This window comes from Streptacidiphilus albus JL83 (genome assembly GCF_000744705.1).
Lineage (GTDB): Bacteria > Actinomycetota > Actinomycetes > Streptomycetales > Streptomycetaceae > Streptacidiphilus > Streptacidiphilus albus.
The window spans coordinates 7,377,301-7,607,986 of sequence record NZ_JQML01000001.1; the positions used below are offsets into that span (position 1 = coordinate 7,377,301).

153 protein-coding genes, 3 tRNA genes and 6 pseudogenes (2 of these 162 running past the window's edge) are annotated in these 230,686 nt (G+C 70.3%); 78 read left to right on the top strand and 84 right to left on the bottom strand.

The genetic code is table 11. From position 1 onward, the window contains the following. The 5 genes from BS75_RS32290 to BS75_RS32310 all read left to right on the top strand — a co-directional run. Positions 1 to 1,749, top strand: partial view of an alpha-L-rhamnosidase gene (locus tag BS75_RS32290; protein ID WP_081982798.1) — the 3' portion only. It extends 552 nt beyond the left edge of the window; the window shows 1,749 of its 2,301 coding nt (coding positions 553-2,301); the start codon falls outside the window, past its left edge; it ends in the stop codon at positions 1,747 to 1,749. 49 nt (positions 1,750 to 1,798) lie between these two features. Further along, positions 1,799 to 3,121: an ABC transporter substrate-binding protein gene (locus BS75_RS32295; protein WP_160312335.1), complete on the top strand. Its 1,323-nt coding sequence runs from the start codon at positions 1,799 to 1,801 to the stop codon at positions 3,119 to 3,121. Between the two features lie 104 nt (positions 3,122 to 3,225). Next, positions 3,226 to 4,152, top strand: a complete 927-nt coding sequence (locus BS75_RS32300; RefSeq protein WP_081982801.1) for a carbohydrate ABC transporter permease — start codon at positions 3,226 to 3,228, stop codon at positions 4,150 to 4,152. Continuing rightward, a complete protein-coding gene (locus BS75_RS32305) occupies positions 4,149 to 4,970 on the top strand; it encodes a carbohydrate ABC transporter permease (RefSeq protein WP_034090771.1) in 822 nt (273 codons plus the stop codon). Before BS75_RS32300 ends, BS75_RS32305 begins: the two co-directional genes overlap by 4 nt. 105 nt (positions 4,971 to 5,075) lie before the next feature. Further along, positions 5,076 to 7,418, top strand: a complete 2,343-nt coding sequence (locus BS75_RS32310) for a GH39 family glycosyl hydrolase (RefSeq protein ID WP_034090772.1) — start codon at positions 5,076 to 5,078, stop codon at positions 7,416 to 7,418. A gap of 412 nt (positions 7,419 to 7,830) precedes the next feature. Here the strand turns inward: BS75_RS32310 and BS75_RS32315 are convergent, their stop codons facing one another. Next, positions 7,831 to 9,585 (bottom strand): IS1182 family transposase, encoded by a 1,755-nt coding sequence (locus BS75_RS32315; protein ID WP_034087946.1) that lies wholly within the window; start codon positions 9,583 to 9,585, stop codon positions 7,831 to 7,833. Positions 9,586 to 9,887: 302 nt separating this feature from the next. On the opposite strand from BS75_RS32315, the gene BS75_RS32320 reads away from it, so the two are divergent. Then, the gene (locus BS75_RS32320; RefSeq protein ID WP_052069915.1) at positions 9,888 to 12,071 is read left to right on the top strand and encodes an autotransporter-associated beta strand repeat-containing protein; all 2,184 of its coding nucleotides are present in this window, start codon (positions 9,888 to 9,890) and stop codon (positions 12,069 to 12,071) included. Positions 12,072 to 12,304: 233 nt separating this feature from the next. Here BS75_RS32320 and BS75_RS32325 read toward each other — a convergent pair whose 3' ends face one another. The 3 genes from BS75_RS32325 to BS75_RS32335 form a co-directional block, all read right to left on the bottom strand. Further along, complete coding sequence (locus tag BS75_RS32325; RefSeq protein ID WP_042439973.1) at positions 12,305 to 14,116, bottom strand: cellulose binding domain-containing protein; 1,812 nt, start codon at positions 14,114 to 14,116, stop codon at positions 12,305 to 12,307. 138 nt (positions 14,117 to 14,254) lie between these two features. Beyond that, on the bottom strand, positions 14,255 to 15,166 hold the full coding sequence (locus BS75_RS32330) for a hypothetical protein (protein WP_034090773.1): 912 nt from the start codon (positions 15,164 to 15,166) through the stop codon (positions 14,255 to 14,257). Next, on the bottom strand, positions 15,159 to 15,707 hold the full coding sequence (locus BS75_RS32335; RefSeq protein ID WP_042439982.1) for a SigE family RNA polymerase sigma factor: 549 nt from the start codon (positions 15,705 to 15,707) through the stop codon (positions 15,159 to 15,161). Before BS75_RS32335 ends, BS75_RS32330 begins: the two co-directional genes overlap by 8 nt. A 493-nt stretch (positions 15,708 to 16,200) precedes the next feature. On the opposite strand from BS75_RS32335, the gene BS75_RS32340 reads away from it, so the two are divergent. The 7 genes from BS75_RS32340 to BS75_RS32370 all read left to right on the top strand — a co-directional run bounded on the left by BS75_RS32340 (position 16,201) and on the right by BS75_RS32370 (position 25,090). After that, positions 16,201 to 17,232 carry a LacI family DNA-binding transcriptional regulator gene (locus BS75_RS32340; RefSeq protein WP_034090774.1) on the top strand — a complete coding sequence of 344 codons (1,032 nt, stop codon included), beginning with the start codon at positions 16,201 to 16,203 and terminating at the stop codon, positions 17,230 to 17,232. A 170-nt stretch (positions 17,233 to 17,402) separates the two neighbouring features. Next, positions 17,403 to 18,638 carry a sugar ABC transporter substrate-binding protein gene (locus BS75_RS32345; protein ID WP_042439974.1) on the top strand — a complete coding sequence of 412 codons (1,236 nt, stop codon included), beginning with the start codon at positions 17,403 to 17,405 and terminating at the stop codon, positions 18,636 to 18,638. A gap of 56 nt (positions 18,639 to 18,694) precedes the next feature. Continuing rightward, entirely contained in the window at positions 18,695 to 19,660 is a 966-nt protein-coding gene (locus tag BS75_RS32350; RefSeq protein ID WP_034090775.1) for a carbohydrate ABC transporter permease, read from the top strand. A gap of 9 nt (positions 19,661 to 19,669) precedes the next feature. Next, positions 19,670 to 20,485 carry a carbohydrate ABC transporter permease gene (locus BS75_RS32355; protein ID WP_034090776.1) on the top strand — a complete coding sequence of 272 codons (816 nt, stop codon included), beginning with the start codon at positions 19,670 to 19,672 and terminating at the stop codon, positions 20,483 to 20,485. Further along, positions 20,482 to 20,838: an L-rhamnose mutarotase gene (locus tag BS75_RS32360; protein WP_034090777.1), complete on the top strand. Its 357-nt coding sequence runs from the start codon at positions 20,482 to 20,484 to the stop codon at positions 20,836 to 20,838. Before BS75_RS32355 ends, BS75_RS32360 begins: the two co-directional genes overlap by 4 nt. Next, on the top strand, positions 20,835 to 23,573 hold the full coding sequence (locus BS75_RS49585; RefSeq protein ID WP_034090778.1) for a polysaccharide lyase domain-containing protein: 2,739 nt from the start codon (positions 20,835 to 20,837) through the stop codon (positions 23,571 to 23,573). Before BS75_RS32360 ends, BS75_RS49585 begins: the two co-directional genes overlap by 4 nt. Positions 23,574 to 23,812: 239 nt before the next feature. Further along, the gene (locus tag BS75_RS32370) at positions 23,813 to 25,090 is read left to right on the top strand and encodes an MGH1-like glycoside hydrolase domain-containing protein (RefSeq protein ID WP_042439975.1); all 1,278 of its coding nucleotides are present in this window, start codon (positions 23,813 to 23,815) and stop codon (positions 25,088 to 25,090) included. 31 nt (positions 25,091 to 25,121) lie between these two features. On the opposite strand, the gene BS75_RS32375 is transcribed toward BS75_RS32370, so the two are convergent. After that, positions 25,122 to 26,183, bottom strand: coding sequence for a LacI family DNA-binding transcriptional regulator (locus BS75_RS32375; protein ID WP_042439976.1), 1,062 nt, complete (start codon positions 26,181 to 26,183; stop codon positions 25,122 to 25,124). A gap of 297 nt (positions 26,184 to 26,480) precedes the next feature. On the opposite strand from BS75_RS32375, the gene rhaI reads away from it, so the two are divergent. The 6 genes from rhaI to BS75_RS32405 all read left to right on the top strand — a co-directional run bounded on the left by rhaI (position 26,481) and on the right by BS75_RS32405 (position 34,290). Beyond that, a complete protein-coding gene (rhaI, locus tag BS75_RS32380; RefSeq protein WP_034090779.1) occupies positions 26,481 to 27,647 on the top strand; it encodes an L-rhamnose isomerase in 1,167 nt (388 codons plus the stop codon). A gap of 89 nt (positions 27,648 to 27,736) precedes the next feature. Then, positions 27,737 to 29,800 carry a bifunctional rhamnulose-1-phosphate aldolase/short-chain dehydrogenase gene (locus tag BS75_RS32385; RefSeq protein WP_034090780.1) on the top strand — a complete coding sequence of 688 codons (2,064 nt, stop codon included), beginning with the start codon at positions 27,737 to 27,739 and terminating at the stop codon, positions 29,798 to 29,800. A gap of 108 nt (positions 29,801 to 29,908) precedes the next feature. Next, positions 29,909 to 31,393 carry a rhamnulokinase gene (locus BS75_RS32390; protein WP_034090781.1) on the top strand — a complete coding sequence of 495 codons (1,485 nt, stop codon included), beginning with the start codon at positions 29,909 to 29,911 and terminating at the stop codon, positions 31,391 to 31,393. 40 nt (positions 31,394 to 31,433) lie between these two features. Continuing rightward, positions 31,434 to 32,189 carry a (Fe-S)-binding protein gene (locus BS75_RS32395; RefSeq protein ID WP_034090782.1) on the top strand — a complete coding sequence of 252 codons (756 nt, stop codon included), beginning with the start codon at positions 31,434 to 31,436 and terminating at the stop codon, positions 32,187 to 32,189. Further along, on the top strand, positions 32,186 to 33,625 hold the full coding sequence (locus tag BS75_RS32400; RefSeq protein WP_034090783.1) for a lactate utilization protein B: 1,440 nt from the start codon (positions 32,186 to 32,188) through the stop codon (positions 33,623 to 33,625). Before BS75_RS32395 ends, BS75_RS32400 begins: the two co-directional genes overlap by 4 nt. Then, the gene (locus BS75_RS32405) at positions 33,622 to 34,290 is read left to right on the top strand and encodes a LutC/YkgG family protein (RefSeq protein WP_042439977.1); all 669 of its coding nucleotides are present in this window, start codon (positions 33,622 to 33,624) and stop codon (positions 34,288 to 34,290) included. Before BS75_RS32400 ends, BS75_RS32405 begins: the two co-directional genes overlap by 4 nt. A gap of 282 nt (positions 34,291 to 34,572) precedes the next feature. On the opposite strand, the gene BS75_RS32410 is transcribed toward BS75_RS32405, so the two are convergent. The 3 genes from BS75_RS32410 to BS75_RS32420 all read right to left on the bottom strand — a co-directional run bounded on the left by BS75_RS32410 (position 34,573) and on the right by BS75_RS32420 (position 37,311). Beyond that, positions 34,573 to 35,670 (bottom strand): three-Cys-motif partner protein TcmP, encoded by a 1,098-nt coding sequence (locus tag BS75_RS32410; protein ID WP_034090784.1) that lies wholly within the window; start codon positions 35,668 to 35,670, stop codon positions 34,573 to 34,575. Between the two features lie 85 nt (positions 35,671 to 35,755). Beyond that, positions 35,756 to 36,511: a DUF5131 family protein gene (locus tag BS75_RS32415; RefSeq protein ID WP_034090785.1), complete on the bottom strand. Its 756-nt coding sequence runs from the start codon at positions 36,509 to 36,511 to the stop codon at positions 35,756 to 35,758. 233 nt (positions 36,512 to 36,744) lie between these two features. Then, positions 36,745 to 37,311, bottom strand: a complete 567-nt coding sequence (locus BS75_RS32420) for a site-specific integrase (RefSeq protein WP_052069919.1) — start codon at positions 37,309 to 37,311, stop codon at positions 36,745 to 36,747. A 388-nt stretch (positions 37,312 to 37,699) separates the two neighbouring features. On the opposite strand from BS75_RS32420, the gene BS75_RS32425 reads away from it, so the two are divergent. Continuing rightward, positions 37,700 to 37,775, top strand: a tRNA-Pro gene (locus BS75_RS32425). Between the two features lie 452 nt (positions 37,776 to 38,227). On the opposite strand, the gene BS75_RS32430 is transcribed toward BS75_RS32425, so the two are convergent. The 5 genes from BS75_RS32430 to BS75_RS32450 form a co-directional block, all read right to left on the bottom strand. Further along, positions 38,228 to 38,299 (bottom strand) — tRNA-Pro (locus BS75_RS32430). 21 nt (positions 38,300 to 38,320) lie between these two features. Then, positions 38,321 to 38,393: transfer RNA gene (locus BS75_RS32435), tRNA-Lys, on the bottom strand. A 35-nt stretch (positions 38,394 to 38,428) separates the two neighbouring features. Next, positions 38,429 to 39,817, bottom strand: a complete 1,389-nt coding sequence (locus tag BS75_RS32440) for a hypothetical protein (protein ID WP_052069921.1) — start codon at positions 39,815 to 39,817, stop codon at positions 38,429 to 38,431. 32 nt (positions 39,818 to 39,849) lie between these two features. Then, positions 39,850 to 40,716, bottom strand: a complete 867-nt coding sequence (locus tag BS75_RS51690; protein ID WP_081982811.1) for a S1 RNA-binding domain-containing protein — start codon at positions 40,714 to 40,716, stop codon at positions 39,850 to 39,852. A 42-nt stretch (positions 40,717 to 40,758) separates the two neighbouring features. Then, positions 40,759 to 41,598: an alpha/beta hydrolase gene (locus BS75_RS32450; protein ID WP_034090787.1), complete on the bottom strand. Its 840-nt coding sequence runs from the start codon at positions 41,596 to 41,598 to the stop codon at positions 40,759 to 40,761. Positions 41,599 to 41,779: 181 nt separating this feature from the next. On the opposite strand from BS75_RS32450, the gene BS75_RS32455 reads away from it, so the two are divergent. Beyond that, positions 41,780 to 43,003 carry a PucR family transcriptional regulator gene (locus BS75_RS32455; protein WP_081982813.1) on the top strand — a complete coding sequence of 408 codons (1,224 nt, stop codon included), beginning with the start codon at positions 41,780 to 41,782 and terminating at the stop codon, positions 43,001 to 43,003. 19 nt (positions 43,004 to 43,022) lie between these two features. Here the strand turns inward: BS75_RS32455 and BS75_RS52335 are convergent. Then, a pseudogene (locus BS75_RS52335) lies at positions 43,023 to 43,769 on the bottom strand (IS110 family transposase); the annotation flags it as partial. Positions 43,770 to 44,173: 404 nt separating this feature from the next. Here BS75_RS52335 and BS75_RS47145 point away from each other — a divergent pair. The 3 genes from BS75_RS47145 (at position 44,174) to BS75_RS49590 (ending at position 46,038) form a co-directional block, all read left to right on the top strand. Then, complete coding sequence (locus tag BS75_RS47145) at positions 44,174 to 44,491, top strand: transposase (protein WP_231607954.1); 318 nt, start codon at positions 44,174 to 44,176, stop codon at positions 44,489 to 44,491. Between the two features lie 972 nt (positions 44,492 to 45,463). Beyond that, complete coding sequence (locus tag BS75_RS32465) at positions 45,464 to 45,748, top strand: type II toxin-antitoxin system Phd/YefM family antitoxin (RefSeq protein WP_034090788.1); 285 nt, start codon at positions 45,464 to 45,466, stop codon at positions 45,746 to 45,748. Positions 45,749 to 45,852: 104 nt separating this feature from the next. Continuing rightward, positions 45,853 to 46,038 (top strand): type II toxin-antitoxin system RelE family toxin, encoded by a 186-nt coding sequence (locus tag BS75_RS49590; protein ID WP_197091977.1) that lies wholly within the window; start codon positions 45,853 to 45,855, stop codon positions 46,036 to 46,038. A gap of 37 nt (positions 46,039 to 46,075) precedes the next feature. Here BS75_RS49590 and BS75_RS43595 read toward each other — a convergent pair. From BS75_RS43595 to BS75_RS32495, 5 genes and pseudogenes are all read right to left on the bottom strand, one after another. Continuing rightward, positions 46,076 to 47,040, bottom strand: a pseudogene (locus BS75_RS43595) (integrase core domain-containing protein). A gap of 16 nt (positions 47,041 to 47,056) precedes the next feature. Beyond that, positions 47,057 to 47,878, bottom strand: a pseudogene (locus BS75_RS50870) (integrase). Beyond that, positions 47,793 to 48,611 (bottom strand): hypothetical protein, encoded by an 819-nt coding sequence (locus BS75_RS32485; RefSeq protein WP_081982817.1) that lies wholly within the window; start codon positions 48,609 to 48,611, stop codon positions 47,793 to 47,795. Before BS75_RS32485 ends, BS75_RS50870 begins: the two are co-directional and overlap by 86 nt. Positions 48,612 to 48,751: 140 nt before the next feature. Beyond that, entirely contained in the window at positions 48,752 to 49,957 is a 1,206-nt protein-coding gene (locus tag BS75_RS32490) for a beta-ketoacyl-[acyl-carrier-protein] synthase family protein (RefSeq protein ID WP_034090791.1), read from the bottom strand. Beyond that, positions 49,954 to 50,199, bottom strand: coding sequence for an acyl carrier protein (locus BS75_RS32495; protein WP_034090792.1), 246 nt, complete (start codon positions 50,197 to 50,199; stop codon positions 49,954 to 49,956). The genes BS75_RS32490 and BS75_RS32495 overlap by 4 nt, the downstream gene beginning before the upstream one ends. Before the next feature lie 160 nt (positions 50,200 to 50,359). Between BS75_RS32495 and BS75_RS32500 the strand changes: the two genes are divergently transcribed. Next, positions 50,360 to 51,076 carry a 1-acyl-sn-glycerol-3-phosphate acyltransferase gene (locus tag BS75_RS32500; RefSeq protein WP_160312299.1) on the top strand — a complete coding sequence of 239 codons (717 nt, stop codon included), beginning with the start codon at positions 50,360 to 50,362 and terminating at the stop codon, positions 51,074 to 51,076. Positions 51,077 to 51,116: 40 nt separating this feature from the next. Here the strand turns inward: BS75_RS32500 and BS75_RS32505 are convergent, their stop codons facing one another. Beyond that, positions 51,117 to 52,571: a cytochrome P450 family protein gene (locus BS75_RS32505; protein ID WP_034090793.1), complete on the bottom strand. Its 1,455-nt coding sequence runs from the start codon at positions 52,569 to 52,571 to the stop codon at positions 51,117 to 51,119. 34 nt (positions 52,572 to 52,605) lie between these two features. Next, positions 52,606 to 54,066 carry a lipase family protein gene (locus BS75_RS32510; RefSeq protein ID WP_052069938.1) on the bottom strand — a complete coding sequence of 487 codons (1,461 nt, stop codon included), beginning with the start codon at positions 54,064 to 54,066 and terminating at the stop codon, positions 52,606 to 52,608. A gap of 638 nt (positions 54,067 to 54,704) precedes the next feature. Between BS75_RS32510 and BS75_RS32515 the strand changes: the two genes are divergently transcribed. After that, entirely contained in the window at positions 54,705 to 55,025 is a 321-nt protein-coding gene (locus BS75_RS32515) for a hypothetical protein (protein ID WP_034090794.1), read from the top strand. A gap of 94 nt (positions 55,026 to 55,119) precedes the next feature. Here the strand turns inward: BS75_RS32515 and BS75_RS32520 are convergent, their stop codons facing one another. Genes BS75_RS32520 through BS75_RS32530 form a run of 3 tightly spaced genes read right to left on the bottom strand, consistent with a single transcriptional unit; the run spans position 55,120 to position 58,632 of the window. Continuing rightward, the gene (locus BS75_RS32520) at positions 55,120 to 55,719 is read right to left on the bottom strand and encodes an HAD family hydrolase (RefSeq protein WP_034090795.1); all 600 of its coding nucleotides are present in this window, start codon (positions 55,717 to 55,719) and stop codon (positions 55,120 to 55,122) included. 46 nt (positions 55,720 to 55,765) lie between these two features. Beyond that, positions 55,766 to 57,040 (bottom strand): cytochrome P450, encoded by a 1,275-nt coding sequence (locus BS75_RS32525; RefSeq protein ID WP_152646163.1) that lies wholly within the window; start codon positions 57,038 to 57,040, stop codon positions 55,766 to 55,768. Beyond that, complete coding sequence (locus BS75_RS32530; protein ID WP_152646164.1) at positions 57,037 to 58,632, bottom strand: prenyltransferase/squalene oxidase repeat-containing protein; 1,596 nt, start codon at positions 58,630 to 58,632, stop codon at positions 57,037 to 57,039. The genes BS75_RS32525 and BS75_RS32530 overlap by 4 nt, the downstream gene beginning before the upstream one ends. A gap of 553 nt (positions 58,633 to 59,185) precedes the next feature. On the opposite strand from BS75_RS32530, the gene BS75_RS32535 reads away from it, so the two are divergent. Then, entirely contained in the window at positions 59,186 to 60,250 is a 1,065-nt protein-coding gene (locus BS75_RS32535; protein ID WP_231607955.1) for a lipase family protein, read from the top strand. A 170-nt stretch (positions 60,251 to 60,420) separates the two neighbouring features. Next, entirely contained in the window at positions 60,421 to 60,594 is a 174-nt protein-coding gene (locus BS75_RS47165) for a GntR family transcriptional regulator (RefSeq protein ID WP_081982821.1), read from the top strand. A gap of 230 nt (positions 60,595 to 60,824) precedes the next feature. Here the strand turns inward: BS75_RS47165 and BS75_RS32540 are convergent. The 6 genes and pseudogenes from BS75_RS32540 to BS75_RS50880 all read right to left on the bottom strand — a co-directional run. Beyond that, positions 60,825 to 61,646, bottom strand: a pseudogene (locus tag BS75_RS32540) (5-methyltetrahydropteroyltriglutamate--homocysteine methyltransferase); the annotation flags it as partial. Positions 61,647 to 62,146: 500 nt separating this feature from the next. Next, complete coding sequence (locus BS75_RS51695; RefSeq protein WP_052069942.1) at positions 62,147 to 63,142, bottom strand: RCC1 domain-containing protein; 996 nt, start codon at positions 63,140 to 63,142, stop codon at positions 62,147 to 62,149. Positions 63,143 to 63,194: 52 nt separating this feature from the next. Then, positions 63,195 to 64,535, bottom strand: a complete 1,341-nt coding sequence (locus BS75_RS32550) for a hypothetical protein (RefSeq protein ID WP_152646166.1) — start codon at positions 64,533 to 64,535, stop codon at positions 63,195 to 63,197. Between the two features lie 68 nt (positions 64,536 to 64,603). After that, on the bottom strand, positions 64,604 to 65,578 hold the full coding sequence (locus BS75_RS32555) for a hypothetical protein (RefSeq protein ID WP_042439979.1): 975 nt from the start codon (positions 65,576 to 65,578) through the stop codon (positions 64,604 to 64,606). After that, positions 65,578 to 66,126, bottom strand: coding sequence for a hypothetical protein (locus tag BS75_RS32560; RefSeq protein ID WP_152646167.1), 549 nt, complete (start codon positions 66,124 to 66,126; stop codon positions 65,578 to 65,580). Before BS75_RS32560 ends, BS75_RS32555 begins: the two co-directional genes overlap by 1 nt. Before the next feature lie 391 nt (positions 66,127 to 66,517). Continuing rightward, a complete protein-coding gene (locus tag BS75_RS50880) occupies positions 66,518 to 68,677 on the bottom strand; it encodes a toll/interleukin-1 receptor domain-containing protein (protein ID WP_034090799.1) in 2,160 nt (719 codons plus the stop codon). 114 nt (positions 68,678 to 68,791) lie between these two features. Here BS75_RS50880 and BS75_RS32570 point away from each other — a divergent pair, with 114 nt between their 5' ends. Further along, on the top strand, positions 68,792 to 69,358 hold the full coding sequence (locus BS75_RS32570) for a hypothetical protein (protein WP_052069944.1): 567 nt from the start codon (positions 68,792 to 68,794) through the stop codon (positions 69,356 to 69,358). Positions 69,359 to 69,880: 522 nt separating this feature from the next. Here BS75_RS32570 and BS75_RS43605 read toward each other — a convergent pair. Continuing rightward, positions 69,881 to 70,324 carry a hypothetical protein gene (locus tag BS75_RS43605; protein WP_052069945.1) on the bottom strand — a complete coding sequence of 148 codons (444 nt, stop codon included), beginning with the start codon at positions 70,322 to 70,324 and terminating at the stop codon, positions 69,881 to 69,883. Positions 70,325 to 70,363: 39 nt separating this feature from the next. Here BS75_RS43605 and BS75_RS32580 point away from each other — a divergent pair, with 39 nt between their 5' ends. After that, positions 70,364 to 70,699, top strand: a complete 336-nt coding sequence (locus BS75_RS32580) for a helix-turn-helix domain-containing protein (protein ID WP_034090800.1) — start codon at positions 70,364 to 70,366, stop codon at positions 70,697 to 70,699. A 139-nt stretch (positions 70,700 to 70,838) separates the two neighbouring features. On the opposite strand, the gene BS75_RS32585 is transcribed toward BS75_RS32580, so the two are convergent. From BS75_RS32585 to BS75_RS49600, 3 genes are all read right to left on the bottom strand, one after another. Beyond that, a complete protein-coding gene (locus BS75_RS32585) occupies positions 70,839 to 71,537 on the bottom strand; it encodes a hypothetical protein (protein ID WP_152646169.1) in 699 nt (232 codons plus the stop codon). A gap of 1,494 nt (positions 71,538 to 73,031) precedes the next feature. Then, the gene (locus tag BS75_RS32590) at positions 73,032 to 74,240 is read right to left on the bottom strand and encodes an FG-GAP-like repeat-containing protein (protein ID WP_034090802.1); all 1,209 of its coding nucleotides are present in this window, start codon (positions 74,238 to 74,240) and stop codon (positions 73,032 to 73,034) included. Between the two features lie 311 nt (positions 74,241 to 74,551). After that, positions 74,552 to 75,199 (bottom strand): hypothetical protein, encoded by a 648-nt coding sequence (locus BS75_RS49600; protein ID WP_197091978.1) that lies wholly within the window; start codon positions 75,197 to 75,199, stop codon positions 74,552 to 74,554. A gap of 1 nt (position 75,200) precedes the next feature. On the opposite strand from BS75_RS49600, the gene BS75_RS32595 reads away from it, so the two are divergent. From BS75_RS32595 to BS75_RS32610, 4 genes are all read left to right on the top strand, one after another. Further along, the gene (locus tag BS75_RS32595) at positions 75,201 to 76,793 is read left to right on the top strand and encodes a transposase (RefSeq protein WP_231607956.1); all 1,593 of its coding nucleotides are present in this window, start codon (positions 75,201 to 75,203) and stop codon (positions 76,791 to 76,793) included. Between the two features lie 106 nt (positions 76,794 to 76,899). Continuing rightward, entirely contained in the window at positions 76,900 to 77,550 is a 651-nt protein-coding gene (locus BS75_RS45100; RefSeq protein WP_052069951.1) for a TetR/AcrR family transcriptional regulator, read from the top strand. Between the two features lie 840 nt (positions 77,551 to 78,390). After that, on the top strand, positions 78,391 to 78,960 hold the full coding sequence (locus tag BS75_RS32605) for a carboxymuconolactone decarboxylase family protein (RefSeq protein ID WP_034090804.1): 570 nt from the start codon (positions 78,391 to 78,393) through the stop codon (positions 78,958 to 78,960). Continuing rightward, complete coding sequence (locus tag BS75_RS32610; RefSeq protein ID WP_034090805.1) at positions 78,953 to 79,759, top strand: helix-turn-helix domain-containing protein; 807 nt, start codon at positions 78,953 to 78,955, stop codon at positions 79,757 to 79,759. Before BS75_RS32605 ends, BS75_RS32610 begins: the two co-directional genes overlap by 8 nt. Before the next feature lie 334 nt (positions 79,760 to 80,093). On the opposite strand, the gene BS75_RS32615 is transcribed toward BS75_RS32610, so the two are convergent. Continuing rightward, positions 80,094 to 81,962, bottom strand: a complete 1,869-nt coding sequence (locus tag BS75_RS32615; protein ID WP_034090806.1) for a hypothetical protein — start codon at positions 81,960 to 81,962, stop codon at positions 80,094 to 80,096. Positions 81,963 to 82,447: 485 nt separating this feature from the next. Here BS75_RS32615 and BS75_RS32620 point away from each other — a divergent pair, with 485 nt between their 5' ends. Next, positions 82,448 to 83,908, top strand: coding sequence for a M48 family metallopeptidase (locus BS75_RS32620; protein WP_042440628.1), 1,461 nt, complete (start codon positions 82,448 to 82,450; stop codon positions 83,906 to 83,908). A 23-nt stretch (positions 83,909 to 83,931) separates the two neighbouring features. Further along, on the top strand, positions 83,932 to 85,137 hold the full coding sequence (locus BS75_RS32625; RefSeq protein ID WP_052069953.1) for a DUF4034 domain-containing protein: 1,206 nt from the start codon (positions 83,932 to 83,934) through the stop codon (positions 85,135 to 85,137). 446 nt (positions 85,138 to 85,583) lie between these two features. Here BS75_RS32625 and BS75_RS32635 read toward each other — a convergent pair whose 3' ends face one another. Both BS75_RS32635 and BS75_RS32640 read right to left on the bottom strand, forming a co-directional pair. Then, on the bottom strand, positions 85,584 to 86,291 hold the full coding sequence (locus tag BS75_RS32635) for a response regulator (RefSeq protein WP_034090808.1): 708 nt from the start codon (positions 86,289 to 86,291) through the stop codon (positions 85,584 to 85,586). Continuing rightward, a complete protein-coding gene (locus tag BS75_RS32640; protein WP_160312326.1) occupies positions 86,288 to 87,424 on the bottom strand; it encodes a sensor histidine kinase in 1,137 nt (378 codons plus the stop codon). Before BS75_RS32640 ends, BS75_RS32635 begins: the two co-directional genes overlap by 4 nt. A 250-nt stretch (positions 87,425 to 87,674) precedes the next feature. Here BS75_RS32640 and BS75_RS32645 point away from each other — a divergent pair, with 250 nt between their 5' ends. After that, on the top strand, positions 87,675 to 88,223 hold the full coding sequence (locus BS75_RS32645) for a hypothetical protein (RefSeq protein ID WP_034090809.1): 549 nt from the start codon (positions 87,675 to 87,677) through the stop codon (positions 88,221 to 88,223). Between the two features lie 16 nt (positions 88,224 to 88,239). After that, a complete protein-coding gene (locus tag BS75_RS32650; protein WP_042440627.1) occupies positions 88,240 to 88,779 on the top strand; it encodes a hypothetical protein in 540 nt (179 codons plus the stop codon). Between the two features lie 470 nt (positions 88,780 to 89,249). Here the strand turns inward: BS75_RS32650 and BS75_RS32660 are convergent, their stop codons facing one another. Continuing rightward, complete coding sequence (locus tag BS75_RS32660; protein ID WP_081982825.1) at positions 89,250 to 91,700, bottom strand: RICIN domain-containing protein; 2,451 nt, start codon at positions 91,698 to 91,700, stop codon at positions 89,250 to 89,252. Positions 91,701 to 93,185: 1,485 nt separating this feature from the next. On the opposite strand from BS75_RS32660, the gene BS75_RS32670 reads away from it, so the two are divergent. The 3 genes from BS75_RS32670 to BS75_RS32680 all read left to right on the top strand — a co-directional run bounded on the left by BS75_RS32670 (position 93,186) and on the right by BS75_RS32680 (position 95,575). After that, positions 93,186 to 93,734: a winged helix-turn-helix domain-containing protein gene (locus BS75_RS32670; RefSeq protein WP_197091980.1), complete on the top strand. Its 549-nt coding sequence runs from the start codon at positions 93,186 to 93,188 to the stop codon at positions 93,732 to 93,734. After that, complete coding sequence (locus tag BS75_RS45105; protein WP_052069957.1) at positions 93,731 to 94,873, top strand: alpha/beta hydrolase; 1,143 nt, start codon at positions 93,731 to 93,733, stop codon at positions 94,871 to 94,873. Before BS75_RS32670 ends, BS75_RS45105 begins: the two co-directional genes overlap by 4 nt. 129 nt (positions 94,874 to 95,002) lie before the next feature. Continuing rightward, complete coding sequence (locus BS75_RS32680; protein ID WP_034090813.1) at positions 95,003 to 95,575, top strand: YbhB/YbcL family Raf kinase inhibitor-like protein; 573 nt, start codon at positions 95,003 to 95,005, stop codon at positions 95,573 to 95,575. Between the two features lie 35 nt (positions 95,576 to 95,610). Here BS75_RS32680 and BS75_RS32685 read toward each other — a convergent pair whose 3' ends face one another. The 4 genes from BS75_RS32685 to BS75_RS32700 all read right to left on the bottom strand — a co-directional run bounded on the left by BS75_RS32685 (position 95,611) and on the right by BS75_RS32700 (position 101,320). After that, positions 95,611 to 96,246 carry a hypothetical protein gene (locus BS75_RS32685; protein WP_034090814.1) on the bottom strand — a complete coding sequence of 212 codons (636 nt, stop codon included), beginning with the start codon at positions 96,244 to 96,246 and terminating at the stop codon, positions 95,611 to 95,613. A 271-nt stretch (positions 96,247 to 96,517) separates the two neighbouring features. After that, positions 96,518 to 98,131, bottom strand: a complete 1,614-nt coding sequence (locus BS75_RS32690; protein WP_034090815.1) for a hypothetical protein — start codon at positions 98,129 to 98,131, stop codon at positions 96,518 to 96,520. Positions 98,132 to 98,475: 344 nt separating this feature from the next. Beyond that, positions 98,476 to 99,711 carry a cytochrome P450 family protein gene (locus BS75_RS32695; protein ID WP_231607958.1) on the bottom strand — a complete coding sequence of 412 codons (1,236 nt, stop codon included), beginning with the start codon at positions 99,709 to 99,711 and terminating at the stop codon, positions 98,476 to 98,478. Between the two features lie 217 nt (positions 99,712 to 99,928). Next, entirely contained in the window at positions 99,929 to 101,320 is a 1,392-nt protein-coding gene (locus BS75_RS32700) for a hypothetical protein (protein ID WP_034090816.1), read from the bottom strand. 223 nt (positions 101,321 to 101,543) lie between these two features. Here BS75_RS32700 and BS75_RS32705 point away from each other — a divergent pair, with 223 nt between their 5' ends. The 3 genes from BS75_RS32705 (at position 101,544) to BS75_RS32715 (ending at position 103,959) form a co-directional block, all read left to right on the top strand. Next, complete coding sequence (locus BS75_RS32705; protein WP_034090817.1) at positions 101,544 to 102,158, top strand: TetR/AcrR family transcriptional regulator; 615 nt, start codon at positions 101,544 to 101,546, stop codon at positions 102,156 to 102,158. Positions 102,159 to 102,188: 30 nt separating this feature from the next. Continuing rightward, complete coding sequence (locus BS75_RS32710; RefSeq protein WP_063771615.1) at positions 102,189 to 103,115, top strand: AurF N-oxygenase family protein; 927 nt, start codon at positions 102,189 to 102,191, stop codon at positions 103,113 to 103,115. Between the two features lie 289 nt (positions 103,116 to 103,404). Continuing rightward, positions 103,405 to 103,959, top strand: a complete 555-nt coding sequence (locus BS75_RS32715; RefSeq protein ID WP_156164310.1) for a cysteine hydrolase family protein — start codon at positions 103,405 to 103,407, stop codon at positions 103,957 to 103,959. Positions 103,960 to 104,329: 370 nt separating this feature from the next. Here the strand turns inward: BS75_RS32715 and BS75_RS45110 are convergent, their stop codons facing one another. Next, the gene (locus BS75_RS45110) at positions 104,330 to 105,847 is read right to left on the bottom strand and encodes a hypothetical protein (protein WP_152646294.1); all 1,518 of its coding nucleotides are present in this window, start codon (positions 105,845 to 105,847) and stop codon (positions 104,330 to 104,332) included. Positions 105,848 to 106,166: 319 nt separating this feature from the next. Continuing rightward, the gene (gene thpR, locus BS75_RS32725; protein ID WP_042440626.1) at positions 106,167 to 106,751 is read right to left on the bottom strand and encodes an RNA 2',3'-cyclic phosphodiesterase; all 585 of its coding nucleotides are present in this window, start codon (positions 106,749 to 106,751) and stop codon (positions 106,167 to 106,169) included. Between the two features lie 81 nt (positions 106,752 to 106,832). Here thpR and BS75_RS32730 point away from each other — a divergent pair, with 81 nt between their 5' ends. Further along, entirely contained in the window at positions 106,833 to 107,609 is a 777-nt protein-coding gene (locus tag BS75_RS32730) for a phosphotransferase (RefSeq protein ID WP_034090819.1), read from the top strand. A 40-nt stretch (positions 107,610 to 107,649) separates the two neighbouring features. Here the strand turns inward: BS75_RS32730 and BS75_RS32735 are convergent, their stop codons facing one another. Beyond that, on the bottom strand, positions 107,650 to 108,621 hold the full coding sequence (locus BS75_RS32735) for a GlxA family transcriptional regulator (RefSeq protein WP_034090820.1): 972 nt from the start codon (positions 108,619 to 108,621) through the stop codon (positions 107,650 to 107,652). A 116-nt stretch (positions 108,622 to 108,737) separates the two neighbouring features. Between BS75_RS32735 and BS75_RS32740 the strand changes: the two genes are divergently transcribed. After that, positions 108,738 to 109,037 carry a putative quinol monooxygenase gene (locus tag BS75_RS32740; protein WP_034090821.1) on the top strand — a complete coding sequence of 100 codons (300 nt, stop codon included), beginning with the start codon at positions 108,738 to 108,740 and terminating at the stop codon, positions 109,035 to 109,037. 169 nt (positions 109,038 to 109,206) lie between these two features. Here the strand turns inward: BS75_RS32740 and BS75_RS32745 are convergent, their stop codons facing one another. From BS75_RS32745 to BS75_RS50890, 7 genes are all read right to left on the bottom strand, one after another. Further along, positions 109,207 to 110,295, bottom strand: a complete 1,089-nt coding sequence (locus BS75_RS32745) for a hypothetical protein (RefSeq protein WP_152646293.1) — start codon at positions 110,293 to 110,295, stop codon at positions 109,207 to 109,209. 64 nt (positions 110,296 to 110,359) lie between these two features. Next, complete coding sequence (locus BS75_RS32750; protein ID WP_034090823.1) at positions 110,360 to 111,601, bottom strand: cytochrome P450; 1,242 nt, start codon at positions 111,599 to 111,601, stop codon at positions 110,360 to 110,362. A 29-nt stretch (positions 111,602 to 111,630) separates the two neighbouring features. Beyond that, positions 111,631 to 112,971, bottom strand: a complete 1,341-nt coding sequence (locus BS75_RS32755; protein WP_034090824.1) for an aminotransferase-like domain-containing protein — start codon at positions 112,969 to 112,971, stop codon at positions 111,631 to 111,633. A 38-nt stretch (positions 112,972 to 113,009) separates the two neighbouring features. Then, positions 113,010 to 114,359: an MFS transporter gene (locus tag BS75_RS32760; RefSeq protein ID WP_052069965.1), complete on the bottom strand. Its 1,350-nt coding sequence runs from the start codon at positions 114,357 to 114,359 to the stop codon at positions 113,010 to 113,012. Positions 114,360 to 114,431: 72 nt separating this feature from the next. Continuing rightward, positions 114,432 to 123,398 (bottom strand): non-ribosomal peptide synthetase, encoded by an 8,967-nt coding sequence (locus BS75_RS32765; RefSeq protein ID WP_081982829.1) that lies wholly within the window; start codon positions 123,396 to 123,398, stop codon positions 114,432 to 114,434. A 73-nt stretch (positions 123,399 to 123,471) separates the two neighbouring features. Next, a complete protein-coding gene (locus BS75_RS32770) occupies positions 123,472 to 124,548 on the bottom strand; it encodes a ParB/RepB/Spo0J family partition protein (RefSeq protein WP_063771625.1) in 1,077 nt (358 codons plus the stop codon). Beyond that, the gene (locus BS75_RS50890; RefSeq protein ID WP_034090825.1) at positions 124,545 to 124,847 is read right to left on the bottom strand and encodes a hypothetical protein; all 303 of its coding nucleotides are present in this window, start codon (positions 124,845 to 124,847) and stop codon (positions 124,545 to 124,547) included. Before BS75_RS50890 ends, BS75_RS32770 begins: the two co-directional genes overlap by 4 nt. A gap of 929 nt (positions 124,848 to 125,776) precedes the next feature. On the opposite strand from BS75_RS50890, the gene BS75_RS32780 reads away from it, so the two are divergent. From BS75_RS32780 to BS75_RS32845, 13 genes are all read left to right on the top strand, one after another. Then, positions 125,777 to 125,989 (top strand): MbtH family protein, encoded by a 213-nt coding sequence (locus tag BS75_RS32780; protein WP_034090826.1) that lies wholly within the window; start codon positions 125,777 to 125,779, stop codon positions 125,987 to 125,989. Between the two features lie 76 nt (positions 125,990 to 126,065). Further along, a complete protein-coding gene (gene hppD, locus BS75_RS32785; RefSeq protein WP_197091981.1) occupies positions 126,066 to 127,133 on the top strand; it encodes a 4-hydroxyphenylpyruvate dioxygenase in 1,068 nt (355 codons plus the stop codon). 47 nt (positions 127,134 to 127,180) lie between these two features. Continuing rightward, positions 127,181 to 128,260, top strand: a complete 1,080-nt coding sequence (locus tag BS75_RS32790) for an alpha-hydroxy acid oxidase (RefSeq protein WP_331281454.1) — start codon at positions 127,181 to 127,183, stop codon at positions 128,258 to 128,260. An 81-nt stretch (positions 128,261 to 128,341) separates the two neighbouring features. Continuing rightward, complete coding sequence (locus tag BS75_RS32795; protein WP_152646335.1) at positions 128,342 to 129,832, top strand: tryptophan 7-halogenase; 1,491 nt, start codon at positions 128,342 to 128,344, stop codon at positions 129,830 to 129,832. Between the two features lie 557 nt (positions 129,833 to 130,389). After that, on the top strand, positions 130,390 to 131,244 hold the full coding sequence (locus BS75_RS32805) for an acetaldehyde dehydrogenase (acetylating) (RefSeq protein WP_197091982.1): 855 nt from the start codon (positions 130,390 to 130,392) through the stop codon (positions 131,242 to 131,244). After that, positions 131,241 to 132,278, top strand: coding sequence for a 4-hydroxy-2-oxovalerate aldolase (gene dmpG / locus BS75_RS32810; RefSeq protein ID WP_034090832.1), 1,038 nt, complete (start codon positions 131,241 to 131,243; stop codon positions 132,276 to 132,278). Before BS75_RS32805 ends, dmpG begins: the two co-directional genes overlap by 4 nt. 28 nt (positions 132,279 to 132,306) lie before the next feature. Then, on the top strand, positions 132,307 to 133,293 hold the full coding sequence (locus BS75_RS32815) for a class I SAM-dependent methyltransferase (protein WP_034090833.1): 987 nt from the start codon (positions 132,307 to 132,309) through the stop codon (positions 133,291 to 133,293). An 83-nt stretch (positions 133,294 to 133,376) separates the two neighbouring features. Continuing rightward, positions 133,377 to 134,168 carry a 2-keto-4-pentenoate hydratase gene (locus BS75_RS32820; RefSeq protein WP_034090834.1) on the top strand — a complete coding sequence of 264 codons (792 nt, stop codon included), beginning with the start codon at positions 133,377 to 133,379 and terminating at the stop codon, positions 134,166 to 134,168. Between the two features lie 65 nt (positions 134,169 to 134,233). Continuing rightward, positions 134,234 to 136,861 (top strand): amino acid adenylation domain-containing protein, encoded by a 2,628-nt coding sequence (locus BS75_RS32825; RefSeq protein ID WP_081982832.1) that lies wholly within the window; start codon positions 134,234 to 134,236, stop codon positions 136,859 to 136,861. Between the two features lie 34 nt (positions 136,862 to 136,895). Next, the gene (locus BS75_RS32830; protein ID WP_034090835.1) at positions 136,896 to 137,729 is read left to right on the top strand and encodes a siderophore-interacting protein; all 834 of its coding nucleotides are present in this window, start codon (positions 136,896 to 136,898) and stop codon (positions 137,727 to 137,729) included. 133 nt (positions 137,730 to 137,862) lie between these two features. Continuing rightward, positions 137,863 to 150,030 (top strand): non-ribosomal peptide synthetase, encoded by a 12,168-nt coding sequence (locus BS75_RS32835; protein ID WP_081982835.1) that lies wholly within the window; start codon positions 137,863 to 137,865, stop codon positions 150,028 to 150,030. Between the two features lie 68 nt (positions 150,031 to 150,098). Next, on the top strand, positions 150,099 to 151,397 hold the full coding sequence (locus tag BS75_RS32840; protein WP_034090836.1) for a cation:proton antiporter: 1,299 nt from the start codon (positions 150,099 to 150,101) through the stop codon (positions 151,395 to 151,397). An 85-nt stretch (positions 151,398 to 151,482) separates the two neighbouring features. After that, a complete protein-coding gene (locus BS75_RS32845) occupies positions 151,483 to 152,229 on the top strand; it encodes an aspartyl/asparaginyl beta-hydroxylase domain-containing protein (RefSeq protein ID WP_034090837.1) in 747 nt (248 codons plus the stop codon). Positions 152,230 to 152,360: 131 nt separating this feature from the next. Here the strand turns inward: BS75_RS32845 and BS75_RS32850 are convergent, their stop codons facing one another. Continuing rightward, the gene (locus tag BS75_RS32850) at positions 152,361 to 153,344 is read right to left on the bottom strand and encodes a helix-turn-helix transcriptional regulator (protein ID WP_034090838.1); all 984 of its coding nucleotides are present in this window, start codon (positions 153,342 to 153,344) and stop codon (positions 152,361 to 152,363) included. A gap of 681 nt (positions 153,345 to 154,025) precedes the next feature. Here BS75_RS32850 and BS75_RS48715 point away from each other — a divergent pair. After that, entirely contained in the window at positions 154,026 to 154,190 is a 165-nt protein-coding gene (locus BS75_RS48715) for a hypothetical protein (protein ID WP_156164312.1), read from the top strand. A 37-nt stretch (positions 154,191 to 154,227) separates the two neighbouring features. Continuing rightward, positions 154,228 to 154,506, top strand: a complete 279-nt coding sequence (locus tag BS75_RS32855; RefSeq protein WP_152646080.1) for a hypothetical protein — start codon at positions 154,228 to 154,230, stop codon at positions 154,504 to 154,506. Positions 154,507 to 154,535: 29 nt separating this feature from the next. Here the strand turns inward: BS75_RS32855 and BS75_RS32860 are convergent, their stop codons facing one another. The 23 genes and pseudogenes from BS75_RS32860 to BS75_RS49610 form a co-directional block, all read right to left on the bottom strand. Then, a complete protein-coding gene (locus BS75_RS32860; RefSeq protein WP_034090840.1) occupies positions 154,536 to 155,099 on the bottom strand; it encodes a hypothetical protein in 564 nt (187 codons plus the stop codon). Between the two features lie 165 nt (positions 155,100 to 155,264). Beyond that, positions 155,265 to 160,310 (bottom strand): annotated as a pseudogene (locus BS75_RS32865) (amino acid adenylation domain-containing protein); the annotation flags it as partial. A 20-nt stretch (positions 160,311 to 160,330) separates the two neighbouring features. Further along, positions 160,331 to 161,401, bottom strand: coding sequence for an ornithine cyclodeaminase family protein (locus BS75_RS32870; RefSeq protein ID WP_042439533.1), 1,071 nt, complete (start codon positions 161,399 to 161,401; stop codon positions 160,331 to 160,333). Between the two features lie 60 nt (positions 161,402 to 161,461). Further along, positions 161,462 to 162,268, bottom strand: a complete 807-nt coding sequence (locus BS75_RS32875) for a 2OG-Fe(II) oxygenase (protein ID WP_052069973.1) — start codon at positions 162,266 to 162,268, stop codon at positions 161,462 to 161,464. Positions 162,269 to 162,315: 47 nt separating this feature from the next. Next, positions 162,316 to 163,605 (bottom strand): MFS transporter, encoded by a 1,290-nt coding sequence (locus tag BS75_RS32880; RefSeq protein WP_042439536.1) that lies wholly within the window; start codon positions 163,603 to 163,605, stop codon positions 162,316 to 162,318. A 100-nt stretch (positions 163,606 to 163,705) separates the two neighbouring features. Next, entirely contained in the window at positions 163,706 to 163,921 is a 216-nt protein-coding gene (locus tag BS75_RS32885; RefSeq protein WP_034090841.1) for an MbtH family protein, read from the bottom strand. A gap of 173 nt (positions 163,922 to 164,094) precedes the next feature. Further along, positions 164,095 to 180,759 (bottom strand): annotated as a pseudogene (locus BS75_RS32890) (non-ribosomal peptide synthase/polyketide synthase); the annotation flags it as partial. A gap of 121 nt (positions 180,760 to 180,880) precedes the next feature. Beyond that, a complete protein-coding gene (gene dpgD / locus BS75_RS32895; protein WP_042439544.1) occupies positions 180,881 to 181,708 on the bottom strand; it encodes an enoyl-CoA-hydratase DpgD in 828 nt (275 codons plus the stop codon). Next, entirely contained in the window at positions 181,705 to 183,051 is a 1,347-nt protein-coding gene (locus BS75_RS32900) for a cation:proton antiporter (protein ID WP_052069977.1), read from the bottom strand. Before BS75_RS32900 ends, dpgD begins: the two co-directional genes overlap by 4 nt. Before the next feature lie 80 nt (positions 183,052 to 183,131). Further along, entirely contained in the window at positions 183,132 to 184,445 is a 1,314-nt protein-coding gene (locus BS75_RS32905; RefSeq protein ID WP_034090842.1) for an aminotransferase-like domain-containing protein, read from the bottom strand. Further along, a complete protein-coding gene (gene dpgC, locus BS75_RS32910; RefSeq protein WP_034090843.1) occupies positions 184,439 to 185,785 on the bottom strand; it encodes a (3,5-dihydroxyphenyl)acetyl-CoA 1,2-dioxygenase DpgC in 1,347 nt (448 codons plus the stop codon). Before dpgC ends, BS75_RS32905 begins: the two co-directional genes overlap by 7 nt. Beyond that, the gene (dpgB, locus tag BS75_RS43610) at positions 185,782 to 186,267 is read right to left on the bottom strand and encodes an enoyl-CoA-hydratase DpgB (RefSeq protein WP_052069978.1); all 486 of its coding nucleotides are present in this window, start codon (positions 186,265 to 186,267) and stop codon (positions 185,782 to 185,784) included. Before dpgB ends, dpgC begins: the two co-directional genes overlap by 4 nt. Next, positions 186,264 to 186,494, bottom strand: coding sequence for a hypothetical protein (locus BS75_RS49605; protein WP_052069980.1), 231 nt, complete (start codon positions 186,492 to 186,494; stop codon positions 186,264 to 186,266). The genes dpgB and BS75_RS49605 overlap by 4 nt, the downstream gene beginning before the upstream one ends. Positions 186,495 to 186,505: 11 nt before the next feature. After that, positions 186,506 to 187,573 (bottom strand): 3,5-dihydroxyphenylacetyl-CoA synthase DpgA, encoded by a 1,068-nt coding sequence (gene dpgA, locus BS75_RS32920; protein ID WP_034090844.1) that lies wholly within the window; start codon positions 187,571 to 187,573, stop codon positions 186,506 to 186,508. A 56-nt stretch (positions 187,574 to 187,629) separates the two neighbouring features. Continuing rightward, the gene (locus BS75_RS32925) at positions 187,630 to 188,850 is read right to left on the bottom strand and encodes a cytochrome P450 (RefSeq protein WP_042439546.1); all 1,221 of its coding nucleotides are present in this window, start codon (positions 188,848 to 188,850) and stop codon (positions 187,630 to 187,632) included. A gap of 38 nt (positions 188,851 to 188,888) precedes the next feature. Further along, complete coding sequence (locus tag BS75_RS32930) at positions 188,889 to 191,438, bottom strand: amino acid adenylation domain-containing protein (protein WP_063771550.1); 2,550 nt, start codon at positions 191,436 to 191,438, stop codon at positions 188,889 to 188,891. Between the two features lie 18 nt (positions 191,439 to 191,456). Beyond that, on the bottom strand, positions 191,457 to 192,266 hold the full coding sequence (locus tag BS75_RS32935) for a phytanoyl-CoA dioxygenase family protein (protein ID WP_231607960.1): 810 nt from the start codon (positions 192,264 to 192,266) through the stop codon (positions 191,457 to 191,459). 66 nt (positions 192,267 to 192,332) lie between these two features. Beyond that, entirely contained in the window at positions 192,333 to 193,661 is a 1,329-nt protein-coding gene (locus BS75_RS32940) for an aminotransferase-like domain-containing protein (protein WP_034090845.1), read from the bottom strand. Beyond that, complete coding sequence (locus BS75_RS43615; protein WP_081982841.1) at positions 193,651 to 194,754, bottom strand: alpha-hydroxy acid oxidase; 1,104 nt, start codon at positions 194,752 to 194,754, stop codon at positions 193,651 to 193,653. Before BS75_RS43615 ends, BS75_RS32940 begins: the two co-directional genes overlap by 11 nt. Before the next feature lie 43 nt (positions 194,755 to 194,797). Beyond that, positions 194,798 to 195,883, bottom strand: coding sequence for a 4-hydroxyphenylpyruvate dioxygenase (gene hppD / locus BS75_RS32950; protein WP_034090846.1), 1,086 nt, complete (start codon positions 195,881 to 195,883; stop codon positions 194,798 to 194,800). A gap of 58 nt (positions 195,884 to 195,941) precedes the next feature. Further along, the gene (locus BS75_RS32955; RefSeq protein ID WP_042439572.1) at positions 195,942 to 197,462 is read right to left on the bottom strand and encodes a tryptophan 7-halogenase; all 1,521 of its coding nucleotides are present in this window, start codon (positions 197,460 to 197,462) and stop codon (positions 195,942 to 195,944) included. A 35-nt stretch (positions 197,463 to 197,497) separates the two neighbouring features. After that, positions 197,498 to 198,991 (bottom strand): tryptophan 7-halogenase, encoded by a 1,494-nt coding sequence (locus BS75_RS32960; protein ID WP_042439552.1) that lies wholly within the window; start codon positions 198,989 to 198,991, stop codon positions 197,498 to 197,500. Positions 198,992 to 199,055: 64 nt separating this feature from the next. Further along, positions 199,056 to 199,253, bottom strand: coding sequence for a response regulator transcription factor (locus tag BS75_RS49610; protein ID WP_052069981.1), 198 nt, complete (start codon positions 199,251 to 199,253; stop codon positions 199,056 to 199,058). Positions 199,254 to 199,572: 319 nt separating this feature from the next. On the opposite strand from BS75_RS49610, the gene BS75_RS32970 reads away from it, so the two are divergent. Next, complete coding sequence (locus BS75_RS32970) at positions 199,573 to 202,185, top strand: amino acid adenylation domain-containing protein (protein WP_052069983.1); 2,613 nt, start codon at positions 199,573 to 199,575, stop codon at positions 202,183 to 202,185. 58 nt (positions 202,186 to 202,243) lie between these two features. On the opposite strand, the gene BS75_RS32975 is transcribed toward BS75_RS32970, so the two are convergent. The 4 genes from BS75_RS32975 to BS75_RS32985 form a co-directional block, all read right to left on the bottom strand. Continuing rightward, positions 202,244 to 203,293 (bottom strand): hypothetical protein, encoded by a 1,050-nt coding sequence (locus tag BS75_RS32975; RefSeq protein ID WP_152646082.1) that lies wholly within the window; start codon positions 203,291 to 203,293, stop codon positions 202,244 to 202,246. Positions 203,294 to 203,347: 54 nt separating this feature from the next. Beyond that, positions 203,348 to 203,512, bottom strand: coding sequence for a hypothetical protein (locus BS75_RS48720; protein WP_156164314.1), 165 nt, complete (start codon positions 203,510 to 203,512; stop codon positions 203,348 to 203,350). 518 nt (positions 203,513 to 204,030) lie between these two features. After that, positions 204,031 to 204,246: a ferredoxin gene (locus BS75_RS49615; protein ID WP_052069985.1), complete on the bottom strand. Its 216-nt coding sequence runs from the start codon at positions 204,244 to 204,246 to the stop codon at positions 204,031 to 204,033. Beyond that, complete coding sequence (locus tag BS75_RS32985; RefSeq protein WP_034090848.1) at positions 204,243 to 205,118, bottom strand: siderophore-interacting protein; 876 nt, start codon at positions 205,116 to 205,118, stop codon at positions 204,243 to 204,245. The genes BS75_RS49615 and BS75_RS32985 overlap by 4 nt, the downstream gene beginning before the upstream one ends. A gap of 302 nt (positions 205,119 to 205,420) precedes the next feature. Between BS75_RS32985 and BS75_RS48725 the strand changes: the two genes are divergently transcribed. The 3 genes from BS75_RS48725 (at position 205,421) to BS75_RS32995 (ending at position 209,285) form a co-directional block, all read left to right on the top strand. Continuing rightward, on the top strand, positions 205,421 to 205,582 hold the full coding sequence (locus BS75_RS48725) for a hypothetical protein (RefSeq protein WP_156164315.1): 162 nt from the start codon (positions 205,421 to 205,423) through the stop codon (positions 205,580 to 205,582). Positions 205,583 to 205,776: 194 nt separating this feature from the next. After that, on the top strand, positions 205,777 to 206,844 hold the full coding sequence (locus BS75_RS32990; protein WP_052069987.1) for a helix-turn-helix transcriptional regulator: 1,068 nt from the start codon (positions 205,777 to 205,779) through the stop codon (positions 206,842 to 206,844). A gap of 275 nt (positions 206,845 to 207,119) precedes the next feature. Continuing rightward, on the top strand, positions 207,120 to 209,285 hold the full coding sequence (locus BS75_RS32995; RefSeq protein ID WP_034090849.1) for a SpoIIE family protein phosphatase: 2,166 nt from the start codon (positions 207,120 to 207,122) through the stop codon (positions 209,283 to 209,285). Between the two features lie 19 nt (positions 209,286 to 209,304). On the opposite strand, the gene BS75_RS33000 is transcribed toward BS75_RS32995, so the two are convergent. The 3 genes from BS75_RS33000 to BS75_RS33010 all read right to left on the bottom strand — a co-directional run bounded on the left by BS75_RS33000 (position 209,305) and on the right by BS75_RS33010 (position 215,662). Next, entirely contained in the window at positions 209,305 to 212,274 is a 2,970-nt protein-coding gene (locus tag BS75_RS33000) for a helix-turn-helix transcriptional regulator (protein ID WP_042439554.1), read from the bottom strand. A 68-nt stretch (positions 212,275 to 212,342) separates the two neighbouring features. Further along, entirely contained in the window at positions 212,343 to 212,543 is a 201-nt protein-coding gene (locus tag BS75_RS33005; protein ID WP_034090850.1) for a hypothetical protein, read from the bottom strand. Beyond that, on the bottom strand, positions 212,540 to 215,662 hold the full coding sequence (locus BS75_RS33010) for a type 2 lanthipeptide synthetase LanM family protein (protein ID WP_052069989.1): 3,123 nt from the start codon (positions 215,660 to 215,662) through the stop codon (positions 212,540 to 212,542). The genes BS75_RS33005 and BS75_RS33010 overlap by 4 nt, the downstream gene beginning before the upstream one ends. Before the next feature lie 426 nt (positions 215,663 to 216,088). Between BS75_RS33010 and BS75_RS33015 the strand changes: the two genes are divergently transcribed. The 13 genes from BS75_RS33015 to BS75_RS33075 all read left to right on the top strand — a co-directional run bounded on the left by BS75_RS33015 (position 216,089) and on the right by BS75_RS33075 (position 230,002). Next, positions 216,089 to 217,291 (top strand): hypothetical protein, encoded by a 1,203-nt coding sequence (locus BS75_RS33015; protein ID WP_034090851.1) that lies wholly within the window; start codon positions 216,089 to 216,091, stop codon positions 217,289 to 217,291. Next, the gene (locus BS75_RS33020; protein WP_052069991.1) at positions 217,288 to 219,507 is read left to right on the top strand and encodes a tetratricopeptide repeat protein; all 2,220 of its coding nucleotides are present in this window, start codon (positions 217,288 to 217,290) and stop codon (positions 219,505 to 219,507) included. Before BS75_RS33015 ends, BS75_RS33020 begins: the two co-directional genes overlap by 4 nt. A gap of 423 nt (positions 219,508 to 219,930) precedes the next feature. Next, positions 219,931 to 220,860, top strand: coding sequence for a hypothetical protein (locus tag BS75_RS33025; protein ID WP_152646083.1), 930 nt, complete (start codon positions 219,931 to 219,933; stop codon positions 220,858 to 220,860). Positions 220,861 to 220,902: 42 nt separating this feature from the next. Further along, positions 220,903 to 221,781 carry a diiron oxygenase gene (locus BS75_RS33030; RefSeq protein WP_042439556.1) on the top strand — a complete coding sequence of 293 codons (879 nt, stop codon included), beginning with the start codon at positions 220,903 to 220,905 and terminating at the stop codon, positions 221,779 to 221,781. Next, positions 221,778 to 222,023: a phosphopantetheine-binding protein gene (locus tag BS75_RS33035; protein ID WP_063771551.1), complete on the top strand. Its 246-nt coding sequence runs from the start codon at positions 221,778 to 221,780 to the stop codon at positions 222,021 to 222,023. The genes BS75_RS33030 and BS75_RS33035 overlap by 4 nt, the downstream gene beginning before the upstream one ends. Next, complete coding sequence (locus BS75_RS33040) at positions 222,023 to 222,850, top strand: aminoacyl--tRNA ligase-related protein (RefSeq protein ID WP_034090854.1); 828 nt, start codon at positions 222,023 to 222,025, stop codon at positions 222,848 to 222,850. The genes BS75_RS33035 and BS75_RS33040 overlap by 1 nt, the downstream gene beginning before the upstream one ends. Next, a complete protein-coding gene (locus BS75_RS33045; RefSeq protein ID WP_052069993.1) occupies positions 222,850 to 223,848 on the top strand; it encodes an NAD(P)H-dependent flavin oxidoreductase in 999 nt (332 codons plus the stop codon). The genes BS75_RS33040 and BS75_RS33045 overlap by 1 nt, the downstream gene beginning before the upstream one ends. Then, a complete protein-coding gene (locus BS75_RS33050; protein ID WP_081982850.1) occupies positions 223,838 to 224,707 on the top strand; it encodes an alpha/beta fold hydrolase in 870 nt (289 codons plus the stop codon). Before BS75_RS33045 ends, BS75_RS33050 begins: the two co-directional genes overlap by 11 nt. Further along, positions 224,700 to 224,954, top strand: coding sequence for an acyl carrier protein (locus BS75_RS33055; RefSeq protein WP_034090855.1), 255 nt, complete (start codon positions 224,700 to 224,702; stop codon positions 224,952 to 224,954). Before BS75_RS33050 ends, BS75_RS33055 begins: the two co-directional genes overlap by 8 nt. 11 nt (positions 224,955 to 224,965) lie before the next feature. Next, positions 224,966 to 225,532: a 4'-phosphopantetheinyl transferase superfamily protein gene (locus tag BS75_RS45120; RefSeq protein WP_052069997.1), complete on the top strand. Its 567-nt coding sequence runs from the start codon at positions 224,966 to 224,968 to the stop codon at positions 225,530 to 225,532. A gap of 84 nt (positions 225,533 to 225,616) precedes the next feature. Then, positions 225,617 to 227,107, top strand: a complete 1,491-nt coding sequence (locus BS75_RS33065) for an APC family permease (protein ID WP_034090856.1) — start codon at positions 225,617 to 225,619, stop codon at positions 227,105 to 227,107. Between the two features lie 44 nt (positions 227,108 to 227,151). Beyond that, positions 227,152 to 228,867 (top strand): pyridoxal-dependent decarboxylase, encoded by a 1,716-nt coding sequence (locus BS75_RS33070; RefSeq protein ID WP_081982851.1) that lies wholly within the window; start codon positions 227,152 to 227,154, stop codon positions 228,865 to 228,867. Between the two features lie 169 nt (positions 228,868 to 229,036). Beyond that, positions 229,037 to 230,002 (top strand): chlorinating enzyme, encoded by a 966-nt coding sequence (locus BS75_RS33075; protein ID WP_034090857.1) that lies wholly within the window; start codon positions 229,037 to 229,039, stop codon positions 230,000 to 230,002. Positions 230,003 to 230,085: 83 nt separating this feature from the next. On the opposite strand, the gene BS75_RS33080 is transcribed toward BS75_RS33075, so the two are convergent. Then, on the bottom strand, positions 230,086 to 230,686 hold the 3' portion of the coding sequence (locus BS75_RS33080; protein WP_231608211.1) for an alpha/beta hydrolase. The gene runs 326 nt beyond the window's last position; the window shows 601 of its 927 coding nt (coding positions 327-927); the start codon falls outside the window, past its right edge; its stop codon occupies positions 230,086 to 230,088.

A 230,686-nucleotide genomic window follows, 5' to 3' on the forward strand; every position in this document is an offset into this window, starting at 1 on the left:
CGCAGCCTGGAGGACTGGCTGCCAGTGGCGGACCTGGGCTCGGCCGACGACGGCCCCGTACTCACTCCGCGCCGCTCGCCGACGGTAGAACCGGTGGACACCTTGGCTGTTCAGGCGGTCACCGAGCCGCGGCCCGGCACGTACGTTTTCGACTTCGGCGTGAACTTCGCGGGCTGGCAACAGCTTTCCGTGTCGGGACCGGCGGGGGCCGTCGTCACCATGCGACCCGGTGAACTGCTCGCGGCTGACGGGACGGTCGTCCAGGACCTGAATGGCACCGGCGGCCCGATCTGGGACACCTACACGCTCGCCGGAGGCGGCCTGGAGACCTGGCATCCGCGCTTCCGCTACCACGGTCTGCGATACCTGCAGGTGGAGGGGCTTCCTGGTAAGCCGACCCACGACACGGTCACCGGCATCGTGCTGCGCACGGCGAATGAGAAGACCGGCTCGTTCAGCTGCTCCAGCGCTCTGCTCACCGGCCTGCACACGATCATCGACCGCGCGATCCAGTCCAACATGTACTCGGTACCGACCGACTGTCCGCACCGGGAGAAGCTCGGGTGGCTGGAGCAGGCCCACCTGGTGTTCGGCCCGCTCGCGTTCGGCTACGACGTGGCCGACTACCTCCGCGACTTCGTCCAGGTCATCGCCGAGGCACAGACCCCGGACGGCCTGGTGCCGAGCATCGTGCCGGAGTACACCGCCTTCGAGGGCGGATTCCGGGACGACCCGAACTGGGGAAGCGCCCTCGTCCTGGTCCCGTGGGCCCTCTACCAGGAGTACGGGGACACAGAGACGGCGCGGGAGCACTACCCGGCGATGGTGCGCTACCTCGACTACCTGGCCGGGACGGCCCAGGGGAACCTGCTCGACCACGGCCTGGGGGACTGGGCCGCGGTCGACGAGAGCACCCCGACCGGAATCACTGCGAGCTTCGGCTACCACCGCGCCGCCGCGGCGATGGCCAGGATCGCCGCCCTGATCGACCGCCCCGACGACGCCACGCACTGGGCCGAACTCACCGACAAGATCGCTGCCGCCTTCAACGCCGCTTACTTCCGGCAGGAGGAGGGCACCTACGGCACCGGAAGCCAGGCCTGCGACGCCCTCGCCCTGGACCTCGGCGTGGTCCCCGAACTCGACCGCCAGCGGGTTCTCGACCATCTGGTCGCCGATATCCGGACGCACGGGAACCACCTGACGGTCGGTGAGATCCCGCTGCCCTCAGTACTGCGAGTCCTCTCGGCCGCCGGGCGCCATGACGTGATCTGGGATGTCGTCACCGGGTCCGACTACCCCGGCTACGGCCATCTGGTCGGCTCGGGAGCCGCCTCACTGCCGGAGTACTGGGACGGTCCCGAAGGGCACGGATCGCAGAACCACTTCATGCTCGGGGCGGTCGACGACTGGCTCACCGGCTGCCTGGCCGGCCTCGGCCAGAGCGCCCAGTCTGTGGCCTACGGCAACCTGGTGATACGCCCGGTCCTGGCCGGCGACCTGGCCGAGGTCACCGCGCAGACCCGCACCGCTCGCGGCATCGTACGCAGCCACTGGCGCTCCACCGATGGCGCCTTCAATATGGACGTCACCATTCCGCCGGGGCCCGACGCAACGGTCTTCGTTCCGTTGCGCCCCGCGCATGCCCAAGTCGTGGCACCCGCAGGAGCCCAGCTGGTCGGGACCGCCGACGGCTATGCCGGCTACCGGGTGGGACCGGGCGACTGGACCTTCCACAGCTTCTGCTGAGCACCTTCTGCTCTGCTTCCTCACGAACCCACACAGAAATGAAGAGATCATGAGATTCACGAAGAGAACCGCGGCATCCGTCGCCGTGTCTGTCCTGGCCGCAGGCGCACTCGCCGCATGCGGCAGCCCGACAGTGCCCTCCAGCTCCGGGTCGAGCGCCTCCGCGCTGCCCGCCCACTCGGCGAGCATGGACCTCAAGGGCGTTACCCTGACCGTCTGGGAGTCCAACTCGGTCACGGCCGGCTACAAGGCGCTGTTCACCGCCTTCGAGAAGGCCACCGGTGCGAAAATCGACCAGGTGGTCTTCCCCGACCCGTTCGAGTCGAACCTGCTCACCAAGTGGGCCACCGGGACCCGACCCGACCTGATGGTCTTTCAGTCCGCGACGGACTACCTCCAGCAGCTGAACCCGGCCAAGAACCTGATCGACCTGACCGGCCAGCCGTACGTCGCCAAGGAACTCTTCCACCAGAACAAGTACGCCTCGGTGAGCGGCGGCAAGGACTACGGCCTGAGCCTGGAGACCCCGAGCGTCTTCGGTCTGTGGTTCAACAAGCAGATCGTCGCCAAGGACGGGCTGAGCGCGCCGACCGACTTCAACCAGCTGGTCTCGGCGTGCCAGACCATCAAGAAGGACAACCCCGGGGTCAGCCCGCTCTACGACGCCGGCGGCGACCAGTGGACCACCCAGGTCCTGCCCTTCATGCTGTGGACCGACGCGATGAAGGCGGGCCTGCAGAACGAGCTGAACACCAATAAGGCGAAGTGGACGAACCAGGCGATCGTCCAGTCCCTGGCCGACTACCAGACGCTGATCAAGGACGGCTGCTTCAACAGCAACCTGAAGACCGGCACCTACGCACAGCAGGAGTCCGAATTCGAGTCCGGCAAGGTCGCGATGATCCCCCAGGGCTCCTGGGTCAGCCCGGACCTGGTCAAGGCCATGGGCGTGACCAAGATGAACCAGGAGATCGGCTGGCAGGCGATGTCCACCAGCACCGCGACCGCCGCCTACTCGACCACCTTCTCCCTCCAGGTCCCCAAGACCGCGGACACCAAGGGGGAGTCGGCCGCCCTGTCGTTCCTGGACTTCGCCTCCGGACCCGCGTACCAGACGTTCGTCGACACCAACGACCAGGCACCCGCGCTGTCCGGCTTCAAGACGCCCGCCAATGTGCCCGACGCGCTGCTGGCGAACTACACGGCGCTCGCTGGATCGGGCTACCCACAGCTGTTCGTCGCCTCCTACGGTCCTTTCACCACCTACATGAGCGAGATGATCGACGGCTCGGCCACCCCGGAGCGGGTCGCGAACGATCTGCAACAGCAGTGGGAGCAGAGCGCCACAGCGCTCAGCCTGCCCGGGTTCTAGCCGGGGCCGGTGCCGGGGCGGGCCCGCACGCCCGCCCCGCGCCCAAGAACCTTCCCCGCCGACGTCGGGGCCGTGTTCCATGGCCGCGCGAAAGGAGGACATCGATGTCCGTACACACCACCCCGAGACCGACTGCGGTCTCCCGGTCCCGATCGACGACCAGTCCGCCGCGGTCTCACGCCTGGCGGCAGCGTCTGGGCACCAGCGGCTTCCTGCTGCCGGCCCTGGCCGTCATCACCGTCTTCTACATCGTGCCCAACCTGCTCGATTTCGCCCTGGCCTTCACCAACTGGTCGACCTACAGCGATGCGATCAGGTTCACCGGCCTGACTAACTTCCGCGAACTGCTGCAGCAGGGGGCGCTGACCAATGACCTGCGCGTGACCGTGGAGTACGCGGCAGTGGTCATGGTGGCCCAGAACCTCGCCGGGCTGGCGCTCGCCCTGGCTCTGGAGAAGACCTCCAGGGCCAACGGCTTCTTCCGCTCGGTCTTCTTCCTGCCCGTGCTGATCTCGCCACTGGCGGCCGGGTACGTGTTCAAGGCGATCCTGGCCGACAACGGTCCGCTCAACAGCCTGCTCGGCATCCACTTCTCCTGGCTGGGCAGCCCCACCTGGACGATCATCGTGGTCGCGCTGGTGAACGCCTGGAAGTTCATGGGAATCAACATGCTGGTCTACATCGCCGGCCTGAACGCGATCCCCGGAGAACTGATAGAGGCGGCGTATGTGGAAGGCGCCACCTGGGGCCAGATGGTCCGGCGGGTCAAGCTCCCGCTCCTCGCCCCGGCCGTGACCTTCAACGTCGTCGCCACCTTGATCGGGGCCTTCAACACCTTCGACATCGTCTTCGCCATGACGCAGGGCGGTCCCGGCATCTCCACACAGGTCCTGAACGCCTTCATCCAGCAGGAGTACGCGCAGGGCTTCTACGGCCTCTCGATCGCGATGGGCCTGCTGCTGCTGGTGCTGGTCTGCGTGGTGGCCTTCCCGGCCCTGATCGTGCTGCGGCGCCGCGAGGAGAACCTGTGATCGCCAGAACAGTCAAATACACGCTGGTGTCCGCTGCCGCGGCCGTGCTCATCGGCCTGCCGATGTGGATGATCCTGGTCAACGCGGCCAAGCCCTTCGAGGAGGCGCAGAATCCCGGCTTCGGCCTGCCGCACCATTGGGCCCTGATCGCGAACTTCCGCACCGTGCTCACCCAGGGCGCGGCCGGCACCGGCCTGCTCAACAGCATCGCGGTCACCGGCTCCGCCGTGGCGCTGGTGCTGGTCGTCGGCTCCATGGCGGCATGGATCTTCGCCCGCAGCGAATCCCGGACCGTGCGCGCGCTGTTCTACGTCAGCATCGTCGGCATCCTGATCCCCGCGCCCGTGATCACCTCGGTGTACCTCGACGCGCAGCTGGGCATCCAGGGGTCGCGGATGTCGCTGGTCGGACTGTACTCCGGCGTCTACCTGTCGCTGGCCGTCTTCCTGATCACCGGATTCGTGCGCACCATCCCGCGCGAGCTCGAAGAGGCCGCCGAGATCGACGGGGCGTCCCGGTTGCGGATCTTCTGGCAGATCATCTTCCCGCTGCTGAGACCGGTGCTGTTCGCCGCCGGGGTCGTGCTGTGGGTGTACGTGTGGAACGACTTCTTCTACGCGTTCTTCCTGCTCAACGGTGCCTCCAAGCAGACCCTGCCACTCGGCCTGTTCTCGGTCGTCAGCTCCAACTCCCACTCGACGAACTGGAACTACGTGTTCGCCGACGTCGTCGTGGTGAGCCTGCCGCTGGTCCTGGTCTTCGTGATCGGACAGCGCCGCATCCTCGCCGGCGTCATGGCCGGCGGAGTCAAAGGTTAGTCAGACCCATCAAGGGAGATGGTTCCGTTGGAAATGCCCCTGCGAGTCCCACCCGGCTCGCGCTCCCCCCGCGTACTCGCGGCTGTCCTGGCCCTCATAGCCGCGATGGCGGTCGCACTCACCCCAGCCCCCGCCCGGGCGGCCGGGAGCACGGCCTCGTTCAGCGCCGACTACGCCACCACCACAGGCACCACCATCAGCTCCTCCCTGCTGCTCAACGGCTCCGAGGGCGGCTACCTGACCATGCAGAACCTGCACTGGTTCCCGCAGGAGACCGGCCAGCTCTCCAGCATCGGCCTGCAGTCCGTCCGCGTCGACCACATCTTCGACGACACGTTCTACCACCTGGTCAACAAGGACTCGTCAGGCAACATCACCTACGACTTCACCGACCTCGACAAGCAGATCCTGCCGATGGTGAAGAGCGGCATCACCCCGTTCATGTCGCTGTCCTTCATGCCCGCGGCCCTCGGCTCGGACAACAGCGGGCCGCCGACCTCGGACACAGCCTGGGGCGCGGCGGTATCGGCCCTGGTATCGCACTATGCCGCTCTCGGCTACACCGGCTGGGACTGGGAGATCTGGAACGAGCCGGACAACTCGTTCAGCGGCACACAGGCCCAGTACGATGCCATGTACGCGGCCGCGGCCTCGGCGGTCAAGGCGGCTGACCCGACGGCGGAGGTGGGCGGCCCTGCGGTATACAACCTGTCCGACTCCTGGACCACTGCCTTCCTGTCCTACCTGCAGGCGAACCCCTCGGTCCCGCTCGACTTCTTCTCCTACCACAGCTACTTCGCCACCAATTTCTCCAGCGCGGCCACGGCCCAGGCCGATCTGACCGGTATCGGCCGCAGCGGCATCCCCGTCTACGTCACCGAGTGGAACGACCCCACGTCGATGACGGCGGGCGCAGGCTCGGGCAGTGACACCAACTCCAGCGACGGCGGAGCGTCGTACGCCGCTGCCCGGCTCTACACCGCGCTCGGTTCCGACGCGAGCAAGGTCTTCTGGTTCTCGCCGGTCGACGGGTACACCCCCGCCGACACCTTCAACGGCGACCTGGGCATGGTCACCGAGAACGGCCATCGCAAGGCAGTCGGCAACGTGTTCTGGATGTACTCCCAACTCGCGCCGAGCGAGCTGTCGTCCACGGTTTCCGGGACCAACGCCGGGGAGACGGACGTCTACGGCGTGGCATCCAAGAACACGAGTAGCGATGAGACCACGGTGCTGCTGTGGAACAACACCGCCACCGACACCTCCACCTCGGTCTCGCTGACAGATCTGCCGTACACCAGCAGCAACTTCAGCGTCACCCAGACCCTGGTGGACTCGACCGACGGGAACTACTACAACGACTACACGGATGGGGCGAACGCCGACACGCCGTCACCCAACGAGAACGCGCCGGTAGTCTCCGACACGGTTCAGTCGGCCGCCTCGTCGTACTCGGGCACCATCGACCTGCCGGCCAACTCGGTCTCGGAGCTGATCCTCAAGCCGACCACCTCCTCAACGGGTGTGGTGACCACCACCGCCGCACCGCTGTACGACGATCTGGCCTACGGCGCACCCGTGACGTACAGCTCGACCTACACCGGCACGGGGTGGGCGGCGGCCAACCTGACCGACGGGCAGGACCACTCCTTCGAGTCGGCCAACAACGGCTCCCCGGTCGAGGGTTGGACCTCGGCGGCCCATTCGACGACTGCCGCCACCGAGTGGGCGCAGGTGGACCTGGGATCGGCGAAGACCATCGATACCGTGGTGCTGTGGCCACGGGATGCGCAGGACTCGAACGGTGGCGGCTTCCCGACGGCGTTCACGATCGCCGGCTCCACGGATGACAGCACTTGGACGACGCTGTACTCGGCATCCGACTACAACGGTGGCGCCACTGTCGACGGCCCGCAGTCCTTTGCGGTGTCCCCGGCCTCCTACCGGTACATCAAGGTGACCGCGACGACACTGGGTGGCGCCATCGAGGAGAGCGGCTCGACCGTCTACCGGTTCCAACTCCAGCAGCTCGCGGCCTATGACATGGGACTGCCGAACGCCGGCTTCGAGAGCGGCAGCACCAGCCCGTGGACGGTCGAGGGCAAGGCCTCGGTCGAGTCCAGCGTGGTCCACAGCGGCACCGACGCTGTGACGGTCACCGGCGCCGGCAACGGCGTGCAGTACACGGCAACCGGGCTCTCGCCCGACACCACGTACACCTTCGGCGGCTATCTGAGGTCGGGCGCGACCGGTGACCCGGTCTACCTGGGCGTCAAGGGCTATGGCGGCACCGAGACCGCGGTGCCGGTCAGCTCCACCCAGTGGACTCCCGTGTGGATCACCTTCACGACCGGTGCGAGCAGTACCAGCGCGACGGTCTACATGTACAAGAACAGCGGCACGGCCCAGGCGTGGGGCGACGACTTCACGCTGCAACCCGGCAGCTGAACCGCCGTGGGCCTTCCCGACCCGGTCGGGAAGGCCCATCGTCAGTGGGCGAGGAGGATGCGCTTGCTCGGACCCTGCTCGCCCGCTGACCCGTATGCCGAGAACTAACGCTGACCCTCCGTCAACCCTGCACCGAGAGTGAGGCCGCGCGTCCAGCTCACTCCGGTGCGACGCGCGCTACGGCCCCCGATTCATCTGTTCACTCACCGGTATCAAGCTCAGCGCTCGAATTTCCCGAACGCACTTCATTCGCCACTGTGAGCGGTGAGGAAGGCCCCACACATGGAGAAGCGGTTCCTTGGCCGTACCGGGCCTCCAGGACCGCGTGACCACTGTCCGGTACCGATTGTGCTGAAGCAGTCTCGGGGGCACATCGCTTTGCGGCCATGAAAGACTCTGCTGCGCTATTCGGTTATGCGGTGAGTCGGTAGCTGAGGTGGGTGAGTCTGCTGGCGCGTGACAGTGCAGGTGGGGTTCCTTCGGTGCTCCAGTGGGCGTCGAGGCGGATGACGTTGAGTGCGGCGGCGGAGAAGGCGTGCTGGAGACGGACCTTGGGCAGGCCGCGGTAACGGGCCCGGCGGATTCCGGTGACGTCCAGGGCCTGGTTGATGGTGCCCTCGATCCCGGCGCGCAGGGCGTACTTGGCTTGCCAGGTATCGGTCTTCTGCTCGGTGCGGGCGGCGGTCAGTGCCTGGTGGAGCTCGCGGGGCTGGAGCGTGAGCATGCGGGTGCCGCGTCGCGAGGCGGTGCACTGCTCGCGTGCGGGGCAGGGCCGGCAGTCGCTGCGGGCGAAGTCGACGACGATCGCGTCGTGGCCGTGCTGCCGGACCGGGTACCAGCCGCTGCTTGTCCTGCCTTCGGGGCAGCGGACCTGGCGGGCCTTCCAGTCGATGCGGAAGGCGTCCTTGGCGTAGCCGGTGTCGGCCCTGGCCTGGGGCGAGGTGTCGGGCCGGAGCGGGGTGACCATGGTGATGCCCTGCTCGGAGGCGGCCCGGACCAGCGCGGCGGAAGGGTATCCGGCGTCAAGGTAGTGCTCGCCCGGTGCCAGGCCCCGCGTCGCCAGGTTCTCCTGGACCGGCGCGGTGGCGTTCACGTCCGGCACGGTCGCGTCGGTGGTGTACACATCCGTGATCAGCCGCACCGGCAGACGCCCGGGCGACGGCTCACCACCGGCTTCGGCTTCGGCTTCGGCTTCGGCTTCGGCTTCGGCTTCGGGAGGAGCATCGCAGCTCTCTGTCAGATGGATCTTGTATCCGCACCAGAACAGGTCCCCGCCTTTCGCCGCCCAGCGCGCGTCCGGGTCGTACGGAGAGGCGAGGCGCGTATGGCCGGGCGGGACGCCGTCACTGTCGGCCTCCCGCTTGCGGATCACCTCCCGTCCCCGGGTGTCGGTGGCAACCAGGTACGTTTGCACCGTGATCCGCCGCAGCAGCGCAACGGGCTCCAGGGTCCGCAGCACCGGAGGGGCTGTCGGTGCCCACACCGCCCGCAGCAGGGCGACGGCGTCCTGCCCGAACACCGTGGCCAGCCGTTCCCGCTTGACCTGGGAGGAAGGTATCTTCCAACCGTTCACCCGCTCGCCGTAGCGCAGCGCGAGCTCGGGCACGTTCACTGCCTGGGCCAGCCAGGCCGGAGCGACCACCGCCAGCGCTTCCAGCGCCGCGCGCACCGATTCCCCAGCCAGCTCGAGGCGGTTCAGGTCACGCACCGCGCTGATCACGTGCGTGGAGTCCGTGCGCTGCTTGCCCCCGGCCCCGACCAGGCCCTGCCCGCGGCACCAGTCCAGCAGCCGGTCGAAGACCACACGCTCCATCCCGTGCTCGACCAGCCGCGCCCGGAACCGGGCCAGCACACTGTCATCGAAGCCGGTCGCGCCCAGCTCCATCCCCATCGCGTACTTCCAGTCGATCGCGCGAACCGCCATCGCCGCCGCCTGCCGATCCGTCAGGTCCTCGGCGAACTGCAACACCGTGACCAGCGACAACAAGGCCGGCGACAGCCCCGGGGCACCCCGGACCCCGAACGCACCCGCGAACGGCTCGTCCGCGAAGACCTCACCAAGCCTGTCCCGCACGCTCATCGCCAGCGACCCCTGCGGAAACGCCGACCGTGCCACCCGGACCGTATCCGCCGGAATCTCCGGCAAGCCCCTAACCTGCAACGACATCGCACCACCCCCTGCGACCCCACGACAGGACAGTGGCCGCAGAAGCGATCATCCCCTCAACCATCATGCTCATGCAGCGAATTGCGCAGCAGAGTCATGAAACATCCTGCTGCTTGAATGTGTTTCCTCGTCTTCGAGCGCCCGCAGATGGCCGCAGGCGCCGAGCTGTCACCGACCAATCGGGGCGACCGTCGGCGGCAGGTGGCAACGGCAGGCGTGTTGAATCACCAGGAAAGGGCGCAATCGTGTTCTGTGGGAAGGTACTGGGCCGATTGGCTGCGGTCGTGATGTTTGCGGGAGCCTTGGTCCTGCCGACTGCTTCGGCGCAGGCGGACGGTGCCGGCGACATCACCAGCCAGGTGCTGGCCGGGCAGAACATCGCGCTGACCGGTGACTCGATCGTCAACCTGCCGTCAGGGACGACGACGTACAACGGAGTGTTCTCGGGCCAGGGCACGGTGACGGTCGCCGGATCGGGCACGCTGGTGCTGACCGGGAACAGCGACTTCACGCTGCCCGCCGGGCGCCGGCACCAGAGCGTGTCCACGAGCGGCGGCAACTGGCCCTACCCGATCGTCGCCGATCCGGACGCGCCAACGGTGATCGTCGAGCGCGGCGCGACGCTCCAGTACGGCAACGGTGGTGCCACCGGGATCATCGGGCACTACCCCTATTCCTGGCCGAACATCAACCTCACCCTCAACCAGGACAACATTCGGGTCGACGGCACCCTGGTGCTCGACCTCAACGGCCCCGGCCTCAACCTGGGCACGATCTCGGGCTCAGGACTGATCTGGCAGCCGCGCACCGCATGGGACACGCTGGATCTGGCGGGCACCCAGCCGTTCAGCGGGGTCATCGGCCTCGGCACCGGAACGGACTTCGGCGACGCCTCGTACCGGGTGGCGCTGCCCAATGCCCGCGCCATTCTCAACGACGGCTCCGCCATCTTCTATGCCCGCAACTACACGCTCACCATCCCGCAGGACATCTACGAGCAGAACTACGGCACTGACGTCGACTACCACACCTGGCAGGCCGGAAAGATCGTGATGACCGGCGTCTACAGCTATTCCGACAGCGGGCCGAACTCCGCTCCGACGCTCAGCGACCCCGGCCTGAACACCCGCCAGGTCCCGCACACGATCAACTTCCGGGGCATCAATATCGAGGGCGCCAACGTCCAGTGGGGCGACGGGACCACGGGTCGGTTCTTCCTGCCCGCGGTCCCGGCCGACTCGTACATCAACATCCACAACAACGGTTCCCTGGCGTTCGACTACGACGGCCCGGTCACGCTCGACACTCCAATATCAGGGGGTGTGTACCACGCCTCGCTGAGCACGCCCGCCTACGCCGACGTCACGCTGAATCCGACACGGGGAAACGCGGTCACCTTCGCCACGCCGCAGAACTACCACGGCACCACCACGATCGGCTCCGGAGCGAGACTGCTGTTGGGCACGGGATCCGTAGGCGGGGACAGTACTCTGCTGACCGGGGCCTCGTCGGACGCGGTCGTGGACGATGGCGGGTTGGTCGCCCGCAACACGGCGGCGGCGCTGGCACTGTCGAACATCACCGGCTCCGGATCGCTCGAACAGGCGGGCACCGCGACCACGACCCTGACCGGTAGGACGAGCTACACGGGGGCGACGACGGTCACCTCCGGCACGCTGGCGCTCGGCGCGGGATCCGCCGGGATCGACTCCAGCAGCGGCCTGACACTGACCGGCGGCACCTTCGACATAGCCGCCGCAGACCAAGCCATCAGGGCCCTTACCGGCAGCGCCGGAACCGTCGCCCTCGGCACGCATACGCTCACCGTCGGGACGGCCGCCTCCACCACCTACCACGGGACTTTCACCGGCGCCGGCGCACTGGTCAAGTCCGGGAACGGCACACTGACCCTCACCGGAATAGGCACGACGGGCGGCCCGTGGCGGATCTCCCGGGGCACCCTGGCCCTGGACGGCGGTGCGATGACCACCGGGGGATTGACCGAGGCAGCGGGCAGCACTCTGATGCTCACACTGCGCGCCGGCGCTGCTGCGCTCACGGTGAACGGCCCGCTGAACCTGGCGGGGAGCCTCGCGGTCAAGACCGCCGGGCAGGTGACCGCCGGTCGGCAGCTCACACTCATCCACCAGACCGGTTCCAGTGCGAGCACCCGTGGCACGTTCTCCGGACTCGCCCAGGGGGCGAAGGTGACCGTCGGCGGAGCTGTCTTCCAGATCAGCTACAAGGGAGGCACCGGCCACGACGTCGTGCTGACCACCGTCACCGGCACGTCGTCCACGAAGGCGGCACCGCACGGCGACGACCCGACATCTACGGTTGCTGCTGCGGCGCGATCAAGCAAGGGTTCGGGCATCTGGCCGCCCCTGCTGGCAATCGCCGCAGCCATCGCAGCGCTGCTCGCCGGATTCTGGTACCTCCGCGCTCGCCGGCGCCCCGCCGCAGTGGGCAGCCACCGTCGCAGGTGATCGCATCCGTAGCGCGCACTCAACACTCGGACCCAGGTCATGGCCTCCGTGCCCAGGGAGCTACCCCGGCTCTCGGCCCGCGCCGCCCACAGAGCCGGATGTCCGGACCTTGCGCTACCGGCGACATCGAACTCGACCGCGTCGAGAGCCTCCAGGGCCCCGGTACCCTCGACGCGGTCATCTCGTCAGCTGCGCAGACGTCCGCGCCTGCCTCAACTGCGAGCATGGTCGGCTCAGCCGCAGTGGACGCCGTTGAGGGTGTACCAGGTGGGCGCGGTGTCAGTGCCCGTGTATGAGGCGGTGTATCCGATGGTCACGGATGTGCCTGCGGTAATGGTGCCGTCATAGCTCACGGGGTGGGCGATGACCGCTTTGCCGCTCTGGTGGTACGTGGCGCTCCAGCCGTAGGTGATCTTCTCGTTGCCGGGAAACGCGAAGGCGAGCTTCCAGGCGCTGACGGCAGCGCTGCCCGTGTTCCTGATCGTCACGTTCTCCGTGTAGCCGTTGCCCCAGTCGTACGTCTTGGTCGTGGTGACTTTGCAGGAGGCGGTGGAAGGGGACGGGGACGCCGAGGCGCTGGGGGAGCCGGAAGCAGGGGTGGAGCCGGACAACTTGAGGACGGTGATGGAGTATGCGGGGAGTGTCAGGGCGCGGGTGTTGGTGCCGGTCACGCTGGTCAGCTTTTTCGTGCTCGGGCTGAACTGCTCGGCCGAGGTGACACCGGAGGGCGAGAATCCGTTGTAGGCCAGGCTTACGGGTTCGCTGGTCGTGGCGCTGTGGTTGACCAGCATCACGTTCAGGCCGCCGTCCGTGCGCCTGGTGGCGTACGCGGTCACGGCGCTGTTCGAGCTTGTGGTCGCGATCATGTCGGCGCCGGCCGGTGCGAAGTCGCCGACTGCTTGGATGCCGTAGTACATCGGGAAGGCCGTGTCCTTCGCCGGTTCGCAGGTCGATCCCGTGCAGTTGCCGCTGGAGAGTATGGCCGAGTCGCCGTAGTCGGTCGTGCCGTCGGCGTCGGTGCTGATCGTCCCGGCGCCGTTGTGCAGGTCCCACCAGTCGATGTTGGCGACGCCGTTCTGAAGGAACGTCATGTAGGTGTCCGCAGCGTAGAGGGCGGCGGGGACCGAGTCGACCTCGTATCCCGAGTTCGTCTCGGTGACCATGATCTTGATGTTCGCGGCGTTGCTGCCCGCGTACTCGTCGATCTCCGATCGTGTCTTCTTGATGATCGTCGCGATGTTCTGGTACTGCGCGAGCATCCCGGCCTCGGTCGTCGAATCGGGGTAGTCGTGCAGGATCACGAAGTCAAGCTTGCTGCCGTCGGTCTTCAGGACCGTCTCGTTCCAGTCGGCCGTGTCGCCGTAGGAGCCGGCCACGAGCCCGTCCGGCCAGTCGCCGTCCGTGGTCAGCACCGCGCCGACCTTGATCGAGGAGTCCGCCGCCTTCATCCGGGTGATGTAGTCCTCGATGTTGTCCGCGTAGGCCGTCGCACCCTTGGACTTGGTGTTGTACTCCCAGCTGGAGCCGTAGGTGCCGTCGCCGTACACCTCGTTGCCCAGCTCCCAGTACTTCACGCCGTAGTTCTTGGTGACGTCCGCGTACTTGACCCAGGCGGCAGCCTCCGCGGCGGTGCCGGAGCCGTAGTTCACGGTGATGACCGGACTCGCGCCGACCTTGTCGGCGATGCCCATGAAGTCGTCGAAGTCGTTGCTCGGATTCGCGTAGCCCTGGCCGGAGACCACGGAGTTCGTCTGCCAGTTGTAGGCATCCGAGGTGGAACCGCCGGGGTAGCGCAGCGCGTCGACTCCCGCGCTCTTGAGTGCCGAGGTGGTCGCGCTGTCGTTCAGTTGGCCGTCGAAGACCCCCGTGTTGATGCCGTTCGCGGTGCTCGGGACCGTGCCGAGGCTGCTGGCCGCGTTTACTTCGACCGCGATGGTACTGCTCGCCTTCGCGCCCTGGGCGAGGAGAAATCCGCCGACGGTCAATGCCAGAACAGCGGGTGCGGTGGTGGCCACGAGGAAGCGGCGCCGGGATCTGCGGTGCATGAGTGCTGAGCCATCCGTCCGACAGTGAGTCAGTTGGGCTGCGTAGTGCGACGGAAGGGGAAAGGGGGAGTCGTCGCACTGCGCATCTTCACTGTCGGTCGGGGCGGCGAAAAGGTTGCCGGCTGCTTTCCTGGTCGGTCAGTAGGCGCCGTGGGCAGAGCCGGCACTGGTGGACGTCGCGGTACGGGCGGAGGCGTAGTAGGTGTCGTCCGCCGGGATCCAGCCGGTGCTCGCGTGGTTGAACTGGACGGCGAACGTCAGGGTGCCGGGGGAGACCACGTGCCCTGGGTTGAGCTGGAACTCGTAGGTGATCGAGCCGTCCGAGCCCGTGGTCGTGATCTCGGTGAATTGGCCGGTCGCGCCCGAATCCCAGGAACCCGTCCCGGCCAGGCCGGTGCAGTTCGAGACCTTGACCGTGACGTCGAGCGAGGTGAGCGGCTGCTTGACGGCCACGTTGAGGTCCAGCTGCGCCCAGTTCGCATTGCTGCCGGAGTCGATCGAGGCGGCGGCGTCGACGAGGGCGGACGTCGCGGGATCCGATGCCTGTGGAGACGAGGGGGCGGAGGCACTGCTGCTGCTCGAGGCGGCCGGATGCGTAGAGCTGCCGGTGGCTGCGGGCAGGGAGCCGTGGGCGCCAGTGGCTGCGGGCGTGGTGCTCGGGGCGCTGGTAACGGCCTGCCCCGGTGCGGAGCCGCCGGGGGTAGCGCCCGGCGCGGAGACGGTCACTGGCCGGTGGCCGTCATGCCGGGTGGTGACAGCGATCGTGGCAGTCGCACCGACAGCGAGTGCGGCGGCGGTGGTGCCGATCGTCGCCAGGGCCACGCCCGCCGGGAGGCCGGCCAGGCCGAGGCGGCCCAGCAGACCGAGCCTGCCCAGACGACGGGCCCTGCGGCGCGAGCGGCGCGCGGACGCCGTGGCGGGCTGCTTCTCGTCCCGCTGTTCGGCGATCCGGGCCGCCGTCAGTGCCCGGATCCGCTCAGTGTCAGGCGTGTACTCGGTGGCCGCAGCGTCCAGCAACTCGCTCAACCAGGGCTGTCGTTCGTCACCCACGGCTACCTCGCCTCCTCTTCCCTTCCGTTCCCGTGTCCAGCAGCGCGGCGAGTTCGGCCACCCCCCGCGAGGTCTGGCTCTTGACCGTGCCGACCGATATTCCCAGGGTCTGCGCCGTATCCTGCTCGCTCAACCCGTAGTAGTGACGCAGGACCACGCAGGCGCGTTTCCTGGCCGGCAGTTTCATCAGGGCCGCGCGCACGTCCGTCACGGCGGCCACGTCCGGACCGTTCGACCGGTCCGACCAGGCGGCCCCGAGCAGGCGCCGGCTGTTCCGTTCCCGCGTCAGGCCCCGTATCCGGTTCGCGGCGAGGTTCACCACGATCCGACGGACATAGGCAACCGGCGAATCCGCCTGTGTCACCTGCTTCCAGCAACGCCAGGCTTCGGCGAAGGCTTCTGCCGTGATGTCCTCGGCCGCATCCTGGTCCCCGGACAGCAGGTAGGCCAGCCGGCCGAGACCGCGGTGGTGGGCGCTGAAGAACGCGCCGAACGCCTGGCGTGCAGCTTCGTCCTTCGCGCCGAGCGTAGTCACTGCCATGGGCATGGGACCTTAGCAAGCCGATCCTTCATGCCGTCCCGGCGGACCGCTGCCTGCGTCGGCTCCGCGGCACGTTCCAAGCCGTTTCCAAGTGGTTCCAAGTCGCCTACCAGTGGTGTGCGCACACTGGCCGGCATGTCGATCCACGCACAGCCGCCCCCTGCCCCGGGCGAGCTGCTCGGTCATCCGGTCGACTGGTACCACTCGGCCCCGGGCCGCGATCAGCATCGCCAGGACGGCGCGCTGCCGCGGGGGCCGAGGTCGATCGGCGATCCGCTGATCTCGGCACCCAGCGAACCCAGGACTCGAAGGCGCAGCATGGCACCGGAATCTACCCGACCGGCACAGAGAGCCCGATCGCATGATCAAACCAGCTGAACGGCATTGCGCGAGAGGTCTTGTGGTTTGCGCCACGCGGCAGTACGGTTTCGCCAATGTTTCCGGGATACGTATCGACGATGCGTATCGACAGCATGCGAGAGGAGGGTCGGCGATGGCGGCATACACGAGCAAGGACGTTGCCCGGCTCGCCGGCGTTTCCCAGAGCACTGTCTCGTATGTTCTGACCGGCAACCGTCCGATCTCGGAGGAGACGAGGCGGCGGGTTCTCGACGCGATCGAGGAGCTGACCTACCAGCCGAATGCGGGCGCACGGGCGCTGGCCAGCCAGCGCACGCGGGTGATCGCTCTGGATCTGCCATTCGAAGCCGTGGTGGACACTGCGGCGCTGGTGCCGTTCATCGAGACGATCTCCAGCATCGCGCGCTCCCGTGACTACGACGTGCTGCTGCTGGCGGGGAACGAAGGTTCGGCCGGGCTCCAGCGAGTGGCCGGCCGGTCTTTGTGCGACGCGATCCTCGTGATGAACGTGCAGACCCGCGACGAGCGCGTGCCGGTGGCGGCGGCGCTGCCGGTGCCGGTGGTGATGCTCGGGGTGCCGGAGGATCCGCAGGGGTTGCACTGCGTGGACCTCGACTTCGCGGCCGCCGGCCGCATGGCGGTCGAGGAGCTTGCGGCGACGGGTCACCAGCGCATCGCCATCATCGAGCACCCCGCTGAGATGCTCGATCGCAGGCTGAGCTTCATCGACCGGTTTCTGGACGCAGCGCTGGAGGCCGCCCACCAGCGGTCGCTGCCGGTCGAGGTCTCGACGCCGGCCGAGCGGGGCCGGGTGGCCCTTGCCTCGGTGATCGACCGGCTGATCGGGCTGCCGGGACCGGGCCCGCTCGGTCTCATCGTCCCGAACATGCAGGCGCAGCAGTCGATTCTGCGGCTGCTCGCGGCCCGCGGAGTGGTGGCGGGGCGCGACATCTCCCTGATCGGCCTCTGCACCGATGCGGACGCCACGGAGTCGGACCCGCAGATCACGAATCTGGCGTTCGAACCGCTCGACCTCTCACAGCGGGCGATGCAGACCCTGCTCGCGCTACTGGAGCCCACGGGGATACCGGCTCCGCCGGTCATGGACCTGATTCCGCCTCGGCTGACTCGGCGCCAGACAGTGGTGAACGTCCCAATCGGCTGACCGGCGTCGGCACCATCCATCCGCCGACGAAGCCGCCCCCAACAACCTGCGACCAGCACCGCAGCAGAACAGACCCATCAATCGATGCGTATCGACGATGCGTATCGACACATACGTCGTGCCTACAATCGGCGCCCATCATGCGAGCGGCGCTCAATGAAAGGAAAGCCATGAATCGACAGAGAGTACGGTCCACGCAGGTAGGCGTCGCGGCAGCGGCGTGCACGGCGCTCGCGCTGACGCTGGCCGGCTGCGGTAGCAGCAGCGGTCACACGAGTTCGGCGTCGACGGGTCTGCACCTGACCGTCGAGGACTACTACACCCAGCCGGCTGCGGCCGAGTACGACAGCATCTACAACGCGTGCGCCAAGCAGCTCGGCGACACGGTGACGATCTCCCACATCGCGGGTGCTGCCCTGATACCGAAGGTGCTGCAGCAGGCGTCGTCCAGGACGATGCCGGACGTGCTGATGCTGGACAACCCGGACGTCGCTCAGATCGCGGCTACCGGGGCGCTGTCGCCGCTGTCGGACTACGGGATCACCGGTGCCGGGTACGTCCCGGGGATCATCGCGGCCGGCAGCTACCAGGGCAAGCTGTACGGACTGGCGCCGGCGGTCAACTCCCTGGCGCTGTTCTACAACACCGACATGTTCAAGGCCGCCGGCCTGACGCCGCCGACGACCTGGGCCGAGTTGCAGAGCGACGCCAAGGCGTTGACGAAGTCGGGCCGGTACGGTTTCGCGTTCAGCGGCGTGAACACCTACGAGGGCACCTGGCAGTTCATGCCGTGGATGTGGACCAGCGGCGGCGACGAGAAGAACATCGACACCCCGCAGACCGCCGCTGCCCTGCAACTCCTCACCAGCCTGGTCAAGGACGGCTCGGCGTCCAAGAGCGTCGACCTGTGGACCCAGAACGACGTGGAGAGCCAGTTCGCGGCCGGCAAGGCGGCGATGATGGAGAACGGGCCCTGGAACATCGCGCAGCTGCAGCAGGTCAAGGGTCTGCACTGGGCGAGCGTGCCGCTGCCCACGCCGACGGCCGGGCAGAAAGTCGTCTCGCCGCTGGGCGGCGAGACCTACACCGTCCCGCAGACCGGTGACTCGGCGAAGATGGCGGCCGCGGGCAAGATCGTCGCCTGCATCAACAGCGATGCCAACCAGGTGACCATCGCCAAGACCGTCGCCTACGTGCCCGCGAAGACCTCGGTCGCCGAGCAGTTCGCCAAGGACAACCCGCTGATGGCGCCGTACGTCACGGTCGCGCAGACCGCCCGGTCGCGCACCGGTGAACTGGGCACCGGCTGGGACAAGGCGGCGACCGCCATCTACACCGCCGAGCAGCAGGCGTTGACCGGCGAGGCCTCGCCGGCAGCCGCGCTCAAGCAGGCACAGGGCCAGTAACCCGATACGGCGAGGGGTACCACGAGCATGATTTCCGACAGTTGGCGGGCGCTGGCATGAAGACCTTGGACCGCCATTCACCGCCCTCCGGTGCGCAGGCCGCCGTGCCGGGCACCCCTCCCCGCACCCGCGGTCGCGGCCCGCGGCAGGACCGGGCCGTCACCTGGCTGTTCCTGCTGCCGGCCCTGGTCTACATCGCGCTGTTCTTCGGCTATCCGATCGTGAAGAACGTGCTGATGGGGTCGCAGGACTACACCACGGCCACGTTCTTCACCGGCAGCTCGCCGTGGGTGGGCTGGGCGAACTACCGCACGTTCTTCACCGGCCCGCTGGCGGGCACGACCTTCCTGAACACCGCCGTGTTCACGGTGGGTTCCATCGTGGGCCAGTTCAGCATCGGCCTGGCCGTGGCGCTGTTCTTCCGCCGCCGGTTCCCTTTGAGCGGGCTGATGCGCTCGCTGCTGCTGCTGCCGTGGCTGCTCCCGTTGATCGCGGGCACGGCGGTGTGGCGGTGGATCCTGGACCAGGACAGCGGGGTGCTCAACAGTGTGCTGATGCACCTGCATCTGGTGCACTCGTCGGTGCCGTGGCTGAGCAGCCCGAGTTTCGCTCTGTACTCGGTGATCATCGTGAACGTCTGGATCGGCATCCCCTTCAACGTCGCGCTGTTCTACAGCGGCCTGCAGGGCATCCCGGCGGAGCAGTACGAGGCCGCGGCGATCGACGGCGCTGTCGGTTGGAAGGCGTTCCGGCACATCACCTGGCCGGCCCTGCGCCCGGTGGTGACCGTCGTCCTGGTGCTGGGCGTGATCTACACGCTCAAGGTCGTCGACATCATCCTCGGGCTGACCGGCGGCGGTCCGGCCAACTCGACCCAGACGCTGGCGACGACCGCGTACCAGGACTCGTTCGTGCAGTTCTCGTTCGGCCAGGGCGCCGCGGTGAGCAACGTCCTGATGGTCGTCTCGCTGCTGTTCGCCTGCCTGTACCTCCGCGTCAACCGGCGCGCCTCGGATGAATAGGACGTTGTGATGGGACTGACGAAGAGGCGCCAGGCTGCGTTCACGGTGATCGGCCTGTGCCTGCTGGCGGTCATGCTGTTCCCGGTCTACTGGATGCTCAACGCATCGCTGCAGTCCGGGAGTTCCGGAGCCGGTAGCACACTGCTGCCGCTGCATCCGACGCTCGCCGCCTACCGGCTGGCGCTGAGCCAGCAGGGCGGCAACATCCTCACCAGCCTGGTCATCTCCTGCGGCACGGTGGTGCTGTCGTTGGTGATCGCGGCACCGGCGGCCTACGTGCTGGCGAAGACCGCGATCCGGGGCCGCAGCGTCATCCTGTTCGCGCTGGTGGTCACCCAGATGATCCCGGGCATCGTGATCGCGAACTCGCTGTACCCGGTGTTCAACCAGGTCGGCCTGCTCGACACCCGGGTCGGTCTGGTACTGGCCGACACGTCGACCGCGCTGCCCTTCGCGATCCTGATCATGCGGGCCTTCATGGCCTCGCTACCCGGGGAGATCATCGAGGCGGCCCGGGTGGACGGCGCCGGCTTCGTGCGGACATTCGTGTCGATCGTGCTCCCGATCAGCCGCAACGCGGTCATCACCGCCGCCCTGTTCAGCTTCCTGTTCAGCTGGAGCGACTTCCTGTTCGCGCTGACGCTGACGACCGGCAGCAGCCTGCGCCCGGTCACCCTCGGCATCTACGACTACCTCGGCGACAACGTCCAGGCATGGGGGCCGGTCATGGCCACCGGCGTGCTGTCCGCGCTGCCGGCCATCGTGCTGCTCGCTTTCGCGCAGCGGTTCATCGCGGTCGGACAGCTCGACGGCGCCGTCAAGTGAACCGCTACTGCTTCCTGGCGCGGGTCAGACCCGAACTGCTCGACGAGTACCGGGCGTGGCACCGGCAGGTGTGGCCGGAGATGCTCGCCGCGCTGGCCGCCAGCGGCTGGCACAACTACTCGCTCTTCGCCAACGCCGACGGGCTGCTGGTCGGCTACGTCGAAGCCCACGACCTGGCCGCCGCCCAGGCGGCCATGGCCGGAACCGAGGTGAACGCCCGCTGGCAGGCCGAGATGGGCCGCTACTTCGAGGGACTCGACGGACGCCGCCCCGACGAAGGCTTCCACCTGCTGGACGAGATCTTCAACCTCGACACACAACTACTGGCACTTGAAGAAAGAAGGGGTCCATGAGAACAACGACGTTCGTCAAGCGGGCAGCCGCGGGGCTCACCGCGTTCCTCGCGGCGGCCGCCGTCTCGCTGGTGGCGGCCGCTCCCGCCCAGGCGGAGGGAACCACCTACTACGTCAACAACGCGACGGGCTCCGGCTGCAGTGACTCCGGGCCGGGGACCATCACGGTTCCCTGGTGCACCTTCACCCCGGCGAACGCCCTCACCTTCGGGCCGGGCGACGAGCTGCTCCTGGCGAGCGGTGACACCTGGGACCAGCAGCTCACCCTGCACGGTGCGGGATCCGCCGCGGACCACGCGGTGCTCTCCTCCTACGGAACTGGCGCCCGGCCGAAGATCCTGCGCGACGGCAGCGCCTCGGAGATGGCGATCGACGCCGAGGACCCCTCCTACTTCGACTACAGCAATCTCGAACTGGGCGACGCGGGCATCGGCCTGCGGGTCTACCTGACGACGCTCGGGCACGCCGGACTGAACTTCAGCAACATCTCCGTCCACGACAACACCGGGTGGGCCTTCTCCAAAGCCAATTCCCAGTGCCTGTCGACGAACCGCATGTTCGTTCCCACCGGCATCGGCATCACCGGTGACCTTCCCGCGTTCTCCTCCAGCGACTACGCGCTGGACGGCGTCAACTTCACTGACATCACCGGCACGAGGAACGTCGACTCGGTCTCCCTGGAGATGTGCAACGGCATCGCCTCCACCGCCAACGGGCTCAGCTGGACGTACAACGGCACCGCCCTGACGTCCGACGGCCAGGACGACTTCACGCTCATCCGCAACGTGGTCATGCGGGGACTGAACCTCTCCGGCGACGACGGCCCCGGCTCGGGCTCGTGCCCCGACTCACTGCGGATCAACGACAGCGAGAACGTGCTGATCATCGATTCCTCCCTGAACAACGAAGCCTCCTGCGCCACCTCCACCGGCACCGCCGCCGTCATCCTGCAGCGCACCCACAACGTGCGCTTCGTCAACGACACGCTGACCAACACCCCGGCCACGGGCAGCACCGACCAGACCGCCATCGACTTCGAGAAGCACAACACCGACGACCAGATCGACCACGACTACATCGCGGGGAACGCCGGGCCCGGGATCGAGCTGCTGGCGATCCACGGCGCGGACGACCAGGACAACGGCCAGGTGATCCAGTCCAACCTCTTCGCGGACAACGGGACTGCGACCGCCAACTACACCGGCTCGGTGGACATCAACGGCAGCGGCTTCACGCAGACCGCCACGGTGCAGGGGAACCTCTTCGACGAGCCCAGCGGCGGCCTGCTCGCGACCGGCGGCAGCGCCTCCGGCTCGGGGGTCACCGCCACCCAGAACCAGGACGTGAACAGCGAGACCAACGCGGCGGCCTCGTTCTCCTCCACCCAGGGATCGGGCAACTGGTCCTACGAGTACAGTGCGGACAGCGGCTCCACCTGGTCGCCGCTCAGCTGGGACGCCACCCTGGACCAGTGGGACACCGGGGCCGCCTCCCCGGCCGTCTCCCAGTTCGACCAGTTGCCCGCGGCCTGCGCCACCTGCCTCGTGGCCCGCACCTGGACGGCGCCGGCCACCGGGACCGTCTCGATCCGGGCGGACGCCCTGGCCGTGCAGGCCGGTGGGGACGGCACCACCGTTGGCGTGCAGCTGAACCAGAACCCGCTGGTAGCGGCGTCCACCGTGACGACCTCGGCGGAGTCCCCGGTCTCCCTGGACGCCGTGAGCGTCGCGGCCGGCGACAAGATCCGGTTCGAGGTGGGTGCAGGCGCCGCGGCGAACAACACTGATGACCTGACGAGCTTCGACCCCTCGATCGCCTACACTCAGGCGAGCGCCCTGGGCGACACCTCGTTCGAGCTGCCGACGCTGCACCACTCCAGCTACAGCTACTCCGCCACCGGCTCACCGTGGACCTTCGGCAACCAGACCGGGATCAGCTCCGCCGGCAGCGCCTTCGGCAACATGGCTCCTGACGGCACGCAGGTCGCCTTCGTCCAGGGCGCGGTCGCCGGCTCCTGCATGACGCAGAGCGTGTCCGGCCTCACCGTCGGAAGCAGCTACTCATTCACTGTGAGTGCGGCGCAGAGATCCGGTACCGAGGGCGGCCAGTCGATCGCGGCCACCCTGGGGGGCGCTTCCCTCGGTAGCATCACCCCGTCGTCGACGACCTTCGCCGACGTGGCCACCGGGTCCGCGACCGCGACGGCCAGCACCGAGACACTGTCATTCTGCGGAACCGTGCTGGGCGACCACACCGCGTTCATCGACAATGTCCGTCAGAACACCCCGATCATCGCCGACCCGGGGTTCGAGTCGCCGTCGCTGACCACCTACTCGTACGGGCCGGTCATCAGTGGATCGGCCTGGACATTCGGTGGCAACGCGGGCATCGAGCACAACGGCAGTGCGTTCGGGGCCGCGAACGCTCCGCAAGGCACGCAAGCGGCATTCCTGCAGAACACCGGAGGATGCATCCAACGCGCGGTGAGCGGATGGACCGCCGGCGCCCACAGCGTCACGATGCAGGTCGCTGCCAGGGCAGGCAGCCTCGGCGGCCAGACCCTGCAGGTGTTCCTCGACTCCGTATCCCTCGGCACCGTGACCCCCTCATCCACGAGCTGGACGTCATACACCTCGGGCACCGCCTCGCTCACCGCCGGAACGCATCTGATAAAGATCTGCGGCACCGTTTCCGGCGATCACACAGCCTTCGTCGACACAGTTCAGCCCAACTGACCGACGGCGGACGGATGATCGGGGTCGAGGCGATCGCGCCCGCGGCGGGCGCGCTCGCCTCGATCCCACCACCGGCGCGAGCAGTACCAGCGCGACGGTCCACATGTACAAGAACAGCGGCACAGCCCGGGCGTTGGACGACGACGTCACGCCGCGGGCGACCAGTTGACCGATCGTTGGCCCTGCCGACCCCGTCCGCAGGGCCAACGATCCGTCAGTCTGCCTATCGAAGGAAAACGATGATCGACCGCTACGCCTCGCTTCTGAACGACCACATAGTCGCCAGCAGCGAGCAGATGACCCGCGAACCCGAGGGCATCCTCAAGCATCCGTACCTGGTCCCCAGCAGCCCCGACTCGCCCTACTACAGCGATCATCTCTGGGACTGGGACTCCTGGTGGGTCAGCGGTTTCCTGGGGCAGGTCGAGGCGCAGAGCGGTGAGCCGGGGCGGTTCGCGCGGTACGAGGAGGGATGCATCCTCAACTTCCTCGACCACACGACCGCCGACGGGGTCATGCCGATCCAGATCACCCCCGAGGGGCCTCTGCGGCACGGCGACTTCGCGGACGGCGACGACGATGCGTATGCGCGCCACCAGAACACCCACAAGCCGGTGATCGCGCAGCACGCGGCCATCCTGGCGCGGCGGCGCGGGGACGCCGAATGGCTCCGGCCCCACCTGCCCAAGCTGGAGGCGTTCCTCACCGGTTACCTGACCCGCCACCTTCACCAGGGGACCGGGCTCGCCTACTGGCAGACGGACTTCGCGATCGGTGTCGACAACGACCCGTCGGTGTACTACCGGCCGGCGAAGAGCACGGCCGCGATCTACCTCAACAGCCTGCTCTACCGCGAACTGCTGGCGTACGGGTACCTGTTGGAGGAACTGGGCGAGTTGGCGGACTCGGTTCGCTGGCGGCGTCGGGCAGAGGATCTCGCGGACGCGGTCAACCGGCACTGCTGGGACGAGCGCGACGGCACCTTCTACAGCGCCGACCTCGCGCTGGGCCCGATCGACGGCGACGACTGGCTGCACAGCGGGGCTCCGCGGGCCTGGTCGTCGTTGCTGCTGCGGGTCGACAGCTGGTCGAGTTTCCTGCCGATGTGGGCCGGGCTCGCGTCGCAGGAGCAGGCGGAGCGGATGGTCGAGCGGCTGCGCGATCGGCGCACCTTCGCCGCGAACTACGGGGTCCGCACCCTGTCCAGGCTGGAGAAGATGTACGACCTGCGGGCCTCGAACAACCCCTCCAACTGGCTCGGCCCGATCTGGGGGATCAGCAACTACATGGTCTTCCGCGGCCTGCTCAGGTACGGCTTCGTGGACGACGCCCGGGAGCTGGCGGAGAAGACGGTCCTGCTGTTCGGGCGCGACCTGGAGGCCAACGGCTGCCTCCACGAGTTCTACCACCCGGACAACGGGGAGCCGATCATGACCAGGAACTTCCAGAACTGGAACTTCCTGGTCCTCAACATGATCGCCTTCCTGGACGGCCGAGGCATGGTGGCCGAGTTCTGAGGCCCGGAGCCGGTCAAGCCCGCTCGGGCGGTCAGGTGGCCGAACGGGTCGTGGGGCGGAGTCGGGGCGGGCCGGTACCGGGGGTCAAGGTGGAGGCCCGGACCACGAGTTCGGGCTGGTAGACAACCTGCCGGTGCTGGTGCTGTCCCTCCTCGGCGAAGGACTCCGCGATCAGCAGCTCGGCCGAGGTGAGGCCGATCTGGAAGGCGGGCTGGCGCACCGAGGTGATCGGTACGGCGGCGGCGCCGGCGAATTCGATGTCGTCGTAGCCGATGAGGGCCACGTCCTCCGGGATTCGGATTCCGGCCGCGAACAGGGACTGAAGCATGCCGATTGCCAGCAGGTCGTTGGCGCAGAACACGGCCGTCGGCCGCGGGGAGAGCCCGAGCAGTCGTTGCCCGGCGTCGCGGCCTGCGGCGATGTCCGGTCGGCCGGTCTCGATCACGGTCAGGGCCTCCGGGGGCAGGCCGGCTTCGGCGAGCGCCTGTCGTGCCCCGCTGAGCCGGCTGCGTACCTGGTGCAGCGCCTTCGGTCCGCCGACGAACACCAGCTCGGTGTGTCCGGTCTCGATGAGGTGGCGTGCGGCCAGGGCACCGCCCAGTACGTCGTCCACGGACACCGAGCAGGCGTTCTCGGCCCCGGCGCCGCGGTCCACCAGGACGACCGGAATGCCGCTGCGCCGCAGCATGCCGACGTCGGATTCGGCGCCGCCGACCGGGGACAGCAGCACCCCGAGTACCTGCTGCTGGGCGAAGTGCGACAGGTACGCGGCCTCCTCCGCCGCATCCTGGCCGCTGTTGCACATCATGACGATCAACCCGGCCTCGCGCGCCGCTTTCTCCGCGCCGCGGGCGACATCCACGAAGAAGGGGTTGCCCATGTCCAGGACGAGAAGCGCCATCACCCGGCTGCGCCCGGCCCGAAGCTGCCGGGCCGATTCGCTGCGGACGTAGCCCAGTCGCGCGATGACGGCCTGGATCCGCGCGCGGGTGTCGGCCGAGACCAGATCCGGGTGGTTGATCACGTTGGAGACGGTGCCGACGGACACCCCTGCCTGCCGGGCGACCTCCTTGATGCCCACCGTGCGTCCCACGTCGTTTCCTCTCAGGCAAGGAGGGGCGCTCAGCCGAGCTGGATGACCTCCGGATACTCGAGGAAGTCTGCCATGCCGAGCAGTCGACGCGAGCCGGGGCTCAGGGCGCCAATCGTGGGTGAATCGTTTTTCCATGGAGCACGGAGGTCTTCCCGACCCTCGGTCGACGGGGCATCGGATGGAAGGTTGGCAACCACTTGACGGGTCGCAGTCCTCGACTTAGTGTCGCAGTGCCCGTGATTGAATCGTTCCAATTCAGCCGCACCCGGATGGTGCCCCAGATGCGAGGACTCTGCCATGACTGACCTGCCTGCGGTGAAGGCCGGGCTGAAGGCCCAGGAGATCGAGACCCCCTCCTGGGGCTACGGGAACTCGGGTACGCGCTTCAAGGTGTTCGCCCAGCAGGGCGTGCCGCGCAATCCGTTCGAGAAGCTGGACGACGCGGCACAGGTGCACGCGGCAACGGGTGTCGCGCCGCGGGTGTCGCTGCACATCCCGTGGGACAAGGTCGAGGACTACGCCGCCCTCGCACAGCACGCCAAGGAGCGGGGCCTGGTACTCGGGGCGATCAACTCCAACACCTTCCAGGACGACGACTACAAGCTCGGCTCCGTCGCCCACCCGGACCCGAAGATCCGCCGCAAGGCCCTGGACCACCTGCTGGAGTGCGTCGACATCATGGACGCCACCGGCTCGCGTGATCTGAAGCTGTGGTTCGCCGACGGCACCAACTACCCGGGCCAGGACGACATCACCGCCCGCCAGGACCGGCTGTCCGAGGCGCTCGCCGAGGTCTACGCACGGCTCGGCGACGAGCAGCGGCTGATCCTGGAGTACAAGCTGTTCGAGCCCGCCTTCTACACCACCGACGTCCCGGACTGGGGCACCTCCTATGCCCACTGCCTCAAGCTCGGCCCGAAGGCGAAGGTCGTGGTCGACACCGGCCACCACGCACCCGGCACCAACATCGAGTTCATCGTCGCGTTCCTGCTGCGCGAGCAGAAGCTGGGCGCGTTCGATTTCAACTCCCGCTTCTACGCCGACGACGACCTGATGGTCGGCTCCGCCGACCCGTTCCAGCTGTTCCGGATCCTGCACGAGGTCGCCAAGAACGGCGGCTTCGATCCGGACAACGGGGTCGTGTTCATGCTCGACCAGTGCCACAACATCGAGGCAAAGATCCCTGCCGTGATCCGCTCGGTGATGAACGTCCAGGAGGCCACCGCCAAGGCGCTGCTCGTCGACCTGGACGCACTGTCCTCCGCCCAGCAGTCCGGCGACGTGCTGGGCGCCAACGCCGTGCTGATGGACGCCTACAACACCGATGTCCGGCCGCTGCTGCGCGAGGTCCGTGAGGAGCAGGGCTTGGACCCGGACCCGCTCGCCGCCTACTGGGCCTCCGGCTGGCAGGAACGCATTGCCACCGAGCGAGTCGGTGGCACCCAGGCGGGCTGGGGCGCGTAGCTCCCAGCCCACTGACCGCGGGTCGCGCCGCTTGAGGGTGCGGTGCGACCCGCACCACCTTGTCTCCGGACCCTGAAGGAAACGCTCCCATGACTGCCACTCCCCATCATTCCGAGGTCGCCGGGCTGCTCGCTCGCTCGAACCGACTGGGCTCCGACCCGCGCAATACCAACTACGCCGGCGGCAACACCTCCGCCAAGGGCACCGCTGTCGATCCCGCGACCGGCCAGGACATCGAACTGCTGTGGGTCAAGGGCTCCGGCGGCGACCTGGGTACGCTCACCGAGGCCGGGCTGGCCGTGCTGCGACTGGACCGGATGCGCGCGCTGGCGCAGGTCTATCCGGGGGTGGAGCGCGAGGACGAGATGGTCGCCGCGTTCGACTACTGCCTGCACGGGCGCGGGGGAGCGGCGCCGTCCATCGACACCGCCATGCACGGCCTGGTCGACGCCGCGCACGTTGACCACCTGCATCCGGACTCGGGCATCGCGCTGGCCACGGCGGCGGACGGCGAGAAGCTGACCGCGCAGTGCTTCGGCGACTCCGTTGCCTGGGTGCCGTGGCGCAGGCCCGGCTTCCAGCTGGGCCTGGACATCGCCGCGATCAAGGCCGCGAACCCGCAGGCGATCGGCTGCATCCTGGGCGGGCACGGCATCACCGCCTGGGGCGCGACCAGCGAGGAGGTCGAGGCCAACTCCCTGCACATCATCCGCGCGGCGGAACAGTTCTTGAAAGAACAGAGCCTCGCCGAACACGGCAAGCCGGATCCCTTCGGGCCTGTGCTGCCCGGGTACGAGGCGCTGCCCGAGGCGGAACGCCGTGAGCGCGCGGCCGCGCTCGCCCCGCTGATCCGCGGGCTGGCATCCACCGACCACCCCCAGGTCGGTCACTTCACCGACGCCGCACCTGTATTGGAGTTCCTCTCCCGGACCCAGCACCCGCGCCTGGCCGCGCTGGGCACCTCCTGCCCGGACCACTTCCTGCGCACCAAGATCCGCCCACTCGTGCTGGACCTGCCCGCCGACGCACCGCTGGACGAGCTGGGCGAGCGCCTTCGACAGCTCCACGCCGCGTACCGGGCCGAGTACCAGGCCTACTACGACCGCCACGCCACCCCCGACTCACCCGCGATCCGCGGCGCGGACCCGGCCATCGTGCTGGTGCCGGGCGTGGGCATGTTCTCCTTCGGCAAGGACAAGCAGACCGCCCGGGTGGCCGGGGAGTTCTACCTCAACGCGATCAACGTGATGCGCGGCGCGGAGTCCGTCTCCTCCTACGCGCCGATCGAGGAGTCGGAGAAGTTCCGCATCGAGTACTGGGCCCTTGAGGAGGCCAAGCTCGCCCGGATGCCCAAGCCGAAGCCGCTGGCCACACGGGTGGCACTGGTCACCGGCGCCGGTTCCGGAATCGGGAAGGCGATCGCGCAGCGACTGGTCGCCGAGGGCGCCTGCGTCGTCGTCGCCGACCTCAACGGCGACAACGCCACCGCCGTGGCGGAGGAGCTGGGTGGGGCGGACAAGGCGGTGGCCGTCACCGTCGACGTGACCAGCGAGGAGCAGATCGCCGAGGCATTCAAAGCTGCCGCGCTCGCGTTCGGCGGCGTGGACCTGGTGGTGAACAACGCCGGGATCTCCATCTCCAAGCCGCTGCTGGAGACCACGGCGAAAGACTGGGACCTGCAGCACGACATCATGGCCCGCGGCTCCTTCCTGGTCTCCCGCGAGGCCGCCCGGATCATGATCGAGCAGCAACTCGGCGGCGACATCGTCTACATCGCATCTAAGAACGCCGTCTTCGCCGGCCCCAACAACATCGCCTACTCCGCAACCAAGGCCGACCAGGCCCACCAGGTCCGGCTGCTGGCCGCCGAACTCGGCGAGCACGGAATCCGCGTCAACGGCATCAACCCCGACGGCGTGGTCCGCGGATCCGGGATCTTCGCGGGCGGCTGGGGCGCCAAGCGCGCCGCGGTCTACGGCGTCGAGGAGGAGAACCTCGGCGCCTACTACGCCCAGCGGACCCTGCTCAAGCGCGAGGTCCTGCCCGAGCACGTCGCGAACGCGGTCTTCGCCCTGACCGGCGGCGAGTTGACGCACACCACCGGCCTACATGTTCCCGTCGACGCCGGCGTCGCCGCAGCCTTCCTGCGCTGACCCGCCCACCGACCGGACCGGTGGCGTGCGCCGTATCCGCTCACCAGATGTGCGCGCCACCGGTTCCTTTTCCTCCCGCATCCCATCCGTACGACAAGGGCAGACACCGTGACCCCCGCAGCCTCCTCCGCCTTCCCGACGGCCTTCGCCGCCGCCGACCTCGGCGCGACCAGCGGCCGGGTCATCGTCGGCCGCGTCGGACGAAACAACCTCGACCTGACCGAGGTCCACCGCTTCCCCAACACCCCGGTCCAGCTGCCCACCGGACTGCACTGGGACATCCTCCGCCTCTACCAGGGCGTTCTCGACGGGCTTCGCGAGGCAGCCCGCACCGCGGAGATCGCCTCGATCGGCATCGACAGCTGGGCCGTGGACTACGGCCTGCTCGACGCCCACGGTGCCCTGCTGGCCAACCCGTACCACTACCGTGACCCGCGGACCCGCGCGGCGGTTGAGGATGTCTGGGCGCGGATCCCGGCCGCGGACCTGTATCGGATCACCGGACTGCAGCACCTGGACTTCAACACCGTCTACCAACTCGCGGCCGCCTCCGAAACATCGCAGCTGGCAGCGGCCCGCACGCTCCTGCTGATCCCGGACCTGCTCGCCCACTGGCTGACCGGCAGCATCGGCGCGGAGATCACCAACGCCTCCACCACCGGCCTGTACGACTCACGCACCGGCACCTGGTCCAAACCGGTCCTCGCAGCCCTCGGCCTGGACCCAGGCCTGCTCCCACCGCTGCGCCGGCCCGGGGATCGCATCGGAACACTGCTGCCCCACCCGGCCGACCACACAGGTCTGCCCGAGGCGACACCGATCACCGCCGTCGCCTCACACGACACCGCATCCGCTGTCGCAGCCGTCCCCGCCACCGGCGACGACTTCGCCTACATCTCCTGCGGCACCTGGTCACTGGCCGGCCTGGAACTCGACGCCCCCGTCCTGACCGACGCCTCCCGGACAGCGAACTTCACCAACGAACTCGGCATCGACAACACCGTCCGCTACCTGCGCAACATCATGGGGCTGTGGCTGCTGAGCGAGAGCCAGCGCGCCTGGGAGACCAAGGGTCTGCCCACACAGCTTCCGGTACTGCTCGCACAGGCCGCCCAAGCGAAGCCCTTCGCCGCCGTCGTCGACCCCGACGCACCCGAGTTCCTCGCCCCCGGCGACATGCCGGCCCGCCTCGCCGCCTACTGCGCCCGCACCGGGCAGAACCTGCCCGACAGCCAGGGCGCAGTCGTCCGATGCATCCTGGAGAGCCTGGCCCTGGCCCACAGGCACACCCTGCGCCAGGCCGCCGACCTGGCCGGACGCGACATCAAGGTCGTCCACCTGGTCGGCGGCGGCAGCCGCAACGACCTGCTGTGCCAACTCACCGCCGACGCCACCGGCCTGCCAGTACTGGCGGGCCCCACGGAAGCCACCGCGCTCGGCAACGTGCTGGTGCAAGCACGCGCCCACGGACTGGTCCGCGACCGCACGGACATGCGTCGCCTTGTGGCCCAGACCCAGCACGTGCGGCACTACACCCCCCGCGGTGGGCAGCAGGCATGGGCCGCGGCGGCGAGCCGGGTCGGCCTGTCGTGATCTCCCAGAACAAGACGAACCGCACGAGGAAGGAGTATTGATGCGCGTCGCACTGTTCGCCACCTGCGTCAACGACGCGGTCTATCCCACTACGGCCATCGCCACCGTCACACTGCTGGAACGCCTGGGCATCGAGGTCGACTTCCCCGCCGAGCAGACCTGTTGCGGCCAGCCGCAGTACAACACCGGCTACCGCCGCGAGACCGAGCCGCTGGTGCGCCGGATGGGACGCGCGTTCGCGGGCTACGACTACGTCGTCTCGCCGTCCGGCTCCTGCGTGGCGATGGTCCGCGACAACTACCTGCGGATCGGCACGAAAGCACGCACGGAGGGCCGGGGGAGCGAACTCACCGAGGTCGCCGAATCACTCACACCGCGGACCGTCGAGCTGACCGAGTTCCTGGTGGACGTACTCGGGGTGACCGACGTGGGCGCCTACTACCCGCACACCGTCACCTACCACCCGTCCTGCCACGGCCTGCGCACGCTCGGCCTGGGGGACCGCCCGCGCCGCTTGCTGGAGGCAGTCAAGGGCCTGGAACTGGTCGAACTGCCCGGAGCGGACGAGTGCTGCGGCTTCGGCGGCACCTTCGCCGTCAAGAACCCCGACGTGTCCGCCGCCATGGGCACCGACAAGATCCGCAACGCCGTCTCCACCGGAGCCGAGGTGCTGTGCGGAGCGGACAACTCCTGCCTGATGCACCTGGGAGGAATGCTCCGACGCCAGGACTCGCCGATCCGCCCCCTGCACATCGCCGAGATCCTGGCCACGACCCAAGCGGAGGCCCACACATGAGCGGCACCTACCTGGGCATGCCCGCCTTCCCCACGGCCGTCCGAGCCTCCACCAAAGACACGCAGCTACGCGCCAACCTCACCCACGCCACCCACACCATCCGCGACAAACGCGCCAAGGCCGTCGCCGAACTGGACGACTGGGCACAACTGCGCGAGGCCGGCAAGGACATCAAGGACCAGACGCTGCACCACCTGGACCGCTACCTGCTCCAACTGGAGACCCAGGTGACCGCCGCCGGGGGAGTGGTCCACTGGGCCACCGACGCCGCCGAGGCGAACCGCATCGTCGCCGACCTGGTCAAGGCCAAGGGCGAGACCGAGGTCGTCAAGGTCAAGTCGATGGCCACCCAGGAGATCGGCCTCAATGAGGCGTTGGCAGCTGAGGGCATCACCGCCTACGAGACCGACCTGGCCGAGTTGATCGTCCAACTCGGCGACGACCTGCCTTCCCACATCTTGGTACCGGCGATTCACAAGAACCGCAGTGAGATCCGCGACATCTTCATCGAGGCCATGGGCCGCTGGGGCCGCCCCGCCCCCGACGGCCTGTCCGACAATCCCGCCGATCTGGCCGAGGCAGCCCGCCTGCACCTGCGCGAGAAGTTCCTGCGCGCCAAGGTCGCCGTCTCCGGAGCCAACTTCATGGTCGCCGAGACCGGCACCCTGGTCGTCGTCGAATCCGAGGGCAACGGCCGCATGTGCCTCACCCTCCCGGAGACCCTCATCTCTGTCGTCGGCATCGAGAAGGTCATCCCCACCTGGCAGGACCTCGGAGTCTTCCTCCAACTCCTGCCCCGCTCCTCCACCGCCGAGCGGATGAACCCCTACACCTCCACCTGGACCGGTACGACTGGCGGCGACGGCCCCGCCGAGTTCCACCTGGTCCTGCTCGACAACGGCCGGACCGCAACCCTGGCCGACGAGGTCGGCCGCCAGGCACTGCGGTGCATCCGTTGTTCGGCGTGCCTGAACGTCTGTCCCGTCTACGAGCGCGCCGGCGGCCACGCCTACGGCTCGCCCTATCCAGGCCCCATCGGCGCGATCCTCACACCCCAGCTCCGCGGCATCCAAAGCGAGGTCGACGCCTCCCTGCCCTACGCCTCATCCCTCTGTGGAGCCTGCTACGAGGTCTGCCCGGTCGCCATCGACATCCCCGAAGTCCTGGTCCACCTACGTGAACAGGTCGCCGACCAGGGCGGTAAAGGCCACCGCCTGGAGGCGGCTGCTATCCGGGCGGCCGGGTGGATCCTGGGCCACCCCGCCGTCCTCGCCGCCGGCGAACGCGCCGCCTCCAAGACCCGCAAACTGCACCCCCAGAAGAGCCCCGGTCCCGGCATCGGCCCCTGGACCGAGACTCGCGACCTACCCGAGATGCCCGCAGAACCCTTCCGCGACTGGTGGAAGAAGAACCGCAGCCCCAAGGAGGGCCGATGAACTCCCGCGAAACGACCCTCGCGCGGGTCCGCGCAGCACTTCGCGACGTCCCGGCACGCGAGTCGGCCAACCCGCGCGACTACCGCAGCTGTCACGTCGCGGACGAACCGACCGTGCTGCTCGATCTACTCCACGAGAACCTCGTCGATTACCGAGCCCACGTCCACCGCACCACGCCCGCCGAGCTCCCGGCCACCCTCGCCCGACTGCTGGCCGCCAGAAACGCCCGCAGCGTGGTCGTCCCCGCCGGGCTGGACCGGAGCTGGCTCCGCGATGTGGACAGCGCGTTGGTTTCGGACAACGCCACGCTCACCGCGGAACACCTCGACGACATCGACGCCGTGGTCACCGGGTGTGCGCTTGCCATCGCCGAGACCGGCACCATTGTGCTCGACGCCGGCCCCAACCAGGGGCGCCGTGCTCTCACCCTCGTTCCCGATCACCACATCTGTGTCGTGGCGGCGGATCAGATCGTCGCCTCCGTGCCCCGGGCCCTGCCTCGCCTCGACCCGCTCCGGCCCCAGACCTGGATTTCCGGCCCCTCCGCGACCAGCGACATCGAACTGGACCGCGTGGAAGGCGTCCATGGCCCCCGCACCCTCGACGTGGTCGTGGTCATCGCGCCGGCTCTTGGGGAAAGCGGTCATCACGCGACCACGACGTGATGGCGCATGAGTGACACATCCGGTTAACCAGGCCGACTGATAGCGCTGTGAGCTGGGACTATTTGCGGAGACCGGCAGCCGAGGCGTACCTGCTTTGCCGTTGTTACTCGACGTTTATCGGGTGCCATGTGATGGCTCACAAGTTGGACCCCGTTCCCTCGGTCGGAACGGTGATGGGCTACGGGATTTCGGACGACACAGCGGCCCGGGGTGCCTGACTGCGTTCACGTGAGCCGTTCCGAGGTGGGCAGAGCCCCAGTCCTCGAACTGATCGGATGAGTGTCAGAAGAGAGCGTCGCTGCGGACGGGTGTGATCAGTGAGGCCTTTAGGATCCTTCCCGGGGAGGTGGTGATCCACTCGTCGGTGCGCATCCTGGTGAGGGAGGCGATGACCTGGCCGGGCCGGTAGACCGTCTCCAGCAGGGCGAAGCGCTGAAGTGAGGTCACGCTCATCGGGGCAGCTGCGGCCTGCAGGTGGTCGATGAGGATGCGCCGCAGGGGGGCGGTGTCGGGCTCGAATTCGAGATCTAGGAGCTGCTGGCCGGTGTCCTTGGGGTCGCGGTAGCGGACGCCGGTGGTGGGGTCGACCTTCCACATGGCGTCCTTCATCTTCTCCACGCCGCGCTCGTGGCGGGTGCCGAAGATGAGGTACAGCAGGTGACTCTTCTCGTCGACCATCTCGAAGGACAGGCTGTGGTCGAAGCCGGCGCGGCGCAAGGTCAGACGGTACTGGTCGCGCAGGAAGGCCGCTTTGTCGCTGCTGTGCTGGCTGAACACGCCCTGCCAGTCCGAGCCGCCGAAGAAGGTGTTGCCGGCCTCGCGGTGGATCCCGTCGGCGGTGGCGAAGCGGACGAGGAACTGGGGCTGGAAGGTGATCAACACCTCGCTGCTGCGATGGCGTGCGATCTGCCGCAGGAGAGCGAAGGGCACCTCGGGGCCGCCAAAGCCGTCGAGGAGCACGAACATCGGGTGCAGGTGGCTGCCCGTGTTCACCAGGTGCGCCAGCAGGTCAGGATGGCAGCCTCCCCGCTCGATACGGGTCTGCAGCCGCGCCAGCTCGGGGCCGCCGGTACTGCGCGCGCGGGCGATCTGCTGCTCCAGCATCGCCTTGCGCCGGGCGTCTTCCTCGACGAGCACCATCTTGACGGTCTTACCCGGCCGTTGGCGCAGAGCGGCAGCCAGGACGTTGTGGGCGATCACCGGTGAACCGGGCTCGCCGTGCTTGTAGATTCCCGGGCCGGCGAAGCCCTCGGCGTAGCTGACGGCTTCGTTTCTGGAGAGCAGGATCGGTGCCCATGCCTGGAGGTACCGGCGCAGCACGTCGTGCTTGGCGGCGGTGTGCGGGTCCCGGTCCCAGACAGGTTCTTTTGGTACCGCCATGTGTCCCCCCATGCGGTGTTGTGAACACGCCTGGAACGAGGATCACACAGCCGCTCGGGCGGCACCAGGGTGCGTGCACGGCCGACTAGGACACGGCCAGGCCTGCACGGGCGGGGAGTTGGTCCCACGTGCGGCCCTGAAGGTCGCGTCCGCCGGCCTTCGGCTTGTGGCCGCCCCACTGCTTGAAGAAGAACGGGATCCCGGCCTCCCCGCAGGAGTCGCGGATGTCGAGCACCCATTGCTGCTCCATGGGGCGATGGCCCGGGCCGGACTCACCACCGGCGATGACCCAGCCGATGCCGTCGAGGTCCAGGGCGGGAAGCGGGCCGAGCAAGGGTTCGAGGGAAAGGAAACGCACTGCTGCCGGCACAGTGCGCAGGTCCTCGATTCGGCTGAGCTGGGAGGCGTTCTCGACCGATACGCCCATCCATAGGTTCGACGGCCAGTCGAGTTGCCCGGCGACGCGTCGAAGGCGCACCGATCGTTTGGTCAGCAGCTGGTAGGTGTGCTGGGGGGTGTCCGCCATGACGTCGAACACCTGGCGGACGAACGGCAGCGGGACCCGGGCGTGGAAGAGGTCGCTCATGGAGTTCACGAACACCGTGCGCGGGGTGCGCCAGCGTCGTGGGATATCGAGAGCGTCTGGATGCACCGCCAGGCCGAAGCCGGGACCGGAGGTACGGGAGTCGCCGTCGTGCTGGTACTTGGCTGCTCCCATCGACTTCAGGCGCTTGGCCAGGGTGAGCGCGTAGCAGTTGTCGCACCCGGCTGAGACCTGGTCGCACCCGGTGGTGGGATTCCAGGTCGCTTCGGTCCACTCGATGGCGCTGCGATCGCTCATGACGGTCCCCCTAACGGGCCCGGGAGAACTCGCGAGCCCCTGTCTGCCGTGCCCAACGAGCGTTAGCCCGAACGGACACGCGATCAGGCCATCATGGCAATCGAACGAATGTTCCGCTAGGGCCGGGTCGGCCCTAGCGGACACTGCGCGGGTCTCCCCGCGGCCGCTGTAGGCAAAGAGACCCGCCGGCACCTGCTGTGGCTCGCGTCGGAGGTTGCTGATCCGCCGGTGCCTCAGGCGGCGAAGCGCAAGGCGGTGGCGGGGCGGTCGGGAATGTGCTGGGCGTCGGCGCGGTCCAGAGCGCTGGCGAGTGCGGCGCCGGTGTCGTGGGCGGCGTACTTGAGGAGGTGCCCGTAGAGGTTGAGGGTGGTGGCCAGGGTGGAGTGGCGCAGGGTCTTGGAGACCAGGGCGATGGGCATGCCCTCGCTGATCATGATAGTCGCGGCGGTGCGGCGCAGGTCGTGCATGCCGATCTCCTCGGTGCGGCGCCGCAGCTGGTCCAGGACCCACTGCGGGCGCAGCGGTGACCGGCCGTCGTGGCACAAGACCAGTCCCTCCAGTGGGGCGCCCGGGGGCATCAGGGCCTGCTGGATGTGGGCCTGGCGCAGCAGGGCGGCGTGGACGCGTGGCGACATCGCGACCCAGCTCATGCTGGCCCTCGTCTTGGGCGGGCCCAGGTGGTAGGTGCTGTTGTTGACCGCCGACAGGGAGTAGCGCACGTAGAAGCTGCGCTCCATGAGGTGGACGTCGCTCCAGTGCAGGCCCAGGACTTCGCCGCGGCGCAGGCCGGTGCCGATCACGTAGGGCGACCGGTGCCCGCTCGGCTCGCTGTTCCTACAGGTGGGGGAAGACCGCCCCGGAGCGCGGGCGATCTGGAGCTGATGTGCCAGTGTCAGGGGAACCCGGGGCCTTCATTGCGGAACAGGCGTCGATTCCAGACTCGACTGGACTGGAATTAAATAACCAATTCCGCTAACAATGGAAGTCTCTGCCATATTTAGCGCTGCATCTTTCGGGATGTCTTGGGGCGGTCCCCATTTCAATGTTCCGGCAATTTCCTGGGGACCAGCTGGGGACCAGGTGCGGGGCGAAGGCGCAGATCGGAGCCCTGGGGACCAGTTGGGGACCAGCTGAACGACCCCCTCGGGAACGCTATGGGCCGTTTTGCACGTCTGGAACGTTCCTGACGTGACTGATGTGCTGTAGTTCGTGCCCATACCTGACTGGGGGTCAGGGGGTCGCAGGTTCAAATCCTGTCGTCCCGACTCGGACGTCAGTCCATAGTCGCAGGCCAGGGGCCGTATCTGATTCATCAGATACGGCCCCTGAGTCGTTTTCGGCGCTACTCGGCGCGAGTGGTTTTGGGAGCATTTGGGAGCCCTCTGCTCCCAGAGGGCTCCCAGCGTCAATTCTGGTTGATTCGGTGTCACCCGATGGGGTCGAGGCGGGGAGTTCTCTCGGCTTCGGGATTGTCCGCATAGGGGCGTGCGGGATGTGGATGCGCCTGTGGACCAGCCAGTAACTCGTTCTGCGAAGCGGGTCGAAACCGTAGGGCGAAGGGGGTCGTCGGGTCAGGGGGTCTTTGTGCTCGCACGTGTCCGCCTGACGGATGGTCAAAGAGGTCAACGGCCGCTCCGGGCCTGTTCGGCGCGATTGCTCCCCGGCAACGGGGGGCGTGGGTCAGGGTGGTGAGTGCCTGAGGTGGTGGGGGCACGGTCGTGGTGGCAGGGCTCGAACCTGCGTCCTCCCGGTCCCGAGCCGGGTGCTCTACCGCGGAGCTTCGCCACGGCCGTGAGGTGTTGGGGGTGCTTCCGGAGACAGGGCTCGAACCTGCGTCCGCCCGGATAAGAGCCGGGTGCTCTACCGCTGAGCTACTTCCGGAAGCACCTTGATCCTCGCGCCCCGTCCCCAGGCCGGTCAACCGGATTCCGACGCGAACAGCTCGCCGGCGGCCGGGCGCAGCGGCTTGCCGGAGAAGACCCCGGCGGTGCGCAGGAGTTGTGCCAGTAGCGGGTCGGCGACGGTGACGCCGTGCACCAGATCTGGGGTGGGCCGGAATGGGGCGGCGCCGTGTGGGCGCCGGCCCGCGGTCCAGCCGGTGGCGACCGGGTTGCGGCCGTGGCGGGCGCAGGCAGCCTCCACTGTGGCCCGGTGGCAGTGTTCGTGTCCGCGCAGGACGAGCCAGGGCAGGGGGAGTTCTGCCCAGACGGGGGTGTCCGGGTGCAGTGCGCCGCCGGTGGCCAGGTGCCAGGCGACCACGTCGGCGGCCATGAGCTTGAGGACCTTGCCGGGGCAGACCGCGTCCAGGACCTCGGCGGCGTCCAGTGCTTCCAGGGCGGAGATCCAGTGGGCGCGGGCGGTGTTCCACGCGGCTGCGGCCGCGTTCCAGGCGGAGGAGTCGTCCCCGCGCTGGACGACCATCCGTTCCCGGTCCATCCGGCACCGCAGGTAGGCGCGCTCCAGCAGGTCGGCGGCCTTGCCGAGCTCCCTGTACCAGAGCCCGAGGAGTCGGCCACGCTGTTCGTCGGTGAGCCGGGCCAGGACCTCGGGCACGGGGTACAGGTGCGCGACCGCCCACCAGTCGGTACCGGCGTGCCCGCGCAGCCGGCGCAGCAACAGGTCGGCGATCTGGTCGTAGGGGCGCTGCTGGCCGGTGACGGTGAACTCGCTGCGCAGGTTGCTGCGAGCGGTCAGATAGGCGACGAAGCAGGCGGTGTCCGGATCGGCGGCGAGCCGCACCGGGTCCAGCCGGGACGCGAGCCCTGACTTGCCGAGCATGATCGCGTCGCGTTCCAAGGTGGCCCGCACCATCGTCGCCAACTTGGCCTCCAGCCGCTGGAGCAGCCGGAACCGCTTGTTGTACCGGCGCTTGGACAGCTCGCCGAGCCCGGCCGCCGCGCGCTGCTCACGGTTGAGGCGGTCGGTCAGGAAGTCGTTGCCGCCGAAGGGCTTGCCGATCTGTTCGCTGGCGGTGCGGATCACCTGCTCGACGGCGGCCGGGTCGTCGGCCGCTCGGTCCCCGAGCCGGTCGATGGCGTCGAAGAGCACCGCGACGGTTGCGACCTGGTTCTGTGCGCCGACGACGGGTGCGAACTCCTCCAGCATCGAGGTGTATCCGTGCCAGGCCAGGCGCAGCGAGCCCCGCGCGGCCACTGCCAACTGGTTCCGCTCGGCATGCGAGAGCCGGCCGTCCAGGACGGCCAGGACCAGGTCGGCGACATCCTCGGGACGCCGACGCAGCCGCACCGAGGCACAGAGTTCAGCCATGGGAGCGGTCGGGCGCGGAAGGTCGGGTTCGTCGGACATGCCTGCCAGCCTGCCCGGCCGCCCGCCCGTTGTCAGGCGGATTTCCGCGATCCCGCCCCGCAGTCTTGCTCAGCGGGGTGCTGGTGCTCCCGGAAGGCTGGTCCGAGGGCGAGGGACACCCGGCGGCGTTCGCGGTCGACGGAGAGGATGCGGACTGTCACCTCGTCACCGACCTGGAGTACGTCCGCAGGGTGGCCGTCGGGCGCTGGGGACAGTTCGGAGACGTGGACGAGTCCTTCCACTGCGCCCGTGAAGGTGCCGCCGAGGAGGACGAATGCGCCGAAGGGCAGGAGTTTGGTGACCCGGCCGGGGACGAGGTCGCCGGGTGCGTTGGTGACCTGGGACAGCGGGTCCGGCTGCATCGCCTTGCGGGAGAGGGAGACCCGTTCGCGCTGCAGGTCCACGTCGAGGACCTGGACAGTGACCTCCTGGCCGACCTGGACGACGTCGGTGTAGTGGTCGTAGCGCTGCCAGCTGAGTTCGGCGGCGTTGATCGAGCCGGTGGTGTGGTCGCCGATGTCCACCAGGACGCCGAAGCTCTCGATCGAGGTGACCGTTCCGGTGCGGATCTCCCCGCGGCGGATCCGGTGGAGTCGGTCCCAGCGCAGGTCCGCGGGGGTGGATGCCTCAGAGTCGTTCCCTGGAGCGACATCGTCGCGGTCGAGCCGCGCACCAACGGGCGGCGCGGCAAGGCATCGCGTGTGTTCATCGGAGTGCGCACCGTCGACGCGAAGTTCTTCACGCTGCCGGGCACCATGGCGGTGTCCGCGGACCGCGCGGAGTTCGTGGACAGGCTCGCCGCCGTCACCAGGTATTGGCAGCACATACGACCCGCGTTCGGTCCTCTGCCAACGAACCCAGTCACCCCAGGTCAGGACGTCAGCATCGACTAACTTCACTGGCCAAGGACAGTGCGAGGCGTTTCGTCAGCAGCCGGGGGGTCAGGCGTGCTGCTTGGCGAAGGTCAATGCGATCTGCGCGACCTCCTGCCAGCCGCTGTCGAACACCAGCGAGTGGCCGCGGCCGGGGATCTCCTGGAGTTCGGTGATGCCGGGGTTGCGCTTCTGTTTCCGATAGGAGGCGGCTGCGATCGGGTGCGGGGCGATGTGGTCCCGCTCTCCCGTGATCAGCAGCAGCGGGCCTCGCCGAGGGTTGGTGGTGTCGACCTTGGCCTCGGTGGCGGGGTTGATGTTCGCGGTGGCGGCCTGGAACAGCGGGATGCCGGAACCCGCCACCGGGTAGGTCTCGTAGAGGCGTTCGGCCTCGCTCTCGGCGAGGGCATTGGCGAAGGAGTAGCGGAACTGGCGGTAGGTCAGTGCCACAGCACGCCGGTAGTTGGCTGGGTTGCCAATGACTGGAAGTGCGGATCGCAGAGCCGATACCGGCAGCGGCAGCACGCCTCGAAACGGTGCGGAGTCGATCGCCACGGACACAGCGGCGAGCCCGCGGCCGGCCAGCTGCTGGGTGATCAGGCCGCCGAAGGAGTGGCCGATGACCACGGGCTGCTGCCGCAGGCCGGTGATGGCCTCGGCCATGTGGTCGGCGACCTGCCCAACACTCTTGCCTGCGAAGGCATCCGGGTTCGCCCGAGCCTCGGCGACGGTGTCGGGATCGTCGGGCCATCCGGGGGCGAGCGTGGTGTAGCCGTTCTCCTCGAAGAACGCCCGCCACGGCTGCCAACTGGAAGCGAGCATCCACAGTCCGTGCACGAAGACGACCGGTTTCAGTCCGGAGGCGTTCGCCCGGTCGATCTCCTGCTGCTCACGAGCGTTGAGACTCATCGCTGCACCACCGTTCGAGGTCGGCTGGGAAGGCGCACTCACTGTCCTCCCCCTCATGAGAGTCTCGCCCGTGACGGGCGGCGAAGTCGATGTCTCCAGGGACACGGCACTTCCCCCAGGATTGTCTGTGGGAACAATGGGAACCTATTTATGAGCATCGAGCAGCGAGTAAGATTGTCTGATGCAACAGTCAGGGTGGGAAGATCCTCTCGGTGCGCAGGTCGAGCGGCTGGGTGCGCAGCTGCTTTGCCAGGCCGAGCAGCTTGCCGATGCTCTGGTCATCCGCATCCAGGCGGCTGTGCCGGCCTACCGCACAGAAGCCGCTATCAGCACCGAGCAACTGCGCCGCACCTGTCTGGACAACATCCACTTCGTGTTCGGTCCGATCGGTCGCACTCCGGCGCTGTCGTCCCCCGAGTCACGGGAGAACGGCAGGCTGCGTGCCAGGGCCGGGGTTCCACTGGCTGCAGTGATGGAGGCCTACCGGGTCGCCGCCCGCTTCCTCTGGGACTGCCTGGCCGGAACCGCCGCGCGCGACGCCGTACCCGCCGAGGTCACGGTGCGCGCCGCCTCCGAGATGTGGATGGTGCTCGACACCTATACCCAGCAGATGGCCGAGGGCTACCGCGAGGAGCTCACCGCCCAGAGCCTCAGCCGCGAACAGGAGCGCTCCGCCTTGATTCGGGCACTCCTGGAAGGCCGCCTGACCGAAACCGGAAGTGCGGACACCGCCACGCTCCTCGGGCTCCCTTCGCACGGCTCCTACGTCGTCATCGCCGCGCAGGTCCCCGGGATCGGCCGCCACGCCGTCACGGACGCGGAGCCGCTGCTCAGGACCATCGGCATGGCCTCGTCCTGGCACCTGCTGCACGACGTCGAGGTCGGCATCGCCCACCTGCCCGACCCTGCCCGCCGACGCGACACACACCGGCTGGACGACCTCGCCGAACTCCTGGGGTCGAGCGCCCTAAGCCACGCCGGGATCAGCCCGCCCTACCACGACCTCGGCAGTACCGCAGCCGCTCTGCGCCTCGCCCGGATCGCCCTCCTGGGCGCATTCGACGGCAGCAGGGTCACCATCTTCGACCACGACCCGTTGGCCGTCGCCGCCGCGAGCGCCCCGGAGATCATGCAACGCGTGGCACGCACCGTTCTCGGCACACTCGAAGGAATCCCGGCCGTGCAACGCGCCCTGCTGCTGCAGACCTTCGGGGTCTGGCTCGACTGCGGCGGCTCAGCCGATCAGGCCGCGACCATCCTGTTCTGCCACCCCAACACCGTCCGGCACCGCCTGCGCCGCCTGGAGGAACACACCGGACGCTCGCTCGCCGACCCTCGCGGGACTGCCGAACTGGCCCTGGCCTTCGAAATCGACCGTCGTCTCCCCGCCGCGTCCACCGGTTGACGAGTACCGGCGCCAGCAGCCGGCTCAGCTCCTCAACGTGCTTCGTCGCCTCTTCGACGTCGGCCGCCGCCTCGGGATGGACCGTCCGTGCCAGGAAGTCGAGCAGGACTTGGTCCGGTCCGTGGGAGAGCTCTAGCCTGGAGTCCTCGAAGATCCAGTCGTCGGGCAGGTCCTTGACTCTGAAGCTCCTACAGATCGTCAAGCCGTAGGAGACGAACCGGGTGCGCCGCTGAATGTGCTGGTCAGGTGGCGGTAGACCTCGCGAGCGACGAAGCGCTTCGCGGACCGCGGTGGGCGCGTTGATGATCAGTGATTTGATCTGGTTGACGGTCTGGGTGCGGGCCTTGACGGCGCTGGCGCGTACCATGCGAAGAGCGCGGATCGCCTCGACAGCGCCGTCACGGTGCTTCGGGATGCCCGTGGCGCGACCGGAGAGTACAGCGGTTGCTGCAGCGTAGGCATCGATGGAGTCCGACTTCCCTGCCGCGCGGCGGGCTCGGCGGTCGGGTCGGTCCACCTCGATGACGGCGATCTGGTTGGCTCGGAGGTAGCGGCCGAGCTCGGCGCCGAAGGAGCCGGTGCCCTCCATGCCCACGACGAGCACCCGGCCGTGGGAGTGCAGCCACTCCAGCAGGCACTGGTAGCCCGCAGGCATTGTGGGGAACGCCTCGGTGGCCAAGTGCCGGCCGATGGTGTCGATGACGGCGGCCTGGTGGACGTCGGTGTGGGTGTCGATCCCGCCGATCACCGCGATGGGCTGTGACATGGTGTCCGAGTTCCTTCCGTGCGCGGCGAATGGGCTCGCGCGCACCGGCCGGCAGACGGACACGACTGTGATGGGACCGCTGGGGTCAAGCTCCTATGAGGTCACGATCGCCAGCCGGTACGCGCAATGGCACCGCTCGGAGGGTCGACGATTCAGAGTGAGGACAGCCGAAGCGTCAATCGGGGATCGGGTCAGACCCTCGAGCGGTGCCTCGCCTATCCTCACAGTCGGGGATCTTGGAGTTCTCCGGTGCGGCTGCTTGATCGGCGGGCATGCTCGGGGCTGTTCATAGACCGATACAGCTGCCGAGGTGCTCGTTGTCCCTCCATCCCCGTTCCGGTGAGCAAGTCCCTTCTCTGACTGCGCGGATCGCGCGAGCGAGCAACCCGGGTGGTACGACGGCGATGTGGGTCAGAGACCGGTTGGACGGGCTGTGGTGCGACGAGGACTTCGCCGGCTGGTACCCGCGTGACGGGCGCCCCGGGCTCTCGCCCGCGCAACTGGCCACCGTCTGTGTGCTGCAGTTCCTGCTCGGTCTGTCGGACCGCCAGGCAGCGGAAGCGGTCCGCTGCCGCATCGACTTCAAGTACGCCATGGCCATGGAGCTGGACGATCCCGGCTTCCACCACAGCGTGCTGGCCGACTTCCGCGAGCGCCTCGCCCAGGACGACCGCACCGCGGTGCAGGCTGCGGCGGTGACGACTTCACCCCAGCCGCGGTAGCGGCTGTGGGAGGCTGTGACCAGGGCCTCGGCGAGTTCGCGCAGCGTGTCCCAGTCGGGCAGGGCAAGATTGCGGGGTTCGTCGAGTTCGTCCTGGGCGAGCTGGAACTGCTTCTGCCAGCACTTGACCGGGGTCGGGTTGACCTCGATCAGGCCGTCACGGCGGGCCTGCTCCAGGGTGCGCCCCAGGATGGCGAGAGCGTTCTTGATGACGGAGGCCGAGAGACCGTCGGCGATCCAGCCGTGGACGGCCCGGTCCAGGACTCCCGGGATGACCAGGGCCGGAGGCAGGTGCCCAAGGGTGGGAACGACCCGCAGTCGCCAGCCCTCCAAGTAGACCGAGTGGCTTTTGGGCTGCAGACCGCGCAGGATCAGTTCCATGTTGGCGTCCCCGTACTCGGCCAGGCTGGCCCCGGCCAGAGCCGGATCCAGGGCACCGCAGGTGGTCTCGGTCAGCATCGTCAGCCAGCGGGTGACCAGCCGGGGGTCCAGCCCGCCCTGCGCGGCCTCGACGAGCAGCGCGGTCCAGGCGTATGCCTGCTCGGCGCTGCCCTGGGAGTGTGAGACGGACACGCGTGCACCGGTCGCGGAGTCAGGCCAGCGCAGTCGGGAGCGGTACGGGGTGGGACGGTCGCGGCGGCACTGGATGTCCGCACCAAGATCGCGGGCGTCGAACGGGGTGGGGGCTACGCTCAGGGAAGTCATGGCCGCAGCATCGGACGGTGAAGGCGCGGGGATCGCGGGAGCGGATATTTATCCGCCATTACGCCCTCCACCTGGGACAATGTCCATCTTAGTCAGAGCGCTCGTGACGGGCGGGACAGGGGAGTGACGGCAGCGCCCGTGGGGCCCGTCGTTCAGCCGATCCGGGGGCCGGATGGCACCTGACGCCTGCTGCGGGGATGCACGATTCAGGGACCGGACGCCGTGCAATTGGTGGCCGTAATTCTGACCGGTCGCTATAGTGGCCTGTATGGAGATCATTCCGATTACCGAGGCGAAGAGCCGGATCGCGGAGCTTGCCGACCGGGTCGCCCGCGAGCACGACCACTTCACCATCACCCGTAATGGGCGCGCCGATGTCATGCTGATCTCCGTCGCCGAGTACGAGTCCATGCAGGAGACCCTTGACGTCCTCTCGGACGACGAGACGCTGGCCGATCTGCGCCAGTCGCGCGAGGACTTCGAGGCCGAGGACACCTATTCCGCCGCTGACGTGCGCGCCGAGCTCGAACGCCGCCGCACAGGCGCGGCGTGAGCAGCGGGCCGCAGGGGGCGCCCGACCCGTACTCCGTCATCCTGTCACGGCAGGCACGCCGGAACCTGCACGAAGACCTCCCGTTGGAGGTCGCCCTCGCTGCCATGGAGACGATCGAGGGAGCCATCGCCGCCAATCCACACCGCGTGGGCAAACCCCTGGAAGAACCCTTCGACGGCTACCACTCCGCGCGCCGCGGCACCTACCGCGTCATCTACCGCATCAATGAGAACAAGCGCACCGTCGAGATCCACTCCATCCGCCACCGCCGCGACGCCTACCGCAACTGACCTTGACCCGTACCGCTCGAAAAGTCATCGCTGCACGTCACGCCACGTATCGGTACTCGTTGATGGTGCCGCCGAGGCGGCGGGTGCGTAGGAGCCTGCGGCTCTTTGGGTCCTCGATGGTGGTGGGTTGTTCGGCGGAGTTGGGTGGGCGTTGCGCTCGGGCTTGGTGTGGCCGGTGCTCGTTGTAGTGATCCTGGTATTCGGTGAGAACTTGGCGGGCGTGGGCTTCGTTGACGATCAGGATGTGGTCGAGGGCTTCGCGGCAGATGGTTCTGATGACCCGTTCGCAGTGGGCGTTCATGCGGGGTGCTCGTGGGGCGCTGAGCAGGACGTTCATGTCCTCGGCCTGGAAGACGTCGTCGAAGGGCTTGGTGTATTTGGTGTCGCGGTCGCGCAGGACGAACCGCAGGGACTCCATGCGGGTTCTGAGGTCGGTGGCGAGGTTGCGCGCCTGCTGGGCAGCCCATTCTGCGGTGGGGTGGGCAGTGACGCCGGTGATGTGCAGGCGGCGTGTGCCGTGTTCGAGGAACACCATGGCGTACAGGCATGTGCCGGGCGCGGTGTCGACGTGGAAGAAGTCCGCGGCGATGATGCCCTCGGCCTGGGCCGTCAGGAACTCCCGCCAGCTGGGTCCGGTGCGGCGCGGGGCGGGGTCGAGGCCGGCGGCTGTGAGGATCTCCCACACCGTGGACGGCGCGATCGGATGCTCCAGCTGGGCGAGTTCGCCCTGGATCCGGCGGTGGCCCCACTGAGGGTTCTCGTTCGCCAGGCGCAGCACCAGCCGTTTGAGCGCGGCCGCGGTCGGTGGCCGACCGGTGCGTCGGCGGCGCGTGGAGTAGTCCCATTTCTTCGCGAGTAGTCTGCGGTGCCAGGTCAGGAGGGTGCCGGGGGTGACAGGCTCAGTACCAGCAGTTGGGCGTCCTTGGCGGTGCTCCGGCGCAGCAGGACGGCCGGTATGGACAGCAGGGTGCGGGCGGCGCCGTACAGCCGCGACACGATCATCACGTCAGCATCCCAGTCACCGCCGACAGCCACGGGCACCAGCGCTCAGCTGCAGCGATGACTTTCCGAGCGGTACAGGGTGCAGCGGGCGGGCGTTGGCGATGCACTGGTGCGGCCGGTGCCCGTTGTAGAACGTCTCGAACTCGCGCAGGGCGTGCAGGAGGTGGCGCTGGTCCCAGACCAGTGTGCGGTCCAGCAGTTCTCGTCTGCGGCATCCGAACACCGCTGAGCACGACCTTGATTCCCGCGTCCCTGAGCACGTTGCCGAACAGCTGGGGGAACTTCCCGTCCCGGTCCCTGATCAGGTAGCGGGCCCGGCAGCCGGAGTCCTCGATGTCCATGATGAGGTTCTTCGCGGCCTGGACCACCCAGGGCCCGGTCGGATTCTCGGTGGCGTCCAGGATCCGGCTTCGGCGGTTGGCGTGCTCGATCACGGCGAATGCGCAATGGCGGGCGCCGGACAGGGCGACGGTCCCGAAGAAGTCGCATGCCAGGAGCGCGTCGGCCTGGGAGCGCAGGAAGTCCGCCCAGGTGCTCGATGCGCGATCGGGGGACGGCTCGATGCCGGCTTCCTTGAGGATCTCCCAGACTGTGTATGCGGCCACCTTCGCCCCGAGCATCAGCAGTTCACCGTGCAGACCAGGGCGCGGATCGAGTGCACGGTGCGGGGCCGGCCTGCGCGCTTGGGGCTGGGCTGGGCGGTGTGTCGGCGGGCGGCCATGTCTCGGTGCCGGCGCAGGACGGTCTCTGGTTCACGGATGGCAGTCCCACGCGGGCGAAGCGGCGGCTGTGTCGCGCAGAGCGATCCGGATCTGGGCGCTCGGGAGTCGCTCGGTATAGGCGAATCCGCAAGGGCGGATGGCCGTGATGCCACCTTGTTCTCCGAGGTACAGCACCGCGCCATAGCGAGGGCGACCTTCCGGATCTGTCCAGGACGCGTCCGCGAGGGCTGGGCGGGCGCCCAGCATCGCGGTCATCGGGGCGATCGTCCCGTGATCCCGCAACTCCACCGCCATGTCCTGGGCTTGCTGCCCTGCCCACATCGCGGTGAAGACAGCGAGGACCAGTACCGTCGCCAGGGCCTGGAGCACTCCGGGAGAGGGCGAGCGGCCGAGCACGTACATCAGCGGGCCGAAGCCGATGAGGCCGCACGAAGCTGCGGTCAGGACGGCTACCGACGGAGAAGGAAAACGGCTGACGCTGGTGAAGTACAGCAGGCTGCCGAGCAGGACGGCGACAGTCAGACCGCGTGCGGTCGGTCGTGTCCACAGGTAGGCCAGCGGGGCGTGCAGGAGGACCCGGCCCATGAGGAGAGCGGCGGAGAACCCGGACAGGAACACCAGGCAGGTCAGCACCGCGGTGAGGACGCCGACGCGGACGAGCAGTGTCTGCTTGTCGATTCCGGCCTCTTCCGGCGTGATGCCAAAGACGGAGAAGTACTGAGTCAGTGCCCAGTAGCCGACTGCGAAGATCAGCAGGCCCATCAGTGCGAGCACGGTCGCCAGGAGTTGCAGGATGTCCTTTGCGGACGCCGGCGGCTGCGGCTTCGTTGTGGTGTCGGTGTGGGGCAAGGGATTGGCCGTCTGGCATCGGAGTTGGCGGGGGAGACGGGGCGGTTGTCGGGTCACGGGTTCACGTCCGCTGCGGGTAGCCGGTCTTCGGGGTCTTCGGGGAGCTGTGCAGGCGGCGTGCCAACGCAGCCTTCGTCCATTCAGGCGGAGGCGAGGATGGCCACGGCGTTGTGGCCGCCGAAGCCGGCGGAGGTGCTGAGGGCGATGCCGGAGGCCAGGGTCCGGGGGGTGCCGGAGACGACGTCGAGGTCGATGCCGGGGTCGAGCTGCCGCAGACCGGCGGTGGGAGGGACCTTGCCCGCGTTGAGAGCGAGAACGGTCAGGGCTGCTTCGATGGTGCCCGCGGCGGCGAGGGTGTGTCCGAGGGCGCCCTTGGCGGAGGTGACCGGTGGCCGGTGCGGGAAGACCCGCCGCAGGGCCGTGCCCTCGATCCGGTCGTTGGCCTTGGTCGAGGTGCCATGGGCGTTGATGTGGCCGACGTCGGCCGCGGTGACCCCGGCGTCGGCCAGGGCGGTGCGCAGGGCCTGTTCCAGGCCGCGGCCCTCCGGTTGGGGCGCGACCAGGTGGTGGGCGTCGGTGGCCGCCCCGTAGCCGATCAGGCGGGCCAGCGGCGCGGCCCCGCGGGCCGCGGCGAAGGCGGGGCGCTCCAGGACGAGCGCCCCGGCGCCCTCGGCCATCACGAAGCCGTCCCGGTCCGCGTCGAAGGGGTGCGATCCGTGCCGGGACAGCGTTCCGACCTGGGCGAAGCCGGTCATGATCAGCCTGCTGACAGCCGCTTCCGAGCTGACGACCAGCGCGATGTCGCAGTGGTCGAGGGCGAGCAGGTCCCGGGCGACGCCGAGCGCGGTCGTGCCCGAGGCACAGGCAGTGGTGACGGACAGGCCGGGCCCGGTGATGCCGAAGTGGAGGGAGACGGCGGCGCCGAGCATGTTGGCCATGTAGCCGGTGAGGAAGTACGGCGAGACCCGGTCCGGGCCGTCGGCGGCCAGGCGGGCGCTTGCGGTGTCCTGGGCGCGGGTGCCGCCGAAGAGGATGCCGCCGACAACGGCGACGCGGGCCGGATCCCAGCCGGAGCCGGGCAGGTCGGCCTGTTCGAGGGCCTGGGCCGTCGCCACCAGGCCGAAGCGCGTGTAGGGGTCCAGGTGGGCGCAGCCCGGCCAGGACAGGACGGGGTGGTCGAGTGCCGTCACCCGGCAGCTGAGGTCCACGGGCAGGCCCTGCATCTCCGGGTCGTGGGCGGCGGTGGGGCGGCCGGCGAGCACCGATGCCCAGGTGCTCGCGACATCGGTTCCGCCGCTGGTCACCAGGCCCAGGCCAGTGACCACCGCGGTGGTGTCGCGGGTCACGGCGCCTCCTTCCGCTCGTTGATCCGCGCTGCCAGCTCGCCCAGGGTTCCCCTGCGCAGCTCGTCGTCGCCCACGGTGACGGCGAAGTCGTCGTGGATGGTGATGGCCATTTCGACGATCATGAGGGAATCGATGAGCAGATCGGTCATGGCGGCGTCGGCCCCGACCGATTCCGGGGGATTCTGGAATTTCCCGACGAGCGCTCTCTGGAGGAGTTCGAGGATGGATTCCTCGGAATTCATTGCATTGCCACCTTTCTACGACGAGAGGATCGGGGGATTGATGAGGGAATCCTGATGTGCCACCATGAGCCATGGCAAGCGGGTCGGGAACAGTGCCCGCCCGCGAATGGAGAGGGTGGCTGCCTTGAGTACGGTCAGGCCTAATTTTCGGAAGTGGCTCATGGACACGTCGCGCGATATCGCGGCGGATCGCCTGCTCGACTGGATGATCGACACGTATTTCCGGGTCGAGGTCTCTGGATGGGAGAACATCCCTGATCAGGGCAGTGGGATGCTGGTGGCCAACCATTCGGGCGCATGGGCTCTGGATGGATTCGTCCTGCACCGCATCCTGGAGCGCGGATTAGCCAGGCGCGTCCAGATCCAGGCTTCGGAGATTATTTTCCGGTTCCCGGTGGCGGGTGCCGTCTCGCGCCGCGCGGGAATGGTCGGATCGGATCCCACGCTCGGCCTTTCGACGCTGGGTTCCGGGCAGCTGGTCGCGGTCTTCCCCGAGGGCTTCTCCGGTGTGGGCAAGGGATTTCAGTACCGCTATCAGCTGCAGCGTTTCAGTGAGGGTTTCGCGGTGACCGCGATGCATGTCGGGGCGCCGGTTGTCCCGGTCGCCATCATCGGAGCTGAGGAGGCGCTTCCCAAGGTGGGGGAGGTCCCCGGGCTGGCTCGCCTGCTGGACCTGCCCTATGTTCCGGTCGTTCCCGCCTTCCCGCTGCCTTCGAAGTGGCTGATCCGTTTCGGGGAGCCGATGCCGGCCCCGGCACGGCCCGATGCGTTCGCCGAGCGCGCGGAGGCGGCGAGGCTGTTCCGTGACCAGGTGCAGGAGACAGTGCAGGCGATGGTGGACCGCGAGCGGCGGCGACGGGTGAACGCCTTCTGGTGACGGCCGGGCCGGGCGGACGGGGCGCCCGGTCGACCCGCTCTCAGCGGGCAAGGCGGTCAGCCGTCCGCTGCATGTCGGCGGCGGCGGCGAAGCAGCGCTCCGCATGGCCCAGCAGCACCATGCGGAAGTGCTCCCCGACGGCGTCGTTGTTCCACTCGCTGGACTGCGCGCACTCCACCAGTGCTCCGGCCTGTTCTTCGAGGCGGCCGGCGGTCCGGCGGGCCAGCGCCGCATGATGTGCTGCGGCGTGGTCGCCGTCCCGCAGCGACAGGCCCACGGCGGCGCCGACGCTGACGCTGCCGTCGGCCTGGAAGCCCGAGCGGTCGGCCAGGGCGATCTTCAGGGACTGCGGTTCCAGCGCGTGCGGGAGCCGGTCGGGGTGGAGTCGTGGCGCGTAGAGCACGGGGTGCAATGACTGCGTGAGCGCGCCGAGGAAGGCCCGGGTGACGGCGCGGGCGGCCTCGGCCGCCGGACACGCGGAGGGATGCGCGCACAGCGAGGCCGACCCGTCCGACTCGTCCTGCCAGCCGTCCAACTCCCGCAACCAAGCCGTGGAGTGGAGGATTTCCGTCCCGGCGCGGACCGCCATCCCATTCCATTGGAAGGGCGAACGGACCCGGTGCACGGTGGCGGCAAGCGGTGGATAGTGCCGCAACGCCATGCCCAGGGCCCGCTCCACCGGGTCGGTGCCCGCGACCGGCGGCAGGACGGCCAGCAGCGCGAGGGCCTGCGCAGCGCTCTCGCCCACTGCCCCGGAAACCAGCGCCAGGACGTGCGCGAGCACCGGGACGGCCTGCTCGGGGCGCGCCCGGGCGTCGACGATCCGGGCAGCGGCGCCCTCCGGGGCGGACAGGTAGGGGACCAGGCGCCGGTACAGGGCCTCGGCCAGGTTCTGTTCCCGTCGCGAACCGCCGGCCTGGATCATCGCTGTCAGGATCTCGCTGAGCAGGGTGTCGTCTGCGGCCGCAGCGCCGAGGACCGCGCTGCGGGCCAACCGCTGCGTGATCCGGCTCCACTGGGGCCACGGCAGCGTCCCGTCCGCGCTGCGCGCGGCCGCGGCCTGGTCCACTGCCGCCCGGACTGCGGGCCCGACGGACCCGGCGAGCTCCTTCCCCGGCAGCGGGGGTGCGGCGTGGGCGGAGATGCCGTAGCGCCGCCCCGCCGCGGTCAGCCCCACCGGCGACTCGCAGGCGCCCGCCGAGTGGACCTGGCCGAGCAGGCCGGTGGCGACCTCCTGGGACAGCGGCGTCAGGAAGACGCCGAACGGTGTCCGCAGTTCCACCAGCTCGTCCGAATTGGTGCGCCTGAGGTGAACGAAGAGCTGCCGGGTCAACTCCTCCCGGGTCAGCCGGCGCAGCCCCAGGGCACGTGCGGGCAGGTCGATCCAGGGGATTCGCTGGACCGCCAGGGCGGTCCCGAACAGGACGCTCTCGATCGGCCAGGCCGTCTCCGGGCTGCGGGGAACAGCGGCAAGGGTGCGTGCTTCAACGGTCATGGCCCGCCTCATCTCGGATCGACCCCGTCCCGGCTCACCGGTCGCGCAGTCGGTAGAGCTGGTTGCCGACGACGGTGCCGTCATAGGCGCCGATCAGGTCGTTGACCCGACGGCGGTACTCAGGCACCGACTCGCGCAGAGCCGTGGCGTAGGACTGCGGGGCATGGGACAGCGGATAGTCCTGTGCGTCGTCGAGCCAGGCCAGCTCGACCCAGTCCTCGGGAATGACAGTCGGCGAGGCCGGGCCGCAACCGTCCAGTCCCGGGATCACGTCGTGCTCGTTGACCAGGCTGATCACCTGGGTCCTGCCGTCAGCCGGCCGCTTGTTGTCGATGGGTGATCCGACCGTGACGACGTGGGTGAGCCGGTAGGTCGCCACGAAGTCCACGTCCATGGCCAGGTTCATGGCGGTGATCCCGCCCAGGCTGTGTCCGACGACCATCAGCGCGGAGCCGACCGGAACCCCGGCGCGCCGCAGGACCTGCTTCACGGCCCGGGTGTAGGTGGTGTCGGTGCGCAGCAGCCCGTCCATGGCACCGACGACGTCCTGGGGCGTACTGTTGCGCAACCGTGCGAAACTCGTCCCGGGCAACAGCAGCGCGTACCGGACCGCACCGTCCTGGCAGGCGACCCGGCGCAGCAACGCCAGGCCGTGGTTCCCCAGGGCGGCGATGTCGTCGACGTAACTGACGATGTCGTTGCTGGAGCGGGCCAGCACCCGGGCCAGGATGGCATCGGGCTCAGCGCGTTCAGCGCGTCCCGGGCCCGGGTTCAGCCAGCCGATGAGCGAGCTGGACAGGCCGAGGAACGGATCGGTGGTCGGCACTCCTCCAGCCAGCGTGACCCAGGCGAAGTCGTCGTTGAAGGTGTTCTGGTCGAGCAGGCTGGCAAGCGCGAGCAGCTCCATGATGACCGGGCTCACCGTGGTCAGCGCCCTGGTGACGCCGAAGTGCTCGGCCAGTGCCGCCGCTGCCCGCAGGGTCTCCCACGGCCGCCCGGCGAGGGCGGCGTCAGCGAGCCTGCGTGCCTGGGGCGAGTCCAGGTTGGGGTTGTCCGCGGCGGCGGCGTTGATCCGCATCGCGAACGCGTCCACCGCCATGGCGATCGCCGCCGGTCGGCGGCCCGACACACCGGCCACCGCCCGCGCCGACTCCCCGACCAGGCCGCCGTGCGCGTTGAATCCCAGCCCTGCGGAATTGGTCAGCGCCCGGACGGCCGAGCCCACGACCCCCAGCGCCCACAGCGGCTGCCGCGCCGCCCGCAGCGGGAAGCGCCAGTCAGTCAGCGCGGCCGTCACCTCGCCACCGGCCTGCTTGGCTATCAGCGCGGCGTCAGCGAGCAGTACCGACGCGGAGAGCAGGAGCTTCGGATCGGTCGTGGCCGACTCCAGGCCAACGGCGACGGCCTCGCCACCTCCATGCCCGGTCCGCACCGGCGTCGGCACGCTGTGCTGCCGGGCGGTGGTCTTCTTCGGTTTCGGGGCACGGGATTCCATGCGCATACACCTCGTCCCTAGACTGCCGTCACATCAGCGAACCAAACGATGTCCACACGTGAAGACTGGGGTGTAGAAGGACTTCGGGGAATGGATCGCAGGTGAATACAGCCCATCAGGTGACTGCGCGACCAGGCGTTCTATTGCGCGGATGCGCGGCCGCGCAACGCGCACTGGTTGACGTTGCGGGCGTCGGGACCTCCGTGGCATCGCGCCCTGTGGACAAGGGAACTGAGCGCGGATAGTGGCTTGAGGGAGCGCAGTATGCATTCGGTACGCAGGGCGCCGGCTCTGGGGGTGTTGGGCCGTTTCTCCCGGGCGATGCCCCTGTGCCTTGGAATGACCCGCGCCCGGCCGCCGGCCCACGTGCGTACGGGAGGTGGCGTCGCGTTCGGGCTGCGAGCCAGCCGCATCCAGTTCGTGCCGGTGCTGGAGGAGATCCGCGTTCGCCTCGCAAAGGGCTGCCCCATGCCTACGAGGACATGCCTACGCGGACCACAGGAGCGATCCGCGCAGCAACCACGTGCGACAGCATGGGGATTCGGCACGCCAGCTGAGGAGTCCGCCCGTCGGCCATACGGCTGATCTCAGCGGCGCCGGGTTGTATCCACGGCGCGACGCTGTGTGAACATCTCTCCATGCGTTGCATCCTCATCACCGCACTCATTGCTGCTACCACCTTCGTCGGAGTCGCGACCGCGCCCGCGCAGGCCAACACCGGCAACGTCGTGGTCTTTTCGACGGAGCTACAGCCGCTGACGGTCTATGCGAACCCGCACGGCTGCCACCGGCTGTCCCACCTCGCCCATGAACTCAACAACGAGACCAGCAGCGACATCCGGCCCTTCGGTGACCCCTTCTGCCACATTCCCGCCGCGTTGTCGCACAGCAGTGACGGCACCCTCAAGGCCGGGTACGGCACGCATGTCCCCGGGGCGGGCAGCCTCTCGGCCAAGTGATCGACGGCCAGGTGTCATCGGCTGGTTCAGCCGGACCGTCATCACCGGATCCGCCCCCGGCCCGCACTGCGCAGCGGGCCGGGGGTGGGCTTGTTCAGGCGCTCCGCCAGGGGTGGTGCCTGACGTCGAGGACGTGCATGCCGGCGGCCGTGGCGGCGGTGACGCCCTCGTCGGTGTCCTCGTGGGCGAGGCAGCGGCCGGGTTCGGCGCCCAGCAGGCGGGCGGCGCGCAGGTAGGCGTCCGGGGCGGGTTTGGTCCGGGTGACGTCGTCGCGGCCGATGACGGTCCAGGGGAGGTCGTCGAGCCCGACGACGGTCAGACCGTGTCGGACGATGTCGCTGTAGTTGGCGGAGACGACGGCGAGGGCGGCGTGTTCGGCGGCGGTGCGGGCGGCGGTGGCGGCTGCGGGGATGGGTTTGATCCGGTCGGTGTTCGTGAACCAGTAGGCACGGGCCACTTGGACGAAGGTGTCCTCGGGCAGAGCGGCTGGTGGGATGGCGAGGCGCCGGCGCAGTTGGCCGGCGGTGAAGGCGGGTTCGGCGGTCAGCCAGGCGAGGGTGACGGTGATGCCGTGGGCGGCGAGTGATGCCTGCACCGCGCCGTTGTTGATGTCGGCGGTGTCGGCGAGGGTGCCGTCGAAGTCGAACGCGTAAGCGGCGTAAGCGTGGTGGCTCGCGGGTGTCGTCGTCGCCACTGTGGGGTCGTCCCTTCCTGGTGGGGTCGGCTGCGGGTGTGGCGGGTCAGGGGGTGAAGTCCACGGGGAGGTGGATCGGACCGTGGATGACCCGGTGCTGGTGGGTCGGGATCTCGTCCGGGTCGGTGGCCAGGCGCAGGTCGGGGAAGCGGCGCAGCATCGTGGTGAGCACGGTGCGCAGTTCGATGCGGGCGAGTTGGTCGCCGATGCAGTGGTGCGGGCCGTGGCCGAAGCTGAGGTGTTTGGCGGCGTCGGGGCGGTGGGGGGCGAAGTGGTCGGGGCCGGGGAAGCGGTCGGGGTCACGGTTTGCGGAGGGCAGGTGGAGGACGACCCGCTCACCGGCCTGGACGGGCCGGCCGGCGAGGGTGAGGGGTTCGCGGGCGACGCGCAGCAGGCCGAATTGCAGGACGGTCGCGTAGCGCAGGGTTTCCTCGATGACACCGTCGACGAGTTCGGGCCGGAGACGCACCGTGTCCCACAGGCGGGGCGGGCGCAGCAGGAGGAGGGCGGCGAGGCCGATGACGTTGGCGGTGGTCTCGTGTCCGGCGATGAGGATGAGTTGGGCGAGGGCGGCGATCTCGTCATCGGTCAGCGTGGTGTCCGATGCCTGGGCCCGGATGAGGCCGGAGAGCAGGTCGTCGGCGGGCGCCGACCGTTTGGTGTGGATCAGGTGCAGCAGGTAGGACTTCATTTCGGCCTTGCTGGCCAGGAGTTGCTCCCGGGTGCGGTCCAGGGAGAGCAGTTCGGCGGTGAGGCGCTGGTACTGGTCGCGGTCGGTGAAGGGGACGCCGAGGAGTTCGCTGATGACCAGCGAGGGGACGGGCAGGGCGACGGTGGTCATCAGGTCCGCTGGGCGGGGCGTGGCGGCCAGGGCGTCGAGGTGCTGGTCGACGATGTCCTGGATCCGTGGGGCCAGGAGGTTCATCCGGTGGGCGGTGAACTGGCCGTTGACCAGGCGGCGCAGTCGGGTGTGTTCGGGTGGGTCGCTGGTGAGCAGGTCGGAGGGGCGCAGCGCGGCCATTTCCTCGGTGGTGATGAGGCTGGCCCGGATGTGGGAGTTGAGGTGGGGGCGCCGCGAGCTGAGCCGGGGGTCGGCGAGGGCTGTGCGGACGTCGTCGTAGCGGGTGACCAGCCAGCCCGGCGGGCCGTCGGGGAAGGCCAGCGGTGCCACGGGCAACTCGGTGCGCAGGCGCTGGAACTCGGCGGGTGGTTCGAGTGGGGAGGGCCGGTCGACGGGCAGGAGCCGGGGCTGGGGTTGGGGCTCGCGGACGGTGGCTTGCGGCCCGGGGGCGCTCCTTGCCTCTGTCTGGTGCTCGCTCACCGCGTCTCGTCGCTGTCGAAGCCGGCCAGGGCGAGCAGGACCCAGATGTCGGTGAAGACCGGCGCGTCGAACAGCAGGGGGCGGGGTGCGACCTGGTCGGGCAGTGCGGTGAAGGTGCCGTCGGGTTCCTGCCGGGACAGCAGGTGGGCGATGCCCGCCCGCACCACGGGGTCCTCCTGCGGGCACCGGTCCATGGCGGCGAGGGCGAGCAGCGAGTAGCAGGTGCTGCTGGTGTCGCTGGCATCGCCGGGCCGGTAGCCCCAGCCGCCGTCCGTGTTCTGCGCCTGGGCGAGGAACCGGTGGGAGGCGGCGCTCGCATCGGCGATGCGGGCCTTGAGAGTGGTGCGGGTCGGCTCGGGTATGGAGTGCAGCGCCCACATCGCCCGCCAGATCGTGTTCGCCTCGCTCAGGCTCCAGCTGCGCTCGAACGTGCCGTCCTGGTGCTGGGCGTCCAGCAGCCAGCGCGCCGCACCGTCGAGCAGGTCGCCGTGGCCGGTGGCGTTCCAGGCCAGCGCGCTGACCGCGCCGCCGGTCATGCCGACCTCGGAGGGATCGCCCTTCATGTAGGTCGGGAACCCGCCGTCCAGGCCGGCGACGCCTCGGAAGTACCCGCCGGCGCGCACCAGGGCCTCCCGGTGACGCACTGGGTCGACGGCGGCCAGGCACGCGGCGGCATACGAGCTGGCGTCCACGTCGCTGTGCCGCATGTCCTCACCGAACGCCCAGCCGCCGTCCGGCATCTGCCGGCCGATCAGGTAGTCGCACATGCGGTGCAGCAGCCCGCGGTCCGCGCCCGCCCGGGCCAGGGCCAGACCGGCAGGCCCGGTGCTGAAGACGTCCAGGTTCGACATGCTCGGCACGCCGCCGTCCGGGTCGCGGCACGCCAGCACCGCGGCCACGCCGGTCTCGACCAGCCGGTGGCCGGGGGCGAACTCCTGGACCGCCAGCAGCGCCAGCAGGTGCGCAGCAGTGTAGTTCTCCCATACCGGCGCCCGGCTGGAGCCCAGCAGCTCCAGCAGCCGCGCCCGCTCCCCGTCATCGACCTGGGCACCTTCGCCGAGGCCGTGCGCGACCAGGATCCGCACACTCAGCATGATCATCTCGATCCAGGTGACCGTGTTGTCTGCTCCACGGTCCGCCGTGCGGTGCGGGCGCAACATCGACGCCTCGAACGGAACCGCCCCCGCCACGGCGAGGTACACGTCGAACAGCAGCCGCTTGCGCGCCAGCGAGAAGTGGTCGAACCCGGCCAGCAGCTCACCGCCCACCACATCGACGCCGATCCTGCGGCCGTGCAGGACCGCCTGCACCAGCGCCGCATCGAACCCGCCGGCCTGCGCCTGCGGCGTGGCCAGGTACTCCGCCAGCTCCTGTTCCTGCCGGACATGGCCGCCGCGCCGGCGCAGCAGCACGAGCATCAGCGCCGACTCCAGCGCCCGGCTGGCACAGGGCCTGCGCACCGCGCCGTCGGCACCGACGGCCGCGCTCAGGCTCGCGCACACCTGCTCCCGCGCGGCCGCGAGCCCACCGGCCGTCGGCTCCAGCCCGCGGGCCAGGCCCGGGCCCGCCATCCCGATCTCGCTTGTCGTCACCGTCAGCCCCTCGCTTTCCCCGTTCCGCGTGACACGGCTCATTCCGGATCGCTCCGCTTTCCAACAGCCGTGCACAATCGGCTGTCAGGACCGTGCCAACAAGAACGAGACAAACCCACACCGGCGCCAGGGCCCGGTGGATCTTCGGAACTGACGCCAAGAAGTCCGACATGCACCGCCGAATGAACGAATGTGACCATCTGCTGCCGGCAATCGCATCATCAGCGACCACGGTCCCTCCCGTCTGGATCACCGAGTGTGCGGACCGGCTCTGGCCCCCGTGCGCCCGTTGGAGTTGCTTGTACGACACGGCGGCCGATCTCCATCGCCGGTCGTCGTTCTTCGGGTAGCTGTGGATCCTCCCCCTCTTCCATGGCTAGGAGTCCGCGTGCTGTGTCGTCGTGTTCCGGGCAGGCGTGCCGTTGCCGCGGTCGTCGCCGCTGCCTGCGCTGTCGTCCCCCTGGCGCTGCACTGCGGTGCGGCAGCAGCAGCGGCATCGGGCCGCCCGGCGTTCTACGAGCCGCCGGCGCATCTGCCCGCGCACGACGGTGATGTGATCCGTTCGGAGCCGGCCGTCTTCTACCTGGATCCCCTCAAGGTGGTCAGGGTCGATGTGAGCGTCGAGCGGATCATGTACCGCTCCACCGACCGCCTCGGGAACCCCATTGCGGTCACCGGCACGGTCCTGGTCCCCAGGGCCGCGTACCACGGCCCGCGGCCGATCGTCGCGTTCGCCCCCGGTACCCAGGGGCTGGCGGACCAGTGCGCCCCCTCCCGCCAGATGGCCGCAGGGACCGAGTACGAGGCACTGCCCGTCAAAAGGCTCCTCGACCAGGGCTGGGCCGTGGTGGTGACCGACTACCAGGGGCTGGGCACGCCCGGAGTCCACACCTATATGAACCGCGTCGTGCAGGGCCACGCCGTCCTGGACTCCCTGCGCGCAGCCCAGCACCTACCGGGCACCGGCCTGCCCGAGGACGGCCCGGTTGCGCTCTACGGCTACTCGCAGGGTGGCGGCGCCACCGCCTCGGCCGCCGAACTCGCCCCCACCTACGCGCCCGAGCTGAAGATCCGAGGCGCGGTCGTCGGGGCTCCGCCCGCCGACATGGACAAGGTCGCCGGCAGCCTCGACGGCTCGGCCTACTCCGCGTTCTTCAACTACGCCCTGTCCGGTCTCGCCGCCGGGTACGGCATCAACACCGACCCGTACCTCAACGCGTACGGTCGCAGGGTCACCGCCGACCTGCGGGACAACCTGTGCACGACCCAGGCCATCGCCAAGTACCCCTTCCTGCAGTCCCGCTTCCTGACCGCCGACGGGCGCCCGCTGACCGAACTCCTCAAGCACGCCCCCTGGGCCGCGATCGTGGCCCAGCAGCAGCTGGGCAAGATCAAGCCCACCGCGCCGGTCCTGCTGTCCGCCAGCGTCCTGGACGACGTCATCCCGTACCAGGTCAGCAAGGACCTCAACACCCGATGGTGCCGCCTGGGCGCGCGGGTGAAGTTCACCCACAACTACATCCCCGGCCACATCGCCGCCTCGGCCGGAAACAGCAGCGAAGGTGTCCCCTGGCTCGTCGACCGCTTCGCCGACAAACCCGCGCCCACCACCTGCTGACACGCGACCGGGGCCCGAGCTGTCACCGGTCACCGTGGGGGACTGGGTGAGCGTGCCGATCAGCGCGCCACTGGGAGGGCTCGCAACACTGCCGGCGCCGAACGTGGGTCGGCTTGTGTCCGAAATGGTGCTCTTGCGTGCCCTGGGACCGTGCACGACACAACTGGCGCATGGCGACGATGAGCGAGCAGAGCACCGATTGGCGTCCCGTGCACGAGCGCATCGCGGCGGACCTGCGGAACGGGATTCTCTCAGGCGCCCTCCCGCCGGGCTCCCTCCTGTCGGAGACTGAACTGCAAGGGCGGTTCGCGGTCGCCGGTGCGGTCGCGGCGCAGGCGCCGTAGTTCGCCCTGGATGCGGGTGTTGCCTGCACTGCTCGAAATGTCATCGCTGCACGTCATGCAGCGCAGGGCAGGCGGGCAGGCCCGCCGACCGTCAAGTCAGCGGGCCCGGGATCGGGCGAAGGGGGCGTCGACACTGGGACGGAGGGTGTTGTCGCCCGACGTCGGTGGGTGCCCTTCACGCCGTCCGGTCGCTGCGGGTCTTCGCCCGGTCGTCGACCACGTCGTCCCGGTTAGGCTCCCAGCTGCTGCGCGGCGAGCGCGGTGCCCTCGACCCGGGCGCGGATCTTGGCGAACGCGGTGTCACGGGAGGTGGAGCGGTCGTCGGCGAACGGCGAGAAGCCGGCGTCGTCGCAGGTGCCCAGCTGCTCCACCGGGATGTGGCGGGCGGCCTGCAGGACGCGGTCGCGCACCTGCTCGACCGTCTCCACTTGTGGGTCGATCGGGTCGGTCACTCCGACGAAGACCCGGATGCCGGGCCGCAGCTGTGCGGCGATGATGCCCAGGACCCGGTCCGGGTCGGGCTCACTGGCCAACTGGAGGTAGAAGTTGCCGACGGTGAGGCGGAACAGGTGCGGCAGCAGTTCGGCGTAGTCCACGTCGAGGCTGTGGGTGGAGTCCTGGTCGGCTCCGGGGCCGGTGTAGACGCCGATCCGGGCGCGCTCGGCCTCGGTGAAGCGGGACAGCACCTTGTTGTTCAGGTCGACGAACTCCCGCAGCAGCTGACCGCTCGGGTCCAGCTTGAGCGTCAGGCGGGCTTCCTCGAAGTCCAGCTGGACGACGTGCGCGCCCGCGTCCAGGCAGCCGCGGATGTCCGTCTCCGCCTCGCTGGCCAGGTCGTCGAGGAACTGCTCGCGCGGGTAGCCGGCGACCCCGCCGTGCGGGTACAGCAGGCTCAGCGCGGAGGGGGCGGCGACGGCCTGCTTCACCGGAAGCTTCGTGTGCTGCTTCGCGGCCCGCAGGTACTCCTCCGCATGGATCTTGTAGCGGAAGGGCTCGGAGACCAGACGGGGCAGCTGTCGGGTGTGGCCGTCGGCGAACGGGATCACGGCTCCGCGGTCCGCCCGGAGCCCGTCAGAAGGTCACTTCGACTCGGGCTTGACGGGCAGAGGCCCCCGCGCCTCCAGGCTCTCCGCGAGGGTCTTCAGCTCCTGGGCGCTGCCGATCGCCTGGATCAGGCGCTGGCGGATGAGTGCGCGGGTCTCCTCGCTGACGACGCCCTGTACCGAATCGGCGAGTTCCCCGCAATTGTTCGACGTTGTGGCCCAGGCGGCGGTCAGGCGGCGGTCAGGCCGGCGAGGGCGACGTCGCGGCAGCGCGCTGCTGCGGAACCCGATCCTCCCTGCGGGCAGAGTCGCCGCAGGGAGGACCGACCAGGCGCCGTCGCTCCGGGTCCCCTGAGCGAACGCCTCTAGGCTTCACGCGCGGCCTGCATGCGAGCTACCTGAGTGGCGGCCTGCGAGTTCCCGTGTGCAGGCGATGTGCACGCGGTTGCCCCGGGGTGCGCAGCCCGCAATGCCTGGGCTCGCGGCCTCGGCTTGGTGCTAGGGGGTGGTCACTGCGTGGGTTGTGGGTCGCCGCGGAGGGCGAGGGAGTGGTAGGCGCCTGCCGAGATGGCCTGGATCTTGGTGTTGGCCTGGGTGGGGACGGTGGTGAGGGCGTTGGTGTTGATCTTCCATTCGATGGCGCGGCCCGTGTCGAGCAGGGCGGTGATGGAGCCGTATCCGGCGGCTACCTGGGTGACCTTGGACTGGGCGAGTGCGGGGACGGTCTGGTTGGCCACCTTGCTGCCCCAGGCGTAGACCCGGCCGCCGACGACGGCTACGGAGAAGTCCTTGCCTGCCGCGATGGCGGTGGCGGTGCCGGACTTGACCGCTGCCGGGACGTCGGTCTGCCTGTTGCGGTTGTCGCCCCAGGCGATGACCTTGCCGGTGTCGGTGAGCGCCAGCGCGTGGTAGGCGCCTGCGGCGACGGCGGTGATGTGGGCGCGGGCTTCTTCGGGGACGTCCGTCTGCTGGTAACGGTTGTCGCCCCAGGCTGTTAGGCCTTCGTCCTTGAGGGCGAGGGAGAAGAACTGTCCGGCGGCCACGGCGGTGACGCCGGACATGGCTGTCGCGGGCACGTCGGTGGAGCCGTAGCGGTCGCTGCCCCAGGCGATCACTGCGCCGTCCTTGACCGCGAGGGAGTGCAGGTAGCCGCCGGCGATGGCGGTGACGCCGGAGGAGAGCTGGGCTGGGATGTCGGTCTGCTGGTAGAGGTTGCTGCCCCAGGCGGTGACGGCGCCGTCCTTGAGGGCGAGGGAGTGGAAGTCCCCGGCGGCAATGGCGCTCGCGCCCTGCTGGACGGCGTCGGGGATGGTCGCCTGGCCGTAGGTGTTGTCGCCCCAGGCCAGGGTGGACCAATTGGTGGCGGCCTCCCGGTGGCGGGCGGTGTGGGCCGTGGCGGTGGCGGGGTGGCCGATGGCTGCGGACGAGCAGAGTGCGGTCAGGGCGAGCAGCACGCCGGACAGCGCCCGCAGGCGTCGGCGACCGGGGCGAGGGGGCGTCGGCATGGGGTGCCCTCCTTCTCGATGGGTACAGGGCGCGGAGGCGTTGGGGGTCAGGTCAGCCACGGTCTGCTCCTCCGGCCGGGGCACCCTGGTCGTTGGGGGTCACTGCGGAGGGGCGGTCGGCGCGGCAGCGGGCCAGTTCGCCCGTGGTGAGCGGGCCGGTGCGCTGGTAGACCTTGTCCGCGATCTGCGGGGAGGGGTAGTCCAGGACTGTGTAGAGCCGCCAGTCCAGGTTGGGGTCGGTCGGGGCGGGGTTGGAAGTGAACCAGCCCTCGGTGCGCTGCCGTCCGCCCTGGGTCTCGAACCAGGAGGCCTCGCCGGGATGGACCACCTCTTTGACGGTGCGTTCGGTGGAGGGGCTCCAGGCGGGGGTGGTGCCGGTGCCGGTGGTGAACTGCTGGTTCATGTTGGAGGCGGCAGCGGTGGCACTGACCGGTGGCAGCCCGGCGGCGGCCGGGAGGTCGCTGATCGTGCGCCCACCGGTCTTCAGCGGCCGCTCGCGGTCCAGCGTGGCCCGGGTGCAGTTGATGTAGGTCTCATCTGCCTGCCGGGCGGGCTCGTAGTAGGAGAAGGAGTAGTCGTCCAGCGGGGTGAAGCTGCACCGGGTCGCGTTCGTCGCGCATTCGGTCACGGCCTGGCTGACGGGGCGTGCGTCGTTGCCCCTGAAGGCGACCGAGGGCGGCAGCGCGCCGGAGCGGATGGTCTTGTCCACCGGAGGCTCCACCTGGACCGCTTTCAGATTGGCGACCAGCGGACCGCACTGCCCGCCGTTCGTTCCGGTGCCGTTGGCCCCGCCGTTCGGGGTCGCCGGGACGGTGGACACGAAGGTGAGCAGCGGCTCGTACTCGTCCGCGGTGAAGGTGTAGCTGCGTCCGGTGCGCCACACGCCCCTCTTGGTCGTGCCGAACTCCTTGTCCGGGTCCGGCTCGGTCAGCTCGCTCTGGACGGTGCCGCCGGAGCCCTGGACCGTGTAGGTCTGGCCCTGTTCGACCGAGCGCGCTGGGCAGAAGGAGTTGGTACCGGGGCTGTCGTCGAAGGTGAGGGTCACCCTGGCTCCGGGGCGCACGCCGCGCAGCCGCTGCTTGAAGGCGTAGTCGGGACCCGACTGCCGCAGCATCACGGCGTTCTTCCTGGCCGGGTTGCCCCAGTTGGGGCCGGCGTAGCGCCAGACGCCCTGGGCGGTTCCGGTGCCGTTGTTGGCGGAGGTCGAACCCACCGACCAGCCCGTGGGACTGGTGGTGCTGCTCGCCGTGAACGCGGGGAGGCTGAAGTCGCCGTTGACCAGGACGACTTCGGTCGGCTGTTGCCGCTGCTGGGTAGTGTGCTGAGCGAAGGCGGGGCAGGCGGGCAGGGCGGCCAGGCCCAGGCACAGGGCAGCCACGAGGGGTCGTCGCAAGGCGGCACGGTTCACGGTCGGCTTCTCCGGAGTAACGGCGGCGGGGGACTGTTGCGGGGCGTGGCTGGTCACGGGCGGCCGCCCGCGAGCGCGACGCGCTGCGTCAATCGGGAACCTGCGGGCAGTCCCGCGGGCAGCTCGACCAGGCCGGTCCGGGCGCTGGCCCGCAGGACGGGCACGCCGCGGGTCGGCGGGGGAGTGGTGTCGTCGGCGCCGTTCCTGCCGCCGGGCCGCAGCCGCATGCAGGTGGTGCCCGGTACGGTGTAGGTCTCGGCGACGAAGGTGCTGTTGTTGACGCTGGAGGGACCGTCGACGAAGACGTTCCGCACCCCGAGCCCGTTGCCGGCGAAGATGCCCCCGGCGATCCGCTGCATGGCGGCGCTGGCCCCGAACATGAGCGCGTCGCCGGGCAGCACGGTGACCTGGTAGCTGGTGGACTCCGTCTGCTGGGTCGACCAGGTCTTGTTGTAGGCCAGCTTGAACGCCCCCTGGAACGCGGCGCTCAGTGACGCCGTACCGGTCAGCGTGCCGCTGCCATTGACCCCGCCCTTCGCGTTGACCTCCGCGCTGGGGCCCTTCGACTGGTCCGGGGTCTTGAAGTTCCCGCCCGCCTCGCCGGTCACCCCGGCTGTCACGGCCGCGCTTCCGGTCAGCTGGCCGTTGACCGTGATCTGGCCCGTGATCTCGCCGCCGAGGTTGTCGGAGCTGCTGACCTGCAGGTCGACCTGCCGGGTGAGCGTGATCGGGTTGCTGGTGCAGTTGACCACCGCATTGCCCAAGGACTTGACGGCGGTGAGGTACTCGCTCGACGCGGACCGGTCGATCGCGAAGCGGCAGGCGCCCGCATGTCCGGCACAGTAGTCGGTCACCACCTGGGCCGAGGACAGCGGCTTACCGCCCTCGTAGGCCTGGGCGATCGGCACGGCAGGGGCGTCGCCGGTGACTGCGGGGTCGGCGGTCGCGGTGGCAGCCGGGCCGCAGAGCGCGACCGACGCGGCAGCGGCGAGGGCGAGGAGCCGGCGGTTCAGAGTCGTCGGGGTCATCAGTGCATCAGCTCGCAGACACGGGTCGGCTCGTCGGGGGCATCGGAGGGGGCCAGCCCGGGGGGCAGCTGAGCAGCGAAGTCCCCGCAGGCGCCACCGACTGCCGCTTGGGCGTTGCCGGAAGGAGCCGGGTGCTCGGCGTCGAGCTGCTGCTGGGCCTTGGCCATGCCGTCCTTCTGCTCCTTGCCGTCCCCGGCGAGGTCATCCATGCACTGCTTCGAGGTGGGCGGGCACTTGGCGGCCTGGTCCTTGGCAGCGGCGATGTCCTCCTTGGACTGCGCCTCGTCCTTGGTCACCTGCTCCTTGCCCGCGTCGACGTCATCGCGGTCCTTGGAGGAAGCGGGACACGGCTGCGCCCCGCCTCCCGGACACGGCGACTCGCTCGGCGACGCCGAGGCGGTGGCGGCCACGGCGGGTGCCGCGTTGCGGGTGTGGACCGCGCTCACCGCGACGGCCTGGGGGACGGTGAGCACTACGCCGATGGCCCCGGAGAGGGCGCAGGCGGCTACGAGCACGGCAGCTCCGGGCGTGACACGGATACGTGACATGCGAAACAAGGGTCCTCTCTATGCGAATCAAAGAGCTTGCTTCTCACGTATCGGTCATATTTGGATCAGATTATGCAGATCATCACAAGATTCACGCCGATGGCGAGGCGAGGCCAGGTGGGATTGGGGCGAGGTTGCGCCTGCCGATAAACCCATCCGTGCAGGTCAGGCTGTTTGTAGGTACTCATGAAGGGTGCCGCCGAGTCGGTCGTGTCGGCGTATGTCGAGGCGTGTCGGTTGGCTTGGTTCGGTGATGGGTGCGGGGAGGGCGCGTAGCGGCGCTGCCTGGTCCATGGCCAGGTGGGACCGGTGGGCGTTGTGGTGGGTTTCGAATTGGGTGTGGCTCGAGCCACACCCATGCGGGTTGCTCCGGGAGGGCGATATTGGGGTGTCAGCCCTGCTTGAGCGCGGGGGTGCCCAGGTCGGCGCCGGAGATGGCTGCGAGTCGGGTGACGACGGCACCCATTGGAGCGCTGAGTCCGGTCAGGGCGTCGCGGAGTCCCTGTGCCTGTTCCCAGTCCTGCTCGTGGCGGAGCGGGGGGACACTTTCCGGGCGGGCGGCCTCGTGGGCGGTGAGTGCGGGGTGCCAGCGGCTGAGGAAGGGCCGGAGGGTCTGGTTGAGGAGTTCGTCGGCCAGTGCGTGAACGCTGGGAGTCTCCTCCGAGCGGGAGGGCGCTGCGAGCCCGATGTTGTACTGGCGCAGGGTGGACCGGGTGAAGGCGAACAGGCTGTGGAGTGAGGCCAGGGCCTCGCGCAGGCTCCCGGTGCCGGGTTCGAGCTGCTGGATACCGATGCGCAGGACGAGCTCGGTCTGCAGGTCGAACGCGGCCATGCGTTCCAGATCGCTGTGGGCGGCCCGGTGCTGGTCCGGCATCTGCAGCTCCCTTCGGGGACCGGTGGCGCGGGGACGCGGCGCTGAGACCCTGTCCAGGGTAGCGGCCCGGTCCCCGCGAAGGGCGCGGATGGCACCAAGGCGCAGCGCCTGCGCACGGGCGGGGTCCGGGTCGTGCCGTTGGAGGGCGTGTGCGGTCACGGCGGGCACCCGGTAGAGCACGTGCGGGCCGTACGCGGGCACGGGCTCGACCAGGTGCAGAGTGCGCAGCAGCGCGATGCCGGCCTTCGTGCGCCTCATGGCGATGGCAACCGAGCCGGGTTCGGCCGAGGCGATGGCGTCGGCGACCAGGGCGCTGTCGAACTCGTCGGGTGAAAGCGCGCTGCCGATACGCAGCACGTCCAGGGCCGGCGGCCCGGCCAGCAGGGCGTCGCAGGTCAGAGCGGCGGTGACCTGGAGAGGCCAGTCGGTGGGGGTGGAGTGGTCGGACGCCGCGGTGTCCAGCACCGAGGAAGCGGGCGTGTGGAAGGCCGCCAGCAGGTCGCCGAAGGAGTGGTGCTGGGCGGCGGAGCCGAGCAGGTCCAGCGCCAGCGGGTGGCCGCCCAGGTCGTGGGCCAGTTGCCCGGCGGCGTGCTGCTCGGCGCTGCCCTCCGGTTCGTGGCGCGTCGTCAGCAGGCTGTAGGAGGCGTCCCGGGGCAAGGGCAGGACCTCGAGCGGGGCGGCGAGGGCGCTGTAGCGCAGGGTCCTGGTGGTGATCAGGGTACGGCCGCCCGGATGCGGCGCGCACAGGCCGTTGACCTGGCGGCTGTCCAGATCGCCGGGCAGGCCGTCCACCACCCACAGGAACGGCTCGCGCAGCCGTCCCAGGGCTTCGCCCACCGCGCCGGACAACGCGGAGAGCTGTGCGCCGCTGTCCATGCGCAGTCCCAGCTCCTCGGCGACGGCCCGCAACTGGTCGGCGAACAGGCCCAGGACGGCACCGGCCGACCCGTCGCCCCGGTCCTGTCCGGTGGCACCACGGCGTCCGTCGAGTGAGAACCAGTACACGCCGGCCGGGAACGCCCCGGCGAACCGCAGCGCGTACTCCTGGGCCAGGAGCGTCTTTCCGATCCCCGCCGGACCGCGGAGCTGCGCCGCCACGGGCGCTGTGCGATCGGCGACCAGGGGCGCCGCGTGGCTGTTCAGGGCGCTGTGGATGTGCCACAGCTCTGCTGTGCGGCCGGTGAAGGACGCGGCGGGCAGTGGGCGTGGGCCCGGGGACCAGGTGGTCGCCCCGCTGGCGGACAGCAGCGGCAGGCTGTCGGACAGGGCGGCGACGTACGCCTCCACCTCGGCCGCGAACGCCCTGAACTGGGCCGGGGACGACGGCAGTGGCCAGTGGCGCGAGTCCCGCAGCTCGATGGGGTGGATGTGACCACTCCCGCGCTCGGGGTTGACGATCAGCACCCGGCGCCGCGGGTCGCCCTCGTGCCAGCCCGCCAGGTAGGCGGTCGTCAACTCCCATTGACAGGCCGGGCGGTGGGGATAGCCGGCCGAGTAGTACGCCAGGAGCACTTTGGAGCGCGCCATCTCCCTGCGGATGGTCGAGCTGATCGGCCCGAAGCCCGGAATGGCGGCGTGGTCCACGAACACCCGTAGCCCCGCCGCTTCGAGAGCGGCGACCAGCGGCTCGACGCGTCCGAGATCGGCACGGCTGTAACTGAGGAACACGTCCCACATCTCGCGCTCTCCCGCGCTCGCGCCTTCTCCTGGAATACTGCAGGACGTTCCGCACAACACACCGCTGCACGGTGGGGCTGCTCTACCATACTCTGGGGTCACTGAAGGGGGATCATGCGCCGCGCCAGGACAGCGAAACCCAAACAGTTCACCGTCAAACTCGCAGTACCGCTCTTCGGCGAGGTCAGCGGCGTATGGGAGCCCGTGGACGCGGAGCGCCGCGCGGCCTGGGAGCTGTACGTCGAGCTCGCCACGCGGATATCCGTGGTCGACCTCGCTCCCGATGAGGGGCTGCTGCGCGAGGCGCTGAGCTCCCTGTACAGCCTCTTCGGCATCACGCGCGGCATACTGCGCAGCTACGGGCCGGACGTGGCACCCCGTCGGGGACCGGGTTACGTCAGCTTCGGCATCCTCGCGGTGACCGTCCTCAACGGTGCCCTGCGCCCGCTCCTGGCGACCTGGCACCCACGGCTCGTGGCCTACGAGGCGACCAGGCGCGAGGGGGCAGACCCGGTCGCACACGAGCGACAGTGGGCGCAGGCCGCGTCGCTGAGGAGTGAACTCGATGCCGTGCGTCGCTCGCTCACCCAGCTGGCGAACGCCCTTGCAGAAGTCGCTGGAGCAGGTGACCTGATGCCGCACGCCACGGTCACTGAACCTCAAAACACCGGGGGGGGGTGACCGGATGACGATTGTCGCGGCGAGCGGCCATGCCGCGAGGCGGTGCCCGAATCAGGTAGGCGCGGCCGATTATCCGATGTTCGGGCAGGTCGACCGTGTGAGAGGTGCGCACGGCCGACGGGACAGGCACCGAACCATGGGCAGGCCGCCGTCCAAGCCACAGTTGGTGGTTTCACGCCTTGTCTGACTCCTGGCCCGCGGAGGAGTCCGCGCCCGCTCGTCTGGTGCGTACTCTGCGTGCGCCTACTACCATCCGTCGGAACATGGCTTTGGGGGCGGCCGCCGAGGACCAGGACGGAGCCTGAGCCGCAGCCGTGGTCATCGGAGCGCTCACCGCAACTACACCTGGCAGCGCACCAGTCGACCTCGTAGGTGTCATGAACCCCGTCCATGCTGGTCAGGCCGCGTATTGGTACTCGTGCAGGGTGCCGCCGAGTCGATCTCTTCGTCGGACGTTCAGCTGGTCCAATTGGACCACTTCGGTGATCGGTTGGGGGAGCGCGCGTAGTGGTGCGGCGGAGTTCAGGGCGCGGTGGGGTCGGTGGTTGTTGAAGAACTGCTCGTACTCGCGGAGTGGTGCAGGAGATGCGCGTGGTTCCAGATCAAGGATCGGTCCAGAAGTTCGGTCCGGCAGGAGCTGATCCACCGTTCCATGATCGAGTTCATGCGTGGCATCCGGACCCCGGTTTTCATTGTCTCGATGCCCTCGTCGGCGAGGAGGGCATCGAGGGTGGCGGGATAGCGGGCGTCGCGGTCCCGGGTCAGGTACTTCACGCGTACGTCGGCGTCTTGGAGGTCCATGGCGAGGTTGCGTCCGACTTGGGTCACCCACTGCGCCGTGGGGTGGGCGGTGACGCCGAGGAGGCGGATGCGCCGTGAGGCGTGTTCGATCGCGGCCAGGACCGTGAGACGGGCCCCGGTCAGGGCGAAGAAGGAGTGCGAGGCCTCGCACCGGCCGGCGCACATGGTGTTCAGTCGAGAGGAACGAGAGGAAGGGCAGCAGTGATGGAGCACAGCCGCTGGAAGCTGGCGCGCGAGCGCAGGTTTACCGAGGGCTACACCGAGTCGCCCGAGGTCGAGCAGGGGCGCCAGGAGCACCGCCTGGCCATGGAACTGGCCAAGGTCGTCTACGACCGCCGCATCGAACTGGGATTGTCGCAGTCCGAGCTGGCCGCCCGTGCCGGGCTGACCCAGGGCAAGATCTCCCGGATCGAAGGCTCCGACGCCGTCCCCACCCTGCCGCTGCTCGCCAAGCTGACCAAGGGCCTGAACGCCTCCCTGAACATCGCCATCGACGTCGACGACGCGAGGGTCACGCTCTCCGCACACAAGGCCGCGTGACCTGTGGGGTTCAATGACCCTGCTGGTGCGTTGAGCTGGGGATGTGCTGTGGCGTCGTACTCGTCGAGCAGTCCGCCAGGGTCCCCGAAGCCGGTTGAAGAGGCCCCGGTGGCTGGCCGCCGGGGCCTCGGCGTTCGGTCTACACGCAGGTGCGGGCACCCTTGACGTGGTTCGAGGTCAGCTTCTGCCCGGTCCAGAAGTAGTCGGGCGCGCCCGAGCCGGGGAAGTATCCGAAGCTCAGGCTGGACTGCCCCGCCTGTGCGTTGAACCCGGCGCCCAGGGTGATTCGGGCGGTGACCGTCCGGTCGTAGCCGGGGCCGGTCGCCCAGTGGAGGAGGTCCACGGACTCCTGGTTCAGTCCGGCGGCCTCCAGGCCGACCCGGTGCCACCGGTGGGTCGTCGGGTCCAGGACGTCGACCTCGGCGTCGCAGGCCTTGGGGCCGTTCATGGTGCCGTACTTCTGCCCCTGCCAAATGAAGAAGCCGGCGTTGGGGATGTTCCAGTCGGCGTGGTTGGCTGTGGCGATGTGGATCTGGAAGAGCCGGGTCTTCCCGTCTGCCGGGATGTTGGTCGGCAGGCCGGTGATGGTGGTGGTCAGCCCCTCGGGCGCGACCCCGGACGACGCCTGGGCGGTGCGAGCGCCGCCCCAGAGCACGTTCGCCGTGGGAGTCAGAATCGCCTCGAAGGAGGAGTCGAAGGGGTCGGTCTCCGCGCTGGTCGCCACCTGGCGGGCCCGCACCTGGAAGGTCCGGACGCTGTGCGCCGAGAGATCGAGCGTGCCGCCCTTGAGGAAGTCGAAGTAGCCGGCGAACAAACGGAGTGCCGGGTTGGTGCTCATCTCCGTCCACTGGACCGGTACGGAAGTCCACGCGCCGGTGGTTCCGGAGCGGATCTGGAACTGGAACTGGCGTGGGTCATCGCCTCCCGACACGGCGAACTGAAGGCGGTCCGTAGTGTCCTTGACTGCGCTCGGGTTCTTGGCCTGGATCGTCCATGTGCCCCAGGCGCCGTCGACCTGCAGTCCCCTCGGGCCCGTGATTCCGATCGCGACGGCGGCTTGCTGAGGAGTTGCGGCCATGGCCGCTCCCGTGGTTCCGAGGACGAGCGTCGCGGCCAGCGCAGCGGCCGTGCAAACGCGGGAGATATTCATGGATCCTCACGATCTGTCATAATTTCCCCCCGAACGACAGAGTGTCTGTTCGGAACGATGCCAAAGTAGCGTGTAGGCAAACGGGGCTGAGCACAGGGCTGCGGGGTTTTGCCCTTGACCGCGGACTCGGGTGTCATTCGGCGAGAGGCAGCGTAGTTGATCGATGTTCGTAGCTGATCGATATCTGCAGGCCAAGGGCAGATTGTCAGTTCGACGTCTTTGGCCGCGCTGCCGCGGCCCAGTAGCACCAGCCGGGACGCTATCTGGCAGAACAGGTGGAGCACCAGGCGAGGGGACACGACCGATCACCATCCCGCAACGGTCGTCGCTGCGGTTCGAATGGTCGCATGTGAACGGCACGGCGATGTTGTTGAACCCCACTCGCTGGTGGCCACGGTCCCCGCCTTCGCCGCCGCCCGCGTCGCCAGTCCCGTGGTGGCACTGTTCGACAACGACACGGCCGCCTCTGACGCCCTGTAGCCGATGGACCGCCCCGCACTGCCCGGAAGCATCAAGGTCCTGCAGCTTCCGCCCCCCCAAGTAGCATTGCGCTACCCGCCGCTTGGGCCATGCGGAGATCGGTGACTACGGCCCTACCTGGCCGGATGATTTGTCGGCACCCGCACAGTCCGGGTTTGTACGCCGTACTGACGGACTCGGGGGCCTCGATCGCCTCGGACACCTGCGGGCCGTGGAGGCCCAACTGGTTGATCCCGACCTAGAGCCCGCACCGTCCGCAGGGCTGACGTAGTGTGCTCCTGCGCTCGACCCACTTCCCCGGGGGAACACAGAGGAAGCCTGCACGCGCGTCACTTGCCGTCGCCACTGCGGTGGTCCTAGCCGTCACCGCTGCCGCGTCCCCGGCCGCGTACGCGACCGGGGCGGTCACCCCCGCAGTGCCGCTGGCGCTCGCCCACTTCTCACACCTGGTCGTGGAGTGTGGAGCACCGGTGGGCCGGCGAGCAGTATTCCGTGCAGGCGGACTGGAGCGTGGGATCACCAGTGGACCCACACGGTCGCGGCCGGCGCCGGCGGCCTCGGTGGTGTCGTGCGCGGACTGCCCGGCATCCCCACTCGTTGGACCAACCGCGGCCGCCCCTGCCCTCGACTTCGGTCCCCTGATCCGGCACGCGGAACTCGAAGCCGGGGGGCTCACCCCGGGCCGGGAACCGGCCTCTGGCTTCAGAAGATGCCGTTGAGGCCCCACCAGTCCATATTGATGACCTGCCAGGCGGCGTAGCCACCGCTGCCGTTGCCCGGCATCAGGTAGCCGACGCCGAGGTTGCCGCTGGGGTCCTCTCCCGACAGGCCCACCAGGTCCGGCTTGCCGTCGCCGGTGGCGTCACCGAGGGCGACGAAGGAGGTGAAACGGTTCCAGTTGGCTGTGCTGATCAGGCGGGATGATGCGAGGCCGCCGCGGCCGTTGCCGTAGAAGGCCCGCAGGTGGCCGTTGGAGGCGCGGGCGATCAGGTCGGGGTGGCCGTCGCCATTGAGGTCGCCGGCGCCGACGATCGCCGTGAACTGGTTGAAGCCGCGGCCGATGAGCGTGCGCGGCCCGAAAGTACCGTTGCCGCGCCCGGGGATCAGGTACAGCGAGCCGTTCGCGGTGCGGCCTACCAGGTCGTCCTTGCCGTTGCCGGTGAAGTCGCCGACTCCGGTGAGGGCGGTGTACTGGTTCCAGCCGCCGCTGATCCAGTGTCCCGCGCCGACGGTGCCGTTGCCGAGACCGGGATGCAGAAACAGATTGCCGCCGTCGGTCCGAGCCAGGACGTCCTCGCGGCCGTCGCCGTTGAGGTCGCCGTGGCGGATGATGAGGTTCATGCCGTTCCAGCCGGAGCCCAGATAGCGGGCGCTGCCGTTGGTCCCGGAGACGGACCACAGCCGACCGGCGTCGTCGCGGGCGACCAGGTCCGCAGTCCCGTCGTTGTTCAGGTCGCCGAAACCCATCGGCTTGGGGGACTTGACCGCATACCACGCGGGCCACGCTGTGGTGTAGCGCTCCCGGTCGGTGGCGACCATCTTGATGGACTTGATGGCACGGTCCAGGCTGGAGTCGTAACCAGTGGCTCCCTGTCCGGCCTCGTCGTCGAAGTAGATGCCGCCGCCGTAGAAGGAGTAGTCGGCCTTCGAGTACAGGCAGGCGTCCTCACTGCTCCGGTTCCAGTACGAGCGGATACGGTCCGACCAGGCGCCGAGGGTCGGTTCGCTGCTCTTGGTCTTGTAGAGCTGCCCGGTGCCCTCGGTACCGCTCCAGCCGCATACGTAGCCTCGCGGACAGGCATTGAAGCCGGTTGCGGCCGAGGCCCCGGTCATGGGCAACAGTGAGAACGCTGCCGCCAGCAACGTCGTGGCGATCGCGGCCGCACTCCTTCGCCGGTTGCGCTGGCTCATGTACTCCGCCTTGTGTGTTCCATGTGTCTCTGCTGGCCGGCGGATCCTACTCGGGTGCGTACTTGGGCCGATGGACGAGGGCGAGCGCCACAGGGTGTCGAGAACCACATCCGTACAGGCCGGTGCGCTGTGCTGCGCTTCACGCGGCGTGGCTTTGGTGTTCGAATGAACGCGTTCGGCATGGCGTCCGTCAGAGCCTGAGCGTGTTCAATTCAGCGATCGAGCAGCGTACAGCTGGGACTGCTCAGCTCTGGTGCTTCGGGGAAGCCCGTGGTCGCGGAGCTCCCCGTCGGCGGCACCGGTCGCCGGGCCTACCCGAGCACGCGGTCGACCGCGTGCAGTGCGTCGCCGGGGTTGCGAACCAAGATGATCTTAGCGGTCGGCGCGTGGGTGTGAATGATATTGAGGATCCGGTTGAACCAGAGGGCTGTCAGTTCGGTCGGCGGAAGCTCAGGGTCCTGTCCGTTGATGAAGCTGCCGATCACCACGCCGTCGTACTCGGTGTCGCCCAGTTCCTGGATCAGCCGGGTGTCACCGGCCTCGTCGTCGGTGATGACTATGACCGTGGCAGCCAGGCCGGCTCCCCGCAGGCGTGCCTGAACCTTCTCGCCTATCTCCGGGTGCTTGCCGAAGCCCAGAATCCGCCACGGCTTGAGAGCGTCCGATGACTCTGCTGCGCAATTCGCTGCATGAGCATGATGGTTGAGGGGATGATCGCTTCTGCGGCCACTGTCCTGTCGTGGGGTCGCAGGGGGTGGTGCGATGTCGTTGCAGGTTAGGGGCTTGCCGGAGATTCCGGCGGATACGGTCCGGGTGGCACGGTCGGCGTTTCCGCAGGGGTCGCTGGCGATGAGCGTGCGGGACAGGCTTGGTGAGGTCTTCGCGGACGAGCCGTTCGCGGGTGCGTTCGGGGTCCGGGGTGCCCCGGGGCTGTCGCCGGCCTTGTTGTCGCTGGTCACGGTGTTGCAGTTCGCCGAGGACCTGACGGATCGGCAGGCGGCGGCGATGGCGGTTCGCGCGATCGACTGGAAGTACGCGATGGGGATGGAGCTGGGCGCGACCGGCTTCGATGACAGTGTGCTGGCCCGGTTCCGGGCGCGGCTGGTCGAGCACGGGATGGAGCGTGTGGTCTTCGACCGGCTGCTGGACTGGTGCCGCGGGCAGGGCCTGGTCGGGGCCGGGGGCAAGCAGCGCACGGACTCCACGCACGTGATCAGCGCGGTGCGTGACCTGAACCGCCTCGAGCTGGCTGGGGAATCGGTGCGCGCGGCGCTGGAAGCGCTGGCGGTGGTCGCTCCGGCCTGGCTGGCCCAGGCAGTGAACGTGCCCGAGCTCGCGCTGCGCTACGGCGAGCGGGTGAACGGTTGGAAGATACCTTCCTCCCAGGTCAAGCGGGAACGGCTGGCCACGGTGTTCGGGCAGGACGCCGTCGCCCTGCTGCGGGCGGTGTGGGCACCGACAGCCCCTCCGGTGCTGCGGACCCTGGAGCCCGTTGCGCTGCTGCGGCGGATCACGGTGCAAACGTACCTGGTTGCCACCGACACCCGGGGACGGGAGGTGATCCGCAAGCGGGAGGCCGACAGTGACGGCGTCCCGCCCGGCCATACGCGCCTCGCCTCTCCGTACGACCCGGACGCGCGCTGGGCGGCGAAAGGCGAGGACCTGTTCTGGTGCGGATACAAGATCCATCTGACAGAGAGCTGCGATGCTCCTCCCGAAGCCGAAGCCGAAGCCGAAGCCGAAGCCGAAGCCGAAGCCGAAGCCGAAGCCGAAGCCGAAGCCGAAGCCGAAGCCGGTGGTGAGCCGTCGCCCGGGCGTCTGCCGGTGCGGCTGATCACGGATGTGTACACCACCGACGCGACCGTGCCGGACGTGAACGCCACCGCGCCGGTCCAGGAGAACCTGGCGACGCGGGGCCTGGCACCGGGCGAGCACTACCTTGACGCCGGATACCCTTCCGCCGCGCTGGTCCGGGCCGCCTCCGAGCAGGGCATCACCATGGTCACCCCGCTCCGGCCCGACACCTCGCCCCAGGCCAGGGCCGACACCGGCTACGCCAAGGACGCCTTCCGCATCGACTGGAAGGCCCGCCAGGTCCGCTGCCCCGAAGGCAGGACAAGCAGCGGCTGGTACCCGGTCCGGCAGCACGGCCACGACGCGATCGTCGTCGACTTCGCCCGCAGCGACTGCCGGCCCTGCCCCGCACGCGAGCAGTGCACCGCCTCGCGACGCGGCACCCGCATGCTCACGCTCCAGCCCCGCGAGCTCCACCAGGCACTGACCGCCGCCCGCACCGAGCAGAAGACCGATACCTGGCAAGCCAAGTACGCCCTGCGCGCCGGGATCGAGGGCACCATCAACCAGGCCCTGGACGTCACCGGAATCCGCCGGGCCCGTTACCGCGGCCTGCCCAAGGTCCGTCTCCAGCACGCCTTCTCCGCCGCCGCACTCAACGTCATCCGCCTCGACGCCCACTGGAGCACCGAAGGAACCCCACCTGCACTGTCACGCGCCAGCAGACTCACCCACCTCAGCTACCGACTCACCGCATAACCGAATAGCGCAGCAGAGTCTCCGATGTCGACAAAGCGGGTCTCCTGCTCCTAGAATTGGGTTAACCATGAGGACAATGAACTGACTTGGAGTCTAGTTAAATCACATGGCAAGCGTCAAGAAGACTCAGCGCACGTATCGCTCGCCCCTGCGCGAGGAGGCCGCCCGCCGTACCCGCGAGGCCGTGGTGGACGCCGCCGGGGAGGTGTTCGTGGACGCCGGCTACGCAGGCGCCACGATCGAGCAGATCGCGGCCCGCGCCGGTGTTTCCCGTCAGACCGTCTTCGGGGTCGGCGGCAAGGCGCAGCTGTTCGCGTTCGCCCGTCGGCGGGCGGCCGAGGGCGGTTCCGTCAGCGCGAACAACGAAGGATTCCGTCGGATCCTGGCGATCCCTGACGCGCAGCGGTTGCTTGGGGAGTTCTCCGCCTTCACCGCTGCCATCTCGCAGCGGCTCGGGCCGCTGCAGCGTGTGCTCGAGCAGGCCGCGGGGAGCGACCCCGAGCTGGCGCAACTGCTGGAGGCGGCCCAGGAAGAGCTGCTGGAGTGTGCCCGCGGCGTCATTGCGGCGGCGGCCGTGGAGGGTTCGCTGCGGCGCGACGTCCACCCCGGGGTTGCCGCCGACATGCTGTGGCTGCAGATCCAGCCGGCCAACTACCGGCTTCTCGTGGAGGAGCGTGGCTGGAGCCACCGCGCGTTCGAGCAGTGGCATGCCGCAGCCATGATCGCCGCCTTGTTGGAACCCGGTGAAGCCGGATAGCCAGCCCCGGCCCATCGGGCGTCTTCGGGGCGTCCCGACGGGGCGGGATCCCGACATGGACAGCAGGGTGTGGGCGGCCCGGTGCGGCAGCGACACGCTCCTCAGGCCGGGATCCCGGGCGGCGGCGGTCATGTTCCGGCGATTGCCCAGGATGTGAGGACGGCCTGGATTTCTTCGGGTTATGGCTGGTAGGGGTGTGGGGTGCGGAATCTGTGGGCGATGATGACACGGCGGAGTCCGGCGGCCATGACGCATCCTCGCCATCGACCCGGACGGGCTCCCTCGATGGCCGAGGGCGGGGTCTCACCGCTCGATTACTCATCGTGCCGAGGGACCCCAAAAAGACCACCCCCCCCGGCCCCGGCCGAAGGTGACCTCCGACCCTGCTGTCCCCAGGACGGGCGGGCCGGGTCCGTCACCGGGGAGGCCGGCGATGGTGGCGTTGACGCCCGCGGTTGTCGCCAGTTGCGCCGACAGCGCCAACGCAGCCCCGCGCCTGGCCCCGAGCGGCATCTCCGCCCAGCAGGAGGCGCACCCTCGGCGCCGCTCCCCCAAGCCCTCCACCGGGACGGGTGATGGCGCTCTTCATCAAGCGCCATCAGTCGCGCGAGCGCTCACCGATGCGAACCGCGTCCTGGACCCGGACGACGTGTCCGAAGAGCGTGGGATCCGACGACAGGTCGTCGAGGCGCCGGGTGATCACACGTTCGACGCGGCGTGCAGCGCTGGATCAGGCACCCGTCTCGTCGGACTGCCGCAGTGACCCGGCGCGAGCGGTGCAGCGCGCATTTACCTCCGAGGGAATTGGATCGACGTCGTGGCTGCCGCAGACTCCGAGTCATGACCAAGTACCAGATCCACACCGCCGACACCGCGCCCGAAGCCGCGAAGGAGCCGCTGACGGTCTTGCAGGGGGCATTCGGGTTCGTTCCGGCCGCGGCCGGGCTCATGGCGAACTCGCCGGCGCTGTTGAACACCTTCTTCTCCGCGTTCGGGCACTTCCGGGGCGGCGGCACGTTCAGCCCGGACGAACGGCAGGTCCTGCTCCTGTCCAACGCGGTCGCCAACGGCAGCGAATGGGCGGTCGCGTTCCACACGCTGGAAGCGCTCGCGGACGGAGTCGAACCGGCCGTGATCGAGGCCCTGCGCCGCGGCGATCCGCCCACCGACCGGCGGATGGCGGCGCTGTCCACGCTCACCCGTGCGTTCATCGACAAGCGGGGCCGACTCGATGAGGCAGACGTGGCGGAGTTCACGGCGGCCGGCTTCGCCGAGGAGCAGCTGTTCGAGGTGATCACCGGGGTGGCGATCTCCGCGATGACGAACTACACCGCGAGCGTTGCCCGGCCCCCGCTGGAGGCGGTGGTGCAGCCGCACGCGTGGACTGCGGGATACTCGTCTGGTGTCTGAGGTCGGTCAGCTGTTGAAGCACTGGAGGAGCGCTCGGCAGTTGAGCCAGCTGGCTCTGGCCGCCGAGGCCGCCGTATCGGTCCGCCATCTGTGTTTCCTCGAGACCGGCCGCTCGAACCCCAGCCGAGCCATGCTCCTGAAGCTCGCGGAGGTACTCGACGTACCCCTGCGCGAACGCAACACCCTGCTGCTCAAGGCCGGGTTCGCGCCCGAATACCCGGAGTCCGAACTGGACGCGCCGTCGCTCGCCGCCGTCCGCGACGCGCTCGAGAGCATCCTGACGCAGCAGGAGCCCTTCCCCGCCCTGGTGATGGACCGGAGCTGGGACATCCGGGACACCAACGCCGCCGCTCGCCGCTTCTTCGCTCTCCTCCGAGGCGGGCAGCCGAGGAACGCTCCCGGACCGGCGAACGTACTGCGCCGGATGTTCCACCCCGACGGTGTCCGCCGCCATGTGACGAACTGGCCGGAGGTCGCCGAGGCGCTGGTCCGGCGCGTGCGCCGGGAGGCGATCGGGGGCATCACCGACGAGCGCGCCCAGCAGATCCTCGACGAGGTGCTGAACTACCCCGGGGTGCCGGCCTCGCTGCGGTCGCTCGACGCGGCCGCACCGGTGCTGCCGATCGTGCCGATCCGGTACGTGCACGGTGACCGGCGCTTCGACTTCTTCTCCACCGTGACGACGCTCGGGACACCGCAGGACGTGACGCTGCAGGAGCTGCGCATCGAGTGCTTCTTCCCGATGAACGACGAAACGCGATTGCAGGCGCGTCAACTCGCCGCATTGGCAAAGCCCTGACCTGCTTGCTTCCCGATGAGTATCGGTCTCCCCCCAGGGGTGACGACATCCCCCGCGAGTAGTTGCGAGCGGAGCCCTGGGTCCGTGCCGTGCCCGCGCACGCCCTGTACCGCTCGGAATATCATCGCTGCAGCTGACCGCTGGTCCTGCGCGTCGCCCTCGCTACCGGCCCGCACTGGTCGACCCCCACCGCGACCACCTGCGCACCCGACGCGCGGCCGACCCCGGCGCGGGGTTCGCGGGGCCACGGTCCGGGAGATTCCGGCCCCGGGACGACGCGGGGCGGGCGGCTGTGGTGCGGCCGCTCGCCCCGGTCAGTGGTGGCGGGGCCTGGTCAGTGGACGCCGACCCAGGTGCTGGGGCCCTCGGTGTCGAGGTGGGCGCTGTCCGCGTACAGGTAGGTGACCATCCAGGTGCCGCCTTCGGGGTCCTGGGCGCTGATGTTGTAGTTGCCGCTGCCGTTGGTGGTGGCGGTGGCCATCAGGTACCAGGTCTTGCCGCCGGTGGGCCGGAACAGCAGTTGGACCTTGGCCTTGGGGAAGTTGTGCCATTTGCCCGAGTAGTACTGGTGCAGCGTCCCGGAGAAGTACTCGCGCTGGTTGCGCCCCGGGTGGCTGCTGCTCGGCCTGCCGCCGGAGATCCAGGTGTACTCGCGCGAGAGGTAGACGGCCTTGCTGTAGACCGCCCTCCAGTCGGGCGTGCCCGCGAAGTAGACCCGCCAGTAGCCGTTGGCCCTGCCGCCGTAGACGGCGTAGCAGGAGAACGTGTCGTTCACCGCGTTGGAACCGCCGACGGCGGTGCTGCCGACGGTGTGCCAGTTCCTGTCGTCGGACGAGTACTGCACCTGGACGTAGCCGTGGCCCAGGGACACATTCGCGCTGCCGAGGTAGACGTTGCCGCTGATCACGGCCTCGCCGTAGGCGTCCTCGCTGATGCTGAGGCCGGTGATGGAGTCCGGCTGCGGGATGTGCACAGTCACGTACGAGCTGCCGTCGAAGTACAGGTACGGCGTCATTTCGGTGTTGACGTTGTAGGAGCCGGCCCGGTTCACCGGAATGCTGAAGTGCCCAGTGCCGTCGGCGGTGCCGTCGTACACATCAGTCGCGTAGGAGCCCGTTTCGAGCTCGAACTGCTCCCCGGGCGCAGGTAGCCAACTGCCGTTGTCCTCACGTTCGATGATGCCGGTGATCGCGGTGGAGCCGCCGACCGGGACATTCGCGTTGGACGGCGACGTGACGACGACCCGCGTCAACTCCTGCGTGGTCCAGTAGGTGTCCGTGCCGACCGAGGTACTCGTGTACGCCACCGCGTCCGTCCCCTGCGGCGTGTAGCTGACGCTCATGCTGCCACTGGTCGGTGCCGAATACGGTGGAACGGTGAACGTGCCGTCCGCCGCAGTGGTCACCGCGCCCAGGGACTGCGGTGCGGGGTAGCCCTGGCTGTTGACGCCGTTGTAGGTGGGCTGCAGGGTCGCCCCCGCGACCGGGGAAGTCTGCCCGGTACGGGGGTCGGTCGCGGTGAGGACACCATGGGCCCCGAGCTCATGGTCGTCGTAGCTCAGCTGGGACGGACCGTCACCGGTGAACTGGGAGAAGGACATGACGTCGTGGTAGTGGAAGGTTCCGACTCCGATCACCACATCGTTGCCGGCCTGGTCAGTGACCTCGACCGACGCCCTGTAGGTGCCGAGTGACGGCAGCGTGAAGTGGGAGTACCACCAGTCGTCGGACGGCAGGCCGCCGGCCGCACCGAGCTTGAGGACGGTCGGGCCGGAGTCCCCGCCCGGCTGCGTCGCCACCGGGGTGAGCGTGGCCGTGACCGAGGTGATCGTTCCCGGGGCGCCGCCGTAGTCCGTGACCTCTACGTCGAAGATGGCCGTGTCGTTGCTGCTGGTGTCGTAGGGGACCTGGAGGTCGTTCGCCCAGGGCAGTCCCGCCGTTGGAGCGCCGACAGTAACCGGCGGGGTTCCTGAGGACGTCGGCGTCGCGGTCGCGACCGGCGTGCTGGTGGGTGTCGGCGTTGTGGTGGGCGCCGGGGTGCCGGTGGGTGATGACGGTGTGTCGGTGGGCACTGGTGCAGTCGTACCGGTGGGTGACGGCGTGTCCGTGGCGGTCGTCGTCGGCGTGGCCGACGGCGCCGGGTCGTCGGCGTAGGCCGAGGAAGCCGGCAGGGCCAGCGCGGCGGTGACAAGCACGGCCGTCACCAGCGTCGCAGGTATGAGGAGACGGGGTCTCACTCAGGTTCCCCCTGTGATGTGAGTTGTCCGAGAGCCCGCTGAGACAATGCGGGCAAGTGGCCAGACACTAACGCGTGCACTCGCACGCGAGCTCGTCGGGGTCAGGAATTGACGGTTCCGGTGGGCGGTTCGGCTTTCCTTCGGACGGTCTGCCCCGTTCGTGCGCGAGTTGTCCTGTTCGTGCGCGAGTTGTCCTGCTCGTGCACGAGTGGGATCGGCTGGATCGGGCGGCTTCGGGTTGCCGGCACCGATCCGGCCGGTACGGCCGCCGTCGGGACGGTCGTCGACGGCGACCGTGCACTCCCTACCCCCTTGAGCAGGGAGTTCGTGGTGGGCGATAGTCTCCGCGGGACACCAGGGGGGCGGGGGGAACAGTGGCAGGCATTTCGAGTGGGCCAAGGACTTCGGGCAGGGCGATACGGGCGGCCGGACTTCTGGTCGGGTTCTATGCGATGGGTTTCGGCCTGCTCGCGCTGTTGCTGGCGATCGACTACCTGGTCCTGAACAGCGACGATCCCAGCCCCCGTCTCGTCGTCTATGCCCTCGGCTTCAGCGCGGTGGCGGGCGTGCCCATCCTCCGCGGCATCTTCTTCACCCGCGGCAACCGGATGCGGAAGCCCCCCGGCGTGCCGGTCACCAAGGCGCAGCAGCCGGTGCTGTGGCAGCGGGTCGAGATCCTCGCGGAGGCCATGGGGACCCGGCCGCCCAAGGAGATCTGGATGACCGCCGACGTCAACGCGGCCGTTCACGAGGAGTCCTGGCTGATGGGGCTGATACCCGGCAAGCGCCGGATGCTGCTCGGCGCACCGTTGCTGATCGGGCTCACCCCCGCCCAGTTCGACGCCGTCGTCGGACACGAACTCGGCCACTACTCCAACCAGGACACCCGGCTCGCCGGACTGGTTCAGCGGGGCCGGGAGTCGATGATGAACACGCTGCGGGCGTTCCGTGGCGGCAACAACCTGAGCAGAGTGTTGTTCGGCCTCTACAAGGGCTACGCCGAGCGCTACCTGCGCACCACCCAGGCCATCAGCCGGGAGCAGGAGCGGGCTGCCGACCTGGCGGCGGTGCGGATCGCCGGGCGTGACAACGTCGCCTCCGCGCTCCGTCAGATCCCGGCCCTGGACGCAGGGTTCGACTTCTACCTGGGCCACTACGCCGCCTCCGCGAGCAAGCTGGGACTGCTGCCGCACACCGACGAGTTCATCGGCGGCTTTCGACACCTGCTCGCCGACCCGGAGCGGAACGAGGAGCTCGACGCGATCCGGCGCAGCCTGCCGAAGCGCAAGACCACCCCCTACGACTCGCACCCGCCGATGGACGAGCGGGTTGCCGCCATCGAGGCGCTGCCGGAGGACGGTCGGGGCCGGGACAGCGGCAGCGCGATGGAGTTCCTGCACCTCCCCGCGCCGCTGTTCGGGGCGGTCGCCCGTTCGGCCTGGAAGCCGGAGAACAACAGCAAGCAGCAGGTGGACTGGGCGACCCTGCTGCACGCCGCCGGCCGGGCCCACGCCCTGGAGCAGGCCGGGCCACTGCTCTCGGCGGCCTCTGCGGTCAGCGGCGGCAGCCCCACGCTGATGCAGGTACTGGAGGTGGTGGACCGGGGCGGGCTGGCCGCGCTCTGCGGACGACTGCCGGAACCGAAGATCGCCAAGGGCACCACCGGCCGCCTGCGGGACGAGCACCTGCGCACCGACTTCGGCAAGCGGCTGCGGTCGCTGGTGGAGGTCACCGTCGCCGATGCCGGGCGCGGCGGCTGGCCACTGTCCTGGAGCCACAGCCACCACTTCGAGATCCGCACCGAACTGCTGCCGGAGGGATTCGCCGACCGCCTGCAGCCGGCCGTCGAGGCGGTCGTCGCCGGTCGTCCCTCGACCGGTCAACTACGTGAACTTGTACGACAGTTGTCATAGCAGGCGAAAGAGAGAGCACAAGCATGTCACGATTCCTGGAACGGATATCCGGTAAGGCCCGACCGCCGAGGCCGGCCTCCGACGCCAAGGCTGCTGCGGCCGCCGGTCGGCAGCCGGGCACCGGCCCGGCCAAGGACGGAAGCAGCAACCGGACCATCCAGCCGGCCGAGTACGGGCTGCCGCTGCGGACGGAGCTGCGCACCGACCGGTCGGTGGACGACCCGGCCCTGGACGCCGCAGTCCTCGCCGCGAAGGCGGGGAACTGGCAGCCGGTGGGCGCACTGATGTGGGAGGCCGGGCGGGACTGGGAGCGCCGCTACCTCTACACCTGGATCTTCGGCGCCCTCGCGGCGGAGGACGCCCGCTGGTTGCAGGCCTGGCGGCAGGCCCACCCGCAGGACGGGGCGGCGGCAGCCATCGAGGCGTCGTCACTGGTCCAACTGGCCTGGAAGATCCGCACCGGTGATGTGTCGAGCAAGGTCAGCCGGGAGCAGTGGGACGGCTTCTTCCGAGTGCTGCGCCAGGTTCCGGAGCACTGCCGGGAGGCTGCCGCCCTGAGCCCGGAGGATCCCACGCCGTGGGTCGTGCTGCTGGGCGCGGCCAAGGGCCTGCAGTGGGGGAACGACGAGTTCCGGGCGCTCTGGGCAGAGGTGGTCGCACGTGACCCGCACCATGTCCTGGCCCATATCTCGGCGCAGAGCTACTGGCTGCCGCGCTGGTACGGCTCGACCGACCTGGTCCTGGAGTTCACCGAGCAGGCCATCGCCGCTGCTCCGGTCGGCTCGCTGCTCAGCCTGCTCCGGCTGGACCTGCTGAACCGTGAACTCCGGCCCGAGGACAGCAAGCTGCGTCCCGCGTTCTGGCGTGGCGAACAGGTCCGGTGGGCGATCGACGAGGCACTGATCGACCTGGCGGCGGCCGATCCGGCGAACGTCCGGATCAATGCGATGCGCAGTTGGCTCGCCGTCTTCCTGGTCCGGACCGAGCGCTGGGCAGAGGCCGTGGAGCAGTTCCGGGCCATCGGCAGGATGGTCGCCTTCGAGCCCTGGAGCTATTCGACGGACGGCACGGCGCTGTTCACCCAGCAGCGCGCGACTGCCGTCCTCGGCTGGGAGGCCGCCGGCCGCCCGGCCGTACCGCCGCCGGCCCGGCACCGTTCGGCCCCGGCCGGCTCGTACTTCGATCTGACCACGCCCAATCCGGACGCCGAACCGGTCACCGGAAGATAGGCGGACGACCGTCGGGCGGCGCTGACGGGGCAGGGCTTGTCAATGCTCCAGCAGGACTTTGACGTCATGCGTGGGACGCGTGTGCCGGTGAGTTCCGTCTCGATGCCGGCGTCGGCGAGGATCTGGTCGAACAGGGCGGGGAACTTCGCGTCCCGGTCCCGGATGAGGTGCTTGATGCGGGCTCCGGCGTCCTCAAGGTCCATCGTGGGGTTCCTCGCGGCTTGCGTGACCCAGGCTGCGGTCGGGTGGGCGGTGGAGCCCAGGACGCGGATCCGGCGGGTGGCGTGTCCGATGACGGCATCGATCATCATGCCCTGTCGGCCGGAGGCACTGGCAAAGCTGGTTGACCCGCGCGTTGTGGTTCTCGGCACGCACAGTGCAGGAGGTGGTGCCGGTCCCGGATCAGCGTGCGGTCCGGCAGTGGTCCTCCCCCGCCTGCGGTGAACTCAGCTCCGCTGGACGAATCCGTTGCAGAAGGCGTAGCGCACGGCCTGGGAGCGGTCGTGGGCTCCGATCTTGGTGAAGATCCGGTTGATGTGGGTTTTGACCGTGGCGTGGCTGATGTTCAGCCGGTCGCAGATCTCGGCGTTGGAGAGTCCTTCGGCGATCAGTCCGAGCACCTCGGCCTCGCGCGGGGTGAGGCCGTCGGGCAGCGCGGCACCCGCGCGGGACGGCGTCGGCGGGGTCACCGAGGACAGTGCGCAGACCAGGCGTTCCTGCACCACCGGATCGAGCCACACGCGTCCGGCGCTGACGCTTCGGAGGGCTGCCTCGACGTCTTCGCTGCTCGTGTCCTTGGTCAGGTAGCCGCGCGCACCGGCCCGAAGCGCGGGGAAGATCGACTCTTCGTCGACATACGTGGTGAGCACCAGGACCGAGCAGTCCGGGAGGCGTTCGCGCAGCATCGCGGTGGCTTCCGTGCCGTCGAGGACCGGCATCCCCAGGTCCATCAGCACGATGTCCGGCCGCAGCCGCTCGGCCAGGTGCACCGCCTCCGCACCGTCGCGGGCCGTGCCGACCACCTCTATGCCGTCCATGATGCCGAGCAGCAGCACCAGTCCGTCGCGGACGACCCACTGGTCGTCCGCGACGAGGACCCTGATCGGAGCCGCGGCTTCCGGGACGTCTTCCGGCACCCCTTGGGCAGGGCTCATGCCGCGACCTCCATCCGCACGCTCCACCCCTGGTCCAGCGGTCCGGCCAGCGCGGTGCCGCCGACCTGAGCCAGCCGCTCCCGCATGCCGATGAGGCCCATGCCGGGGCCACTGCCCGCGGCCTGGGCCGAAGGCCCGGGGCCTTGGTCCACGACGGACAGCACGACTCGGGCTGCGTCGAAGCGCAAGGTGACGGTGGTCCGCGAGCCGTGTGCGTAACGGGCGGCGTTCGTCAGCGCCTCCTGTGCTCCACGGTAGAGCGCGAGTCCCGCCTCCGGCGGCAGTTCTCTCGGTTCCCCTTCGACCCGGAAACAGGCCTCCAGACGATGGTCGGCCCGATACCGCTCGACGAGGTCCGGCAGCCGGTCGAGGGCCTGCCCCGAGGTGTCGCGCAGAGCGACGACAGCCCGCCGCGCGTCCTCCAGTCCTTCTTTCACCAGGCCGCCCGCGCGCTCGATCACGGTCTGCAGTTGCTCGCTGACCTCCTCGCGCCGGCCGAGGCGCCGCGCGCCCTCCAGCTGGATCGCCAGGCCGGAGAGGGACTGCGCCAGTACATCGTGCAGATCGCGGGCGATCCGGGTCCGCTCAGCGAGGACCGCCGCCCGGGCCTCGGCGTCGCCGGCATCCTCCAGCCGGGCGAGCAGCACCTCGGCGCGCTCCTGGTTCTGTCCGGCCCGGCGCATGCTCAGCGCCATGACCGCGAGTACCGCGCAGAACGACAGCTCCGACGCCGCGACTGCGGGTGAACCGCCGGGCACCAGCCAGGCCTCGACCAGAACGCCGCCGGTGAGCACACCCGCGATGGGCCCGCCGAGCCACAACGGCAGGAACAGGACTGCGGCGAGGACGCCGACGGCGACGGGCATGAGCGCCGCATACGACGGCTGCAGGGCCTGCAGCAGCAGACCGGAGGCGCCCGCCAGCACCGCGAACCCCACGCGTGGCATCGACCGCGCCATCGGCCACACGTCGATCGCGGTCAACCCGATCGACAGGCAGACGCCCAGGAGTGCGACGGCGACGCCGAGATGGACCCCGGCGGTCCCTGGATGCGGCTGGGCGGTGATTCCCGAGTACAGGACGACAGCCCACACGATCCACAGCACCGGGCGCAGCCGGGCACGGGATCGCATCGACCGTGCCCTCGCTTCGGCGAGGGCAGCCGCCTCCCGCATGCTGAGCGGACCGTCGTGCCGTAGTGGGCCGTCCTGCTCCAGCATCCCCGCCCCCTCGCTCCGGCCCTCCGCCGTTCGCCCGGCCGGTGACGATGATCCACGAAAACGGGGGCGGCCGCGTCACCCGCTGGGTTGACGCCGACGTCAACCCGCACATCGGTTGCCGGGCTGATGCCCGCTCACCGGCCGGGCGGCCATCCTCCTGGCCATGACCATTGTCGATTACATCGTCTCCACTGCCCTCGTCCTGCTGGTGGTCCCGCAGATCCGCGGGGACAGGCTGACCCTCGCCAACGCCCTGCGTCCGGTCGTTCTGGTCGCCCTGGCGGCCGCCTACTACCTGCGCGGGGTCCCGACGCAGGGCAATGACGCCCTCCTCGACGTGCTGCTGGCGGCACTCGGCCTCACCCTGGGCACCGGCTGTGCCCTGACCACCCGCCTGACCGTGGGCGATGACGGGACGCCCTTCGCCAAGGCCGGAGCTGCCGCGGCCGTCCTGTGGGTCCTCGGGATGGCAGGACGGTTCACCTTCGTGTACTACGCGTCCCACAGCGGTGCCCACGCCGTCGCCACCTTCAGCTTCAAGCACCACATCACGGGGACCGAAGCCTGGACCACCGCGCTGATTCTCATGGCCCTGGCGGAGGTCACCTCCCGGCTGGTCACCATCCGCATTCGAGCCCGCATGCTCGCCAGTTCCGCGAGCAGCGCCCGGCCGGCAGTCGAGGCTTCACTGTCGCCTCGCGCTGAGGCCTGAGACCATTGGAGCCTCCGTGGTGCCCACCGATTTCCAGGGATACTTCGCTGCGACCGCCGCCGGCGCGGCAGCCCTCATCGGACTCCTCTTCGTCGCCGTGTCGCTGCGACCGGAGTCACTCCTCGGCAGCGACGCGTCGGCCCGCGGGCGGGCGGTCGCCGGGTCGGCGTTCACCGCCCTGGTCAACAGCTTCTTCGTGTCGATCATCGCGTTGATCCCGCTCACGAGCCTCGGGTACACAGCCGTGGTCATGGCCGTTCTCAGCCTCTACGCCACCTACCAGACACATCGTGAACCGGACCGGCTCCAGGCGGGAGTGACCCAGCTGGTCGCCGCGCTCGCAGCGTACCTGTGCCAGCTCGCGGTCGGCTGCGCTCTGGTGGCCAGGCCTTCCGACGCCGGCCTGGTCACCGCGATCGCGTATCTGCTCATCGCCTCGTTCGCGGTCGCGCTGAAACGCGCATGGATACTCATGGGCCGCGAGGAGGTGGCGATTCCGGGGACGCGCACGACACCGGAGGCGGCGAGCGAGGGCCCGACCGGCTCGTACAGGTGATCACCCAGGTGGAGGCGGCCGGCGCAGCAGCGTGTCCGGGCGGATCACGAGGCGGAGCTGTCGCAGGAGGTTGCGGGGGAGCGGGGTGAGGAGCGAGGCGAGGAGCGCGGTGAGGAAGGCCCGGTCCTCGGGCGCGAACTTGGCCTTCGTGGTGCCGAGTTGCCGTTCCAGGAGGGTGATCTGGTGGCGCAGGGCCAGTGTCTCGGTGTCCGACTGGGAGCGTCGCCACCTGATGGACCCTGCAGCTCGCCCCGTCGACCAGGACCGGTCGGGTGATCTCGCAGGCCGGCACTCAGATCCCGCAGTTCGCCTGCTGACCGGTTGTCGCGTCTCCAGGGCCTCACTGCTCCTCAGCAGCGGAGCAGTGAGGCCCGAGGCGTTCCGGACCGTGGGCGCCGATCGATTCATCCGGCCGGTTCAGTGACCTGATGCCGGTCGGGACCTGCGGCACCGGACCGCTTTTCACGGCGTCAGTTGGTGGGCACCAGTTCCCACTGCTGGTTGGCTCCGCCGTTGGACGGCCACTGGTCGATGGCGGCGCCCCAGCCGATGGAGGCGCCGTCGACGTCCAATGTGTCGCCGTCAAGACGGGATTCGATGGTGTAGGTGCCGCTTCCCACTGGGCGGATGAGCCACTGCTGGTTGGTTCCGCCGTTGCCGCCCCACAGTTCGAGCTGGGTGCCGGGCCAGGTGGTCAGGTTCGGGATGTCCAGCACCTTGCCGCTCTGGGCACCGGTGATGGTGTAGTAGCCGTCGGAGTTCTGGGCCAGGGTCCACTGCTGGTTGGCGCCGCCGTTCGACGGCCACTGGTCGATCGCGGTGCCGTTGGCGGTTCCCTGGCCGGAGGCGTCGAGGACGTCGCCGCTGTTCACGCTGACGATCTTGTAGCTGCCGTCCAGGTTCGCGGTCGTGCCCGGGGTGACGGAGAAGTCCGAGTACTCGACCGGGTAGTAGCCGGTGGTACCCAGGCCCACCTGTCCTCCGGTGTAGCCGGTGTCGGTGACGGTGGCGACGCTGACCCCGTCGATTGCGGCGGTGATGGTGCTGCCGTGGAATCCGAGGCTGAGGTTGTGCCAGGTGCCGGTGCCCGGGGCGGCCACCGTGCCGCTGGCGAGGGTCGTCGAGAGCCAGATGCCGTCGGTCTTGAGCAGAGTCCAGGCCCCCGAGTCGCTCAGTTGCAGGTGGTAGGCGTCCAGGCCGCTGTTGTTCTTGGCCTGCTGGCCGACGCGGCCGAGCAGGTCGGCGGTGCTGCCGGACTGTTCGAGCAGCACGTCGGAGCTGACGGTGTAGTTGCTCCAGCTCAGATCGCCCATGAGGGTGTAGGGATTGCTGTCGCTGGAGCAGGACCAGCAGACGGGCGTGCCGACCGCCGTCTGGCGCAGGCACTCGCCGCTGCGCCCGCCTTGGCAGGGCGCTGTCTCGAACGCGCCGTTCATCGAGGCGAAGTACTTCGCCTCGTCGCCGGACGGATACGAGGCGAAGCTGTCGCTGTAGGGCAGGGGCAGGATCGAGCGCGCGGGGCCCGCAGCGGTGCCGGCGCCCTGGCCGGTGGTGGTCGTCACGGTGTAGACCTGGCCCGGTTGCAGCGTGAGGCTGTAGGTCCCGCCTGTCGCGGTGAGATCCGGGTCCTGGACCATGCTCGGGTTGCCGCTGGTGGGCTGGGACAGGTCCGTCGACCACACGTGGAGGGCGCCCGCGGGCAGGCCGCCGGAGACGTTGAAGGTGACCGTCTGCGGCGCAGTCGCGTCCATCGTCTCGATCACCGTGCTCCATGCGCTGTGGTCCGGCGCGGAGTAGGTGACGTAGCTGCCGTCGGCGCCGGTGCCCGAGCCCTGAAGGTACCCGGTGCCGGAGTTCAGGTACTGCCAGCCCGGGCTGGTGAACTGGGTGGTCTGGGCTATCGCCCACAGGCTCCGGCCGACCGTGTACGCGCCGGACCAGGGCTGGTTCGCGGTGATCAGCCCGTCGCTGTTGAAATCGGTGTTCTGGTAGGCGGAGGCGACGATCGGCCAGTTGATGTAGGCGGTCATGTCCCCGCCGATGTAGCCGCGGTTGATGGCCCGGGCGACGGCAGGGGCTCCGGTGTCGGCGTCCTCGGAGCCGTTCTCGCTCGCCCACAGTGGCTTGTCCAGCGACTCGGCGGCCGAGGTGGACGAGCACGAGGTCATCGAGGACAGGTACGAGCAGGGGTAGTGCGATCCGACCACACCGACGGCGTTGTCCAGGGCGCTGTCGCTCGCCATGGTGTCGGCGATCGACCAGCCGAACTCGTCGCCGCCGACGATCTGGGTGGACCCGTACCCGGCGGTGTTCATCGCCGTGCGCAGCGACTCGATCCAACTCGCGTTGTAGCTGTTCTCGTTCTGGTCGCCGCCGAGGTAGTCGACGGTGAACCCGTGCTGCTTGGCGCAGCCGAGCCAGGAGGTGAGGTAGCCGATCATGTTGGTCGAGGTGAAGCCGCCCGTCCAGGCCGGCGCGCCCCAGGCCAGACCGTAGAATTTGATGTTCGGGTTGCGTTCCTTGGCCTGCTGCATCAACCACCACTCGTAGCCGTTGTTGCAGTTCACGTTGGACTGGGTGTGCTCGATGCTGGATTCGGCGCCGTCGGTCGAGTTGGTGTCGCCGCCGATCTCCACCTTGAGGATCTGCAGGTCGGCACCGACGCCGGGCTTGAACAGGTAGTCGAGGATCTGGTTCTGCTGGGCCGGCGGGTAGTCGGCCAGCAGCCTGGTGTTCCCGCCACCGCCGCTGATCGCACCGATGCCATCGAACGTGCGGCCGGAACTGGTGCCGTCAACGGTGATCGCAGTGGTCGGGGTGGCCGCGCTCGCCGGTGTGGTTCCGGCCAGCGTTGCTGCCCCGCCGGCAACCAGTGCCAGTGACAGTGCGAGGGCGGAGCCTCGCGTTCGTGCCCGGGACATGACTTCCTCCTTGAACGACATGAGCTGGACAACAGCGGTGCCGGGTGTGCAGGCCCGCGGCAGCCGCATTTCGCAGGTGCCGTCAGCCCGCCGTGCGAGCGAGGGTCGACGCTTTGCCGTCATCTCCAGTGCTCAACATTTTTAGACAGGAACGCGCGGTATCAAACAGCTTTGAGGCTTGTCGAGCAGCTGTCAATAGCTCTGGACGGACCTGGCTCGCCATCTGGAGATGCCGGCGTCCCACTGCCCGCGACCTCGCCCCGGGATCGCCTGACGAGGCGGCAGTGCATAACATTCCTTCTGGAACCCTCTGGAAACCGCCCCTTGCGGGGTGCGCGGGTGGTCAGGGGGTGAGCTCGCACGAGTCGGTTCCGTCCTGGCGTGCGGCTGTCCACAGGTTCTACCGAGCAGAATGGTCACGGCCCAGGCCATGTTGACTAATGTCAGAATCCATTCGAGACCAACCGGCTGGGAGTCCGTCTAAGCGTGCCGACCGCGCTCGCCGCCCGGCATGTGGCCGGAGAGCAGGTGCGGGCAGCGCGGTAACGCAGCGACGCCATCAGGGCGACAGCGTCCCAGGCACCACCTACGGCCATGGTCACTGTTGCTGAGCTGCAGCGATGACTCTACGAGCCGGCAGGTCGGCGTCGGCATGTCGGTGCAGACGAACCACCTGATCGCGGGCGGCATCGCGGTGCTCCTGCGGACCTGGCGGACCTGCCGGGTTGCGTGATCCGCCCGCCGTCGGCGGATCCTGCGGCATCGATCGACACGGTCGAGAGTCGTGGACAAGCCCGCCGGGCCGTGTGTCTGCTTGGTCGGAGCAGCTGGATGTAGGTGCTGGTGGTGCTGTCGGTGTACCAGTTGCTGGTGGGGATTAGGACTGCAACCAGGCCGGGCGGATGGCCGCCGCAGCCGGCGACGGCAGCGGAACGGACCGCCGCGAGCTCGATGACGACCCAAAGCACCGTGCAGAGTGTGCCGCGCATGCCACTGCGAAACCGCCTGACGCGGCACTCCCAGCAGACGCGCCACTTCCGCCCGCCGCACGCCTTGTCACTGCACCGGTACTTCCGGTTTGGCGCCAGCTGACGACTTGTCAAGAGGCTGCATGGGGATCAAGCGCCACCCCGTGCACGATGACGCCCACGCCGTCCCGAGTACAAAAAGCCACCAAGGCAGGCCCCGGACGCCCAACCGGTTCCAAGAACCGGCACCCGGCCCGGCGGCACGACGTCGGACGCGTCCTGGTCACCGGCGAATCCTGCGCACGCGCCGCCACCACAACATCGGCACCGGCCCCGACGCGCCGCCGAGAAGCCCTCGGCGTCGACCGTCATGGCCGCACCCTGCGGTAGGACCACAACCAGCAAGCGCAGCAGCGATGCTGGGGCCTTCCGGCTATGCACATAAGTTATGCATTGATAGTGTGCACTCGTGGAACACCAAGACGCAGACCCCGGATACAGGCTCACTCCGGACTCCGTGAAGATCCTCGCCCACCCGCTGCGCGCGCGGTTGCTGAGCGAGTTGCACCGAGGCGGCCCCGCCACTGCCACCACGCTGGCGGCCGCGTTGGGCACCCATACCGGCGCGACCAGCTATCACCTGCGCCGCATGGCCGAAGTCGGCCTCGTGGTGGACACCGGCCAGGGGGCAGGGCGGCGCCGGCTGTGGCGTGCGACGTCCGGCGCCCACGCCTGGGCACCGAGCGACTTCGACGACGACGCGGATGCCGGCGCCGCGCTGGCCTGGGTCCTGCGCGACTACCATCGCGAGTTCGACGAGCAGTACACCCAGTGGCTCGACCGGGAAAGCGGCTGGCCGGCGCAGTGGCGCGACGCGACCGGCATGAGCAACCACAAGCTCGTCCTCACCCCGGCGCAACTACGCGCACTGGCCGAAGAGATGGAGCAACTGCTCAGGCGCTACCAGCACGCCGAACCCGCCGACGCGGACCAGGCCCGCCGGGTAGCGGTATGGCAGTTCGCTTTCCCGGCCCCCGGCGAAGCCTCTCCGGGAGGTGACTTATGAGCGCGGCACTGACCACCTCTGCCATGGTGACGCTGTTCGCTCTGACGGCACTGCGCCCCCGGCTGCCGCGGTACAGCTCGCCGTTCAACATGCAGTTCGTCCTCGGGTACCTCATCAACGAACAGCCGTTCCTCGGCCTGGTATGGCTGCTTCCCGGCATCACGGGCACGTTGACCCGGCCGGAGCCCGGCAGCATCCTGTGGTGGGTGGCCGCCGGGTTCACCGTTCTGGCCGCACTCGTACTGGTACGGCTCGCGGTGCGCGCCCGGACTGCCAAACCGGCGCTCTCGACGGCACTCGAAGCCGCCTTCGGGCCCGACGCGGCGCCCCGTTTCACCCGACCGCCGTGGTGGCGGATCGTCCCGCTGCCGCTGGTGGCCTGGCGGCCCGACGTGCGCCGGATCCGCAACCAGCGCTACGGTCCGGCGCGACGCGGCCACCGACTCGATCTGTACGTCTCGCGCCGCCGTCGCCGCCCCGGGCAACCCGTGCTGGTCTACGTGCACGGGGGCGCGTTCCGGATCGGCAACAAGATGTTCGGCGCGCGCCCGCTGATCTACCGGTTGGCCGCCCACGGCTGGCTCTGCGTGAGCATCGACTACCGGCTGCTGCGGGTCCGCCGTCCCGATCAGCTCGCCGACGTCCGGGCCGCCGTGGAATGGGTCCGCGCCCATGCGCGCGCCCACGGCGCCGACCCCGACGCTCTGTTCCTGGCCGGCGGATCCTCAGGCGCCCACCTGGCCGCCACCGCCGCACTGACCGGCACCGAGGCCAGCGGCGTGATCGGACTCTACGGCTACTACGGCGAGCTCGCGCAGCCCGCCACCGAGCCGACCTCCCCGCACGCTGCCATCAACCCCGCCGCCCCACCCTTCCTGATCATCCACGGCGCCATCGACACCCTGGTCCTGCGCACCGACGCCCGGAAGTTCGCCGAGCGACTGCGTGCCGTCTCCCGACAGGCGGTCGCCTATGCCGAACTCCCCGGGACCCAGCACAACTTCGACTTCTTCCACTCCCCGCGCATCCACTGGGTCACCGACGCCATCCTCCGCTTCGCTGAACTCACGGCAGGTCGGGCGTCATCGAGAACTCCGAACCTCACCGATTCCCGCCCGGACGACATCGCTCCATCCTGAATGATCCATTTCGGTCCGGGACGTCCGTCCATGAGGGATCTGCACAAGCGTGGACAGCGCCCCGAAATCCACTGCCCGTGACGGGACTTGCGGTCGAGTCCTGGGCACCGTCGCGATGAGGAGAAAACCATGGCAGTGCTTGGCAAGCTGCTGAGGAACCGGCGAGCCGGGCAAGCCGGCCTCGCCTGGAACGCACCGAACCTGGCCGGTGAGAACACGCTGGCGCTGAGCAGTCCCGACTTCGGCAACCAGGAGATGATCCCGACCGTCCACGCCGGAAAGCGTCTCGGCGGCAAGGATCTGTCACCGGCCCTGGCATGGGACGCGGTCCCCGCCGGCACGGCACAATTGCTGCTGGTCATCGAGGATCCCGATGCGCCGACGGCCGTGCCGAACAACCACGGCATCGCCCTGCTCGACCCGTCGGTGACCGGCCTCGCCCAGGGCGGCCTCGACATCGAGAGCCCCGCCGCCGGCGTACGTCTGTTGAGTGCGGGTTCGCGTCGCGGCTACCGCGGGCCCGCGCCGCGCAAGGGCCACGGCCCGCACCGCTATGTGTTCCAACTGTTCGCTCTTGCCGAGCCGTTGGTCGTGGGAGCAGGCAGCGCGGTACCGGACTCCGCCGCACCGCGCGACGTGCTGGCAGCCGCCGGAGGCGTGCTCGCCCGCGGCCGTCTCGACGGCTTCTACGAACGCGCCTGAGCTTGTTGGTCATGGACCGAGCTTGCCTCGCGCTGTCAGCGCAGCCGCCCGTGACCGGAGTGACGCTCTGGACGGACGACGAGCCAGCTGGCGATGCGCTGCCTCACCTCACGATTGGCATGGGGACTGTCGTAACGGGCCATCCACTCAAGGTGTCGCAGGATGTTCTCCGAGCGCTCCGGGTGGCCCACTGCGTGCACGTCGACGCCGGTTTCGCCTGTCGAAGCACAGACGTAGACACTGCCGTCCAGGGCCATCATGCCGAAGCCCGGGTGCCCAGAGTGCATGCCGAGGAACGCCGATTCGGCACCTCGGCCCATGATGTCCCAACGTTCCAGGAGCCGGACGCGAGTCCAGAGCACTGGTGCGTGGTAGCCATTCGTGCACAGTACGGCGGCGCGGTGCGATCGGGTGCCCTGCGGTATCTGCAGGAGGAACTCGCGCCGATCATCAAACAGGCCCGAGGAGACAGCGAGGTCGTACCAGTCCGCATTGAGCTGCTCCACCAGGTGCGAGGTGTCGTACCGATGGGAGAAGCAGTCGGTCACATCTTCGGCTCCCCATCCAAGGACGAAGGGCATCGTGCCCTCCGGTACGGCATGGAGTATGACCTCCAGACCAGCCCACCGTAGCGGCCGGTGCACCTTGCGTTCGCGTTCCTTGATGCCCATGGGCTGGTGTTCTACCAGCCCCGAAGCCCCTTGGCTCTCCGATTTTCCGCCTTTGCCTGATCGACCGGACAGCTCCTGTCCTCGACTTTTCGTGACGGTCCATCGCTGTCGGCGGGCCGGTCTCGCGGGCGGCACGGACCCGGTCCTCCGCGCGAGCGCGTTGGCCGTGCCGCAGTGGCGCACCGAACGGCCTTGCAGGAGCGGACTGTTGGCAGGGAATGCGGGGCAGGTTCGTGGCCTCCGGGGGGCGCGGGCGGTGTATGACGCCGTATCAGTCGGCGGCCGCGACGGTGATGGAGAAGCGGCTGGCTGCGGGGAGCCAGTCGGTGTCGAGGTCGAAGGTGAGACGGTATCCGGTGCGGGTGTTGTCGGTGCCCAGGTCCTTGGTCGCGTCGAGGGCTGTGCCGTCGGCGTAGTCGCGGCTGAGAACGCGGTTCTGGCACCAGACCTGTACACCTACGCGCTTGCAGAGGGCGGAGGTGATGGACAGGTGCATGTCCGGCCAGGACGGTGACAGGCGTGCGAGGACGTGGTCCAGGTCGATCCGGTCCGCGCTCCGGGTCCCGTCGAGTTCGTGCCCCCGGACGTCGAGAACCAGTCGGGTCACGGACTCGATCTCGACGGTGAACGACTCGACGCGGCCGGCGGCGACGGCCTGCGTGTACTCCGACCGCAGGGAGCGGGCGGCGCGGTCCGGCACACTCGGGTCCGCGCCGTCGGCCCCGAGGTACATCCTGGGGAGCAGGCGGATCAACGTGGCGAGTTCCTTGTGCACCGTGATGACGGCCCCTTCGTAGCCGGCGTCTGCGGGGATTCCGCGGGTGGCTGTGTCGTGCCAGTCGGCGCGCTGGGTGCTGAGGCCGCAGGGGTCGAAGAGACCGGCGAGGGTCTTCTCTGGCAGGGACCACAGCTCCTCGCGTTCCGCGATGGCCCGGGCGAGTGTCCGCTGGTGCGGGCGCGGTTCTGGCCGGGGGTCGCCGTCGGGGAAGATCGCGCGCAGATAGGGCGCCAGGGAGCGGGCGGCGGACCGAGGCGGCAGTACGACGGCGGCGAACGCGCAGGGGAGCAGCTTCTGCGGATCGTCCACCCGCTGGACCAGGGTCTCGGCCATGAGATCTGGGTAGGGCGGAACCATGAACTGTAGTGTTCCGGCCATGCCGTGGAGGGAGGCGACGAAGGCGCGCGGGGAACGGCCGAGGGCGAGCAGTACGTCTGTGGCGGCCTGGTCGTCGGCGAGTGCGGCGGCCAGGGCCGCGCAGCCGCGGACGGCGGGGCTGGGGTCGTCCAGCCAGTGCCGGGGTGTGCCGCCGAGGTCGCCGATCGCGAAGACCAGCGTGGCGCGCTCATTGGCCTCTTCGGTGCCTCTGGCGATCTCGTCGATCCGGTCGGTCAGGGCATGGCGCAGGGTGGCGGCGGTGGGATGGCGGGCGAGCCTGCTGATGGCGGCAGCCGCGCAGACTCGTTGCCGCGAACGTTCGGCGCCGAGGTGTGGCAGTACTTTCGCCAGGAGTTCCGGTGCGGCGTCGTAGCAGGCGAGCGCCTCGGGCTGTTCGCCGCGCGCCCGGAGCGCCTCCGCCTCCTCGCCCAGGTCACCGGCGACGGCTGCCCGGTGGAGGTAGGCGAGCATGGCGTCGCGCATCGAGGGGTCGTCGGGTCCCAGGCGTGGATCGTCCAGGAGTTCGCTGACGACCAGGGCGACGGGCGCAGTTACCGACCAGGCGCCGCCGTCCGGGCGCAGAGTCTGTGACCACAGGTGGGAGTAACCCGCAATGAACGCACCGGCATCGTCACCGAGCAGTGCACGCAGGTGCCCTGGCGTGTCCGTCGCCGGACCGAGGTCATGGGCGAACCGCGGCCAGTCGAACGTGTCGAGATAGCCTGTCACGCCCCCGATCCTGCCACAGCCCCGCCGACCCGTCGCGGGTCGCCCGGAAACCACCGGCTCGCCTTGCCGCCAGGGGACTTCACCCTTCGGCTGGGAGGATGCGCCGAGTTGTGTCCGTCGTTGTTCGTCCAGACGGCCGATCCGGATCGGGTTCTCGTTCGGATCGGGCGGTGGGTGCAGCGGGCGGGCGTTGGCGATGCCCTGGTGCGGCCGGTGCCTGCTGGAGGGCGTCTCGAACCAGTGCAGGGCGTTGCGCCTGCCGACAGGTACATCAGCGCAGGTGAGATGCCTGGGAGCAGCACTACGGGGGCGGGCCCGCCGTGGGTCGCGTCGAAGGCGTTCAATCAGTCGTCCTCGGGACGGAGCAGCACCGGGAGCCGGGCGATGCCGCGAGTGCGGACCGACGGCCGGGGTCGTAGTTCCTCCCGAGGCGTCGTCAGGGTGGCTGCTGGGTAGCGTTCCAGCAGGACGGTGACGGCCGTGACGATCTCCAGACGCGCCAACGCGGCACCGAGGCAGTAGTGCGGCCCGTGGCCGAAGCCGAGGTGTCCCTGCTCGGTCCGCCCCGGCGTCATCCGGTTCGGACAGGTGAAGGCGGCCGGGTCCCGGTGCGCCGAGGCCAGGGCCACCAGGACCGGGTCGCCGGCCGGGATCACAACACCGCTGATCTCCACGTCCTCGGTGGCGAACCGGCGGATCGCGAGTTCGACCGGGCCGTCGAAGCGGATCGTCTCCTCCACGAACTCCGTTACCGCGTCCGGGCTCTCGCGCAGTCGGCTGCGCAGTCCCGGCTCGGTGAGGGCGGTGGCGACGGCCGTCGCGATGGCGGCGATGGTGTTCTCGTATCCCGCGAAGAGCAGCAGGAAGGCCAGGCTCAGCAGTTCGTCGGCACTGAGCCGGTCCTCACCGTCGTGGGCGGCGATCAGCACGGACAACAGGTCCGTCCCTGGTTCGGCGCGCCTGGCCTGGATCTGGACCGTCAGGGAGGTCACGATGCCTTCAAGTGCTTCACCCAGCCGTGCCCGTGACTCTGCCGAGGGATTCAGCAGAATCGTGGTCCACCGGCGGAAGCGCTCCGACTCCGTCTGGTCGACGCCGAGGATGTCGCACAGCAGGACCAGCGAGAGCGGCGCCGCGTAGTCCTCCACCAGGTCGACCGGACCGGGCTGCAGGCCCAGGGAGTCCAGCAGGCCCGCGGCGGTGTCGCGCACCTGCTGGCGCAGGCCCTCCATCCGCGCGGGACCGAACGCCGGAGCCACCAGCCGGCGTAGCCGTGCATGGTCCCTGCCATCCATGTTGAGCAGGTTCTTGTCCAGGGCCGGTGGCAGCGAGAGGCCGGTGTAGCTCCCAGGAGTCGCGTTGCTCCGGTTCAGCGAGAGCCGCGGATCGGCCAGCGCCGCGCGCGCGTCCTGGAATCCGGTGACCAGCCAGATCGGGCGGCCTTCGGGACCGATGACCTGGTGCACCGGTCCTGCCTTGCGCAGCTCCGCGTACATCGGATACGGGTCCGGCCCGAACGCCTCGTCGAGGCGCGGCATGACAGCGGGGTCAGGAGTGCCTGCGGTGCGGTCGGACGGCATGGATGTTCCTATCTGAGTGCACGTTCTCGGGTACCGACGCCTGCCCACATGCTAGGGGTCGGTGTCCGCGAGGACGGAGGCGACCACCGGTGAGCAGCTCGGGTCGCGTCACGCGCTCGGACACTCAGGGAGCGGGACAAGAAGGCTGGTGCCGCACCACCCGCCCTGCCTTCCGGGGGCGGAGGGCAGGGCGGGGTGCGTCCTGGGTCGACCGTCCTCAGTTGACAGTGACGCCGGCTGAGTTGTTGTGCGGGTTCGGGTCGAACGGTGCCGGGTCGGACAGGGCCACCTTGCCGGTCGCGCCCTTGATCACCTTGTTGATCCGCAGCACGAACGGGAAGTTCAGCTGCTCGCCGGCGGGAATGTCGAACGACTGCTGGAAGTCGTAGCCGCACAGGTAGACCCCGGGCACGTTGGCGTCCTGAAGTCCGCAGTCCCAGGGGATGCGTACGGCCGAGGTCCCTGGCGGCAGGGTGAACTGCAGGCCCGGAACGCTGCCGTAGTCGACCAGGGCCGCCGGGCCGTGGTTGTACAGTCCGAGCGTCACCGTGACGTCGGTGCCGGCCTTTCCGCTCGCCTTCGCGCCGGTCACCCCGAAGTCGGCGGTGTTGCGGGCGGTCAGACCCACGCTGAGACCGTTGGCGCCGACGGTGTCGTACGGTGCCACGCTCCCGGCCGGGGCGCTGGAAACGTGACCGGCCGAGAGCACGCGCAGGCCGAGCAGCGGGCCGCTGCCCGGATGCCAGGCGACGCCCGGGCCGACGATGCTGCCGACTGTCGGATCGCCCGCGGGCAGCGCGAACGCGCGCAGCTGCGTGTACAGCGCCTGCGGGGTGACCTTGAGCGCCAGCGGGCTGTTGAGCTCCACCTTCTCACCCAGGGCCACGCTCCCGCCGAAGCGGCACAGCTCGGCGGTGAACCCGCCGCTCAGCTTCGCGTACTGGCAGTTGCGGTAGTGCTGCTCGAAGGCCAGCCCCGGGGTCAGCTCGAAGACCACCTCGGAGCCGGCTGCGGGCCTGTCCCCGATGTTGCTGAAGCTCATCGGCTCGGACACGGTGGACCCGACCCGCAGCCCGGACGCGTTGGGCAGCCCGGTCAGCTTCAGCGAGGGCCCGCCGACCGTGACCGTGCTGGTACCGCCCACGACCTTGTAGCCGGCTGCCCGGGCACTGATGGTGTAGCTCCCCTGCGCGCCCAGCGCTGCGCCCTTGGCCGGGGTGAAGTCCAGCCAGGTGCTGCCCGTGAGCGTCCCGATGTTGGGCGCGCCATCGCTGACCAGTCGGTCCGTGCAGGTGGCGACCAGGCCCTTGACGGTGCAGTGCCCTTGCAGCTGGACGTTCGCGACCTTGGCCAGCCCCCGGAAGTCGATGGTGACCGTGGCTGCGGCGCTGACCGGCCTGCCCGTGTTGCTGGTGTAGAACAGCGGGAGCTGCGCAGTGTCGGTGCTGCCCGGCACGAGTGCGGTCGGTGTCGGCGTGTTCAGCGTCAGCCGCGGTGCCGGTGCCGCGACGGCGTTCGCCGGCGTGGTGGCGGTGAGCGCCGTAGCGCTCGCGGTGATCACCGCGAGCGTGAGCCCGGCCGTACGCCGGGCGAGGATTGAGCCCCCCATGAAACAACTCCTCCTGTGATGGAAGTACGGGGGAACCCTAGTCCCGGTGGCATCGTGCCTGGTGACGGGGGGTTGGGCAGGTAGTGCGCGCTACCTGAGCGAGTACCCACGTTCATGGCCGTACCCGGGTCCGCACCCCATTGTCGGACTCCGGCCGGGGGCCGATTCGGCGGGGCGGCGGAGGGTCTTGATGAAGCAGTGAATCAGTGCTTCACTTCTTGGCATGGCCTACCGGAGGACCCCAGCCGTACAAGCTCGGCTCGACGCCCAGCACGGGACGGTGCTGGCTGCCGCGATCGAGCTGCTCGCTGAACGCGGCTACGCCGCCTGCTCGGTCGCCGCGGTCGCGGAGCGCGCCGGGATCGCCACCGGCAGCGTGTACCGGTCGTTCCCGAGCAAGGCCGAGCTGGTCGCCGAACTGTTCCGTGCGGTCGTCGGCCGGGAGGTCGCGGCCGTCCGCTCGGCCGCCGCCTTCGAGGGTGACCTGTACGCCCAGGTCGCCTCGGTGATCGGCGCCTTCGCCGGGCGCGCCCTCGGTGCGCCACGGCTGGCCTACGCCCTGCTGGCCGAACCGGTGGATCCTGAGGTGGAGGCCGAGCGCCTGGTGTTCCGCCGGGCCTTCCGCGACGTGATCGCGGCCCGGATCGCCGAGGGGGTGGCCGCCGGACGGCTGCCCGCACAGGATCCGGAGCTGACCGCCGCGCTGCTGGTCGGCGGCGTCGGAGAGGCCCTGGTCGGACCGCTGGCCGACGGCCGCGCCCCGGCCGACCTGGTCCCGGCCCTGATCTCCTTCGCACTGCGCGCGCTCGGCGGAACCCCGCCGCCCCCATCCAGCTGACGGCCCACGAGTAGAACACGGAGCAGCCCCGTGCCAGACACGTCACCCGCTGTCGCCCTGCGCCCCACTGATGCCGGTGCGGCCCGCGAGCAGAACGCCGAACGGCTGCTGCGGGTCTCCGCCAAGCACTCGCACGACCCGCTGACCGAGATCGACTGGGACGCCCCGGTCGACCCGGACCTGTTCGCGATACCGGCGCACCGGGTCTCGCTCTACGGGACTGACCTGTGGCAGCAGTTGACGCCACGTCAGCAGGCCCGGCTGAGCGTGTACGAGCTGGCCAGCGTCACCTCGGCCGGGATCTGGTTCGAGCTGGTGCTGATGGACGGGCTGGTCCGGCACGTCTACGACAGCGATCTGACGACCAGCCATGGCCAGTACGCGCTGACCGAGGTGGCGGACGAGTGCCGCCACTCGACCATGTTCGCGAAGTACGTCGCGAGCACCGGCTACCCCTCGGCCCGGCCCTCGCGCCGAGCCTCCCGGCTCGGCAAGCTGCACATGCTGCTCAACGACACCACGATGACCTTCGCCGGAGCGGTCTTCGTCGAGGAGTACACCGACGCCATGCAGCGGGAGATGGTCCGCGACGAGAGCCTGCAGCCGCTCGCGCGCTCCGTGGCGCGCATCCACGTGATCGAGGAGGCCCGCCACATCGGTTACGCCAAGCCGGAGTTGGAGCGTCGCTGGGCGCGGATGAGTCCGGCGCGGCGGGCGCTGTTCCGGCAGGCGCTGGCGGTGCTCGCGGTCCAGGCAGTGCGCGAGACCATCCACCCACGGGTCTACTCGCTGGTCGGGCTCGACTCCCGGCAGGCCCGGGCGGTCGCCGCGAGCAACCCCCAGTGGCAGGCCGCCAAGAGGGACTGGGCCCGCAAGGCGGTCGCCTTCTTCAGTGACCTCGGAATGATCGACTCCCGTTCGGCGCCGATGTGGCGCCGCGCCTCCCTGCTGCCCTGACCCGGCGCCGCCGGACCACCCAGGTCCTGAGCCCGGGGCCCGCGGCCCGAGGCCCGAGGCGCGCGGTGCGCAGCCCGCAGGCTCGCTACCGACCCCGTCCGCGCGCGGATGTTCACCGTCAGCCGTGAAGTCCGGGCCGGACGGTGCAGTGTCATTGCCAGTGACTGCCTTCCTGCTGCACGGGAAGGGACGTCGTCGCGGAACGCTGGAGCAGACCGTCCTGCGCCGGAATGAAGCTCTCCATTGACCTGAATCCTCCCCTGGTAACGTACGACGCACCGACACTTCTGTGCTGCCCGGGGGAACCGTCATGTCCTGCGAACGTACGGCGCTGGTCCTGATCGATCTGCAGCGGTGGATAGTTGACAGGCCCTGGCAGCCGATGAGTGGCGACTCCGTCGTCGAGGCCTGCGGCAGGTTGCGTGAGCACTTCAGTGCCGCCGACTCCGCTTCCGTTGTCATCGTCCGGTATGCACGTGCCGACGGCGCCGACGGCGGCGTCGATGCCGCCCCCAACCACCTGGTTCCCGGTTTCACCCCGCGTGCCGGGGAGTGCCTGGTGACCAAGCATGGTCTGGATGCTTTCGAGGACACAGATCTTCACGACCACCTGCACCGGTCGGGTGTCACGAGGATCGTCCTCGCCGGTCTGTCCACCGCGCACGGTGTTGCCTCCACCGCCGCAGCCGCACGGGGGCTCGGGTACGAGGTGGTCGTCGTCGCGGACGCGACCGCCAGCGAGAACGAGGCCCAGTACCGCGAGGCACTTGAGCGGATCATCGCGCTCGGCGGGCGCCGCGGCCTGGTCGACGAACTGGTGACCACGGAGGTCGCCGGAGGCTGACGCGGCGGCCGTCGAGGCGGGCGATCCGTCCCCCAATTGGCTCGCGGGCCGGGGGAGGGGACTGGCAGCATGATCCGGCGGTGTCGTCGCCTCCTGGACCGGCCTCACCGGCGTGCCCGACGCCTGGCTCGCCCGTCGGGAGGAGCTCCCTGCCTGGGCCGACGGGATCGCGCCGGATCCGGACCTGCGGTGAGCAGCTTCGCGACCCACCGTGCCCGGGTCCACGACACCGGCCTTCCGGCGTCACGGGCACGACGGCGCAGTGCCGTATTCCCCCGCTGCGCCCGTACCGGACCTCTGTCTGATGGCTGGCGTTGGCCGCCCGGTGTTCATCGCCTCCGGTTTCGTTGGTGCCCGGGCGGGACGGCGGTCAGGCCGGGATCCGGAAGTGCAGCTGGCGCAGTGTCCAGGTGTCGAGCAGGTCCTCGGATGAGGCCAGCAGGGCCTTGATCGAGGCGGCTTGCGCGGGTGTGGGGCGCCCGCTGCCGGGGGAGCTCAGGGTGGTCCAAGTGCGCAGGTCGGTCCCGGCTGTCCGGGCCATCGCGGGGTCCGGGTCGGTCAGCAGGTGCAGGTCCGTCTCCAGGCGGGTCCAGGTATCGGTGGCCCGGAGAAGTGCGGCCGCCTGGACACGTAGGTTCGGCCGTCGCCCCGGTGACAGCCAAGCCCGCAGGCGCGCTGGAGGGATGTGCTGGGCGTGCGGGGCCAGTGCCGCGGTTGCCGCGCGGCCGAGCGAGGGGGAGGGGTCGTGCTCCAGCAGGGTCAGCAGTTCCTCACTGTCCATCGGCGCCAGGGCGGAGAGCGCGTCCACGGCAGCGGTGCGGGCCTTGGCCCGGTGACTGTTCAACTGGAGACGCAGCCAAGGGACGTCGGTGGTGTCCCCGCACTCGGCGAGCCCGCGCACCGCGCCTGCGCCCGCCACGAAGCCGGGCCGGTCGATCAGGCCACGGCACGCGGCAGCGGGGTCTTGGCCGTGGCTGCGTACGACCCAGCGGGCGGTCTCGCGGACCAGGGTCGAGCGGTCCAGTAGGAAGGCAGCGGCCAGGTCCGGGCGCTGGGTACGGCGCAGCACCGTGACGGCGGCCGCGCGGACCTGGGGGACGCGGGCGGTCAGTAGCTGGTCGACCACCGTCCAGGTGGAGTCGGCGACCGGCCGGTCGACTGCAGGCACGGTCTGCAGCAGGACGTGCTCGGCGGCGCGGCGTGCGACGTTGACGTCCGAGTCGCGCAGCGCGAGCCCGACGAGCTCCGCGGCCGACAGAGCATGGAGGCGGAGTGCCTCGGCCAGCGCACGGCGCCGGGTGTGGTGGTCCGGGAGCGCGAACAGGTGCCGCCACACGACCGGATCAGCTTCCGACAGCCACTGGTCGACGAGGAGTACCGCCGCCCCGCCGCGTGCTCGCGTCTCGCAGGCCCAGGCCACAGCGCACGCCTGGGCCAGGTCCGCCGGGCCGGCTGAGGCGAGCGTCTGTGCGAGGCGCTGTTCTGCGCGGCGGCGTACCGGTTCGGCCCAGTCGGAGCAGCGCACCACGAGCAGCGGCAGCAGCAGGGGATGCCCGACAGGCGCGCTGTCCGCCAGGAGAGCCGACTCGCGTCGTCGCCCGTCGGCACCGCAGACAGAAAGCGCCCACTGCCAAGGGGCCGGGAGGAGGCTGCGGAGCGCGTCGCTGGTCTCGGCAGATCGCACCGTCCAGCACCCGTTCCAACGGACACCCTGGTCGAAGTCGCCCCACCACACCGGGGGGACAGTGTGCAGCCCTTTCCCGGACTCCAGCGCCGCCAGGGCGTCGGCGAGCAGCTCGGCGGAACCGGCAGCACCCGCCGCGAAATCACGCAGCGCCTGCAGAACCTCCGCGCCCACTGCCGCCGCACTGGATCCCGCCTCACCCATGACGTCCCCATCCCTCGTTCCATCGACCCCAGGCCGGTGACCAGCCACGCTAGCTGGCCGGTCCGTCCGGCAGCCATCGAGTTTGCAGCCTTGGATGTGCAGACACGGGGCCTACCGTTCGCGGGATCCCGAGCCGACCGCCTCCGTAGCCGGCAAGGTCGGGGCCGTCCCGTGCAACCGCCTGCCTCAATACGAGGCCGTGGCGCTGGACGGACAGCGAACGACGGTTCCATCGTGAGTGGCGGGGTTCGGGCCGGGGTCCGCAGCCCGGGGTACTACACGCTTCGTGTATAGGCCGGGCCTTGGCGGGCAAGGTCGATCAGGTTCCGCAGCCGAACCGCCATGCCTCGATGTCGCGGTAGCGGATCACTCCCGGGCCACGGCCGATGTTGCTCCCCACCAGGTGGAGGCGCTCGGTCTGCCACGGGCGGCCGACGAAGTCGGCGAGGCTCGCAGCCGCCGACTGAATGCCGGCCTGCTCACCCCGCCGTGCCCGGGCCAGGGTCAGGTGGGGGCGCAGCGGGCGCTCCTGGAAGGCGACGCCGCAGGCCCGCGCCAGGTTCCCGACCTCGTCGGCGAGCAGGTGGAGCCCTTCCAGGTCACCTTCGATCCCGCTCCACAGCAGCCGTTCGTCGAAGTGGCCGCCGCCGTTCAGACCCAGCCGCAGGGGCGGGCGCGACGCAGCCAGCCGGGCGAGCGCCGGCCGCAGGATCGGGACGGCCGTCACCGGGAGCTCGCCGAGGAACGCCAGGGTGATGTGCCAGTCCTCGATGCGGTTCCACCGCAGGTGGGGGTACTGCTCATAGGCAGAGCGCAGGGCGCCCGCCAACTCGTCCTTCGCGTCGTCGGGCGGGGCGAGCGCAACGAACACGCGTACGGTCGAGGGCTGGGGATGATCGGTCACCAGGGATTTCTAACACCTTCCCGCGCCCTCCCGGAAAATCGGCTGTCGGCCTGACCCGCCCGTCGCATAGGGTCGTCAGTCGTGATCGAAGACGGGGAACAGGCCAGCGGCGCCGTAACGACCGTGGTTCGCGTGGGCGAGACGATTCGCCGGCCGACCGGCGTGTGGACGCCTGCGGTCCATGCCCTGCTTGACCATCTTGAACAGGGCGGGTTCGCTGGTGCGCCTCGGCCGCGCGGAATCGACGAGCATGGCCGCGAGGTCCTGACCCTCCTGCGCGGCGAGGTGGCGATGCGGCCCTGGCCCGCAGAGCTGGTGTCCGGCGATGGGCTGTGGCAGTTGGCGCGCTGGCTGCGGGAGTACCACGACGCGGTTGCCGACTTCGTTCCGCCTGCGGACGCTGCGTGGTTCGTTCCTGGTGCGACCTGGCAACCCGGACAGATCGTTCGCCACGGTGATCTCGGTCCGTGGAACTCGGTCTGGCACGACGGGGTGCTTGTCGGGTTCATCGACTGGGACTTCGCCGAGCCGGGCGCCGTGCTGGACGATGTGGCTCAACTTGCTTGGTACGCCGTTCCGCTGCGCGGCCCCGAGATGGCGCGTGCGGCGGGTCTGGCCGAGGACTGCGATCTCCGCGCCCGGCTCGCCGCGCTGTGCCAGGGGTACGGAGTGTCCGCCGCAGCAGTGCTCGACGCGCTGGAGCAGCTGATCGCGCGCGAGATCGCCAGGCTCGACGAGCTCGGCTCGGCCGGAGTCGAGCCCTGGTCGACCTTTCGCGAACGTGGCGACCGGGCGGCACTCGGCGAGGAACTCGGATGGCTGATCGACGGCCGCTCGTCCCTGATCTCGGACGAGTGATGGACATGAGTGCTGACGAGGTGCGTTCGGTACCGGGGGCCTAGGGCTCGCTGTGCCTGCGGCGGTGCTGGCCGGTGGTGGTGCCGGTGCGTTCGCGCAGCAGGATGCGCAGGGTGTTGGCGTTCTCGTAGCCGACGCGTCGGGCGATGGCCTCGATCGAGTGGTCGGTGCTGCGCAGGAGGTGGGTGGCCTGCTCGATGCGCAGGTCCTGGACGAAGCGCACCGGCGAGGTGCCCAGGACGGCCCGGGTGGCGCGCTGCAGGGTACGTTCACTGACGCCGACGGCGTCGGCGGCGTCGCTGACGCTGATCGGCTCGTGCAGGTGCTCGCGCGCCCAGCGCTCGAACGCGGCCACGGTCGGGTCGCTGGCCGCCAGGGTGCCGGTCATGGTGTGGGCGGCCTGGGAGGGGCGTTCGTCGATCACCAGGTAGTTGCCGACCAGGTCGCTCAGGGCGGGGCTGCTGCGGCGCACGATGCTCAGTGCCAGGTCGACGTGGCCGAAGGCCGCTCCGGCGGTGGTGACGCCGTCGCAGCTGGTGACCATCCGGCTCTGGTCGAGTGTCACCTGCGGATAGCGGCTGCGGAACAGCGGGGAGAGCCACCAGGAGGTGGTGGCCCGCAGGCCGTCCAGGATTCCGGCCTCGGCGAACAGGAACGTTCCGGCGCAGGCGGAGGCGACCTGCGTGCCCCGGGTCCGGGTCTCGGCGAGCAGCTCGCGTGCGGCGGCCGTGGCCGGCCCGGACACGATGTCCACCAGTGCCTCGGGGTGCCGCTCGGCCACTGCGGGGACCAGCAGCAGGTCGCAGTGCGCGACCCGGTCGACCGGAGCGGTGTCGACCGTATGACCCGCGCCGGTGCGAACGGTGTCGCCGAAGCCGACCGTTGTGACCTGCCACGCAGGCGGTGGCTGGGGCAGTCGCTCCCGCAGTTCGTTGGCGCACCGCATGATGTCCAGGACCGAGGCCAGTCCGGAGTCGAAGACGCCGTCAAGGGCGAGCACTGCTATCCGCATGTCGGGAACAGTATGTGATGTGTCGGGTACGCCCCTGCCCCAGGGGTGGGACTCGCTCGTAAGTTCTTGGGTACCGGCGGGACGCCGGTACCCAAGAACCGAGGATGGAGCGCGATATGTCGAAGATCGGTCTGCTGGCCCGCATCGAGGCCAAGCCCGAGTTCGCCGACCAGGTGGAGGCACTGCTGCGGGGAGCGCTGGAACTGGCTCGCGCGGAGGACCTCACCCTGGCCTGGTTCGCCTTCAGGGAGAGCCCCACCGTGTTCGGGATCTTCGACACCTTCGAGGGCGAGGAGGGGCGCACCGCGCACCTCAACGGGAAGATCGCCGCCGCGCTGATGGAGATCGCTCCCACCATGCTCGCGGTCGCCCCCGACATCCGCACCATCGACCTGCTGGCCGCCAAACTCGCCTGAGGCCCGGCCACCGGCCGGTCCGGGCGGTGTTTGTCGTGGATGGGGTGCAGGTTCGAATCCTGTCGTCCCGGCAACCGGAAGAAGGCCGCTCACCGGAGGGGACTCCGGGTGAGCGGCCTTCTTGGTCGGACGGCATGTCGGTGGGGGCGGAGGACGCCGCCCGGGCGGACTACTCCGCCGGTCGGTCCGGGGTGGCGGCGCCGATTCGCCGGCTGCGGAATCGTTCGAGAACCCCCACCGCAGGAAGGCTGGAGCCGGGCGTGCGGAGACTCGACTCGCGATCGCCGCCGAACCTCGAACAGACCGAGATGTGTGCGTCGTAGGCCGTCGACATCGCATCGAGCAGCTGCCTGTAGGACTTGTCGACCGCTGGAGCGGGCGACGCGAGCAACGGCTTGACCCGGTTGAGCAACTTGAGCAGTATCCGGTGATCACGCAGCTGGAGACCGCTGAACTTGGCATTGATGTGCGGCGGCATCATCGCGGGACGTACCGCATCGGTGTAATGGGTGCGCGTGAAGTCGCCGGCGTACCGCATCGATGCGCCGGAGCCGATCATCAGCACCGTGGCGTCCTCAAGCAGGCGGCAGGCGCTCTCGATGTCATCCGGATCGTCCCTGAGGCATTCCTCCAGGCAGCCGACCGAGACGATCAGCGCCTGGATGAGCGCGAAGAAGACCTGGTGGCCCAGGCGCCAGCGGATCAGGGGATCGGCTTCTGCATCGTCGAGTCCGAGGCCCGTGTCCAGCGGGCGAGCACGGGCCGCGTACTCGAAGGGCGTGCCGGCCACACCGATACGCCACAACTCGTGGAAGACGGACCAGAATGCCTCACGCAGTTGACCTCGTTCACCGCTGCAGAGGCTTGTCCCGGCCGAGAGGGCATCGTTGAGCTGGCTGCGGAGGGCCTGGAGCATGGTGTGGGCGAACGTCTCCACCGGGTTCCCGGTGACCCTGATCGCACCGAAGAACAGGTCGTGCTCCTCGTAGAGGTCCTCCGGCAGGGAATTTCGCTCCGCATCGGTGTACTTGGTGGTGGCGGCCGGTGCGGTCAGGCAGGCCAGTGCGGCATCGACCGCTGCCAGTGCGTGTCGGTCGGAGTTCTGCGGATTCGTGTCGATGACGGTCCGTAGCGCGTCCGCAGTGCGCTGGTTCATCATGCCGATAATGGCGCTCATTGAGGCCGGCAGCTGCTCCGCCTTCAATAGGTGGAGGGCCGGGACATCTGGATGACGGGCCTGGGTTTCAACGTCAATCACTCCGCAAGCTCCTTCGAGGTGAACTGAATATTCGCGATCCGGAACGACAGGAGAGGAAGGCCGGCTATCCCGCTGCGGAGCTGCTGGGAACGAGTGAGACCGGCAGGCTGCTGTAGCCGCGGAGGAACGTGGAGTAGAGCGGCTTGGGATCACCCATGAGCTCGATCCGCTCCACCCTGCTGCAGAGGGTCTTCAGCACGGCGGCGATCTCGGCCCGCCCGAGGTACGACCCGAAGCAGAAGTGAGCTCCGTATCCGAAGCCCAGGTGCTTGTTGGGCGTCCTGGCCAGGTCGAAACTCTGCGGATCCGAGAAGACGTCCTCGTCGCGGTTGGCGGAGGTGTTCCAGAGGATGACGTGGTCGCCTTCGCGGATCGTCCGGCCGCCGATGGTGACCTCGGCCGTCGCGGTACGACCGATGTGCATCGCCGGCGTCGTCCAGCGCACGATCTCCTCGACCGCGCCGGCTACCGACACCCGGCCCTCCTTCAACGCCAGCCACTGATCGGGGTGCTGGGAGAAGGCGAGCAGGGTGCCGACCATGGCCAGGCGACTGGTGTGGTCTCCGGCGAGGATGAACCCGTAGCAGTTGACGACCACTTCGTCATCGGTCATCGGCTCACCGTTGATCCGGCAGGTGGCCATCGCGCTGATCAGGTCGTCCTGCGGATCCTCACGGCGGGCCTCGATGATCTCCTGGCTGTAGGCGAGGAGTTCGTTGCGGGAGAGCCAGACCTCCTCCTCGGTCTGCCCCTCGTCGTCGGTGCTGAGCGCCTCCCGGCTCAGGTCGAGCAGGTACTTGTGGTCCTCCGACGGAAAGCCGAGGAGATCGCCGATCGTCCCCATGGGGACCACCTCCGCGACCTCCTTGGCGAAGTCGAAGGTCCCGGTACCGACGGCGCCGCCGAGGAGATGGTCGACCCGCTCCTGCAGTTTGTCCGTCACCACTTCGCGGATCCGGGGACTGAACGCCTTCAGCAGGATCGTCCGCATGGCGTTGTGGCGCGGCGCATCGGTGAGCGCCAGGTTCTTGCCGGCCGCCGGGTCCCCTCCGGGCTTGTGCAGCGAGGACAGCATGTTCCCGGCCCGCGAGCTGAATCGCTCGGGGTCCTGCAGCACGGTCATGATGTCCGCGTGGCGGGAGACCACCCAGAATTCGGACCCCTGGTCGGTGGCCGGGTGCAGGTAGACGGGCTGCTCGGCCCGGACACGCCGCCAGAAGTCTTCCATGTCGGTGTGCAGGAAGGTGTTCGGGTCCGTGAGGTTCACGCGATTGAGATCGTCGGCAAATGCGCCCTTGTTCGACATGGAAGTCTCCTGGCCTCAAGAATGGGTGACTACTGCGTAGGTGTTTCCTGGCCGGAAAGATCGGCGATCAGCATCGCCAGGCGATCCAGCCCTGCTTCGATCTCGTCCGGCGACACCACGCTCACCGAGAGGCGCAGCTGATTCTCGCCGCCACGGCCGTCGTAGAAGTGGCTCATGGGCGTCCACAGCACGCCGTACTTGGTGGCCCCGTATTCCAGCGCGGCGTCGTCGGCGGTGAACGGAACAGTGACCACCACGAAGAAGCCGCCGCCGGGCGTGTTCCAGGAGACCTGGTGGTCCTCGCCCGGTGGGAACCGCCGGCCCATCCCCTCCAGCAGCAGTCGCAGGTTCCGGCGGTAGAGCTGGATCTCCCTGGTGTTCGCCCTGACCAGACTGCAGTCGTGCTCCAGCAGCTTTCCGCCCGCCAGGGCCTGGGCCACGGGCGAGGTGTTGACGGTGAGCATGCTCTTGATCTTGGACAGCTCGTCGGCGAAAAGCGTCGACTCTCCGTCGGCGCCGGACACGCGCTGGTCCGCGACGACAAAGCCGATCCTGGCTCCGGGGAAGCAGGTCTTGGCGAGTGAGCCGAGGTAGATCACCCGCCGCGAGGTGTCGAGGGCCTTGAGCGTGGGCAGGCGCTGACCGTCCTCGGCCTGGAACAGACCGTACGGATTGTCCTCAAGGATCAGCAGGTCGTGCTCGGCCGCGATGGCGAGCAGTTTCCGTCTGGCCTCCAGGTCGAGGCTCGCGCCGGAGGGGTTGGCGAAGTCCGGGACGAGGTAGAAGGCCCGTGGCCGCCTGCCCGCGGCGCGCACCGCCTCGATCTGTTCGACCAGGTGGTCGAGGTCGACGCCGTCCTCGTTGTCCCGCACCGGCCAGAGGGGCATGTCCACCAGCCTCGCGGCGCCGGTCAGCCCGACGTAGCCCGGCGAGACCGTCAGCACGACGTCACGCTCGTCCACCCGGAGCGCCCGGAGCACCAGGAACATGGCCTCCTGGCAGCCGACCGTGACGACGATCGACTCCGGGTCGACGTCGATGCCCTCGTCACCGGCGAGATGCCGGGCGAGCAGCTCGTGAATGATCCCCTTGGTCCGGCCGTACTGGAAGAGGGTGCGGCGTACGAGTTCCGCGTCCGCGCCCTTCTCGGCCGCCAGGTAGTCGCAGAAGATCTGCAGATATCGGGGAAGGTCGTCGACGTCGAAGAAGTCTTCGCTGGGCCGCCCGGCGGCGAGCGAGATTGCCTCCGGGAACCGGCCGGCCACCTCGTTCAGGAAGTTCATGGAGGCGAGCGCCGGATCCCGGAGCGCTCCATGCAGTCGATCCGTGCTCAGGTCGGCGGCTTTGAGTTCCACTCCACTGTCGTTCATGCAACCTCGCTTGCCTAAGGGGAACAGCGGTCCCGCGACTACTTCGACGCGCCCTGCTTCGGGGCCGTGGCGGAGGCCTCTTCAAGGGCTTCCGTGGTTTCCGGGGCCTCCGTTGCTTCCGGCGCTTCCGGCGTGGCAGAAGCCTCTGCCGTCGCTTCCCGAATGGAGCGGTTGCTCAGCGCGGGCAGGCTGAGCAGGGCCACCAGGACCATCAGCAGGCCGCCCATGATGAACGGCGTCCGCAGACTGATCGCACTCGCGAGGTAGCCGCCGAGAACACCTCCGAAGGGTGCACCCATGAGCGAGATCAACCGGCTGGCGGAGAGCACCCGTCCGCGGATCTTCGCCGGTGCCATACGCTGCCGCAGCGAACCGACGATGACGATCTGGATGCTCATCGAGAATCCGATGACGGCCATCATTCCGCCGGCGACCCAGGGGTTTCCGGTCAGGCCCATACCGGCGACCGCCAGTCCTTCGACGGTCATGCCGATGCAGCGCATGGTGCCCACCTGGAGCTTCCTGGAGACCGTGGAAGCCATGAAACTGCCGATGAAGGCACCGACCGCGGTCGAGCTCAGCAGCAGACCGTAGCCGATGTCGCCGAGGCCGTACTGGTCCTTGGCCAGCAGGACCAGCAGCGACATCTGGGCGGTGAAGACGAGGTTGCCGACGGCTGCGGTGCCGGACAGCGCCCGTAGCACCCGGTGCTTCAGCAGCCAGCGCAGCCCCTCCGCGACCTCGTCACGGAGGTTCCTGCGGGCCGGCTCGGCGGTCGGCGCGTTCCCGAAATCGCCCTTCAGGGACCCGACGAAAATGGCGCTGATCAGGAAGGAGAACGCGTTCCCCAGAAACGGCAGGGAATGTGACAGGGCGAAGAGCACGCCGCCGAGCGGGGGACCTGCGAGCTGTTCTCCGTTGATCTCGGCTGCGGAGATCCGGCTGTTGGCCCGGATGAGTGCCTGATCGCCGGAGACGACCACCGGCATGATGGCCTGCGCGGAGATGTCGAAGAAGATGTCTCCGCACCCGAGAGCGAATCCCGCCACTATCAGCAGGGCGATATCCGCATGGTGGGTCAGTACGGCGACGGTGAGCAGGGCGAGGATGGCGAACCGGACGAGGTCCGCGCGCAGCATCACCTTCTTCCGGTTCCACCGGTCCACCAGCGCTCCGGCCGGCAGACCGAGCAGGAACCACGGCAGGGTGGCGACGGCGCCGACCGCACCGATGAGCAGGGGATTACTGGTCAGTTGGACCGCCAGCAGGGGCAGTGCGGCCAGCTGGACGCCATCGCCCAAGGACGAGGCGATCGTGGCCACCCACACCTTGTTGAAGCTGCTGCCCAAGCGGGGCTGGGCCGCCTTCTCTGTGCCGGTGATTTTCAACGATTCTCCTGAGAGTGGATTGATGCATGGCTGCGGCGAGACAGAGGGAGCGCCGCAGAAGACTGGGGGAGGTCAGACCTTGCCCTGTTGACCCGAGTTGCCGGCCAACCTTGCGGCCAGGATCCGTCCTATTTCGGACAGCGGGCGGGGCTGGGTCATGGCCCCGTGGACGCAGTCGATGGAGTGCACTTCGACCCGCCCATTCGTATGCGGGGACCAGATATCGGGAGTGAGTTCACTGTCCGCCCGGTCGGCAGCCGCGGCGAAGAAGAGTATGTCGCCCATGAACTTGCCGACACTGATGTGGTCGCACAGGTTGGCGATATCCACGAAGACCTTGACCAGCGCCGAGAACGCATCCGCGCCGAGCCCGGCGAGAGGACTCTCGGGCGATGCCGGGTCGTGTCCGATGGACTCGGCGATGGCGCTCGGTACCTCCGGGCTGTCGTACGACAGCCGCCCGCCCTCCCAGCCGTCAGTGGGCAGGTAGCTGTCCATCATGGCGAGCAGCGCGACTTCCTCGCCCTCCTGCTGCAGGCGGACGGCGATGGCGTGCGCCACGATGCCGCCGAAGGACCAGCCCAGGAGGGAGTACGGGCCGGAGGGCTGAACTGTTCGGATCTCGTGCAGGTAGTCCTCGACCATCTCCTCCAGCCCCGGGGCCGGCGTGTCCGGCTCGCTGAACCTACGGGCCTGCAGCCCGTAGAGCGGCTGCTGACGGTCCAGATGCCGCAGGAGGCCGGAGTACGCCCAACTCAGCCCGATCGCCGGATGGACACAGAACAGCGGGTCGAGATCGCCTTCGGCGCGCAGAGGGAGCAGGACCCCCAACGAGTCCCCGGAGGAACTCCCGGGCGTCCGGTCCAGCCGCCGGACAAGGGTGGCGATGGTGGGGGTTTCGAAGAGGGTGCGTACTGGGAGTTCGGTGTTCAGGGTGGTGCGGATGCGGCTGATGAGGCGGGTGGCGAGGAGGGAGTGGCCGCCGAGTTCGAAGAAGTTGTCGTCGATGCCGACGGTGGGTACGGCGAGGGTTTCGGCGAACAGTCGGCAGAGGGTTTCCTCCTGGGGGGTTCGTGGGGTGCGTCCGGTGCCGGCGGTGGGCTGGTCGGGGGCGGGCAGGGCCTTGTGGTCGACCTTGCCGTTGGCGGTCAGCGGGAGCCGGTCCAGGACCAGGAAGGCGGTGGGGACCATGTACTCGGGCAGCAGGCCGGCGGTGTGCGCGCGCAGCGCTTCGATGTCCACGGTGTCCGGGGTGTGGTTGCCGGTCTGGGCGACGAGGTAGGCGACGAGGCGCTTGTCGCCGGGGTGGTCCTCGCGGGCGGCGACCGCGACCTGGGACAGGCCGGGGTAGCGGCCCAGTACGGCCTCGATCTCGCCGAGTTCGATGCGGAACCCGCGGATCTTGACCTGGTCGTCGGCGCGGCCCACGAACTCCAGCAGCCCTGTGCCGGACCAGCGGGCGAGGTCGCCGGTGCGGTACATCCGGCTCCCGGCCGGGCCGAAGGCATCGGCCACGAAGCGCTCCGCCGTCAGGTCCGGGCGCCCGTAGTAGCCGCGGGCCAGTCCCGCGCCGGCCAGGTACAGCTCTCCGGCGACGCCGGGGGGCAGCAGTGAGAGGGTGTCGTCCAGGATGTAGGCGCGCATGCCGTCCAGGGGACGCCCGACCGGGATCGGCGCGGGTACGGTGTCGGTCGCGGTCCAGGGGTGCTGGGTGGCGAACAGGGTGGTCTCGGTGGGGCCGTAGGCGCAGCGCACGACAGTTTCCGGGCAGTGTTCCAGGACCCGGCGCACGGCGGTGGGGGAGATCAGGTCGCCGCCGGTGATCACTTCCCGGACGCCGGCGAGGCAGCCGGGGTCCTCCTCGGCCAGGACCCGGAACAGGCCGGCGGTGATGTCCAGGCCGGTGATGCCCTCCTGGACGATCAGCCGGGCCAGTTCCGCGACGCCCAGCTCGCCCTGCGGTGTGATGACGGTCCGTCCGCCGTGCAGCAGCGGCACCCAGAGGGCGTAGGTCGAGGGGTCGAACGCGTAGGAGGCCAGCAGCAGCACCCGCTCGCGCGCACCGGGCCCGAACATCGTGTCCGCCACGAGCTCCAGGATGTCGCGGTGGGTCACCGCGACCCCCTTGGGACGCCCCGTCGAACCCGAGGTGTACATCACATAGGCGAGCTGCTCCGGCCGGGTCGCCACCCCGGGGTCGGTGCCCGGCAGGCCGGTCAGTTCCGCATCCTCGTCGACCAGCAGCACGGTGTCGGCGGTGGGCAGGCCGCGGTCGCGCATGGCGGTGTCGGCCAGCAGGACCGGTGCGCGGGTCTCGTCGAGGATCCACTGCATCCGCTCCAGCGGAGAGCCGCTGTGCAGGGGGAGGTAGAACGCCCCGGCCTTCAGCACCGCCAGCAGCGCCGCCACCAGGTCCACCGAGCGCTCCATCAGCACCGCCACCGGCGCCTCGGCACCCACCCCCAGACCCAGCAGCCGGTGCGCCAGCCGGTTCGCCCGCTCGTCCAACTCCCGGTACGACAACTCCCGCCCCGCGCACCGCACCGCCACCGCGTCCGGGGACCGCAGCACCTGAGCCGCGAAAGCCGCCTGCACCGAACCCGCACCCAGCCCCCCACCAGGCACCACCCCAGCCCACAACTCCAACAACCGCACCCGCTCTGTCGGCGTCAGAATCTCGGTTTCGCTGATCCGGCGGTCGGGAGCGTTGCTGAGCTGTGTCAGCACCCGGACCAGCTGGGCCACCATCCTTTCGGCAGTGGCCTTCTGGAAGACGTCGGTGCTGTACTCCAGCATTCCGTCGAGCCCGGCCGGACGGTTGTCGGCCGCGTAGTGCTCGTTGAGGATGAAGCCGAGATCGAACTTGGCCGTGCGGGTACTGAATACCTCCTCGGCTGCGGTCACCACGCCGGGCAGCGAGAACTCGTATCCACCGGTGTTCTGCAGGACCATCATGACCTGGAAGAGCGGATGCCAGGACGGTGAGCGAGTCGGATTGACGGCCTCGACCACGCGCTCGAAGGGCACGTCCTGGTGCATGTAGGCGGCCAGGGCGGTCTTGCGGACCCGTTCCAGAAGCTCGCGGAACGTCGGGTTCCCTGAGGTGTCGGTCCGCAGCACAAGCGTATTGAGGAAGAGGCCGACCAGGTCGTCGAGGGCCTCGTCGGTGCGTCCTGAGCTCGGGGTGCCGATCGGGATGTCCGAGCCCGCACCCAGTCGGCTCAGAAGGGTGGCGAGTGCGGCCTGGAGCACCATGAACACCGTGGTGTTCGTGTCCCGGGCCAGGTCGATGAGCGCGCGGTGCAACTCGGGATCGATGCGGACCGGAACCATGTCGCCGCGGTAGCTGGCCACCTTCGGCCGGGGGAGGTCGAACGGCAGCTCAAGGCGGTCCGGAGTACCCTCCAATGCCTGGGTCCAGTAGGTCAGTTGCTTGCTCACCAGGGAGTCGGGGTCTTCTTCCGCGCCGAGGAGTTCGCGCTGCCAAAGGGTGTAGTCCGCGTACTGCACCGGGAGCGCGGACCACGCCGGTGCCCGGCCCTGGAGCCGGGCGCGGAACGCGGTCTCCAGGTCGCGTCCGAGGGGCCCCGTCGAGGCGCCGTCGCTCGCGATGTGGTGCATGAGCAACAGCAGTACCCGTTCCTTCGGGCTGACGGTGAACAACGTTGCTCGAAGCGGGGGTTCGGCGGACAGGTCGAAGACGTACTGCCCGGCCTTGCGCAGCGCCGACTGCAATGTGCTGGCATCACAGTCGACGTGATGAACCGTCAGGTTGACGGCATCCGCCTCCAGCACGATCTGGGCCGGGCTTCCGTCGATCTCCTGGAATACCGTCCGCAGGCTCTCGTGCCGTACCACCACATCGTTCAGAGCCTGCACCAGAGCATGCGCGTCCAGGTCTCCGGTGATCCGGAACGCCACCGGAACGTTGTAGGTGGCGCTCGCCCCTTCGAGCTTGTTCAGGAACCACAGCCGGTTCTGCGCCGGCGACAGCGGCAGCAGCTCCGGGCGCTCCATCACCGTCAACGCGGGCCTGGCCGAACCCGCCTCGGAGAGCCGACCGGTCAGGGCGGCAACCGTAGGAGCCTCGAACAGGGTCCGTACCGGCAACTCGACGCCCAGAACCGACCTGATCCGGCTGACCATCCGGGCCGCCAGCAGGGAATGCCCGCCCAACTCGAAGAAACTGTCGTCGACACCCACCGCCGGCACGCCCAGGATCTCCGCGAACAGCCCGCACAGGATCTCCTCCTGCGGACTGCGCGCAGCACGGCCGCTCACCTCCACCCCGTACACGGGCGCAGGCAGCGCCCGCCGGTCCAGCTTGCCGTTGGCGGTCAGTGGCAAACGGTCCAGCACCACGAACGCCGAGGGAATCATGAACTCCGGCAACAGCGCGCCCACATGAGCGCGCAGGGCATCAGCGCCCACCCCGCCGCCCCCGGTCCCGGCCACCACATAGCCCACCAGGCGCTTGTCGCCCGGCTGGTCCTCCCGCACCACCACGGCAACCTGTGCCACCGCCGGATGACGACCCAGCACCGCTTCGATCTCGCCCAGCTCGATCCGGAATCCACGGATCTTCACCTGGTCGTCGGCCCGGCCGAAGAACTCCAGCTGGCCGTCCGCCCGCCACCGCACCAGGTCACCGGTGCGGTACATCCGGCTTCCGGCCGGGCCGAAGGGATCGGCCACGAACCGCTCCGCCGTCAGCCCCGGACGACGCAGGTACCCCCGGGCCAGGCCCGTGCCCGCGATGTACAACTCTCCCGGCACCCCTCGCGGTGCCAACTGCAGCCGCTCGTCCAGGACGTACGCCCGGCTGCCCCGCACCGGTGCTCCGATGGGGGTGGACGCGGACGGGTCGGTGCCGGACAGCGGCTCGCTGGCCGTCGCCGAAATCGTCGACTCGGTCGGTCCGTAGACGTTCAGCATCCGCCGTCCGTCCGCCCAGCGCGCGGTCAGCGCCGGGGGGCACGCCTCGCCGCCGACGCTCAGCACGCGCAGGGCGGGGAAGTGCCGCGCCGGCAGGGTCGCGAGCACGCTCGGCGGCATGTCGGCACAGGAGATCCGGCGCTGCTCCAGATAGTCGCCGAGAGCGTCCCCGACCAGGGGGCCGGGCGCGGGGACGACGAGGGTCGCGCCGAAGCAGAACGCGCGGAGGAAGTCCTCGAAAGCCATGTCGAAGCTGATCGAGGCCAGCTGGAGGACCCGGTCGTCCGGCTGGATCCGGTACTTCTCCGCCAGCGTGGCGGCCAGCGCGGAGATGCCGCGGTGGGTGACGGCCACGCCCTTGGGGGTGCCGGTGGAGCCCGAGGTGTAGACGGTGTACGCCAGGTCGTCGGGTCGGCGCCGGGTGGTCCGCTCGGCATCCGTGGGATTGGCTCCGTCGAGTCCGGCCAGGACCGCAGGGTCGTCGAGGACCAGGGTCTCCGGGCCGCCCTGCGGGAGCCGCCCGGCAACCTCGCGGCTGGTCAGCAGGCGGACCGGGGCGGCGTCCCGGAGCATGAACGCGATGCGGTCGGCCGGGTATGCCGGGTCGACAGGGAGGAACGCGGCACCGGCCTTCAGGATGCCCAGCAGCGCCGCCACCATCTCCACCGACCGGGGCACCGCCAGTGCCACCAGTTGCTCGGCGCCGACGCCCTCCCGGATCAGCCAGTCGGCCACGTGGTTGGCCCGGGTGTTCAGCTCGGCATAGGTGAGCACGGTGCCCTCGTGCTCCAGCGCCGGTGCGTCGGGGCGGAGCGCCGCCTGCTCCTGGAACAGGTCGGTGAAGAACCGGTGCTCAGGGGCCGGACCGCCCGCCCCCTCGGCGAGCAGTTCGCTCCGCTCGGCCGGGGAGAGCAGTTCGGCGGCGCTGATCGGCAGGTCGGGGCGCTCGACGACGGCCGCCAGCAGCAGCCGGAGACCCTCGGTGAACCGCTGCGCGGTGGCCGTGTCGGACAGGTCGGTGCGGTACTCCAGGAAGCCGTCGAGCCCTGCGGGATCCCCGGCGCCGTCTGTGGCCTCGTAGAAGTTGAACGTGAGATCGAAGCTGGTCACATCCTTGGTGAGGTCCTCGGTGACGGCCGACAGGCCGGGCAGGTCGAACGCGGGAGCCGCGTTGCCCTGCATCACCAGCATCACCTGGAACAGGGGATTACGGGCCAGCGAGCGCTCCGGGTTGATCGCCTCCACCAGTCGTTCGAACGGTATGTCCTGGTGGGAGTAGGCGGCCAGGTCGGTTTCCCGGGTCCGGGCGAGCAGTTCCCGGAAGGTCGGGTTGCCGGAGGTGTCGTTCCGCAGGACCAGGGTGTTGACGAAGAAGCCGACGAGGTCGTCGAGTGCTTCGTCGGTGCGTCCGGCGACCGGGGTTCCCAGGGGGATGTCCGAGCCCGCGCCCAGCCGGCTCAGCAGAGTGGCGAGTGCGGCCTGGAGCACCATGAACAGCGTGGTGTTGGTCTCCTGGGCCAGGCCGAGCAGCGCCCGGTGCAGCTCGGCGTCGATCCTGATCGGCACGGTGTCACCGCAGTAGCCGGCCACCTTCGGCCGAGCCCGGTCGAAAGGCAGATCGAGCTGGTCCGGAATCCCGTCCAGGGCCCGCTTCCAGAAGGCAAGCTGCTCACCCATCAGGGAGCTGGGGTCCTCTTCCGCGCCGAGGAGTTCGCGCTGCCAAAGGGTGTAGTCGGCGTACTGCACCGGCAACGGTGACCAGGTCGGTGCCGTGCCCGCGCATCGTGCGGCGTAGGCAAGGCTGATGTCCCTGGCCAGCGGGGCCAGCGACCAGCCGTCGCTTCCGATGTGATGCTGCATCAGGAGCAGGGCGTGGTGGTCCGGGCCGGTGGCGAAAAGCCGGGCCCGAAGCGGCAGATCGACAGTGACATCGAAAGCGGTGTTGCCGGCGGCTCGAAGTGCCTCGTCCAGATCGGCTGCCCCGACCTCCACCACAGGTAGCTCGGGGCGGACCTGGCCGGGCTCCAGAATGCGCTGCTGCGGTTCCCCGTCGACCTCAGGGAACACTGTCCGCAGACTCTCGTGCCGACCGATCACATCGGCTATCGCCGCTTCCAGAGCAGCTCGATCGAGGTCACCCGAAAGTCGTACGGCGAGCGGCAGGACGTAAGTGGCGCTCGCCCTTTCCAGTTTGTTGAGGAACCAGAGTCGGTTCTGTCCGGGGGACAGCGGGATCCGTGCCGGGCGCTCCATCGCGGTCAGTGCGGGCCTGGCCGAGTCCGCCTCCGTGACCCGGTCGGTGAGGGTGGCGACGGTGGGGGCTTCGAAGATGGTCCGTACCGGCAGTTCGATGTTCAGGCTCGTGCGGATGCGGCTGACCAGGCGGGTCGCGAGGAGTGAATGACCGCCCAGTTCGAAGAAGTTGTCGTCGATGCTGACGGCCGGTACGGCGAGGATCTCGGCGAACAGTCGGCAGAGAGCTTCTTCCTGCGGAGTTCGTGGAGTGCGTCCGGTGCCGGCGGTGGGCAGGTCGGGGGCGGGCAGGGCCCGGTGATCCAGCTTGCCGTTGGTGGTCAGCGGGAGTTGGTCGAGCACCATGAACGCGGTGGGGACCATGTACTCCGGCAGCAGGCCGGCGGTGTGCGCGCGCAGCGCGTCGGTGTCCACGATGTCCACGGTGTTCGGGGCGTCGGTGCCGGTCTCGGCGACGAGGTAGGCCACCAGGCGCTTGTCGCCGGGCTGGTCCTCGCGGGCCACCACCGCCACCTGCGCCAGGCCGGGGTAGCGGCCCAGCACCGCTTCGATCTCGCCGAGTTCGATGCGGAACCCGCGGATCTTGACCTGGTCGTCGGCGCGGCCCACGAACTCCAGCAGTCCTGCGTCGGACCAGCGCGCCAGGTCGCCGGTGCGGTACATCCGGCTCCCGGCCGGGCCGAAGGCATCGGCCACGAACCGCTCCGCCGTCAGGTCCGCCCGCCCGAAGTAGCCCCGGGCCAGCCCCGCACCCGCCAGGTACAGCTCCCCGGCCACACCCGGCCGCACCAGCGACAGGGCGTCGTCCAGGACGTAGGCCCGCATCCCGTCCAGCGGACGCCCGACCGGTATCGGCGCCGGTACGGTGTCAGCGGCCTTCCACGGGTGCTGGGTGGCGAACAGCGTGGTCTCGGTCGGACCGTACGTCGATCGGACCACGGTGTCGGGGCAGTGTTCCAGGACCCGGCGGACGGCGGTCGGCGAGATCACGTCACCACCGGTGATCACTTCCCGGACACCGGCGAAGCAGCCCGGGTCCTCCTCCGCCATCACCCGGAACAGACCCGCCGTCACCTGCAGCCCGGTGATCCGCTCCTCCGCGATCAACCGCGCCAGCGTCGCCACACTCAGATCACCCTCGGGCGTCACCACCGTCCGCCCACCGTGCAGCAACGGCACCCACAACTCGTAGGTCGAGGGATCGAACGCATACGGAGCCACCATCAGCACCCGCTCGTGCGCACCCGGCCCGAACATCCCGTCCACCACCAGCTCCAGCACGTCCCGGTGGGTGACCGCCACCCCCTTGGGACGCCCCGTCGAACCCGACGTGTACATCACATACGCCAACTGCTCCGGCCGACCCACCACCCCCGGGTCGGTCACCGGCTGACCGGCCGGCTCACCGTCGTCGTCGACCAGCAGCACCGTGTCGGCGGTGGGCAGCCCACGGCCACGCGTCGCGGCGTCGGCCAGCAGCACCGGCGCACAGGTCTCGTCGACGATCCACTGCATCCGCTCCAGCGGAGAGCCGCTGTGCAACGGCAGGTAGAACGCCCCGGCCTTCAGCACCGCCAGCAGCGCCACCACCAGGTCCACCGAACGCTCCATCAGCACCGCCACCGGCGCCTCCGACCCCACCCCCAGACCCAGCAACCGGTGCGCCAACCGGTTCGCCCGCTCGTCCAACTCCCGGTACGACAACTCCCGCCCCGCGCACCGAACCGCCACCGCATCCGGAGACCGCAGCACCTGAGCCGCAAAAGCCGCCTGCACCGAACCGCCGATCAACGCCGCGTGCGACTCAAACGACCGATCCTCGGCAAAATCCACAGCATCTGACGTTTGCATTACCAATCACCCTCTTTCGGGGTTGAGATCGCACGAAGTTCAGCTGGACCAGCAATGCGGATACCAGGACGGCTCATCCGCTCATCCTTTGACTGTTCAGGTCCTGGAGCCGCTCGCCCATCTCCTGTGCGAACGCCGTCCAGGTCTCCGCGTAGCGGCGGGCCAGATTCGCCACCAGGCCGCCGGAGTGCGGTGGTACCGCATCGGCCAGGTCGGCCCACATGTGCTGACCGATGGCGTTGGACTGCAGCAGGCGCAGCAGGTGCCGGCCCGATTCCCGCTGGCGCAGGGCGGGGTCACGCAGCAGCTTCTCCAGCACCTCCGCGGGGTCCGCCTGCGGCGGCTGGATGCGCTGCACCGCAGGGCCGACCGCCACGACGAGCGGCGCGGTCGAGCGCTCCCGGGTTGAAGCGGTGTCGACCTCGACCTGAGGTACGGACTCCCCACCCGTCCCGCCGGGACCCTGACCCGCCTCCAGGCGTTTGCGGACGTCGCTCACCGTCGTCGGGGAGATGCCCGCGATCCGCGCCACCTCGCGCAGCGAGGCCTGCGGATGCTCGGCCAGGACCTCGGCCGCGCGCTGCCGGCCCTGCACGCTGTTCAGCGGCCGGACCCGGCCGTCTCTGCCGACCCGCAGGTTTTCCTGGGGGCCCGCGCCGGAACGCTGTCGAATCGCCGCCACGGTCTTGGCGCCGAGGCCCGAGGCCCGGGCGACGGACCGGTCCGACATGTGCGGATGGGTCGCCACGATCCTGGTCGCGGCAGCGCGCCGATCGGCCAGGGAGAGGGGAAGCCCGTGCGCGACGTTCGCCTCGACGCTGCGCAGGAACGCGTCGTCGGCGCTGCCGTCGAAGAACCTCACGGAAATGGTCTGCTGACCGCGCAGTCGGGCGGCGGCAAGGCGGTGTATCCCGTCGATGACATGCATGGTGCGGCGGTCCACCAGGATGGGCGGAAGCTGCTCCTCGGTCTCGGCCAGCCTGGTGATGTGTTCTTCGTCCGCCCCTGCGGACCGGGGGGACTCGCCCGTTGTCAGTACGGCGATGGGAACCTCTACACACTGTGGTTCGCGCGGTTCCGCTCCGGATCCGGTCAGTCGGATCAGGTTCTCGGGCCTGGTGTCGGTGGTCGTTGTGTACGTCGCTCTCACTGGGTCGGCCTCCGGAGATCGGCAGCGATGCACTCGGTGACAGTCCGTCCGGCCAGCGGCAGGGCCTGTCCCAGCTTGCGTTGCATGAGTCGATCGACCTGCTGCTCGGCGTGGGCCAGGTCGCGTGCCCTGATGAAGACCGCGCTGCTCAGGTCCTCGTCGCCTCGTGTCACCGTCAGGTGCTCCAAGCAGTCCTGCGGTACTGCGACCGCCCGGATCATGCCTTCGACCGCAGCGGCGCTGGGAATGACTTCCCCGGCCGGCAGGGACGGGGTCGTGCGTACGACTACGGGGAGCATGGTGGTGCCTCCTGCTCAGCTGCTCCAGTTGCTCCTGTCGGACCCGCCGCGGTTCGGGGCGGGACCGGACGTGCCGGAAGGCCGGTGGCGATGGGAGCAGCGGTGCGAGGCATAGCGGTTCTCCTCTGGGGGAGGGGTGTGGGGCATCACCCGGCACTCGACCCGTTATGCGGCCGTTTCCCGGTGGCGATGGAGAAAGCTTCTCTCTCCGTGCACGCCACTCGTAAGGACTTGTGGCTGGCATGAAGCGCCCGGGTCGCTTGGTGCCAATCGCAGGCGTCTGAAAAAGCGGTCGACCAGCGCCTTTGTTCCATTGGCACGCACCGGCCAGGACCCTAACGGCCACCTCCTGACAGCCCCCTCCCGGAGCCTCTTCGGGGGCGGGGCGGGGAGCGCTGTCCCGGCCGGCACCCCGGCGGTCGATCCGCGTCGCGGCGCCCCGGCCCGCTGCAGCGAGGGCGCGGTCAAGGCGGTGCTCGTGCTGTTCGAGGAGGTCTGGTGCCATGGGAGCCCATGGGGTAGACCGGTGCACCAGGCCCGCCGGGGTCGCCGAGCGACAGTTGGGCGTCTCGCCGCGTACCTGGCGGACATGTCCATCTGCGGCACCGCAGCAGATGGACGCTCCGTCGGAGCAGGCCTTCGCGGGTGGTCGGCCAGTGGATGTATCGGGTGATTGTGCCGTGGTTGCGAAGATTTCCTTCGCACAGGTGTGTAGTTGAAGTTCTTTCTCCGGACGTGCGAACCTCACTCCAGAAGGCCACTGGGCGCACAGTGATGACCCTGGCGGGCATTTGTCTGCGGGTCATCGAGTCCGGATCGTGAGAGATCCGGTGATCTTTCCTCTATGCGTTTCCGAGTTCTTCATGCCTTCAGTTCGCCAAGGATGAGCAACTCCGCAGGCAGTCGCCAGGAACAGAAGGAGCAGGGTCGTGACCAATCCTTTCGAAAACCCCGAGGCGGAATACCTCGTACTGATCAACGAAGAGAAGCAGTACTCGCTCTGGCCGAAGTTCGCCGGGGTTCCGGCCGGCTGGACCGCCGTTCACGAGAGTGATCGCGCATCATGCATCGAGTACATCAACTCGAACTGGACGGAAATGCGGCCGTACAGCCTCGTCCAGCAGATGAACACCACGGCGTGAACCTTGCGCCCCCTCATGACCTCAGTTCCTGTCCATGCATTCAGCCGGGATAGTGAAACAAATGGCTAATTCGAACATGTCCATTTTCGATGAACTCGCCGTCGACCATGTCGAGTTCTACGTCCAAGACACAGCTGTGGCTGCGGCGCAGTTCACAGACGGCTATGGATTCGAGATCTACGGAGCCTCCGCGCCGGCGGAACCTGCCACGGCCATCCGTTCGGTGGCGCTCGGCAAGAACCGGATCCGGCTGGTGCTGACGACGGCGCAGGGTGCCGACCACCCCGCAGCTGCATATGTCGCGCAGCACGGTGACGGGGTGGCCAATATCGCGCTCACCACCCCCGATGCCAGGGAGGCATTCGCCGAGGCAGTGCGCCGGGGTGCCGCGGCGGTGGCGGAACCGGCCGAGCGGGACGGGCTGACAACGGCCTCGATCCGGGGCTTCGGAGATGTGATCCACACATTCGTGCAGCGTCCGGCCGGTCGTGATGTACGGGAACTCCCGGGTCTCTCGCCGGTTCCCGGGACGGGCACCCGGTTCGACAGCGGCCTGGGCGTGATCGACCACTTCGCCGTCTGCGTCGAAGCCGGGCAGCTCGCGCCCACCGTGGAGTTCTACGAAAAGGTCCTGGACTTCCAGATGATCTTCGAAGAGCGCATTCTGGTGGGCAGTCAGGCGATGGACTCCAAAGTGGTCCAGAGCCGATCCGGTTCCGTCACGCTCACCGTGATCGAGCCCGACACCTCGCTGGAGCCGGGGCAGATCGACAAGTTCCTGAAGAACCACGGCGGGGCCGGCGTCCAGCACATCGCTTTCACCGCGGACAGCATCGTGGAGTCCGTGGGCCTGCTCAAGTCGCAGGGTGTGTCCTTCCTGGGCACTCCGGATGCCTACTACCGGCTGCTGTCCATGGACCTGACCCGGTACTCGGTCTCCGAACTGAAGGAACTGGACATCCTGGTCGACGAGGACCATGACGGCCAGCTGTTCCAGATCTTCACCGCCTCGGTCCACCCGAACGGCACCTTCTTCATGGAGGTCATCGAGCGCCTGGGCGCCCGCACCTTCGGGAGCGGGAACATCAAGGCACTCTACGAGGCCGTCGAACGGCAGCGGGTCGAAGCGGAGGCTGAGAAGTAATGGCTCAGCAGCCCGGGGCGCCGGTCGACGGAGTGGGAACGCGGCCCGTGTGTGTGGAAGACCTGCAACGGTCGGCCGCCGCGCGGTTGGCGCCGGAGGTGTGGGACTTCATCGCCGGTGGCAGCGGCACGGAATCCACCCTGGAGGCCAACCGCGCGGCACTGGACAGCGTGTCACTGGTGCCCAGGGTGCTGGCAGGCGTCAAGAGGAGTGACACCGGTGCGCGGCTGCTGGGTACCTCGGCCGCGCTGCCGCTCGCGGTCGCGCCGATGGCGTACCAGCGTCTGCTGCACCCGGAGGGCGACCTCGCAGCCGCAGCGGGCGCTCTGGCGGCGCAGGTGCCCTTCGTCGTCAGCACCATCAGCAGTCATTCGCTGGAGGAGATCGCCGAGGTCGGGGCGGCCCTGTGGTTCCAGCTGTACTGGTTGCACGATCGCGGCCGGGTGGTCGAGCTGATTCGGCGCGCGGAACAAGTCGGCTGCCAGGCACTGATGGTGACCGTGGATGTCCCGATCATGGGCCGTCGGCTGCGCGACCTGCGCAACGAGTTCACGCTTCCCTCCTGGATCCGTAGCGCCAACCTGGAGCCCGACGGCCCTTCCGCAGCACATTCACGCCGACCCAACGAGTCGGCCGTGGCCGCGCACACGAATATCGCCTTCGACTCCACGTTCGGCTGGTCCGACCTGGAATGGATCCGGGAGCAGACCCGACTTCCCCTGGTGGTCAAGGGCATCCTCGACCCCAGGGACGCGGAACGGGCCGTCCGACTCGGGGCCGACGCGGTGGTGGTCTCCAACCACGGCGGCCGCCAGTTGGACGGTGCGCCGGCCAGCATCACCGCGCTGCCATGGGTGGTCGAAGCGGTGGACGGGCAGTGCCAGGTCCTCATGGACAGCGGTGTCCGCAGCGGCACCGACATCCTGCGAGCTCTGACGCTGGGCGCCGATGGCGTCCTGATCGGGCGTCCGGTGCTGTGGGGGCTGAGTACCGCCGGGGCGCAGGGAGTCACTCAGGTGCTCTCGATCCTGCGGACGGAGCTGGAGGAGGCCCTCCTCCTGGCCGGCTGTGCCGACCTGGCCGCCGCACGTACCTTGCGCTCGTCCGTCTCCGGTATGCGGGGCTGAATACCGCGTTCGCGGGCCGGCTGCGCGTACCTGCGGGCATCTTCTGTTCCCTCTGAACAAACTATGGAAGGGGAAAAAGTCATGCGTGACAAAAACGACCAAGAGTTCGATGTCGTGGTCGTCGGTGGTGGGCCGGGCGGTTCCACCGTGTCCACCCTGGTGGCTATGCAGGGTTACCGTGTTCTTCTCCTGGAGAAGGAAGAGTTCCCCCGCTACCAGATCGGGGAGTCCCTGCTGCCCTCGACGGTGCACGGTATCTGCAGACTCCTCGGCGTCTCGGAGGAGTTGGAGAAGGCCGCGTTCATGCCCAAGCGCGGAGGCACCTTCCGCTGGGGGAGCAGCCCCGAGCCGTGGACGTTCTCCTTCTCCGTTTCCGAGACCTTCTCGGGCCCGACCTCACTGGCCTACCAGGTCGAGCGGATGAAGTTCGACCAGATTCTCCTGGACAATGCGCGCAACAAGGGCGTCGAGGTCCGCGAGAAGAGCTCGGTGGTGGATGTCATCGAGGAGGACGGTCGCGTCTGCGGGGTGCTCTACGCCGACGCCGACGGGGTTCGGCACGAGGTGCGCAGCCGCTTCGTCGTGGACGCCTCCGGCAACAAGAGTCGCATCCAGAGCCGCATCGGCGGAACCCGGCACTACTCGGACTTCTTCCAGAACATTGCGCTCTTCGGGTACTTCGAGGGCGGGAAGCGGCTTCCCGCGCCCAACTCCGGCAACATCCTCTGCGCCGCCTTCGAGGCCGGCTGGTTCTGGTACATCCCGCTCACCGAGGAGCTCACCAGCGTCGGCGCGGTACTGCGGCGCGAGTCCCTGGACCGAGTGCAGGGGGACCGGGAGAAGGCCCTGATGGGCCTGATCGAGGAGTGCCCGCTCATCGCGGAGTACCTGTCCGGGGCGCACCGGGTGGAGAGCGGACCCTACGGCGAGATCCGGGTCCGCAAGGACTACTCGTACTGCCAGGACACGTTCTGGCGCCCCGGCATGGTCCTGGTCGGCGATGCGGCCTGCTTCATCGACCCGGTCTTCTCCTCCGGTGTCCACCTCGCCACCTACAGCGGTCTGCTGGCCGCTCGCTCCATCAACTCGACGCTGAGCGGGGACTTCGAGGAGACGAAGTGCTTCGAGGAGTACGAGGCCCGGTATCGGAACGAGTACTCGCTGTTCCATGACTTCCTGGTGGCGTTCTACGACATGCACCGGGACGAGGATTCGTACTTCTGGACCGCCAAGAAGGTCATGAACAGCTCGGCGCCCGGACTCGAGTCCTTCGTCGAACTGGTCGGCGGTGGCGCTTCACGCGAGGGCGGGCTGGTCAACGCCGCCTCCTACACCGAACAGCGCGAGTCCAGGTTCCGGGAGTTCTCCGAGCTGGCCGACCAGCCCGCGGGCGAGAACGGAACGGATCGCGATCTGTTCGACTCGACGCTCGTCCAGTCGGTACTTGAGGAGGGGGCCAGGATCCAGGTCCACGCCGCGCTGGGAGAGGTCGTCGACGACGAGGGTCCGATGCGGGAAGGCGGTCTTGTGCCGTCCGCCGACGGAATGCGCTGGGCGGATTTCCGCTACTGACCCTTCGGCCTGCGCTCCCTGGACGCGCTCAGGACCTTCCACGTGGCGGCGGAGGACGTGGTGCCGCGGCACTCCACGGAGGAAGGATCCCTCTCCATCACGTTCGCAGTGCCGGCGGTGCACGCCGGCCAGATCGTGCTGGAGCTGGGCCGAGCCGGTTGGCACGCTGAATCCGTCGGCCAGGTCTCCGGCGCGCGGAAGGCGGAAGCACTCGCCCGAACCCGGGCGCCGACCGGACGCGGCGTACCCGCCCCGATATCCGGCGGATATTCCGGCATGCCCTGTCCGGTCCGAATTGAATGACGTCGACTTCCGCTATTGTGCGGCGCCCGGGCGCGCGATAGCCTCCGAACAGAGGTTCCGCCGACCCGAGTGAGTCGGCCCTCATATCCGGAACGCCTGGCCGATCAGTTCCACGAGGCCGCGTTCTGTTCCTGGCACAGTTCCCCGCACGCATCTCGTCGGCCGGACCAGGCCCGACGTTCACAGCATTGAGACTGCGGATAGAGGACAGGTGAATGTACGCACAAAATGGCTCCATTGCTGACCCTCTTCGCGTGGCTATCATAGGCACGGGAAATATTGGCTGCGACCTGCTGCTCAAGGTCATGGCTTCGCCCCATCTCCGGTGCGATTCGTTCGCCGGCCGCCGTACCAGCTCGCCGGGTATAGAGCTCGCCGATTCCCGCGGGATCCCGACGACTGCCGGCGGGATCGACGCCCTTGCCGAGATGGCGGACCGGATCGACGTGGTCTTCGATGCGACGTCGGCCAAGGACGCGGAGCACAACTGGAAAATACTCGAAGGGCTGGGCGTCCCGGTCATCGACCTCACGCCGGCGCATCTCGGCAGGTTCTGTGTTCCGGCGCTGAACCTGGAGGAGTGCCTCGCCGAGCCGAACGTGAGCATGGTGACCTGCGGTGGACAGGCCGCAGTTCCCATCGCTCGCTGCTTCAGCGACGCTGCCGAAGACCTGGGCTACCTGGAGATCGCCACGGCCAGTTCGTCGGCGAGCGTCGGTCCGGCGACCAGGGCGAACATCGACGAGTACGCCTTCACCACGCAGAAGGCCACGCATGAGTTCTGCCGGGTGGACACCGCCAAGACGATTCTCATCATCAATCCGGCAGAGCCGGGAATCGTCATGCGGAACACCATTGCCGTACCGGATTCCGAGAACATCGACATGGAAGCGCTGCGCGTCTCGGTCGACAACATGGAGAAGCGGATCAACTCCTATGTCCCGGGCTACCGCGTCGTCGTTCCGCCGGTCGCCACCGGCGATCGCATCATGGTGACCATCGAAGTCGAAGGACTCGGTGACTGGTTGCCGCGCTACGCCGGAAATCTGGACGTCATCACCTGTGCAGCAGTGGCTGTTGCCGAGGGGCGAGCGGAGGCACGTCGATGAGGACACATTCCGAGCGGCAGCTCAAAATCTGCGACACGACCCTGCGGGACGGAAATCACGCCGTATCGCATCAGCTGGGTCGTACGGACATCGTGGCCTACGCCAGGGCCGCCGAGCTTGCGGGGGCCGACCTCCTTGAGGTCGGGCACGGCAATGGACTTGGCGCCTCGTCGCTCCAGGTCGGACGCGCCGCGCTGAGCGACGCGGAGATGCTCACCGCCGCGCGTGCCCAGTTGAAGGAGACGCGGCTCGGCGTCCTGTCCATCCCGGGGTTCGCGACGGTCGAACGCGATCTGAAGCCCGCACTGGACTGCGGAGTGGACGAGGTCAGGGTCGGTGCTCACTGCTCGGAAGCGGACGTGACCCGTCAACAGATCACCATGCTCCGGGCGATGGACGTCACCGTCAAAGGCTTGCTGCTGATGAGCCACATGGCGTCGACCAAGAAGCTCATCGAGCAGGCGCGGCTCATGGAGGGGTACGGAGCGAACGCGGTCATCCTGATGGACTCCGCCGGCGCGTACACACCGGCCGCAGTCGACGAGAAGGTCGGCGCGCTCGTCGAGGCGCTCGACATCGAGGTCGGCTTCCACGGGCACAACAACCTCGGCCATTCGGTGATGAACAGCATGGCTGCCATCAAGGCCGGCGCGACCATCGTGGATGTGACCGCGCGCGGCTTCGGCGCCGGAGCCGGCAACGCACCGCTCGAACTGGTCGCCGCGAACCTGCACCTGGAGCAGATCGAGACCAGGCTCCAGCTGTTCGCGGCACTCGACGCGGCCGATCTCGCGGAATCCACCTTCGTCAAGCGCATTCCGACGAACGACAGCGTCACCATCGCGAGCGGTATCGCCGGTGTCTTCTCCGGCTTCGCCGCGCCCACACGCCGCGCTGCGGAGCGCTTCCAGGTGGACCCTCGGGAAATCCTGATGGAGCTGGGCCGCAGGAGCGTCGTCGCCGGCCAGGAGGACGCCATCATCGAGGTGGCGATGGGGCTCGCCGAGAAGAACTCCCTGTACGACATAGTTTGATGGTCCTTCAGAAAATCGAGGAGCAAAAGTGAACGTGGATTCCGTACGCGAGGTGGGAGCGGATTATGCGGCGGTCGCCGCACTGCTCCAGATCGGCGCCGAGATCGGCGCGGACCAGGTGCTGGACTCGGGCCGTACGTTCGGTGTCGCGGACCTGGCCGGGGCGACGGGTCTTCCCCAGGACCGTCTCAGGGACTACGTCCATGCGCTGTCGGCCGCCGGGCTGCTGGTCGCCGAGGACGGGAGCGACCTGTACCGCCCCTCCGACGACTACGCGGACTGGCGGCACGAGGTCGGCTACCTGTCCTGGGCGCTGACGGCCAACAGTCCGTTCCTGCAGAACGCGCGGGCCTTCCTCGCCGGCAGCGAGTCCGCCGCCGACACCTATCGCCGTGACGGCCGCCGGGTGGCGGTCAGCTCGCGCTGGATCGGGGACCGGGCCTTCTACCCCGCCGTTGTCGAACGGGTCGTGGCCGCCGGCGCGAAGCGCGTCGTCGACCTCGGCGCGGGCGCGGCCGGTCTGCTCATCGACCTTCTCGTCCAGGACGACCGCCGTTCCGGGGTCGCCCTCGACCTGAGCCCTGCTGCCTGCGCCGCTGCGCGGGAAGCCGCGGGACGGGCCGGCGTGGACGATCGGCTGCAGGTCGTGGAGCGGTCGGTCGAGTCGCTGATCGCCGATCCCGGTCCGCTCGAAGGGGCGGATGTCATTCAGGCGTGCTTCGTGATGCACGACGTCCTGCAGAACGAATCCGTCTTCGAGGACGTGCTGCGCACGTGTCACAAAGCCCTCGCGCCCGGCGGCTTCCTGGCCGTGGTCGACGCGGTCTCGTACGGGCAGGAAGCCCGCGAGCGCAAGTTCAGCGCTCTCTTCACCTACCTGCACTCCGAATTCATGGGAGTCGGTCTGCCCACCGCGGACCAGTGGGTTGAGAAGTTCCGCAGCGCCGGCTTCTCGAATGTCGATTGCATATCAGAGATCATGCCGGGCGGCCGGCTGTTCCTGGCGACCAAGTAACTTCCCGAGGTCCGAATGGAGGCGCGCCGAGTTGGGAACAGTTGCGCCGACGACCTGCGCGGCGCCCAACTCGGCCACGAGCTATGCTTCATGATTCCCATGCCGTTCACGAGCAGCTGGCCGTCGAACTGTGGAACGCCAAGCGGGAGCGCAAGGCGATACCGCCCATCTCCGCTCGGTATCCTGAGTTCACTGCACAGGACGCCTACGCGATTCAGCGTACATTCCGCACCCTTGAACACAAGAACGGGGCGGTGCATGCCGGATACAAGATCGGCGCCACCAGCCTCGCCATCCAGGAGATGTTCGGCGTCGACCAGCCGGATTTCGGCTTCCTGACCGAAGGCATGCTTCTCGCCGACGGCGCCTGCCTCGACCCGGGATGGTTCATCTCACCCAAGGTCGAGGGGGAGATCGCGTTCCGGATCGGCGCCGACCTCTCCGATCCCCGTACGACGGCGGCGGATGTACTGGCCGTCACCACCGAGGTCTACCCGGCCCTGGAGGTGCTCGACAGTCGCATCGAGAACTGGGACATCGCGTGGGTGGACACCGTCGCGGACAACGCCTCGTCGGCCATGGCCGTCCTGGGTGCGGCCGTTGCCTTCGACGGGCGCGACCTCGCCGCCGAGACGATGGTGTTCGAGTCGGGTGACTTCGTGCAGACGGCGAAGGGCTCGGCCGTGCTGGGGCACCCGGCGGAGTCCGTGGCATGCCTGGTGCGCATCCTGGCCTCTTTCGGTGCGGGGATCGGTGCCGGCGACCTGGTCCTGGCCGGATCGCTGGCCGCAGCGGTCGATCTTGAGGCAGGCGCCACCGTCAGGGCGTCATTCGGGTCCCTGGGATCCGTGTCCCTCTCTGTTTTCGGCAAGTGAGTTCTTTTGCAGCTCTCTCCGTGCGACACACGCGCGACCCCAGTACCGAAAGGGAGTGATTGGTAATGCAAACGTCAGATGCTGTTGTTTTTGCCGAGGATCGGTCGTTTGAGTCGCACGCGGCGTTGGTCGGCGGTTCGGTGCAGGCGGCTTTTGCGGCTCAGGTGCTGCGGTCCCCGGATGCGGTGGCGGTGCGGTGTGCGGGGCGGGAGTTGTCGTACCGGGAGTTGGACGAGCGGGCGAACCGGTTGGCGCACGGGTTGGTGGGTCTGGGGGTGGGTGCGGAGGCGCCGGTGGCGGTGCTGATGGAGCGTTCGGTGGACCTGGTGGTGGCGCTGCTGGCGGTGCTGAAGGCCGGGGCGTTCTATCTGCCGTTGCACAGTGGCTCTCCGCTGGAGCGGATGCAGTGGATCGTCGACGAGACCTGTGCGCCGGTGCTGCTGGCCGACGCCGCGACGCGTGGCCGTGGCCTGCCCACCGCTGACACCGTGCTGCTGGTCGACGATGACGAGGAGTTGGCCGGGCTGCCGAGTGGTGATCCGGGGGTGGCGGGCCGGCCGGAGCAGTTGGCGTATGTGATGTACACGTCTGGTTCGACGGGGCGTCCCAAGGGGGTGGCGGTGACGCACCGGGACATCCTGGAGTTGGTGGTGGACGGGATGTTCGGGCCGGGTGCGCACGAGCGGGTGCTGATGGTGGCTCCGTATGCGTTCGATCCCTCGACCTACGAGTTGTGGGTGCCGTTGCTGCACGGTGGGCGGACGGTGGTGACGCCCGAGGGTGATCTGAGTGTGGCGACGCTGGCGCGGTTGATCGCGGAGGAGCGGATCACCGGGCTGCAGGTGACGGCGGGTCTGTTCCGGGTGATGGCGGAGGAGGACCCGGGCTGCTTCGCCGGTGTCCGGGAAGTGATCACCGGTGGTGACGTGATCTCGCCGACCGCCGTCCGCCGGGTCCTGGAACACTGCCCCGACACCCTCGTGCGCTGCGCCTACGGCCCCACCGAGACCACCCTGTTCGCCACCCAGCACCCCTGGACCGCGACCGACACCGTACCCGCGCCGATCCCGGTCGGGCGTCCGCTGGACGGCATGCGGGCCTATGTCCTGGACGACATGCTTTCGCTGGTGCGGCCGGGTGTGGCCGGGGAGCTGTATCTGGCGGGTGCGGGGCTGGCCCGGGGCTACTTCGGGCGGGCGGACCTGACGGCGGAGCGGTTCGTGGCCGATGCCTTCGGTCCGGCCGGCGGCCGGATGTACCGCACCGGGGACCTGGCCCGCTGGTCCGACGAGGGGCTGCTGGAGTTCGTGGGCCGGGTCGACGACCAGGTCAAGATCCGCGGGTTCCGCATCGAACTCGGCGAGATCGAAGCGGTACTGGGCCGCTTCCCGGGACTGTCGCAGGTGGCGGTGGTGGCCCGCGAGGACCAGCCGGGCGACAAGCGCCTGGTGGCCTACCTCGTCGCCGAGACCGGCACCGACGCCCCGAACACCGTGGACACCGTCGACACCGACGCGCTGCGCGCGCACACCGCCGGCCTGCTGCCGGAGTACATGGTCCCCACCGCGTTCCTCGTGCTCGACCAACTCCCGCTGACCACCAACGGCAAGGTCGACTACCGGGCCCTGCCCGTCCCGGACATGTCGACGACCACCCGGACCGGGCGGGGCCCGCGCACCCCGCGCGAGGAGATCCTGTGCGGCCTGTTCGCCGAGCTCCTGGGCGTGCCCACGGTCGGCATCGACGACAGCTTCTTCGAGTTGGGCGGCCACTCCCTGTTGGCGACCCGCCTGGTCAGCCGCATCCGAGCGATCCTGGGTGTGAAGCTCTCGATTCGCAGCCTGCTCAAGACTCCCACCGTGGCCGCTCTGTCGAACCTGGGCCAGGCGGACAGCGAGGAACAGGACAGCGGACTGGAGCCCGTGCTGAACCTGCGGCCGGTCGGCAGCCGTCCGCCGCTGTTCTGCGTGCACCCCGGCGGCGGCATGGCCTGGTGCTACGCCGGGCTGCTGCGCTACGCCCCGAAGGAGCACCCGGTGTACGGGCTCCAGGCCCGTGGACTGGCCGGGGACGAGCCTTTCCCCGCCGATATGGATGAGTTGATCGAGGACTACCTCGGCCGAATCCGAGCGATCCAGCCGTCCGGCCCGTACGCCCTCCTGGGCTGGTCCTTCGGCGGCAAGGTCGCCCACACCCTGGCGGCCCGCCTCCAGCAGGAGGGCGAGCAGGTGTCCCTGCTGGCCGTGCTCGATGCCGGCATCGGAGGACACGCCGGCGCGGACAGTACGCGCAGCCAGCGCGATCTCCTGGAACTCGCGTTCGACGGAATCGGAGCCTTCTACGCCGAGCCGGGTGACGAGCCGATCGAGATGCCGCGAATCCTCGAGATTCTCAAGTCCCATGGCGGAACACTGGCCAGCCTTGAGGAGCGGACTGTCGCCGCTCTCATCGACATCACGGAGAACAACCTCAGGATCAGCCGGGCGACAGCCACCGAGCGGTTCGACGGCGACATGCTCTTCTTCGAGGCGGCCGGGCCGGACGGTGCGGCCACCGGACTTGCGGAGGTCTGGGAGCCGTATGTGAGCGGCCGAATCGAAAAGCACGTCACTCCGTTCAAGCACATGCAACTGATGAGTGCGGACGCACTTGCGGACATTGCTCCGGTTCTGGCTCGGGCGCTGAAGAAGTAGTTCTGACGAAATGAAGCAGGCAAGGAGCCATTTGATGTCCGACAATCCGAAGCCCAACAGGTCGATGCTGCACCGGGGGCGGGTGCTGCGCGTCGAATGGGTGACCCCCGGCATGGCACGGGTCGTGCTCGGCGGTGAGAGCCTGCAAGGGTTCGCGGCCGGGCAGTACACCGATCACTACGTCAAGTTGATTTTCCCTCTGGAGGAAGTGCAGTACCCCGAGCCGTTCGACATCTCGGCGATTCGCCGGGAGCTTCCCCGGGAGCAGTGGCCCAAGACCCGGACCTACACGGTCCGCGGCTGGGACCCGGAGGCCGTCGAACTGTCCGTGGACTTCGTCCACCACGGTGAAAGCGGTCTGGCCGGCCCCTGGGCCGCGAAGGTCAAGCCCGGGGAGGAGATCTACTTCAGCGGTCCCGGCGGCGGCTACTCGCCCAGTGCAGAGGCCGATTGGCATCTGTTCATCGGGGACGAGAGCGCCCTGCCCGCGATCGGGGCCTCCCTGGAGGCGTTGCCGTCAGGAGCGGTCGCCAAGGCGTTCATCGAGGTCTCCGGTCCGGAAGAGGAACAGGAGATCCGGACACCGGCCGATGCCGACATCAGCTGGCTGCACCGCGGGGAGCGTCAGATCGGCGACGCGCTCCAGGAGGCTGTCTCCGCGTCGGACTTCCCGGCCGGAACGGTGCATGCCTTCGTCCACGGTGAGGCGCACTTCGTGAAGGCGCTGCGGCATCACCTGCGGATAGAGCGCGGGCTGGCAAGCGATCAGCTGTCCATTTCCGGCTACTGGCGACGCGGGGCGGACGAAGACGGCTGGCAGTCCTCGAAGTCCGAGTGGAACCGTGACGTGGCGGACCCGCCGGCGTAGGTCCTTTCCATGACGTCGGTGGCCTCGTCCGACTCTTCGCGGGCGGCGAGGTCACCGAGGATCCAGTGCACGTTCCCTTTGCCCGGCCGACCGGAAGTCGCGCGACCCCAATACCGAGAGAGAGTAATTGGCAATGCGTGCTGCAGATGCTGTTGTTTTTGCCGAGGACCGGCCGTTCGAGTCGAGCGCGGCGTTGATCGGCGGTTCGGTGCAGGCGGCTTTTGCGGCTCAGGTGCTGCGGTCCCCGGATGCGGTGGCGGTGCGGTGTGCCGGGCGGGAGTTGTCGTACCGGGAGTTGGACGAGCGGGCGAACCGGTTGGCGCACCGGCTGCTGGGTCTGGGGGTGGGGTCGGAGGCGCCGGTGGCGGTGCTGATGGAGCGCTCGGTGGACCTGGTGGTGTCGCTGCTGGCGGTGCTGAAGGCCGGGGCGTTCTACCTGCCCCTGCACAGTGGCTCTCCGCTGGAGCGGATGCAGTGGATCGTGGACGAGACCTCCGCGCCGGTGCTGCTGGCCGACCGGGCGATGCGTGGCCGTGGCCTGCCTGCTGCTCCGGTGGTGCTGCTGGTGGACGAGGACGAGGAACTGGCCGGGTGCCCGGTCGGTGACCCGGGCGTGGTGACTCGGCCGGAGCAGCTGGCGTACGTGATGTACACGTCGGGTTCGACCGGGCGTCCCAAGGGGGTGGCGGTCACCCACCGGGACGTGCTGGAGCTGGTCGTGGACAGCATGTTCGAGCCGGGCGCGCACGAGCGGGTGCTGATGGTCATTCCCTACGCGTTCGATCCCTCGATCTATGGCTTGTGGGTGCCGCTGCTGCACGGCGGGCGGACGGTCATCACGCCGGAGGGCGATCTGAGCGTGGCGACGCTGACCCGGCTGATCGCTGACGAGGCGATCACCGCCCTGGACGTCTCCGCAGGTCTGTTCCAGGTGATGGCGGAGGAGGACCCGGGCTGTTTCGCGGGTGTGCGGGAGGTGATCACGGGTGGTGACGTGGTCTCGCCCACCGCGGTGCGGCGGGTGCTGGAGCACTGCCCGGACATCGTGGTGCGCAGCGCGTACGGTCCCACCGAGACCACGCTGTACGCGACGCAGCAGCCGTGGACCTGCGGCAGCGAGGTGCCGGCGCCGCTGCCGATCGGGAGTCCGCTGGACGGGAAGCGGGCCTATGTCCTCGATGAGGACCTGTCGCTGGTCCCGGCAGGCGTGGCCGGGGAGCTGTATCTGGCGGGTGCGGGGCTGGCCCGGGGGTACTTCGGGCGCCCGGACCTGACGGCGGAGCGGTTCGTGGCCGACCCCTTCGGCCCGGTCGGCAGCCGGATGTACCGCACCGGCGACCTGACCCGCTGGTCGAGCGAGGGCTTGCTGGAGTTCTTGGGCCGGGTCGATGACCAGGTGCAGATCCGCGGGTTCCGGATCGAGCTGGGCGAGATCGAGGCGGTACTGGGCCGTTTTCCGGAGCTGTCACAGGTCATGGTCATCGCTCGGGAGGACCAGCCGGGTGACAAGCGTCTGGTGGCCTATGTGGTCGCGGAGTCGGGCCATGGCAGCGGGGTGGATGTCGGGGCGCTGCGGGTGCAGGCGGCCGGGCTGTTGCCGGAGTACATGGTGCCCTCGGTGTTCGTGGTGCTGGACCGGCTTCCGCTGACCACCAACGGGAAGCTGGACCGGCGGGCGCTGCCTGCTCCCGAGCTGCCGGCGGCCGGGGCGGGGCGTGGTCCTCGGTCCCTGCGGGAGGAGGTCCTGTGCGCGCTGTTCGCGGACGTCCTGGGCGTGCCTTCGGTCGGTATCGACGACCACTTCTTCGAGCTGGGGGGGCACTCCCTCCTGGCCACCCGGCTGGCCGGCCGGATACGTTCGGTGCTGGGGGCCGAGGTGGCGGTGCGGACCCTGTTCGAGGCGCCCACGGTCGCCGCCCTCGCCGACCGGGTCGCGGAGGCGGGTTCGGCCAGGCCCGCGCTGACCGCGATGGCACGCCCGGAGCGGATCCCGCTGTCCCCGGCCCAGAACCGGCTGTGGTTCCTCGACAAGCTCGAAGAGACGAGCGCCACCTACAACCTTCCCCTCGCCGTGCGTCTGTCGGGGCAACTGGACCGGGCCGCGCTGGAGGCCGCGCTCGAAGACGTGGTGGACCGGCATGAGAGCCTCCGTACCGTCTTTCCCGAGGATGCCCAGGGGGTGCCGTTCCAGCAGATCCTGCCGGCGGCTCGGGCGATGCAGGACTTCGAGGTGGTGCAGACCGACGAGGCCGCCCTGCCCGCGGAGATCTCGGCTCTCGCCGGGGAACGCTTCGATCTGGCGGTGGACTCGCCGGTCCGCTTCCGGCTGTTCGCCCTGTCGGAGACCGAGCACGTCCTGTTCCTGCTCATGCATCACATCGCCTGCGACGGATGGTCGCTGGCTCCGCTGACCCGTGACATCAGCCTTGCCTATGCGGCACGGTGCACGGGGGCGGAGCCGTCGTGGTCGGTGCCGCCGGTGCAGTACGCGGACTACACGCTGTGGCAGCGTGAGGTCCTCGGTGCGGAAGCGGACCCCGACTCCCTGGTGAGCGAGCAGCTGGCCTTCTGGACCCGGGCCCTGGACGGCATCCCGGACCAGCTCGAGCTGCCCTTCGACCACTCCCGGCCGAAGGCGTCCAGCTATCGCGGCGACTCGGTCTTCTTCGAGCTGGACGCAGAGCTGCACCAACGCCTGATCAGTCTGGGCCGCACCCATCAGGCCAGTCTGTTCATGGTGGTGCAGGCTGCCTTCGCCGCATTGCTCTCCCGGCTGGGCGCGGGGCACGACATTCCGGTGGGCACCCCCATTGCCAACCGGACTGACGAGGCGATGGGCGACCTGGTCGGATTCTTCGTGAACACCCTGGTGATCCGGACCGACACCGCCGGCGATCCCTCCTTCCGGCAGTTGCTGGCTCGGGTACGAGAGGTGTCCCTGGAGGCCTTCGCCCACCAGGACGTCCCCTTCGAGTACGTGGTGAACGAGCTCAACCCGGAGCGCTCCACTGCTCAGCACCCCCTCTTCCAGGTGCTGCTGGCCATGCAGAACAACACCTCCGCCTGGCTGGACCTTCCGGGCCTGACCTCGGAGGTGAGTCTGGGTGACACCGACGTTGCCAAGTTCGATCTCACCCTTGAACTCTTCGAGCAGCACGCGGAGGACGGCGCCCCCGTCGGCATCAGCGGACGGTTGGGCTATGCCCTCGATCTGTTCACCGCGGATACCGCACAACGGATCGCGGCCGGTTTCAACAGACTGCTCGCCGAGGTCGCGGTGGAGCCGGACCTGCCGCTGAGCCGGATCGGCCTCCTCTCTGCGGAGGAGCACCGACAGCTCGTCATCGAGTGGAATGACACGACGGCGCCGTATCCCGACAACACCACCGTGCACCAGCTGTTCCAGGACCAGGCCGCCAGAACTCCCGACGCGACAGCGGTGTTCTGCGGCGAGGAGGCGTTGACCTACCGCGAGCTCGACCTGCGGGCGAACCAGCTCGCCCATCACCTGATCGACCGGGGGGTGCAGGCGGAGCAGTTGATTCCCATCTGTGTCGAGCGGGGAATCGACGCGGTCGTCGCCGTCCTGGGCGTGCTGAAGGCAGGCGCTGCCTATGTGCCGCTCAACCACGAGTACCCCGTGCATCAGCTGGAGTTCATGGTGGCCGATGTGGAGGCGTCGCTGGTCATCACCCATGCCCACCTCCAGGGCCGGCTGGGAGCGATCACCGCCGAGCGAGTGCTGATCGACCGGGACTGGCACGAGATCGCCACCCGGCCGCACACGGACCCAGCCGTGCCGGTCCGCCCGGACAGCCTGTTCCACGTCATCTACACCTCCGGCTCCACCGGTACTCCGAAGGGCGTCATGATCGAGCACCGCTCGATCTGTCGGCTGGTCGACAGCGACGTGTTCGCCGGCATCGGGCCCGGCCACGTGGTCGCCCATCCTTCGAACTTCGCCTGGGACGCCTTCACCTTCGAATGCTGGCCCGCGCTGACGTCCGGAGCTGCCATGGCAGTGATGGACAAGAAGATCCTTCTTGACGCCGTTGAGCTCAAGGCTGCTCTGCGCCGCTGCGGAGTGACGATGATGTGGCTCACGGCGCCGCTGCTCCGCCAGCACCTGCTGGACTGCCCCGACCTCCTTGCCGACGTTCAGTACGTGTTCTACGGCGGCGAGGCCATCGAGCGGTCGGTGGTGGACCAGCTGGTGGCCGGGCCATGGGCCCCCGAGCACCTGATTCACGGGTACGGCCCGACCGAGGCGACGGTGTTCACCTCGTGCTACCGGGTGGATCGGAGCACCCCCCGGTCCGGGCAGATCCCCATCGGTCGACCGCTGACGAACACCGAGGTGTTCGTCATGGACGAGAACGGCGCCCTGCTGCCCCCAGGGGTGCCCGGTGAACTGTGGGTCGGCGGCCCCGGCGTGGCCCGGGGCTACTGGAACCGCCCGGCGCTGACCGAGGAGCGGTTCATCAAGCACCCGTTCTCGCCTGATCCTCAGGCACGGGTGTACCGCACCGGTGACGTGGTGCGGTGGCGGGCGGATGGGCTGCTGGAGTTCGTGGGCCGGGTCGACGACCAGGTGAAGATCCGCGGGTTCCGGATCGAGCTGGGTGAGATCGAGGCGGTGCTGGGTCGTTTCCCGGGGCTGTCGCAGGTGGCGGCCGTGGTACGGGAGGACCAGCCGGGTGACAAGCGCCTGGTGGGCTACGTGGTCGCGGAGTCGGGCCACGGCAGCGGGGTGGATGTCGGGGCCCTGCGTGCGCAGGCGGCCGGTCTGCTGCCGGAGTACATGGTGCCCTCGGCGTTCGTGGTGCTGGACCGGCTTCCGCTGACCACCAACGGGAAGCTGGACCGGCGGGCACTGCCCGCTCCCGAGCTGCCGGCGGCCGGGGCGGGGCGTGGTCCTCGGTCCCTGCGGGAGGAGGTCCTGTGCGCGCTGTTCGCGGACGTCCTGGGCGTGCCTTCGGTCGGCATCGACGACCACTTCTTCGAGCTGGGGGGTCACTCCCTCCTGGCCACCCGGCTGGCCAGCCGGATACGTTCGGTACTGGGGGCCGAGGTGGCGGTGCGGACCCTGTTCGAGGCGCCCACGGTCGCCGCCCTCGCCGACCGGGTCGCGGAAGCGGCTTCGGCCAGGCCCGCACTGACCGCGATGGCACGCCCGGAGCGGATCCCGCTGTCCCCGGCCCAGAACCGGCTGTGGTTCCTCGACAAGCTCGAAGAGACGAGCGCCACCTACAACGCTCCGGTGGCCTTCCGGCTCGTCGGGCAGCTGAACGCCGATGTGCTGGAGCAGGCATTGGGCGACGTGGTGGCACGGCACGAGAGCCTGCGGACGGTGTTCCAGGAGGTGGACGGGGGAGCGGTCCAGGTGGTCCTGGACAAGGAAGCCGCCGGCGTGGAACTGCATCGGGTCACCTGTGGCGCGGACGAGTTGGACGCGGTGCTGCGGGAGGCCGGCCAGTACGTGTTCGACCTGTCGGCCGGGCTTCCGCTGCGGGCGACGTTGTTCACCGTCGAACCCGATGAGCAGGTCCTGCTGCTGCTCATGCACCACATCGCCAGTGACGGCGGATCGATGGGGCCGCTGGGGCGCGATCTGGAGGTCGCATTCCGGGCCCGGCTCCAGGGGCTCGAACCGTCGTGGCCGGCGCTGCCGGTGCAGTACGCGGACTACACCCTGTGGCAGCGTGAGCTCCTCGGCGCGGAGGAGGACCCCGACTCCCTGGTGAGTGAGCAACTGGCCTTCTGGACCCGGGCCCTGGACGGAATCCCGGACCAGCTCGATCTGCCCTTCGACCGCCCCCGGCCGAAGGCGGCCAGCTACCGCGGTGACTCGGTCTTCTTCGAGCTGGACGCAGAACTGCACCGCGGGATGGCTGAGCTGGCACATTCGACCGGCGCCACCACGTTCATGGTGGCGCAGGCAGCACTGGCGGTGGCGCTGACCAAGATGGGCGCGGGGACGGACATCCCGATCGGAACCCCGGTCGCAGGACGCGCCGACGAGGCACTGGACGACCTCATCGGCTTCTTCGTCAACACCCTGGTCCTGCGGACGGACACCTCGGGGAATCCGACGTTCCTGGAACTGCTGGCGCAGGTCCGGGAGGCTGACCTGGCCGCGTACTCCCACCAGGACGTGCCGTTCGAGCGGCTGGTCGAGGCGGTCAACCCCCAGCGCTCACTGGCCCGCCACCCGTTGTTCCAGGTCCTGCTCAACCTTCAGGCCGGCGAGGGCAATGCCCTGGACCTGCCCGGCCTGACAGCCCAGGAGATCGTCGGGAAGCAGCAGACGGCGAAGTTCGACCTGTCGCTGAACTTCCTGATGCAGTACACCGATCAAGGTCTTCCCGGGCCCGTGCGGGCATATGTCACGTACGCCGCAGACCTGTTCGACCGGGAGACCGTGGAGCGGCTGTTCGCCCGCCTCGTACGTGTCCTGGAATCCGTTGCTGCTGATCCGGCACGGACGATCAGTCAAATCGACGTGATCGATGCGCACGAGCGGGTGCGGTTGTTGGAGTCGTGGGCTGGGGTGGTGCCTGGTGGGGGGCTGGGTGCGGGTTCGGTGCAGGCGGCTTTCGCGGCTCAGGTGCTGCGGTCCCCGGACGCGGTGGCGGTGCGGTGCGCGGGGCGGGAGTTGTCGTACCGGGAGTTGGACGAGCGGGCGAACCGGCTGGCGCACCGGCTGCTGGGTCTGGGGGTGGGTGCCGAGGCGCCGGTGGCGGTGCTGATGGAGCGCTCGGTGGACCTGGTGGCGGCGCTGCTGGCGGTGCTGAAGGCCGGGGCGTTCTACCTCCCCCTGCACAGCGGCTCTCCGCTGGAGCGGATGCAGTGGATCCTCGACGAGACCCGCGCACCGGTCCTGCTGGCCGACACCGCCATGCGCGACCGCGGCCTGCCCACCGCCGACACCGTGCTGCTGGTCGACGACGACGAGCAACCGACCGGCCTGCCGGCCACCGACCCCGGGGTGGCGACCCGGCCGGAGCAGCTCGCCTATGTGATGTACACCTCGGGTTCGACGGGGCGTCCCAAGGGGGTCGCGGTGACCCACCGCGACATCCTGGAGCTGGTGGCGGACACGATGTTCGGGCCCGGTGCGCGCGAGCGGGTGCTGCTGCTGGCCTCCTACGCGTTCGACCCCTCGACCTACGCCCTCTGGGTGCCGCTGCTGCACGGCGGACGGACCGTCATCACACCGCAGGGCGAGCTGGGCGTCGCGGAACTGGCCCGGCTGATCGTCCAGGAGGGCATCACCGGCCTGGACATCACCGCCGGCCTGTTCCGGGTCCTGGCCGAGGAGGACCCCGGCTGCCTCGCCGGCGTCCGGGAAGTGATCACCGGCGGCGACCTGATCTCCCCCACCGCCGTGCGCCGGGTCCTGGAACACTGCCCGGAAACTGTCGTGCGCTGCGCCTACGGCCCCACCGAGACCACCCTGTTCGCCACCCAGCACCCCTGGACCGCGACCGACACCGTACCGGCGCCGATACCCGTCGGACGCCCGCTGGACGGCATGCGCGCCTACATCCTGGACGACACCCTCTCACTGCTGCCCCCCGGCGTCGCCGGAGAGCTGTACCTGGCCGGCGCGGGGCTGGCCCGCGGCTACTTCGGGCGCCCGGACCTGACGGCGGAGCGCTTCGTGGCCGATGCCTTCGGCCCGGCCGGCGGCCGGATGTACCGCACCGGCGACCTCGCCCGCTGGTCCGGCACAGGACTGCTGGAGTTCGTGGGCCGCGCCGACGACCAGGTCAAGATCCGCGGGTTCCGCATCGAACTCGGCGAGATCGAGGCCGTACTGGGCCGCTACCCCGGCCTGTCCCAGGTCGCGGTCGCCGCCCGCGAGGACCACCCCGGCGACAAGCGCCTCGTCGCCTACCTCGTCGCCCAGACCGGCAACCACACCCCGGACACCGTGGACACCGAGGCGCTGCGCGCGCACACCGCCGGCCTGCTGCCCGAGTACATGGTCCCCACCGCCTTCCTGGTCCTGGACCGGCTCCCGCTGACCGCCAACGGCAAGGTCGACCACAAGGCCCTGCCCGCCCCCGACCAGCCCACCGCCGGCACCGGACGCACCCCACGAACCCCCCAGGAGGAAACCCTCTGCCGACTGTTCGCCGAAACCCTCGCCGTACCCGCCGTCGGCATCGACGACAACTTCTTCGAACTCGGCGGCCACTCCCTCCTCGCCACCCGCCTCATCAGCCGCATCCGCACCACCCTGAACACCGAACTCCCAGTACGCACCCTCTTCGAAACCCCCACCATCGCCACCCTCACCGACCGGATCACCGAAGCGGGTTCAGCCAGGGCCGCGTTGACCGCGATGGAGCGTCCGGCACGGATTCCGCTGTCGCCGGCGCAGAACCGGCTGTGGTTCCTGAACAAGCTGGAGGGGGCGAATGCCACGTACAACGTCCCGGTGGCGTTCCGGATCACCGGGCACCTGGACGCGGATGTTCTCGAACAGGCATTGAACGATGTGGTGGTACGGCACGAGAGTCTGCGGACGGTCTTCCAGGAGATCGACGGAAGCTCGGCCCAGGTAGCGCTGGGAACCGACGCCGTCGATGTGAGGCTGCGCCAGGTCACCTGTCCAGTAGGTGAGTTGCACACAGCACTGCGCGATGCGGGACAGTACGTGTTCGACCTGGCCGCCGAGCTGCCGCTCCGGACGACGCTGTTCACCGTCGGCCCGGACGAGCACGTCCTGCTGCTGCTGGTGCACCACATCGCGAGCGACGGCGCCTCCATGGGTCCGCTCGGACGTGACCTGGAGACCGCGTTCCGCGCCCGGCTCCAGGGGCAGGCGCCGACGTGGTCCGCGCTCCCGGTGCAGTACGCCGACTACACCCTGTGGCTGCACGAACTCCTCGGCGCGGAGGAGGACCCCAGCTCCCTGGTGAACGGCCAGCTGGACTTCTGGAAGCGGGCCCTGGACGGGATTCCGGACCAGCTCGATCTGCCTTTCGACCGGCCTCGGCCGAAGGTGGCCGGCTACTGCGGTGACACCGTGCCGATCAGGATCGACGCCGAGCTGCACCGTGCGCTGCTCGGCCTGGCCCAGGAGACCAACACCACGCTGTTCATGGTGCTCCAGGCCGCACTCGCCACTCTGCTGAGCCGGCTGGGCGCGGGCTCGGACATCCCCCTGGGAACCCCGGTCGCCGGACGCACCGACGAAGCACTCGACGACCTCGTCGGCTTCTTCGTCAACACCCTGGTCCTGCGGAACGACACCTCCGGCAACCCGACCTTCCGGGAACTGCTCGCCCGGACCCGGGAGACCGACCTGGCCGCCTACTCCCACCAGGACGTACCCTTCGAACGACTGGTGGAGGCGATCAACCCCCAGCGGTCGTTGGCCCGCCACCCCTTGTTCCAGGTCATCTTCGGCGTGGAGGCCGCCGGCGACGGTGCGCTGAACCTGCCCGGGCTGACCGTGGCTCAGGAACCGGTCCCGTTCGAGTTCAGCAGGTTCGACCTGGGCTTCAACTTCACCGAGCAGTACGGGATCGACAGCCGTCCGGCCGGAATCGGCGGCCTGCTGCACTACAGCACGGACCTGTTCGACCAGGAGAGCGTCGAAGCCCTGGTGACCCGGATGGTGCGGGTGGTGGAAGCGGCGGTCGCGGATCCGGACCGCCCGCTCGGCCGGATCGAGATCCTTTCCGCGCAGGAGCAACGGCAGGTTCTGGGGGAGTGGAACGACACCGGGGCCGAGCTCGCGGACGCGACCCTTCCCGTGCTCTTCCAGTCGCAGGTTGCCCTGACACCCGAGCGCCCGGCAGTCCTGGCCTCGGACGCCGATCTGAGCTACGGCGAGCTGAACGAGCGGGCCAACCGCCTGGCCCACCACCTGATCGCACACGGGGTCGGCCCCGAGCAGTTCGTCGCTCTCGCTCTGCCGCGCACCGCGCAGACCCTGGTGGCGCTGCTCGCCGTGCTCAAGGCGGGTGCTGCCTACATGCCCGTCGACCCCACGTACCCGGCGGACCGGATCGCCTACCTGCTGCAGGACGCCGATCCGGCGCTCGTCCTCACCGTCGAGGAGACCGAGGGAATGTTCCAGGGCGGCTCCCGGACTCCGCGCCTGGTCCTGGACGCTCCCGAGGTCGTCGCCGCCCTGGAGGGCCGGCCCGCCACCGACCCGACCGACCGTGATCGGTGCAGCGTCCTGCAACCGCTGCACCCGGCGTACGTCATCTACACCTCGGGCTCCACCGGCCGTCCCAAGGGCGTTGTGGTCACCCATGCCAACGTGGCCAACCTGGTCGCCTGGGCGCGTGCCGAGTTCGGTGCCGAACCTCTGGCTCATGTCCTGTTCACCACGTCGCTCAACTTCGACGTCTCCGTGTTCGAGATGTTCGGACCGCTGCTGACCGGCGGTCGCATCGAGGTGCTTCGTGATCTGCTGGCCCTGGGCGACCGGAGCGCTGACCAGGGTTCTGGGGTCCTGGTCAGTGGAGTTCCGTCCGCGCTTGCCCGGATCGTGTCCCAGGGCGATGTCCGCACCAGGGCGGAGACCGTGGTGTTCTGCGGCGAGGCACTGACTTCCCAGGCTGCCGCCGTGGTCAAGGACGAGCTCCGGGCCGACCGCGTGTACAACATCTACGGCCCGACCGAGGCCACGGTGTACGCCACGGTGTGGTCCACGGATGCCCCCCTCACGGAGGCGCCGTCGATCGGCCGCCCGCTGCGCAACACGCAGACCTACGTCCTGGACGGCAATCTGCAGCCGGTTCCGGCCGGGGTGGCCGGGGAGCTGTATCTGGCGGGTGCCGGGTTGGCCCGGGGGTACTTCGGACGTCCGGACCTGACGGCGGAGCGGTTCGTGGCCAATCCGTTCGGTCCGGCCGGGAGCCGGATGTACCGCACCGGCGACCTGGCCCGCTGGTCGGGTGAGGGGCTGCTGGAGTACCTGGGCCGGGTCGACGACCAGGTGAAGATCCGCGGCTTCCGCATCGAACTCGGTGAGATCGAAGCGGTACTGGGCCGCTTCCCGGGGCTGGCGCAGGTGGCGGTGGTGGCCCGGGAGGACCAGCCGGGCGACAAGCGCCTGGTGGGCTATGTGGTCGCCGAGGCCGGGAGCGACGGGGTGGACACCGAGGCCCTGCGCACCCGTGCGGCCGGTCTGCTGCCGGAGTACATGGTGCCCTCCGCATTCGTGGAGCTGGAGCGGCTGCCGTTGACCGCCAACGGCAAGCTGAACCGGCGGGCCCTGCCCGCGCCCCGGTACGAGGCGGACCTGGCCGGCCGGGGTCCGCGGACCCCGAGGGAGGAGATCCTGTGCGGGCTGTTCGCGGAGGTCCTGGGCGTGCCCGCGGTCGGAATCGACGACAACTTCTTCGAGTTGGGCGGCCACTCCCTGCTGGCAGTCCAACTGATCGGTCGCATCCGGGATGTCCTCGGCGACACGCTCGCCATTCGCGCGCTCTTCGCCGCGCCCACCGCTGCCACTCTGGCCGAACAGCTGGGACACTCCTCGGCCGGAGAGGAGTTCGAGGTGCTCCTGCCGATCAAGGACCATGGCGGCAGCTCGGCGACGTTCTGCGTCCACCCGGTGAGCGGTATCGGCTGGTGCTATTCGCCACTGGCTGGAATCGCCTCCCCGGGAGACTCCGTATATGCCCTCCAGGCGCGGGGCATGGACGGTGGGGAGGCACTTCCGGATTCGATACGGGAGATGGCGGCGGACTATGTCCGGCAGATTCGTGCGGTAAGGGAATCGGGTCCGTACCGCCTGCTGGGCTGGTCCTTCGGCGGCGTCGTCGCCCATGAGATGGCCGTCCAGCTGAGGGCTCAGGGCGAGCAGGTGGAGACCCTCGCACTGCTGGACTCCTACCCCGCACACGAGACCGGGGCGCCGCTCCCCATCGCCGAGGAGGAGGTGGTGGCGGGCCTGGCCGAGTTCTTCGGGGTGCAGGCCGAGGACGGCTCGGAGGCACTCACGATGACAGGGATGGTGGCGGCGCTGCACCGCGACCGAAGCCTGTTCGCCGAACTCGCCGAGCGGCACCTCGCGGACATCGCCGCGATATACCGGAACAATCACCGGATCATGACGGAGCACATTCCCGGAGAATTCGACGGCGACGTCAAGTTCTACGAGGCGGAACACGGAAAGCCCGCCGACGTGCCCGCTGCGACCGTCTGGAACGAGTACGTGTCGGGCCGGCTCGAAGTCGCGCGCATCGCCTGCAGCCATGCGGAGATGGCCCGACCGGACTCGCTGGCCGAGATATGGCAGGACATCGCCCGGACGGGTGGGCGATAGGCATTCACGGGCGATTCCCGCTGCGGATCGCCGACCTGCTCGACAACTCACAGAAAGGTGTTCCGCCGATGACGACCGAGCTCGCGATCGATCTGCCCGCCGTGTCCTCGACCTCCCGTCTCTTCCTGGTGCTTTCCCTGATCATGGTCTGCTGCCATGTCGCGGGCCGCCTCTGCCGGCGGCTGGGGCAGCCCCCGGTGATCGGCGAGATCCTGACCGGCATAGCGCTGGGCCCTTCACTGCTGGGAGCCGTCTGGCCTTCGGGGCAACGGTGGCTCTTCTCCGCGGAACTGCTGCCCGTGATCAACGCACTGGCCCAGGTCGGCCTGGTCTTCTTCATGTTCCTGGTCGGGTACGAGTTGAACCTGGGGCAGGTGCGTAGCCGCGGCAAGGCTGCGGCGCTGGTCAGCAACGTGAGCGTGGCCGTGCCCATGATCGGCGGGATTCTCCTCGCGCTCGTGATGTACGGACGGTTCGCCGACCCCCGGATCGGGTTCCCGGCGTTCGCGCTCTTCATCGCCCTGTCCATGAGCATCACGGCGTTCCCGGTGCTCGCCCGGATCCTGACGGACCGGAAGATGGACCGCACCCCCATAGGATCACTCGCCCTCACCTGCGCAGCCGTCGACGACATCACCGCCTGGTGCCTGCTCGCGCTGGCGACAGCGCTGGGACGGCACACCTCCGCGACCGCAGTGCTCACCACCGTCGCCCTGACCGCCGTGTTCATCTCCGTGATGATGTACGGACTGCGCCCCCTGCTGGCCCGGCTGGCCGAGCGTCAGCCGGATCGGCCGGGCGGCGGAACGGCCTTCCTGCTCGTGCTCCTCGCCGGGATCCTGCTGGCGTCGTTCGCCACCGACTGGATCGGTATCCACCCGATGTTCGGGGCTTTCCTGTTCGGCGCCGTCGTTCCGCGCGGTGCCGCACAGACGGCAGCCATGGAACAGGTGCGGGGCGTCACCGTGGTGCTGCTGCTGCCGCTGTTCTTCGTCTACTCCGGCCTGCAGACCGACTTCCGGCTGATCGGTGCGGATCCTGCCCTGTGGGGCTGGTGCGCCCTCATCACCGCCGTCGCGATCGTCACCAAATGGGCCGGGAGCACTGGTGCGGCCCGGCTGACCGGGCTCGGTTGGCAGGAGTCGCTCTCGCTCGGCGCGCTGATGAACTGCCGGGGGCTGACCGAGCTCGTGGTGCTCGGCGTCGGACTGCAGCTGGGGATCATCACGCCCACGGTGTTCGCCATGCTGGTGGTGATGACGCTGGTCACCACGGTGCTGACGGCGCCCGGACTCACCCTGATCGACCGCTGGGCCGCCCAGCTGCGAGCCGCTCCCGTGAAGCAGCGGGAAGTCGTCGCCGAATGACCGCCGTGGTCGCGGACGGGCCCACGCACCTCATCACTCCGCACGAGTACGCCGGGCCGGCAGGCGTGGCCAGAGAGGGCGAGACATGACCCCCGAAATAGATCAGATCTTCCAGGCGGTGAAGGACCGGCACGGAGCCGGCTCCATCGCCCGCGTCGAGGAGATGGTGTACGCCAGGCGGCAGGAGCGCCATCCGCTGCAGCAGGACGCCAAGTGGATCATGCCGGGGATCTCCCGGACGCCCTGGCACGATCCCTACGGGCACCCCGAGATCGAACCCGTGGTCCGCGCCTTCGAAGCCGGACACGGCGCCGTCAAGCAGGAGCTCGGGGACGCGTGGTCCGATCGCAAGAGCGCCTTCTCCGACTACGAGCACTATCTGAGCCGCCAGGAGAACTGGCAGGCGCTGTACCTCTTCCGCGACGGCGGGCCGGTCGAGTCCTCGGCCGCTCTGGTGCCCACCGCGTACAGCATCCTCACTCGCGAGGTCATCGAGCAGGGCAAGCTCTGCCCTCTCCTGGAGAGCCACTTCTCGACGCTGCTTCCCGGCGCCTCGATCGCCCCGCACTGCGACCTGTGGAACTTCAGCATCAATCTGCACCTCGCGGTCGACATCCCCGAGGGGTGCGGCATCACGGTGGCCGGCGAGACCCGGCACTGGAAGGAGGGCGAGTGCCTGCTCTTCGACTACTCCTTCGTTCACGAGGCTTGGAACAACGGCACCAGGCCGCGCACCTGTCTCCTCGTCGACCTGTGGCACCCGGAGACGACCGTCGCCGAGCGTGAGGCCCTCGTCGGCCTCATCACCGAGATCCGCAAGCTGATGGGCTGATGGGCTGAGGGCGCGGGGGCTCGCCGGCTCCCTGCCGTGCGGCAGGGGACCGTGTCCCTGCTGCGGGGCGCCCCGCGGCAGGCAGGACCTGGCCGAGCCGCCGTACCCGTTGCGCTTCTCCCCGAGGACGGCTACACCCACCCCTCGCGGGCGGCCAGCACGCCGGCCTCGAACCGGCTGTGCGCCTGCAGCCGGGTCATCAGATCGGCGGCGAGCCGGCGGACCGTGCGCACGGAGACGGCGAGGTGGCGGGCGGCGACCTCGTCGGTGCAGCCCTCGGCGAGCAGTCGCAGCAGTTCGCGCTCCTGGGGGCCGAGGCCGCGGTGGTCCTTCGGCAGCGGCAGGCCCCAGGCGGTGCCGTTCTTCCACACCTCTTCGAAGAGCATCACCAGAGCCGCGACGGCGCCCGGGCTGTGCAGGACCAGAGCGCCCTTGAGGGCGTTGCCCGGTTCCAGGGGGACGACCGCGACCTTGCGGTCCACGATGATCATGCGCATGGGCAGGACGGGGACGGTGCGGGTCTCACTGCCGAGCGCGGCGAGCCAGCGGACGTAGCCGGTGGTCGCCGCGTCGTTGCGCAGGCTGTCCTGGTAGATCGAGCGGACGGACACGCCGCGCTCCAGGGCCAACTGGTCGGGCCCCTTGGCCGCGGACATGTCCTCGGGGCGCTGGGCACCGCCGAGGACGAAGGACAGGCACTCCTCCTTGGTGTTCCCGGCCAGTTCCTCCAGGCGGTCGCGGACCGCGTCGATGCCGTCGAGGCATTCGGCGACCTCGGGCAGGAATTCCCGGCGTGAGCCGCCGTACTCGGCGGCCAGCACGGCTATGGAGTCCTTGGCCTCCTCCAGCTGCCTCTGGTGCCGGGTCAGGGAAGCGCTCTGGCGTGCGTGCAGGGCACTGAGGCTCACCCCCGGATCGACCGGGCGGAGGTTGTCCGACCCCGGCCCGGTGGGGCGCAGCAGGTAGAGGCGGGCCAACTGGTCCAGGGCGGCGCGGACCGCGCTCTCGGTGAGTCCCGAGCGGCTGCACAGCTCCTCGATCCCCTGCTGGGGGGAGTCCAGGAGCGAGCGGTAGACGACTTCGGCAGCAGGTTCCAGGCCGAGGGCTTCCAACATGCCTTCACCTCTTTCGTGGCTGGTGCGGAGACAGCGGGGATCAGGCGTCTGCGACGTCCTGTGATCCTGTGCGGTCGTAGCTGTCCAGCGAGGAGTGAGCCGGCGGTTCCGGGGCTGCGAGGACACCCGCGGGTGTCCTGTCCGTATTCGTCCCCTGTTTGCCTGCAAGCCACGTACGCCGTACTGCTCTCCCCCGAGGTCAGTCGAACGCCGAAGTTACCTGTCGGTGTCGAGGTGATCATAGGTCGTGCCAGTAGGGGAGCAAATAGTTTATGGAAATTCCGCTAGTGGTACTGGAGTCCCGGATGACGGCATGGGTGACCATGGCTCGGTATAGCGATGCCCGGGGGACATGGACCGGCAAAGGCTGATACGCGCTCTTCATCCGATTCGGCCCGCCAGGGGGCTTGTGTCAGGAATGCGGACCCCCGGTGCGCCGGGCGCGGAGTGGCATCTCGTGGCCAGGCACGACACTGCCACGCGGGAGAACGTTCTGGTCAACGCCCGCTTGAGGGGTGCTCGGGCTTGCCCCATGGTGACAGCGCGGTTCCTGCCAGCTCCAGGTGCTTACCGGGCGGGGCGTGGGCGGCCAGGCTGTACACATCGCCAGTCGGTCGGACCCCAACGGAGTCGGCTGAGGCGGGAAGCAATCACCCGGCACCCCTCTCGAGGAGTATCGCCATGCCCCGAATCGCACCTTTCATTACTTTTGCCCTGCTTTCTCTGGCCATTCTGGTCGGAGCCTTTGCCACCGTCGGCCCGGGCACCACCGCGCACACGCGGCCCGCCGCCGACACCGCGCCGTCCGTCGTCGCCTCGCCCGACACCTTCACCTGGGGCCCGTGATTCGAGGAGGCGCTCCGTGCTGGCTGTACTCATTCGCATGACCCCGGCCCTTGACACCGAGCAGGTGCCGTCCGCGGTGCTGGTGGAGGAGGTCGTGTGGGCAGTGGCCGAACCGGGGGACCGCCTTGAGCACCTCACGGTGGTCGACGACATGCCGGGCCTGTTCGGCCTCATGGCGTTCATGGCGGCAGGCGACAGGCAACAGGCCATGGTCCAGGCCCGAGGACTGATCGACCGGGCCGTGCTGCGCACAGGCGCACTGCGCGGCTGGCGGGTCGTCGAGTGCTCCGCCCTGGACCCGGGAGTGTTGACGTAGGAGAACCGGGCGACCCGCGCGGGCCCGGGCTACCAGGGGACGTCTCCGCCGGCGGTCGACGTGCGCATCGGCGCGGTGGCGCCACCGCCGCTGCTGGTGGTGGGCGCACTCCCGCTGGTGGGCGTGGAGGGGACGGGACGGCCGACGGTGGTGCTGGTCCGGGTGCGCTGGACGGTCGGGTGCGCGGTGGACTCGGTACCCGACTGCGTCGGCACGGCGCGCGGGCCGGCGGGCGCTGCGACCGCCGATCGGGAGGGCTCCTCCTCGCCGCGCCGCTCCAGGCGCAGGACCAGGTTGATTTCCCGAGGCGAATGCTGGGCCCAGTCGCGGTCCTTGCTGCGGATCACCTGCTGCTCCACCCCGCCCACCGAGGTCCAGCGGCCGACCACCGCGCGGACGTTGTCCCGCCAGACGCCCTCGCACTGGTGCTGCAGCAGCAGTTCCCAGGACGGCGCGTCCACCTGGTACTGCTCGCCGACCGCGCCCCGCAGGACCACCTCGGCGCCGTTGCGGATCCGGACGACCGCGCGCTGCGGCCAGTCGGCGTCCACCCCGGTGACGGTGATCAGGCATGACCCTCGGTAGACCTGCATGTCGCTCCTCCATTGGACCCTCGGCCGGGAGGTCCCGAGGACCCCTCCTGGTTGACGGACGGAGGGGCGCTCCGGGTTCGATCCGCTCGACCGGGCCCGGGCCCGGACCTCCCGGACCTCCCGGACCGGAGAGGATCGGGTCCGGGAGGTCCGGCCCGGGCGCCACTAGGCGTTCTGGCTCACCCGCCTCCGCAGTGTCGGCCGCACCTGCTCGACCGCACCGAGCCGCTCGGCCAGGCCGGCCACCGTCGGGAACTCGAAGAGCAGCCGGACCCCCAGGTCGAGGCCGAGCCCGGACCTGACGCGGTTCACCAGCCGGGTCGCCAGCAGGGAGTGTCCGCCCAGCTCGAAGAAGTTGTCGTCGATGCCCACCTCGGGGATCCCCAGCAGCTCGGCGAACACGGCGCAGAGCGCCTCCTCGCGCGGGCTGCGCGGCGCCCGGTGGGTCAGCAGGCCCGCGTAGTCGGGTGCCGGCAGCGCTCTGCGGTCCAACTTCCCGTTGGCGGTGACGGGCAGGCTGTCGACGGCGACGAAGGCGGCGGGCAGCATGAAGTCCGGCAGCCGGCCGGCCATGTGGCTGCGCAGCTCGGACGGGTGCGGCAGCTCGCTGCCCTCGACCGGTACCGCGTAGGCCACCAGGCGTTTCTGTCCGGGCCCGTCCTCCAACGCCAGGACGGCTGCGGCGGCGACCGCCGGGTGCTGGGCGAGTACTGCCTGGATCTCACCGGGCTCGATCCGGATGCCCCGGATCTTCACCTGGTCGTCGACCCGGCCGAGGAACTCGATGTCCCCGTCCGGCAGCCGGCGCACCAGGTCGCCCGAGCGGTACATCCGCTCACCCGCGCCGCCGTACGGGTCGGCCACGAAGCGCTCGGCGGTCAGGCCGGCCCGGTTCAGGTAGCCGCGGGCCAGGCACGCGCCAGTCAGGTACAGCTCGCCCTGGACGCCGACCGGAACCGGGCGCAGCCCGCCGTCCAGGATGTACGTCCTGGTGTTCCAGATCGGTTGGCCGATCGGGGCGGTGGCCGTCGTCGGCCACCGCGCCGGGTCCGACGGCAGGGTGTAGGCCGTCACCACATGGGTCTCGGAGGGGCCGTAGTGGTTGTGCAGCAGCACGTCCGGCTGCCGCCGGTGGAACGCCCTGACCTCCTCGGTCAGCTGGAGGGCCTCGCCCGCCTGCATCACGTGGCGCAGTGCCGGGAGCCGGAGGGAGCGGGCGGCCGCGGCCTCGTACACCGCGTTCAGCACCAGGTCGGGAACGAACAGCTCGCCGATGCCCTGCTCGTCGACCCAGGCGGCCAGCTGCTGCGGGTCGAGCCGGGTCTCCTCGTCCGGGACGCAGATCGTCCGGCCGCCGAGCAGGGCGGAGAGCACCTCGTGTTCGGAGGCGTCGAAGCTGATGGCGCTGAACTGGGCGACCCGCTCCCCCCGGGGGCCCCGGATCGCCTCGGCGTTCCAGCAGAGCAGGTTGACCAGGGCGAGCGAGGTCATCACGACGCCCTTGGGGCGCCCGGTCGAGCCCGAGGTGTAGATCACGTACGACGGCGTCATCGGCAGCAGCGGGGACACCAGCTCGTACGGCCCGAGCGCGGTCTCCGGCTGCGCCGCCACCTCGGCGGCTCCCTCGGGCGCGTCCCGCAGCAGGAGGGCGCACGGGGGGTCGGCCGGTGCGAACTCCCGGGTGGTGATCAGCAGCGCGGGCCCGGCGTCCGCCAGGATGTAGGCGATCCGGTCGGCCGGGTAGGCGGGGTCGACCGGCAGGTACGCGGCGCCCGCCTTGAGCACGGCGAGCATCGCCACGATCAGGTCCGCGGAGCGCGGCAGCAGGACGGCGACGTAGCTCTCGGGCCCGATGCCCCGGGCGACCAGCGCGCGGGCCAGCCGGTTCGCCCGGGCGTGCAGCTGCGCGTAGTCGAGCCGGGTGTCTCCCGAGACGACGGCGCAGCGCCCGGGCGTCGAGACCGCGCGCGCCAGCAGCAGCTCCGGCAGGGTGGCGGACGGCAGCTCCCGTCCGGTGGCGTTCCACCCGGACAGGACCAGCTCGCGCTCGTCGGCGGTGAGCAGGTCGATCCCGGTGACCGGCCGGTCCGGCGCGGCCACGGCGGCCTGCAGGAGCCGGAGGAACCGGTCCAGGATCCGCTGCGCGCCGCCCTGGTCGAACAGGTCGGTCGCGTACTCCAGCGTGCCCTCGATCCCGGCGCAGCCGCCGGCCGTGCCGTTGGCGTCCCGGTACTGCTCGGTGAAGCTGAGCAGCAGGTCGAACTTGGCGGTGCCGGTGTCCGCTTCGGCCACCTCGACCTCCAGGCCGGGCATATCGAAGCGGTGGCCGCCGACTGCCTGCATCACCAGCATGACCTGGAACAGCGGGTGCCTGGCCAGGCTGCGGGCCGGGTTGACGGCCTCCACCACCTGGTCGAACGGCAGGTCCTGATGCGAGAGCGCGGCCAGCACCGTCCTGCCCACCCGGCCGAGCAGTTCGCGGAAGGTGGGTGCGCCCGAGGTGTCGAAGCGCAGCGCGAGGGTGTTGACCAGGAAGCCGTTGAGATCGGCGAGCGCGTCGTCGGTGCGGCCGGCGGTGGCGCTGCCGGTCGGGATGTCGTCACTGCCGGAGAGCCTGCTGAGCAGCGCGGCGAGCGCGGCCTGGAGCACCATGAAGACGGTGCTGCCGGTCCGCTGGGCGAGCTGCTCGATCCCCTGGTGCAGCTGCGGGTCGATCCGCAGGGCGAGCCGCTCGCCCCGGTGGGTGGCCACGGCGGGCCGGGGGCGGTCGTAGGGCAGCGCGAGCTGCTCCGGGGCGTCCGCGAGCGCCCGGCGCCAGAAGGTCGTCTGTTCGGCGGCCAGGGAGGAGGAGTCGGCCGGATCGCCCAGCAGCTCCCGCTGCCACAGGGTGTAGTCCGCGTACTGCGCCGGCAAGGCCCGCCACTGCGGTGCCGTGCCCCGGCGCCGCGCCGCGTAGGCGGTGCCCAGGTCGCGTCCCAGCGGGCCCATCGACCAGCCGTCACTGGCGATGTGATGCAGGGTCAGCAGCAGCACGTGCTGCCTCTGGTCCACGGCGAACAGCTCCGCGCGCAGCGGCAGCTCCGTGGACAGGTCGAACGGCCTGCCTCCCGACTCGCGGACCAGGTCCGCGAGTTCACCGGCCAGGACGCTGCGGACCGGCAGCTCGACGGTCACCGCCTCCGCGTCGAGGACCAGTTGCACGGGCTCGCCGTCCACCTCGCGGAACACCGTCCGCAGAGCTTCGTGCCGGCCGACCAGGTCCCGCAGCGCGGCGCCCAGTGCCGCCCGGTCCAGCTCGCCCGAAAGGCGCAGCAGGAAGGGCAGGTTGTAGGTCGCCGACGGTCCCTGGAGGCGGTCCAGGAACCAGAGCCGACGCTGCGCGAACGACAGCGGCAGCTGCTGCGGACGCGCCATCGGGCGCAGCGCGGGACGCGCGGCACCCCGTTCGTCCAGCCGCTGGGCGAGTTCGGCCACCGTGGGGAACCGGAACAGGTCGGCGACCGCCAGCTCCACGCCGAGGGTCCGGCGAACCCGGCTGACCAGCAGGGTCGCCAGCAGCGACTGGCCGCCGTGCTCGAAGAAGCTGTCGTCGACGGTGACTTCGGGCAGCCCGAGGACCTCGGCGAAGGCGGCGCACAGGCGCTCCTCGCGCTCGTTGCGCGGGGCGCGCCCGTGCGGGTCGGCGCCTGCGGCGGGGGCCGGCAGCGCCTTGCGGTCGAGCTTGCCGTTGGGCGTCAGCGGGAAGGCGTCCAGGGCGACGAACGCTGCCGGGACCAGATGGCTCGGCAGGCGTTCGCCCAGGTAGCCGGTGAGTTCGGCGGGGTCGGCGCCGCCGGTCGTGTAGCCGACCAGGCGCAGGCCGCCGACGGCTCCGGGCCGGGCCACCACCGCGGCCTGGGTGACCTTCGGGTGCCGCAGCAGGACGGCCTCGACCTCGCCGGGCTCGACCCGGAAGCCCCGGATCTTCACCTGGTCGTCGATGCGGCCGAGGTACTCCACCTCGCCGTCGGCGTTCCAGCGGGCGAGGTCGCCCGAGCGGTACATCCGCGAGCCCGCGGGACCGTGCGGATCCGCCACGAAGCGCTGGGCCGTGAGGTCGGGGCGGTTCCAGTAGCCGCGGGCGACCAGGGCGCCCGCGATGTACAGCTCGCCCCGCTCGCCGGCCGGCACCGGCTGCAGGTCGGCGTCCAGAACGCGGACCTGGACCCCGCTGATCGTGGAGCCGATCGGGACGGAGGCCGGCCAGTGCGCCGGATCGCCGTCCAGCGACTTGGTGGTGGCGAACGGGGCCTCCGCCGGTCCGTAGACGTTGTGCAGCCGGAAGGCCGAGCGGGCCGCCGCCGCGCGGATCCGTCCGTCGACGACCAGCGCCTCGCCGCCCTGCAGGATGTCCCGCAGGGACTCCAGGTCACTGCCCCGGTCCTCGGCGACCGCCAGCACCGTGTCGATGGCGGCGGCGCTGGCGTAGATCTCGTTGATTCCCCGCTCGTCGATCCAGTCGACGAACGCCGCCACGTCGCGCCGCAGTTCGTCGCTGGGCAGCACCAGCGTGCGGCCGGTCACCAGCGTCGCGAGGATCTCCTGGACGGAGAAGTCGAAGCCGATCGCGGTGAACTGGGCGGTGCGCCCGCCGGGCACCAGCGGCATGGCGGCCGCGTGCCACTCCAGCAGGTTGACCACGCCGCTGACCGGCATGGCAACGCCCTTGGGGGTCCCGGTGGAGCCCGAGGTGTAGACGACGTAGGCCGGGTTGGCGCCGCTGAGCGGCGCGACCCGGTCGGCGTCGGCCGGGTCGCCCGCCGGACGGCCCGCCACCGCCCGCCGCACGCCCGGATCGCCCAGGTCGACCGGGGCGGCCGAGCCCTCGCCCAGCAGCCCGTCGAGGTGGGGGCCGTCGGTGAGCACCCAGCCCGCCCGCGAGTCCCGGAGCAGGAACCCGAGCCGCTCCCGCGGATAGTCCAGATCCAGCGGCAGATAGGCGGCGCCCGTCTTGAGGACCGCCAGCAGCGCGACGACCAGGTGCTCCGAGCGCGGCAGGGCCAGGGCGACCACCCGTTCGGGGCCGACGCCCTGCGCGATCAGGTGGTGCGCCAGCCGGTTGGCCCGGCGGTTGAGCTCGGCGTAGTCGAGGACGGTGTCCTCGAACTCGACGGCGGCTGCGTGCGGGGTGCGCGCGGCCTGCGCCTCGAAGAGGCCGGCGGGTGTGCGCACGGATGCGGTCGGGGGTGGGTTCACGAGGTGTACTGCCCCACCAGTCGCGCCGAACCGGAGTGCGGCGAGTACGGGTCGATCGCGTTCGAGGGCCGGTACTCCAGGTCCACCCGGGTGCCGAGGCCCAGCTCGGTGGCGAACTCGACGAACACGTCGAGTGCCAGGTGGTCCTCCAGCGCTATGCCCGTCGAGTCGAACACCGTCAGCCGGCCGCGGGCATCGGCGACCGAGGCCGGGTCGGCCACCAACTGGGCGAGCGAGGGGCCGAGCTGATCGTGGGTGAGCCGCTGGCACTCGCCCTCGCGCAGCGCCTGCAGCGGGTGGTCCGGGCAGACCAGGGCGCGCTCCAGCAGGCTCCTGGGCAGTTCGGTCTTGCCGACCAGGTCGGCGCCGATGGCGTTGACGTGCAGGTGCTCCCGCACGTCGGTGTCCTGGAACACCGGACCCCGGCCGACCTCGATCGAGGTCGCGGTGGTGATGACGTCCGCCTGCCGGGCGATCTCCTCCGGGGTGGTGGCGCGGACGTCGAGGCCGAGGAAGGCGACCCGCTCGGCGAAGCTCGCCAGGTGCGCGGGGTCGGTGTCCCAGGCGAGCACCCGCTCCACCGGGAGGGTGAGGCTGAGCGCGTGCAGCTGGGTCACCGCCTGGGCGCCGGTGCCGATCATGCCGACGGTGCGGCTGTCGGGGTGCGCCAGGGCGCGGCTCGCCAGCGCGGACACCGCGCCGGTGCGGATCGCGGTGAGGACGATGCCGTCGCAGAGCACCGACAGGCAGCCGGTGATGTCGTCGTAGCGGGCGACCGTGCCGACGATGGTGGGCAGGCCGAAGCGGTCGGGGTTGGCCGGGCTGTACGCGACCGTCTTGATCGTGGTGCTGTCGCCGCCCACGCGGTGCGGCATCCATTCGATGATCCCGGGCACCGGGTCGGGGCGCTCGAAGCCGTCCCGCAGCGGGGAGAGCTGGACGGTGCCGCGGTGGACCGCGGTGAAGCCCTCGGAAAGGCGCTCGATCATGCGGCGCATGAGGGCGTCGCGACCCACCTGCCCGATGATCCGGGCGATGTCGTCCTGCGCGATCAGTAGTGTGTTCATCGAGTTCCCCCTCGGGAATTGCTGTGGGCTGTGCTCGACCCGTGCCGTGGTCCTGGGGATTCAGGACCAGACGATCATTTCGCCGGACATGGTGATTCCTGCAAAGAACGAGAGGGTGATCCGGCGGCCGCCCTCGAAGTCCTGGACCTGGTGGAAGTTCCGGCAGTCGAAGAAGACGCCTTCGCCCGCCGCGGCCAGGACGGTGGCGCGGGGAGCGGAGTCCACCACTTCCGGCGCCCAGCCGTAGCCGTCGCGGCGGGTGTCGTCGGCCGGGATCCAGCGGTGTCGCCAGACGGTCAGCGCGCCGCCCCGGTCGGCCACGGTGATGTGGAGGTTGAAGGCGAGCTGGACGATGGGCCGGTCGTCGAAGCGGTCGGGGAACTCCCGCATCACCTCGTCGTAGTGGATCTTCGAACCCGTGGTGAACTCCCGCAGGATTCCGACGTGCAGCGGCCGCCCCCCGATGCTGGCCGGCCGCACCGGAATGCCCAGCTCGCGCCGGAGCCGGGCCAGCACGACGGCCGTCGGGTCAATGCCGCCGAAGATCTCCAGGGTGGCCTGCCGGGTCCGCTCCGACTTCTCCCAGTAGGCGTCCTCGACGCGTCCCTGGGTGTAGAAGTCGTACACGGCAGGGCCGAACTTGAGGATCGGCGGGTCGAGCCGCTGCTCGTCGTAGGGCTCGAAGTCGGTCTGTTCGATCCGGGCGACCAGGTCGGCCAGGTCGCCGGTCAGCAGGCCGGGCCAGCCGACGATGGCGCAGGTGCCGGCGGCGAGCTTCTGCAGGGCCTCGCCGAGCTCGCCGCCCGCGACCTGCAGCGGTTCGAACAATGCGTTGTCGACGACGCGGGTCGACTCCATCACGGGCATGGGTGTCCCTTGGTCCGAGGTCAGTGGAAAACTGCGAGTGCTGTCGGTCAGGCCGAGACGGGTTCCGGCTGCTGCTCCACCTGCGCGGCGGCGAGGGCCGCTTCGATCTCCCGGCTGGGCGCCATGACCGCCGTCAGCGCGGTGACCACGAACAGCAGCGCGGCGCCGAAGACGAAGGGCGCGCGCAGTCCCACCGCGCTGCCCAGCCAGCCACCCATGGCGGCGCCGAGCGGCGCCGCTCCCAGCGAGCCCAGCCGCCGGGTGGCGGACACCCGGCCGGTCAGCTGCGCCGGCACGATGGCCATCGAGACCGAGGGGGCGATGACCATGGTGGCGGACATCGCGGTGCCGGTGAGGGCGAGTGCCACCGCCCCGAACACGGCGTTGGAGGAGAGCCCCAGGCCGAGCTGGGCGACACCCTCGACGGCGGCGGTGAAGATGAGTGCGCCGCCCGTGCCGAGCCGGGTGCCGATCGTGCGGGCCAGGCCCGCACCGGCCAGACCGCCGACGGCCTGCGCGGTGAGCAGCACACCGAAGCCGAACTTGCCGAGGTGCAGGCACTGGTGGGCGAAGAGGACGAGAACCGCCTCGCCGGCCATGAAGGCCACGTTGCCGATCATGAAGCGCAGGGTGGAGCTGAGCAGCACGCGGTTGCGCAGGACGAAGAGGGCTCCCTCCTTCGCTCCCCGCCACAGCGGGCCCTTCGCGGCGGTGGTGTCCACGGGCTGCTGGGGCAGGGTCCTGATGAAGAGCGCGCTGCCCACGTACGACAGCGCGTTGAGGACGTAGGGCACGGTGCGGGCGAGCGCGAAGAGCGCGCTGCCGAGCGGGGGGCCGATGAACTGCGACAGCGTCGTCTGGGCCCCGAGGTTGCGGGCGAGCGCCCGCTGGATCAGGTCCACGTCGCCGTCGAGCAGCTGCCGCAGGTAGGCCGTCGACGCGGAGTCGAAGAAGATCTGGGCGGTGCCCAGGGAGAACGCGACGCCGATGAGGACCGGCAGGCTGATGTGCCACAGCAGCGCCGAGAGCGGCAGCAGCATGAGGGCGAGGGCCCGCACCAGGTCCGCGGTCATCATCGTCCGCCGGCGGTCCCAGCGGTCGACCAGTGCCCCGCCCAGCAGGCCGAACAGCAGCCAGGGGATGACGGCGGCGGAGGTGACCAGGCTCAGGGTGAACGGGTCCGTGGTCAGGCTGGCCGCCAGCAGCGGCAGCGCGGAGAGGTAGATGCCGTCGCCGAGGTAGGACACCCCGGACGCCAGCCACAGCCGGGTGAAGCTGGGCGGGAGGGACGCCGCGGTCTCTGCGTCGGTCTTCTTCTTGATCTTCAACCAGGCCATGGGGGTTCTCTGTGACTCTCTTCGGGGTGGCTCCGGGCGGGGTTCCGCCGACGGCGACGAAGCGGACGGGCAGGCGGGTGAACCCGCCCCGGGGCCAGGGTCAGCGCGCCTGGTCCATCAGCGCGGCGAGGCTGCGCGGGCGCATGTCGGTCCAGGTCACATTGATGAAGTCGAGGCACTCGGTGCGCGCGGCGGGCCCGTGGGCGGTGCTCCAGCCGGCGGGCAGCTCGATCTGCTCGGGCCACAGCGAGTGCTGGTTCTCGTCGTTGACCAGCACCAGGTACGTGCCGTCCTCGTTCTCGAACGGGTTCGTCATGGGGTGTCACTCCTCTTCCGGGCGGCCCGGGTCACCCGGGCCTGGTTCGTGTGGGTGGTGCGGTGGGCGGGGCCGCCCCGGTCGGCGGGCGACCGGGGCAACCCCTGGTAGAACCCTGCGTCAGAGCCGAACCCGCAGGCAACGGGCCTGGTGTCGCAGGAAGTTGCATGACATCAGTTGCCGCCGCGCAGCCGTTCGGCCAGCACCGACCCGATCCTCGCCAGCGGCGCGACCTGGGTCATCTCGTCGTGGGTGGAGTCCACCGGGTGCACGTCGAGGGCGCCCGCCAGATAGGGCTCCCACCGCTTCAGGCGGTCGGTGTGGAAGCCGGGCTCGGCGGTGGCGGAGAAGTACAGCACGTCGCCCTGGAACACCCCGAGCTCGGCGCTGCGCAGGAGGTTGCCGCCGTTCAGGTAGGCCTCGGCGAGCGCCGGGATCGCGCGCTCGCCCAGGCTCTCGGTCAGGATCCCGACCGCGACGGCATGCCGCTCCACGAACGCCGACAGCTGGGCCAGCGTGTCCGGGTCGTCCTGCTCCAGGCGGATCCCGGAGTCCTCCTCCCGGACCGGGTAGCTGTCCATCATCGACAGCGTCTCCACCCGCTCGCCCTCCTGCTGGAGCCGGACGGCGATCCCGTGGGCGATGACGCCGCCGAGCGACCAGCCGAGCAGGTGGTACGGGCCGTGCGGCTGGACCGAACGGATCCGGTCGACGTAGTCGTCCACCACCTCCCCGTACCCGGCGGAGCTGCCCGGTTCGGTGAAGCTGCGGGCCTGGAGCCCGTAGACCGGGCGGTCGGGGTCGAGGTGGCGCAGCAGGCCCGCGTACACCCAGCTGATCCCCGAGACGGCGTGGACGCAGAAGAGCGGGGCCCGGGTGCCGCCGGCGCGCAGCGGCAGCAGGACCGCCAGCGCGTCCTCGCCGTCGGAGTCCGCCAGCTGCCCGGCGAACCCGGCGACCGTCGGGGCGGTGAACAGGGCCCTGATCGAGACCTGCACGCCGAGCACCTCGCGCACCCGGCTGATCAGCCGGGTGGCCAGCAGCGAGTGGCCGCCCAGCTCGAAGAAGTTGTCGTCGACGCCCACCTGCTCGACCCCGAGCACCTCGGCGAAGACCGAGCACAGCACCTCCTCGCGCGGCGAACGCGGCAACCGTCCCGCACTCACCGCCGCGAACTCCGGAGCGGGCAGCGCCCGGCGGTCCAGCTTCCCGTTCAGCGTCAACGGCAGTGCGTCCAGCACCACGAAGGCCGAGGGCACCATGTACTCCGGCACCCGCCCCCGGAGGAATCCGCGCAGCTCGGCGACGTCCGGCCGGACGCCGGCCCCGACGACGTAGGCGACCAGCCGCTTGTCACCCGGCCGGGCCTCCCGCACCACCGCCACGACCTGGGCCACCGAGGCGTGCTCGGCCAGCACCGACTCGATCTCACCGAGCTCGATCCGGTAGCCGCGCACCTTCACCTGGTCGTCCGTCCGGCCGACGAAGTCGAGGACGCCCTCGCGGGTCCAGCGCGCCAGGTCGCCCGTCCGGTACATCCGGACGCCGGGCCCGCCGAAGGGATCGGCGACGAACCGCTCCGCCGTCAGATCCGGCCGCCCGTGGTAGCCGCGGGCCAGCCCCGCACCCGCCAGGTACAGCTCGCCGAGCACGCCGGCCGGCACCGGCCGCAGCCCGGCGTCCAGCACGTAGGCGCGGACGTTGGACATCGGGCGCCCGATCGGCGGGACACCGTCGGCCTCCCCCTCCACCGCCCACGTGGTGCTGTACACCGTGGCCTCGGTCGGACCGTAGATGTTCGCGATCCTCGCCTCCGGCAGGGCGCGCCGGATGCCCTGCACCGAACGGGCCGTCAGCGCCTCGCCGCACAGCGCCACCGTCCCGGCCACCGGCCAGGTCCCCGCCGCGCCGGCCGCCAGCACCTGCTCCAGCGCCGAGGGCACCGCACTGATCAGACTGCCCGACCAGGCGTCCACCGTTCCGTCCGCCAGCGCCAGCAGGTCCCTGACCACCTCGATGCTGCCGCCCGACACCAGCGGGGCGAACAGCTCGAACACCGACACGTCGAAGTTCAACGAGGTCGACGCCAGCACCCGGGAGAGCTCACCCGAGGCGAACTCCCGCGAGGCCCAGGACAGCAGGTTCACCACACTCGCCTGCTCGACCACCACCCCCTTGGGGCGCCCGGTCGAACCCGAGGTGTAGATCACGTAGGCCGGGCTGCTCGGCGAGAGCGCGGACAGCCGCTCCCGGTCGGACAGGTCCGACCCGTCTCCCACCGTCAGATCCAGCCCGTCGAGCAGCACCTTGGGCGCATCGACGCCGCCGGGCAGCGCCTCCGCCGCCCCGGCGCTGGTCAGCACCACCGCCGGCTGCGAGTCCCGGAGCAGGTAGCCGAGGCGGTCGGCGGGGTACGTCAGATCCACCGGCACGTACGCGGCGCCCGACTTCAGCACCGCGAGCAGGGCGACCAGCAGCTCCGCCGAGCGGGGCAGCGCCACCGCCACGAACCGTTCCGGACCGGCCCCGCAGGCCACCAGCCGCCGCGCCAGCCGGTTCGCCCGCGCGTTCAGCTCCGCGTAACTCAGCCGGACCTCCCCGCCGACCACGGCGGTCGCCCCGGGCGTCCGTGCCACCTGGGCCTCGAACATCTCCGGCACGGTCACCCCGGCCACCGGTCCTGCGGTGTCGTTCCAGCCCTCCAGCAGCCGGTGCCGCTCGGCTGCCTCCAGCACCTCGGCGGCGCCGATCGGCCGGTCCGGGTCGGCGGTCAGCGTGTCGAGCAGCCGGACGAACCGCTGCGCGAAGTCCTGGACCGTGCTGCGGTCGAACAGGTCGACCGCGAAGTTGACGGCGCCGTCCAGGCTGGTCCCCGGTCCTGCGGCGTCCTGTTCCATCAGCACGACCATCAGGTCGAACTTGGCCACGCCGGCGCCGCTCTCCTCGAAGTCCCGCACCTCCAGGCCCGGCATCGCGTACTCGGCCCGCTCGTTGTTCTGGAACACGAGCATGGTCTGGAACAGCGGGTGGCGGGCCAGCGACCGCGCCGGGTTGAGGAGTTCCACCAGCAGTTCGAACGGCAGGTCCTGGTGGTGGAAGGCCGACAGGTCGGTCTCCCGGACCCGCGCCAGCAGCTCCCGGAAGGTCGGGTCGCCCGAGGTGTCGGTGCGCAGCACCAGCGTGTTGATGAACAGGCCCACCAGGTCGTCCAGCGACTCGTCCAGCCGCCCGGCGGCCGGGGTTCCCAGGGGGATGTCGGTGCCCGCCCCGAGCCGGGTGAGCAGGGTGGCCAGGCAGGCCTGGGCGATCATGAACGGGGTCACGCCGGCCTGGCGGGCCAGGGCCCGGACCCGGTCGTACAGCTCGGCGTCCACGGAGAACTGCACGGTGTCACCGCGGTGGTCGGCCGTGGTGGGCCGGGGCCGGTCGGTCGGCAGCGCCAGCTCCTCGGGCAGACCGGCCAGCGTCTCCTTCCAGTAGGCGGTCTGCCGCGCGAGGATGCTGTCCGGGTTCCCGGCCTCGCCCAGCAGCTCGTGCTGCCACAGGGTGTAGTCCGCGTACTGCACCGGCAGCGGCTCGAAGACCGGCGCCGCGCCGTCCAGCCGGGCGGCGTAGGCCCGGGCCAGGTCGTCCGCCAGCGGCTTCAGCGACCAGCCGTCGCAGACGATGTGGTGCATCAGCAGCACCAGCACGTGCTCGTCCGGTCCGGTCGAGAACACCTCGGCGCGCACCGGCAGGTCGACCGCGAGGTCGAACGCGTACCCGCAGGCCCGGGCCACCCGGTCGGACAGCTCCTCGGCGCCGACCCGGGTCCAGCCCGTGCCGAGCTCCACCCGGTCCACCGGGAGCACGCGCTGGAACGGCTCGCCGTCCTGCGAGCCGAACACGGTCCGCAGGCTCTCGTGCCGCGCCAGCAGATCGTCCAGCCCCAGCCGCAGCGCCTCGGCGTCCAGCTGCCCGGTCAGCCGCAGCACCAGCGGCACGTTGTACGTGCTGCTCGGCCCCTCCAGCTCACCGATGAACCAGAGCCGGCGCTGCGCGTAGGAGAGCGGAACCAGTTCGGGGCGCGCGACGGGCACCAGGGCGGCCCTGGTGCGGCCGCCCGCCCGCTCGATCCGCTCCGCCAGGGCGGCGACCGTGGGCGTCTCGAACACGTCCCGCAGGCCGAGTTCCTCGCCGAGCACCGCCCGCACCCGGCTGACCAGCCGGGTGGCCAGCAGCGAGTGGCCGCCCAGGTCGAAGAAGCCGTCGTCGATCCCGACCCGCTCCACCCGGAGCACCTCGGCGAACACCGAGCAGAGCATCTCCTCCCGGGGGGTGCGGGCGGCGCGGAAGCCCGCGCCCGCCGCCGCGTAGTCCGGTTCGGGCAGGGCGCGCCGGTCCAGTTTCCCGTTGGAGTTGAGCGGCAGCGCGTCGACCGTGACGAAGGCCGAGGGCACCAGCGCGGAGGGCAGGATCTCGGCGGCGTGGCGGCGCAGTTCGGCCGGCTCGGGCACGTCGGCCCCGGACTGCGGCACCACGTACACGACCAGCCGCTTGTCCCCGGGGACGTCCTCGCGCACCAGGGCCGCCGCCTTGGCGACCTGCGGGTGCCGGCCCACCACCGCGTTGATCTCGCCCAGTTCGACCCGGATGCCCCGGATCTTGATCTGGTCGTCGGCCCGGCCGATGAACTCCAGGGTGCCGTCGCGCAGCCAGCGGACCAGGTCACCGGTCCGGTACATCCGCGCGCCGGGCCCGTCGTACGGGTTGGCCACGAACCGCTGGCCGGTCAGCCCGGCCCGGTTCAGGTAGCCGCGGGCCAGACCGGCGCCCGCGAGGTAGAGCTCACCGACGATGCCCACCGGCACCGGCTGGAGGTGTTCGTCCAGGACGTGCGTCCGGCAGTTCCGGATGGGCCGCCCGATCGGCGCGACGGCGCGCCAGTCGGCCATGGACTGCGCCGGACCCGACAGGCTGAGCGCGGTGATGACATGGGTCTCCGAGGGCCCGTAGTGGTTGTGCAGGGTCACACCCGGCCGCTCGGCGTGGAACTCCTTGACCTGGTCCGTCAGGTGCAGCGGCTCACCGGCCTGGAAGACCTCCCGCAACTCGGCGAGCGCCAGGCCCTGTTCGGCCGCGGCCTCGTAGACCGAGCGCACCACCAGGTCGGGGGCGAAGAACTCGTGGATGCCCTCCCGGTCGAGCCAGGCCGCCAGTTCCGGCGGGCTCAGCCGGGTGTCCTCGGTCGGGATCGCGAGGGTCTTGCCGTTCAGCAGGGCGGAGAGGATCTCCTGCTCGGACGCGTCGAAGCTGATCGCGCTGAACTGGGCGACCCGGGTGCCCGGTCCGGCCGGGATCTCCGCCGCGTGCCAGCTCATCAGGTTGAGCAGCACCAGAGCGGGGACCACCACGCCCTTGGGCCGGCCGGTCGAGCCCGAGGTGTAGATGACGTACGCCGGGCTCTCCGGCCTGAGCGGGGCGAGGCGGTCCCGGTCGGTCAGGTCCCCGTGCGGCTGCCGCGCCAGGGCGGCGGCGGTGTCGGGCCCGTCCAGAACGAGCAGGTCGTGGCCGTCGAGGCGGTCGGCCAGCCGGTCCACCGTCACCACCAGGGTCGGCGCGGCGTCCGCCAGGACGAAGCCGATCCGGTCCTCGGGATAGGCCGGGTCGACCGGGAGGTAGGCCGCGCCCGCCTTGAGCACCGCCAGGAAGGCGACGATCAGCTGGGCGGAGCGGGGCACGACCACCGCGACGAAGGTCTCGGGACCGACGCCGCGTCGGACCAGCAGCCGGGCCAGCCGGTTCGCGCGGTCGTTCAGCTCCGCGTAGGTCAGCACCGCGTCCGCGGCCTCCACCGCGACGCCGTCCGGGGTCCGCGCCGCCTGGGCGGCGAACAGGTCCGGCAGGGCGAGGTCGGTCGACGCGACCTCCTCGCCGCTCCACTCCTGCAGCAGCTGCCGCCGCTCCCCGGCGTTCAGCAGGTCGATCCGGCTGAGCCGTTGCTGCGGGTCGGCGGCGACGGCCGCCATCAGCCGCAGCAGCCGGGTGATCATCAGCTCGATGGTCTCCCCGTCGTAGAGGTCGGTGGCGTACTCCACCAGGATGTCGATGCCCGCCTCGGCACCGTCCGCGCCGGCGGCGGCCATGAGGAGGCTGAAGTCGAACTTGGACGTGTCGCTCTCGACGGCGCCGGCGTCCACCCGCAGACCGGGCAGCTCCATCCACTCCGTGTCACCCGAGAGCTTCTGCCAGGTCAGCAGCGTCTGGAAGAGCGGGTGCCGGGCCAGCGAGCGGACCGGGTTGACGGCCTCGACCACCTGCTCGAAGGGGATGTCCTGGTGGGCGAAGGCCGCGAGATCGGCCTCCCGCACCCGCGCCACCAGCTCGGTGAACGTCGGGTCGCCCGAGACGTCGGCGCGCAGCACCAGCGTGTTGACGAAGAACCCGACCAGGTGCTCCACGGCTTCGTCGGTACGCCCCGCCATGGCCGTCCCCAGCGGGATGTCGGTGCCCGCGCCCAGCCGCGACAGCAGCGCCGAGACGGCGGCCTGCACGACCATGAAGGTGGTGGCGTTGGTCGCCCGCGCGAGTCGGCCCAGCCCCTGGTGCACCTCCGGCTCCACCCGGTACCGCACGCTCGCGCCGCGGTAGCTGGCGACCGCCGGACGCGGCCGGTCCGCGGGCAGCTCCAGCTCCTCGGGCAGGCCGGCCAACGCCTCCCGCCAGAAGGCGAGCTGGACCCCCGCCAGGCTCTGCGGGTTCGACTCGTCACTGAGCAGGTCCCGCTGCCACAGGGTGTAGTCCGCGTACTGCACCGGCAGCGGCTCGAAGACCGGCGCCCTGCCGTCCAACCGGGCGGCGTAGGCCTGCGAGAGGTCGAGACCGAACGGGCCGGTCGACCAGCCGTCGGTGGTGATGTGGTGGAACACCACGAACAGCGTGTGGTCGTCGGCCGCGACCCGGAACAGCTTGGCCCGGATCGGCAGATCGGCCGCCAGGTCGAAGGGCTGCGCGAACTCGGCCTGCATCGCCCCGTCCAGCCCGTCCTCGGTGACCGGGACCACCGGCAGCGCGAGCTCGGCCCGGTCGACGCCGAGCACCAGCTGCACCGGTTCGCCGTCCACCTCGGGGAAGACCGTGCGCAGGCTCTCGTGCCGGGTCAGCACGTCGTTCAGCGCCGCCCGCAGCACGGCGGCGTTCAGCTCACCGTGCAGTCGCAGTCCCCACTGGACGTTGTAGGTCGAGGACGGACCCTCCAACCGGTCGAAGAACCACATGCGTCGCTGCGCGGCCGACAGCGGCACCAGACCCGGGCGCTCGACGGCCTCGATCGCCGGGCGCACCCGGCCGCCCACCTCCAGCGCCCCCACCAGGCCGGCGACGGTCGGTGTCTCGAACACCGCCCGGATCGGCAGCTCGGCGCCGAGCACCGACCGCACCCGGCTGACCAGCCGGGTGGCCAGCAGCGAGTGGCCGCCCAGGTCGAAGAAGCTGTCGTCGATCCCCACCCGCGCCACCCGGAGCAGCTCGGCGAAGACCGAGCAGAGGAGCTCCTCCTGCGGGGTGCGCGCCTGCCGCCCCCCGCCCGCCGCCGCCAGGGCGGGGGCCGGCAGCGCACGGCGGTCGAGCTTCCCGTTGGGGGTCAGCGGCAGCGCCTCCAGCGGCACGAAGGCCGTCGGCACCATGTACTCCGGCAGCCGCCGCTGGACGACGTTGCGCAGCAGCGCGAGGTTCGGCGTGCCGTCGCTGCCGACGACGTACGCGACCAGGCGCTTCTCGCCGGGCTGGTCCTCCCGGACGACCACCGCGACCTGGGCCACCGAGGCGTGCTCGGCCAGCACCGACTCGATCTCGCCGAGCTCGATCCGGAAGCCGCGCAGCTTCACCTGGTCGTCGGCCCGGCCGAGGTACTCCAGGTCGCCGTCGGGCGTCCAGCGCACCCGGTCGCCGGTGCGGTACATCCGCTCGCCCGGCCCGCCGAACGGGTCCGCGACGAACCGCTCCGCCGTCAGCCCCGCCCGGTTCAGGTAGCCCCGGGCCAGGCCGGCCCCCGAGATGTACAGCTCACCGGCCACCCCGGCCGGCACCGGACGCAACCAGGCGTCCAGCACGTGCGTCCGGGCGTTGTCGATCGGCCGCCCGATCGGCGGCGTGCGGTCCACCTCCCGGTCCGTGGACCAGGCCGTGCTGTACACCGTCGCCTCGGTGGGGCCGTAGATGTTGGCGACCCGCGCCCCCGGCAGGGCCTGCCGGATGCCCCGCACCGCGTGGGCCGAGAGCGCCTCGCCGGCCAGCACCACGGTGCCGGCCGTGGCCTGCGTCCGGGTCGCGCCACTGCTCAGGATCTGGTCCAGCGCCGAGGGCACCGCACTGATCAGACTGCCGGACCAGCTCCCCGCGGAGCCGTCGGCCAACGCCAGCAGGTCACGGACGATCTCGATGCTGCCGCCCGAGACCAGCGGGGCGAACAGCTCGAACACCGACACGTCGAAGTTCAGCGAGGTCGAGGCCAGCACCCGGGAGAGCTCCCCGGCGGTGAACTCCCGCACCGCCCAGGAGAGCAGGTTGGCGACGCTCGCGTGGGCGACCACCACGCCCTTGGGACGCCCGGTCGAGCCGGAGGTGTAGATCACGTAGGCCGGCGTGCCCAGGCACAGCGGTGAGAGCCGCTCGGCGTCGGACAGGTCGGACGCGTCCCCGGCGCCGAGGTCGAGCCCGTCCAGCAGGATCCGGGGCGCGTCGACGCCCTCGGGCAGCACCCCCGCGACCTCACTGCTGGTCAGCACCACGGTCGGGGCGGCGTCTCCGAGCAGGTAGGCGATCCGGTCGGCGGGGTAGTTCGGATCCACCGGCACGTACCCGGCGCCCGACTTCAGCACCGCGAGCAGCGCGACCATCAGGTCCGCCGAGCGGGGCAGCGCCACCGCCACGAACCGCTCCGGGCCGGCCCCCTGCGCGATCAGCAGCCGCGCCAGCCGGTTGGCCCGGGTGTTCAGCTCGGCGTAGGTCGACGCCACGCCCTGGAAGACCACGGCGGTCGCCCCGGGTGTCCGCGCCACCTGGGCCTGGAACAGCTCGGGCACGGTGGCCGCGGCCACCGGCCGGGCGGTGTCGTTCCAGCCCGTCAGCACCTGGTGCCGCTCGGCCGCCGTCAGGATCTCCAGCTGCCCGATCGGTCGGGTCGGTTCGGCGACGGCCGCGGTGAGGAGCAGCACCAGCCTGCGCCCGATCAGCTCCACCGTCTCCCGGTCGTACAGGTCGGCGGCGTACTCGAAGGCCGCGGCCATGCCGTCGGCGGCGCCGTCCGCGGTGCGCCGTTCCCGTAGCGAGAGCAGCAGGTCGAACTTGGAAGTGCTGCCGTCGACCGTCACCAGCTCCGAGGCCAGGCCGGGCAGCCCGATCTCGCCCGCGCCCTGGTTCTGGAGCACCAGCATCACCTGGAAGAGCGGGTGGCGGGCCAGCGAGCGGGCCGGGTTGACGGCCTCGACCACCTGCTCGAAGGGCACCTCCTGGTGGGCGAAGGCCGCGAGGTCGGTCTGCCGCACCCGGGCCACCAGCTCGGCGAAGGAGGGGTCGCCCGAGACGTCCGAACGCAGCGTCAGCGAGTTGACGAAGAAGCCGACCAGCTCCTCCAGGGCCTCGTCGGTGCGCCCCGCCGTCACCGTGCCGAGGGGGATGTCCGTACCGGCGCCGAGCCGGGACAGCAGCGCCGCGAAGCCCGCCTGGAGCACCATGAACGTGGTCGCGTGCTGCTCCCGGGCCAGGTCGAGCAGCGCCGAGTGGACCGGGGCGGGCAGCTCGAACTCGACCACCCCGCCCGCGAAACTCGCCACCGCCGGCCGCGAACGGTCGGCCGGCAGCTCCAACTCCTCCGGCAGTCCGGCCAACGCCCCACGCCAGTAGTCCAGTTGCCGGGCGGCCCGGCTGCCCTCCAGGGTGCTCTCGCCGAGCGAGTCGCGCTGCCAGAGGGTGTAGTCGGCGTACTGCACCGGCAGCGGCCGGTACTCCGGCGCCCGGCCGTCGCAACGGGCCGCGTAGGCCCGGGCCAGGTCGCGGCCGAGCGGCCCGTCGGACCAGCCGTCGGTGGCGATGTGGTGGAACGCGAGGAACAGGATCCGCTCGTCCGGGGCCAGTTCGAAGAGGGTGGTGCGGATCGGGAGGTCGGTGGCCAGGTCGAAGGGGCGGGAGCCCTCGGCGCGCAGCGCCTCGTCCAGGGTGTCCTCGGTGACCGGGACGACCGGCAGTGCGAGCCGGGCCAGGTCGGCGCCGAGCACCAGCTGCACCGGTTCGCCGTCGACCTCGGGGAAGACCGTCCGCAGGCTCTCGTGCCGGGCCAGGACATCGCCCAGGGCCGCCCGCAGCGCGGAGACGTCCAGGTCGCCGGAGAGCCGCAGGCCCCAGGAGAGGTTGTAGGTCGCGGAGGGGCCTTCCAGTCGGTCCAGGAACCAGAGTCGGCGCTGGGCGAAGGAGAGGGGGAGGCGGTCGGGGCGTCGGGCGGGCAGCAGTGGTGTGCCGAGCTCACCGGCGTGGCGCAGTTTCTCGGCCAGGCCTGCCACGGTCGGGGCCTCGAACAGCATCTGGATGGAGGCCTCGACGCCGAGTACCGTGCGGACCCGGCTGACCAGTCGGGTGGCCAGCAGGGAGTGGCCGCCCAGGGCGAAGAAGTCGTCGTCGAGGCCGACCCGTTCGGTGCCGAGCATTTCGGCGAAGACGGTGCACAGGATCTCCTCGCGGGCGTCGCGCGGGGGCCGGTAGCCGGTCGTGGCGGTGAACTCCGCCTTGGGCAGTGCCCGTACGTCCAGTTTTCCGTTGGGGGTCAGTGGCAGGGCCGGCAGGACCACGAACGCGCCGGGGACCATGTACTCGGGCAGCCGCGCGCCCAACCGGGCGCGGACGTCGGCCAGTTCCTGTTCGCCCCAGTCGGCGCCGGGGGTCGGTACGACGTAGGCCGCCAGGCGCTTCTCGCCTCCGGGCACCGCCAGGGCCAGCACGGCGCACTGGGCCACCCGGGCGTCGGCGGCCAGGGCCGTCTCGATCTCGCCCAGCTCGATCCGGAAGCCGCGGATCTTGACCTGGGCGTCGGCCCGGCCGACGAAGTCGAGTTCGCCGTTGGGGGTCCACCGGACCAGGTCGCCGGTGCGGTACATCCGCGAACCCGGCGCCCCGAAGGCGTTCGCCACGAACCGCTCGGCCGTCAGATCCGGGCGACCGTTGTAGCCGCGGGCCAGACCCGCACCGGCCAGGTAGATCTCGCCGGTGACCCCGGGCGGCACCGGACGCAGCCAGGCATCGAGGACGTAGGCCTGCATGTTGTCCATCGCCCGGCCCACCGGGACGGGCCCGGGGGCGAACCCCTCGCCCTTGCGCATCAGCTTGTGCGTCGCGAAGAGGGTCGTCTCCGTCGCGCCGTAGGTGGTGCGCACATGGGTGTTCGGGCAGTGGTCCAGCACCCGCTGCACCGCGACCGGCGAGATCACGTCACCGCCGGTCAACACCTCCTGCACCGTCGCGAAGATCTCCGGCGCCTCCTCCGCCACCACCCGGAACAGACCGGCCGTCAGATCCAGCCCGGTGACCTGGCCCTCCACCAACAGTCGGCGAAGGGTGCTCACCTCAAGATTGCCCTCCGGCGCCACCACCGTGGTGCCACCGTTCAACAGCGGCACCCAGATCGCGTAGGTCGAGGGATCGAAGGCATACGGCGCCGCCATCAGCACCCGCCGATGCGCACCCCCCGCGAACATCCGGTCCATCGCCAGCTCGACCACATCCCGGTGCGTGACCGCCACGCCCTTCGGCAGTCCGGTCGAACCCGAGGTGTACATCACATACGCCAACTGCTGCGGCTCACTGCGCACTTCCACCGCAGCCGAGGACACCCCCGCCAACGCGGCCTCGTCGTCCACCGTCAGCACCACCGCGCACGCCGGCACCTCGCCGGCCGCCTTCGCCCGGTCCACCAGCAGCACCCGCGCCCCGGCCGCGTCCACGATCCACTGCCGACGCTCCGGCGGGTACCCGTTGTGCAACGGCACGTACACGCCACCGGCCTTCACGATCGCCAGTGTCGCGACCACGACCTCGACCGTGCGGTCCATCAACACCGCCACCGGGGTCTCCGGCCCCACCCCCAGCTCCAGCAGCCGACGCGCCAACCGATTGGAGCGCGCGTCCAACTCCGCGTACGTCAACGCACGCTCGTCAGCGCCGCCGCAGACCGCCGGCGCATCGGGCGCACCCGCCACCTGTACCGCGAACAACTCCTGCAGCGAGGAGCCCAGCTGCGGCACCACCACGGCGGTGCTGTTCCACTCGCTCAGCACCCGGTCCCGCTCGGCGCCCCCGAGGATCTCCAGCAGTCCGATCGGTCGGGTCGGTTCGGCGACGGCCGCGGTGAGGAGCAGCACCAGCCTGCGCCCGATCAGCTCCACCGTCTCCCGGTCGTACAGGTCGGCGGCGAACTCGATCGCGCCCTTGATGCCCGCAGCGGCTCCGGTTTCGTCCGTCCTGAGGCCGAACTGGAAGTCCAGGTCGAACTTGGCCGTCCCCGTCCCCGGCGCCACCACCGCGGCCGACCGCACGCCCGGCAGCTCCACCAGCGGACCGCCGGCCTCCTGCACCGCGAAGGCCACCTGGAAGAGCGGGTGGCGGGCCAGCGAGCGGGCCGGGTTGACGGCCTCGACCACCTGCTCGAAGGGCAGGTCCTGGCGGGCGAAGGCCGCGAGGTCGGCCTGCCGCACCCGGGCCACCAGCTCGCTGAACGAGGGGTCGCCCGAGACGTCGGACCGCAGCACCAGGGTGTTGACGAAGAAGCCGACCAGCTCCGCCAAGGCCTCGTCGGTGCGCCCCGCCGTCACCGTGCCGAGGGGGATGTCCGTACCGGCGCCGAGCCGGGACAGCAGCGCGGCCAGACCGGCCTGCAGCACCATCAGCATCGAGGCGTGCTGCCCACGGGCCAGCTCCTGCAGCGCCGAGTGGACCGGGGCCGGCAGCTCGAACTCGACCAACCCGCCCGCGTAACTCGCCACCGCCGGACGGGGGCGGTCCGTCCTGAGCTCCAACTCCTCTGGCAGACCGGCCAGTTCCTCCTGCCAGAAGGTCAACTGCCGCTCCGAGAGCTGCTCCGCTCCCTCGCGCTGCCACAGCGCGTAGTCGGCGTACTGCACCGGCAGCGGCTGGTACTCCGGCGCGACGCCCGCACGACGGGCCGCGTAGGCCCGGGCGAGGTCGCGGCCGAGCGGTCCGTCGGACCAGCCGTCGGTGGCGATGTGGTGGAACGCCAGCGCCAACACCCATTGGTCCGGGGCCAGTTCGAAGAGGGTGGTGCGGATCGGGAGGTCGGTGGCCAGGTCGAAGGGGTGGGAGCCCTCGGCGCGCAGCGCCTCGTCCAGGGTGTCCTCGGTGACCGGGACGACCGGCAGTGCGAGCCGGGCCAGGTCGGCGCCGAGCACCAGCTGCACCGGTTCGCCGTCCACCTCGGGGAAGACCGTCCGCAGGCTCTCGTGCCGGGCCAGGACATCGCCCAGGGCCGCCCGCAGCGCGGAGACATCGAGGTCACCCGAGAGCCGGACCGCGAGCGACAGGTTGTAGGTCGCGGAGGGGCCTTCCAGTCGGTCCAGGAACCAGAGTCGGCGCTGGGCGAAGGAGAGCGGGAGGTGGTTGGGGCGTCGGGCGGGCAGCAGTGGTGTGCCGAGCTCACCGGCGTGGCGCAGTTTCTCGGCCAGGCCTGCGACGGTCGGGGCCTCGAACAGCATCTGGATGGAGGCCTCGACGCCGAGTACCGTGCGGATCCGGCTGACCAGTCGGGTGGCCAGCAGGGAGTGGCCGCCCAGGGCGAAGAAGTCGTCGTCGAGGCCGACCCGTTCGGTGCCGAGCATTTCGGCGAAGACGGTGCACAGGATCTCCTCGCGGGCGTCGCGCGGGGGCCGGTAGCCGGTCGTGGCGGTGAACTCCGCCTTGGGCAGTGCCCGTGCGTCCAGTTTTCCGTTGGGGGTCAGTGGCAGGGCCGGCAGGACCACGAACGCGCCGGGGACCATGTACTCGGGCAGTCGCGCGCCCAACTTGGCGCGGACGTCGGCCAGTTCCTGTTCGCCCCAGTCGGCGCCGGGGGTCGGTACGACGTAGGCCGCCAGGCGCTTCTCGCCTCCGGGCACCGCCAGGGCCAGTACCGCGCACTGGGCCACCCGGGCGTCGGCGGCCAGGGCCGTCTCGATCTCGCCCAGTTCGATCCGGAAGCCGCGGATCTTGACCTGGGCGTCGGCCCGGCCGACGAAGTCGAGTTCGCCGTTGGGGGTCCAGCGGACCAGGTCGCCGGTGCGGTACATCCGCGAACCCGGCGCCCCGAAGGCGTTCGCCACGAACCGCTCGGCGGTGAGGTCGGCCCGGCCCTGGTAGCCGCGGGCCAGACCCGCGCCGGCCAGGTAGAGCTCGCCGGACACGCCCACCGGCACCGGGCGCAACCACGCGTCCAGAATGTACATCTGCATGTTGTCCAGCGGCCGTCCCACCGGAATGGTGCTGCTGAACCGCTCGTCGCGGGACACCATGCGCTGGGTCGCGAAGAGCGTGGTCTCGGTCGGGCCGTACAGGGTGCGGACATTGGTGCCGGGGCAGTGGTCGAGGACGCGCTGGACGGCGACGGGGGAGATGACGTCGCCGCCGGTGAGGACCTCCCGGACGGTGGCGAAGACCTCGGGGGCCTCTTCGGCGACGACCCGGAAGAGGCCTGCGGTGAGGTCGAGTCCGGTGACCCGTCCGTCGAGGAGGAGCCGGCGCAGGGTGGCCACTTCGAGGTTGCCCTCGGGGGCGACGACGGTGGTGCCGCCGTTGAGGAGGGGCACCCAGATGGCGTAGGTCGAGGGGTCGAAGGCGTACGGCGCGGCCATCAGGACGCGCTGGTGGGCGCTGCCGGCGAACATCCGGTCCATGGCGAGTTCGACGACGTCGCGGTGGGTGACGGCGACGCCCTTGGGCAGGCCGGTGGAACCGGAGGTGTACATCACGTAGGCGAGCTGCTGGGGTTCGCTGTGGATGTGGACGGCGGCGGGGGAGACGCCGTCCAGGAGGGCGTCGTCGTCGACGGTGAGGACGGTGGGGCCGGTGGGGATGGGGCCGGTGGCCTTGGCGCGGTCGACGAGGAGGACGGGGGCGGCTGCGGTGTCGGTGATCCACTGGCGGCGCTCGGGCGGGTAGCCGTTGTGCAGGGGGACGTAGACGCCGCCGGCCTTGACGATGGCGAGGGTGGCGACGACGACCTCGACGGTGCGCTCCATCAGCACGGCGACGGGCGTCTCGGGGCCGACGCCGAGTTCGACCAGGCGCCGCGCCAGTCGGTTGGAGCGGGCGTCGAGCTGGGCGTAGGTCAGTTCCCGCTCCTCGGCGCCGCCGCAGACGGCGATCGCGTCGGGGGTCTTCGCGGCCTGCACGGCGAAGAGCTCCTGCAGGCTGGACGCCACCTGCGACACCGCCACCGCGCTGTCGTTCCACGTCTCCAGCAGCTGGTGCCGCTCGGCCTCCGCCAGGATCTCGACACCGGACACCGGCGTCGCCGGATCCTCGGCCAGCGCGCCCAGGAAGCGCACCAGCCGGTCGGCCAGGGTCTGCACCGTCCCCCGGTCGTACAGGTCCCCGGCGAACTCGATCATTCCCTCGATGCCGGCGGCGGCGCCGGTGTCGTCCTTCGTCAGGCCGAACTGGAAGTCCAGGTCGAACTTGGCCATCCCGGTGGCCGGCAGCGCCACCGGGGTGGCGCGCACGCCCGCGAGGTCCAGCGCCGGGCCACCGGTCTCGTGGACGGCGAAGGCCACCTGGAAGAGCGGGTGCCGGGCCAGCGAGCGGGCCGGGTTGAGCGCCTCCACCACCTGCTCGAACGGCACGTCCTGGTGCTCGAACGCGGCCAGGTCCGTCTGCCGCACCCGCGCCACCAGCTCGGCGAAGGTCGGGTCGCCGGAGACGTCCGAGCGCAGCACCAGGGTGTTGACGAAGAAGCCGACCAGGTCCTCCAAGGCCTCGTCGGTGCGTCCGGCCGCGACGGTGCCGAGGGGGATGTCGCTGCCGCCGCCGAGGCGGGACAGCAGTGCGGCGAGACCCGCCTGGAGCACCATCAGCATCGTCGCGTTGGTCGCCTGGGCGACGGCGGCCAGGCCCCGGTGCGCCCGGGCGTCCAGCCGGAACGGCACGGCGCCGCCGGTGTAGCTGGCCACCGCGGGGCGGGAGCGGTCGGACGGCAGCTCCAGCTCCTCCGGCAGACCGGTCAGCGCGCCGCGCCAGTAGTCGAGTTGCCGGGCGGCGAGGCTCCCCGGGTCGCTGCTCCCGCCCAGCAACTCGCGCTGCCACTCGGCGTAGTCGCGGTACTGGACCGGCAGCGGCTCGAACACCGGGGCCAGGCCCCGGGTGCGGGCCGCGTAGGCGAGGGAGAGGTCGCGTCCGAGCGGTCCGTCGGACCAGCCGTCGGTGGCGATGTGGTGGAAGACCAGGGAGAGGACCCACTCGTCGGCGGCCGGCCGGAACAGGGTGGCGCGCAGCGGCAGGTCCGCCGTCAGGTCGAACGGGCGGGAGCCCGCGGCCCGCAGCGCCTCCTCCAGCGCGTCCTCGGCGACCGGGACGACCTGCAGCTCGACCCCGGACCGCTCGGCGCCGAGCACCAGCTGCACCGGCTCGCCGTCGACCTCGGGGAACACCGTCCGCAGGCTCTCGTGCCGCTCGACCACGTCGCCCAGCGCGGCGCCCAGCGCCGCCACGTCCAGCACCCCCGACAGTCGCACCGCAAGAGACAGGTTGTAGGTCGCGGACGGACCCTCCAACCGGTCCAGGAACCACAACCGCCGCTGAGCGAAGGACAGGGAAACCACGTGGACTCTCCTCAAGAAACCGACATCGGACCTGGCCGGCAGTCCGGCTACATGAGAACGCTCCGTCTCAAGTGCCCCCCGGAGCAATGCCGATCGGGAGCAGGAACCTGCACGACAGCGACTTACTGGCTCAGCGGGCGCGCCACTGCGGAGCGCGCTTCTCGGCGAAGGCGAGCGGGCCCTCGACCGCGTCGGAGCTGCGCAGACGCAGCTCCTCCTGCGGGTAGTGCGCGGCGAACGCCTGCTCCAGCGGCAGCGCGGCGGACATCGCGGCGGCCTCCTTGACGGCCCTGACCGAGAGCGGCGCGCACCGCAGCACGTCGGCCACCCAGCCCTCCACGCAGCCGTCCAACTGCTCGGCCGGCACCACCTCGTTGACCAGGCCGAGGTCGAAGGCGCGCCGCGCGTCCAGCGGCCGCCCGGTCAGCAGATGACCCATGGCCGTCCGGGTCGGCAGCTGCCGGGTCAGCCGGAACACCCCGCCCGCCCCCGCCATCAGGCCGAGCTTCGCCTCCGGCAGGGCGAAGACCGCGTCCTCGGCGGCGACGACGATGTCACAGGCCAGGGCGAGCTCGAACCCGCCGCCCATGGCGTATCCCCGCACCTTGGCGACGACCGGTTTCGTCAGCCCGAACCGCTCCGTCAGCCGTGGCCAGCCCGGTTTCCCGCGGCTGCCGAAGCTGGACGTGCCGGCGGTGCCGCCGCGGAGCCGGGCGGCGAGCTCCTTGAGGTCCTGGCCGACGCTGAAGGCCCGGGTGCCCGACCCCGCCAGCACCGCGACCCACAGGTCGTCGTCGGCCTCGAAGTCGTCCCAGATCTCGGCGAGTTCCTCGTGCATCCGCAGGTCCATCGCATTGAGCACCTCGGGCCGGTCGAGGGTGATCCGGGCCAGGTGGCCCTCCTTCTGGTAGCGGACCCGGGAGTGCCGCGAACTCCCCTGCTCCACTGCGGCGGTCACCGCAGCTCCACCGGAACGCCCGGGCGCTCCCGGTCCGCCGCGGTCGGCTCGGGGGCCTGCGAGCGCAGCCGATGCGCCGTCAGGCCCAGCCTGAAACCGGCCAGTTGACTGGTCACCAGGGAGACCAGGACCAGGACGGTGAAGAAGGGCTTGTTGATCAGACCGGCCTGGTAGGTGACCCCGGCCAGCACCACGCCCAGCGTTCCCCGCGCGTTCAGGGCGATCGCGAGCGAGCCGGCGAATCCGCGCTCCTCGCCGGCCAGCCGCGCCGCGCCCCAGACGCTGAGCGTCTTGACCCCGCAGGCGGCCAGCAGGAACCAGCCGAAGAACAGCGGGTCGAAGGACTGGGCGAGGTCGACGTTCATCCCGACCATGGCGAAGAACACCGGGACGAAGAAGGCCAGCGAGAACTGCCTGATCGCCCCCCAGGCCTGGGCCGCCAGCGCCTCGGTCCCCGGGTCCTCGGTGCCGGCGTCGCCGCGCGCGGCGCAGATGCCGGCTATCAGCGCGCCGAACACGGAGTTGACGCCGAGGCCGACGCAGCAGGCCACCACCGCGAAGAGGAAGACCAGGCGGAACGCGACCGGGCTGCGCCGCGCCAGGATGTTGGACCGGTGCACCGCCAACCGGCGGAAGGCGCGCGGTCCCCAGGAGAGCCCGGCCCAGAGGAAGAGCAGGCTGACCGTGACGATGTAGAGCGCCGTCAGCCCGAGCGAGTGGCTGCCGAAGGACTGCCAGAGCCCCACCGAGCCGCCCGCCCCGGCGTGCCCCATGCCGAGGACCAGGGCGAGGACCACGTACAGCACGACGTCCTCGACCACCGCGACCATCAGCACGGTGCGCCCGAACGGGGTGTCCACGATCCCGAGGTCCAGCATGATCCGCGAGATCACCGGAATCGCGGCGATGGCCATGGCCATCCCGACGATCAGCGGCGTGGTCACCGAGGAGCCCAGCGGGCCGACGAACCGCCCGCCGTCGGCGACCGCCAGCGCCGCACCGGCCGCGAACGGCACCAGCAGGCCGGCCGCGGCCACCGCGACGCCGGTCCGCCGCTCCCGTCCGGCCGCCCTGATCCGCAGCTCGGAGCCGGCCAGGAAGATCAGCAGCAACTGGCCGATCTGGTAGAGCGCGTTGAGGCCGTCGGCGACCGGGCCGGAGGTGGGGAGGACCGCCTGCGCGAGATGGGGTGCGACCAGCCGGAGACAGGTGGGTCCGAGCAGGATCCCGCCCACGATCTCGCCGATCACCGGTGGCTGCCGCAGCCTGGAGAACAGGAAGCCGCAGCCGTGGGCGACCAGGCAGAGCAGCCCGAGCGCCGTGATCAGCCGAAGCGTGTCCATTGTCGACACTGGTCCGATCCCTTCCGAACGTGTTGGGTCGGCGGGCCGGCTGTCGCCGGACCGCTGTCATTGCTGGTGGGTCAGGCCGTGCGGGCCTGGTGCGCGCCGATGTCGCGGAGGAAGGCAGCCAGCCGGGCAGCGCCCTCGTCGATGCCCTCGGGGTCGAGGTAGCTGCACGACAGCCGCAGCTCCCGGTCGCCGCCGGGGCCGCGGTAGAACTGGGACATCGGCGTCCAGAGCACGCCGTAGCGGGAGGCGGACACCTCCAGCAGCGCCTCGTCGACGGTCACCGGGAGGCGCATCCGTACGAAGAAGCCCCCGCTCGGCCGGTTCCAGCTGACGCCCTGCGGCGCCCGGCCGTCCGGGCACAGGTGGCGCTCCAGCGCCTCCAGCAGCAGGGTGAGGTTGCCCTGGTAGAAGGCGCCGCGCTCGCGCGCCAGTTCGGCGAACGAGCCGCCGTGCTCCAGCAGCATCCCGCCGATGACGGCCTGGCAGAGGGGCGACGTGTTGACGGTCACCATGCTCTTGAGCGCGGCCAACTCGTCCGCCAGCAGCCGGATCCGGCCGTCCGCGGTGCGGACCGGCTGGTCGGCGACGACGTAGCCGACCCGGGCCCCGGGGAAGCAGAGCTTCGCGAAGGTCCCGATCTGGACGACCCGGTCGCCGCCGTCCATCGCCTTGAGCGCGGGCGGGTGCCCGGACGCCACGGACTTGGTGAACCCGTAGGCGTTGTCCTCCAGCAGCAGGAAGTCCTCGCGCTCGGCGGTCCCCAGCAGCCGCCGGCGGGACGCCCGGTCCATCTCGGTGCCGGACGGGTTGGCGTAGTCGGGGGCCACGTACATGGCCCGCACCCGCCGGCCCCGCGCCGCCAGCCGGGCGCAGACCGCGTCGAGGGCGTCGAGGTCGGGCCCGTTGTCGGTGTCCGGCACCGCGACCACCTCGATGTCCAGCAACCGGGCGGCGCCGGTGATCCCGACGAAGCAGGGTTCCGCCACCACCAGCACGTCGGCGGCGTCGCGGAACAGCGCGCGCAGCGTCAGCAGCATGGCCTCCTGGGCCCCGACGGTGATCACGACGGCCTCCGGCGGCACGTCGACACCGTGGTCGGTGCGCAGGGCCGCGGCCACCAGGTCGTTGATCAGACCGCGGGCCGGGCCGTACTCGTACAGCAGGCGGCGGGCGCCGTGCAGGTCGAGGCCGCGGGTGCGGCGCAGGTGCTCCACGAAGACGTCGACGCTCCGGGTGGCGTCGGTGTCCAGCAGGTCCGCCAGGTGGGGCGCCCCGGGGGCGAACGAGATCGCGTCCGGGAAGCGCGACATGACCTCGTTGAGGAAGCCGATGGAGCCGAGCAGCGGGTCCTGGAGCGAGTCGTGGAGGGAGCCGGGGGCTAGCACGGCGCGGGCTCCTCACGGGAGGAGAAGCGCCCTGCCTTGGTCACGACGTCGTCCGCGTACAGGCGCTGGGCCTGCACCAGCGCGAACTCCGCGAGGTAGCGGCGCAGTCCTTCGCGCGGCTCGTCGGCCAGGTTGAGCATCCGGCGGTTGGCCACCACCGCCGGACTGTCCAGTGAGCGGACGGCCTCCTCCACCGCCGCGTCGAGCTCGTCGGCCGGCACCACCAGGTCGCACACCAGGGACGCCTCGGGGTCGGTGGCCGCGATCCGCCGCCCGCCCAGGATCACCCTCCGCGACAGCCGCGGCCCGGCCAGCCGGGGCAGCCGCAGATTGCCCAGGCCAGGGACGATGCCCTCCTGCGCGGCCGGCAGGCTGAAGAACGCGTCGTCGGCGCTGATCACCTGGTCGAAGACGAGCAGCAGCTGCATGCCGCCGCCGATGGCGAACGAGTCCACCGCCGCGCACCAGGGCTTCTGCACCGTGCGGTGCGGGTACGCGTCGGCGGCGGGGCCGGTCAGGATTCCGTGCATCAGCTTGCTGATGAGACCGAGCTCCCGGCGCAGCAGGAAGTCCACGAAGGAGATCCCGCCGGAGTGCAGCTCGCGCAGGTTGATCCCGGCGCTGAAGACCCGTCGCCCCCGGTAGCGCGGGTGGGTCATCACCCCGCCGCGGAGGACGCCGACGCGGGCCCGGTCGTCCAGCAGGACCAGGTCGACGGCCGTCTCCAGGTCGTCGACCAGCCGGTTGTCCTCGGCGTTCAGGCAGTGCTGGTTGTTGATCGTCAAATGCGCGGCGCCGTCGCGCAGTTCGACGAGGACCGAGCCCAGGTCGAGCCGGTCCTCGCGGCCGAACGCGTCCTGCAGGTCCAGGGCCCGGGAGGTCGGTCGGAGCATCGAGTCCATCAGATGCCCGCCGGCGTCGGGGGAGGCCAGCAGACCGCGGAAGAAGATGCCCTGGTCGATCTCCAGGCCCTCCTTCTCCGCCTGCGGCCGGGCCTGCTCAACGGCCATCAGCTCCGGGCCGGGGACCAGCCCCGGGAAGCGCTCGGCAGCGGCGTGGGCGAGCCCGTCCAGGCGCAGTGGGAGCCGGCGGCCGTCGGTGAGGACGTCGTAGACCTGCTCGGCGTGGTGGTGCATCAGCGTGTTGCGCGCCCGGCGGCAGGACTCGACGGCCTCGGCCGCGAAGTCCCGCTGCCGCGCGTCGCGCGCGTCCGGCTCGGGCAGCGCCGCGATCGCCTGCCGTGCCAGCGCCACGTACCCGGCCAGGGCCTGGGCGTCCTCCTCCAGCACGCCGGTGACGGCCGGCAGGGGCTCGGTCCGGGGGACCGGTGGCACGGTCACCCCTCCAGTCCGGCGGCCGCGCGGTGGCGCAGGGAGCGGTCGCAGGCGGCCAGGTGGGTGCCGATGGCGTCCTCGTAGCTGGTCGTCATCGCCTCCAGGACCAGCCGTCGGCAGACGGCCAGCTCGCCGCCCAGGGACTGCCCCACCTCGCCGGGCACGGCCTCGGCGCGCGCCGGGTCGTCGCTGATCTCGTCGACCAGTCCGAGCGCGTGCGCGTGCTCCACCGCCAGCGCGTCGCCGCGCAGCAGGAGCCGGCGGGCCTGCGCGGAACCGACCTGGTGGGCCAGCCGGTACAGGGTCATGCCCGGCCACGGCAGGCCGTTGTGGTCCCGCAGCACCATCCGCAGCCCGGTGCCGGCGATGCGGTAGTCCGCCGCCAGGAAGAGGTCCAGGGCGGCGCCGGAGCACACGCCGTCGGCGGCGACCACGGTCAGCGCGCCCAGGCGCTCCACCCGGCGCACGGTGCGCTCCCAGCGGGTCACCTCGCGGATCCCCGGCCCACCGGCCGGTTCGAGCCGGGCCCGGAGGCCGACAGGCGCAGCACCAGGGCCGGTGTGTGCGGCGCGTCCTCGACCCGGTCGCAGCCGTCGTTGATCAGCGCGACCAGCTCGGCCGGCGGTGCGGCGGTGTCCAGTTCGACCACCACCGGCGCCTCGCCGTCCAGTACCGCTCCGGAGAATCCGCTGCCCGAGTTCTGCGTGTGTGTCATCACGGTCTTCCTCACCATCGCACTAGTGCCGTTTCGATCGTCGAACCGGGGCCCATCGTCATCAGGACCCCGTAGTCACCCGGTCGGGTGACTCCCTCTTCCAGGAGCCGCTGGTACGAGAACAGGAACGAGCCGCTCGACAGGTTCCCGTAGTCCCGCAGCACACCGGTGGTGTGGCGCACGTCGTGCGCCGTCAGTCCCAGGTTGACCCGGACCGAGTCGATGACCTTCCGCCCGCCGGAGTGCACCAGCCAGTGGGCGATGTCCGAGCGCCGCAGCCCGGTGCCCTCCAGCAGCCTGGAGACCACCTCCTCGGCGTGCGCCCCGACCACGTAGGGCACGTCCTGGTCCAGGTAGAAGCTGAACTTGCCCTGGTCGTCGTCCCAGTCGTAGCGCATGGCCTCGATCGCGTCGGGCACCAGCGTGCTGGCGGCCCGCAGCAGGAGCGGACCGGCCGGCCCGCCCGCCGGGGCGCTCCCGCCGGTGCGGACGCTGATCGCCGCGGAGCCGTCGCCGAACAGGCTGTTGACGACGGCGGTGCGCATGGTGCGGTCGAAGACGTAGGCGGACGAGCAGGACTCGATGCACACCATCACCGCGAGCTGCCCGGGGTGGGCGGCGGACCAGCCGGCGACCGCCGCGAAGGCGTTCAGGCCGGCGTTGCAGCCCATCCCGACCACGTCGAGGCGCGAGGTGGTCGGGGAGAGCCCGAGCTCCTTGATCACCCGGGCGCTGAAGCCCGGTGTCATCAGCCCGGTCGAGGTGACGCAGCACAGGTAGCGCACGTCCGCCAGGCTCGCCCCCTCGTTGTCGAGGCAGGCCCGCACCGCGCGGGAGCCCATCTCGATGCCGGTCTCCCGGTGCTTCTGCAGCAGTTGGCCCTGGCTCTCCAACTGCCGGGTGCCGTCCGGCGCCTGTGGCGGCAGGACCAGGTGGCGGGTCTTGATCCCGCTGTTGAGGAACAGCGAGCTGATCCTCGGGTCCTCGACGCCGAAGACGTCGAGGACGTCCTGCTGGCTGTACGAGTGGGGTGGGACAGCGGTGCCGACGGAGGTGATCCTCGGCTGCGCTTCGGTCATGTGCTCTCCAGCGACGGAATCAGGGGGCTGCCCGTGGGCCCGGGCGGCCGGGACGGTCAGCGGAGCACCAGCGGCAGGCCGCTGTACCCGCGCAGGAACGTCGAGTACAGGGGCTGGGCGGCACCGGTGACCTCGACGGTCCTGGTCAGCCGGCTCAGGGTGCTGAGCACGGTGCTGATCTCCGCCCGGCCCAGGAAGGCGCCGAAGCAGAAGTGCGGGCCGTGGCCGAAGCCCAGGTGCTTGTTCGGGGTGCGGCCGGGCACGAACCGGTCGGCGTCGGGGAAGAACCGCTCGTCGCGGTTGGCCGAGATGTTCCACGCCGTCACCACGTCGCCGGCCTTGATCTGCGCACCGCCGAACTCCATGTCGTACGCGGCGGTGCGGCCGACGTGCATGACCGGCGAGGTCCACCGGATGACCTCCTCCACCACGGCGGACATCGGCACCTCGCCGTCCCGCACCAGGGCCCACTGGTCGGGCCGGTTGCCCAGGTTCTCCAGCGCGCCGATCATGGCGAGCCGGCTGGTGTGGTCGCCGGCCAGCAGGAAGCCGTAAAGGTTGAGGATGATCTCCTGGTCGCTGAGCGGACGGCCGTCCACCCGCGCCTCGACCATCCGGCTGAGCAGGTCGTCCCCGGGGTTGTCCCGGCGTTCGTCCACCATCTCCGAGCAGTAGATGAGCAGCTCGTTGCGGATCAGCCAGCGCTCCTCGGCGGTCTGGTCGCTGTCCGCCGCGCTCAGCGCGTACCGGCTCAGCTCCAGCAGCCGCGGGCGGTCCTCCTCGGGGAAGCCCAGCAGGTCGCAGATCACCCACATCGGGATGGCGTCGGCGATCTCGTGGGCGAAGTCGAAGGACGGGCCGCCCACCCGCTCCGAGACCAGCCGCTCCACATGGGCCTGCAGCCGGTCGACGACCAGTTGCCGGATCCGGGGGGTGAAGGACTTCATCAGGACCGTGCGGAGTGCCGTGTGGTCGGTGCTGTCCGTCATGACCAGCACCTCGCCGGCGGCCGGATCGCCGTCGGGCTTCTGCAGCGACTCCAGCATGTTGCCCGGGGCGGAGAGGAAGCCCTTGTCGTCCTTGTACATCGCCATGATGTCGTCGTACCGGGAGAGCACCCAGAACTCCCGGCCCTCGGGCGTGGCCGGATGGCGGTGGACCGGGTGCTCGTCGCGCAGCCGGCGCCAGACCGCGTCCATGTCGTAGGTCCAGAACGTCTTCGGGTCGGACAGGTCGATCTCGGCCAGGTCCACGGGAACCTTCAGGGGTTCACTCACGGGTTCACTCCTCTCTGCTTGTTCGAGCGCGAGGTCGGTCACGCCCGCTCCTTCAGTGCCTGGGCGAGCACGGGGCCGACGGCGGCCAGCGCGTGCGGCGCCATCAGGTCCTCGTGCGGGTAGGGCACCGGGTGGCGGTCGATCCGGCCGCTGACCCAGGGGGTCCAGAAGTCCGCCGTCGAGCGGCCGTCGGCGCGCCGGGCCTCGAAGAAGGTCAGGTCGCCCTTGAACTCCCGCTGCACCGACTCGTCGCCGAGCTTCAGGTTGTTCACGGTGATCTCCATCAGCCTGGCGATCGCCGACTCCTCCAGACCGGCCAGGCTGCTGCCGTGTTCGGCGAGCAGGGCCCGGACCCGGGACAGCGGCAGCGGGCCGTCCCCCGGCTCCCGGCCGAAGGCGTCGACGCCCTGGAAGGTGAGGGCCAGCAGCTCCCGCTGATCGGGGGTGCGCTGCACCGCGGCGTCCTCACGGCCCGCGTCCAGCAGCGCCAGCAGCGAGACCTCGTACCCGTCCTGCTGCAGGCAGGTGGCGACGGACTGCGCGACCAGTCCGCCGAACGACCAGCCCACCAGCGCGTACGGGCCCTCGGGGCGGATCCGGCGGATCCGCTCGCCGTAGTCCTGCGCCATCTCGTCCAGGGTCCGCGGCAGTCGCCCCGGGCCCTCCAGCCCGTCGGCCTGGATGCCGTACACCGGGTGCCCGCGCGGGATGTGCCGCAGCAGCCCGGAGTAGGCCCAGGCGAGGCCGCTGCCGGGGTGGATGCAGAAGACCGGGGTCTTGCTCCCCGCCGCGCGCAGGGCCAGCATCCCGCCCAGGGCGCGGTCGTCCTCGCCGACGTCCAGGAACTCCACGATGCCCGCGACCGTGGGGCTCTCCAGCAGGTGCCGGATCGGCAGGTCCAGGCCGAGCACCGAGCGCATCCGCCCGGCCAGCCGGGTTGCCAGCAGGGAGTGGCCGCCGAGCTCGAAGAAGCTGTCGTCGATGGTCACCGACGGCAGGTCGAGCACCTCGGCGAACAGCTGGCACAGCACCTCCTCGCGCGGGTTGCGCGGGCTGCGCCCGGTGGGCTCCAGCTGGGTCTCGGGCAGCGGCAGCGCGCTGTAGTCGACCTTGCCGTTGCCCGTCAGCGGCAGGGCGTCCAGCTCGACGAAGGCGTACGGGACCATGTACTCGGGGAGCGTGTCCGCCGTGTGCGACCTGAGCCCCGACAGGTCCGCGCCGCCGGTGGGCACCACGTAGGCGACCAGCCGCTTCTCGCCGTCCTCAGGACCCGGCTGCGCGACGACGCTGACCTGGGCCAGGCCGGGGAAGCGCCCGAGCACGTGCTCGATCTCGCGCAGTTCGACCCGGTAGCCGCGGATCTTGACCTGGTCGTCGCTGCGGCCGATGAACTCCAGCAGCCCCTCGCCGTTGCGGCGCACCAGGTCGCCGGTGCGGTACATCCGCTCCCCGGAGCCGTCGAAGGGGTTGGCGACGAACCGCTCGGCGGTGAGCTGCGGGCGCCCGAGGTAGCCGCGGGCCTGACCGGCGCCCGCGATGTAGAGCTCTCCGGCGGCGCCCGGACCGACCGGGCGCAGCCGGTCGTCGAGCACGTGCAGCGCGGTGTCGTCCAGCGCCCGGCCCATCGGCACGCCGCCGGTGGAGAACGAACTGCCGCGCGGAAGCGCGCACTGGGTGGCGAACAGCGTGGTCTCGGTGGGACCGTAGGTGGCGCGCACCACGGTGTCCGGGCAGCGCTCCTGGATGCGGTGCACCGCGGCCGGCGAGATCACGTCCCCGCCGGTCATCACCTCGTTGACGGCGGCGAAGCACTCGGGGCGCTCCTCGGCGACCACCCGGAACAGGCCCGCCGTCAGCAGCACGCCGGTGACCTGCTCGGACTCGATGACGCCGGCCAGCACCGGGATGTCCACCTCGCCGGGCGGGGGCAGCACCACGCGGCCCCCGTGCAGCAGCGGGACCCACAGCTCGTACACCGAGCCGTCGAACGCGTACGGCGCCGCCATCAGCACCCGGGTGTGCCGGGTGGGATCGAACATGCCGTCGTGTGCGAAGTCCGTGACCTCGCGGTGGGCGACGGCCACCCCCTTGGGCTCGCCGGTGGAGCCGGAGGTGAACATCACATACGCCAACTGGCGCGGGTCGGTGGCGACTTCGGGCGCCGACGCGGGCAGCTGCGCCAGGTCGGGGTCGTCGTCCACGGTGATGACGGCGTCGCAGGCCGGGGCAGCCGTGCGCATCGCCCGGTCGGTCAGCAGGACCCGGGCGCCGCCCTGGGCGGTGATCTCCCGCATCCGCTCGACCGGGTGGCCGCTGTGCAGCGGGAGGTACCAGCCGCCGGCCTTCAGCACCGCGAGGATCGACACCGGCAGCGCGACCGAGCGCTCCTGCAGGATGGCCACCGGGTGCTCGGGGCCGACGCCCGCCGCCACCAGGCGGTGGGCCAACCGGTTTGCCTGCTCGTCGAGTTGGCGGTACGTCAGTTCGGCTCCACCGGCCAGCCGGACGGCCACGGCCTCGGGGGTCCGGCGGGCCTGGGCCGCGAACTGCTCGTGTACGCAGCCGCCGAGGGGCTCACGCGTATCCATCAGTTGCTCCGATTCTCGTTACAGCGTGTTCGTGGCGACGGCGGTGAGCGGGGTGGTGTCCCGGCAGACCAGGAAGTCCGGCCGCTGCGGGCGCAGCGGGGCGTTGCTGACCGCGTTGTAGGTCACCAGCAGGAGGGCCCGGGGGTCGTCGGAGAGGTTGTTGGAGGAGGAGTGGACGATGGTCGGGTGGAAGGCGTAGAGCGTGCCCGCCGGCCCGACGGCCGTCGCGGTGCCGTACGCGCGCGCCAGCTCCTCGGCCCGCTCGGCGGGGACGGTGTGCTCCAGGTCCGCGGAGACGTGGTTGTGCCAGTCGCCGCTCTCGGCCCGGACGGCCGCCGGGTCGTCGTCGACCAGGCCGAGCCGGTGGCTGCCCGGGATGACGACCAGCGGGCCGTTCAGCTCGTGGACGTCGTCCAGGAAGACCGCGATGTTGACGGCCCGGTCCTCGGGCATCCCGTCCTCGCGGCTCCAGAAGGCGTAGTCCTGGTGCCAGGGCCAGGCCGCGCCCTCCCGCGGCTGCTTCATGTTGACCTTGAACTGGTAGACGTAGACCGGCTCGCCGAGCACCTCCTCGGCCAGCTCCAGCAGCGCGGGCAGCCGGACCAGCCGCGCACACGCCTCGTCGAACAGGTGGCTGCCGTGGATGGCCCGGACCGTGTCGGTGCCCTGCTCGTGCACGACCTCGGGCCGCCGCAGGGCGCTGAGGGACGCGACGGCCGCCTGCAGCCGGTCGATCACCTCCGGGTCCAGGGACTGCGGCGACTGGAACCAGCCGTCGCGCTCGTAGCTGCTCTTGGTACCGGCTTCCGCCGGCATGGTGCCGATCACGGCGTCTCCTCTTGTCGGGCTCGGGTTGTCATGGGTTCACGGCCTCGCGGTTCACGGCCCTGCGGTTCACGGCCCTGCGCCGAGGCGGTCCGCGACCAGCGCCGCCAGTCGGTCCAGGCCGAGGTCGATCTGGACCGGGGTCACACTGCTGATCGAGAGCCGGAGCTGGTGCTCGCCGCCGGGGCCGTCGTAGAAGTGCCGCATGGGCGTCCAGAGCACGCCGTGGCTCCGGGCCGAGTACTCCAGCAGCTGGTCGTCCACGGCGAAGGGCAGCGTCAGGACCACGAAGAACCCGCCCACCGGGGCGTTCCAGCGCACCGCGGCGGCCGGCGGACCGCCGGCCGGGAACCTGCGGGCCAGCCCGTCGAGGAGCTGCCGCAGATTGCGCGCGTACCGCTGCTGCTCCTGGACCGTGGCGGCGGCCAGACTGCACTCCTGCTGGACGAGCCTGCCGCCGACCACGGCCTGGGCGATCGGCGAGGTGTTCACCGTCAGCATGCTCTTGATCTTCGCGAGCTGGTCCGCCAGCAGACCCGGCTCGCCGCTGCGGTCGGCCACCCGCTGGTCGGCCACCACGTAGCCCACCCGGGCGCCCGGCAGCACCGTCTTGGCGAACGAGCCCAGGTAGACGACCCGGCGGTGCCGGTCCAGGGCCTTGAGGGTGGGGACCCGGTCCCGGCCGCTGCGGAACAGGCCGTAGGGGTTGTCCTCCAGCAGCAGCAGGTCCTCGCGGTGGGCGAGGTCCAGCAGCCGCTGGCGCACCGCGCGGTCCATGCTCAGGCCGGTGGGGTTGGCGAAGTCCGGCATGACGTAGAGGGCGCGCGGGCGCAGTCCCTCGCGGCGGGCCCGCCGCAGCACGGCCAGGAGGTCGTCGAGGTCCACCCCGTCGTCCCCGCTCGCGACCGGCAGCACCGGCAGGTCCACCAGCCGCGCCGCGCCGGTGAGGCCGACATAGGTCGGCGCGACCGCGAGCACGACGTCCTCGGGGCCGCGGCGCAGCGCCCGCAGCACCAGGTAGATGGCCTCCTGGCAGCCCACGGTGACCACGACGGCCTCGGGATCGACCTCGATGCCCTCGTCGACGGCGAGGTTGCGGGCCACCAGGTGGTGCACGACGCCCTTGGTCCGCCCGTACTGGAAGAGCGTGCGGCGGACCTGCGCCGGCGACATCCCGCGCTCGTCGGCCAGGTGGTCGGCGAAGGCGCGCAGCGCGCGGTGGATGTCGTCGGTGTCGAAGAACTCCTCGGCCGGGCGGCCCGCCGCGAACGGGACGGCCTGCGGGTAGCGGTCGGCGATCTCGTTCAGCAGGTTCATCGAGGACAGCGCCGGGTCCTCCAGCGAGCCGTGCAGGCTCGCGGTGTCGAGGTCGGCGGCGAGCCGGGTGTCAGTGGCCACGTCGGCCCGCCCCTCGGCGGTCGACGCCGCGGGGACCGGTGATCGTGCGCAGCCGGCCGGCCTCGCGCGGGTCCGCGCAGCCGGCCAGGGTCAGGCAGTCGGCGAACTCGCGGTGCAGCAGCGACAGCACCTGCTCCACCCCGGCCGCGCCGTCCAGCGCCAGACCCCACAGCACCGGTCGGCCGACCAGCACGCCGGAGGCGCCCAGGGCGAGCGCCCGGAGGATGTCGGTGCCGCTGCGCACGCCGCTGTCCAGCAGCACCTCGCAGCCCTCCGGCACGGCCTCGACCACCTCGGGCAGCACGGTCGCGCTCGCCGGAGCGCCGTCCAGCTGCCGCCCGCCGTGGTTGGACACCACCACCGCCTCGGCTCCGCAGGCGGCGGCGCGGGCCGCGTCCGCGCCGCCGAGGACGCCCTTGACGATCAGCGGCAGCGAGGTCTGTCCGCGCAGCCATTCGAGGTCGCTCCAGCTGACCGCCGGGTCGAACACCGCCCGGCTGTGGTCGGCGATCGCCGAGCCGCCGGGCACCCGGCCGTGGGCCTGGGAGGGCGAACCGCCCAGGTTCGCGGCGCGGACACCGCTCGGCAGGGTGAACTCGTTGCGCAGGTCCCGCAGTCGGCGGCCCATGATGGGCACGTCCACGGTGACCACCAGGGCCCGGCAGCCGCAGCTCTCGGCGCGCCGGACCAGGTCGAGCAGCTCGCCCCGGTCGGCGAGCCAGTACAGCTGGAACCAGAGCGCGGCTCCGGTGCGCGCCACCTCCTCCAGGGCCGTGCTGCTGAGCATGCCGACGGTGAACGGCACGTCCGCCGCGCGGGCGGCGGCAGCCGTGGCCGACTCACCGCCGCTGTGCAGCAGTTGCTGGTAGGCCATCGGCGCGATGGCGACCGGCAGCGCGGCGTCGCTCGCCACCAGCCGGGTACGGGTGCTGGGCGTCCCCACCCCGCGCAGGACGCCGGGCACCACGGCGATGTCGTCCAGCGCCGCGCGGTTGGCCGCCAGCGTCCGTTCGCCGCCGCTCCCGCCCTGGACGAAGTCCCAGACGTCGCCCGGGACCAGGGCCGGGCCAGGCGCTCCACGTCGGCCAGGCACACCGGCGGCGCGGGGGCCGGCCGGCGGAGGTCGGTGACGCTCATCAGCGCGCCCCCGCGACGGCGCGCTGCGACTCGACGGCCTCGTAGAGCGCCTTGATGTTCCCGGAGCCGAAGGTCCGGGCCCCGAGGCGCTCGATCAGCTCCAGGAAGAGCGTGCCGCGGCTGTGCACCGACCTGGTGAAGATCTGGAAGAGCTGCCCGTCGTGGTCCTGGTCCATCAGGATGTTGTGGGCGCGCAGCTCCGCCACGGAGTGCCGCCGGGCCGTCATCCGCTCGCCCAGCGCGTCGTAGTAGGCGCCGGGGGAGCGCAGGAACTCCACGCCGGCCGACGCCATGCCGCCGACCGAGCGCACGATGTCGCCGGTGTTCCAGGCGATGTGCTGGACGCCGGGGCCGTCGTGCTTGCGCAGGAAGTCGTCGATCTGGCCGGGGTCGTGGGACGGGTCCGGCTCGATCAGGGTGAGCGTCACCTCGCCGGACCGGCTCTGCACCACCTTGGAGATCATCGACTGCCTGCCGACCAGGATCTGCTCGGCGAAGACCATCCGGAACCCGAGGACCCGCTGGTAGAACGCGACGGTCGGTTCGAGGGTGCCGGCCTCCAGGCAGACCGCGAAGTGGTCCACCGCGGTCAGCCCGGTGTCCCGGGCCGGCGCCCGGTGGGGCACCGGACGCAGGCCGGGCAGAGCCGTCGGCGCGATGCCGCGGGCCCGCTGGACGAAGGTGTGCGCGACGTCGCCGAAGCCCACGATCGACGCGGTGACCACGCCGTCGCGGGTGGCCGGCGGCGCCACCGGGGTCGCGCCGAGCCCGACCGCGGCCTCGAAGGCGCCGGCGGCGTCGGGCACCCGCAGCCCGATGTCGGCCACGCCGTCGCCGTGCCGCTCGACGTAGCGTGCGGCCGGGTGGTCCGCGGCCAGGCCCTGGGTGAGCACCACCCGGATCCGGTCCCGGCCGAGCGCGACCGAGCGGGCCCCCACCCGCCCGGCCTCGGCCTCGTTGTCGGCCTCGACGACGAGGCCGTAGCTGTCGAGGAGCCAGTCCGTGGTCGCCCGGAAGTCCTCGACGTACAGTTCGACGTGGTCCACGCCCATGTCGTCGGGCGAATCCCCGTGTGCCGTGGTCATCTGCGGTCTCCTCGTTCTTCGGCGGCGGTCGGGCGGTGGGTCGGATGCAGGGTGCTGGTCACTCGGCGGGGCGGGCCCAGCTCAGGCCGTCCGGGGAGGGCACCAGACCGCCGTCGAAGAGCGGGCGCTCGCTGTCGTACTCGCTGCCGAAGGCCGCCTTGGCCTGCATCTCCACGCTCTGGTCCATCAGGTCGCCGATGAGCTCGGACTTGTAGAGCGGCAGCGCGTCCTCGCCGCCGCTGGAGTTCACCGCGCCCACGCCCTGCTCCAGCGCCGACGCGGTCCGCTCGAACCGCTGCCGGGTGGAGTCGGCGTCGACGAACGCGGACTCCCCGGAGGAGACGCCGCCGACCAGTTCGACGAAGCACTGCAGGTCCGACTCGGAGGTCGCGGCGACCTTCTTCGCCTGCCAGTAGTACGAGTCCGCGTCCTTGTGGGTGTCGTAGAAGGCGACCAGGAACTCGTAGAAGACGCCGTACTCGCGCCGGTAGCGCTGCTCGAACTCGGTGAAGCAGACGTCCTCGTCGAGCTCGCCGGCCAGCACGCTGTTGATGGAGCGGGCCGCCAGCAGCGCGCTGTAGGTGGCCAGGTGGACGCCGGAGGAGAAGACCGGGTCGATGAAGCAGGCGGCGTCCCCGATCAGCACCATGCCGGGCCGCCAGAAGCTGGTGTTCAGGTACGAGTAGTCCTTGCGCACCCGCACCTCGCCGTAGACGCCCTCGGTGACGCGCGGCACGCCCTCGAGCATCTTGCCGATCCGCGGGGCCTTGGTGATCAGACGCTCCAGCGCCTGCACCGGATCCCCCTGGACGGCGGCGGCCGACTCCCGGCTCACCACCGCGCCGACGCTGGTCAGGCCGGGTGCCAGCGGGATGTACCAGAACCACCCGTCGCTGAACGCCTCGCAGAAGATGTTGCCGCTGCGGGGCTCGGGCAGCCGCTCGCCGCCCTCGAAGTAGCCGAACAGGGCGACGTTCTGGAAGAACTCCGAGTACACCCGCTCGCCGCCGACGGCCTTGTTGATGCGGCTCCTGTTGCCGGAGGCGTCGACGACGAACTGCGCCCGTGCGATCCGGGCCGTCCCCTCGGCGTCGGTGTACTCCACGCCGTTGACCCGGTCGCCCTCCTCCAGGACGCGGGTGACGGAGCACTCCTCCCGGACGTCCACGCCCAGCTTGCCCGCGTGCCGCAGCAGGATCTCGTCGAACTTCATCCGCTCGACCTGGTAGGCCCGCGACGTCGGCCCGGCCAGCCGGGGCGAGAGCGCGAACACGAAGGACCACGGCTCGGGGCTGCTGCCCCAGCGGAACGTGCCGCCCAGCTTGGGGGTGAACCCCATGGCCTCGATCTCGTCCGCCACGCCGAGCAGGCCGCACACTCCGTGCACCGTGGCCGGCAGCAGCGACTCGCCGATCTGATAGCGGGGGAACCGCTCCTTCTCCAGCAGCAGCACCCGGTGGCCCTGTTTGGCCACCAGGCCCGCCAGGGCGGACCCGCCGGGGCCACCGCCTACCACCACAACGTCGAAGGTCTCCTCAACGGGCGTGCTCACGTCGTCCTGCTCCTGTCGCTCGGTCATCTCGGTCACTCTCGTTTGCGGGGTCCGGCGCCGTTTCAGGCGCCGACGACCGACCAGTGGAGCCCGTCCGCGGAGGGCACGAGGCTCCCGTTCGGGGCGTCGAGCTCGTCGTCGTCCAGGTCGGCGCCGAACTCGGCCTGCAGCTGGATCCGCGCGCCCTCCTCCAGGACGGACTCGACCAGCGACGAGCCGAACATGTCGCGGTCCGCGTCGGCGGGGTCCGCGGGGTTGTCGATGAGATCGGCGAACTCCCGGAAGGCCGACTCCCGTTCGCCGCTGTACGCGGCCGCGTCGATAAGTCCGTGCTCGCCCGAGGCGGCGCCGCCGACCAGGTCGACGAAGGACTCCAGCTGCGATCCGGCGCCCTGGGTGATCTTCTTGGCCGACCAGAAGTACGAGCCCTCGTCCCGGTGCATGTCGTAGAAGGCCAGCAGGAACTCGTGGAAGACGCCGTACTCCTTGCGGTACCGGGTCTCGTACTCGGCGAAGCAGGTCTCCTCGGCGACGGTCCCGGCCAGCACCGTGTTGATCGACCGTGCGGCCAGCAGGGCGCTGTAGGTGGCCAGGTGGACGCCGGAGGAGAAGACCGGGTCGATGAAGCAGGCGGCGTCGCCGACCAGGACCATCCCGGGCCGCCAGAAGCGGTCCTGGGTGTACGAGTAGTCCTTGCGGATCCGGACCTCGCCGTAGGGGCCGCTCTGCACCGGGGTCGCGTCCGCCAGGAAGTCGGCGATCAGCGGGCACTGCTCGACGAAGCCGTCCAGGGCCTGCCGGCGGTCCTTGTCGATCCGGTCCAGGGAGTCGCGGCGCAGGACCGCGCCGACACTGGTGAGCCCCTCGGTGAGCGGGATGTACCAGAACCAGCCGAGCTCGAAGGCGGCGCAGAGGATGTTGCCCTGGTTGGGGGCGGGCAGCCGCTTGCCTCCCTCGAAGTACCCGAACAGCGCCAGGTTCTGGAAGAAGGGGGAGTACTCCCGGGTGGATCCGACGGCGCCGCGGATCCGGCTCTTGTTGCCGGAGGCGTCGATGACGAAGCGGGCGCCGACGGTGACCCGGTCGCCCTGCGCGTCGTCGTAGACCAGCCCGCTGACCCGGCCGTCCCGCTCGACGACGTCCACCACCGAGCACTGCTCACGGACCTCGACCCCCTTGCGGCGGGCGTTGTCGAGCAGGATCTGGTCGAACGTCATCCGCTCGACCTGGTAGGCCATCGAGGTCGGGCCCGAGAAGGTGTCCGACGCGGCGAAGGAGAACGTCCACGGCTCGGGGTTCTGCCCCCACCGGAACGTCCCGCCCCGCTTGGGCATGAAGTCGGCCTTCTCGATCTCCTCCGAGACGCCGAGGATGCGGCAGATGCCGTGGACGGTCGACGGCAGCAGGGATTCGCCGATCTGATAACGCGGGAACTGCTCCTTCTCCAGCAGCAGGACACGATGTCCCTGCATTGCCACCAGAGTGGCCGCACTCGAACCGCCGGGCCCACCGCCGACGACGACGACGTCGAATTCGCGGGAATCCTCGCAGCCCATGATTCCTCCTGCTTGAACGGGCCGGACTTGGTCGGCCGCAGATATTCCGCAGAGTCGGGCCGACTCATGCGGAGGGATGTCCCCGGCCGACGATGCAGGCGATCTCCGCCCGGCAGCACACGTCGAGTTTCTTGAAAATCCGGGAGAGGTAGGTCTCAACGGTCTTGGCGCTGAGGTTGAGGCTCGTGGCGATCTGCTTGTTGGTCCGGCCGCGGCCGACCAGAAGGGAGACCTGCAACTCCCGCTCGCTCAACTCGTGCACGCCAGCCCCTCGTCCGCTGTGGACCTGCTCCTGTCGGTAGCTTCGACCACGGGCGGCGCACGGTGCCAGAGCGATCGAGTGACAGCAAACTGCACGGCACCAAATAACATCGGGTCCGGCCGCCGCTCCCCGTGCCCGTTCGGGCCGGAGAAATAGCACGGAACGGGCGGCCTGCCAAGTCGGGATTTACCCCGACGCCCGCACCCCTGATTCCGGCACCGCGGCTCCGTAGTCTTGCTGCGGTATACCTTCATATCGCGTCGATATCTGCGGGACGGAACAGGACCGCATGACCGCCGCACGAACGGAGTTGATTCGGATGCGAGTGGCGAATCCCAGCAGCGTGGACCGGGACCGGGTGCGGGAAACCGGAGAGGCCGGACCGCGCGACCATTCCTCCCTGGCCGCCGCCTTCGCGGCGCAGGCGGCCCGGACACCCGGGGCGGTCGCGGTGAGCTGCGCCGGCCGGGCCCTGACCTATCGGGAGCTGGACGAACGGGCCGCAGTGCTGGCGGGGCGACTGCTGGACCTGGGAGTGGGACCGGACGTTCCGGTGGCCGTCCTGATGGAGCGTTCGGTCGACCTCGTGGTCGCCCTGTTGGCGGTCGTGCAGGCCGGCGGGTACTACGTGCCCCTGCACCACGGCTACCCGGAGGAGCGGATGCGGTGGATCGTCGAGGAGACCGGCGCCTCGGTGCTGCTGGCCGACCCGGCGACCCGGGCGCGCGGGCTGCCGGGCGACTGCGAGGTGGTGGTCGTGGGCGGGCCGGACGGCGCGGCCGGAGCCACCGGCCCCGCCGTCCGCCCGGCGCCGCGGACCCTCCCGGAGCAGCTGGCCTACGTGATGTACACCTCGGGATCGACCGGCACTCCCAAGGGAGTCGCCGTCACCCAGCGCAATGTGCTGGACCTGGTCGCGGACGGGATGTTCGGGGCGGGGGCCCGGGAGCGCGTCCTGATGATCGCGCCGTACTCCTTCGACCCGTCCACCTACGAGCTGTGGGTCCCGCTGCTGCACGGCGGCCAGGTGGTGATCGCTCCGGACGGCGACCTGAGCGTCGCCACCGTGGCCCGCCTGATCGTCGAGGAGCGCATCACCGGTCTGCAGATCACCGCGGGGCTGTTCCGCGTGATCGCCGACGAGGAGCCGCAGAGCCTGGCCGGCGTGCTGGAGGTGATCACCGGAGGTGACGTGGTGTCACCGGCCGCGGTCCGCCGGGTCCTCGACCACTGCCCCGGCACCGTCGTGCGCTGCGCCTACGGCCCGACCGAGACCACGCTCTTCGCCACCCAGCACCCCTGGACGGCGAGCCGCGACGTGCCCGCGCCGGTGCCGCTCGGCCTGCCGCTGGACGGCATGTGGGCCTATGTGCTCGACGACGCGCTGGCCTGGGTCGCGCCCGGCGGCACCGGCGAGCTCTACCTGGCCGGCACCGGGCTGGCCCGGGGCTACGTCCGGCGGCCGGAGCTGACCGCGGAGCGGTTCGTCGCCGACCCGTTCGGCGCCGCCGGGACGCGGATGTACCGCACCGGCGACCTGGTGCGCCGACTCGACTCGGGCCACCTGGAGTTCGTCGGCCGGGCGGACGGCCAGCTGAAGATCCGCGGCTTCCGGATCGAGCGCGGAGAGATCGAGTCCGTCCTGGGGGAGCACCCCGCGCTCGCCCAGGTGACGGTGGCGGCGCGGGTGGACCCGAGCGGTGAGCGCAGCCTGGCGGCCTACGTGGTGCCGGCCCCGGGCGCGGGCGCTCCGCCGGACCTGGAGGAGCTGCGGCGCCACGCGGCCGGAAGGCTCGCCGAGTACATGGTGCCCTCGACCTTCACCGTGCTGGAACGGCTGCCGCTGACCACCAACGGAAAGGTGGACCACAGCGCCCTGCCGGAGCCGGCCCTCCCGGTGGATCCGGCCCGCACCGGCCCGCGCACCCCGCACGAGAGGATCCTCTGCGACCTGTTCGCCGAGGTGCTCGGGGTGGACTCGGTGGGCGTCGACGACAGCTTCTTCGAGCTGGGTGGCCAGTCCCTGCTGGCGACCCGGCTGGCCAGCCGGATGAGGTCGGTGCTGGGCGTGCGGCTGTCCATCCGCGACCTGCTCAGGAACCCCACCGTGGCGACCCTCTGCCGGCACCAGGAGGGCTCCGGCGGCCGGCGCAGCGCACTGGGCCCGGTGCTGCAGCTGCGGTCCAACGGCAGCCGCCCGCCGCTGTTCTGCGTCCACCCGGGCGGCGGCATGGCCTGGTGCTACGCCGGGCTGCTCAGGTACCTGCCCAAGGAGCACCCGGTCTACGGCCTGCAGGCGAGCGGCCTGACCGCGGGGGAGAGCCTCGCCCCCGACTTCGACGCGATGGTCGAGGACTACCTCGACCGGATCCGCGGCATCCAGCCCGAGGGCCCGTACGCCCTGCTGGGCTGGTCCTTCGGCGGCAAGGTGGCCAACGCCCTCGCGGTCCGGCTGCGCGCCCAGGGCGAGCGGGTGGCCCTGCTCGCCGTCGTGGACGCCGGCTACGGCAGGCGTACGGGGCCGGCGGCACCGCGCGAGCTGCTGGAGCTGGCGTTCGACGGAATCCCGGCCTTCCGCGACGAGCCCGGCGAAGGACCGGTGCCCGCCCGGCGCATCCAGGAGATCCTCCGGGCGCAGGACAGCGCGCTGGCGGGCCTGGAGGAGCACACCCTGGGCGCGCTGCTCGACATCACCGCGAACAATCTGGAGCTGGGCGCGGTGGAGGCACTCGACCGGTTCGACGGCGACGTGCTCTTCTTCGAGGCCGTCGACCGGGACGGCGCGCCCACCGGCCAGGCCGAGCGCTGGGAGCCCTTCGTCGGCGGCCGCTTCGAGTCGCACGGCGTCCCCCACCGGCACAACCAGATGATGGGCCACGAGGCCCTGGCCCTGATCGGCCCGGTCGTGGCCCGCAGGCTCAAGGACATCTGAGGACACACGGAAGCGGGTACCGGCCAGGGCCGGTACCCGCTTCCGTCGGTCGTCGTGCTCAGCGCAGCCAGACAGGCCCCCAGGCCAGCGGCTGCCCGCCCAGCAGCGGGTCCTCCTCGACCCGGACGCCCAGGACCCGCAGCCGGCGGGAGGCGAGGCACTGGAGGACGTCGGCGGTGAGCCGGTCCATGGACCGCTGGTTCAGCAGGCCGAGCAGCTCGTCGGTCGAGGGCGCGCCGACCCGGTGCGAACCCCGCCCGTGCGGCGTGGACCGGGCGGCGAGAGCCGTCGCCGTCGCGTGGCGCACCGCACCCGCGGCGCCGGCTCCCCAGGCCGCGGACAGGACGGCCCCCGAGGGCTCCGCGGTGATCCGCGCGATCCGCCAGTCGCCCGGAAGATCGGGGACCCGGTACACCGCCGCGCCGTGCTCCGCACCCAGCCGCCCGGCCTCGAACGCGCTCCCGGCCACGGCCTGCCGGGACAGCAGCGTGAGCGCCCCGTCCAGCAGCCAGTAGCTCTCGGTCGGCCCCGCCGCGGCGACGACGGCGCCGGTCGGCAGCGGACCGCGGCCCGGATACGGCTCGACGGCCTGTGCGCGCAGGCCGTCGAGCACCAGATTGAGCGCGACCCGTTCGTCGAGGCCCGCGCCGTAGCAGTCGAGGGTCCGTCGGGTCAGGGCGAGCAGGCCGCTCCACGGCTCCAGGAGCGCGGTCGCACGGCGCAGCGAGTCCCCGACCGGAGGCTGGTCGAACGCCGACTGATCGGCGAGCGCCCGGATTCCGCTCCAGGACGGGCGGGGCGACCGGCCCGTCAGCAGCAGCCGGTCGACCGTGCCGTCCGCCCGGTGCACGATTGCCGCGCTCCCGGTGGAGGACGGCCCGCGCAGCTCCCTGAGGGTGTCGCGGACCGCCGCCGCGGCATCGAGGGCGACGTACGGAGCGGCCGGTGCACTGCCCACGCCCCGCCACAGATCGACGCGCCGCACCAACTCGTCGTGCAGCTCGCCGGGTCGGGCCCCCGCGGGCCCGAGGACCACGTAGTCGGACAGGACGGTGGCCGGTATTTCCTGCTCATGTCTTGAGCGCGAAGGTTCCCTGTAATTCTGCATGCTGACTCAGCCTTGGCAACCGGATCCAGTTCTGCGCGGCCCCCCACGCAGGGATCAACGACTGACCAGGCAGTGCTCCTCCTGCCGCTCGGCCTCGGCGTTCGGCTCGGGCTTTCCGCGCTCGGGCGCACGGTCCGCCTCCGGCGCGATCGCCTGCATGAGGCCGTTCGGGAGCCAGGCGTCGAGCAGGCGGAACCGGCGGTCGGTGAACCCGTCCACCGGATGGGGCCGTATCTCTCCAGGTGGCTCTGGTGCGGAATTCGTCACGGGTGTCCCTTTCCTCGGCGGAGAACGTGGTGCGGCGGTGGTCGTGCGACACCTCGTCGAAGTCGGCTGCACCGCCTGGATCTCGCCGAGGAGCTGTGGGGCAGTTGCGAGGCGACCGCGTCGTGGCCGGGCCGGAGCAGCCGCTCCGCGAGCAGTTGCTCGCAGGTGAACCGGAGCTCCCGCGACGGGAGTTCGGTGTCGTTGAGCAGCACCGCGCCGACGGGCCGGTCGGCAGCTGTCGATCACCCCGGGCATCGTGGGCCCATGGGGTCGGGGGCGGGGCCCCGGCGTGCTCGACGAGCGCCGCACCGATCGGCTGCCCTCCTTCTTGGGGCGGCTGTGCCGACGGCTCGACGCGCGGATCCGGCCAGGTCCGACCCGGCGTCCGCGACCACCGCCACCGTCCCCGGGGTGCGGGCGACTTGCTGCTCGAAGAGCTCGGGCGGGGTGCCGGGGGGACCTACCGCGTGCTACTGCTCGTGGGAGGGCTGGTCGGGGGACCGGTGCAGCGAGATGGCCAGGGCGGGGCAGAGGTCACGGGCCTCGGCCGCGGCGCCGGCGTCGGCCGCCCACCCGGTCACCGGTTCGGACTTCCCGTCGTCACCGAGGTTGAAGACCTCGGGGGCGATCGCGGAGCACTGTCCGACCCCGAGGCAGGCCTCCCGGTCGATCTCGACCCGGATCACCGGGCGTCCTGCGCCGCGGTCCCGACCGTCACCAGGGCCTTCTGCTCCTCCAGCTCCACCTGCGCGTTCCAGGTGGACTTCGAGGACTGCCAGCCGTCCTCGTCCATGCCCTGGCGCCAGTAGCCGGAGATGGAGAGCAGTTCGCGGGGCAGTCCGCGGTCGGTCCGCAGATGGTGGCGCAGTTGCTTGACGAAGTTCGCCTCCCCGTGGACGAAGACCTGGGGCTCCCCGGGCAGGAACTCCAGCGCGGACACCCGTTCCACCAGCAGCTCGCCGATCCGGCGCGCGCCTCGGTGCAGCCAGACGATCTCGGCGCCGGCCGGTGCGGCGACGGGCTGCTCCTCCAGGTGGTCGGCGACCTCGATGAAGGCCACCGCCCGGGCTCCCTCGGGGAGCGCCTCGACGGCCGCGGCAATGGCGGGCAGCGCGCTCTCGTCGCCCGCCAGCAGGTGCCAGGCGGCCTCCGGGTCCGGTGCGTACCCGCCGCCCGGACCGCCGAAGTGGACCTCGGCGCCCGGGGACACCGTCGTGGCCCAGGGCCCGGCCACCCCCTTGGCGCCGTGCTGGACGAAGTCGATGGTCAGCTCGCGAAGCTCCTGGTCCCAGTGGCGGATGGTGTAGGTCCGCGTCCGCGGCCACAGGGTGCGCGGCAGGCTCGCCCGCAGCTCCGCGAGGTCGCTCAGGTCGTGCTGCTCGGCGCCCACCGCGGGGAACAGCAACTTGACGTAGCTGTCTGTGTTCTGGCTCACAGTCAGGTCGGCCAGGCCGTCGCCGCCGAGCACGACGCGGACCATGTGCGGAGTCAGCTGCTCGGTGCGCAGGACCACCGCCCGTCGGGAGGTGGCCTTCCTGGCCTGTCTGGGGTTCGTCATGAGTAAGTCCTTCGGATGGTTTCGGCTCGACAAGGCCGGGAGGGTTGCCGCACGGCGGCGGGGCGGGCACGGAGGACGCCTGTGCACAGTCTCGGGCAAGGCGAAACCGGGTGCCCAGGGCCGACCGGTGACAGGAAGCTGCACGGCAGGCACTCCGCGTGCCCGTTCACGGAAGAAGCGGTCATGCAGCTTGCTGCCGTCGCTGTGCGCTTCCCACGGGGGCCCCGCAGATTGAATTCTTTCAGGGCGAACAAACGTAGCTGCAACTGAGCAGCTAGTTTTCTACGTTGGGGGTACGCATCATGAAGAAGACCAACTCGCTCATCGTCTCGGCAGCCGTCGCGGCCGTGGCGGCCGTCGCCTTCCTCGTCTCCGCTCCGGTCGGCCACCACCCGGCCGCCGTGAGCGCCGTGTCCGTCCCGGCCCCCACCTACACCCCCTCCGACTCCACCGGCTGGGACTGACCGGTCGGTCGGCGCCGGGACACGGAGGTCGGGGGCCGTAGGGGGTGCTCTCCGGAGATCTTCTCAGCTATTGTTGCGGCTTTATCAAGGAACGCAATCGACTCGCGTGGGGGCGGGGGTCGGAGCGACGTCATCTCAACCGAGCCCAGGGTTCGGCTCCGGGGGTATGAGCAAACTTGGAAAGCGCAGGAGCTGTGAAGCTGACGCCGACCGCCGTCGCCATCTACGGCTGGGCCATCAATCACGGTCAGATATCCGAGGCGGACCGACCCGAGCTGGCCGCCGAACTGCGGGTCGGCGCCGAGGAGATCGAAAACGGGCTCAACCTGCTGGCGGCGCTGAGACTCCTGGTACCTGCCATGGCCACGGGGGCGCTCACTCCGGCCAGTCCGGACTCGGCGGTGGCCGAACTGGTCAATCCCATCGAAGTGGAGATCAAGGAGCTCGAAGGGCTGGCCGGGGATCTGAGGTCCCAGGTGCTGCCGCTGAAGTCGATGTACTTCGAGAGCCGTCAGACCCGCAACCGGCGGGAGGCGGTCGATGTGATCGACGGTGTGGACCGTGTACGCTCCATGCTGAGCGAGGCCTCCCGCGCCTGTTCCGTCGAAATTCTCAGCGCTCACCCGGGAATCTTCTCCGCCGGTGCCATCGAGAGCTCGCTCTCCACGGACCTGGAGCTGCTGAACCGCGGCGTTCGTATGCGCTCTCTCTTCCAGCACCCGGCCCGGGTGAATCCCCAGATGCGTGAACTGGTGGGGCAGCTCGGTCGGGCCGGCTGCGAGATCCGCACCTGCGAGGAGATCTCCGACCGGATCATCATCTTCGACCGCGAAACGGCGTTCATCCCGAATCGGGTCGGACCGGCCGGAGCCGTGGTGGTGCGCGAGCCGTCCATCGTCGACTTCCTCTACCGGAAACTCGAAAAGGAATGGTCGGTCGCGGTGCCGTTCGACGGCGAGACGACCACCCCCTCGGGGGACGGGATCGCCGACGAGGAGATCAAGCGGGCCATCCTCCGCATGCTCGCCACCGGGGCCAAGGACGATCTGATCGCGCGCCGGCTGAGCATCTCGGTGCGGACCTGCCGTCGCCATGTCGCCGAGGTGATGGACGAACTGCAGGCCTCCAGCCGGTTCCAGGCCGGAGTCCACGCCCTGCGGGCGGGGCTGCTCACCAACTCGGCGACGCCGAACACGAAGCCCGCCGCCGACACCGCCGCCGACGAGCCGGGGGAGCCCCAACTGTCGGACCTGGCCGGCTGACTGCAGCCGCACGCGGTGCTCGGGCAGCCGTCCCAGCACCGCGTGGCGGTATGCCGCGGGCGGCTCCGAGGCCGGACCGGCCCCGGGCAGTGAAGGGTCGGCCGGACTTGTTACTGACTGGTAATGCACGCCCCGCTCGGGGCGGGGCGAGCCCTCGCCGGCCGTTCCGGCCGGTCCGCGCGCACCGGGGGCCTCCCGTGTCGGCTTGTTCCCTCGCGTGGGCGGGTCCAGGCTGATCCTATGGAGTCCGGGAGCCGAGACCACGGATCGCAGCGATGAGTACCCCCGTCGACGACACCGACGGCACTGACCTGCTGGCAGGCATGTTCGCCCGTGCGCCCGTGATCTTTGCCGCGCTCAGCGGTCCCGACCACCTGCTCGAAGGAGCGAACGAGGCCTTCTTCCAGGCGGTCGGGGTCGGCCGGGGAGCCGAGCTACTGGGCCGCCCGGTGGCGCAGGCGGTGCCCGAGCTGGTTCACCAGGGCCTGCTGGAGCTGCTGGACGCGACCTATCGCGATGGGGAGCCGTTCGTGGAACAGGGCGCCCCGGTGCTGCTCGGACCGGCGGGCCGGGCGCGCCAGCGGTACTTCGACTTCAGCTTCGAACCCCGCCGCGACCGGGCCGGGCGGGTCCGGGGCGTGGCCTTCCTCGCGGTGGACGTGACCCGGCCGCGCGCCGCCCGCAGACTGGCCGCCGAGCAGCAGGTACTGCTGGAGCAGATAGCCCGGGACGCGCCGCTGTCCGAAGTCCTGGACGGCATGTGCCGGGCCATCGAGAAGCTCTCACCCAAGGTGCTCAGTTCCGTGCTCCTCCTGGACGAGACCGGAGCCCGACTGGTGCACGGAGCCGCCCCGAGCCTTCCCGGCTTCTTCAACGAGGCCGTCGACGGCAGCGAGATCGGGCCGCGGGAGGGCTCCTGCGGGACCGCCGCGTACCGCCGGGAGATGGTGGTGGTCAGCGACATCGCCGTGGATCCGCTCTGGGCCGACTACCGGGACCTGGCCCGCCGGGCCGGGCTCGCGGCCTGCTGGTCGTACCCGATCACGGCCGGCACCGGGGAGCTGCTGGGCACCTTCGCCATGTACTACCGCACGCCACGGGCGCTGAACGAGGACGATCTCGACCTGAGCATCGTCTTCACCCGCACGGCGGCCCTCGCCATCGAGCGGCACCGGACCGAGCAGGCGCGCCGCCGGGCGCACGAGAGCGAGCAGGCCCTCAGCTCCGATCTGGCGTTCCTGCTCGACTCCAGCACGGCGGTCAGCGAGGAGGCGCACTACCCGCAGAACATGCAGCGGATGGCACGGATCGCGGTACCGGCCCTGGGGCCGGTCTGCGTCATCGACGTGCTGGAGGAGGGACGGATCCGGCGGGTGGCTGTCGGCGTCGCGCCGGAGCTGCCCCGCCGGGCCGGGGAACTGCTGGCGGCCGAGACGCCGGCCCGGTCCGGGGCCTCCCTGGTCGGGCGCGTGCTCGCCACCGGCGCGAGCGAGGTCAGCCGGACCGCCCCCTCGGGGCCCTGGCAGGACCTGGGCCTGCGGATCACCGGGCAGGCCTGCTTCCCGCTGACCGCACGGGGGCACACCTTCGGCACGCTGACGCTGGTGGCGACCGAGGAGCAGCCGCTGGACGCGCGGGCGATCGCCCTTGCGGAGGAGCTCGCCCGCATCGCCGCGGCCGGCGCCGAGACCACGCGCCAGTACGACCAGCGGGCGCGTCTGGCGCACGACCTGCAGGCCGGGCTGCTGCTGGCTGCCCTGCCGGTGGTGCCCGGCGCGCAGCTGGCCGCCTCCTACCGGCCGGCGGGCGAGGGGTTGGAGATCGGTGGTGACTTCTACGACGTCTTCCCGCTCCCGGGGGACTGGTGGGGGCTGAGCATCGGGGACGTCTGCGGCCGGGGCGCCTATGCGGCGACCACCACCGCACTGGTCCGCAACACGGTCCGTGCGGTGGCTCCGTTGCTGCCGACCCCGGGCGCGGTGGCGCAGGCGGTCAACGAGGCGCTGCTGGGCCGGGAGGACAACGGCGAGAGCTTCGTCACCATGATCTATGCCGAGCTGCGGCGGACGCGTGAGGGGATCGCGGTGAGCATGGTCCGGGCCGGGCACCCGCCCCCCGTGGTGCGCCGGGCCGACGGCGTCGTGGTCAGCCCCAGCCCGGCCGGCCAGCTGCTCGGCGTCTCCGCCGACCCGGAGCTCCTGCTGGACTCGTTCACCCTGGCCGGCGGGGACAGCCTGGTCCTGGTGACCGACGGAATCCTGGAAGCCCGGGACCCGGCCGGGAACTTCTTCGCCGAGGAACGCCTCGCTGCCGCCGTCCGGTCGACCACCGGAATCAGCGACGTGCACCGGATCCTCGACGCGGTCACCGGCGCCGTGGACGCCTTCACCGGCGGCGTCACCGACGACGACCAGGCGGTGCTGGCCCTGGTCGCCGACTGAACAGCAGTGGTCCGTGGGCTCAGGCCGGCTGGGTCGCCGAGCCGCGGCCGACGACGTGGCGGGTCGTCTCCGCCGCGTAGTCGCAGAGGGCGGCGCGGTTGGGACGGCCGGTCTTGGCCAGCAGGCTGGCGACGTGCTTCTCGACGGTGCGCGGGGAGATGTACAGCCGCTGCGCGATCTCCTGGTTGCCCATGCGGGGTACCAGCAGCAGGAAGACCTCGTACTCGCGCGCGGTCAGCCCCTGCCACCGCAGCTCCGCGGGGACCTTCGCGGAGCCGCCGCGCCGCTGCCGGACGGTGGCTCCGGCGCGCCGCAGCAGCTCGCGGCAGGCATTGGCCACCGCCGGTACGGCAGCGCCGTGGAAGTACTGCTCGGCGGTGCGCAGCCAGTCGACCGGATCGCCCCAGCCGTCGGCCAGCGCCGCCTCCGCGACCAGCCGGAGGCCGAGGTGATGCGCCATCGGGAAGTGCTCCGACGCGGCCCGGGCCTGCGCCACCGCTTCGAGCGCGGCCGTCGTCCGCCCGGCCCGGCCCTGGTGCACCGCGTACGCGAGCTGCTCGAACTGCCGGTTCCAGGGCAGTCGGGCCGCCGGATCGGCCGCCGCCGCACGGTGTTCCGCCGGGTCCGCCCGGCCGGACAGGGCGCGCAGCAGCGGGCGCAGCCCGTAGCGGCCGTTGAAGTAGAAGACCGTGGGGTTGGCCTCCTCCCAGCCGAGTGCGCGGTCGAGTTCGTCGAGCGCCGCCGCACGGTCCTCCTCCAGCAGCGCGCAGACCGCCCGGCTGCCGAAGACCAGCGGCAGCTGCAGCGAGTGCTCGCCGTCCCAGCGGTGGAACTCGGCCAGTTCCTCCTCCATCTCCCGGCGGCGTCCCTGGTGCGCGGCCAGTGCGGCCCGGGTGAGCAGGACGTACTGGTGGATGTCGGCGTCGCCCATCCGGGCGGTGGCCTCGATGCAACGGTCGGTCAGCTGTCGCGCCGCGGCGTACTCGCCGCGCAGGACGGCCTGCATGGCCATGGTGGCCTCGGCGGTGTGCATCAGCACCAGGGAGCCGAGGCCGAGCGCGGCCCGGTGGGCCCGTTCGAGCCGGTGCACGGTGCCGCTGCGCATGAAGTCATTGGTGCCCAGCCGGATCAGCAGGCTCACCTGCCAGGTGATCAGCCGGTGCTCGGTGGCCAGCGCCAGCCCGCGCTCCAGGCAGGCGTCGGCCCGGCCGAAGCCATGTCTGCGCTCCAACAGGGCCAGGAACTGCCAGGCCTGGCAGGCGACTTCGGCCAGTCCGGCACGCTCGGCGCCGTCCGCGGCCCGCCGGGCCAGGCGCTCCGCCTCGACCGCCCGGTCCGCGGCGGCCGGCTCGCCGGCGGCCGGTTCGGCGCCGGTGAGCACCAGATGGGCCTCGACCACGTCGAGGGCCGGGGTGTGGGCCGCGCCGTCGCCGAGCAGCCGCCGGACGTAGCGCAGTTGGGCCGCGGCCTCCTCGTTGCGCAGGACGTTGACGGCTGCCCAGGCGAGTCTGGTGTGCAGGGCGGCGGTGCGGGCGGTGTCCAGCCTGCCCGGACCGGCCTCGGGGATGTTCTCGGCCAGGAGCAGCGCGCGGTCCAGCTGGCCGCGTTCGATCAGCGCGTTGACCAGCTGCTCCACCACGTCCGAGCGGTCCGCGCCCCAGGCCGGGTCGGCGAGCAGGTCGTGGGCCCGATCGAGCAGTTGGACGGCGGAGTCGACGGCGCCGCTGCCCAGCGCCTCCGTGCCTGCCTGCGCGTACCGCAGCGCGGCGGACCGGGTGTCGCCGGCGGTCAGCCGCAGCTCCGCGACCCGGAGGCACCACTCGCCGGGCAGCCCGGGATGGGCCTGACCGATCGCGTCGGCGGTCCGGGTGGCGATGGCGGCCCGCTCGGGCGGGAGCAGCTCGGCGCGCAGGGCGTCCGCGGTCAGCGCGTGCCGGAACTCGTACCAGTCGCCCACCGGGCCGCTGGGCGAGATCAGTTGGGCGTCGATGCTGGCCCGCAACTGCACCAGCAGCTCGCGGCCGGTCAGTCCGGTGACCGACTGGATGACCGGCAGCGGGAAGCGGCGCCCGAACACGGCGGCGGTCTTGAGCAGCATCTGCCCGCCCGGGCCGAGCCGGGCGGCGCGTTCGGCCACGCTCCGCATGACGGTGTTCGGGACGTTGATCCCGAGGTCCCCGCAGACCTGCCAGCCGTCGGCGCCCCGACGCAGCACCTCGGCCGCGATCATGCTGCTCAGCAGTTCCTCCACCACGAAGGGGTTGCCACCCGCGTCCCGGACCAGCTGCTCGGCCACCGGCTCCGGCAGCAGGCCGGTTCCGGCCGCGAGCGCGAACTCGGCCATGGCCCGGACGTCCTCGGCCGCCAGCGGCCGCAGCTCGGTCAGCACTGCGGAGCGGCGCCGTTCGGCCGCCCTGGCCAGATCCCCGGCCGGACCGGCCTCCGGGCGCAGCGTGGCCAGCAGGAAGACCGGCAGGCCGCGGATGTTGTCGCAGAGGTACTCAAGGACGGTGAGGGTCTCGGCGTCGGCGTTGTGCAGGTCCTCCACCAGCAGCAGGCAGCCGGCCTGCTGCCCGGCGGGCTGCTCCCCGACCGCGGCCAGCAGCCGCAGCACGGCCTCGGCCGTCTCCACCGGCGAGGGTGCGGCTGCCTGCTCGGCGACTCGCCACTCGGGTAGCAAGGAGCCCAACGCCGTGCGGTACGGGGCCAGTTTGGCGTCGGTCGGCGGCCCGGCGAAGCGGAAGTGGGAGAGCAGGGCCTCCGCGATCGGCCGGAACGGCAGGGTGGTGCCGGCCCGGCCGCGCAGCACTGCGGTACCGCTGCTGAACGCCCGGAACGCGCACTCCGTGGCCAGCCGCGACTTGCCGATGCCGGCCTCGCCCAGCAGGAAGACGGCCTGTCCCTCTCCCTGCCGGGCTGCGGCGAGACCCGTCTCAAGCAGCGCGAGTTCAGTCCCGCGCCCAACCATCACCGGCGATGTGACGAGCATAGGCGGACGCTACCACCGCCCCTACGACCGCACCACAGAGCGTTTGCGCCCGTCGGGCGCACTGTCCGTCAGTTCTGCGAGAGGGTGGTCACGGTGAGCCACTCGGCGGTGAATCCCGCGTCCGGACCCGTCGCCCCGGACAGCAGACGGGCCCGGCGGCCGGCGGCCGAGGACGCCGAGACGCGGATGTCCCCGGCCGGGTGACATTCGACCGCGCCTTCCCGTGCGTGCGGGTCCTTCCAGTTGTTGATCAATGCCTCGTCGGTCACGACGTTCCTCCTGTGGTTGCGGTGCGGGCGGCGTGGACACGCCGTCCGCCGGCGGGTCCGGGCGGCTGAAGGAGCAGTACGGACGGTACCCGGTCACCGAAGCCGAGCCTGAGCAGCCCGTGTCCGATTCCGGCCAGGCCGCTGAGCAGCCCGGGGCTGCTCAGCGTGGCAGGGGTGGCGCAGCGCGGACCGAACCGGTCCAGCGCGGCGAGCAGGGCGCCGCCCCGGGGCAGGGCCGCCCCGGGCGCGGCCCGGCCGGCCGCGGCGGCGGCCAGCAGCAGTTCGAGCAGGCCGGTCTCGCCGTGGCACAGGCTGTGGTCCGCGGTCACCCAGTGCCGGGCCGCGGCGGTCGTCACGGTGTCCAGCAGGGTGGCGAGTCGTGGGTCGGCGTCGGCCGCCCCGCTGTCGGCCAGCGCCAGCGCGAGGCCGCCCGGCCCCGCGCACCAGCCGGCCCGGGAGTCGCGCACCCGGTCCGGGGACCAGTGGGCGGCTGCGGCTCGCAGCCTGTCCAGTCCGGCCTCGGCGAACTCCGGCCCGCCGCCCGCGTGGGCGAACCGCAGCAGGGCCCAGCCGATGCCGGGCGTGCCGTCGGTGAAGCCACCCGTGGACAGGTCGTCCACCGGGTGGGCGAGCAGTCGGCGGGCGCCGACCCGGGCGGTGTCCCAGGCCGCCGGCAGGCCCGTCGTCCGGTGGACGGCGAGCATGGCGGCCAGGCAGCCCGCGTCACCGTGCAGCACGCCGGGGTCGGTGCCGGTCCCGGCCGCCGTTGCGGCGAGGTCGACCGCGGTGGCCGCCCAGGAGGAGAGGTCCGGGTCGTCCAGCAGCCCGGACAGCAGGGCGAGCGCGTAGGCGATCCCGCCGAGTCCGCCGAAGCCGGTACCGACGAAGGGGAGTTCGGCCGGCTGCCGGCCGAGTGCGGTGAGCAGCGCGGGGATCGGGGTCAACGCCCGGCGGGCCACGTCGGCGTAGCGCTCGACGCCGGTGAGGTCGGCCAGTTGGGCGAGGAAGAGCGCCGTCCCGCAGTAGCCGTGCGGCAGGCCGGCCCCCTGCGGCAGCAGCGCCCAGTGCAGGTCGTCCTCCAGCGGCTCCAGCCCGAGCCAGTTCACCCGGCGCCCGTCGTCCTGGGCACCGGCCAGGATCTGGTCGGCGATCCCGCAGGCGGCCGTCAGCAGCCGCTCCTGGTCGGGGATGGTCGCGCTCGCCGGGCCCGGCGGGGTCACGGCGAGGCGGTGGTCCCCCTCGCCCTTCCGGACGGCGAGGGCGGCGCGGATCACCCACTCCTGGTCGTAGCGGTCGGTGCGGCCCATGGCGGCCAGTCGCCGACGCACCCAGTCGTGTCCGGACTCCGCGACCGCGTCGGCGACCGTCGTCCGGCCGAGCCGCAGCCGGCGCTCGGCCGGGCGGCCGGTGACCAGCGGGACGTCACCCGCCCACAGGTCGGCCAGTTCGGCGTCGACCAGCGCGCGCAGCAACGGATCGCCCGCCGAGTCCCGCCAGAGCAGGTCGAGCAGCCGGTCCCGGTCGACCGCGTCCCGCAGCAGGTCCGGATGGGTGGACTCGTCGAGCAGGGCCGTGTACTGCCGGGTGTGGCGGAGCACCACCCGGGTCTCGTCGGCCGCGGAGCCGGCCAGCAGGCCGGCCAGTCGGTCGCGGCCTGCGGCGATCGCGTCGTACCCGGCCCGGAAACCGGCCAGCAGGGCCTCGGTGTGCACCGCCGGATCGGCGTCGGCGCCGTTCAACCGGGGCCGGTTGTCCGCAGGACGGAAGACCCCGGTGGTGCGGATCAGCTGCATCTCGTCGGTGGCCGGGGCCGACCATCCGGTGACCGGGTCCGGCAGCGGCGCGTCCGGGTCGCCGCCGAGCGCGGACAGGTCCACCGCGCCGTGGTCGCCCACCAGCAGCACCGGCAGCAGCGCCGTCCGGTACACCGAGTCCGTCAGCAGGACCCGCGCCGGGTCGAGGAGGTCCTCCGACGGCCGTTCCAGGGTCGGATGGAAGAGGGTCTCCAGATCCACCAGCACCGGCTGGTCCGCACAGGCGATGAGGTTCTCGAAGTGGAAGTCGGTGCCGCCGAGGGTGTGCGCCAGCGCCAGCAGCGCGCCGAAGCGGCGGTAGAAGCGGCCGACCTGGGCGTCGTCGGTGCAGGGCGAGGCGGCCGCGTGCTCGACCCAGCCGTAGCCGGGCCGCTCCAGCACCGTCAGGGTGCGCAGGTCCAGGTCGGGCAGGCGGGAGTTGAGCCAGTGGACCGCCTCGTTGAAATGCCGGTGCGCCGCCAGCGAACGGGGTTTGAGGACCACCCGGTCGCCGTGCTCGAAGCTCAGCACGGCGACCGCCCGGCCACGCCGGTGCCGGTCTCCCGCACCGGCGCGCACCTCGGCCAGCAGACCCGGGTCACGCCCGGCGAACACCGTCTCGACCAGCGCGGCCCGGTCCTCGGCCAGCCGGACCAGCAGCTCGGACCAGGCGTCGACCGCGTGCTCGCAGGCCTGTGCCAACAGCCGTGCCAGTACCGGGTACTCGGTCAGCAGCGCGCCGAGACCGGCCCGGGACGCGGTCCGGCGGACGAAGTCGGCGAACCGCAGCTCGGGGGTGGCGCCGTCGAGCGCCCCCCGGACCCGGAGGACGTTCAGTTCGAGGACCAGGGTCCGCCGCGCCAGCCGGACCAGCACCGCTGCCAACTGCTCGGTGAAGCAGCGCCGCAGCGCCCCGGGGTCGGCCGGCGCTCCGGCGGCGAGCTGCTCCGCCGCGTGCAGCAGCCGTTCCGCCGCGGTCAGGGTGAACGGCGCGAGTACGGTGGCGAAGCCCTCCTCCCAGGAGAGCCCGGCGACCGGAGCCGGCGCCGCCGTCGGCGCGGCGCGCAGCGCCCGCTGGGCGGTGTCGGCCCAGGACGGCCGCTCCAGCCGGGCCGCCAGTTGCTCCGGCGCTTCGGCGAGCAGCGCGCCCAGTCCCCGTTCGTCCAGGCCGAGGTCATCCAGCCTGCGGTGGAACAGGGCCTCTGACTCGTAGTCATCACGCCAGTGCTGCGTCCCCCCGGCCGGGCTCCCGCCCGACCCGGAATGCGCGGGCAGCCGCTCGGTCAGCGAGACACCCCGGACCCACCAGGTGCGCGCAATGGTCATGGACCGAGGATGCCCGTGCACCCCGTTGCTCGGGAATGGGGGAGGGCCCCCATATTCCGTCGGCGACCGGGCGGGCCCGAGAAGTCCGGGGGCCGTTCCCCATTGGGGCGGCGCTCCGCCGGGCGGCAGGATCGAGGGCAGGAAGTCCGGACGGGGCGGCGCCGGCCCGCGGCCCGGGCACCCGGTGCCCGAGCAACCGCCGACGCGGCCCCATGCACGCCGAGGGGAGGAACACCATGCAGAAGATGTCGATTCGCAAGCCGGGCAGTATCCGGCTGACGTCCGCCGCCAACTACAGCTGCAAGAACGTCTGACAGCCGGTAGCGGTGAGGGCCGGGTCCACGGTGCCCGCCGGGGCCCGGCCCTCCTCACCCCCGCCCCTCCTCACCCCCGCCCCTCGCCCTGCCTACCGAAAGGCGTGCGCGCATGGCCACGACCGCATCGGGCCGGAACACGGTCCGGCTGCACCGGCTCACGATGGTCGCCGAGGACGACGGCATCATGGTCGGCCGACCGGAGACCGGCTCCTACGCCGTGTTCCCCGAGGAGGGCGCGCAGGCGCTGCGGATGCTCGGCGCCGGCACCCCGGTTAGCACCATGGCCGAGTGGTACCAGCAGGCGTGCGGGGAGCAGTTGGACGTCGAGGACTTCCTGGGGACGATCGAGGAGCTCGGCTTCGTCCGCGCCGAGGGCGAGGAGGAGCCGGCCGGGACGCCGGTGCGGTGGCAACGGCTCGGCAGGTGGGCGTTCTCCTGGCCGGCCTGGCTGTGCTACCTGGCACTGACCGCCGCCGCGTTGGCCGCGATGGTGCGCAGGCCCTCGCTGCGGCCCTCCTACCACGACGTGTTCTTCACCGATCACCTGGTGCTGATCCCCGTCGTGCTGACCGCGACCCAGATCCCCTGCGTGCTGCTGCACGAGGGCTACCACGCGCTCTCCGGCCGCCGGCTCGGTCTGCCCTCGACGCTCTCCATCGGCCGGCGGCTGTACTACCTCGTCGCCGAGACCCGACTGGACTCGCTCTACAGCGTTCCCCGGAACCGGCGCTATCTCCCCTTCTGCGCGGGAATCCTGGCCGACGTGCTGCAGGTCTCGGCGTTCACCCTGCTGTCGGCGGCACTCCACGGCCGGGGGATACCGCCGTGGTGCCCGGCGCTCTGCCTGGCCGTGTCGTTCTCCTGCGTCATCCGGATCGTCTGGCAGTTCATGTTCTACCTGCGGACCGACCTGTACTTCGTGATGACCAACGCGCTGCGCTGCTCCGATCTGGACGTGGTCACCCGCTTCCAGCTGCGCACCTTCTTCCTGCGGCTGCTGCGCCGCACCCCGCCGGAGCCCGACGCCGAGTGGTCCGACCGGGACCGCGCGATGGCACGCGTCTACGCGCCCGTCATGGTGGCCGGCTACGGCTTCAGCCTCGGCAGCCTGCTGTGGGCGGGGCTGCCGACCACCCTGCACTTCTGCACGCTGATCGCGAACCGGTTCACCGGGCCGCACACCTCCCTCGGCGCCCTGCTCGACGCGGCCAGTTTCCTCGGCCTGACCCTGCTGGAGTTCGGCCTGGTCGGCTATGTCGCCCTGCGGGACCGGCGCGCGGGTCGGACCACAACCCAAGGAGCTCCGTCATGAACTCGCCCTCGGCCCGCCACTACTGGGCCGCCGCTTCGACCACCGGCGACCGGCGCCCGGCGCCCGGGGCGCAGCTGGAGGTGCGCTGTCACCGCCGGCTGCGCGGCCCGCACACGGGGGGCGGCGCCCTGCTGCGGCAGGTCGTGCCGGAACTGGCCGAACACCAGCCGGCCCTGGTGACGGCACGGGCGACCGAGGTGCTCGCCATCGCGCCGGACCTGCTGCCGCTGGTCCCCGACGCGCCGCAGACGCTGACCAGTATCGCCGAAGGCGCGGAGCGCACCCGCTTCTACTCCGCGGACCGCACCGGACGCCTGGCCCACGGCATCGCCGAGTTGCTGACCGACTGGGCCCGCCGGCTGCACCCCGAAGGTGTGGTGGTCGCCTTCCGGGAGCTGGCCCAGGCCGATCCCACGGACCGCGAGCTGGTGGCGGTGCTGCTGCGCCGCTGCGACCCGAGGGTGCTGACCCTGGTGGTGGAGATCGATGCGGTGGAGCAGGACGGCAGCGTGGGCGACGCCCTCGAAGCCGCCCTGACCGGCTACGCGGACCGGGTCGCACCAGCGGTCCGCCTCCGGTCCGTGCTGCCGCCCGGCGCCGACCCCGCCCAGCTCTTCGTCGACTCCGACGGCACCGCCGCCGACCCCGAACTGCGGCGTGCCTACGAGGCCCTGCCGGCGGACGAGCGGGCCCGGCGGCACACCGACCGCGCCGCCGAGCTGACCGCCCGGAACGAGCCGGGCGTACGACTCGGGGCCCTGCCCTACCATCTGGAACACGGCACGGACCCGGCCGGCGCCGGCGCCGGCGCCTGTGTCAGGGCCGCCGACGCCTGCTTCGACCTGGGCTGCTACGAGGCGGCCATGGACCTGGGGCTGCGCGCACGGCTGCTCTTCGGCGACGAGCGGCCCAAGGAGTACTGGACCGTGACCCATCGGATCGGCGCCTGCCTCTCCTACCTGGGACGCGGCGAGGCGGCCTTCGACTACTTCGCCGAACTCCGCGCCGGGAGTACCGAACCCGCCGTCCACATGAACGCGTGCTACATGGTGGCGATGCTCCACACCCGCCACCTGCCGAAGCACCTGCAGGACCACGACACCGCCCTGGCCTGGATCAACACCGCGATCGCGATCGCGGACAGCGAAGCCGACCCCCATCGGCGCACCTTCGCCGGAGCCTTCATGCGCAACGGGCGCGCGCTGGTCGACATGCACCGCGGCGATCTCGACGGCGCGCTGGCCCTGGTCGAGCGGGGGATCGCGATGACCGACGCGGACCTCGGTCCGGACGAGCAACTCCTGCACCGTTCCGTGCTGCTGTTCAACCGCGCGCAGATCCTCGCCGCGCAGGGCGACCACGCCGCCGCGCTGCGCGACTACGACGTGCTGATCAGCCGTGACCCGGACTACGGCGACTACTACTTCGAGCGGGCCGCCGAGCGCCGCGCGGACAACCGGTACGCCGAGGCGCTCGCGGACTACGCCGAGGCCATCCGGCTGAACCCGGCCTTCCACGAGGCGCACTGCAACCGGGCCGATTTCCTGCGGGAGCTGGGCGAGGAGGAAGGCGCGCTGCGGGATCTGGACCGCGCCCTGGAACTGGAGCCCGACCACCTGGACTCGCTGGTCAACCGCGCGGACGTGCTGATGGCGCTGGACCTGGGCGAACGGGCCGCGGCGGACGTCGCGGCGGGCCTGGCCCTGGACCCGGTCAATGTGCACCTGCTGACCGCCCGGGGGTCGCTGTCGGCCGAGGCGGGGGACACCGAGGCCGCGGAGGCGGACTTCGCCGCCGCCCTCCGGACGGACCCGGGCTTCGTCGCGGCCTGGGCCAACCGTGCCGTCCTGCGGTACTCGGCAGGCCGGTTGGCGGAGGCGCTGGACGACCTCGACCGGGCGATCGAGCTCGGTGACGACGCGGTGCTGCGTGCCAACCGGGCGCTCGCGCTGCAGGACCTCGGCGACCACGACCGTGCGCTCGCCGACCTCGACCTCGCCGTCCCCGCCCTGGGCGAGCAGTCGCCCGACCTGTTCCACCGGCGCGGGCTCAGCCGGCACCTGCTGGGAGACCTGGAGGGCGCCAGGTCGGACTGGCGTGCGCATCTCACCGGGTACGGCTCCGGCGAGGCCTCGCCGTTCCGCGCGCAGATCGAGCGGTACGCCGCGGACCTGCTCGCGGGGTGCGAGGCACCGGGGGGCGCCCCCGGCCGCTGACGGCCCTCGACCGGGGCGGGCGCCTGCCCGGACCCGGCCGCCTGCAGCTCGACGCCCGGCGTCGGCAGCCGGGCGCGCGACCACTCGCGCGCCCGCTCCGGCGCCGGGCGTCCGTCGTTGCGCGCCCGCCCTTCCGCCCCCGGCCGGAGCTGCGCCGGAAGCGCTCGGAAGGTGGACGGACGGGAGACGTACGGACCCTGCTCCGGCACGCATTGATTCCTCCAGTCTGCGTGTGCGAAACGCATGAACGGGCATGCGGAAACACCCTTCCGTGGGGCTGAAGCCGACGGCTAAAGTCGAGCCAGTCGCCTTGCCTCGGCGTTGTGTCAGTGAAGGGGCGCCGAATCGTCGGCCAGATCTCTTTTCCTGGAGGAACAGGCTGTGCTGCGTCAATCCGTCATTCCCCGTACACCCTGGGAAACGGTGGCGAAATCCATCGAGTTCATACCGGCCGAGTATTCCCACAAGACCCAGCCCGAATCGACGGCGCAGGAAATGCTGAGGTGCGATCCGGCGGACATCGACCGGCTCGCCGAGGCCGGCCTGCCCTTCGAAGTCCGGGCTGGCGTGCGCTACTTCGACGTGAGCGACCTCTACAACCTCGGCATGTACTCGGGCCGGGGGAACACCCAGCCGGAGCTCGCGTTCCGCATGCTGTTCCGCTTCGCCGGGCGTCCGGTCGACGACCTGCTGCGGGAGAAGTCCTGGGACTTCAAGGTCACGCTGGAGTGCACCGAGTGCGAGGGGGAGGCGCCCTGGCGTTTCGCCGGGCCCGACGCCGCCCGCTTCGGCGGTCGCCAGAGCGGGGGAGCGGCGCCCGGGGCGAGTGCGGGCACGGCGCACTACGGGGCGACGGTCACCACGCTCGGCGCGCGGACCCCCCTGCGCTCCGCCCGGTTGCGCGGCATCACCCGCGACTACCTCGACTCCGGCTACCGCTGGCAGATGATCCCGGTCCCGATGCAGGCCGACTACCAGCTGGTGCACTCGCTGGGCGCGACCAGCTGCATCGCCGCGAGCCTGCTGCTCGCCGAGCGGTTCCGGGCGGCCGGGTACCAGGCCGAGGCGAAGCGGGGCTGGTTCTGCGGCGTGCTCGGCGGCGCCCTCGACCTGCCGCACGCCTGCGTGGAGGTGGTGGACGAGGACGGCGTGCTCAGGACCGTCGACATCGCCAAGGCGCAGCTGGCCGCCCGCCTGTCGGCGGAGACCGGGGACTTCCAGGAGCTGTGCCTCGGGTCGATCTACAACAAGGTGATCCCGTCCACGGCCTCCGGCGGTGCGTCCTTCGGGTACCACGAGTGCGGCTCCCGGAAGCCGGTGGAGGTGCGCGCGGACATTCGATCGCTGGGCTGAAGCGGAAATCCTGTACCACTGCGTTCGGAAGGGCGAGTGAAAATGGCGGTACGTGAGATCGAGCCGGTCGTGCTGGACCTGGACCGGTTGGAGAACCTGGCCGAATCCGGCTACTACAACCCCTATTCGATGTTCGACTGGCCCGACGCCATCGAGGACGGCCTGCCGTGGATGAGCGAGAGCCTCACCACGCTGGCCGGCACCGAGATGTGGGACGAACTGACCCGCGAGCAGCAGATCGCGCTCACCAAGTTCGAGGCGATCAACTTCTTCAGCCTCAACATCCACGGCATCCGCGAGCTGCTCAACGACGTCGTGAACCGCATTCATGAGCGGACCTATGCGGACGTCTCGGAATTCCTCCACCACTTCATCGGTGAGGAGAACGAGCACATGTGGTTCTTCGCGCAGTTCTGCCTGCGCTACGAGGGCCGGCTGTACCCGGCGCAGCCGGCGCTGAAGGCCGACTCGGTCGAGCACCTCTCCTCGGTGGCCCGCGAGCTGATCGTGTTCGCCCGCATCCTGATCTTCGAGGAGATCGTCGACTACTACAACGCGCACATGGCGACCGACGAGTCGCTGCCGCCGATCGCCCGCGAGATCAACCGCGTGCACCACCAGGACGAGAGCCGGCACGTCGCCTTCGGCCGGATGGTCTTCACCAACCTGCTCGCGCAGGTGGCCAGGCGCGACCCGGCCGAGGTGCCGGTGGTGGCCGAGTACCTGGAGAGCTACCTGCAGTACAGCATCGCCACCCTCTACAACCCGGCCGCCTACCGCGACGCGGGCATCCCCGACGCCCTCGCGCTGCGGCGGCGGGCGCTGGAGCACCCCGTCCGGATCGAGGCGCACGAGCAGGTGCTGAAGCGGACACGGAAGTTCCTGTCCAAGGCAGGCGTCGGCAGGGAGCTGATCAAGTGAGTACCGAACCCATGCAGGCGGTGCGCGAGTTCATCGTGGCCCGCAACCCCAAACTCGACCAGCTGTCCGACGACCTGGACCTCATCGACAGCCGGGCCATCAACTCGCTGGCCTTCGTCGAGTTCATCTTCCTGCTGGAAGAGCTGACCGGGGAGTCGATCGATCCGGAGGACCTGGACCTCGACGACTTCCGCACCCTCAGCGCCGTGAGCGCCCGATTCTTCACGAAGGAAGCAGTCTGATGACCACAGTGACCGACAACGGCCTGGGAGTTCTCGACGGCAGCCAGCTGCGGGTGCTGCGGGCGATCGACGCGGTGTTCCGGCGCCTGGCCGAGGGCTGGGACGCGCCGGAGTTCCGCTTCCCGTTCCTGATGCGCTGCGAGGACCTCGACCGCTTCGACTACTACGACAACTTCCCGCACCTGGGCCTCGCGGCGACCCGGCTCGACCCCGAGCGGCTCGGCGGCCTGCTGAAGGGGGCGGAGCGGCCGCTGGAGCGGATACCGGCCGAGGTGATGGAGCCGACCGCGTTCGCGCTGCCCTCGGCGGCCTGCTACTCGATCTACGTCAACCTGGCGGGCTCCACGCTGCCCGCCGAGGGGACGGTGCGGACCACGGTCGGCACCTGCTTCCGCAACGAGACCCACTACGAGGGCCTGCAGCGGTTGCTCGGCTTCTCCATGCGGGAGATCGTCTGCGTGGCCTCGGAGGACGTGGCCAAGAACCACCTGCTCCGCGCCAAGGACGCGGTGACCACCCTGTTCGCCGAACTCGGCCTGGACTTCAAGCTGGAGGTCGCCACCGACCCGTTCTTCGACAAGAACGGCGGCAAGGCGAAGATGCAGCGGCTGTTCCCGGTCAAGGAGGAGTTCGTGGTGGGCGGCCTGGCGGTCGGCTCGGTCAACTACCACCGGAACTTCTTCGGCGAGCGGTGCGGCATCCAGGCCGGCGCGGACACGGCCCACACCAGCTGCCTGGCCTTCGGCCTGGAGCGCTGGGTGCACGTCCTGACCGAGCGGTTCGGCAGCGCCGAGGCCGCCGCGTCCGCGGTCGAGGGCCTGCACTGATGCGATCCGCAGCGAGCGTGCTCGGCCTCCAGGTGAGCCTGCTCCAGTCCGGCATGGGCGGGGTCGCGGGCTCGGAGCTGGCCTGCGCGGTGTCCAACGCGGGCGCTGCGGGCTGCGTGGGCGGCTACAAGCTGGTCGGCGGCGCACTGTCGGCCATCCTCGCCCGGCTGACCGCAGGCACCGACCGGCCGGTCGGCGTGAACCTGATCCCGGAGGTGGTCGGGCCCGAGGAACTGGACCGGCAAGTGGCCCAGGTACTCGACGAGACGCCGTCCCGCGTGCACCTGTCCTTCTTCGGCATGCCCGACGACTCGGTGTTCGACCGGGTCAATGTGGCGGGCCGGCAGGTGGTGGTGCAGGTCGGGTCGGTCCAGGACGGCGTCCACGCGGCCGGCCGCGGCGCCGTGGTGGTGGCCCAGGGCACCGAGGCGGGCGGCCACCTGCTCGGCACGTCGCGCCGCGACGACCTGGTGGGCGCCCTGCGGACGCTGCTGCCCGACGCCTGCCTGGTCGCCTCGGGCGGTATCGGCTCGCCCGAGGAGGCCGCCCGGGCACTGGCGGCCGGCGCCGACGGGGTGCTGCTCGGCACCGCCTTCGTCGTCGCCCACCAGTCGCGGGCCCACGCCGGCTTCAAGTCGGCGGTGACCGCCGCGGACCGGACCGACACCGTGATCACCGACGTGTACGAGATCGGCTGGCCGGGCCGGCGGCACCGGGTGCTGGCCACGGCCGCGACCGCGGACCCGGGCCTGCCCGCGAAGTTCATCGGCAGGACGGTGGTCGAGGGAAAGCCGTACCTGGTACCGCGCTTCAGCGCCGCCGTGCCCACCGAGGCGACCAGCGGCCGCATCGAGGAGATGGCGCTGTACTGCGGCCGGTCCTGCAGCGAGATCAACGAAGAAGTGTCGGCGGCCGACGTCGTCGCCGCGTTCGCACGGGTCCTCCCGGGCGCCGAACCAGTCAAGACCAACGAGAGGGCGGAAAGCCATGTCGGCTGAAGCAGTGCAGGACGAGTACTACCACGACCTCAGCTACCGCGAGGGCACTCCGCTGGTCGGCACCAGGGAGGGCGTCGCGCTCTACCACGAGTCCACCGGTGAGGGCGTCGCCATCACGACGCTCAACAACTTCTTCTTCACCGCCCCGTTCTGGCGGGACTACACCGACGAGCTCGCCAAGCACTACCGCGTCGTCAGCTACGACCTGGCCAACCACGGCCACTCCACCCGGCTGGAGCAGGAGCCGACCTGGGAGGAGCACGTCGCGGACCTGGTGGGGCTGCTCGACGCCCTGGAGATCGACTCGACCTACCTGCTCGCCTCGTCGGCCTCCACCCAGCTCGCCCGTGACGTGGCCCTCGCCCACCCGGACCGGGTGCGGGGCCTGGTGCTGGCCGGACCGGTCGTCGGCCCGCAGATACGGCGTCACCGGATGCTCCAGCGGGCCTGGCTGCGGACGCTGAACAGCAACGACATTCCCGTGCTGTTCAGCCACATGTACCCCGAGTTCGTCAGCACCCAGATGATCGAGGAGTACGGCGTACCGGGCTACCTCGGCCTCCGCGAGAGCTTCGTGGCCATGTCGACGCCCGAGGAGCTCAACAACGGCCTGGCGCTGGCCCAGCAGGGGGACCCCAGCTCCGAGCTGCTGACCCGGATCCAGGCGCCGACGCTGATCGCCCTGGGCGACGACGACATCCTGCTCGGCCCGACCGCGGGCCACGAGCTGGCCGCACTGTTCCCCAACGGCCGCTGCGTGATCATGCCCAAGGCCGGCCACGTGCCCTTCCTCGACGACGTCCTGGGCTTCCAGGAGCTGGTGCGGAAGTTCATCGAGGAAGCGGAAGACAATGCCTGACACCGCGGCGGAGGTCCGGCAGCAGATTCGGGAGGTGCTGGTCGGCGTGTTCGGCGGCCCCTCCTTCGTCAGCCAACTGCAGGACGCCGGCTCGCTGCGCGAGGCCGGAGTCCCCTCCACCGCGCTGGTCGCCCTGCTGGTGGCGATGGAGGACGCCTTCGGCTTCCAGTGGGACGACGACGTCCGGCCCGAGGTGCTGCGCTCGATCGACTCACTGGCAGGCCACGTCCTGGCCCTGCGCAACTGAGGGCCCACGCGGTGATCGTCGAGTCGGCCGCTCCCCGGGGCGCGGCACCGCTGATGTCCATGGAGACGTCCCGGGTGGCGCCGCCCCACGGACCGGCCGAGCAGTTCGCCGCCGGCCGTCGGGCGGCCGCCGCGGCCCTGGCCGCGGCCGGATCGGCCGGGCGGACGGTGGAGCGGGCCCGGGACGGCCGGCCGCTCTTCCCCCAGGGGTTCGCCGGTTCGATCTCCCACACCGGGCGGCTCGCGGTCGCCCTGGTGGTCCCCGGCGCCGAGGCGGTCGGCGTCGACATCGAGACCGCGGCCGTCACCCCCCGGATGGCCGCGTTCGTCCTGCGGGAACAGGAGCGCCGACTGCTGCTCGCCCCGGCCGGGCCCTACACCGCCCGGGACCTGTTCGCCGCCAAGGAGGCCGCCTTCAAGGCGCTGAACTGCATCGGCACGCTGGGGGAGTTCCTGTTCTGGCAGATCCAACTCAGCCGTCCCGAGGGCGTGCTGACCGCAACGTACCGCGGCGAATCGGTGCCGGTGTGGATCCACCCGCAGGCGGACCTGTCGTCCGCCGTGGCGATCCGGCGCTGAAGCCCGACTCCGCTGCCCATCCGCCCCCGTACGAGCGTGATCCGTCGCTCGGTTCCGGACCGTCGCCCCCATCTGGAGACCCTCATGACCGGCACACCCCTGCCCGGGGGGAGCGAACGCTTCCAGCGCACGCTGACCACCCCGAAGATCGTATTCATCGTCATCGCCGCGGCCGCCCCGCTGGCCGCGATGGTGTTCACCGTCCCGCTCGCCTTCGCCATCGGCACCGGCCCCGGTGTGCCGGCCATGTTCATCTTCGCGGGCCTGACCCTGCTGTGCTTCTCCGCCGGATATGCGGCCATCGCGCGGCGGATCAGCCACATGGGCGGCTTCTACACCCACATCGCGCACGGCCTGGGCCGCCGTGCGGCGGCCGGGGCGGGAATGCTCGCGGTGCTCTCCTACAACGCCGCCACGGTCGGCGTCCTCGGCGCGTTCGCCTACTTCGCCCAGCACGTGGCCGCGGACCACGGGCTGAACCTGCCCTGGCAGGTGTGGGCCGGAGCCGGCCTGCTCCTGGTCGCCCTGCTCGGCTACCAGGAGGCCGACCTCAGCGCCCGGCTGCTGTCCGTCTGCATGGTGTGCGAGATCACCATCCTGGTCGCACTGGACATCGCCATCCTGGTCCGCCACGGCGGCGCGGCCCTGCCGTCCGCCTCCTTCGCCCCCGACAACGTCTTCGCCCCCGGACTCGGCGTCGCCGTGATGTTCGGCTTCGCCTCCTTCCTGGGCTTCGAATCGGCCGCCCTGTACGGCGAGGAGGCCAAGGCGCCCCACCGCAGCGTGCCCCGCGCCACCGTGATCGCGGTCCTGATCGTCGCCGCCTTCTACGCCCTGACCAGCTGGGTCGCCGTCGGCGCGCTGGGCCCCGGGCAGGTACGCGCCCAGGCCTCGAACCACCTCGGCGACCTGTTCTTCCGGCTCAGCGACAGCTACCTGGGCCACTCCGCCACCCTCGCCATGCAGATCCTGCTGTGCACCAGCCTGTTCGCCTCCTGGCTGGCGCTGCACAACGCCTCCAACCGGTACATGTACGCGCTGAGCCGTGACGGGCTGATGCCGGCCGGCCTCAGCGCCACTCCCACGGGGCGCAGCTCCGTGCACCGGGCCAGCGTGACCCAGACCGTCTTCAGCACGGTGACGGTCGCCCTGTTCGCGGCCGCGGGCCTCGACCCCTACGTGAACATGTCGACCAGCATGCTGGGGCTGGGCACCCTCGGCATCATCCTGCTGCAGGCCCTGGCCTCGACAGCGGTGATCGGCTACTTCCGCAACCGGCGCGAGGGACGCTGGCAGACCCTCGTCGCGCCCGCGCTGGGAGCCCTGGGACTGATCACCGCGGCGGTTCTGGTGGTGTCGAACTTCGACGTGCTGACCGGAACCACCAATCCCGCCGTCACCGCCCTGCCGTGGCTCCTGCTGGTCGTCGTCGGCCTCGGCGTCGCCTACGCCTCCTGGCTGCGCTCGGCCCGCCCGGACCAGTACGCGCGCCTGGGCGGCGGGTCCGTGCCGGCGCAGCCGCTCACCGTCCCGGTCAAGGAACCTTCCGGCAGCCTCTCCCAGACAGCGCCGTGACTGCGGCTCGAACCGGGAGCCACGCAGTGAAAGGATCAGCTCCAATGGTCAGTGAAGCCGAGAACCTTGCGGACATCCCCTTCGGTCCCGAAGACACGCCGTGGCAGAAGACCTTCAGCAGCCTACGGGTCGTCGGCGGCCGTCCCTACGGCACTCCGCCGTCCAGCGACCCCCGGACCGCCTACCTCGGCGTTCCCGAAGTACCGCACCACAAGGTGCAGTTGCCGCCCTCCGGACTGGACGCGGAGCAGTACACCGAGGCCGAGTCGCTGTTCCGCCGTCACATAGACACCCAGACCCGCAACTTCGCCGGCTACCAGGTCACCAGCGCCCTCGACTACGAGCAGCGCCTGGGGCACTACCTCAACCGGCACCTCAACAACGTCGGGGACCCCTACCAGTCCAACTCGTACACGCTCAACTCCAAGGTGCTCGAACGGGCCGTGCTCGACTACTTCGCCTCGCTGTGGCACGCGAAGTGGCCGCACGACCCGGAGGATCCCGAGTCGTACTGGGGCTACGTGCTGACCATGGGCGCCAGCGAGGGCAACCTGTACGGCCTGTGGAACGCGCGGGACTACCTGTCGGGCAAGCCCCTGCGCACCCAGCACCGCGAGCCGGGCCGGGACGGCGCCGAGCAGGCGCCGCAGGGCGAAGGTCCGAACGCCTTCCACCCCGTGGCGTTCTTCTCCGAGGACACCCACTACTCGCTGACCAAGGCCGTACGGGCACTGGACATCGACACCTTCCACGACCTGGGCTCCACGCGGTACCCCGACGACAACCCCCTGGCGCCGGGCGCCCCCTGGCCGCGGAAGGTGCCCTCGACCGCGGACGGCGCCATCGACATCGAGCAACTCGGGCTCCTGGTGCGGTTCTTCGCCAGCCGGGGCTACCCCGTCCTGGTCAGCCTCAACTACGGGTCCACCTTCAAGGGCGCCTACGACGACGTCGAGGCGGTCGCCCGCACGGTGCGCGGCATCTGCGCCGAGTACGGGCTGGACCACCGGCGCGTCCACCAGGACCGCGACGCCAACGGCAACCATGACGAGCGGTCGGGATTCTGGCTGCACGTCGACGGGGCCCTCGGCGCCGGTTACACGCCCTACCTGGAGATGGCCCGGGACGCCGGCATGGTGGAGCAGGCGCCGCCGGTCTTCGACTTCCGCCTCTCCGACCTGCACTCACTGACCATGAGCGGCCACAAGTGGATGGGCACGCCGTGGGCCTGCGGGGTGTTCATGACCCGCACCGGACTGCAGATGGCCCCGCCCGGGGCCTCGGAGTACATCGGCGCCGCCGACACCACCTTCGCGGGCTCCCGCAACGGCTTCTCCTCGCTGCTGATGTGGGACCACCTGGCCCGCAACTCCTACGACGACCAGGCCCGGGTCGCGGCCGAGTGCGACGGCCTCGCCGCCTACACCCACCAGCAACTCCTGCTGCTGCAGCAGCAGCTGGGCCAGGACCTGTGGGTGGCCCGCAGCCCGCAGGCGCTGACGGTACGGTTCCGCCAGCCGCACCCGGACATCGTCCGCCGCTACTCGCTGGCCTGCGAGACCGTGCAGGTCGACGGCGCCGCCCGCACCTACGTCCACCTGTACGCGATGCGCCACCTCACCAGGCAGCGCGTCGACGAACTCATCGGCGAGCTGCGACAGCCGGGCGCCTTCGCCCCGGCCCCGCCCACCGGCGCCACCGACGGCGGGGCGCGAGCGGCCCGACCGGCCGTACCGGTGGCCGACGCGATGGCGGGCTGACGCGGACTCACACCGCAATGACCTCCGAGGTGACGGGAACAGGCCCCGGGGGCCGTTCGCCGAGGCCGCCGCGGATGCGGCGGGCCCACGTGCTCCCGGGCACGTGGGCCCTTCCTTTCCGCGGCCGGCTCCGTCCCCCGGATGCCTTGAGCCATGACCGAGGAGAGACATGTCCGCTCAGCAGCACGACTTCCGGCTCACCGCCGACGAGGTGGCGGAGTTCCACCGGACTGGGTACGCGGGCCCGTTCACCCTCTACCAGCCCGACGAGATCGAGCGGGAGTGGGCCAGGACCCGCCAGGACCTCGCGGACCGCAGCGGCGCGGTGTACCGGTCCGCGAGCGACGGCTCGGGGGCGGCGGACGTGTCCAACTACGACCGGCACCTCGACAACGCCTTCCTCGCCGACCACATCACCCAGCCGCGGATCGTGGACCGGGTCGCCTCCGTGCTCGGCCCCGACGTGCTGTGCTGGCGCTCGGACTTCTTCCCCAAGTACCCGGGGAACGAGGGCACCGACTGGCACCAGGCCGCCACCTTCGCCAACGCCTCCGGTCGGCCCCAGATCCAGTGGCCGGCGGGCCCGGGCCCGGGCGGCGCCCTCACCGTGTGGTGCGCGTTCACCGACGCCACCGCCGACATGGGCGGCCTGCAGTTCATCCCCGGCACCCACCGCACCATGCACTACGACGAGACCAAGCGGATGCGCTACGACCCGGTCCGGAACGTCTCCCTGGTGAAGAACGGCGTCCGGCGCGGTTTCTTCGGCTACGACTACCGCGAGCTCCAGATCGACCCGCACTGGCAGCCGGACGAGTCCGAGGCGGTCTCCATGGAGCTGCGGGCCGGGCAGTTCGTCGTCTTCTGGTCGCGCCTGATGCATGCCTCGCACCCGCACAGCGGCCGGACCAGGCAGATGCGGATGGGCTTCTCGGCCCGCTACGTGCCCGCGTCGGTGCGGGTCTACCCCGGGGCCTCGGAGGTCGAGGAGTACGGCGCCCGGGTGAGCCTGGACCGGTACGGGACGGTGCTGGTCAGCGGCGAGGACTGCTTCGGCCACAACCGGGTGGCCACGAGCACCACCGCCGGTCATCTCTTCCGCCGCCGCAACGGCGGCGTGCCCATGGGCTCCTGAGGCCGGCCCGCAGCCGTCCGGATCGTGGCGCAGCGCACCGGTGGTCCGGTGCGCTGCGCCACGCGTGCTGTGCCCCCGTCGGGCTACTGCGCCGAGGGCGCCGAGGCCAGCATCCGTTCCAGGGCGGCCAGCACGTTGTCCGTCGCCTGGCCGGCGGCCGGTACGGTGCCGGCCATGAGGAGGTATCCGTGCACCAGGCCCTCGGCGGGCACGTGGTGCACCACGGCGCCGTGGGCGGTCAGCCGCGCCGCCAGTTCGACGCCCTCGTCGTGCAGCGGGTCGAACTCGGCCGTGCCGACCACCGTGGGCGGCAGCCCGTGGAGATCGGCGCCCAGCAGGTCGATCTCCGGGTCCCTGCGGCGCGCCGGGTCCGGCACGTACAGGTCGTAGTACCAGCGCAGGTCGTCGACGTCCGAGAGGTACCCCGAGCCGTACTCGCGGGCGGAGCGGGACCGCAGCTCCGGATCGGCCGGTGGATAGACCAGCAGCTGCGCGGCGAACCCGATGCCGCCGTGGTCGCGGTGGTGCATCGAGATCCCCACGGCCAGGGCCCCGCCCGCACTGTCCCCGGCGATCACGTGGTGGCGGCCGGGGAAGGCGCGGTCCGCCCACTCGGACGCGGCGATGCCGTCCCGGAGCGGGCCGGGGTGCGGATGCTCCGGCGCACGGCGGTAGTCGACGGAG

Bases quoted from the DNA above. Each gene is read 5' to 3' on its own strand.
- BS75_RS32295 (WP_160312335.1), top strand. From the start codon at position 1,799: ATGAGATTCACGAAGAGAACCGCGGCATCCGTCGCCGTGTCTGTCCTG.
- BS75_RS32300 (WP_081982801.1), top strand. From the start codon at position 3,226: ATGTCCGTACACACCACCCCGAGACCGACTGCGGTCTCCCGGTCCCGA.
- BS75_RS32310 (WP_034090772.1), top strand. From the start codon at position 5,076: ATGGCGGTCGCACTCACCCCAGCCCCCGCCCGGGCGGCCGGGAGCACG.
- BS75_RS32315 (WP_034087946.1), bottom strand. From the start codon at position 9,585: ATGTCGTTGCAGGTTAGGGGCTTGCCGGAGATTCCGGCGGATACGGTC.
- BS75_RS32325 (WP_042439973.1), bottom strand. From the start codon at position 14,116: ATGCACCGCAGATCCCGGCGCCGCTTCCTCGTGGCCACCACCGCACCC.
- BS75_RS32335 (WP_042439982.1), bottom strand. From the start codon at position 15,707: ATGGCAGTGACTACGCTCGGCGCGAAGGACGAAGCTGCACGCCAGGCG.
- BS75_RS32340 (WP_034090774.1), top strand. From the start codon at position 16,201: ATGGCGGCATACACGAGCAAGGACGTTGCCCGGCTCGCCGGCGTTTCC.
- BS75_RS32345 (WP_042439974.1), top strand. From the start codon at position 17,403: ATGAATCGACAGAGAGTACGGTCCACGCAGGTAGGCGTCGCGGCAGCG.
- BS75_RS32350 (WP_034090775.1), top strand. From the start codon at position 18,695: ATGAAGACCTTGGACCGCCATTCACCGCCCTCCGGTGCGCAGGCCGCC.
- BS75_RS32355 (WP_034090776.1), top strand. From the start codon at position 19,670: ATGGGACTGACGAAGAGGCGCCAGGCTGCGTTCACGGTGATCGGCCTG.
- BS75_RS49585 (WP_034090778.1), top strand. From the start codon at position 20,835: ATGAGAACAACGACGTTCGTCAAGCGGGCAGCCGCGGGGCTCACCGCG.
- BS75_RS32370 (WP_042439975.1), top strand. From the start codon at position 23,813: ATGATCGACCGCTACGCCTCGCTTCTGAACGACCACATAGTCGCCAGC.
- rhaI (WP_034090779.1), top strand. From the start codon at position 26,481: ATGACTGACCTGCCTGCGGTGAAGGCCGGGCTGAAGGCCCAGGAGATC.
- BS75_RS32385 (WP_034090780.1), top strand. From the start codon at position 27,737: ATGACTGCCACTCCCCATCATTCCGAGGTCGCCGGGCTGCTCGCTCGC.
- BS75_RS32395 (WP_034090782.1), top strand. From the start codon at position 31,434: ATGCGCGTCGCACTGTTCGCCACCTGCGTCAACGACGCGGTCTATCCC.
- BS75_RS32400 (WP_034090783.1), top strand. From the start codon at position 32,186: ATGAGCGGCACCTACCTGGGCATGCCCGCCTTCCCCACGGCCGTCCGA.
- BS75_RS32405 (WP_042439977.1), top strand. From the start codon at position 33,622: ATGAACTCCCGCGAAACGACCCTCGCGCGGGTCCGCGCAGCACTTCGC.
- BS75_RS32410 (WP_034090784.1), bottom strand. From the start codon at position 35,670: ATGGCGGTACCAAAAGAACCTGTCTGGGACCGGGACCCGCACACCGCC.
- BS75_RS32415 (WP_034090785.1), bottom strand. From the start codon at position 36,511: ATGAGCGATCGCAGCGCCATCGAGTGGACCGAAGCGACCTGGAATCCC.
- BS75_RS32440 (WP_052069921.1), bottom strand. From the start codon at position 39,817: ATGTCCGACGAACCCGACCTTCCGCGCCCGACCGCTCCCATGGCTGAA.
- BS75_RS32450 (WP_034090787.1), bottom strand. From the start codon at position 41,598: ATGAGTCTCAACGCTCGTGAGCAGCAGGAGATCGACCGGGCGAACGCC.
- BS75_RS32455 (WP_081982813.1), top strand. From the start codon at position 41,780: ATGCAACAGTCAGGGTGGGAAGATCCTCTCGGTGCGCAGGTCGAGCGG.
- BS75_RS47145 (WP_231607954.1), top strand. From the start codon at position 44,174: ATGTGGGTCAGAGACCGGTTGGACGGGCTGTGGTGCGACGAGGACTTC.
- BS75_RS32465 (WP_034090788.1), top strand. From the start codon at position 45,464: ATGGAGATCATTCCGATTACCGAGGCGAAGAGCCGGATCGCGGAGCTT.
- BS75_RS49590 (WP_197091977.1), top strand. From the start codon at position 45,853: ATGGAGACGATCGAGGGAGCCATCGCCGCCAATCCACACCGCGTGGGC.
- BS75_RS32495 (WP_034090792.1), bottom strand. From the start codon at position 50,199: ATGAATTCCGAGGAATCCATCCTCGAACTCCTCCAGAGAGCGCTCGTC.
- BS75_RS32500 (WP_160312299.1), top strand. From the start codon at position 50,360: ATGGACACGTCGCGCGATATCGCGGCGGATCGCCTGCTCGACTGGATG.
- BS75_RS32505 (WP_034090793.1), bottom strand. From the start codon at position 52,571: ATGACCGTTGAAGCACGCACCCTTGCCGCTGTTCCCCGCAGCCCGGAG.
- BS75_RS32510 (WP_052069938.1), bottom strand. From the start codon at position 54,066: ATGGAATCCCGTGCCCCGAAACCGAAGAAGACCACCGCCCGGCAGCAC.
- BS75_RS32515 (WP_034090794.1), top strand. From the start codon at position 54,705: ATGCGTTGCATCCTCATCACCGCACTCATTGCTGCTACCACCTTCGTC.
- BS75_RS47165 (WP_081982821.1), top strand. From the start codon at position 60,421: ATGGCGACGATGAGCGAGCAGAGCACCGATTGGCGTCCCGTGCACGAG.
- BS75_RS51695 (WP_052069942.1), bottom strand. From the start codon at position 63,142: ATGCCGACGCCCCCTCGCCCCGGTCGCCGACGCCTGCGGGCGCTGTCC.
- BS75_RS32555 (WP_042439979.1), bottom strand. From the start codon at position 65,578: ATGACCCCGACGACTCTGAACCGCCGGCTCCTCGCCCTCGCCGCTGCC.
- BS75_RS32560 (WP_152646167.1), bottom strand. From the start codon at position 66,126: ATGTCACGTATCCGTGTCACGCCCGGAGCTGCCGTGCTCGTAGCCGCC.
- BS75_RS50880 (WP_034090799.1), bottom strand. From the start codon at position 68,677: ATGTGGGACGTGTTCCTCAGTTACAGCCGTGCCGATCTCGGACGCGTC.
- BS75_RS32570 (WP_052069944.1), top strand. From the start codon at position 68,792: ATGCGCCGCGCCAGGACAGCGAAACCCAAACAGTTCACCGTCAAACTC.
- BS75_RS43605 (WP_052069945.1), bottom strand. From the start codon at position 70,324: ATGTGCGCCGGCCGGTGCGAGGCCTCGCACTCCTTCTTCGCCCTGACC.
- BS75_RS32580 (WP_034090800.1), top strand. From the start codon at position 70,364: ATGGAGCACAGCCGCTGGAAGCTGGCGCGCGAGCGCAGGTTTACCGAG.
- BS75_RS32585 (WP_152646169.1), bottom strand. From the start codon at position 71,537: ATGAGCACCAACCCGGCACTCCGTTTGTTCGCCGGCTACTTCGACTTC.
- BS75_RS32590 (WP_034090802.1), bottom strand. From the start codon at position 74,240: ATGAGCCAGCGCAACCGGCGAAGGAGTGCGGCCGCGATCGCCACGACG.
- BS75_RS45100 (WP_052069951.1), top strand. From the start codon at position 76,900: ATGGCAAGCGTCAAGAAGACTCAGCGCACGTATCGCTCGCCCCTGCGC.
- BS75_RS32605 (WP_034090804.1), top strand. From the start codon at position 78,391: ATGACCAAGTACCAGATCCACACCGCCGACACCGCGCCCGAAGCCGCG.
- BS75_RS32620 (WP_042440628.1), top strand. From the start codon at position 82,448: ATGGGTTTCGGCCTGCTCGCGCTGTTGCTGGCGATCGACTACCTGGTC.
- BS75_RS32625 (WP_052069953.1), top strand. From the start codon at position 83,932: ATGTCACGATTCCTGGAACGGATATCCGGTAAGGCCCGACCGCCGAGG.
- BS75_RS32635 (WP_034090808.1), bottom strand. From the start codon at position 86,291: ATGAGCCCTGCCCAAGGGGTGCCGGAAGACGTCCCGGAAGCCGCGGCT.
- BS75_RS32640 (WP_160312326.1), bottom strand. From the start codon at position 87,424: ATGCGATCCCGTGCCCGGCTGCGCCCGGTGCTGTGGATCGTGTGGGCT.
- BS75_RS32645 (WP_034090809.1), top strand. From the start codon at position 87,675: ATGACCATTGTCGATTACATCGTCTCCACTGCCCTCGTCCTGCTGGTG.
- BS75_RS32660 (WP_081982825.1), bottom strand. From the start codon at position 91,700: ATGTCCCGGGCACGAACGCGAGGCTCCGCCCTCGCACTGTCACTGGCA.
- BS75_RS45105 (WP_052069957.1), top strand. From the start codon at position 93,731: ATGAGCGCGGCACTGACCACCTCTGCCATGGTGACGCTGTTCGCTCTG.
- BS75_RS32680 (WP_034090813.1), top strand. From the start codon at position 95,003: ATGGCAGTGCTTGGCAAGCTGCTGAGGAACCGGCGAGCCGGGCAAGCC.
- BS75_RS32685 (WP_034090814.1), bottom strand. From the start codon at position 96,246: ATGGGCATCAAGGAACGCGAACGCAAGGTGCACCGGCCGCTACGGTGG.
- BS75_RS32695 (WP_231607958.1), bottom strand. From the start codon at position 99,711: ATGCCGTCCGACCGCACCGCAGGCACTCCTGACCCCGCTGTCATGCCG.
- BS75_RS32700 (WP_034090816.1), bottom strand. From the start codon at position 101,320: ATGGGGGGCTCAATCCTCGCCCGGCGTACGGCCGGGCTCACGCTCGCG.
- BS75_RS32705 (WP_034090817.1), top strand. From the start codon at position 101,544: ATGGCCTACCGGAGGACCCCAGCCGTACAAGCTCGGCTCGACGCCCAG.
- BS75_RS45110 (WP_152646294.1), bottom strand. From the start codon at position 105,847: ATGGGTGAGGCGGGATCCAGTGCGGCGGCAGTGGGCGCGGAGGTTCTG.
- BS75_RS32735 (WP_034090820.1), bottom strand. From the start codon at position 108,621: ATGCGGATAGCAGTGCTCGCCCTTGACGGCGTCTTCGACTCCGGACTG.
- BS75_RS32740 (WP_034090821.1), top strand. From the start codon at position 108,738: ATGTCGAAGATCGGTCTGCTGGCCCGCATCGAGGCCAAGCCCGAGTTC.
- BS75_RS32750 (WP_034090823.1), bottom strand. From the start codon at position 111,601: ATGTCGAACAAGGGCGCATTTGCCGACGATCTCAATCGCGTGAACCTC.
- BS75_RS32755 (WP_034090824.1), bottom strand. From the start codon at position 112,971: ATGAACGACAGTGGAGTGGAACTCAAAGCCGCCGACCTGAGCACGGAT.
- BS75_RS32765 (WP_081982829.1), bottom strand. From the start codon at position 123,398: ATGCAAACGTCAGATGCTGTGGATTTTGCCGAGGATCGGTCGTTTGAG.
- BS75_RS50890 (WP_034090825.1), bottom strand. From the start codon at position 124,847: ATGCTCCCCGTAGTCGTACGCACGACCCCGTCCCTGCCGGCCGGGGAA.
- hppD (WP_197091981.1), top strand. From the start codon at position 126,066: ATGTCCATTTTCGATGAACTCGCCGTCGACCATGTCGAGTTCTACGTC.
- BS75_RS32795 (WP_152646335.1), top strand. From the start codon at position 128,342: ATGCGTGACAAAAACGACCAAGAGTTCGATGTCGTGGTCGTCGGTGGT.
- dmpG (WP_034090832.1), top strand. From the start codon at position 131,241: ATGAGGACACATTCCGAGCGGCAGCTCAAAATCTGCGACACGACCCTG.
- BS75_RS32820 (WP_034090834.1), top strand. From the start codon at position 133,377: ATGCTTCATGATTCCCATGCCGTTCACGAGCAGCTGGCCGTCGAACTG.
- BS75_RS32825 (WP_081982832.1), top strand. From the start codon at position 134,234: ATGCAAACGTCAGATGCTGTTGTTTTTGCCGAGGATCGGTCGTTTGAG.
- BS75_RS32830 (WP_034090835.1), top strand. From the start codon at position 136,896: ATGTCCGACAATCCGAAGCCCAACAGGTCGATGCTGCACCGGGGGCGG.
- BS75_RS32835 (WP_081982835.1), top strand. From the start codon at position 137,863: ATGCGTGCTGCAGATGCTGTTGTTTTTGCCGAGGACCGGCCGTTCGAG.
- BS75_RS32840 (WP_034090836.1), top strand. From the start codon at position 150,099: ATGACGACCGAGCTCGCGATCGATCTGCCCGCCGTGTCCTCGACCTCC.
- BS75_RS32845 (WP_034090837.1), top strand. From the start codon at position 151,483: ATGACCCCCGAAATAGATCAGATCTTCCAGGCGGTGAAGGACCGGCAC.
- BS75_RS32850 (WP_034090838.1), bottom strand. From the start codon at position 153,344: ATGTTGGAAGCCCTCGGCCTGGAACCTGCTGCCGAAGTCGTCTACCGC.
- BS75_RS48715 (WP_156164312.1), top strand. From the start codon at position 154,026: ATGCCCCGAATCGCACCTTTCATTACTTTTGCCCTGCTTTCTCTGGCC.
- BS75_RS32855 (WP_152646080.1), top strand. From the start codon at position 154,228: ATGACCCCGGCCCTTGACACCGAGCAGGTGCCGTCCGCGGTGCTGGTG.
- BS75_RS32860 (WP_034090840.1), bottom strand. From the start codon at position 155,099: ATGCAGGTCTACCGAGGGTCATGCCTGATCACCGTCACCGGGGTGGAC.
- BS75_RS32870 (WP_042439533.1), bottom strand. From the start codon at position 161,401: ATGAACACACTACTGATCGCGCAGGACGACATCGCCCGGATCATCGGG.
- BS75_RS32875 (WP_052069973.1), bottom strand. From the start codon at position 162,268: ATGCCCGTGATGGAGTCGACCCGCGTCGTCGACAACGCATTGTTCGAA.
- BS75_RS32880 (WP_042439536.1), bottom strand. From the start codon at position 163,605: ATGGCCTGGTTGAAGATCAAGAAGAAGACCGACGCAGAGACCGCGGCG.
- BS75_RS32885 (WP_034090841.1), bottom strand. From the start codon at position 163,921: ATGACGAACCCGTTCGAGAACGAGGACGGCACGTACCTGGTGCTGGTC.
- BS75_RS32900 (WP_052069977.1), bottom strand. From the start codon at position 183,051: ATGGACACGCTTCGGCTGATCACGGCGCTCGGGCTGCTCTGCCTGGTC.
- BS75_RS49605 (WP_052069980.1), bottom strand. From the start codon at position 186,494: ATGACACACACGCAGAACTCGGGCAGCGGATTCTCCGGAGCGGTACTG.
- dpgA (WP_034090844.1), bottom strand. From the start codon at position 187,573: ATGACCGAAGCGCAGCCGAGGATCACCTCCGTCGGCACCGCTGTCCCA.
- BS75_RS32930 (WP_063771550.1), bottom strand. From the start codon at position 191,438: ATGGATACGCGTGAGCCCCTCGGCGGCTGCGTACACGAGCAGTTCGCG.
- hppD (WP_034090846.1), bottom strand. From the start codon at position 195,883: ATGACCACGGCACACGGGGATTCGCCCGACGACATGGGCGTGGACCAC.
- BS75_RS32955 (WP_042439572.1), bottom strand. From the start codon at position 197,462: ATGACCGAGCGACAGGAGCAGGACGACGTGAGCACGCCCGTTGAGGAG.
- BS75_RS32960 (WP_042439552.1), bottom strand. From the start codon at position 198,991: ATGGGCTGCGAGGATTCCCGCGAATTCGACGTCGTCGTCGTCGGCGGT.
- BS75_RS32970 (WP_052069983.1), top strand. From the start codon at position 199,573: ATGCGAGTGGCGAATCCCAGCAGCGTGGACCGGGACCGGGTGCGGGAA.
- BS75_RS32975 (WP_152646082.1), bottom strand. From the start codon at position 203,293: ATGCAGAATTACAGGGAACCTTCGCGCTCAAGACATGAGCAGGAAATA.
- BS75_RS32985 (WP_034090848.1), bottom strand. From the start codon at position 205,118: ATGACGAACCCCAGACAGGCCAGGAAGGCCACCTCCCGACGGGCGGTG.
- BS75_RS48725 (WP_156164315.1), top strand. From the start codon at position 205,421: ATGAAGAAGACCAACTCGCTCATCGTCTCGGCAGCCGTCGCGGCCGTG.
- BS75_RS32995 (WP_034090849.1), top strand. From the start codon at position 207,120: ATGAGTACCCCCGTCGACGACACCGACGGCACTGACCTGCTGGCAGGC.
- BS75_RS33000 (WP_042439554.1), bottom strand. From the start codon at position 212,274: ATGCTCGTCACATCGCCGGTGATGGTTGGGCGCGGGACTGAACTCGCG.
- BS75_RS33010 (WP_052069989.1), bottom strand. From the start codon at position 215,662: ATGACCATTGCGCGCACCTGGTGGGTCCGGGGTGTCTCGCTGACCGAG.
- BS75_RS33015 (WP_034090851.1), top strand. From the start codon at position 216,089: ATGGCCACGACCGCATCGGGCCGGAACACGGTCCGGCTGCACCGGCTC.
- BS75_RS33020 (WP_052069991.1), top strand. From the start codon at position 217,288: ATGAACTCGCCCTCGGCCCGCCACTACTGGGCCGCCGCTTCGACCACC.
- BS75_RS33030 (WP_042439556.1), top strand. From the start codon at position 220,903: ATGGCGGTACGTGAGATCGAGCCGGTCGTGCTGGACCTGGACCGGTTG.
- BS75_RS33040 (WP_034090854.1), top strand. From the start codon at position 222,023: ATGACCACAGTGACCGACAACGGCCTGGGAGTTCTCGACGGCAGCCAG.
- BS75_RS33045 (WP_052069993.1), top strand. From the start codon at position 222,850: ATGCGATCCGCAGCGAGCGTGCTCGGCCTCCAGGTGAGCCTGCTCCAG.
- BS75_RS33050 (WP_081982850.1), top strand. From the start codon at position 223,838: ATGTCGGCTGAAGCAGTGCAGGACGAGTACTACCACGACCTCAGCTAC.
- BS75_RS33055 (WP_034090855.1), top strand. From the start codon at position 224,700: ATGCCTGACACCGCGGCGGAGGTCCGGCAGCAGATTCGGGAGGTGCTG.
- BS75_RS33065 (WP_034090856.1), top strand. From the start codon at position 225,617: ATGACCGGCACACCCCTGCCCGGGGGGAGCGAACGCTTCCAGCGCACG.
- BS75_RS33070 (WP_081982851.1), top strand. From the start codon at position 227,152: ATGGTCAGTGAAGCCGAGAACCTTGCGGACATCCCCTTCGGTCCCGAA.
- BS75_RS33075 (WP_034090857.1), top strand. From the start codon at position 229,037: ATGTCCGCTCAGCAGCACGACTTCCGGCTCACCGCCGACGAGGTGGCG.